Here is a 227,198-nt window from a genome sequence, read left to right on the forward strand (position 1 = left end):
TGGAACCACCTGATCCCATCCCGAACTCAGTAGTGAAACGATGCATCGCCGATGGTAGTGTGGGGTTTCCCCATGTGAGAGTAGGTCATCGTCAAGATTAAATTCCGAAACCCCATTTGCGAAAGCAGATGGGGTTTTGTTTTGGGCGGGCGGAAAGTGCGAAGAGGTCCACGACAAATTTGCACAGTTATTTCTGAACCAGACCACTAGAATAGGCACCTAACCTTTTTTAGAGCCAGAGCCCTACTATGCCCGATCCGGTTGATGCCCTTGAGGTGTCGGATTTACCACTGGACGATCTAGTGGCATGCCATGAGTGTGACTTGCTGATGCGCAAACCCGTGCTCGCCCTCGGCGAAAAAGCGCAATGTCCGCGCTGCGGCTACGAGCTGTACGCTCATCGCCACAATGTCGTCGAACGTAGCCTCGCGCTGGTTCTCGCGGCGCTGTTGCTGTACATCCCCGCGAACTTTCTTCCCATCATGAAGCTCAATCTACTCGGGCAGTCCTCAGAGGACACCGTCTGGAGTGGCGTAGTTGGCTTGTTCGACACCGGCATGCAGGGCGTCGCAGCTGTAGTGTTTCTATGCAGCATGGGCATTCCCTTGCTCAAGTTGCTTTGCCAATTGGCGGTGCTGCTCAGTATTCGTTGGAAAATCGGGCGTAGTTACGGCCTGCTGCTGTACCGCATCTACCACCACATGAAAGATTGGGGAATGTTGGAGGTCTACCTGATGGGCGTACTGGTAGCTATCGTAAAACTTGCCGACATGGCCTCCATCACGATTGGCCTGGGTTTGGTCTGCTTCGTCAGTCTATTAATGGTTCAGGTTCTGCTTGAGGTGGTGATGTCGCCGCATCAGATCTGGCAAGCCCTGTCAGGGGAAGATGATCATGCGGGCGATTGATGCGGGCATTCTGATCTGTACCGAATGCCACGAGTTAAACAAGCAGCAAGCAGATACCGATGAGCAAATTTGCACGCGTTGCGGTGCGCTGATCCATGCCCGCCGTCCCAACAGCCTTACCCGCACCTGGGCATTGCTGATCACTGCCGCAATTCTATATATCCCCGCCAACCTGCTGCCAATCATGACCATCAACTCATTGGGCCAGGGAGACCCCAGCACCATTATGGCTGGCGTGATCCAACTGGTGCAGCACGGTATGTTTCCCATCGCCGCCGTGGTATTTATCGCCAGTATTCTGGTGCCGACATTCAAGCTGGTTGGCATTGGCCTGCTACTGTTCTCGGTGCAGCGTCACCAGCCGCTCTCTGCACAACAACGCATTGTGATGTACCGCTTTATCGAATTCATTGGGCGCTGGTCCATGTTGGATATCTTCGTGATCGCCATCCTGGTGGCGGTCGTAAACTTTGGACGGCTTGCCAGCGTCGAGGCCAACCTCGGCGCAGCGGCGTTCGCCAGTGTGGTGATCTTGACGATGCTTGCCGCTGTAACTTTTGATCCCCGACTGATTTGGGATAACACGGAGTCGGACGACGACCATGAGTGAATTGCCTAAAGCTAAAACCCGCCCAGCCTCCAACTGGTCGGCTATTTGGGTGTTGCCCCTGATTGCTCTGATCATCGGCGGCTGGCTGGGATGGCGTGCCTATTCCCAACAAGGCATCGAGATCCAAGTGCGCTTCGAAAGTGGCGAAGGCATTCAGGTCAACAAGACTGAAGTGGTCTACAAGGGCATGCCCGTGGGCAAGGTCAAAGCCTTGGCTTTGGATGACGAGGGCAACAATCGCGGGGTGATCGCCACCATCGAGATGAATAAGGACGTCGATCAATACCTCAAGACCAACACGCGCTTCTGGCTGGTCAAACCCAGCGTCAGCCTCGCCGGCATCACCGGCTTGGAAACCCTGGTCTCGGGTAACTACATCGCCGCCAGCCCTGGCGATGGTGAGCCCACACGTAAATTCAAAGCGCTCTCTGAAGAGCCCCCGTTATCCGACGCCAAGCCCGGTCTGCACTTGACCATCAAGGCTGATCGTCTCGGCTCGCTGAACCGTGGCAGCCCAGTCTTCTACAAACAAATCCAAGTCGGACAGGTCAAAAGCTACCTGTTGTCCGAAGATCAAAGTACCGTTGAAATCAAGGTCTACATCGAGCCGACTTACGCCAACCTGGTGCGCAAACACACGCGTTTCTGGAACGCCAGCGGCATCAGCATCGACGCTAACCTTTCCGGTGTAAAAGTGCGCAGCGAGTCTCTTTCCAGCATCGTCGCGGGTGGTATCGCCTTCGCCACGCCGGAAAACCGCAAAGACAGCCCCCCGACCGACCCAAGCCTGCCTTTCCGTCTGTATGAAGACTTCGACGCCGCCGCTGCTGGTATCAGGGTCAAGGTCAAGCTCACCGACTTCGAAGGCCTGCAGGCTGGGCGTACGCCGGTGATGTACAAAGGCATCCAGGTGGGTAGTTTGAAAACCCTGAAGATCGACCCGGACCTCTCCAGCGCCAATGCCGAGTTGACTCTCGATCCGTTGGCCGAAGATTACCTGGTGCAGGACACCCAATTCTGGGTTGTGAAACCGTCCATCTCCCTGGCAGGCATCACCGGTCTGGAAGCGTTGGTAAAAGGTAACTACATCGCCATCCGCCCTGGCGATAAGGGCAGCGCCCCGCAGCGCGAATACGTTGCCCGCGCCAAAGCGCCACCACTGGACCTGCGTTCACCGGGCCTGCACATGGTGCTGTTCACCGATAACCTCGGCTCCCTGGATGTTGGCAGCCCGATCCTCTACAAGCAGGTCAAGGTCGGTTCGGTGCAGAGCTACCAGTTCTCGCGCAAGAACAAGCAACTGGTGATTGGCGTTCATATCGAGAAGGAATACGAAAACCTGGTCAATGGCTCCACGCGCTTTTGGAATGCCAGCGGCGTCACCCTGACCGGCGGCCTCACCGGCGGCATCCAGGTCAAGAGTGAATCTCTGGCCAGCCTGATGGCCGGTGGCATCGCCTTCGAAACCCCCCAGCCAAACGTGCCGCTGAAAAAACGTATTCCGCGTTTCCGTTTGTTCGCTGACCGTGAAGCCGCCAATCAGCATGGCACGCTGGTGACCATCAAGGTCGACCGCGCCGACGGCCTGCGCCCGGGCACTGCCGTACGTTTCAAAGGCCTTGATGTCGGCAAGATCGAGAGTGTCGACCTGAGTGCCGATATGCAGTCGGTGCTCCTCAGCGCCCGCATCACTCAGGTGGCAGACCGCATCGCGCGTGCAGGTAGCCAGTTCTGGGTGGTCAAGCCGGAACTGGGCCTGATGAAAACCTCCAACCTGGAAACCCTGGTCACTGGCCAATACATCGAAGTGCAACCAGCGGTAAAAAGCTCCGGTCCGCAAAAAAGCTTTGTCGCCTTGGACCAGCCGCCTGAAGCTGTCCGACGAGAAGACGGTTTGAGCCTCACGCTCAGCGCCGCACGTCGTGGCTCGTTGAAGGAAGGTGTCCCCGTTACCTACCGCGAAGTTACCGTGGGCAAAGTCACTGGCTACGAATTGGGCCAAACCGCTGACCGTGTGCTGATCCACATCCTGATCGAGCCCAAGTACGCATCGCTGGTGCGCGGTGGCAGTCGTTTCTGGAATACCAGTGGCTTCGGTCTCGACTTCGGCCTGTTCAAAGGCGCCACCGTGCGCACCGAATCCCTTGAGACGCTGGTTTCCGGCGGTATCGCCTTCGCCACGCCAGACGGCGAGCGCATGGGCAACGCGGCACGGCCGCAGCAAACCTTTCCGCTGTTCGACAAGGTTGAGGATGAATGGCTGACCTGGGCGCCTAAAATTCCGCTCGGCAAGTAGGTCCGATAGCGCCCTCAAAAGCACTGCAAAAACCTGCCCTAAAAAAAGGCCGCGATCCATAAGATCGCGGCCTTTTTGCATTTCAGCGCAACACGTCAGACCTCATCCAACTCCGGCTCATCCGCCTGCGCATTCACCGTCGCCTTGACTGCGTCATGGCGACGGATGTACTTCCAGTCCGCCTCATCGATGTAGATCCCGTTCGGCCCGCTGCCGCCTTCCAGGTCGATTGCCACCTGGGCAGACACCTGCGGCTTCACACTGGCCAGGATCGGCACGAAGCCCAGCTGCAAGCTGGTTTCCAGCAATGCGGCCTGGTTCTTTTCATCGATGTCCGCTGCTTCATCAAGGTAATACGGCAAGCGCACACGCCCGGCCTGGTCGCGGTCCATCAAGTGCAGCAACAAATACATGTTGGTCAGCGCCTTGATGGTCATGGTGGTGCCGTTGGATGCTGCACCGTCGATGTCGGTGTGAATCACCGGCTGGCCATGCACCTTGGTGATCTCGAAAGCCAGCTCGAACAGATCCTTGAGGCCAAGTTGGTTATGGTTAGCCGCCACCAGGCGTGCGAGGTATTCCTTGGCCTCTTCGTTCTTGTTGTCTTGCTCGGCGCTCTGGCTGAGGTCGAAGACCGACAAGGTTTCACCTTCCTCGTACTGACCCGCGCTGTGGATGATCTGGTCGATATGCTTGAGGGCTTCCTTATTCGGCGCCAGCACGATACGGAAGCTTTGCAGGTTGGACACCTGGCGCTTGTTGATCTCGCGGTTGAACAGCGCCAGTTGGTGCTCAAGGCTGTCGTAGTCGCTACGGATGTTACGCAAGGTCCGCGCGATATCAGTGACCGCCGCACGGCGGGCCTTGCCGAGGGTCAGCGCCTCATCGGTGCGGTGCGCATAGGCATTGATCAACAGTTGCAGGCGACGCTCGACATCATCCTCGCTGTCGAACTTGGCGACGCCCTTGAGGCGCACCTGCGCATACAGCGCCTCGATTTGGCCATCAGCGCGCAGCAGACCTTGCCAGCTGTCCTGATAGTCGTTGAGCAATGGCAACAGGTTGTCCATGGAGTCGTCGACCGGATCCATGAACGGCGTACCGAACGGCAAGTCCGCCGGCAGCAACTGACGACGGCGTAAGGCGTCATCAAGCGTACGCTGTTTGGCTTCCATATCACCGATCTGCCGACCGACCAGTTGGAGCTTGGCCGACAGTTGCTGAACGCGCTCGGTAAATGCATCACTGGAGCGCTTCAATTCGTCCTGAGCGGCTTCCATCTGCGCCAGGTTTTCCAGCTTCTCGCCTTCTTCGGCGCTCAGGGTTTGCGCACGGCGGAAATCTTCCAAGGCTTTTTGCGCGTCCAGCACTTGCTGGTACAGCGCCTCGGTTTGGGTCTTGCTCGCCGCGCGGTCGGAAGTTACAGCCTGCTGCGTCTTGAGCTGCTTGAGTTCTTTTTCCAGGCGCTCTTTCTGGTCGCGCAATGCGGCGCGATCTGCCAGGGCCTGCAACGCCGGTGGTTCGATGTGCGAGATGTCGATGGACAGCCCCGGCACTTCGAAACGCTCGCCCTTGAAGCCATCGAGGATCTGCTCCAGGGATTTGACCCACTGGCCGTCCTCATCCAGCGTGATGCCGTGTTCACCCAACGGGAGGCTGAACAACGAACTGTTGAACAGACGCATCAGACGCTCGACATCCTGCTGTGAGAATTCTTCCCGCAGCTTGGCGTAGCTGTTGTTGTCTGCGTGATCAAGCTGCTGCTTGACCGACTTCAAACGCTTTTCCAGATCCCGCAGACGCTCGTCCAAATCCTCGGCGCTGAACTGGCGTGACTGCGCCAAAGCGCCCGCCAGTTCATCGTGAGCATCCTTGGCCGCCAGCAGTTGTTGCTCCAGGACCTTCACGTCATCCACCAGGGCAAAGCGATGCTTGAGCACCGACAGCTCGCCCAACCAACGCTGGATGCCGCTGATCTCACGCTCCAGGCGCATCAGCTCTTGGGTGCCGCCACGCTGGTCGTTTTGCAGCGCGTCCTGCTCGTTGCGATAGTGTTCGGCCTGGATCGTCAGCTCTTCCTTACGTGCACTGGCGTAGTCCGACCAAGTGCCCAGCAACGAGTCGAGCAATGGCGACAGGCGATGCAGTTTGCCGCGCAGTGTGTCGCGCTGCCGAACGCCATTGGCCAGTGCCTCGACCAACGGGCCCGCTGCGACCAGGGAGTTGTAATCCTGTTCCATACGTCGCACATCGCGGAAGGCTTCTTCGCACGCGGCGATGTAGTCCACACTGCCGGAACGCAGGCTGTGTTCGAAGGCATCGAGGAACAATTGCTTGAGCTTGGCCGCCGTGATTTCGCGCATATGCAGCAAGTTGATAAACAGCGCGCGGAAGGTCTTCAGACTCTGTTCGCTGGTGGAACGCAGCGGGATCAGCGTCAGGTCCAGGGGGATCGACGTGTGGCCGCCCACCAGCAAACGGCGCAGTTCATCCGGCTTGAGTTCGTAGGCTTTCAGACCCTCGCGCTCAAGGTTGGTAAACAGTTCTTTCTGACGCAGGCACGTGTCGTTCTTTTGGTAGTGAGCCAGGTCCAGCTTGCCCGCATAAGCGAAGAACTGGTGACCGAAACCGCCACCAGGGCCGCGTCCTACCACACCGATCACGTGCGGACCGTGGGGCAGGGACACTTCCACCAGGATGTAGCTGGTGTCGGTTGCAAAGTAGAAACGGCGCGATTGCTCCAACGTGTACTTGCCGAAACTCATGTCCGACATGCGCGCCAGGATCGGGAACTGCAAGGCGTTGATCGATGCGGATTTACCCAGGTTGTTCGCGCCATACACCGATAGCGGCTCTTCCAGCGGGAACAAACCGAGGCTGTAACCGGCGGTGTTCAATAGGGCGAAGCGGCGGATGCCGTAGCGTTCCTTGCTCATGCGTCGGTCTCCTGTTCTTCGGCAATGGCACGGGCCAGTGCGTCTTCTTCGCTTTCTTCTGCGAAGTCGCTTAGGTCCAGCGGATCATCGGTTTTCAGCAGTTTTTCATCGCTGTCTTCGTCGATGATCACTGGCGCTGGCAATGGCAATACGCTGTGCACGCTGGCGGCGAGGTCACGGTCTTGTTGCACCGACAGGCACACGTCGAGGAAGCGGTGCATCGGCGGCAGGAAACGATAGATGCCGTTGTCTTCGCTGGCAAAACCCAACTGCGTCATGCGGCGCATGATTTTTTCTTCGAGTTCTTCCTGGGTCTGCACTTCGGCCTGGATAAACAGGTCGCGGTATTTTTCCAGCAGCGACGGCAACTCATCCCGTCCAAGGCTGCCGCCGTCGAGCACGGCGATCGGATCGCGGCCCTGGTCGGCCAAGTGCTCGACGATGATGAAGGTGAACAGCGCCAGGCGTTGCGCGGTCTTGTTGACTTGCGCGCTGGCGATCGCGGAGTCCGGCACGAAGTAGTAGAAGCCTCGTGTATCGCAGACCAGCTCAAAACCCAGCGCCCGGAACAGCGTGCGGTACTGGTCCTGGAAGTTTGACAGTTGCGCGTACAGCTCCGGGTCGCGGCGGCTGACGTGGTAACCCTTGAACAGCTCGCGAAAGATCGGCGCCAGCTGGGACAGTTCGGATAGATCAAGATGCATAAGGGGTGCTCGCAGAATTCTCGGCGGAGTCGGTGCTGGCCGGGAGCAGGGCGAAGGAGCGCAGGCTGACCTGGTGCTCGTGTGTGTGGTAATCGCGGCGTTCCAGGCGTTCGCGCTTGAAGCGTTTTTCCCGCGAGAGCCGCGAGAACCAGTACAGCAATTCGTCGGTGGCGCCGTCCGGTTCCTGCTCCAGCAGCCAGTTCATCAGGTCCGGCATCGGCAGAGCATCTTCGCAACGCTCCAGCATTTCCTTGACCGTACGCGGCGCGCGTTGGGCTTCGCCCTTGTGGGATTTGTGCGCCTTGGGGAATCGCGCCGGTTTCGGCTCGAAATTCGCCAGGGCGTACACATAGGCCTCGACCTGGCTGGCACTACCCAGGAAGGTGCTTTGCGGCCGGGTGAACATGGGCATCGCCGCCTGCGGCACAGCGTCCAGGCCTTTACGGCGGATGGCCGATAATGCCAGCGCGGCGCCACGGGTCACGGCGTTGTGCCGGCGTGCTTCCTCTCGTAGCGGCAACAGCAGCTCTCGCGCATGACGCAAGGTCAGTTGGGCACTGGTCTGCATTTCGAGGATGCGCGCGTGGGTGCGCAGCAGCATATCGTCGTCCACCAGGTGGCCAAGGCGCTGCTGCTCGGTGAGCATGCGCAGCAGCACATTCTCGACCTTGCGCACGCCTTGCTCGAAGGCGCCGTCGGCGTTCACCAACTGGATCATCGGTTCGACATATTCGTCCCAGGTCGCCAGGACTTCGGCGTAACGCTGGCGCAACGGGATCTGCCGGTCGCTGGTCTTGGCACGGTCGGCCACGGCCGCGAGGGCTTGTTCGTCGTTGGCGAGTTTTTTCAGCACATCCCGCACGCGCATATCCAGCAGGCGCAGTTGCCGGGCCAGGTCGTGACCATCGCGGATGTCGAAGGCGTCCTGGATATAACCGGCCAGGCGCTCAAGATGGCGCAGGTAAGCTTCGATTTCCAGGCACAGGCCAAGCCGGTGCTCCTTGCGAAGATACGCCAGGAAGTCGTGGATCTGCGCGTTGAGCTCGAAACGGTTCGGGCTCTTGGCGACAGGCACCAGGATATCCAGGCGAATCCACACGTCCAGCAGGCTAGTGATGTCCTGGGGCGTGCTGTCCAGTTGTTGGGCGGCCAGTTGTGCGCGCAGCTCGCTCAGGCTCAGGGTGCCTTGGTCGAAGTGTTCGCACAGTGGCTCAAGTAAGGCCCAGTGTTCGGCGAGGGCGCGCAGGACGCGCTTGGGTTCGATCATGGGAATGGCCGGCTGGTTGGCGATTAAAAGTCGCGATTGTACTGCATCAGGCGTGGGATTTATCCACAGCCGGTCAGTGCGCAGTGGGCGATTGTTACCGAACAGCGGTAGAATCCCCGCTCTTTACTTATCCACAAGTGGCCGAGCTGTGCTTATCGAGTCCCGACGTCGCGCTTACTTGACCGCCATGCAGGTGGTCAACTGGCTGCCCCGCACCGAACTGCCGTTTGCCGCGCCGTCGCGGCCCGAGTTGCTGCAGGCGCTTGAGCCTTATGACGCGTTCGAGACCTCTGGCGAGGAGGCCGCTGCACCCGTGGCAGTCGTCAAGCCAGAGCCGCAGGCGCGCCCGGCGGTCGAACGCACCAAGATCGAAGTGCCACGTCCGTCGCCGGTGGCCAAGCCCGTGGTCGCCGAAGCAGAAGCCCCGTTGGTCAAGGCCCCGGTAGTGCCGCCGCCGCGCTTTGCCCTGCAATTGCTGCGGGCCGGGCGCTGTCTGCTGTTGGTGGAATTGCCCACCGGTGAACGCTTCCAGACGCGCGACCCCGCCTACATGCTGCTCAAAGACATGCTGCGCGCTGCGGGTCTGCCTGACAGCCCGCAAATCGTCGGGGACCCGGTACGCTGGCCGCTGTTGGTACGCGGCACCATGGACCAAGGCCCTGAAGCGGCGCGGGACTTTGTGCAAGGCTTTGTCTCGGCGCGCCTGGAAGACGAACCCTGTGTCTGCCTGTGGCTGATCGGCCTCCCCGCCGTGCGGTTTGCCGGCGAGGCGAATGCCGAGTCCTGGTACCGCGAACTGCAGGTCGAGGGCCTGGGTTCTGTATGGGCCCTGCCGGGCCTGGAATTATTAATGGAAGAGCCACAGCGTAAGGCTGATGTCTGGCAAGCCATGCGCCGGCTGATGGCGCGCTGGAAAACAACCGATGAGTGAGGCTTTATCCTTCCGCCCGATGACCGAGGCTGACCTCGATGCCGTGCTGAAAATCGAATACGCGGCGTTCAGCCACCCCTGGACTCGCGGGATCTTTCTCGATGGGCTGGGCAAGTACCAGATCTGGCTGATGTTCGAAGGCGAGCAGCAAGTGGGCCACGGCGTAGTGCAGATCATCCTTGATGAGGCGCATTTGCTGAACATCACTGTCAAACCGGAAAACCAGGGCCGTGGCCTGGGTTTGGCGTTGCTGGAGCACCTGATGTCCCGCGCTTATGCTGCCAAGGCGCGCGAATGCTTCCTGGAAGTTCGCGACAGCAATACCGGCGCGTTCCGTCTGTATGAGCGTTATGGATTCAACGAGATTGGGCGTCGCCGGGACTACTACCCGGCTGTCGGCGGGCGCGAAGATGCGGTCGTCATGGCCTGCACCTTGGTCGATTAAACACACGAACCAATGTGGGAGGGGGCAAGTCGAATCGTCTTACCGCCCCTCCCATATTTGGATTTACGCAGTGTCAGCGGTTTCCGTCTACCGGGTCCAGATCAGCCAGCTCCGCTTCATCCAGGCCATTGCCGCCGCCAATTTCATCTTCATCCACAATGCTCAGGTCAAAATCTGCCGGGTTGTCTTCACCCGCCTCCCGGGCATCCCGTGCGCCATCTTCATGGATCAGGGTTTCCGGGCTCATATCGTCATCGGTCGGCTCGTGGTCATCCGTCGAAGCGCCAGTCAGACCGGCTTCACGCACCCGTTCGTCGGGCATCAGGTGTTCGCGTTCGCGGGGCGGGATTTCATCGCCGATTTCCGCCGTCGGCGCCTCCTCGTCAAAATCCAGCTCGCGCATCGAGCCCATGCGATCTTCGTTGTCGTCAATCGGTTCGGGCTGTGTAGCGCCGTAGGGACGTCGTGATTCAGTCATGGCCAATCCTCATACTGTGGGGCTTATAGTGTGTGGACAGGCACGGCTCGCCAAAGATTCAAGCTAATTTGCGCATCGCGTGACCTGGACGAAAGGTCGTCAGTCACAAAACTGCGCATCATTCCTGAGGCTTTCCCTGATGAACGAACTACAAGACCTGCTTGATAACAATGAACGCTGGGCGGACGCGATCAAACAGGAAGATCCCGAATTCTTCGCCAAGCTCGCCCGCCAGCAAACCCCGGAATACCTGTGGATCGGCTGCTCCGACGCCCGCGTACCGGCCAACGAGATCGTCGGCATGCTGCCGGGTGATCTGTTCGTGCACCGCAACGTGGCCAACGTGGTGTTGCACACCGACCTCAACTGCCTGTCGGTGATCCAGTACGCAGTCGACGTGCTCAAGGTCAAACACATCCTTGTTACCGGCCACTATGGCTGTGGCGGTGTGCGGGCTTCGATGCAGGATCGCCAGTTCGGCCTGATCGACGGCTGGCTGCGCACCATTCGCGACTTGTATTACGAAAACCGCGACGTGCTGGCCCAATTGCCGACCGAAGAGGAACGCGTCGATCGCATGTGCGAGCTGAACGTGATTCAGCAGGTGGCCAACGTAGGCCACACCAGCATTGTGCAAAACGCCTGGCACCGGGGGCAAAGCCTGTCGATTCATGGTTGCATCTACGGCATCAAGGATGGCCGCTGGAAGAGTTTGAACACCACCATCAGTGGCTTCGAGCAACTACCGCCGCAATATCGCTTGCGGCCGTTGGGCGAAGCCTAAGGTCGTTTGCGCATTCGCCACTGCGCCATGAACGCTTGGCCTTCGGCGTTCAATGGCTCCTGGCTGCCAGTGATCCAGCCCCGGCAGTTCAGTTCGCCGCATTGGCAAGCGAACTGCCGGAACAGCACGTCCTCAGTGCTGGCGTAGTCCAGGGTCAGCCAGGCGCCGGCGGCGATAGGTTGAACGGTCCAGAGTTCCAGGTACGTCGTGTCGAAGAATACATTCGGATTGCAGGAGTGCCGCAACAGGCCGCAGAACCAGCAATCGTACAAGTGGATGCGCGGTGATAGCTGCAGCGTATGCGGGCGTCTCTCGCCCACGGCATAGCCGGAGACATGAGCAATGCGTATGCGGCTGTCAAAGGCTGTGCGCGCCTTGACCCCGCCTTCCATGTCATTTGCGGTGCTTACGACTTTGAAATGCTCGGACGAGGGGTAGCCTTGCTCAATTCGCAGCGTCTTGAACGGATATAAGCATTCAGTCACAGCAGTTCTAGCCTTGTCCATGGCCTGAGTTTTCATAACTCTCCTTGGTTAGGCTGCATCGACCTGCGGGTGGTGTCTGACTACCAGTCTTGCAGCGGATGGGCGCGGCTAAACATTCGCTTAAGTTGGATCCGATTTCTACTGTCAAATCTGACAGTAGAAATCGGATCTTTTTTTTGTGGGATTTACAACGCAGGTTCCGTGTTGAAGGGGGCAGGAGCGGCGTTCCTCAATTGTTTCAACTGAGTTTTTATTGCTGGCGTTGCACACTTGGCATTGGCTTGCTCCTGGCTCAGTTTGCGCACCGAGGTGTAGAACAATTCACAGGTCTGTTCTTTGCGCGTGACCTGCCAGGTATTCATGCAGGCCTTAAGCAGCACATTCGGATCGCTCGCCGGTTTCTGGCCCATCCCGGCCTGCCAGCAGGCGGCGCTAAGATCCTGGCCCATCACCTTCAAGCCCGCCTCGTCCGCCTTTTGCTCATCGCCGTCATAAGACTCGGGGTCGGCTGCATACCAGATGTAGCTGGGATGGTTGGAACCCAGTACTGAAACGCTTTTGCCCTCGGCCGGGCTTATCTGCGCCAGCCCGAGCACATTCACGGTTTGCCCATATTGCTGCTTGATCCAACTACGCACCGGTGCCCCGAACGCCACCATCGGCAACGAGCCGTCGGGCTGGAGGCTCAGTTCCTTGACCATACGGGTCTGATAATTGGTGAAGTAGCTGTAGACGCCCTCCAGCTCTTTGCCCGCCGTGGACGGTGCGGCGATGGGGGCGATGTCGATCATGGTCTGGTAGGCCGGGGTTTCGGCGGCCGGCACCCCGTTGTCGGTGAGCAAGTCGGCCCAGCGATCCGTGGTTTTCGATTCCAGGTAATCCTGTGCCTGAGTGAGTGAGTAGTCCGGCGGGAAGTGCATCAACTCGATGCTTTTGCGGTTTTCCAACGCCATGCCCAACGGCAGGAACAGGTACCAGTTAAATGCCCATTTACCGTCGCTGTTGAGCTTGCTGGCGCCTTGGTAGGCGAGGTCGGCGGTATTGAGCAGTGCCGTCAGGGGCTGGCCATAACTGTCAGGTACGCCGCTGAAGGTCGCGGCCACCTGGCCATCATGGACTTTGACGCTGACCTTGGCCCGGCTGTAGCCGTCGCGCTGCACGCTCTGGTTCAGGTAGTGCTCGACGGTCTGCTCCAGCGTCCAAGGCCGAAAGCAGATGACGTTGCAGTTGTTGGGGTAAGCGAACAACTGGGTGACACGCTGCGTGCTGCCCAGCGGTACTTCGATATCGGCTTGAACGACCGCACTGGCCATCAGTGCGGCCAGGGTCAAATACAGCCTGGTCGATGTAAGCATAGTTGGTTCCTTGTCAGCGAAAGCCCGTCTGCGCGGGATGAAAGCCCACCTCCTCACAGTAGCGGCTGACCAGGAAAACCGCGTGCTAAATCGCCGGGCGTGTCGCTATTGGATAAGCGTCCTACACGTTGAACTGCAACGCGTTGCTTAAATCGCCCATGGGCTTCTGGCCACGGGCGATCATTGCATCATCGCGCTGTTTGAGACCGTCCAGCGTCTCCAGTTGGAAGACTCGGGTGATCAATCGCAGGATTGATGCGGTGTCGTATACCGTGTGGTCCACCGTGCCTTTACGTGCGAACGGCGATACCACCAGCGCCGGAACCCGCGTGCCAGGGCCCCAGCGATCACCCTTAGGTGGTGCGACGTGGTCCCACCAGCCGCCGTTTTCATCGACGGTGACGACCACCACTATGTTTTTCCACTGTGGGCTTTCCTGCAGTACCTTCAAGGCGCGGGCAATATGGCGATCGCCCGAGGCCACGTCGGCGTAACCAGCGTGCATGTTCAGGTTGCCCTGGGGTTTATAGAACGTCACCGCCGGCAGCTTGCCGGCCTGGGCATCGGCGAAAAACTTGTTGGTGCTGGACTCATCGCCCAATCCCCCATCGCGCAGGCGCTTGTCGCGCTCGGCACGGTTCTCGGGGCCCTGTTTTTTGAAGTAGTTGAACGGCTGGTGGTGGTATTGGAAGTTCGGGATTTTCGGAATACCTCCCGAATCCTTGAACTGATCCAGCGTCGCTTGCCAGGCTCCGGCGTACCAAGCCCAGTCGACGTTTTTTTTCGACAGCTTGTCGCCGATGTGCTCGTGGGTCTGTGGCACCAGCACGTTGGGCAGGTCGGGCTTGGAATAGTCCGGATTCTGCGGGTCGCGAATCCAGGTCGGCCAGTAGGGCGGGGCCAAGGTATTGACTGCGTAACCGTCCGGCGTCAGCGCGCTGGGGCCGAATTGCGGTGGACCGGTCATGGCGCTTGCTGGAGATTTTTCCAGCGGCTTGAGGCGCGTGTCGGTGGGGTCATCGCTTTGCAGCGTGGCGATCTGCGCCTTGGCCACCGACGCTGCTGCGTTCGGATACACCGGCGCCGTAGCGCTGATCAGGTATTGATGGTTAAGGAACGAACCGCCGAAAGCGCCCTGGAAGAAGTTATCGCAGAGCACAAACTCCTTGGCCACGTCCCACAGGCGCAGGGAATAGCGGCTTTGGGCGTAACGGCCCATCACCAGCCCGCCGGAGTCCGCCCAGGCAACGAAGCCATCGTTCTTGCCGCCGTTAATCTGCATCTGGTTCTGGTAAAACACATGCCACAAGTCGCGGGTGACAAGGCTCAAGGGCAGGTCCTCGCCACTCGGGCCCTTGAGGTCGAAAGGGGCGTTGGGCAGGTTTTCCTGGAATTGCACTTCGCTGGGGTAGGTCACCCCGTCCACGGTTTGCGGGCCGACTTGCAGCACACCGCCCCAGGCCGGTGGCAGGGTGGTCAACAGGCTGCCGTCGCGGTCGCGTTGCTGAGTATCGGTCGCGGAAAGCGCGGAGAGCGGTTTCTCGACACCTGGGAAATCCGCAAACAGATTGTTGAAACTGCGGTTCTCGGCATAGATCACTACCACGGTTTTCACCTGGTCGTGCAAGGCCTTGTCCAGCTCTTGAGGTGTGAGCGGTCGCGCTACCGGTTTTCCGGGCACTTCGCTGGTGTTGCCGCAGGCACTCAAGGTCGCACCCACCCCCAACACCGCCGCACCACCCAGGAAACGCCGGCGGCTGCTGTCTACAGATGGTTGGGGGATGGAATCAGGGGAAGGGCGGTCTTCGTGCTCGTCACTCATTGCGGGAGTCCTTGCTGGCGAGTTGTTGCAAGATATTTCGCAGGACGGTAGCAACGCAATATGACGGAACGAAGACAGGCGCTTAAAGCAGCCGCAGCGCCAACTGGCTGCCGGCACGCAAGTACTCTACTTGGGCTGTTATCGCATCTTTTACGATGGCCTCGCCCGTGTCGGTCAGTTTGTCTTTCTTGGCGTCGATGACGCTGGTCTGCAGCAACTGCATGGCCACATCGATGGCTTTCTGGAAGGCCGTCACGTTGTTGTGCAGGCCGAACTCCCTGATAACAGCGTCCATGCGCCGATCGGCCTCGTCGCGCAGGGTCTTGTACTCGACGAACGATACGTTGTCGTCCTGGTAAATTTCGTTGAGCAGCGTTTCCAGGGTCTTGGATAGAGGGGTCATCGGATATTCCTTGGTCTAGTGTGAGGATTTATCCGGGTCAGGTTAATCAAGGGCGCGGGCAGGAGGAGTCAGGGGTTGCCGCCGCATGGCGTGGGACAACCCCTATGCGTTTCATCAGAAACGTCGTGACCTACGGCATCACTGGCGGCAAATACTTCAACGTTGTCCCCAATGCCCACAGCAAAAACAACACCAGCGGTGTGTGCACCAGCAACTGCACAAACGAAAAACCGATCAGATCCCGTGCCTTCAGCCCCAACACACCCAGCAGCGGCAACATATAGAACGGGTTGATCAAATTCGGCAGCGCCTCGGCTGCGTTGTAGATCTGCACCGCCCAGCCCAGGTGGTATTGCAGGTCATTGGCCACCTGCATCACGTACGGTGCTTCGATGATCCACTTGCCGCCGCCCGACGGAATAAAGAAGCCCAGCACCGCCGAGTACACGCCCATCAGCAGCGCGTAGGTGTCGTGGGACGCGATGGAGGTGAAGAAGGTCGAGATATGGTGCGCCAGGGTCTGGCCGTCGCCGCCTTTAACCACCGTCATCAGGGCCGCAATCGAGCCGTACAGCGGAAATTGAATCAGCACCCCAGTGGTGGTTGGCACTGCACGGGCCACGGCATCCAGGAAGCTTCGCGGGCGCCAGTGCAGCAGGGCGCCGGCCATGATGAACAGGAAATTGTAGGTGTTGAGTCCCGAGATGGCGCTGATCGCCGGTTTGGTCGAAAACTCATGGAACAGCCAACCGGCCGCCAGCAGCGCCAGCAAGATGGTCAGCAGCGGGCTGTGTTCCAGCCATTCGCCAGGCCGGGTCGGTGCTTGCGGCTTGGGCAGGTTGAAGGCTGGGTCGACGCCGCAGGCCTTGGCGTCACGGGCACTGTTCGGGCCGGGCGCGGTGGCGTAGGCGATGATCAGCGACACCACGATCAGCGCCAATAACAGCACGCCGGATTGCCACAGGAAGATGGTCTCGGTAAACGGGATCATCCCGGTGATCGACAGGATCGACGGCGGCAAGCTGGCCGGGTTGGCCTGCAATTGAGCGGCCGACGACGACAAGCCCAGTGCCCACACCGCGCCCAGGCCCAGATAGGCCGCAGCACCCGCGGCGCGGTAATCCATGCGCAGATCCGTACGCCGCGCCAGTGCCCTTACCAGCAAGCCGCCGAACACAAGGGACAGGCCCCAGTTGAGCAACGACGCGACCATGGAAATCAACGCCACCCAGGCCACGGCCGAACGGCCGTTCTTGGGGATGCGCGCCAGGCGGTCAATCAGTTTCACTGCCGGCGGCGAACTGGCGACCACGTAACCGCCGATCACCACGAAGGCCATCTGCATGGTGAACGGGATCAGGCTCCAGAACCCATCGCCAAACGCCTTGGCGGCCTCGGTGGGCGCAGCGCCCATGCCCAGGGTCGCCACAGCGACGATGATCACCGCGAGGGCTGCAAATACCCAGGAGTCAGGGAACCAGCGTTCGGCGAAGTTGGAGCAGCGCAGGGCAAATCGGGCATAGCGGCTTTCTTCGATAGCATCGGCCACGGGTCATACCTCTTGTATTTATTATGAGGGCGGCAGTTTTCGCGCATGTTCCTCCACGGCCATTGATATGGGAATGCAGTTATCTTCATCGATCCATGAGGAAAACAAATATATCTGCGGCGATTGCCATCCTTCGGCTCACCTCATAACCTGCACGCCATTTTGTTTGTCTGCCGAGCCTCTACATGACTGCCACCTTTTCCTCACAGGCGCAGCGTTTTTCCCGCTCCGACTACAAAACCCTGGGCCTGGCCGCCTTGGGCGGTGCCTTGGAAATCTACGATTTCATTATTTTCGTGTTTTTTGCGCTGACCCTCAGCCAACTGTTTTTCCCCCCGGAAATGCCCGAGTGGCTGCGCCTGCTGCAAAGCTTCGGCATCTTCGTCACCGGCTACCTGGCGCGCCCGTTGGGCGGGATCCTGATGGCGCATTTTGCTGACCACTTGGGGCGTAAGCGCGTGTTCAGCCTAAGCATCCTGATGATGGCGCTGCCGTGCCTGCTGATCGGAATTATGCCGACCTACGCGCAAATCGGTTATTTCGCCCCGCTGATCCTGCTGGCGCTGCGCGTGCTGCAAGGCGCGGCGGTGGGCGGCGAAGTGCCCAGTGCCTGGACCTTCGTCGCCGAGCACGCACCGCGCAATCACCGTGGGTATGCGTTGGGCTTCCTGCAAGCTGGCCTGACCTTCGGTTACCTGCTAGGTGCCTTGACGGCCACGCTGCTGGCGCAAGTCTTCACCCCGGCCGAAATCCTCGATTACGCCTGGCGTTTCCCGTTCCTGCTCGGCGGTGTGTTCGGCGTGATCGGCGTATGGCTGCGCCGCTGGCTCAGCGAAACCCCGGTGTTCCTCGAAATGCAGGCCCGCCGCCAAGCCGCTGCCGAACTGCCCCTGCGCACCGTACTGCGCGACCACCGCGCCGTATTGTTGCCGGCGATGATCCTCACTTGTGTGCTCACCTCTGCGGTGGTGGTCCTTGTCGTCATCACCCCGACCATGATGCAAAAAACCTTCGGCATGAGCCCCAGCCACACCTTCGCCCTGAGCGCCTTGGGCATCGTGTTCCTGAACATCGGCTGCGTCCTCGCCGGCCTGCTGGTGGACCGCATCGGCGCCTGGCGCGCGGTGCTGGTTTACAGCCTGTTGCTGCCAATGGGCATCGCGGTGTTGTACGCCAGCCTGATCAATGGCGGCGTGTGGCTGGGTGCGGCGTACGCCTTGGCGGGCTTGAGCTGCGGCGTGGTGGGCGCGGTGCCGTCGGTGATGGTGGGGCTGTTTCCGGCGCAGGTGCGGGTGTCGGGGATTTCCTTTACCTACAACATTGCCTATGCGCTGTGGGCGAGCACCACACCGCTGATGCTGATCGCGTTAATGCCTACGAGCCCATGGATTTGCGTGGGGTATTGCGTGGTGATGGGGGCAGTGGGGGTGGCGAGTGTGGCGCTGTTTGGCAAGCGTCACACGTTAGCCGCGTGAAGATCAGCTAGGAACGTGCCCGAGCACTGATCAACCTGGTCACTGAAACGGTCGTTTGCAGCGTCAACGAAAAAGCCCGCCCCAGAGCCCTTGCTGTCGATTTTGTAATCTTTGCTCCACCGACCTGATAAGTCGCGAGCGCTACATTGCCAGCGCTTGGACTTCATGGCCGTGGAACTCTCGTTATGGCAATTTCCGTTAAAAAACTGATGGGGGCGACAGTGTTGTGGTTGGCTGCAAACGCGGCCCTGGCGCAACCCCTGACCCTCGATAGCGCCCTGCAAAACGCCTTCGCCAACAACCCGGACCTGGCCGCTGCGCAGTGGGAAATTGATATCGCTGCGGGCGGTCGCCAACAGGCTGGGCTGATCCCCAATCCGGTCGCTTCCTGGGACGCCGAAGACACTCGCCGCGACTCACGCACCACCACCATCAAGCTCAGCCAGACTCTGGAACTGGGCGGCAAGCGCGGTGCACGCATCGATGTCGCTTCCCGTACTCAGGACGCCGCCGCGCTGACCCTGGAACAGCGCCGCAACAGCCTGCGCACTGACGTGATCGACAGCTATTACGCCGCCCTTCGCGCCCAGGAGCGGCTCGATCTGGCGCAACGCTCCCTGGCCTTGGCCGAGCGTGGTCTGGTGGTCGCCAATGGTCGCGTCACCGCAGGCAAGTCGTCTCCGGTGGAAGCCACGCGCGCACAAGTGCAGTTGTCGGAAATCCGCCTGGAATTCAACCGCGCACAGATCGGCCTTACCGACGCCTATCGCCGCCTGGCCGCCAGCACGGGCAGCGCCAGCGCCGACTTCGCGTCCGTCGCCCCGCCAAGTCAATCCACCCCCGCGTTGCCGCCCGCTGCGCAATTGCTGGCGCGCCTTGAGCAAACCACCGAGCTGCGCCTGGCCGAACTGCAGATCCTGCAGAACGAGGCCAATGTGGGCCTGGAGAAAGCCCAGCGGATTCCCGACCTCGATGTGTCCATCGGCAGCCAATACGACGCGAGCGTGCGCGAGCGCGTGAACCTGGTGGGGGTGTCGATGCCGATCCCGCTGTTCAACCGCAACCAGGGCAACGTGCTTGCCGCCACCCGCCGCGCTGATCAGGCCCGCGATCTGCGCAATGCCGCCGAACTTCGCCTGCGCACCGAAACCCGCCAGGCCCTCGACCTGTGGCAAGCCGCCAATAACGAGGTGCGCGCGTTCAACCAGCAGATCCTGCCCGCCGCCCAAAGCGCGGTAGACGCCGCCACCCGTGGCTTCGAGATGGGCAAGTTCAACTTCCTCGACGTGCTCGACGCCCAGCGCACCCTGATTGCGGCACGCACCCAATACCTGACGGCCACCTCCCAGGCCACCGACGCCTGGCTGCGCATCGAGCGGATTTACGGCGACCTCGCCCGGTTCTGATTTTTTCTGGAGTCCCCTATGAATAGAAAACACGGCGTGGCGCTTGCCGTCGCCTTGGGCCTGATGCTGTCCAGCCTGGCAAATGCCGAGGAAGAAGAAGGCGCACTCGAACTCACCGCGCAGCAAATCGAGGCTGCCGGCATTCAACTTGCCCAGGCCCAACCCAGGCCGATCAGTACTTTGCTGACGCTACCGGGAGAAGTGCGGTTTGACGAAGACCGCACCTCGCACATCGTCCCGCGTGCTGCCGGGGTGGTGGAGTCGGTGAAGGTCAATCTCGGTCAATCAGTGAAGGCGGGCGAGTTGCTGGCGGTGATCGCCAGCCAGCAGATTTCTGACCAGCGCAGCGAGCTGGCTGCCAGCGAGCGCCGGGTGGAACTGGCGCGTACGACCTTCCAGCGTGAGCGCCAGTTATGGCAGGACAAGATCTCCGCCGAGCAGGATTACCTGCTGGCGCGCCAGTCCCTGCAAGAGGCCGAAATCGCGCTGAACAATGCCCGCCAGAAGATGACTGCCCTCAGCGGCAGTGCGGTGTTGGTCGGCGGCAATCGGTATGAGCTGCGTGCGCCGTTCGCCGGTGTGGTGGTTGAAAAACACCTCGGTGTTGGCGAGGTCGTGAGCGAAACCAGTAACGCCTTTACCCTCTCGGACTTGTCCCAGGTGTGGGTCACCTTCGGCGTGTTTCCCAAAGACTTGAACAAGGTTCGCATCGGCAAACCGGTGACCGTCAGTTCCACGGAAATGGGTACCCACGTGCGCGGCACCGTGGCCTACGTCGGCAATCTACTCGGCGAGCAAACGCGCACCGCCACCGTGCGCGTGAGCGTGCCCAACCCTGACGATGCCTGGCGCCCTGGGCTGTTTGTCACGGTGCAACTGGCCACGGACACCGCCCAGGCCAAGGTCACCGTACCGCAGGAAGCGATCCAGACCGTCGAGGACAAACCCTCGGTGTTCGTGCGCACCCCGGACGGTTTTATCACTCGCCATCTTGAACTGGGCGTCAGTGAAAACGGCTACGTCGAAGTGCGCCAGGGGCTGGACGCCGGCGAGCAGGTGGCCACGGTCGGCAGCTTCATCCTCAAGTCCGAACTGGGCAAAGGCTCGGCCGAGCACGCCCATTGATCCTGCGAGTGATTCCCCATGTTTGAGCGCCTTATCCAATTCGCCATTGAGCAGCGCATCATCGTGCTGCTGGCGGTGCTGTTGATGGCCGGTGTCGGCATCGCCAGCTATCAGAAATTGCCCATAGACGCGGTGCCTGACATCACCAACGTGCAGGTACAGATCAACTCGGCGGCGGCTGGTTTCTCGCCATTGGAAACCGAGCAGCGCATTACTTTTCCCATCGAAACTGCGATGGCCGGTCTGCCGGGTTTGCAGCAGACGCGTTCGCTGTCGCGCTCCGGCTTGTCCCAGGTCACGGTGATTTTCAAGGACGGCACCGATCTGTTCTTCGCCCGTCAATTGGTCAACGAACGCTTGCAAGTCGCGCGCGAGCAATTGCCCAGCGGCATCGAAACGGCGATGGGACCGATCTCCACCGGGCTTGGGGAAATCTTCCTGTGGACCGTGGAAGCCAAGGACGGCGCGCTCAAGGACGACGGCACGCCTTACACGCCGACGGACCTGCGGGTGATCCAGGACTGGATTATCAAGCCGCAACTGCGCAACGTGCCCGGCGTGGCCGAGATCAACACCATCGGCGGCTTTGCCAAGGAATACCAGATCGCCCCAGATCCAAAGCGTTTGGCGGCCTACAACCTGACTTTGAACGATCTCGTCACCGCGCTGGAGCGCAACAACGCCAACGTCGGCGCCGGTTATATCGAGCGCAGTGGCGAGCAACTGCTGATCCGCGCACCGGGGCAATTGGCGTCCATTGATGACATCGCCAATATCGTCATCACGTCTGCGGACGGCACGCCGATTCGCGTGCGTAATGTGGCCCAGGTCGAGATCGGCCGTGAACTGCGCACTGGCGCCGCCACGGAAAACGGCCGTGAAGTGGTGCTGGGCACGGTGTTTATGTTGATCGGCGAAAACAGCCGCAGCGTGTCCCAGGCCGTGGCGAAAAAACTCGAAGACATCAACCGCTCGCTGCCCGAAGGTGTGGTGGCGGTGACGGTCTACGACCGCACCAACCTCGTCGAAAAAGCCATTGCCACGGTAAAGAAGAACCTCTTTGAAGGGGCGCTGTTGGTGGTCGCGGTGCTGTTTCTGTTCCTGGGCAATATCCGGGCGGCGTTGATCACCGCGATGGTGATTCCCCTGGCGATGCTGTTCACCTTCACCGGCATGTTCACCAACAAAGTCAGCGCCAACCTGATGAGCCTCGGCGCGCTGGACTTCGGCATTATCGTCGACGGCGCGGTGGTGATCGTCGAGAACGCCATCCGCCGCCTGGCCCACGCGCAACAGCGCCACGGTCGTCTGTTGACCCGCAGCGAGCGCCTGCACGAAGTGTTCGCCGCCGCCAAGGAGGCAAGGCGTGCGTTGATCTTTGGGCAGTTGATCATCATGGTCGTCTACCTGCCGATCTTCGCCCTCACCGGTGTGGCCGGGAAGATGTTCCACCCCATGGCCTTCACTGTCGTGATCGCCCTGCTGGGCGCGATGATTCTGTCGGTGACCTTCGTACCGGCGGCGATTGCGCTGTTTGTCACTGGCAAGGTCAAGGAAGAGGAAAATCTGGTGATGCGCAGCGCACGCCGGGTCTACGCGCCGGTGCTGGATTGGGTGATGACGCGCCGTCCGCTGGTGTTCGGTCTGGCGCTGCTGACCATCGTTGGTTCGGGCGCGGTGGCCAGCCGCATGGGCAGTGAATTTATCCCCAGCCTCAGCGAGGGCGATTTCGCCCAACAGGCCCTGCGTGTGCCCGGCACCAGCCTCACGCAATCGGTGCAGATGCAGCAGCAGCTTGAGAAAGTATTGATGGCCCAGGTGCCGGAAATCGAGCGGGTGTTTGCGCGCACCGGTACCGCAGAAATCGCCTCTGACCCGATGCCGCCGAATATTTCCGACAGCTACGTGATGCTTAAACCCAAGGACCAATGGCCCGATCCGGACAAAACCCGCGAAACGCTGATTGCGGACATTCAGCGCGCCAGTGCGATCGTGCCAGGCAGCGCGTATGAACTGTCGCAACCGATCCAACTGCGCTTCAACGAGCTGATCTCCGGGGTACGCAGTGATGTGGCGGTCAAGGTGTTTGGCGATGACATGGCGGTGTTGAATAAGACCGCCGGGGAAATCGCCGAGACCTTGCAGAAGCTTGATGGCGCCTCGGAAGTGAAGGTGGAACAGACCTCCGGTTTGCCGGTGCTGACCATCAATATCGACCGCGACAAGGCTGCGCGTTTTGGCCTGAATGTCGGTGATGTGCAGGACACTATTGCGGTGGCCGTCGGTGGGCGCCAGGCCGGTACGTTGTATGAAGGCGACCGCCGTTTTGACATGGTTGTGCGTTTGTCCGACGCCCTGCGCACCGATATCGACGGCCTGTCGCGGCTGCTGATCCCGGTGCCGGCGCTGGCTTCCGGGCAACTGGGTTTTATTGCCTTGTCCCAAGTTGCCAGCCTGGACCTGGTGCTCGGTCCGAATCAGATCAGCCGCGAGAACGGCAAGCGCCTGGTGATCGTCAGCGCCAACGTGCGTGGGCGCGATATTGGTTCGTTTGTGGCAGAGGCCGAAGCGGCCATCACCGATCAGGTGAAAGTACCGGCGGGCTACTGGACCACCTGGGGCGGCCAGTTCGAACAGCTCAAGGAAGCCTCCGAGCGCTTGCGCATCGTGGTGCCGGTGGCATTGCTGCTGGTGTTCGGCTTGCTGTTTATGATGTTCAACAACCTCAAGGACGGGCTGCTGGTGTTTACCGGCATTCCGTTCGCGTTAACGGGTGGGATCATGGCCTTGTGGCTGCGGGATATTCCTCTGTCGATCTCGGCAGGGGTGGGCTTTATCGCGTTGTCCGGTGTGGCGGTGCTCAATGGCCTGGTGATGATTGCGTTTATCCGCAACCTGCGCGAGGAAGGGCGCTCATTGTCGGTGGCGATCAACGAAGGCGCTCTGACCCGACTGCGCCCAGTGTTGATGACCGCACTGGTGGCGTCCCTCGGATTTATCCCCATGGCCCTGGCCACCGGCACCGGGGCCGAGGTGCAACGGCCGCTGGCGACAGTGGTGATCGGGGGGATTATTTCTTCGACGTTGCTGACCTTGCTGGTGTTGCCGGCGTTGTACCAGTGGGCGCATCGCAAAGAAGAGGGCAATGGTTGAAGTAGTTGAAGCGGGGTTTCTGTGGTGTCTGTGGTGAGCGGGCTTGCCCCGCGCTGGGCTGCGAAGCGGCCCTAATCCGGCTACCGGGGTTTTTAAGACAAACCGCAGCGCCTGTTTTTGGGGCTGCTTCGCAGCCCAGCGCGGGGCAAGCCCGCTCACCACAATAAGCTCGCTCGGCACAACAAGCGCGGTGATCACAATAAGCTCGATCGCCACAACAAGTGCGGTGACCAAAATAAGCCCGATCACGTTGCTGACCTTGCTGGTGTTGCCGGCGTTGTACCAGTGGGCGCATTGCAAGGAAGAGGGCAATGGTTGAAGTAGTTGAAGCGGGGCTTCTGTGGTGTCTGTGGTGAGCGGGCTTGCCCCGCGCTGGGCTGCGAAGCGGCCCTAATCCGGCTACCGAGGTTTTCAAGAAAAACTGCAGCGTCTGTTTTCAGGGCTGCTTCGCAGCCCAGCGCGGGGCAAGCCCGCTCACCACAATAATCCCGCTCGGCACAACAAGTGCGGTGACCACAATAAGCCCGCTCACCACAACAAGTGCGGTGACCACATCAAGCCTGATCACTAAAAAACGGCGTGTTCAAGGAAGGGGAAACACCAGTCTGAACCGCGTAAAGCACCCTGGTTGGCTGCTGACGTCGGCGTGCCCTTGGTGCAGGTGCATGATCGATTGCACGATGGCCAGTCCCAACCCGGTGCCGCCTTCGGCGCGGGTGCGACTGCTGTCGGCGCGGTAGAAACGTTCGAACAGGTGCGGCAGGTGCTGCGTTTCTATGCCTCGGCCGGGGTTGCCCACCGACAGCGCCACGCTCTGGTCGTAGGTTTCCACCAGCAGCAACACGCTGGCGCCGCTGGGCGTGTGGCGGATCGCGTTGGACAGCAGGTTAGAGATGGCGCGCTGGATCATCAGGCGATCCCCGGTCACCCACGCGTCGCCGCGCAGGCTCAGGGTGACCTGCTTGTCCTCGGCACTCAGGGAGAACAGTTCGATCACCCGCTGCGCTTCGTCCCCCAGTGACACCGCGCCAAACCCGGCCCGTGCCGCCGGGTGGCTGACTTGGGCGAGAAACAGCATGTCGGAGACGATGCGCGACAGGCGTTCCATTTCCTCGGTGCAGGATTCCAGCCCGGCTTTGTACTCGTCCGAAGGGCGCTCGCGGGACAGGGTCACTTGGGCCTTGCCCATCAGGTTGGTCAACGGCGCGCGCAGTTCGTGGGCCAGGTCGTCGGAGAATTGCGACAGCTGCTGCACCCCGGCATCGAGGCGATTGAGCATCACGTTGAAACCTTGTGCCAACTCGCCCAGTTCCTTGGGCAGGTTATCCACAGACAACCGATGGGTCAGGTCCTGGGTGGTGACTTGGGCCGCCACATGGCTGAACTGCTTCAATGGCGCCAAGCCGCGTTGCACCAGCCACCAGGCGCCCATGCCGATCAGGATCAACAACAACGGCAAGGCGATCACCGTGGAGCGCAGGTAGGCGCTGAGTAACGCTTCATCGTCGGAGCGGTCCAGCGACAGCAATACCCGCACATACTCGCCGCCGCGCAAGGGCATCACGTGGGTGGCGGTGAGGATGCGATTGTCGCGACCGTCCACCCAATTCACGTAGGCCAGGTTTTTGCCGGCGGGGGCGTCGAGCAACAGCGGCTGCTGAGGTTTGGCGCCAACGCTGAGCAGCACCGGCGCGTCAGGCTGGGTGCCGGTGATGGTCAGGTAGATGTTGTCGTGGCCCATCACCAAGTCCAGCAACGAGTGAGGGCGGGCGGCGATGTCGTGGGGTCTTAAATCCTGGCGCAGGCTGTGTTCCAACTGCTCCATCTTGTTTTCCAGGCCTTTGCGCGCGAGGTTTTCCAATTCGTGGGTCAGGGCCAGGTAGGCGAGGGTGGCGAGCAGTACGACCAGCCCCGCGCCCATCAGGCTGACCGTCAGGCCCAGGCGCATCGATAGGCTGCTGGTCTTCATTGGCGCGCTTCCAGCACATAACCCACGCCGCGAATGGTGTGGATCAGCTTGACCTCGCTCTGGTCATCGACCTTGCCGCGCAGGCGGCTGATGGAGACTTCCACTACGTTGGTGTCGCAATCGAAGTTCATGTCCCACACCAGGGAAATAATCTGCGTGCGGGTCATCACCTCGCCCGTCTGGCGCATCAGCACATGCAGCAGGGCGAACTCCTTGGTGGTCAGGTCGATGCGCCGGTTGCCGCGATAGGCACGATGCCGGCGTGGGTCCAACTCCAGGTCCGAGACGCGCAGCACCTCCGGCAGCGGGATATGTTCACTGCGCCGCAGCAGGGTGCGCACGCGGGCGAGCAACTCGGGAAATTCGAAGGGTTTGACCAGGTAATCGTCGGCGCCCATGTCCAGGCCCTTGATTTTATCGGCCAGGCGCCCGCGCGCTGTGAGCATCATCACGCGCTGATTGCCCTCACGGCGCAGTTGCTCCAGCACTTCCCAACCGTCGGTGTTGGGCAGGTTGACGTCGAGGATCACCAGTTCATAGGTGTTTTGCCTGGCCAGGTGCAGACCGTCGATGCCGCTGGCGGCGCAGTCGACGACGTAACCGCTTTCGGTCAGGCCTTGCTGCAAGTAATCGGCGGTTTTCTGCTCGTCCTCAACCACAAGGATACGCATGGGGATTTACCTTCAAGGAAACGAAAGGAGATGGCCTCATAGAGGCTCTGAGGGATCTATAGGAAAACTCTGAAGCCTGAAGTAGCTTTAGGGTCAAGGCAGCCCAGGCCGCTGCGACGATTCGTCGCTGAACACACGCACAAAAAAAACGCCCCAGACGGGGCGTAAAAATTCATCTCTGTTCCAAAGGAGCTACACAAAAGCTGCAGAGATGAAGTGTGTTCGATGTGCAGTATAAAAAGTGCAACTTAACGAGAAGGTGGGGCCGATATTACAGTTCTGACAGACTTCAACTTGTGAACAGATGTACGACATCGGCAACTGAATGTAAGTGGAACACCTAGAGCACGGCCAACGGATACTCGATAATCACGCGAACTTCTTCCAGGTCCGACTCGAACGCACTTGAACGCACGGTGGCCTGGCGCAGCCTGAGCGACAGATCTTTCAAGTTGCCACTTTGCACCACGTACTTGGCTTCGATATCCCGCTCCCATCGGCGTTGATCGGTGAGCGGATCGCCGGCTGAATCGCGGCGCATGTACACCGCGTTGGCGTTGCTGTAATCGGCGCCGGTGCCTTTGGCGTAGCGGGTCATGAACGACAGGCCGGGGATGCCGAAGGCCTGCATGTCCAGGTCATAGCGAACCATCCACGAGCGTTCCTTGGGCGAGTTGAAGTCGCTGTACTGGATCGAGTTGTTGAGGAAGATCGAGTCCGAGTTGCGCAGGTAGTCGAAGTCGTCATCGCCGTTGTTGCGTTGATGGGACACGGCCAGGCTGTGGGCGCCGACCTTCACCCCGAGTCGGGCGCTCCAGATGGTGTTATCGAATTCACCGAGCAGTTTTTTACCTTCGTCCACAGCCTTATAGACGTTCACGTCGCCGAACAACGAGACGTCGTCGCTCAGCGGGTAACTGGCCGCGCTGCCCGCGTAATACTGGTTCCACGCGTCTTTGAGTCGGCTGCTATAGAGGCTTAGGCTGAGGTGTTTGTTGAACTGGTAATCGCCGCCGCCATAGGCGATCCATGGCGAGTCCACGGGGCCTGCGTAAAACGTTGCAAAGCCTTTGTTCATGCCGCTTTCAGCCGGTTGGCTCATGCCGCTCAGGCGCCCGCCCTGCAAGGTCAGGCCTTCCAGGCTGGTGTTCTGCGCGGTCACGCCACTGAAGGTTTCCGGCAGCACCCGTGAATCGCCGTAGGCCACCACCGGCGTAAGCGGGAACACGTCGCCGGCCTTGATCACCGTGTCCAATACGCGCAATTTCGCCGCGCCGCCCACTTTGCTGTAGCTGTCTTCGGGATGGTTGTTGCTGTCCACCGGCATCACGCCGAACGAGCCCTTGCCGCCGCTGCGGCCGGTGCCCGAGTCGAGCTTCACGCCGACCATGGCGAAGGCGTCCAGGCCAAACCCCACGGTGCCCTGGGTAAAGCCAGACTCGAATTTACCGATCAAACCCTGGGCCCAGGCTTCCGAATAACCATTGCCGGTCGGGCTGGATTGGCCCTTGCGATCATCGCGATTGAAGTAAAAATTGCGCGCCAGCACGTTCAGGCTGCTGCCTTCGATAAACCCTTCGGGCGTGTCTTCAACCGCTACCGCCGCCAGGGGTAAGGCGGCGCACAGTGATAGGGGAAGGGTGTAATAACGGATCTGCATGTTTCGCTCCTCGGTATTGGCAGTTATCAGCTTCTTATGGAGGTGGGCGTTCTTATTGATTTGGCCCGGGCTGATAGTTGCAAACCGTGGATAACGATTGGATGGCTTGAACATTACAATTCTGGAAACTCCCTGCCGCCTAACAAATAAGTAATGTTCTGGTGAACATCGTGACAGGGTGGGTTGGTTAGTCTCGGCACTGAACTTTCAGTCGAGGAATTAACCATGAACTTTTATCGCATTGGCTTGGGTGTATTGATCGCTACGTTGTCATTCGGGGCACTGGCCGAAGGCGGCGGTGACCGCACCTTTGACCGAATGATGGAGCGCAATGAAAAAGCCATGGCCGCCTACGCGGAGAAAAACGGCAAACCCGCGCCCCAGGTGCAGGTGTATCGCTATGGCATGGACCTGGACATTGCCAAGGTGGTCAACGTCACACCGCCGATCCGCGCCTGTAACCCTGTGCCCTCGCGCATGACCTATGAGGACTCCAGCGGAACACTCACTACCTTGGAATATCAAGTCATGGGCGTGTGTCGAAATAACGGCAGTTAATGGCGTCAAAAAAAAGAGTCGGGAATGGCACTAAAGTACGCTTCAGAAAGGCTCCGCAGGGCCGATGCATGTCAGATCTTTCTTTCTCCATTTGACCATCGGTGACCAATGTTCAACACCCGTTTGAAGCAGGAGCTGTCGGCTCTTCGCGAAGAATTGTCCAGCTTGCAGCAGGTTAAGGAGAGCCTGGAAAGCGAAATGTTGTGCCTGACGCTGGACGCCGAAGGTCGGGTGGAATGGGCGAATGCCAATTTCCTGCAGGAGCTGGCTTACCAATCGAGCAATATTGTGGGGCGCCCCATCGAAGATTTGGTGCCAGTTCATGTACGCAGGGATGAGTTCCAGCAGCGCTTCAACAACGCACTGCGACGTGGCGAGCACTTCGCTGGCACTGTGCGGTTGATGCGTGGCAATGGCCTGGAAGTGTGGCTGCGCTCGATCGTGCAGCCGGTGCGCAGTTCCGATGGGCGCATCAAGCATTTTTCGATTTACGCCAGCGACCTGACCCGCACCATCGAAGCATCGCGCGAGCATGAAAACCTGATTACTGCACTGGTGCGTTCCACCGCTGTGATCGAGTTCGACCTGGGCGGCCATGTGCTCACCGCGAATGATCGGTTCCTCGGCGGCATGGGTTACAGCCTGGCGCAGATCCAGGGCAAACATCACCGTATGTTCTGTGAGCCGCAGGAGTACAACAGCGCCGAGTACCAGAACTTCTGGAATCGTCTGAACAACGGTGAGTTCGTCGCCGCTCGCTTCAAGCGTGTGGACAGCCGTGGGCATGTGGTGTGGTTGGAAGCTACCTACAACCCGGTGATGGACGCCAATGAACGCCTGTACAAAGTGGTCAAGTTCGCTACGGTGATCACCGATCAGGTCAACCGTGAACAAACGGTGGCCGACGCCGCGAACATTGCGTACACCACCTCCCTGCAAACCGACAACAGCGCCCAACGCGGCACCACGGTGGTGACTCAGGCGGTGGAAGTGATGCGCGATCTGGCTACGCACATGCAGCAGGCCGGTGAAGGCATTGAGGCGCTGAACGCGCAATCCCAGGTGATAGGCACCATCGTCAAGACCATCAGCGGCATCGCCGAGCAGACCAACTTGCTGGCGCTCAACGCGGCCATCGAGGCGGCGCGCGCCGGCGAGCAGGGCCGCGGTTTTGCGGTAGTGGCCGATGAGGTCCGCCAGTTGGCGTCGCGTACCAGCAAAGCCACCGAGGAAATCGTCGTTGTGGTGCGTCAGAACCAGGACATGGCCCGCGATGCGGTAGCCCTGATGACCGACGGCCGTCTGCAAGCCGAGCAAGGTCTGGCCCTGGCGGCGGAAGCGGGCACGGTGATTGTGGAGATCCAGGACGGCGCACAGAAGGTGGTCAGCGCTGTGGGGCAATTCGCTAACCAACTGTCGACCTGACCCGTAGGGCTCATGCTTGAGGTATCGTAGGTTTTTTCCGTTTAGAAGAGCCGATCCTCCATGAGCCCTGCCCACTGCCGCCCCGTTCCGCTGTCCAAGGCCTATCGCTTGCTCAACCACGGCCCGACCGTGCTGGTCAGTGCGGCCCACAACGGCCAGCGCAATATCATGGCGGCGGCCTGGGCCATGCCGCTGGACTTCGAACCGCCGAAAGTCGCTGTGGTGCTGGACAAGGCCACCTGGACCCGTCAGCTGTTGGAGGGCGCCGGCACGTTCGTGCTGCAGGTGCCCTGCGCGGCCCAGGCCGACCTGGTTCAGACAGTCGGCAATACCACCGGCACCGAGCGCGACAAGTTCGCCACGTATGGCTTGCAAACCTTCAGCGGTGAACACACCGATGCGCCCTTGCTGGAAGGCTGCGTAGCCTGGCTGGAATGTCGCCTGCTTCCCGAACCCCACAACCAGCAGACCTATGACCTGTTCCTCGGCGAAGTGGTCGCGGCCTATGCCGACGAGCGGGTGTTCAGTGAAGGCCACTGGCACTTTGAAGGTCATGATGAGTTGCGCACTTTGCACCATGTAGCCGGCGGCAATTTCCTGAGCATCGGCCAGCCGATTGTGGGGCGGCAGCTCTAAGCCTCACCAGCGTGCGTTTGCCAGCGCCTCGGCAAACGCCATCAATTTTGGCGAGTACTGCCGGGATGGCGGGTAGACCAACGAGATGCCCCGGCTGCGCCCGGCGACTGTCTCCAATACTGGCACCAGGCGTCCTTTAGCCAGGTCATCCCGCACGGCGAAATCCATTACCTGGGCAATGCCAAAGCCTCCCACGGCGCCGTCGACCATCGCATCACCGATATCAAAGATCAGCCGCCCCTCGACACTGACGTCCTGCACTTTGCCGTCGATCATGAATTGCCAATCCACCATACGGCCGGTACGTAAGTTGCGCACGGTGAGGCAGTGGTGGTCCTTGAGTTCATCAATTGTCTGCGGAGTACCAAAGCGCGCCAGATAGGCGGGTGCGGCAACGGTGATCCATCGCAGGGGTGCCAGGTTGCGGGCGATCAAGCGTTGGTCCTGGATTTCTCCGGTGCGCAACAACGCGTCGAAGCCTTCATCGACGATATCCACCAGGCGGTCGGTCATTACGGCTTCGATGCGCAACTCGGGGTAACGCAAGGTCAACTCGCCGATGACCGGCATCACCACCTTGCGGCCGAACAATGAAGGTGTACTGATTTTCAACAGGCCCGATGGGCTGCAGCGACGGTCGAGCATCAGCTTTTCGGTTTCGGCCAGTTCCGCCAGCAGCGGCGCGCTGCGCTCGTAGAGCATCTGGCCATCGGGGGTCAGGCTGACGCTGCGCGTATTACGTTGCAGCAGGCGCACGCCCAATTCGTTTTCCAGGCGTGAGATGGCGCGGGACAGGCCCGACTGAGTGAGCCCCAGATCACCCGCCGCACGGGTAAAACTGCGGGCTTCGGCCACGCGGACCAGCAGGCGAACAGCATTCAGATCCATGATTAAAGTCATTACTGAAAGAGTGGTAGGGCTATTTATCACTTGGTCCGCATAAAAGACACTGGCGGCACTTCATTTTCGGACAGGACGCTGTGATGTCTCCCTCACGACCTTCAGGCTGGATGCTGGCGTTACTGGCCACCGCTCAGTTGATCATCGCCCTTGATGCCACCATCGTATTTGTGGCGCTGCCGCAAATCGGCACTCACTTGGATTTCTCTGCCCAGCAATTGCAGTGGGTGGTCAGTGCCTACAGCGTAGCGTTTGGCGGTTTCTTGTTGCTGGGTGGCCGTGCCACTGACTTGTTGGGCAAGCGCCGCCTGTATCGCGTGGGCCAGTCGCTGTATGCGCTGTCGTCCCTGGCGGCAGTGGTCGGCGGCAGCGCGGTGTTGCTGGTGCTGGCGCGAGCAGTGCAGGGCGTGGGCGGCGCGCTGTTGTTCCCGGCGACCCTGGCGTTGATCAACACCCACTACGCCGAAGGTCCGGCACGCAACCGTGCGTTCGCGGTATGGAGCGCAGCGTCAGCCGCGGGGTTGGCGCTCGGCGCCTTGCTCGGCGGTGTGCTGACCCAGGTGTGGGGTTGGGAGGCGGTGTTTCTGGTCAACGTGCCGTTGGCTGGCGGTTGTGCATGGGCGGCGCGTTATTGGATTCCTGCCGATGGCGCTCGGGCCCACGGCCGTAATTTCGATATCAGCGGCGCGCTGACCGTGACCGTCGGCGGTACGTTGCTGGTGTTTTCCCTGGTGCAAGGCCCCGAGTGGGGCTGGGCGGCACTGTCGACCCTCGGTTGTATCGCCTTGGCTGTGGCATTGCTGGGGCTGTTCGCCTGGATTGAACATCGCGGCCGCGATCCGCTGATGCCGCTGCGCTTGCTGGCTTATCGAGAATTGCGCATGGCCATGGTACTGACGGCAGTGTTCATGAGCAGCTTTGGCGTGCAGTACTACTTCCTGGCGCTGTATTACCAGCAGGTCTACGGCTATAGCGTGTTGCAAGCGGGCTTGGCGTTTTTGCCGGCAACCTTGGTGTGCACATTTGGCATCTGGCTAGCGGAGCGCTCGATGGCGCGGCTGGGGCTGCGCAACACCTTGGTCAGCGGGCAATTGGCCGGCGCGGTGGGGATTGCGCTGGTGTGTTGGGCATTGCCCACCGGGGTGGGATTCTGGTCGCTGCTGCCGGGGATTTTCATCCTGAGCATTGGCCAGGGCATGACGTGGACGGCGATGTGGGTGGCAGCCGGGCTAGGCATCCGTCCTGGGGAGCAGGGCGTGGCGGCGGGGATGGCGTCTACCAGCCAGCAGATTGGTGGCGCGTTGGGGTTGGCGGTGTTGGTGTCGGTGGCCAATGCGGGTGGGATCGAGTTGGCGTTGTGGTGGAGTGCGGCGATTGCGCTGGTGGGGGCGGTGTTGGTGCTGGCGCTGAAAGAGCGCCATCCCATGTCGAACTCATCACAGCAAGCCCCCATTTAGAGTGCATGTTTAAAACGCTGACTCAGCGCCCGAGCATCTTCACCCACCGGGACGGCGGCATGCCGTAGGTGCTGCGAAACTGCCGGGTCATGTGGCTCTGGTCGGTGAAGCCGGCGATCAGCGCGGCGTCCACCAGCGACTGTCCCTGCGCCAGCAGACTGCGCACCAGGTCCAGGCGGCGCATCGTCAGGTAGCGGTAGGGGCTGGTGCCGAACAGCACACGAAAATCCCGCGACAATGCCCAGCGGTCGCGGCCAGCGTGATCAGCGATTTCGTCCAGGGTGATGCTGCGGCCCAGGGTGCTGTGGATAAACTCCCGGGCGCGCTCGGCGGCTACGTAATCGAAGGTCTTACGGCTGACGATCGCCCCCGACGCATTGTTGAGCGCATGGGCCAGGTCGAACATCGCGTCCTGTTCCTGCAACGGGTCAATCGGATGATCGAGGTTCTGCAGCAGCACTTCGCTGGCGCGGAACAGCCTTGGGTCAGTGGATAAACCACTGGGGATAAACGGCAGCGGCTTGCCGCCGAGTATCTGCTGAATCAGTGACGGCTCCACGTAGATCATCCGGTACTTGAAGCCTTCGTCGCTGCCGGCGTGGCCGTCGTGGGTCTCGTCGGGATGAAGCACCATGGTCGTGCCGGGCAGGCTGTGGATCATGTCGCCGCGGTAGTGAAAACTCTGCACGCCAGACAAGGTACGCCCGATGGCGTAGGTGTCATGGCGATGTGGGTCGAACGCAAAGCCCGCAAAGTACGCCTCGATACGATCCAGGCCGCTGGCATGCGGGGCGCGGTGCAGCCAGTCGAGAGTGTGGATAGGGTTGCCCATGGTGGCGTGTCACAAGAAGAGATGGAAATACGTTAACCCAGTCTGCAACCCTTGTCTGCCGGGGTCTTGTACGATTGTGCAGGCGGTGGGCGAGGTCTATGCTCCTTGCTCGTCCCTGCGCTGATGGAGCTGCCCAATGGAAGTTATCAACCCCGCCTACGTGGCTCCCCTGGTCTCGCTGGCCCTGTTGTGGACGGTGGCGGTGGTCACGCCTGGGCCCAACTTCTTCAACACGGCACAGCTGGCTGCCAGTTGTTCGCGCCGCCATGGCGTGGTGGCTTCGGCGGGCGTGTCCACCGGCACGATCATGTGGGGGCTGGCGGGTGGCCTGGGCATCAAATCGCTGTTTACCGCTGCGCCCATGTTGTACCTGGCGTTCAAGATCATCGGCGGCTGCTACCTGATTTACCTGGGGCTGAAACTGTTCAAGCGCTCGGCACCGGCGATGGGCCAGAGCCTATTGCCGGATGACACGCGACGTTCGCTGTTTTCCGCCTGGCGCCTGGGGTTGTTGGGCAACCTGTCCAACCCCAAGGCCGCGTTGTTCGTCGCCACCATCTTCGCCTCCACCATGCCGCCGTCTCCGTCGCCGATGCTACTGACCCTGGCGGTGATCACCATGGCCAGCTTGTCGTTCAGTTGGTATTCCTGCGTGGCCTTGGTGTTTTCCAGCGCGCGCATGGCCAACCTCTACAGCCGCTCACGCAAATGGCTCGATCGTTTTGCCGGTGGTTGCTACGTGTTGTTCGGCGCACATCTGGTAGCGAATCGCTGACCGCCCGTGGTAAGAAGCCTTACTTTCAACAGTGAGGCGAGTCATGAGCAAGGTGCGGGTGGGGATTATTTTTGGTGGTCGTTCGGCTGAGCACGAGGTCTCGTTGCAGTCGGCGCGCAATATTGTCGATGCGCTTGACCGTGCACGCTTTGAGCCGGTCCTGATCGGCATCGACAAGGCCGGCCACTGGCACCTCAACGACACCTCGAACTTCCTGATCAACCAGGAAAACCCGGCACTCATCGCCCTTAACCAATCCAACCGCGAACTGGCGGTGGTGCCCGGCAAAGCCAGCCAGCAGGTGGTGGAAACCTCCGGCAACGGCCTGCTGGCACACATCGACGTGATCTTCCCCATCGTCCACGGCACCCTCGGCGAAGACGGCTGCCTGCAAGGCCTGCTTCGCATGGCTGACTTGCCTTTCGTCGGCTCCGACGTGCTCGGCTCGGCAGTGTGCATGGACAAGGACATCAGCAAGCGCTTGCTGCGCGACGCTGGCATTGCCGTGACGCCGTTCATTACCCTGACCCGCAGCAACGCCGCGCGCACTTCCTTTGAAACTGCGGTGAATAAACTCGGCCTGCCGATGTTCGTCAAACCGGCCAACCAGGGCTCTTCGGTGGGTGTGAGCAAGGTTGGCAACGAGGCCGAGTACCACACCGCCGTTGAACTGGCGCTGGGGTTTGATCAAAAGGTGCTGGTGGAATCCGCCGTGCGCGGCCGCGAAATAGAATGCGCGGTGCTGGGTAACGAAAACCCCGTCGCAAGCGGCTGCGGCGAGATCGTGGTGAGCAGCGGCTTCTACTCCTACGACAGCAAATACATCGACGGCCAGGCGGCCCAGGTGGTGGTGCCGGCTGATATCAGCCATGAAGCCAGTGAGCGTATTCGCCGCTTGGCCCTTGAAGCGTTTGACGTGCTCGGCTGCGCAGGGTTGGCGCGGGTCGATGTGTTCTTGACCGACGACGGCGAAGTGCTGATCAACGAAATTAACTCACTGCCCGGTTTCACCCGCATCAGTATGTACCCCAAGTTATGGCAGGCGGCGGGGATGAGCTACAGCGAGTTGGTGAGCCGGTTGATCGAGCTGGCGTTGGAGCGGCATGCGGGGCGTAAGGGGTTGAAAATTAGCCGTTAACGGATGGGGTAAATACCTGTGGCGAGCCCGCTCGCCACAAGGGGGCGTAGGTTCGTCAGGGTTTACGAGCAATCCACGAATAAATCAACGTCTTCGCTTCCGCCGGGTGATGGGTTCTCCTGCGATAGCTGGCAAACGTCGGCGAGGTGCAGTAAGTGCATACCTCGCTCACGTCGATCTGCTCTCGCTTGATACCCGCCGCTTGCAGCAACAACAACCCATAGCCGCTCAAGTCAAACCATGCGCTACCTGCTTGCCTTGCATGGGGCGGGCTAATTTCCGGTGACCGCAGCGGTGCCGGTTGCTCCAAGCTCCACGGTGCCATGCAGTGTTGCCACAGGTGCCCCTGGTCAATCTGGAACTCGGCAATAAACCCTTCGCTCACCTCATAACAGCACGGCTTGATCGAAGGGCCGATAGCCACTTGCAACTGGTTGGCTGGTATCCCCTCGGCAGCAAAGCGCTGGATGACGTTGGCGATAATCCCGCGTTGCAGCCCCTTCCAACCGCCATGTACTGCGGCGACCCGTTCGCCCGTTTTCGATGCGAACAGAATGGGCAGGCAATCTGCGGTGATCACCGCGATCGGGTGAGCGTGGTGCGTCAACACACCATCGGCCTCGATCGTGTTGGGTACCTGGCCCGCCTGCCATTCAATCACTGAGGCGCTGTGCACTTGCTTGCAGATGAACACGTCATCCGGGCGCAGTGGGTCATCTATCGAACAGAAACCGTGGTCGATGCCAGGGATGGCAGCGAGATTTTCAGCCTGATGCAAGGGATCACCTCCGTTCAATAAAGTCAGTCGCCGAGCGCTTCGCCTTCGCGACGAGGGTCGGCGCCACCGCTCAGCGATACCTTGCCCTGGGCGTCCCGCTTGAGCACGATGGCCTGTATGCCGCTGGTCATGTCGATCTCGCTCAGTGCATGGCCCTTGTCCTTCAACGCCTGCTTCAGCCCTGGGCTGAACAAACCGGCCTCCAACTCGGTAGCGCCATTGCGACTGCCGAAGTTGGGCAGGCTGATGGCGGCTTGCGGGTCGAGGTTCCAGTCGAGCATGGCCACCAGGGATTTGCTCACGTACTCGATGATTTGGGAGCCGCCCGGCGAACCGACCGTGGCCAGCAACTCACCGCTCTCGCGGTCGAACACCAGGGTCGGCGCCATGGCCGAGCGCGGGCGTTTGCCGGGTTGTACGCGGTTGGCTACCGGCTGACCGTTTTCTTCGGGGATGAATGAGAAGTCGGTCATCTGGTTGTTGAGCAAAAAGCCCTGGACCATCACATGGGAGCCAAACGCGGCTTCCACCGTGGTGGTCATCGACACGGCGCCGCCCATGTCGTCCACGGCCACCACTTGGGAGGTGGAAATGCGCAGTGGCGAACGGTCCGGCGCGTAGGCCATTTGTATGCCCGCAGGCTGGCCTGGCTTGGCGATGCCCATGCTGCGCTCACCGATCAGCGCGGCGCGTTGGGCCAGGTAGTTGGGCGCGACAAGGCCGGCGGTCGGCACCGGCGTAAAGTCTGAATCAGCCAGGTACAGCGCGCGGTCGGCGAAGGCCAGGCGACCGGCTTCGGCGATCAGGTGCACGGCCTCGGGCGTCGGCTCAAACCCGGCAGGCAACGCGCTTTTTATCGGTGTCATCGGTGCGATAGCCAGGCGCGGGTCGCGGGCTTCCAGGGCCTGCAACGTACCAAGGATCTGCGCGACCGCAACCGCGCCTGACGACGGCGGCGGCATGCCACAGATTTTCCAGCGTTTGTAGTCGGTGCACAGCGGTTCGCGCTCCTTGGCGGCGTAACCCTTCAGGTCGGCCTGGGAGAGGCTGCCCGCATTGCGATTGCCCTGCACTTTGCGCGCAATTTCATCGGCAATTGGCCCGTGGTACAGCGCGTCAGGGCCCTCGTTGGCGATGCGCTTGAACACGGCGGCCAGCGCCGGGTTTTTCAGCAGCGTGCCGGTGGCTTTGGGTGTGCCATCGGCATTCAGAAAGTAGGCGGCCATCTCCGGCGATTGCGCAATAAATCGGTCAGCCGCGATCAGGCTGTGCAAGCGTGGTGAAATGGCGAATCCCTGTTCCGACAAACGAATCGCTGGCTCAAACAGCTCGGCCCATCGCAGTTGACCGGTCTTCTTATGGGCCATCTCCAGGGCGCGCAGCACACCGGGCGTACCCACCGAGCGCCCGCCAATCTGCGCGTCGGTGAAGGTCATCGGTGTGCCGTCGGCGTTCAGGAACAACCGCTCCGTCGCGCCTGCCGGCGCCGTTTCCCGACCGTCATAGGCGTGCACCTTTTTCCCGTCCCACAGCATGATGAACGCGCCGCCGCCAATGCCGGAGGATTGCGGCTCCACCAAGGTCAACACCGCCTGCATGGCGATCGCTGCATCAATCGCCGAACCGCCTTTGCGCAACATCTCGCGCCCGGCTTCGGCGGCCAGCGGGTTGGCGGCGGCGGCCATATGGCGTTCGGCGTGTTGAGTGGTCAGGTCGGTGCGATAGCCCGAGCCCAGCTCCGGTGCCGGCGGCTGTTCGTTGACCGGGGTGTGACAGGCCGCAAGGGCCAGGGCTGCGGCAATAACCGACAACTGACGGCGAGAAATCGAAAGCACGTGCTGAACTCCGTTCATTTTGAGAATGATCTGTTGTCCTTGGGGGCAGCGGTTTACAGGTGCGTCGCAGTGAGCACTCCGTGTGTGGGGAGGCTGGACACTAACAGTGGCAAAGGAGGGCGTCAAAAGCGGCCTACCCTGGGATAGGCCGTGTGGCTCAAGTGATCAGAAGTCCCAGCGGGTGGTCAGCATGAAGTGACGCGGCGCGCCGTAGATGGCGGAGTTATAGAAACCCACGTTGGTGTAGTAGTACTTATCGAATACGTTATTCAGGTTCAGCGTCGTCGACAGGTTTTTGGTGAATTGGTAGCGCGTCATCAAGTCCACCACCCAATAGGACTCCTGGGAAAACGCGTCCGTCGTTCCTTTGGGACCGTTGTAGATGTCCTGCCACACCGTGTTCTGCCAGCGCAGGCCACCGCCGACGCTGACTTTGTCCAGATCGCCCTTGAGCTTGTAGATGGTGAACATGCTCACCTGGTCCTCGGGCTCGAAAGTCGAGATTTTTTTGCCGGCATCGTCGCGCACCACTTTGTGGGTGTAGCCGCCCTGCAACTGCCAGCCGGGGGCGATTTCGCCGGACAGCTCCAGCTCATAGCCCTTGGTCGTCGCGTCGGTACCCTTGAAGGCAAAGTTGGGCGGGGTTGGGGTCTGGTTGTTGTATGCATCGTCGGGCAGGGAGCGGTTGCTTTCCTTGACTTCGAAGTACGCCAGGCTGGCGTTCAGGCGACCGTCGAGGAATTCGCCCTTGAGGCCCACTTCGTAGTTCTCGCCTTCGTCCGGGTCGATCAGCTTGCGGTTACGGTCGAGGTTGTAGCTTTCCTGGGGCATGAACACATCGGTGTAGCTGACATAGGCCGACAGGTTGTCCGTGAGGTCATAGATGGCCCCGGCATAGGGAATGAAGCGCCCGGTCTCTCGGTAGGTGTCAGTGGTGCCGGTCAGGGTGTAGTCGACCACGCGCCCGCCGAGCAACAGTTTCAGATCGTCGGTGAGGTTCCAGCGGGTGGTGACGTACATGCCGGTCTGGCGAATGGTGTCGTCGATGACTTGTGAGGCCACGCCCCAATCCGGCTTGGCCAGGTTGCCGTGCCAGTTGAAGTAGTCGACCAGGTTGGCGGTGGGGAAGGTTTCGTCCCAATAGCCCTTGCCCTTCCAGTGGGCGGTGCTGATGGAGCCGCCGACCACCAGGTCATGTTCGCGACCGAGGAAGTTGAACGGACCGCTGAGGTACAGGTCGGCGGAATCGCTGGTGGTCTCGCCTTTGTAGCGCTGGGCGTTAATGTCGGCAGTGCCATCCGCTGCCGGCTGGTAGAACTGGATCGCACCCATCTGGGCATCGTAGCCATTGAGCTTGTGGTCCAGTTGCAGCTTGGTGACCCAGCCGTCGCCGAGGTCGTGCTCCAGGTTCGCGAACACCGTGCGGGTGTATTGCTGCCAACTGCTCCAATCGGTGGCATTACTGAAAGACCGCTTGGCGTCGTTGAGCGCACCCGAATAGTTGAACAGCGGGAAACTTCCGGACCAGGTCGAACCTTTGGGTTTGCTGTCCTGATAATCGGCGCCCACGGTGAGCAGGGTGTCGGGCGATAGATCGAATTCGAGGATGCCGTAGAACACTGAGCTTTTGTTGGAGTAGCGGTCGATCCATGACTTGTTGTCCTGATATGCCGCTACCGCCCGCCCGCGCACATTGCCGGTTTCGGTCAGTGGGCCGCTGACGTCCACTTCCGTGCGGTAGTGATCCCAGGTGCCCGCCGCGGTGGTGATATGGCCGAGGAATTCCGACGTGGGTTTCTTGCGTACCAGGTTGATGGTGCCGCCCAGGGAACCGGCGCCGCTGAGCAGGCCAGAGGCGCCTTTGAGTACTTCGACACGGTCATAGATCGCCATGTCGCTCAGGGTGTTGCCAGCCGAATAGGCCACGTTGCGCACGGCCGAGGGGATGCCGTCGTACTGGAAATTGTTGATCGAGAAACCGCGCGAATAGTAGTTGCTGCGGTCGGTGTCGTAGGCCGAAACGGTGATACCGGGCGTGTGGCGCATCACGTCGTCAACGCTGTCGAGGGCGAAGTCATCCATGTGCTGGCGCGTGACGACGCTGATGGACTGTGGTGTTTCCCGGGGCGTCAGTACCAGGCGCGTAGCCGTGGCGATGGTCCCCGGGGTGTAGGAGCCAGTGCCTTCGGTGACGGTGCCCAGTTGGTTGCTGATCACCGTGGTGGTGCCCAGTTGCAAGGCCGCGCCGGGTTGTTCGGTGCGGTTCAGTATCACCGCGTTGGGGCCGTTGGGCTCGAAGCTCAGGGGCGTGCCTTTGAGCAGTTGGGCCAGCGCTTCCAGGGCGGTCATGCGGCCGCTGACGCCGGGCGATTCGACGCCCTGAGCGAGGTCCGCCGCGTAGGCAATTTGCAGCCCGCTCTGCACACTCAATTGATCCAGGGCATTGACCAGTGACTGACGCGCTATCGCGAAGCTGCGGGTGTCCGCCGCTTCGCGAGTGGCTGGCTGGCCTGCTGGCTCCACCGCAACCGCCGGGCTGCACGCCAGGCAGATGGCGAGCGCGAGCATGCTGCGGGCATGGGTCGGATTGAGTGTTGGAAAGTGCATGTGAGCCCCGTTAGAAATAGGAATGATTTGCAAAGGCAAAGTTCTTGACGGGTTGAACCTTCGAAAGCCGTAAAACTTTTCGAAGGTATCGGGGGCTCTGTGTCAGCGAATCACCAGGATGCCACCGGGCAGTCGCTGGGCGTGGGTGGACGTGACTTTACTCAACGCCTGTACGATCGCCAGGGGGTCGTCCAACTGGTAATTCCCGCTGACCCGCTCACCGGCGGCGGCATCGTTGAATAACAGGATCGGCGCCGGGTAGTAACGCTGGATCTCTTTCAGCACCTGCACCAATGGCGCGTTCTGGAATGACAGTCGCCCGTTGATCCAGGCCATCTGCCGTTCACTGCCTTCCAGGGACAGCGGTTGCAGTTGACCATCTCGTAGCTGTTGCCAGTTACCCGCCTGCAGCAGGCTCTGCTCGCCCTTGCGGTTGGCGAAGCGCACCTGGCCTTCGCGCACGGCGACAGTGACCTCCGAGTCTCGCTGGCTGACGCTGAATTGCGTGCCGACCACGGTCACGCTGGCCTCGTTGGTCTCGATGCTCAGTGGGCGTTTAGAGTCGTGGGCGGCCTCGACGTAGAGCTCGCCACGCAATAGCTTGATGCGCCGCTGGGCGCCGTCGAAGGTGGTGCTGATTGCGCTGTGGCTGCCCAGCACGATGTGAGAGCCATCTTCCAGGTCAAAGCGTTCCAGCTGCGCGACGTCGGTCATGTGATCGGCTTGCAGGCGCATCGGCACGTCGGCCATCCAACCGATGCCCAGTGCGAGCAACAGGGTCGCGGCGGCAGCCACAAAACGTGTCTTGGGAGGCTTGGCGGTTACCGGGGAAGAGGGCAACTCTAGGTCGACGGCGAGGTCTTTCAAGGCTTGTTCGAAGGCGCGGTTTTCCCACAGCGTCTCCACTTCGGCATAGGCGTTGGCGTGCAGGGGATCGGCCGCGCGCCACTGCTCAAAGCGCTGACGGGTGATGAGGTTGCGCGCACTTTCATCGCGCAGGGCGAACCAATCGGCCGCCTGCTCACGTACTGCATCGGGAATGACGGGACGGTCAATCATGGTAGGTCGTTTGCTTGACGCAGGTAGTGAGGGCTTGGCGCAGGTCTTTTTCCACCGTACTCAACGACACCTGCAGGCGCTGGGCGATCTCGCCTTGGGACAGGTCGTGCAGTCGATGCAATACCAGGATTTGTTGCTGGCGTTTGGGCAAGGTAGCGAGCACCTGTTGAAACCGCTGCAGTTGCTGCTGGCCCTGAGCCTGGCTCTCCGGTCCGGGTGCCATTGTGGGCACCTCGACAACCAGGCTTTCGGCCAAGTGGCACTCGTAGCGCCTTTTACTGCGCACACTGCGCAAATGATCAAAGGCCAGATACTGCGCAGTTTGATAAAGAAACGGCTTCAAGTGTTCGATCGGGCGGGTGTACAGCGCCTTAGCTACCTTCAGATAGGTTTCCTGGGCCAAGTCCTCCGCCTGGCTCGAACAGCCGACGACGCGCGACAGCATACGGATTAACGCACTGCGCTGCCCGATGAAAACGGCGCTGAGTTTTTCCTGATCCCCTGGCGTCCCTGTCTCCATGGCCCCTGATACCTTGATGCTGCATTGCGCGGATAGCGGGCATACTAATGAGAAGCTGTCTCATTTGATAGGGTGATGGAAGATTTGTTTGTCGACGCGTCAGCCCAGTCGCAACACCATCGCCCCGGCGGCAATGATGCACGCGGCCACGATGCGGGCGCGGGTCAACTGCTCTTTGAGCACCAGCGCCGAGATCACCACGCCAAACAGAATCGAGGTCTCCCTGAGCGCCGCAACCGTGGCAATGGGGGCCGCGGTCATAGCCCACAGCGCCAGGCCATAGGACGCGACGGTACCGAAGCCACCTATCACGCCAGGGCGCCAGTGACGCGCCAGATAGCGGCTGAATTCGCGTCGACGGCGGGCCAATGCCCATGCGCCGAGTGGGATGCCGGTCAACAGGAATATCCACAACGTGTAGGCCGCCGGGGCGCCGGATTTGCGCACACCTATTCCGTCGATGAGGGTGTAGCCCGCGATGACAGCCGCGTTAAGCAGCGCAAGGAGTATCCCTTTACGCTGACCGGCTGAAGGGGCTGCTGCCATGCTCAAAATACCGATGCAGATCACGGCAATGCCGAGCCAGGCAAATGCGGACAAGGATTCGGACAGCAGCCCTAAGCTCGCCGTCGCCACCAGCAACGGCGCGGTGCCCCGCATGATCGGGTAGGTCTGGCTCATGTCCGCAACGCGGTAGGTCGAGGCGACCAGTACGAAATACAGCACCTGGAATATCACCGACGCGCCGATGAAGGGCCAGCTTTGCGTCGCAGGCACTGCCAGGAACGGAATGACCGCCAGCGCGATCAGTGAAGCGAAGGACGCGATCATGCACGTGGTCAGCAGCTTGTCGTCACCCCCCTTGACCACTGCATTCCACGTGGCATGCAGCGCAGCGCCCAGCATGATGATTACGAACACATCAAGGCTCATGAAGGGATGTCCTGTGGGGTTCAGCGCCGCGTCGTGGAGGTAGACCGTTGCGAGTATGCCTCAGCACTTTTCTACAGGCATAAAAAAACGGCCTACCTTTCGGTAAGCCGTTTTTAGTACTTGGTGGCTACACAGGGACTTGAACCCCGGACCCCAGCATTATGAATGCTATGCTCTAACCAACTGAGCTATGTAGCCAAGTGGCGCGCATTATTCGCGCAGAACGGGAATGCGTCAAGCATTTTTATTAAGAATTTTTCTACGCTTTCAATTGTTTATCGAAAATGGTCGTGTTGGCTGGCCGTAGGCGGCGTCTGCACAGGTATGGGGATGGGCAACGTGCGGATGATTGCCGTGGGATTGCTCGGGCGGATGTTTGGTTTTACCGGGATGGCGGCGCTGCTGGGACACCTGGCGGATGCTCATGACATCAAGTGGGTTTACACACTGGGCTCGGTCTTTGCGCTGTTTGGGAGGTTGGCGCTCTTTCTTGCGCGCATGCAAGAGGCCTGATTCGGTTGGGCAAATATCCCTGTCGCCCAACGTTTGGCTAGTCAGCCAGATTTAAGGTTGAAAAGGGTTGTGGGTGGCGCGCTTGAGCTGTTCGCGTGCACGCGACAGACGGGAGCGAACGGTGCCGATAGGGATGTCCAATACGTTGGCCGTATCCTGGTAACTGCCGTCGGTTTCCAGCGAGGCGTACATCGTCTTTCGCATTTCCGTCGGCAAGTGGTCGATGGCGCTCAACGTGTTCTCCAAGCGGCGGTTGATCTCGAATTCCCAATCCAGGTTGTTGGTTTCCTCGTGGCCATGCCACAACGACTCATCAAATTCGCAATGTACGGGTTTGGCGTACATGCGCCTGAAGTGATTGCGGATCAGGTTCTGTGCGATGCCGCACATCCAGGTGCTAAGCGAAGCATTCCCGCAGAATCGCTCGCGGTTGCGCCAGGCTTCCAGGTAAGTGAGTTGCAGAAGATCATCCGCATCTTCCGGATTGAGTACGCGCTTGTGAATGAAACGTTTGAGTTTTTTTTGCTGGTCGTCTGTCAGGTGAAGCATGAATTGAGGTGAGCTGCCAACGAGCTGAGCTAAAGCTCCGATAGGGATATTCATGATTTTTTTCCTTAGGGTAGACGCAGTCGAGCGGGAGTCGACAGCACCCTTTTGCACTCCCTGTGCCAAAAGAAAAAAATCGTAAGTTATTGATTTATTTATATAAATATTTTGAATTGTGACGATTTCACGCAGTACTTTGCATGGAGCACGGAAGGCTCGTGCAAATTTTTTCACACGCTGTGTGCGATCAGATTTCGATGGAACCGTATGCATAGGCACTGCCACAGAGGGACACACTCTCTCCCTGTACTGGCGTGCCCATGAAAGTTGAATCCAACAACGATGTGCAAACAATCCGCCCCTTGGATCAAGCGGTTACCAGCCCCTCCTCAGTGCCTGTGCCCGCGAAGGGCGTTGATGAGATGGGACATATTTTCAATCAGGAGGTGGAGCTCAACAGCCGGGCGCTGAGCGGGCGGAAGATGGGGTTGCGTGTGTCCCCGGTTGAGCAGCTTGTGCAGCTTTATAATCAGTTGGGCCATCCGGCCCAGAAGAGCATGGCTTCCATTTCACGAAGCATCATTGAGCAGTTGCGCAAGAGCGTCAGTACTGAGGAATTGGTCAGCCTCGCGGGAGGTGACCCAGCACGTGCGTTCGTAGTGCTCAACTACGTGACGGCCCAGGCAGACAGCGAAGTGCGTCCGTCCGAGGCTGCATTGGCACGCGATGCCATTGCCCAGCTGCAACTCCGGTTCAAAGGGGAAATTCAGGCAGGCCTGAACATTGCTACGGCGTTGCAGGCAGCTGTGGCCGACCCGCATGAGCGCCAGAAACTGCGCCAGCTTTACTACGCCAGTGTGGTCACGCGCCAGTCCTTGGCAACCATGATGCAGGCTTTGCTGGGTGATTACAGTGGTGAGCGGTTTCGCGACGTGCTCAACGCGATGCGTAAGGCCTTGGCGGATGATCTGGCGGCCCTGGTGTCGTCAATGCCCACACCTTTGTTGCGCACTTTGCTGCTGGGTCTGCAAAGCTGCGGGCAGTTGAGCGCGGTGTTATCCGGTTGTCACACGTTGATCCAGCGTTTGAGTATTGAGCATGACGCCGTGAGCTTGCTGCAACGCATACTGGGGTACGCCGGCGGCGGTATCTCTGTCGATGAAATGCTGCGGTTGGGAAACGATTTGGGTGGCGGTCCGGTTGACCGACAAATGGCATCCCTCAATGCGCTCTACCCGCTGTTTCAGCAGTTGCCTTTGGCCTTGTGGCCCGACAAGCGGGTCCGTCAGGAGTCCCTGCAGATTCTTTTGACGCTGATCGGTGAGTTGGACCGAGCCGTGCGTGGCCCCTTACGGTTTGCCGGTGAGCCGAGGCCCATGACGTGACGGCTGTGTCAGCCGTCAACCGTATATTGCTCAAAGTGGCACAGCGCGCCGAAGTGTTGGGCGCTGTGGTGGTCATGGCCATCGTATTTATCTTTATCGTGCCGCTGCCCACCTGGCTGGTGGACATTCTGATTGCCCTCAATATCTGCATATCGTGCCTGTTGATCGTTCTTGCGCTCTACCTGCCGGGCCCCCTGGCATTTTCGTCCTTCCCGTCGATCCTGTTGTTGACCACCATGTTTCGATTGGCACTGTCGATTGCAACCACGCGTTTGATCCTGCTGGAGCAAGACGCCGGCGACATCGTCGAGGCCTTCGGCAATTTCGTGGTGGGAGGCAACTTGGCGGTGGGGATGGTGATTTTCCTGATCCTTACCCTGGTCAACTTCCTGGTGATCACCAAGGGCTCGGAGCGGGTTGCCGAGGTTGCGGCGCGGTTCAGTCTGGATGCCATGCCGGGCAAGCAGATGTCCATCGACAGCGACTTGCGTGCCGGTCTGATTGACGGCGCGCAAGCACGAGACAAGCGGGAGCAGTTGTCTCGTGAGAGCCAATTGTTCGGCGCCATGGATGGGGCCATGAAGTTCGTCAAGGGTGATGCCATCGCGGGGTTAATCATCGTTGTGGTCAACCTCTTGGGCGGCTTCTCTACGGGCATGTTTCAGCACGGTTTGAGTGCGGCTGATTCGATGGCGTTGTATTCGGTCCTGACCATCGGCGATGGCCTGATTGCGCAGATTCCGGCGCTGCTGATCTCCCTGACTGCCGGCATGATCATCACCCGTGTTGCACCGGAGGGGCGCAAGGGCGTCAGCAACATGGGCGCTGAAATCGCCCGGCAAATGACCAGCGAGCCCAAGAGCTGGATGATCGCTTCGGTGGGGATGCTCGCGTTTGCGATAGTGCCCGGCATGCCTACCGGGGTATTTGTCTTTATTTCGCTCATAACCGGCAGCCTTGGGTATTACCTGATGCGCCAGCGTCAACGACAAGCGCAACCCGCGTCCGAAACCAGCGAAGCCTTGCGTCCTGAGGAGAACGGAAAAGAGGACTTGCGCGGGTTCGACCCGTCTCGCCCCTACCTGTTGCAGTTTCCGCCAGTTTTGCGTGGAACGCCGGAGGTGATGGAGCTGATTCACGGGATCCGCCAGTCTCGAAATGCTCTGGTTGCCAACATCGGCCTGACACTGCCGCCCTTCGAAGTCGAACTCGATGACTCGCTGGCCATCGACGAGATGCGTTTTTGTGTGCATGAAGTGCCGATGGTCAAGGCGTCGGTTGTCAGCCTGCTTGCCGTTGATCGTAACGCGTTGAAGGGTGAGCATGAGCACGGAGTACGGGGGCTGGCTGAGCGTGATGAGCAGGAATGGATCTGGCTGGAGCCGGATGATCCATTGCTTGATGATCCGCAATTGGAGCGTTTCACAGCGACAAGCCTGATCCTTGAACGCATGAAGCAGGCCATGATGCTCAGTGGGCCTCAGTTCCTGGGGATCCAGGAGAGCAAGTCGATCCTCAGTTGGCTGGAGCACAACCAGCCGGAACTGGTGCAGGAACTGCAGCGAATCATGCCGCTGTCACGGTTCTCGGCAGTGTTGCAACGCCTCGCCAGCGAAGGGGTACCGCTGCGGGCTGTGCGACTGATCGTCGAATCGCTGATCGAGTACGGCCAGCATGAGCGTGAGCCGGAAGCATTGGCTGACTATGCGCGAATTGCACTCAAGGCGCAGATCTTCCACCAGTACAGCGAGGCCGACGGTCTGCATGCCTGGCTGCTGTCACCACACACTGAAAACATCCTGCGTGAAGCATTGCGACAGACTCAGACGGGTGTGTTTTTCGCGCTTGACGACGACAACAGCGCCGCGTTGATCAACCTGCTCAATCAAGCTTTTAGTTTGAGGGCCAAGAGCAAGAGCGTGATGTTGGTGGCGCAGGACCTGCGCAGCCCCTTGCGGACCTTGCTGTTGGAAGAGTTCAACCATGTCCCGGTGCTGTCGTTTGCCGAGTTAGGGAGTACCTCAAAGGTCAAAGTGCTGGGGCGCATCGACCTGGGCCAGGACGAACTGATGCGTGGTGCGGTGGCATGAGTACTTGGCCATGGCCAGCGTGGAGGTTTTGAAGATGTTTGAGCTACGTGTGCTTGACGGGCTGCGCCAGGGCGCTGCGTTGCCGTTGTTTGGGGAGCAGTGGAGCATTGGTTCCCATGCGGACGCTGACCTGGTTTTAAACGATCCGGGCGTAGTCGATCAGCATGCGCGCTTGCGGTTTATGGACGCCGAGTGGTTGGTGCAGGCCGAAGCGGGGTTGCTGCAGGGGCCTGAGGGGCAGCTACTGGCTCAGATCGCGAACCTGGAGCTGAACTCACCGTTTTCAATGGGGGGCGTGCGCCTGTGTGTCACCTTGGCCGAGCAGCCCTGGCCCCCGGTAGCAGCACCAGTGGCAGCACCTGAACCGGCACTGATACCGACCGAAAATGCGCCGGAGTGGGAGCTGAAGTTATCGTCGATCTCCCACTCGCAGCAAAAGCGTTTGATCAGCCTGGTGTTAGTGCTGGCGGTCATCATCATTGTGGTTGGCATGGTTTCCACTGGGGAGCGCGAGGCACAGGCGTCCTTGAAGGCTCCTGTGGTTCAAAAGCACGAATTGGCATCGCCCTTCGAGGTGCGCCAGCAGTTGCTGAAGATGCTCAGCGAGCGGGAGTTGGGTCAGCGCGTCAGCTTGCAAGTGATCAATGGCCAGGTCGCGCTCAATGGCGATGTCTCCCAGGACGAAGTGGAACTGGTGACGCGCATGCTCAGCCGTTTTGGTGAGCAGTTCGACAGCTCGGTGCCGGTGATCAGCCGTGTGCGTGTGCGTGATAACGCACTTCCATTCAGGATTGTTCAAATTGTCGGAGGGCCGAACGGTCACGTTCTCTTGGAGGAGGGCATTCGACTGTTTCTTGGGGACGAAGTGGAAGGGTTGCGACTGGTGCAGATCGATAACGGCAAGGTGGTTTTCGATGGCGAGCAGCGTTACGAGGTGCGCTGGTGAGTGAAGATATGCAGGCACGTCTCCACGCCTGGCAGCAGCGCCAGGCCCAATCACTGATCAGCTTTGCTCCGGTGACGATGCGTGGCCGAATCCAACGCGTCAACGGCATGCTGCTGCAGTGTCGGCTGCCCCACGCGCGCATCGGTGACTTGTGCCAAGTGGAAAAAAATCCAGGCGACTCCATGCTCGCCGAAATCATTGGTTTCGATCAGCAGGACGCGGTGCTCAGTGCCCTGGGAAATTTGGAAGGCGTACGGGTAGGTGCCAGCGTGGAGCGCCTTGGGGTATCGCACCGTGTGCGCGTCAGCGAGGCACTGTTGGGCCAAGTGTTGGATGGGTTCGGACGGCCGATTACAGGGCAGGGCGTGAGTGCGTTTGTCGAGACTGACTTACCGGATACCAGCGCGGTGTTGTGTGAAGCGCCATTGCCCACCGAGCGACCGAGGATCAGCCGGGCGCTGGCTACCGGCGTGCGTTCGATTGATGGGTTGTTGACGCTTGGCGAAGGTCAGCGTGTCGGTCTATTCGCTGGTGCGGGCTGCGGCAAGACCACTTTGCTGGCCGAAATCGCCCGTAACGTGGAGTGCGATGTCATCGTCTTCGGCCTGATCGGTGAGCGGGGGCGGGAGCTGCGCGAGTTTCTCGACCATGAACTGGATGAGCAACTACGTGCCAAAGCCGTGCTGGTGTGCGCTACCTCCGACCGATCCAGCATGGAGCGCGCCCGTGCCGCGTTCACGGCCACGGCGTTGGCCGAGGGGTTCCGGCGCAAGGGGCAGCGGGTATTGCTGCTGATTGATTCGTTGACTCGTTTTGCCAGGGCGCAGCGCGAAATCGGCCTGGCTGCCGGTGAGCCCTTGGGGCGTGGAGGTTTGCCGCCGTCGGTGTACAGCTTGTTACCACGGTTGGTGGAGCGCGCCGGGTTGACCCGTGAGGGCGTGATTACCGCGATCTATACCGTGCTGATTGAGCAGGACTCGATGAATGATCCGGTCGCTGATGAGGTTCGCTCGCTACTCGACGGGCATATCGTGCTGTCGCGCAAATTAGCCGAGCGTGGGCATTACCCGGCGGTGGATGTACTGGCAAGTCTTTCGCGGATATTGAGCAACGTCGCGCAACCCATGGATATCCAGGCGGGTACGGCATTGCGTCGTTTGTTGTCGGCGTACCAGCAGATCGAACTGATGCTCAAATTGGGGGAGTACCAACCAGGCAGCGATCCTCTGACCGATTTGGCGGTGGACAGTCGTCAGGCGGTCGATGGCTTCCTGCGCCAGGATCTGCGTGAGCCGACACCCATGCAAACGACACTGGAGCAACTCAAGGATCTGACCACTCATGTCCCCTTCTGATGTGCACCTTGGTGAAGTCGAAATGCTGCGGCGCCTGCGCAGGCATAGGGCTGACCGGGCCGAGCGCGCCCTGCGTGAGGCGAAGCGAGCCCAGCAGGCCCTGCTCGCACATATCCAGCGGGCTCAGGATGCGCTTGAACAAACGCGGCAAGAGGAAGCCCGCAAGAGTGCTCAATTGTTCAGTCAACATCAGGGTCAGGTGCTGAGCCTGAAGGCTCTGAAATCGTGGGGTGCGAAGGAGCGATCCCTCTCTGCTAGCACCCAGCGGGACATGGGCCAGTTGGAGGCGTTACGCAGCCAGCAGGGTGAAAGAGAAAGTCGCGTTGGCAGCGCCCAGAAGCAGGTCACCGAGTGCCTGCGGCAGGTAGAAAAACTTCAGGAATTGTCCCGTTTACTTGCTGAGGAACCGACATGACCCAGGTTTCAAATAAACCCACGGAGCGCCCACGTCCCCGTGAGCCACGCGAAGATGTTGAGCCACGCGCGACAGGAGGTGTGCCTCTGGAACTCGGGCGAGTGTTCGCCCAACTTTTTACCGACGACGGTAATGCTTCTGGGGCGGGGGCTTCCTTGTCCAGCAAGAAGGCGTCGTCTGACATTGCCATGATCGTGGCACTGACCGAGCAACTGGCGCCTCGTGTGCAGCTCGCTTCGCATTGGCCGTTGCAGGCGGTTTTGTACTTGCCTCGCTTGGGGCGAATCAACGCCAGCGTGCGCCGTGAGCAGGGGGGCTGGGCGATCGAGTTGGAGGCGGAACAGGACGCTACGGCGCGCTGGCTCAGTGGCGTACGCCAGCAGTGTGAGGGTCGGCTCGCTGGAGAGCTGGGCCTTGCGGTGAGCCTGCGTCTGCCCGCCGTCGGTTGCGCATGCTGATGCCGGCGCTGACAGTTCCCTTGATGAATGGCGATACGGTTGCCGCCCGCCGTCGATTGGGGCGCGGGCTAAGCCTGCCGTTTCAGGTTGCCGGGCAGGCCGGCGAGTTGCGGCTTGAGCCGGGGCATGCGTCTGCTGGCGGTGGCAAGCCTGTGTGCTTTGAGACGGCGTGTGGTGTGCTGGCGCTCGATGAAGCAGGGCCGTTGCTCAGCCTGATGAGTGAGTGCCCGATGACCTTGGCCCAGTTTGGCAACGATCCGGATTCCTGGTTCTGGGCGTTGTATCAGTACCACCTGAGCCCCGAGATACGGTCGTTGCTGGGTTATGTGCGCTTGCTGGAAACGGATCGCCCCACGGAGTTTGGCTGTCGGCTCAGCGTGACCCTGGGGGGCTCCCGGGTCGGCGGTTACGTTTGGCTGAACTGTGAAAGCTTTCTGGCCTTGTGTGAGGCCGGACCGTGGCGTGCCATTGCTGCGCCGATGCCGGCGTCTTTTCAACTGGCCATTGCCGTCACCCTCGGGTGCATGAAGTTACCAATTGCACAACTACGCAGCCTGCGCACCGGTGATGTGTTGGTGTTTGAGCAGAGTTTTTTCCAAGCTCAGGGCACCGGTTATGTACAGGCTGGCAGGCAGCGGCTGCATGGCTGCATTGACGACGACACCAGGCAGTTGTGTCTGACTGTTACATCTATCGAGGACACGTCTGTGGACGAAGATTTTGCACCCCCCCACCACTCGGGACATGAGGAAGAGGAGCCCGTGATGGATGTATTCGGCAATGAGCCGTTCGATGAGTTAAGCATGGCACTGAACGTACGCTGCGGAACACTGAACCTGACGTTGGGTGAACTGCGTAACCTCGCGCCCGGCTCGGTGCTGGGCATTGCCGGTTATGCTCCCGGTATGGCCGGTCTGTATTACGGCGATCGGCCCATTGGCGTGGGCCAGTTGGTGGAAGTCGACGGGCGCCTGGGGTTGCAGTTGTCCCGTGTGATGTTCGGCCCATGACGCTTCAGGGGATAGACCCCCTTATCCTGGCGGTATTTCTGGGGGCATTGGCGTTGATGCCCATGCTGCTGATCATCTGCACATCGTTTTTGAAGATCGTCATTGTGCTGATGATCACCCGCAACGCTATCGGTGTGCAGCAGGTGCCGCCAAGCATGGCCATCAATGGTATTGCGCTGGCGGCCACGCTGTTCATCATGGCGCCGGTTGGCTATGAGATTGCCGAGAGCGTCAAGGTCTCACCCCTGGACATGAGTAACGTGCAAACGTTTCTGCAGACGGGCAGTGAGGCCATCCAACCGTTGCGCGCATTTATGCTGCGCAATGTGGATGCAGATGTATTGACGCATCTGCAGGAAAACACCACGCGCCTGTGGCCTGAGCAAATGGCGCGGGAGGTGCAGCGCGAAGACCTGATCCTGCTGATTCCGGCGTTCGTACTGTCGCAACTGCAGGCAGGGTTCGAGATCGGCTTCCTGATCTACATTCCCTTCATCGTGATCGACCTGATTGTCTCCAACCTGCTGCTGGCACTGGGCATGCAAATGGTCTCGCCAATGACCATTTCCCTGCCACTCAAATTGCTGTTGTTCGTGCTGGTGTCCGGCTGGTCGCGGTTGCTCGACAGCTTGTTCCTTTCCTATCTATGAGTGGCGTATGGAACCGATCGTGCTGTTCAAGCAGGGCATGTTGCTGGTGGTGGTGCTGTCGGCGCCACCGTTGATTGTGGCTGTGGTGGTGGGGGTGCTGACATCCCTGGTGCAAGCACTGATGCAGATCCAGGACCAGACGCTGCCGTTTGGCATCAAGCTGGTGGCGGTAGGGATCACATTGATCCTGACGGGACGCTGGATTGGCGTGGAGTTGATCCAACTGATCAATTTGACCTTCGACATGATTGGCCGCTCGGCCCTGAACTGAGGTCTCGCCTGTGTTGCTCTATCTCGACTACCTGCCCAGCCTGGTCATCGGCATGGCACGTATCTACCCCTGTTGCATCCTGGTGGCTGCGTTCTGTTTCCAGCATATACGCGGCATGCTCAGGCACGTCCTTGTGATGGTCATGGCGCTGATGCCGGCGCCGGGCATTCACGCAATGTTGGAGGGCCAGGACTACTCGGCGATGATACTCGCGGCGCTGATAATCAAGGAGGTAGCGCTGGGTTTGTTGCTGGGGGTGCTGCTGGCGATGCCGTTCTGGATGTTCGAAGCGGTGGGCGCGCTATTGGATAACCAGCGCGGGGCCTTGGCGGGTGGTCAGCTCAATCCTTCACTGGGTCCGGACGCCACACCGATTGGACATCTGTTCAAGCAATTGGCGATTTTTCTATTGATGGTGACGTTGGGCTTAGGCGCATTGACCCAGGTGATCTGGGACAGTTACCTGATCTGGCCACCCACCGTGTGGTTTCCACTCCCTGCACCGAATGGCATGAGCGTATTCCTCGGCCTGCTTGGGGACACCTTCATGCATATGATGCTCTACGCAGCGCCCTTTATTGCGGTGCTGCTGTTGCTGGAGTTCGGCATTGCGCTGCTGGGGGTCTACAGCCAGCAGTTACAGGTGAGTACGCTGGCACCTCCCGTGAAGTGTCTGGCGGGTATCGGTATTCTGCTGTTGTACTTTGCGCTGCTGCAGGACCTGATCGTTGGACGTATGAGCCAGTTGGGTGATCTGAAACACTCGCTGGGCCTTTTATTTAAGGCCTCAATGCCATGAGTGATTCGGGGGAAAAAAAGCACCCGGCTTCAGCCAAGAAATTGCGCGATCAGCGTAAAAAAGGCCAGGTTGCTCAAAGTCAGGATGTGGCCAAGTTGCTGGTGCTGGCCGCCATCAGTGAAATTGCCTTATTCACCGCCGAGAGTAGCTTGCAGCGTTTCCAGCAATTGATGGTGTTGCCGATCTCACGTCTTGATCAGCCCTTTGTGCGGGCGCTGGAAGAAGTGCTGTTTGAAGGCTTGGTGGTGTTTTTCTCATTCGGCCTGTTGATGGCCGGCGTAGCGATTGCCACCAAGCTGATCAGCAGTTGGATGCAATTCGGTCTGCTGTTTGCCCCGGAAACACTGAAGCTCGATTTCAATCGCCTCAACCCGATCAGTCAATTCAAGCAATTTTTTTCTGCCCAGTCGCTAATGACGCTGTTGATGAGCATCGTCAAAGCCGTGCTTTTGGGTGTGATCGTGTATGTAGTGGTCTGGCCTTCTCTTGGGGCGTTGATCAACCTTGCCAACAGCGATCTGCAAAGTTACCTCCTGGCACTGATCGCATTGTTCCGCTACCTGCTGCATGCCTGTCTTGGGCTATTGCTGATACTGGCAATTCTCGACTTTACATTGCAGAAGCACTTCTTCGCCAAGCGCATGCGCATGACGCAAGTCGAGGTTGTCAAAGAGTACAAGGACATGGAAGGCGACCCCCATGTGAAGGGCCAACGTCGTGCATTGGCGCAGCAATTGGCCCAGGAAGAACCGAAGGTCAAGCTGCCCAAGCTGGAAGAGGCCGATATGTTGGTGGTCAACCCGACCCACTTTGCAGTCGCCTTGTATTACCGCCCCGGCACGACGCCGCTGCCGTTGTTGGTGAGCAAAGGTACGGATGCCGTGGCCCGCCAATTAATTGCGCAGGCGAAGGCCGCCGAGGTGCCGGTCATCCAATGTGTATGGCTGGCCCGGTTGCTCTACACAAAGGAGTTGGGCGCAAGCATTCCCCGTGAAACCTTGCAGGCTGTGGCGCTGATCTACCGCACCTTGCGTGAACTCGATGATGAAGCCAAACGCGAAACCTTGGAGTTGCCAGAGTTGGAGCGGCGCTGATCAGCGACCGGAACTTGTGTCCAAGGCTTCGAGATTGGCCAGCGATAGCATCCGGCTGAGGATCCTGTCGAGCGCGCTACGCGGTGCGGACAGTGCGTGCCAGATCACCAAGGTGTGTTGGGCGTCGAGGTAGATAAAACAGCCATCAAATACGACGGCCTGCTCAAAGCGCCGCTCCAGCATCCGCTGCAATTGCCCGGCCTGCAACGCTTCACGCGCCACCTGCAACGCCAGCCCCGAACGCTTGCCTGCGTGCAGTGCACAGGCCGTGATACCGGGAGCGAGTGCCAGGTGAGCGGCAGCGCCGCTCACCAGGTTGTCCAGAAATACCTGGCGTTGAGTGTCGGGCATTTCTTGGAGACTCACCGTTCCAGCGAGATGGTCTGGTAGTCCGCCCGTTCCCCGGCGGGGCCAGGCTCGGCGCGCATCTGAGGTGGCCACCAGATCACCATCTTGTCTTTGCTCGATTGAGGGCGTGAGCAGGAGTCGCCCTTGCAGGTGGGCGTGCAGCCGGCGACGAGCAGTGCCGTGCCGATCAGGGTGACGCACAATAGGCGATGTTTCATGGTGTGGCCTTCGGAGCAGGAGTGATCAAGGAGGGGCGGGGCACGCTGAGGTGTTCATCCTTCACCACTGGGCGCATGGCGATAAATACCTCGGCTTCTTCACCCGGCTTCAGCCAGGCGCGCGGCCACACGCTCACAGCCAGGGTCTGCGGCGTGCTGCACTCATTTTCGTCAATACGGGCATAGCGCTTGGACTGGTTGCTCAGCACTACCACCGCCACGTTGTAATCCGGGCCGGTGTACCACTGGCTGCGTTCGGTGTTCAGTGCCAGGATGTCGCGGGTGCTGCACAAGGTGTTCAGCCCCAGTGGCATTGGCGCAGACTTGAAGCCCTTGGGGATTTCACCACTGACCATATGCGCCAGTGTGCTGATGATATCGCTGCGCTTTATCACGGGCGGGTGAGGGGCATCGCGCCTGGCCAGAGGTGCAAGGGCCGCTTGCAATTCGACCTGGTCCGCCTGGGGCAGGTAGCGTGAAGGGTCTGCTTGATCGCCAATGACGCGCGGAGTGAGGATGAACAAGCGTTCACGCCGGTTGTTCTGCCGTTCGGTCGACGAAAACAGCGCCTTGCCTATGAATGGAATATCTCCCAGCAAGGGCACCTTGTTGCGCTGGTCGCTGCTTTCGGTGACGTGGAAGCCTCCGACCACCAGCGAGCGTTTTTCCTCCATGACCGCCTGGGTGCTGACCTTGCCTCGGCGCACATCCAGATTGCCGGGGGACGGGTTGGTTTCGTCGAAATTACCGTCTTCAATATCCACCGCCAGGTGGATCTGGTGACCGCCACGGCTGGTGATGACACGGGGAACAACCTGGAAACTGGTGCCCACAGTGACCGGTAAAATGGTGGCGTTCTCTCGACCCGGTGTCAGGTATTGGGTGCGATTGAAGTCAATTACCGCCGGTTGGTTTTCCAGCGTGAGAACGGAGGGGTTGGACACCATGCTTGCCAACCCTTTGGCTTCCAGCGCGCGTATATCCGCGTAGAAGCGCTCGCGGTTTTCAATCGACAGCTGCGACGAAGTGCCCGGAGCCATATTGACGCCGCCGCGGAACCGACTGTTCTGAAAGCCCCAGTTCACCCCGAACTCTCGCAATTGCGTGCGCTCGATATCGAGAATAATCGCGTCGATTTCCACCAGCTTGCGCGCGACATCGAGTTGGGTGATCAGCTCGCGGTACATGGCCAGGCGTTCAGGCAGGTCGTAAATCAGCACGGCGTTGTTGCGCACATCAGCTTCAACGCGAATTCGGCTGCCAGGCGCCGCAGCGCGCGGTGTGAGTGTGGGGGGAGCGTCCAACGGCGCGGTATGGCCGTTTGCACCCAGCATTTGCCCCAGCAACGGGTTGCCCAATCTTGGGATGTTCGGCACGAGGGGCGCAGGCTGTGACGTGGAGCCCTGATTCAGTCGATTGAGGGTCGAGTTGGCGCGAGGCTCCAGTAACCCTCGCAAAATGCTCGCCACCCCCGGAATGTTGAGTTTCTCGCCGCGATAATCCACTTGCCGGTCCGTTGCATTGGCAAACTTGAGCGGGAAGCTCAACACACTCTGTTTTTCATCCGGCGAACGACGCTGACTGCTGAACTGTTTGATTTGCTCGATATAGCGACGAGGGCCAGATACGAGTACTACGCCGTCTTCTGGTAACTCACCCCAACCGAAGCGGCTATCGAGCAAGCCGATATCCGTGAGCGCTTGCTTGAGATCGGCAATGGTCTCGGAAGAAACTTCCAGGCGCGCAGACTCTTGCTGGTCCAGCGTGCTGATATAGAGGGTGTTGTTGTACATGTACCACTGGAAACGGTGTTCCACCCCCAACCTGTCGAGCATCGATTGCGGGGTGTTAGCGCGGATCTTGCCATTGACGTTGCCCTCCAACAGCCCCTCGACTTGCAGTTGAGTACCAAAGGCTTGAGCGAAATCGACGAGCACGTCACGCAAGGGCTTATGTTCTGCCTCATAAGCGTAAGCGGTGTTTTTCCAATCGGAAGGGATGGCGGCCAATGCGGTGTGTGCCGGGATCAGCAGCCAGGAAAGCAGAATAGCGTTACGCCAGGGAAATTCTTTGGGCGAAGCACGGCGTAAGCGACTGTGCTCATGGTTCTTGTTATGCATTGTCGGTTCTCGGGTTAGTACGACAGTGAGCGTAGCGAGGTGGGTTTGAGGTTTTGAGTCGGGCGAGCAAAGCGCGCGACTGTGGCGCGCCAGGTGTCGCGTTGGTTCAGCAGGGCCTCAAGGCAACCGAGCACGTAAGCCTCTCCCTGCCCAACTGGCAGTTTCTGAATCAGCCATAACGCGCCGCTGTCAGCTTTTTGAGCCAGTGCGCCATGGAAATGATTCAGGCTGGCCGCGCCCAGGCGCATCCAGTGCTGCAAGGTGGTGGTGTCTGCGCGGATTGAGGTCAGTTGAGCGCTAAGTAACAAAGCGTCTCCCTGACGTTTCAGCATGATTTGGTCATCACCCTCAAACAAACTGAGTTGTTCTCTACAGCCACTTAACCAATCACGAACTAGCGATTGCATGTTATTGGAAACTCTCAAAAGTACTTTTGAGCAACATATGCGAAACGCGGTTATGTTCCAGATACGCCATTTGGGAAAGTGTGTTCTTGACGGCAAGTTCATAGAATAATTCAGCGTCAGCCCCATCTTTAGAACCGTTGCTTGAACTCTGCTTATACAGCTTGTGGGCAATACTGCTGCTTCTTGAAAGTTCTTGTGAAAGATTGTTGGAAAGACTCATGGGCGTTCCTTTGTCTTGGGTGGACGTGCATGGGGGGATCAATTGTTGTTAAGTAGCGTTGTGCAGGACGCCAGGCGGATGCAATTAAATGTCTATCCGGTATTCCTTTGCTTGATTGAAAAAAGCATCGAGCATCGAGTGCCAGCTAATACGGAAATCACCCTCATCGGTTTTCAATACAAGGGTCTGCGCAGGGATTGTTTCGTCGGGCTGGAGCTTCCAGAGTGTTGCCTGTTGATTGGCGAGGCACTGTTTTATCTCCTCAATGTCCTGTGGGTGACAGAGCAGCGAGGCGTTGATCTCATGAATCTGGTTTGCCAGTAGTTGCCTCAGAAGGGCGGCCAGCCGCTCGGGGGGCACCGTGTCGTCAAGCAGGCAGCGAATCGCCTGGTTGGTGATTGATGTTGCATACACCTCCAGGTTGTCACACATCGCTTGACGGTCACGCTCCCAGCGCTTGAGTTGGGCGTCTGCGCGTTGCCAGACATCCAGGGACGCCTTTTCCAGCAGCATTTCGCATCGCTTCTCTGCCTGGATTACCAGTTCATCAGCCTGTGCCTTGGCGCGACTGATGAGTTGGTTAGCGTGTGCCCAGTTTGCAAGCTCTTCCCGGGGGATCAGGCAACGTGGCAATTCCGAAGCATCCTTGAGCAACTCAATGGTGTGTCGGCATAACATCGCTGTTTTCCTTACGCGTTCGGGTCAGGTGACAGGGGGGCGTTTGCCAATGTCGTCACGCGCCAGACTACGGCTTGCCATAGCGTGTTCAGTCGACTGCTTGCGTTTTCGAGTGAGACGGTACTTTTCTCAACCGCCTGTACGCGGTTACGGGGGAATCTCAGTCGAAGGCGCCGCCAGGTCTCGGGCTCTACCCAGCTGGAGAGCAATTGCAATGGATCAGCATCGCGCGACAGCATGGTAGGGGGCAGCGCCTTGGATAAACGCATGCACCACAGGTGCTGACTCTCGCTCAACGGCGTCGCCGCTTCAGGATTGAACGTGTCGTGAACCAGTGTCAGCGCCAGGTTGAGTTGTTCCGTTGAAGCAAGGGCCAAGCGAAGTACCGTCGGTTGAGGGGCAGGAGGCAAGCACGCAACAATGCCAGTGAGGTCGTCCGGCGCGGACCGCCTGTTGCGATAAAGCACGTTAATTGCGGGGTACTTGTCGCCCCTCCAGTCCTCGTGGGCGTGCCTCCAGGGGAACGCCCACCATTGAGCCCAGGCCAGATGTTCACTCATGGAGTGATCCAGCTCAGGTGTCATGAGAGGTGCCATCCTGTTCGTGGGCTATGCGCGGCTCTTGCGGAGGATGTTGGCGGCGGCTGAACAGGAATAGCCCGGCAACCAAGGAGGACGCCACGCCAAGCAATACCGCGATAACACTGCCTCGCCAAAACCCAAGATCATCGCTTGGCACCAGGAAAGGGCCGAAATACACCAGCCGCTGCTGCTCCTGGTAGGTGGTGGCAGGTACAAAGATCACGCTGAGTTTTTGCAGGTTATCCACTGCAGTGGTCATGCCTGGAATGCTGCTCGCCACCATCCTGCGAACGCGCGCGCGAATGTTATCGGGATCCAGCCGTGGGTCATGCTTAATGAATACTGACGCTGAAGCGGGCTGGACTGGTTCCCCCGGTGCGATGCGTTCGGGCAATACCACGTGCACCCGGGCAATAATTACCCCGTCAATGTTGGATAAGGTGGCTTCAAGCTCCTGGGATAAGGCGTAGATATAGCGTGCTCGTTCTTCCAGTGGAGTGGAAATAACCCCTTCCTTGCGAAAGGTATCGCCCAACGTGGTTCGTGCCACTCTAGGTAATCCTGCGGCTTCCAATGTACGTACGGCACGCCCGATATCGGCGGTGTTAACCGCCACGACGACACCGTCTTTGGACGGGATTTTTTGGGCGCGAATATGTTTGTCTGCCAATTCCGCTACCACTTCATTGGCTTCTTGCTCAGAAAGCTGTCGATGAAGTTCAACGCGGTCGCTGCAACCGTTTAGCATGAATGCAAAAGTCAGAAGTAGGGCGGCAGGCAGGTATTTAGTCATGTTCACTATTGCAGGTTACAGATTTTGTCGATGCATTGGCTTGTCTTGCCAAGGCTCTTTACTAAAAGTTGGGTCGTTAGCGCTACATTAGAAAGTTCCTGCGGGTACTCTCTGAACTTGTCAGCGTCCATCCCTTTACTTGATGATTTCAACGCGCGTGCAAGGCGATCTTTGGCATCTCCGATATGTTTTGATGGCTCGGTCAGCATGGCCAATACAGTGTGGTTGGCGGAGGCAGGCGTGTTTGATATCGACCCTTCGAGCATTGAGGTGAAGAAACCAACATCCGTACTGGAAGCTGAAGGTTCCCGTGTGACGCCCGTGTTGCTGTGAAGTTTGTTTGGCGTTGAAAAGTCAAATGCTTCTATCTGCATATAGGGCCTGCGGTGAGGTGTCTGAAGCAGGTTCTTGATAATGGCTGATGCCGCATTTATTACATCGACTCATATGACAACCTCCCCGGCTAATGAGCCAGGGAGGTAATCATGTTACGAGCGAATTTCTTTAGCCGCGGCGTACAAGCCCGAAATCATCTTTGATTTCAAACTTTCTTGGAACGTAAGCTCGGCGACTTCCTCTGCGCGTTCAGAAGCGGAACGGGAACCACTGCCACTCTGTACTCCATCGAGTTCACTGGACATCATGCTGTTGCCGTATGCGTATCCACCGTATGAACTGCTACCGGATATACCATTCATAATAAGACTCCGATTTGGATATTTTGAACGTTGACTCACGTGTCGTGAGCCAAGCCCTGATGTCTGGAACTTTTTGTAACTTGAACCAGGCTTTGAATATGTGGCTCGCAACGCTAAAGCGTTCCTGATATGTCTATGGCTAGATATTTCTGGATGATTGGAGTGCTGAGGGTAGAAGCATGGCACCCTTACTGAGTCTTTAATGAGCTCTGTGTCCTCAAGCCAATGAGATGTCCAATTGTTTCATCCTGTAGTACAGCGTGCGCTTCGCAATACCCAACTCAATCGCCACGGTATCCACGCAGTAGAGATGGCGGCACAAGGACTCTTCAATCAATGCCCTTTCAATGTGCTGCAGGCGTGCCTTAAGGTTCATTTGGTTATCCTGCAACTGGCTCGACGACGTCGAAAGCGGTGGCAGGCCCAGCACGAATCTTTTGGCCGTCGAGCGTAGTTCACGAACATTGCCGAGCCAGGGGTGGCACAGCAGCTGTTGCAACAGCCCACCAGGCGGTGGCGGGGCATTGCATTTGAACTGGGCAGCTTCTTGTTGGATCATTTCCAGAAACAGCGGGATGATGCGTTCTCGCCTATCGCGCAGCGGCGGGAGCTGGATGTTGACGACATTCAGGCGAAAGTACAGGTCACGCCTGAAAGTGCCGTGCTCGACCATCTGATAAAGCGAATGCTGTGCGGACGCGATGACACGCATGTCCACCGGGATAAAACGGGTTGAGCCCAAGCGCTCCACCCCACGCGACTCCAGCACCCGAAGCAGTTTGGCTTGTAAGCTCAATGGCATGCTGTCGATTTCGTCGAGGTACAGGGTACCTAAATGGGCGGCTTCGACAAATCCGGCCCGTGATTGCATTGCCCCGGTATAAGCACCGCTGTTGACTCCGAACAATTGGCTTTCTGCGAGGCTTTCAGGAATAGCTGCGCAGTTCACGGCAACAAAATTACCCCGTCGTCCCGATAAGCGATGAACCCGTTGTGCCAATGTATCTTTGCCAGTACCGGTTTCCCCAAGTAGTAAAATGTCAATGTTGAGGGATGCCGTACTGTTAAGTGTGTTTTCAATATCCGGGCCATCATTGAGTAAGATGGTCGATTCATTTTCCCCATTAGAGTGGGCCGGCATTAACTGGGCGCTCCATTGTTGCGAGTGTTTCACTGTTTAACGGCGTTATCCAGACGCCGATCGCTAAAGTGAAGCGTATAAGGATTATGATGTGCGCTTAAAGCGGGTATGTACTGCAATGGTGTAGGAAAACATCGTTGGTTATAGCTATTTAGTTGTTTGAGTGTTGTTGTATCTATAAGCCTGGGAAGTGAGTAGGGGGAATCTGATAATTGAGTGTGGGTGTTTTCTTTGTCTGAGTTTTAATCATAGCCCACAAAAAAGCCGATGCATTGCATCGGCTTTTTTATTTGCGGCGGCTGCTTACACGTTAAAGCGGAAGTGCATCACGTCGCCATCCTTGACGATATATTCCTTACCTTCCAAGCGCCACTTACCGGCTTCCTTGGCACCGGCTTCACCTTTAAATTGGATGAAGTCGTTGTAGGCGATCACTTCTGCGCGGATAAAGCCTTTTTCAAAGTCGGTGTGGATCACGCCAGCAGCTTGTGGCGCGGTGGCGCCGACCTTGACGGTCCAAGCGCGGACTTCTTCGACACCAGCGGTGAAGTAAGTCTGCAGGTTGAGCATTTCGTAGCCGGCGCGGATCACGCGGTTCAGACCTGGTTCTTCCAGGCCCAGGGCCTCGAGGAACATGTCTTTTTCTTCGCCGTCATCAAGCTCGGCGATTTCCGCTTCGATCTTGTTGCAAACCGGCACCACGATGGCGCCTTCTTCGTCGGCGATGGCCTTGACCACGTCGAGCAACGGGTTGTTCTCGAAACCGTCTTCAGCCACGTTGGCGATGTACATCACTGGCTTGGTGGTCAGCAGGTGGAAGCCCTTGATCACGGCCTTCTCGTCAGCGCCCATGCTTTTCATCAGGCTGCGTGCCGGCTTGCCCTCGGTGAAGTGCGCGATCAACTGTTCCAACAGGCCTTTCTGGACCACGGCGTCTTTGTCGCCTCCCTTGGCGTTGCGCGCGACTTTCTGCAGTTGCTTCTCGCAGCTGTCGAGGTCAGCGAAGATCAATTCCAAGTCAATGATCTCGATGTCGCGTTTCGGGTCGACGCTATTGGAGACGTGAATCACGTTCTCGTCTTCAAAGCAGCGGACCACGTGGGCGATGGCATCGGTTTCGCGGATGTTGGCCAGGAACTTGTTGCCCAGGCCTTCACCTTTCGATGCGCCGGCTACCAGACCTGCGATGTCGACGAACTCCATGGTGGTCGGCAGTACACGCTTCGGATTGACGATCGCTGCCAGAGCGTCCAGGCGTGTATCCGGCATCGGCACGATACCGCTGTTAGGCTCGATGGTGCAGAAGGGGAAGTTCTCCGCCGCAATACCGGACTTGGTCAAAGCGTTGAACAAGGTGGATTTGCCGACGTTGGGCAGGCCGACGATGCCGCAATTGAATCCCATGGTGTTTCCCCTCGGAAAAAAGTCAGGCCTTCTGGCTGTGCAGGTTTTTCATCGCGCGGTTCCATTCACCGGCGAAGATATCCGGCAGCACGCCGAGGGCAAAGTCGATGCTGGCATCGAGTTTTTCCTGTTCGGCGCGTGGCGCACGACCCAGGACGAAATTTGAAACCATACTCGCAACGCCTGGGTGGCCAATGCCGAGCCGCAGACGGTAAAAATTATTCTGATTACCCAACTGCGCGATGATGTCGCGCAGGCCGTTGTGCCCGCCGTGCCCGCCGCCAAGCTTGAGCTTGGCTACGCCGGGTGGCAGATCCAGTTCGTCATGGGCCACCAGGATTTCTTCGGGTTTGATTCGAAAGAAGCCCGCAAGCGCCGCAACAGCTTGGCCGCTGCGGTTCATGTAGGTGGTGGGAATCAGCAGACGAACATCCTGACCCTGGTGCGAAAAGCGCCCGGTCAGGCCAAAATATTTGCGATCGGCCGCCAGGTTTACACCTTGGGCATGGGCGATACGCTCAACAAAAAGGGCCCCCGCGTTATGCCGGGTCTGTTCGTATTCGGCGCCTGGATTTCCCAGGCCAACGATCAGTTTAATGGCAGTCACGACAGGGGCCCTTCCTTTGGAGTTGTGGATAACATCGCCTGACCGGAGTGCGGCGAAAGTGGACGACAGGAGCTCACTTATCCAGAGATAAACTTCGCGTTATCGCCCGCTTTCTCGCTACGTTTCGGTCCGCGATGTTTCCTCAAGCTCCGATGCCGCAGAGAGCATTACTCTGCAGCGGTTTCGCCTGCTTCATCTTCTGCTACAACACGTGGCGCGTGGACGTTGGCAACAGCCTTGTCGTCGTTGTGAGCCAGTGCAACGAACTCAACGCCTTTAGGGGCCTTGAGGTCGGACAGGTGAATGATGGTGCCGATTTCAGCAGCCGACAGGTCGACTTCGATGAACTCAGGCAGATCTTTCGGCAGGCAGCTTACTTCCAGCTCGGTAGTGGTGTGGGAAACAACGCCACCTTTCTTGACCGGAGCTTCTTCACCAACAAAGTGCACAGGTACGATAGCGGTCAGTTTCTGGCCGGCTACGACACGTACGAAGTCAGCGTGCAGGACGTGACCCTTGGATGGGTGACGTTGCAGAGCTTTGATGATGACGTTTTGCTTTTTGCCGCCAACGTTCAGTTCGATAACGTGGCTGTAGGCAGCATCGTTTTCGAGCAGTTTGGCAACTTCTTTAGCCAGCATGCTGATGGATTCAGGGGCTTTTTCGCCACCGTAAACTACAGCTGGAACCAGGCTTGCGAGACGACGCAGGCGGCGGCTCGCACCTTTCCCCAGGTCGGAACGCACTTCAGCATTCAGAGTAAAATCGTTCATGTTGTATCTCCAAAATAACCACATTCGCCCCAGCGTTTGCGACCAGCGCTAAAGGCGATATGGGCAAAAAAGCCCCGCCCCAGCAGAATGCTGGGGCGGGGCGCTTTTCGTCAGTGAGGTGATCCGAAGGTTTGACCCTTAGCGGAACATCGCGCTGATCGATTCTTCATTGCTGATGCGGCGAACCGCTTCGGCAACTACCGGGGCGATATCCAGTTGACGGATACGCGCACAGGCTTGTGCAGCAGCGGACAACGGGATGGTGTTAGTCACCACCAGTTCGTCCAGCACAGAGTTCTCGATGTTCTCGATCGCGCGGCCCGACAGCACAGGGTGTGTGCAGTAGGCGAACACTTTTGCAGCACCGTGCTCTTTCAAGGCTTTCGCCGCGTGGCACAGGGTGCCGGCGGTGTCGACCATGTCATCAACCAGAATACAGGTACGCCCTTCGACATCACCGATGATATGCATCACTTCAGAGTGATTGGCTTTCTCGCGGCGTTTGTCGATGATCCCGAGATCAACGCCCAGGGATTTGGCAACAGCCCGTGCACGCACGACGCCACCAATGTCCGGGGACACGATCATCAGGTTTTCAAAGCGCTGGTCTTCGATATCGTCCACCAGTACTGGCGAGCCGTAGATGTTATCTACTGGAATATCGAAGAACCCCTGGATTTGGTCAGCGTGCAGGTCAACCGTAAGAACACGATCGATACCTACCACGGTGAGCATGTCAGCAACGACTTTCGCACTGATAGCCACACGTGCGGAACGCGGACGGCGATCCTGACGGGCATAACCAAAATAAGGGATTACAGCTGTGATTCGAGTCGCTGAGGAGCGGCGGAAGGCATCAGCCATCACGACGAGTTCCATCAGGTTATCGTTGGTCGGAGCGCAGGTCGGCTGAATAATGAATACGTCTTTACCGCGGACGTTTTCATTGATCTCGGCTGTAATTTCGCCGTCGGAAAATTTACCGACAGAGATGTCACCGAGAGGGATATGCAGCTGACGTACGACACGTCGAGCCAGATCGGGGTTGGCGTTCCCCGTAAAGACCATCATCTTGGACACGCGCAGTACCTAGAGGCTGAGGGTAACCTGGATGAGTATTAGAAAATGGCAGGGGCGGCTGGATTCGAACCAACGCATGGCAGGATCAAAACCTGCTGCCTTACCGCTTGGCGACGCCCCTGTATCTGTTGCAACGAGTACCCAGTACTCGGTTCCTTTTAGAGCAGACTTTGCAGCTTGCGATGCAACATCGAAACGTTGCTTCCCTTTGCTACAAACCCTGTAAGGGTCTCTGTAAGAAGGGCCGAGACTTTATCAGCTTCAGCTTTGTTTGGGAAGCCCCCAAACACACAACTTCCAGTTCCGGTTAATTTTGCTTCGGTAAATTTACCTAACAAATTCAAAGCGTTACGTACCTCTGGATAACGCCTTGCTACAACCGGTAAGCAGTCATTTCGACTGTTTCCCTTGGGAACGGGGCGCACTTTAATGGGAGAAGAGTTACGTGTCAACAACGGATCTGAAAAAATTTCTGCTGTACTTACAGATACTTGCGGCACAAGCACGACATACCACGGCTCTTCGGGGTATTCCGGGGTGAGTTTCTCCCCTACACCCTCAGCAAAAGCGGCGTGTCCGTGCACGAAAACCGGGACGTCGGCGCCCAGCGTAAGGCCCAGCGCTGCTAAGCGATCATGGTCCCAACCCAGTTGCCATAAGTGATTCAAGCCCAGCAATGTCGTCGCGGCATTTGAGCTGCCACCACCGATTCCGCCGCCCATGGGCAAAATTTTATCGATCCAGATGTCGATGCCCAACGAACAACCGGATTGTTCCTGAAATTTTTTTGCTGCCCTCACGATCAGGTTGCTGTCGTGGGGCACGCCTTCGAATTCGGTATGCAGTTGAATCACGCCGTCGTCGCGTACGGCGAAGGTGAGTTCATCGCCGTAGTCGAGAAATTGGAAAAGCGTCTGCAGCTCGTGATAGCCGTCTTCACGACGACCGAGAATGTGCAGCATCAGATTGAGTTTTGCGGGGGAGGGCAGGGTCAGTTTTTCTACAGTCACGTTATTGCCCCAGCTTGCGCGGTTGCCAGTCCTTGATCACCAGCGTGACGTCAAGGTCAGTGCCATGCAGCTTGATACGCTCCGGCAGCCAGTAACCGCCCTGTTCGGTATAGCTGAGGTATTCGACCTGCCAGCCATCCTGCTCCAGCGAGGCGAGGCGGCTGTCGCCATTAAGGCTCAGTCGACTCTTGCTATCGGGCGCGGGCAAGCCACGCACCCACCACACCAGGTGCGATACGGGCAGCTTCCAGCCAATCTGTTCTTCAAGCAGCGCTTCCGGCGAAGTCGCCTCATAGCGACCTTGGTTGGCCACTTCGAGGCTGACCTGACCCGGGCGACCCGTCAGGCGAGCGGCACCACGGCCCAGCGGGCCCGACAAACGAATGTCGTAGTAGTCCTGGCGCTGCAGCCAGAACAAGGTGCCGCTGCCCGAGTCCTTGGGTGCGCGAACCCCGACTTTGCCTTCGATCTGCCAGCCATCGATGCTGCTGAGCTGATCCTTATGCTGTTTCCATTGCGCCGGGTTGCCCTGGCCTTCAACGGATTCACGGGTGCCTACACCCGCGCAACCGGCGAGCAGGGCAATAAGACTGAACACTACAACGTGGCGCAAGAACATAAGCTTAAAGGGTCTCGGATCCGGTCAGGCGCTTGATGGTGCCGCGCAGGATGGGGCTTTCGGGTTGTTCCTTGAGGAATTTTTCCCAGATTTGACGTGCTTCGCGCTGCTTGCCGTTGGCCCACAGCACTTCACCCAGGTGCGCCGCGACTTCCTGATCGGGGAAGCGCTCCAGCGCTTGGCGCAGCAAGCGTTCGGCCTCATCCAGGTTGCCCAAGCGGTAATTCACCCAGCCTAGGCTGTCGAGTACGGCCGGGTCTTCCGGGTTGAGTTGGTGCGCTTGTTCGATCAGCACCTTGGCTTCGTCGTAGCGCGTGGTGCGGTCAGACAAGGTGTAGCCCAGGGCGTTGAGAGCCATGGCGTTGTCGGGGTCGCGCTTGATGATCAGGCGAAGGTCTTTTTCCATCTGCGCCAGGTCATTGCGTTTTTCCGCCTGCATGGCACGGGTGTACAGCAGGTTCAAATCGTCGGGGAATTGCAACAAGGCTTGTTGCAGCAGTTTCCAGGCGCGCTCGCCCTGATTGTTGGCCGACAAGGTCTCGGCCTGGATCAGGTACAGCTGGATCGCGTAGTCCGGCTCGGCATCGCGGGCCGCGGTCAGGCGTTTTTCCGCCTCATCAGTGCGCCCGTTACTCATCAGGATGTCGGCCTGGCGCAACTGGGCGGGCAGGTAGTCGTTGCCGGGGCCAACCTGAGCGTATTCGAGCAGGGCAGCTTGTGGGTCGTTGCGTTCTTCCGCGATACGGCCCAGGTTCAAGTGTGCGGAGTCCACATGGCTTTCACGCTCGATCAGTTCTTCCAGATAGCCCTTGGCCTCATCCCAGGCCTTGGCCTCCAGGCATACCAGCGCCAGTGAGTAACGCAGCTCATCGTCGTCCGGGTATTGCTGGACCAGATTGGCGAACTGCACTTTGGCGTCCTCCATACGGTCCTGCTCAACCAGCATGCGCGCATAGGTCAATCGCAGGCGTTTGTCGTCCGGGTACTTCTTGATGCTTTTTTCCAGCAGCGGAATGGCTTCCTTGCCGCGATTGAGATTTTGCAGCAGGCGTGCACGCAGCAGGATCGGCGCAATCTCGCCATCGTCCGGCGGGTTCTGTTCCAGCAGCTTTAGCGCGGCGTCAGGCTCGTCGTCCTGTTGCAGCAACAGGGCCTTGCCGAAAATCAGTTGGCTGTTCTTGGGATGCTTTTGAAGCAGGCGGTCGAAACTCTTCATCAGGCCATTGCGCGTGTCCTGGTCGGTGTCGGCAGCCGACAGCGCGAGGAAGTCGAAATGGGTATCACCCTTGCCTTGCAGGACTTTCTCCATATAGACCATGGAGTCGTCATAGCGCCCGGCCCGCGCCAGTTGAATGGCTGCGGCACGTTGCGCCTCCAGATCGTCCGGTGCGTTTTTCGCCCAGATCAGCGAGGTATCCAGCGCAGCTTGATCGGCTCCCAGATACTCGGCGATGCGAAATGCGCGTTCGGAGATGCCTGGATCCTGGGTGTTGATGGCCTGGGTCACATAGTTATCCAGCGCAATATCGAAGCGATTGCGCTGGCCAGCCAGTTCCGCACTCAGCAGGCTGAACACCGTTTCTTCACTGAACGAGGAATAAACCTTGGGCTTTTCAGGGGCGGGGGTGCTGTCTTCTACCGGCGGCGTACCGTCCGACGACACGGGGGCCAAGGCCTGGCAGCCGCTGAGGAAGACAAAAGCAAGGAGCAACGCGGAGGATCTATTCATATAGGAAGAGGACGACTAACCTGCGGTCGGATCATCATGACACAAGCCTTCGGCCAAACATAACCGAGTCTCAGTTGATGCCTTTATAGACACAAGGCATTAGGACAATAGACGACGGTGGTTGTTCTGAATCTTTCGAAGTAGGACAATTGTCGGCTTCCCGACATCATCAGCGATATTGAATGGCCTTCCTCGCACTCGGTATTAACCACAAGACTGCCTCCGTAGACGTGCGCGAGCGCGTGGCGTTTACGCCAGAGCAGTTGGTTGAGGCCTTGCAGCAGCTCTGCCGGCTCACCGACAGCCGCGAAGCTGCGATCCTTTCGACCTGCAATCGCAGCGAGCTTTATATAGAGCAGGAACATCTTTCAGCGGATGTCGTCCTGCGCTGGCTGGCCGATTACCACCATTTGAGCCTCGACGACCTGCGCGCATGCGCTTATGTGCACGAAGAGGATGCGGCAGTTCGTCACATGATGCGTGTGGCCGCTGGTCTCGATTCGCTGGTGTTGGGCGAGCCGCAGATTCTGGGCCAGATGAAGTCCGCCTACGCCGTGGCGCGTGAGGCCGGTACCGTTGGTCCGTTGCTGGGTCGGCTGTTTCAGGCCACGTTCAATTCTGCCAAGCAAGTGCGCACTGATACAGCCATCGGCGAAAACCCGGTGTCCGTGGCATTTGCCGCCGTCAGCCTGGCCAAACAGATTTTCAGCGACTTGCAGCGCAGCCAGGCCTTGCTGATTGGCGCCGGCGAGACCATCACCCTGGTCGCCCGTCATCTGCATGACCTGGGTGTAAAGCGCATCGTGGTCGCCAACCGCACCCTGGAGCGGGCTAGCATCCTCGCCGAACAATTCGGTGCCCACGCCGTGCTGCTGGCGGATATTCCGGCTGAATTGGTGCGCAGCGATATCGTCATCAGCTCCACTGCCAGCCAATTGCCGATTCTGGGCAAAGGCGCGGTGGAAAGTGCGCTGAAGCTGCGCAAGCATAAACCGATTTTCATGGTGGATATCGCCGTTCCCCGGGATATCGAGCCCGAAGTCGGCGAGTTGGACGACGTTTACCTCTATAGCGTCGACGATCTGCACGAAGTGGTCGCCGAAAATCTCAAGAGTCGCCAAGGGGCTGCCCAGGCTGCCGAGGAGATGGTCAGCACCGGTGCCGAAGATTTTATGGTGCGCCTGCGTGAACTGGCGGCGGTGGATGTGCTCAAGGCGTATCGTCAGCAGGGCGAACGGCTGCGCGACGAGGAGCTGCTCAAGGCTCAGCGTTTGCTGGCCAACGGCGGTAGCGCTGAAGAGGTGCTGATGCAACTGGCCCGTGGGTTGACCAACAAGTTACTCCACGCCCCCAGCGTGCAGCTTAAAAAATTGACTGCCGAAGGCCGCCTCGATGCGCTGGCCATGGCCCAGGAACTCTTTGCCCTCGGTGAGGGCGCGTCAGATAGCTCTTCGGATAAAAAATCGCAATGAAAGCGTCACTGCTCAATAAACTGGACGTGCTCCAGGACCGTTTCGAAGAACTGACCGCCTTGCTCGGCGATGGCGAAGTCATCTCCGATCAGACCAAATTCCGTACCTATTCCAAGGAATACGCGGAAGTTGAGCCGATCGTAAGCACCTACGGGCAATGGCTGAAGACCCAAGCCGACCTTGAAGGCGCCCAGGCGCTGCTCAAGGACAGCGACCCGGACATGCGCGAAATGGCCGTCGAAGAAGTCCGCGAAGCCAAGGACAAGCTGATCGCGCTGGAAGGCGACCTGCAGCGCATGCTGCTGCCCAAGGATCCCAACGACGGACGCAACGTGTTCCTCGAAATCCGCGCCGGCACCGGTGGTGACGAGGCGGCGATTTTCTCTGGCGACCTCTTCCGCATGTATTCGCGCTATGCCGAGCGACGTGGCTGGCGTGTGGAGATCCTGTCCGAGAACGAGGGCGAGCACGGCGGCTATAAAGAAGTCATCGCGCGGGTTGAAGGCGAGAATGTCTACGGCAAGCTGAAGTTCGAATCCGGCGCGCACCGCGTACAACGTGTACCAGCGACCGAATCCCAAGGCCGTATCCACACCTCCGCGTGCACCGTGGCCGTACTGCCTGAGCCTGACGAGCAGGAAGCCATCGAGATCAACCCCGCGGACTTGCGCGTGGACACTTACCGCTCGTCGGGTGCCGGGGGGCAGCACGTCAACAAGACCGACTCGGCGATCCGCATCACCCACTTGCCGTCGGGCATCGTGGTGGAATGCCAGGAAGAGCGTTCCCAGCACAAGAACCGTGCACGGGCCATGTCCTGGTTGTCGGCCAAACTCAACGACCAGCAAACCAGCGCCGCCGCCAATGCGATTGCCAGTGAGCGCAAGTTGCTGGTGGGTTCGGGCGACCGTTCAGAGCGCATTCGCACCTACAACTTTGCCCAGGGCCGGGTCACCGACCACCGGGTCAACCTTACCCTGTACTCCCTCGACGAGATTCTCGCCGGTGGCGTCGATGCGGTGATCGAGCCCTTGCTCGCCGAATACCAGGCCGATCAACTGGCCGCGATAGGTGAATAAATGACCATTATCGCCAGCCTGCTGCGTGCCGCTGATTTGCCAGACTCGCCCACTGCGCGCCTGGACGTGGAATTGTTGCTGGCGGCTGCCCTGGGCAAATCCCGCAGCTACCTGCACACCTGGCCGGAAAAAATCGTCAGCAGCGAAGACGCTCTGACCTTTGCCGACTATCTCCAGCGCCGCCGCGGGGGTGAGCCGGTCGCTTATATTCTCGGCCAGCAAGGCTTCTGGAAGCTGGACCTGGAGGTCGCGCCTCACACGCTGATCCCGCGTCCGGAAACCGAACTGCTGGTGGAGGCGGCCCTGGAATTACTGCCGGCCACGCCAGCCAAGGTTCTCGACCTCGGCACCGGCAGCGGCGCCATCGCCCTGGCCCTGGCCAGTGAGCGCCCGGCCTGGCAAGTCACGGCCGTCGACCGTGTGCTTGAAGCCGTGGCCCTGGCCGAACGCAACCGCCAGCGTCTTCACCTGAATAACGCCACAGTGCTGAGCAGTCATTGGTTCAGCTCACTGCAAGGTCGCAGCTACGATCTGATCATCAGTAATCCGCCTTATATCGCCGACAACGACCCGCATTTGGTCGCAGGCGATGTACGTTTCGAACCAGCCAGTGCGCTGGTTGCCGGCCACGATGGTTTGGACGACTTGCGGTTGATCATTAACGAGGCGCCGGCCCACCTGAATGCGGGTGGCTGGCTGCTGCTCGAACACGGTTACGATCAGGCTTTGGCCGTACGTGATCTGTTGCTGAGCCAGGGTTTTGACGAAGTGCATAGCCGTCTCGACCTCGGTGGTCACGAACGCATCACCCTGGGACGTCGCCCGTGCTGACTGATCAGGAGCTGTTGCGCTATAGCCGACAGATTCTGTTGCAACATGTCGACATCGAGGGCCAATTACGCCTGAAAAACAGCCGTGCTCTGATCGTCGGGCTCGGTGGCCTGGGCGCGCCGGTGGCGCTGTATCTGGCCGCTGCGGGCGTGGGCGAGCTGCATTTGGCTGACTTCGACACCGTCGACCTGACCAACCTGCAGCGCCAGATCATCCATGACACCGACAGCGTCGGGCAGACCAAGGTCGACTCGGCGTTGCGCCGTCTGACCGCCATCAACCCTGAAATCACGTTGGTTGCCCATCGCACCGCGCTGGACGCCGACTCCCTGGCGGCCGCAGTGGCGGCGGTAGACGTGGTGCTCGATTGCAGCGACAACTTCTCCACACGCGAAGCGGTCAACGCCGCCTGCGTCGTCGCAGCCAAGCCGTTGATCAGCGGCGCGGCAATTCGGCTTGAAGGCCAATTGTCTGTCTTCGACCCGCGTCGCGCTGAAAGCCCGTGTTACCACTGTTTATACGGGCATGGCAGCGACACCGAGCTTACGTGCAGCGAAGCGGGGGTGGTCGGGCCGGTGGTAGGGCTGGTCGGTAGCCTGCAAGCCTTGGAAGCCTTGAAGCTGCTGGCCGGTTTTGGTGAACCGCTGGTGGGCCGCTTGTTATTGATTGATGCCTTGACCACGCGCTTTCGTGAATTGCGGGTCAAGCGTGATCCCGGTTGCAGTGTCTGTGGGACGCAACATGGTTAAGGACGCGCCGATCGGTGTGTTCGATTCCGGAGTCGGCGGCTTGTCGGTGCTGGATGAAATCCAGCAACTGTTGCCCCACGAATCGCTGCTGTACGTGGCCGATTGCGGGCATATCCCCTATGGCGAGAAAACCCCCGAATTTATTCGTGAGCGTTCACGGCGGGTCGCTGAGTTTTTCCGCGAACGGGGCGCCAAGGCGTTCGTGATCGCTTGCAATACCGCGACCGTCGCCGCCGTAGCCGACTTGCGCCAGGACTATCCCGATTGGCCGCTGGTGGGCATGGAACCCGCCGTCAAACCTGCGGCTGCCGCCACGCGCAGTGGCGTGGTCGGTGTGCTGGCTACCACCGGTACTCTGCAAAGTGCCAAGTTCGCCGCGTTACTCGACCGTTTCGCCACCGATGTGCAGGTGATCACCCAGCCGTGCCCGGGCCTGGTGGAGCTGATTGAAACCGGTGATCTGCACAGCCCGGCCCTGCGTCAGTTGTTGCAGGGCTACATCGAGCCGCTGCTAAGCGCCGGTTGCGACACCCTCATCCTCGGTTGCACCCACTATCCCTTCCTCAAGCCGCTCCTGGCGCAGATGCTGCCCCCCAGCATCATCCTCATCGACACCGGCGCCGCCGTGGCTCGCCAGCTCAAGCGTTTATTGGGCGAGCGCGACCTGCTTGCCCACGGTGATCCTGAGCCTGCGCAGTTCTGGACCAGCGGTGATGTGTATCACCTAAGAAATATCCTACCGACACTGTGGAAATATTCCGGAGTTGTGCGAAGCTTTGGCGCGTGAAAATTTCGTGAAATATCGCCATTAGACGCTGAACTTCTGGCACTGCGTAGGCTTCTATAGCCAGATTGCTTGTACAAAACCATATAACTTCGTTCGGAAAGGATGTTTCTTATGAAGCGCTTGTTCTGTTTGGCTGCGATTGCGGCCGCTGTGGTGGGACACTCTTTTTCGGCGCAGGCCGCCGGGCTTGAGTTTGGCCTGGGGGCCACCAGTGATTCGACGCTCACCTATCGATTGGGGCTGACGTCGGATTGGGACAAGAGTTGGATGCAAAGTGATGTCGGTCGCCTGACCGGCTATTGGAGCGGCGCCTATACCTATTGGGAAGGTGATGACCGTGCAGGCGCCAGCAGCCTGTCGTTCTCGCCTGTCTTTGTGTATGAATTTGCCGGTCAGTCGGTCAAGCCCTACATCGAAGCCGGGATCGGCGTGGCGGTGTTCTCCCGCACTAAGCTGGAGGACAACAACATCGGCCAGGCTTTCCAGTTCGAAGACCGCTTGGGTTTCGGCCTGCGCTTCACCGGTGGGCATGAAGTGGGCATTCGCGCCACGCACTACTCCAATGCCGGGATCAGCAGCAATAACGACGGTGTAGAAAGCTACTCACTGCACTACACGATGCCGCTGTAATTCAAAACCTTGTGGGAGGGGGCTTGCCCCGATGGCGGAGTGTCAGTCGCGGAATTTTCCAACTGATCCACCACTATCGGGGTCAAGCCCCCTTCCACATTGAGGTCGTCACTGGCCTGAGATCAGCGGTACGCCGTGGCGATTCCTTCGCGTTCGGTCAGGCACTCCGGTGCGCCCATCTCGAATTCCCGACAAATCAGCGGCCGACGCTCATAAATCGTGCACATCATCGTGTCCCGATCCAGCGCCGCGCACCAGCCGTCGTCCAGGCGCAGCATCACTTCGCCGCCCCAGTCGTCGGTGTCGATATAGCGCTCCGGCACGCCGGTATCGGTGATCAACATGACTTCCAGCTGGCAGCAGCAGGCCGCGCACGTCGAGCAGGTGACGGTGGGCTCAGTGATTTGGGTGTGGGGGATGTTGGTCATAGACGAGCAGTGTAAGGCAAGCCGGTCATTTGCGTATGAATGCTCTGACGGACGTCAGCGTGCCAGCCGGTGCAGCCCGACAAAAAGCACCGCCCAAAGCACGGCCAGGCCGGCCATTGTAGGGCCCAGGCCATAGCCAAATTGAACATCGGTCAATTGGCTCCCCGCGTAGTAGGACAACGGCCCGCCCATCGCGCCCAGCAGTGCGGCACGCCACCACGGCCGCGCGCTCCAGGCCAGGCAATGGCGCAGGGTGGTCGCCAGCAATGCCCATAGCAGCATCAACCAGAACGGAATCAATGGCCCCGGCTCGCTGAACTGGAAAACCCCTACGGCGCGCAGCAGCGTGTCCACTGCGGTGCCCACCAGCATCACGCTGATGATCAGTACACCGTCCTCGGCCCACGCACTTATCCACAGCAGGTGAACGGCCAGCACCGCCAGGCCAACCAGCAGCCATAGGCTGTCGCCGCCCAGCACACAGGCAAACCAGCCGCACTGGAACAGCGCGGCATTGGCCAGGGTTTTAAGCATTGAAGCGCCCGAGCAACGGCGGGTTGATGGCTGCCGGTTTGGCCAGCAGCAATTGCGCGGTGCCGATAGTGCGCTCCATAAAGCCACCTTCGCAGTAGCAGAGGTAAAACTCCCACAACCGCAAAAAGTATTCGTCATAGCCCAGCTCCGTCAGACGGCCGTGGGCGCGGCGAAAGTTCTCATGCCACAGGCGCAAGGTTCGCGCGTAGTGCAGGCCAAAGTCTTCCATGTGCAGCAGGTTCATATCGGTGTCGCGGCTGACGATCTGCAGCATGTTCTGCACACTGGGCAGGGCGCCGCCGGGGAAAATGTAGCGCTGGATAAAGTCCACGCTGTTCTTGGCCTGCTCAAACCGTTGCTCACGGATCGTGATGGCCTGCAGCAGCATCAGCCCATCGCTCTTGAGCAAATGCGCGCACTGCTTGAAGTAGGTGGGCAGAAAGCGATGGCCCACGGCTTCGATCATCTCGATGGACACCAGCTTGTCGTATTGGCCGGTGAGGTCGCGATAGTCGCTCAGCAGCAGCGTGACCTGGCCTTGCAAACCGAGGGTTTCGATGCGTTTTTCGGTGTAGGCGAATTGCTCCTTGGACAAGGTCGTGGTGGTGACCTTGCAGCCATAGTGTTGCGCCGCGTATAGCGCCATGCTGCCCCAGCCGGTGCCGATTTCCAGCAGGTGGTCGGTGGGTTTGAGCGCGAGTTTCTGGCAGATGCGTTCAAGCTTATTCAGTTGCGCCTGTTCCAGGGTGTCCTCGTCGCTCAGAAATTGCGCCGCCGAATACATCATGGTCGGGTCGAGGAATTCTTCGAACAGGTCGTTGCCAAGGTCGTAGTGCGCGGCGATGTTTTTCTGCGAGCCCTTGCGCGTATTGCGGTTGAGCCAGTGCAGACCTTGAGTGAACGGGCGTGCCAGCCGCGCCAGGCCACCTTCCATGGCGTCGAGCACGTCCAGGTTGCTGACCATCACACGTACCACCGCGGTCAGGTCCGGACTGCTCCAATAACCGTGAATAAACGCCTCGCCGGCGCCGATGGAACCGTTGGCCGCCACCAGGCCCCACACCGCAGGGTCGAGGATTTGGATTTCCCCCAGCAAGTGCGCCTCCCGTGCGCCGAACACTTGCCGTTCGCCGTCCTCGATCACCACCAATTGGCCATGGCGCAATTGGCTGAGTTGGCGCAGTACGCCCTTGCGCAGCAGCGCACTGGTCACGCCGTTGACGTTCAGGCGGCTGGTCTTGACCGATAAGCTAGGGGATTTCATGGCGGCGATCCTTGGTATACCCGACTGCTGTACGAGAGGCGCCATCGGCGGCCCGGTGGGAAAAAATCGGTGTGCGTTTAAGAAACAGGCGTATCGCCTGCCAGTAAATGGCCAGGCAAGTCTTGGCGGTCATCCACGGAAATCGCCACAAGTAGCGATGCAGGCTGGCGCGGGTCAGCGCTTCCTTTTGCAGGCTCAAGGTGGCGTCGAAGACTTTCAGCTCGCCCTGCCAGTCGGCCATGTGCACGCCGAGCCTGTCTGCGGGCGGGCTGAAGCTCATGCGGTATTCCAGGTCGCGAGGCAGGAACGGCGACACATGGAAGGCCTTGGCCACCGCGAAATGCTGGTGCTCATCAGCGCCCAGGGCTTGGGCCGGCAGTACGTAGTGGTAGCGCTCGCGCCACGGGGTGTTGGTCACTTCACACAAGATCGCGGCCAGTTGCCCATCGGCCTCGAAACAGTAGAAGAAACTCACGGGATTAAAAGCCAGGCCCCAACTGCGGGCCTGGGTCAGTAGGCAGATAACGCCCTGAGGCGTATGCCCCAGAGCCTTGCCGACTTCCTGGCGCACGGCATCGCTCAAGCTCATGCCGTGACGCGTGAATTCACGCAGATAGTCCTGCTGACGAAAGCCGAAGGGCGCCAGGCGACTTGGTCCGGCCAACGGTGACAGTCCGAGGACTTCGTCTTGTTCGCTCAAATCCAGGTACAGCAGGCCGATGCGGTAGCGAAAGGCATGGGCCTTGGGCGCAAACCGTCGATGGGCAATCCAGCCGCTGTACAGGGCGCTGTTCACAGGGTTTTCCCAAAGGCCTGGGCCACGCGCAGCGCACTGACCACGCCGTCTTCGTGGAAACCATTGGCCCAGTAGGCGCCGCAATAAAACGTGTTGCGCACGCCGGCCAGTTCTTCCCAGCGGTTTTGCGCGGCCACCGCCGCCAGGCTGTATTGCGGATGCGCGTAGGTGAAGCGCGCGAGGATCTTCAGCGGGTTGATCATCGGCGTCTGGTTGAGGCTGACGCAAAAGGTGGTGGCGCTGTCGATGCCTTGCAGGATGTTCATGTCATAGGTGACGGCGGCCTGAGTCTGGATGTTACCGCTCAGCCGGTAATTCCAACTGGCCCAGGCCAGTTTGCGGTCGGGCAGCAGGCGCGTGTCGGTGTGCAAAACCACGTCGTTGTCGGCGTAGGGCAGGGCACCGAGAATCTCTTGTTCGGCCTGGCTTGGGTCGGCGAGCAATGCCAGCGCCTGGTCGCTATGACAGGCGAATACCACCCGATCAAATGCCTCGCTGCCGGCAGGACTGTGGATAACTACGCCTTGCTCGGTGCGCTCGACGTTATGCACAGGGCTGTTGAGGCGGATCTGCTCGCGAAAGCCGCGGGTCAGCGGTTCGATATAGCTGCTGGATCCACCTTCGATCACACACCACTGCGGCCGGTTGTTCACCGACAGCAAGCCGTGGTTCTTGAAGAAGCGCACAAAGAATTGCAGCGGAAAACTCAGCATGTCCGCCAGGGACATCGACCAGATCGCCGCACCCATCGGCACGATGTAGTGCCGCACAAAGCGCTCGCCGTAGCCGCCGGCCGTGAGGTAATCGCCCAAGGTCATCTCGGCACTGATGCGTTGCTCCTGCAGGTCCAGCGGTGCCTGGCGGTTGAACCGCAGGATGTCGCGCAACATGCCCCAGAAGCCCGGCGACAGGATATTGCGGCGCTGGGCGAACAGGCTGTTGAGGTTATTGCCGTTGTATTCGAACCGGGTTTTTTCGTCACACACCGAAAAGCTCATTTCGGTGGGCTTGAACGAGACACCGATCTGCCCCAGCAAGCGGATGAAGTTGGGGTAGGTCCAGTCGTTGAACACGATGAAACCGGTATCCACTGCGTAGCTTTTGCCGTCGACGCTGACGTTAACCGTATGGGTATGCCCGCCGATCCGGTCGCCCGCTTCGAACACGGTGACTTCGTGACTGCGGCTAAGCAGGTAGGCGCTGGTCAGGCCAGCAATGCCGCTGCCGATAATGGCGATCTTCACAGGTCGTCCTTTTTCGGTGGCGGGCTGCGCAGCATGCGTTTGCCGATGATCAATTGCGCGCGATTAGGCAGTTTCGACAGCGGCCACAGGGTGGCGATAAACAAGGCCGGGAAGGCGATTTCCAGTGGGCGTTTGTCCAGCTTGGAGAATATATGCCGAGCAGCCTTGTCGGCCGGCCAGCTCAGGGGCATCGGGAAGTCATTGCGCTCGGTCAGTGGTGTATCGACGAAGCCCGGGCTGATCACGGTGACATCGATATTTTCCGGCGACAGGCTGATGCGCAGGGACTCGAACAGATAACGCAGGCCGGCCTTGGACGCGCCATAGGCTTCTGCGCGGGGCATCGGCAGGTAGGTCACGGCGCTGGCGACGCCCACCAGATGCGGTGCACGCCCGACACGCAACAACGGCAGGGCCGCTTCGATGCAATAACTGCTGGCCAGCAGGTTGGTGCGCACCACATGCTCGATGATCGATGAATCAAACTGCTTGGCGTCGACATATTCACAGGTGCCGGCGTTAAGGATCACGGTGTCGAGCGAGCCCCAGACGTCACCGATGTGCTCGCCAATTTCGCGCACGGTCTGGCTGTTGGTCAGGTCACCGGCCACCACCAACACTTGGCCGGGGTAGCGTAGAGCCAGCGCATCCAGCGGTGCCTGGGTGCGAGAACTCAAGGCGACATGGGCGCCGCTGTTAAGCAGCTCCACGGCCAAGGCGGCGCCTATCCCACTGCTGGCACCGGTCAGCCAATAACGACGTGGCGACACTGCGTTCATCCCACTCTCCTTTTGAGCCAACTGACGACTCTGCCCAGCACGGGCAGGTGCTCGTAGAGCATGGCGCCGGCATCGAAGTAATCGCGGTGGCGGTACACCTTGTCCCGCCACATCAGGTGCGAGCATCCTTCCACCCGGATGACTTGGCCGGTGGCCAGGCGTGGGTGGCAAAAACTCATTTTCCAGCGCAGGTAGCCTTCGCCTTCGGCCACTTGGTCGAAACCGTGGAAGTCGAAGCGCAGTTGGCTGACGTTGCTGTACAACTCGGCGAAATAACTGTGCAACGCGGTCAGCCCATGGACCTCGTGCAGCGGGTCAGTAAAGGCAATGTCCTTGCTGTACAGGCTGTCGAGCAGGTGCAGGTTGTGCTTGTCCAGCGTGGCGAAGGTTTGGGCGAAGCGTTGCAGGAAGTCACTCATGTTCGACGACCGATTGACGTGAAGGCAGGCTGCGGAAAGCGGCCAGGGCGCGCGCGCGGGACTTCTTCAAGTCGACAATCGAGCGCGGATAATCTGCCACGCCAAACAGACCACCGGCGGCTTCGGGGTTATGCACTTCCTTTTTATTCAGTGCGGCCAATTCCGGCAGCCAGTGCTTGATGAATACGCCTTCGCTGTCGAATTTTTCTGACTGGCTCAGCGGGCTGAAAATCCGGAAGTAGGGCGCCGAGTCGGTACCGGTGGACGAGCTCCACTGCCAGCCACCGTTATTGGCGGCCAAGTCGCCGTCGATCAGGTGACGCATGAAGAAACGCTCGCCTTCACGCCAGTCGATCAGCAGGTTTTTGGTCAGGAACATTGCCACTACCATGCGCAGGCGGTTGTGCATCCAGCCGGTTTCCAGCAATTGACGCATGGCGGCGTCGATGATCGGCAGGCCAGTGCGAGCTTCTTGCCAGGCTGCCAGATCCTTGGGTGCATCACGCCAGGCCACGTCCTCGGTCTCGGGGCGGAACGCACGGTGACGGGACACCCGTGGGTAGCCCACCAGAATGTGCTTATAGAACTCACGCCAGAGCAGTTCGTTGATCCAGGTGATGGCGCCGATGTCGCCACTTTCGAATTCGCCTTGGTTGCTCTGCAAGGCTGCATGCAGGCACTGGCGCGGCGAAACCACGCCGGCAGCGAGGTAGGCCGACAGCTGGCTGGTACCGGGCTTGGCGGGGAAGTCGCGTTCGTCTTTGTAGTAGCTGATCTGCTGGTCGGCGAATGCATCGAGGCGCCGCCGGGCTTCGTCCTCACCGGCGGGCCAGAGGGCACGCAGGGTGTCGCTGGGCGGCTCGAAGCCTGCGACGGTGGTCGGCACCGGATCGCTTTTAAGGTCGAGTTTGGCCTGGGCCTTTGGCGTGGGCACTAACTGTGGAAGCGCGCTGTGCAGCCGTGTGTAGCAGACCTTGCGAAACTGACTGAAGACCTGGAAGTAGGTGCCGGTCTTGGTCAGCACACTGCCCGGTTGGAAGAACAATTGATCAAGGTAACTGTGGAAGGTCACGCCTTCGGCTTCCAGCGCCTGGGCCACGGCGGCGTCACGACGGCTTTCATGAATGCCGTACTCCTCGTTGACGTGCAGCGATTGCGCCGACAGGTCCCGGCACAGTTCGCTGAGCACGCTGGGCGCCTGGTCCCAGGTGGCAGCTGTGCGGATCAGCAGGGGAATGTTCAGCTCGCCTAAGTCTTTGCTCAAGTGCTGCAGGTTGCGCAGCCAGAAGTCGACCTTGCACGGAGCATCATCGTGGGCCAGCCATTGCTCAGGCGTGATCAGGTACACGGCGGCAACCGGGCCTCGCTGGGTCGCGGCGGCCAAGGCGGTGTTGTCGTGTAGGCGCAGGTCGGTGCGCAGCCAGATCAAGTGCATTTAAATAAGTCCACGCTGTATCAGTAGCTGGTGGGCCGACAACACATCTTCGGCCACGAATAATTCAGGAGTGTCATGGGTTAATACGGCTAACTCCGCCTGATGGATGCAGACCGTTGGTCCGACGAGCAGCGTCGGGCGACTGACGCCCGTGAGCAGCTTGGTCAGGCCCGGCAGGTGCAGGGCTTTGCTTGAATACAGCAGGACCGCGCGCGGTTGCAGGTGCTCGACTGCAAGGGCCAGCTCGCCGGCGGGCAGCGGCCAGTCAAACACTTCCACGGGGCAGTCGGCGCTGCTGGCCAGCCAGGCGCTGAGCCACAAATGCGGCTCCAGGGGCAGGTCGGACTGGTTAATCAGCAGCAGCGGCGCACCGTGCAACTGGCGATTGTTGTGGTAGATGCGCGCACCGAACTTACTGCGCAGCCAGGACAGGAAAAATACCCGCTCCATCTGCGCGCCGAACTGGCCCTGCCAACGCTGCTCCAGCTCCTTGATCAGCGGCAGTAGCAGTTGTTCACACAGGGTGCGCGGCGGGTACAGTGCCATGGCCTGGTTGAAGGCATCGTCGACCCGGCGTTCGGTCAGTTCGCTGATGGCCTGTACCAAGGTCTGGCGCAGGGTGTGCCATTCATTCTGCGACGTGTCGGTGTTGGCCTGGGCAGAGTCGATCAGGTGCTTCACCTGGCTGACCGGCACGCCGCGATTGAGCCAGGTGAGGATGGCGTGGATGCGTTGTACATGGTCGGCGCTGAACAGCCGATGGCCCTTGGGTGTGCGCTGGGGCACGATCAGGCCATAGCGACGCTCCCAGGCGCGCAGGGTCACAGCGTTGACGCCGGTCTGGCGCGCCACTTCGCGGATCGGCAGCCAGCCGTCTTCCAGGGCTTGAGCGATGTCTTCGCCGGGTTCGTCTTGCAGGGCAGCTTTCATGGTCTAGATCGCATTACGCAGGCTGAGATTTTCCGGGTGCGGTTGCAGGTACGCCTGCTGCGCGATGTAGCGGTCCGGGTGTTGGCGAAAGTGATGCTTGAGCAGCGTCAGCGGCACCACCAGCGGCACGATGCCGTGGCGGTATTGGCCGATGACGGTTTGCATTTCCTGCTTGTCATCGGCGCTGATCACCTGCTTGAGGTAGCCGCTGATGTGTTGCAGCACATTGGTGTGGGTGCCGCGAGTGGCGCATTTGGTCAGGCCGGTCATCAAATCGCTGAAGTAAGACTCGGCGAGTTCATTGAGGTCGGTGCCTTTGCCCATGCTGCCCAGCAGGTGACCCAGGCTTTTGTAATGGGCGGGACTGTGGGCCATCAGCAGGTATTTGTAGCGCGAGTGAAAGGCCAGCAGGCGGTGACGGGTCAGCCCTTCGGCCAGCAGCTTTTGCCAACTGGCGTAGACGAAAACGCGGGTCAGGAAGTTTTCCCGCAGCACCGGGTCGTTCAGTCGGCCGTCTTCTTCGACCGGTAGGTTGGGGTGGCGCGCGCAAAACGCCTGGGCATAGATGCCGCGTCCGCCACCGTCGACCGGTGTGCCGTTTTCGCGGTACACCTTGACTCGCTCCAGTCCACAGGACGGCGACTTCTGCATGAAGATGTAGCCGCACAGATCGGTATGTTCTTCAGCCATCTGCTGGCCGTATTCGTTCAGGGGCTGGGTCACGTTGAGTTCGCGGCGCACAGTGCCCACGGCCTGCGGATGGGCAGGGTCGCCAACCAGGCGGATCGGTTCGCGGGGGATGCCCAGGCCGATCGCAACTTCGGGGCACAGGGGCACAAAGTCGAAGTAGTCGGCGAGGGTTTGGCTGCAGAGCAGGGACTGTTTATGGCCACCATTGAAGCGCACGTTCTCGCCTAGTAGGCAGGCGCTGATAGCGATCTTCGGTTTTGCGCTGCTGGACATGGCCAAACCTCTGCAAGATTCTTGTACAAGCGTTGATTTCTGTACAACTAATCTCATCATAGGTCTGAAGCTGTACAAGTCAAATTATTTGTACAGGTTTTTTGCGGGGGGGACTATTTCCAGCCCATTTTCCATGCCTCGGCATTCTGCAAGGTCTGCCACGGAAGGCGTTCGCCGCGTTTGGTCATGATGGCTTGCAGCTCGATTTCCAGCACCGTGCCTTCTTCATCCCGAAACAGCTCGGTGACCAAAAAGTGTTTTTCCTTATTACGGGGATGGGCTGCTGTCCACTTTGACAGCAGCAGCTTGGCGGGGTTGATGCGGTTCATTGCAGGTGCTCGATCAGGCGTCGCGCGGCTTCCTGGCCACTGAGCCAGGCGCCTTCCACTCGACCGGACAGGCACCAGTCGCCACACACGTACAGACCCAGGTCGGCATCGGCCAGCACACCGAATTCATGGCTGCTGGACGGCCGCGCATAGAGCCAGCGGTGCGCTAGGCTGAACGACGGCGCAGGCATGGCGCTGTGCAGTAACTCGGCGAAGGCGCCGTGCAGGTGTTCGATCACGGCTTCCTTGGACAGGTCCAAGTGGGCTTTGCTCCAGGCGCTGGTGGCGTGCAGCACCCAGGTGTCGAGGGTGGTGTCGCGTCCAGGTTTGCTGCGGTTGCGCGCCAGCCAGTCGAGGGGGCTGTCCTGCACGAAGCAGCCTTCCATTGGCGTATCAAGGGGTGTGTCGAAGGCCAGGGCGATCGCCCAGGTGGGGTCCATTTTTACCCCTGCGGCGGCGCTGGCCAGCTTCGGCGCAGCAGCGAGCAGGGCGGTGGCTTGTGGCGCTGGCGTGGCGATGATCACGTGGCTGAATGGTCCATGATTGCCACCGTCAGCGTCGAGCAGGTTCCAGTGTTGAGTCCCTTGGAACACCTCGGTAATGCGGCAACCGAACTCCACCGGCAAGTCATCGAGCAGGGCACGGGTGATGGCGCTCATGCGCGGTGAGCCTACCCAGCGGATCTGCTCGTCGGGGGAAGGGGTGAGCTGGCCGGATTTGAAGTTGTACAACTGCGGTTTCCACTGCTCGGCCCAGCCGTTGCTTTGCCAGCGTTGCACTTCATTGACGAAGCGTCGGTCGCGGGCTGTGAAGTATTGGGCGCCCATGTCCAGCGCACCGGCATCACTGCGCTTGCTGGACATGCGGCCACCACTGCCGCGGCTTTTATCGAAGAGTTGCACTGCGTGCCCGGCGTCTCGTAACGCTCGGGCGGCGGAGAGACCGGCGATGCCGGTACCGATGATCGCGATGGGGACAGTCATGGAGGGCCTCGTTCTACCGTTGGGTACAGACTACGCCGACACCAATAGCTGTACAATATTGTTTTTTGGTATAAGTTTTGGCGTACCTGAACGTGTGGCGTGGCCTATGGTTAAAGCTGAGGCTTAAACAACAGTCACGCACGATTACAAATTGATCCCTGCTTATAAAATAGACCAGTGATCGGCGGCGAACGTTACATGAGGAAGATCCCATGCACATTTTGCTGACCGGCGGTACCGGCTTGATCGGCCGCCAACTCTGCCAACACTGGCTCGGTCAAGGCCATCGCCTGACCGTGTGGAGCCGTCATCCCGAAGAGGTTGCCGCCTTGTGTGGCGCCGAGGTGCTGGGCGTTGCGCGCCTGGAAGAGGTGATCGGCGTCGTGGACGCTGTGGTCAACCTCGCCGGCGCCGCCATCGCCGATCGTCCCTGGACCCACAAACGCAAGGCGCTGTTGTGGAGCAGTCGCATCGGTCTTACCGAAACCCTGTTGGCGTGGCTGGAAGGTCTTGCGCAAAAGCCGGCGGTGTTGATTTCCGGCTCGGCGGTGGGCTGGTACGGCGACGGTGGTGAGCGCGAACTGACCGAGGCCAGTGGTCCGGTACAGGACGATTTTCCCAGCCAGCTCTGTATCGCCTGGGAGGAAACCGCCCAGCGTGCCGAAGCCTTGGGCATGCGCGTGGTTCTGGTGCGCACCGGTTTGGTGTTGGCGGCCGAGGGCGGCTTTTTGTCGCGGCTGCTGCTGCCGTTCAAACTGGCGCTGGGCGGGCCTATCGGTAATGGTCGGCAGTGGATGCCATGGGTGCATATCAAGGATCAAATCGCCCTGATTGATTTTCTTCTGCACAAGGATGACGCCAGCGGTCCTTATAATGCCTGCGCCCCACACCCAGTGCGTAACCGCGAGTTCGCCAAGACCCTGGGCCAGGTACTGCACCGCCCGGCGTTCATGCCGATGCCGGCCTTTGCACTGAAGGTAGGCTTGGGTGAGTTGTCGGGGCTGTTGCTGGGCGGGCAGAAGGCGATTCCCGAACGCTTGATGGCCGCCGGTTTCACTTTCCAGTTCACTGAGTTGCATACGGCTTTGGATGACTTGTCCAGCCGCCTCTAGAAATAGGATGTTGCATGACGGATCACGCGTTGTTACTGGTCAACCTGGGTTCACCGGCGTCCACTTCGGTGGCGGATGTGCGCAGCTACCTTAACCAGTTTTTGATGGACCCTTATGTGATCGACTTGCCGTGGCCGGTACGTCGATTGCTGGTGTCGCTGATCCTTATCAAGCGCCCCGAGCAGTCGGCCCATGCCTATGCGTCGATCTGGTGGGATGAAGGTTCGCCGCTGGTTGTGCTCAGTCGTCGCCTGCAACAGCAGATGACGGCGCAGTGGACACAAGGCCCGGTGGAACTGGCCATGCGTTATGGCGAGCCGTCCCTGGAAACGACACTGACGCGCCTCGCCACCCAGGGTATTCAGAAGATCACCCTGGCGCCGTTGTACCCGCAGTTCGCCGACAGCACCGTGACCACGGTGATCGAAGAAGCCCGGCGCGTGGTGCGAAGCAAGAAACTGAATGCGCGACTGTCGATTCTGCAGCCGTTCTACGATCAGCCGGAATACCTTGATGCCCTGGCGGCGAGCGCACGGCGTTATGTCGAGCAGGATTACGATCACTTGCTGCTGAGCTTCCACGGTTTGCCCGAGCGCCATCTGACTAAGCTCGACCCGACTGGCCAGCATTGTTTCAAGGATGCCGACTGCTGCAAGAAAGCCTCGCCTGAAGTGCTTGCCAAATGCTATCGCGCACAATGTTTCAGTGTTGCCCGCGATGTAGCCGCCCGCCTGGGTTTGCCGGATGGCAAATGGTCGGTGGCGTTTCAATCGCGTCTGGGCCGTGCGAAGTGGATCGAACCCTACACTGAAGCTCGCCTGGAGGCGCTGGCCCAGCAAGGCGTGAAAAAGCTGCTGGTGATGTGCCCGGCGTTTGTGGCCGATTGCATCGAGACCCTGGAAGAAATTGGCGATCGCGGGTTGGAGCAATTCCGTGAGGCGGGGGGCGAGGAGTTGGTGTTGGTGCCGTGCTTGAATGATGATCCGCAGTGGGCGGCGGCGCTCAATACTTTGTGCGAAAGAGCGCCGTTGTCCCTATAGGCTGAGGCTCAAGCTGACGGTGAGATTGCGCGGTTCGCCGGGGCTGATCCAGTAGTTGCTGTAGGACCGCTCGTAGTACTTCTCGTCAAACAGGTTGTTCAGATTCAGGCCCACAGTCACGTTCTCGGTGGCTTTGTAGTGCGCCAGCAAATCCACGGTGTGGTAGGCCGGCAGTTCAAAACTGCTGCCGGCTTCACCCGAGCGGTCTCCCACATAGGTGAACGCCGCGCCCACGTCTGAGCCGCGCAAGGCGCCGTCCTGGAATTCATGCACCCCCAACAGACTGCCGCTGCGCTTGGCCACGCCGAGAATACGGCTGCCCGCCGGAATGGCCTTGTCGCCCTTGGTCACCTCGGCGTCAATGTAGGCGAAGGCGCCGATCACTCGCACTGCGTCGGTCAGTTGCCCGGTCAGTTGCAGATCAAAGCCCTGGCTGCGCGCCTTGCCCATTGCACGGTTGGTGTTGGTGGCCGGGTCCAGGGCCAATACGTTTTCCTTTTCGATATGGAACGCCGCGAGGGTAGCGCTGAGGCGGTCGTCGAACAGCTCGCTCTTGATCCCAACTTCATAACCTACGCCTTCCTCGGGCTTGAAGGTGTTACCTGTCGCGTCCAGGCCGCTGTTGGGTTTGAACGAAGTGGAGGCATTGGCGAACACGCCGACTTCGGGGGTGAGTTGATAAAGCAGGCCGGCGCGCTGGGTAAGAGCGTGGTGAGTTTGCCGGCTCGGTGGGACATTTCGAGTGAAGTCGTCGACGTTTTGCTGGAAATGCTCGAAGCGTGCGCCAACCATGCCGCGCAGGCGATCGGTAAAGACGATCTGGTCTTGCAGGTTAAGCGCGTGGCTTTTGGTGTGCTCGAAAAAGTCGGTGCCGGAGCGTATGCCATTGGGTTTGGTTTGGCCGTAGACCGGGTTGTAGATGTCGATGGCGTACGAGCTACCGGGGCTGCCGGCGATGGCCGTCACGCGTTCCTTCTTGCGGTAGTCCTCGTATTCAGTGCCGATCAACAGTTCATGCTGCCAGCTGCCGACGTCGAACAGGCCGCGCAGTTCCAACTGGGTGATGCTGTCGTGCCAGCCCATGGAGCGTTCGCGGTAGCGGCGGTTTAGGGTATGGCCATCTGCATTGAGAGCGCGGTTTTCCGAGGCGTCGCCCCACAGGCTACCTTGTTTGTAGTGGCTGGCCAGGCGCAGTTTCCAGGCGTCGTTTAGGTGATGTTCGAGGGTCGCCTGGATGCGATTGTTGTGGTTGTCGATGTCACCGTCGTTGGGTTCGCCGAGGAAGGTTTCGCGTGACAGGCCGGGGGCGTCGACGATGCCACGGTCGAAGGTTGAGCTGTGGCGCACGAATTCACTTTCGACGAGCAGGCTGGTGTCTGGGTCCAATTGCCAACTGAACGAGGGCGCGACGAACACGCGCTTGCTCTGCACGTGATCGCGGAAGCTGTGGTTGTCTTCCACTGCCAGGTTGACCCGCGACAGCACGTGGCCTTCGCTGTCCAGCGGCGTGTTGACGTCGAGAGCGGTGCGATAACGGTCCCAACTACCGGCACTGGTTTGCAGGGTAGTGAAGGCTTCTGGCTGAGGTTTTTTGGTCACGATATTCACGGTGCCCCCTGGGTCGCCACGCCCGTACAAACTGGCCGCGGGGCCTTTGAGCACTTCGATGCGTTCGATAGTGGCCGCGTCCGGTGTGCTCGGGTAACCACGGTTGGCGCTGAAACCGTCTTGATAGAACTCTGAGGTCGTGAAGCCGCGCACGCTGTATTCGTAGAGTGTCAGGCCGCCAAAGTTATTTTGCTTGGATACGCCGCCCGCGAATTCCAGGGCGCGTTCCACGTTGGTGCTTCCCAGGTCCTTGAGCACCGTGGCCGGAATAACGCTGATGGATTGTGGGATATCGCGCAGGGCCGTGTCGGTTTTAGTCGCACTGGCTGAACGCGTGGCGCGGTAGCCCTTCACTGGGCCGGTTGCGGATTCATAGGCGTCGGTGGTGACGCTGATGGTATCGAGTTCGACGGTGGTTTCTTCGGCAAAAGCGGGATCAAGCAGCAAGCCCAAGGCCAGGCCAGCTAAGGGGGCAATTCTTCGAGGCGGCATGATAGAGCGTTCCAATAGCGATATTGAAACAATATAACATGACCAATGAGAATGAATCGCTATGAAATGTTGGCTTGTAGGTGCCCGCGAACGGGCACCTGAGCGAAGCGGCTTATTCCTCTTCTTTAACCGGAGCCGGCGGCGGGCGCAGTCCGATTTCCGCCGACAACTTGATCTCTTTGCCGTTGCGCATCACCAGGATCGTCACCTTATCGGTCGGCTTGATCCGTGCCACCTGGTTCATCGATTTGCGACCATCACCCGCCGGTTCGCCGTTGATGCTCAGGATCACGTCACCCAATTGCAGCCCGGCTTTTTGTGCCGGACCGTCGCGGAAGATCCCGGCGACCACAATGCCTGGGCGCCCGGTCAGGCCAAACGACTCGGCCAGTTCCTTGGTCAGCGGCTGCACTTCGATCCCCAGCCAGCCGCGAATCACCTGGCCGTGCTCAATGATCGACTTCATCACTTCCATCGCCAGCTTCACCGGGATCGCAAAACCGATGCCCTGGGAACCGCCCGACTTGGAGAAAATCGCCGTGTTGATACCGGTCAAGTTGCCATTGGCATCCACCAGCGCGCCGCCGGAGTTGCCAGGGTTGATCGCCGCGTCGGTCTGGATGAAATCTTCGTAGCTGTTAAGCCCCAGCTGGTTGCGTCCGGTGGCGCTGATGATGCCCATGGTCACCGTCTGTCCCACCCCGAACGGGTTGCCGATGGCCAGTGCCACATCACCCACCCGCAGTCCATCGGAGCGGCCGAGAGTGATGGACGGCAGGCTTTTCAAATCGATCTTCAATACCGCCAGATCCGTTTCCGGGTCGCTGCCCACCACACGAGCCAGGGTCTCGCGACCATCACGCAGGGCCACCACAATCTGGTCGGCGCCGGTGGTCACGTGGTTGTTGGTGAGGATGTAGCCCTCGGGGCTCATGATCACCCCGGAACCCAGGCTGGATTCCATGCGCCGTTGCTTGGGCCCGTTGTCGCCGAAATAGCGGCGGAACTGTGGGTCTTCAAACAGCGGATGCGCTGGTTTGTTGATGACCTTGGTGGTGTACAGGTTGACCACTGCCGGCGCGGCAATGACCACTGCGTCCGCGTATGTCACCGGGCCTTGTACCACCGCGCTGGTTTGCGGTGCCTGTTGCAGGTTCACATCAAGGCTCGGTAAGCCCACCCATTGGGGGAAACGCTGAATAATCAGCATCGCGATCAGCACGCCAGCCAACAATGGCCATCCAAAAAAACGCAGTGCCTTGAGCATCAAGTAAGTCCTGACAGGTTGCAGGGGGCGGGAGAGCGCCCATAATGTCGCGCATTATACGAGGCTGCGAGCGCCTCGGAACGGGATATTTAGGAGTCTTTTATGGCCGTCCCCCTTACCACCCTCGTTGAGGAAGCAGACCGCTACCTCGGCAGTGCAAAAATCCCCGACTACTGCCCCAACGGGCTGCAAGTCGAAGGTCGCCCGCAGGTGATGCGCATCGTCAGCGGCGTGACCGCCAGCCAAGCCCTGCTGGACGCAGCCGTCGAAGCCCAGGCCGATTTGATCCTGGTGCACCACGGTTATTTCTGGAAAGGCGAAAACCCCTGCATCACCGGCATGAAGCAACGGCGACTGAAAACCCTGCTCAAGCACGACATCAGTTTGCTGGCCTACCACCTGCCGCTGGACCTGCACCCTGACGTCGGCAACAACGTGCAGCTTGCCAAGCAGTTGGACATCACCGTCGAGGGCCCGCTGGACCCAAGCAACCCCAAGATCGTCGGCCTCGTCGGCTCCCTCGCCGAACCTTTGTCGCCCCGTGACTTCGCCCGCCGCGTACAGGACGTCATGGGCCGCGAACCGCTGCTGATCGAAGGCAGCGAGATGATCCGCCGCGTCGGCTGGTGCACCGGCGGTGGCCAAGGCTACATCGACCATGGGATTGCCGCCGGCGTCGATCTGTTCCTCAGCGGTGAAGCTTCCGAGCAAACCTTCCACAGTGCGCGGGAAAACGACATCAGCTTCATTGCCGCCGGGCACCACGCAACCGAGCGCTACGGTGTGCAGGCTTTGGGAGATTATTTAGCGCGACGTTTCGCCCTGGAGCATCTGTTTATCGATTGTCCCAACCCGATTTGAGCGCCAAACCTGGGGGCATATTCTTATATCGTTTCGATCTAGCTGGCTCCCTGAATAGAAGAAGGTGCTGTGCTAGCATGCCTCGCTCGAACACGGCCCGCTGGCCGTCCATAAGATCGTTTTTCCGTGAGTAGCCATGGTCGACAAACTGACGCATCTGAAACAGCTGGAGGCGGAAAGCATCCACATCATCCGCGAGGTCGCCGCCGAGTTCGACAACCCGGTGATGCTCTACTCGATCGGTAAAGACTCCGCCGTGATGTTGCATCTGGCACGCAAGGCCTTCTTCCCGGGCAAACTGCCGTTCCCGGTGATGCACGTCGATACCCGCTGGAAATTCCAGGAGATGTACGCGTTCCGCGACAAGATGGTCGAAGAACTGGGCCTGGACCTGATCACCCACGTCAATCCCGATGGTGTTGCGCAGGGCATCAACCCGTTCACCCACGGCAGCGCCAAACACACCGACATCATGAAGACCGAAGGCCTTAAGCAGGCATTGGACAAGCATGGTTTCGACGCTGCCTTCGGCGGTGCCCGTCGCGATGAAGAGAAATCCCGTGCCAAAGAGCGCGTGTACTCGTTCCGCGACAGCAAGCACCGCTGGGACCCGAAGAACCAGCGCCCCGAGCTGTGGAATGTCTACAACGGCAACGTCAACAAGGGTGAGTCGATCCGTGTGTTCCCGCTGTCCAACTGGACCGAGCTGGACATCTGGCAGTACATCTACCTTGAAGGCATCCCGATCGTGCCGCTGTACTTTGCCGCCGAACGCGATGTCATCGAGAAGAACGGCACGTTGATCATGATCGACGACGACCGCATCCTCGAGCACCTGTCCGACGAAGACAAAGCCCGTATCGTCAAAAAGAAAGTACGTTTCCGTACCCTTGGCTGCTACCCGTTGACGGGCGCGGTGGAGTCCGAAGCCGAGACGCTGACGGACATCATTCAGGAAATGCTCCTGACGCGAACTTCCGAGCGCCAGGGCCGTGTCATCGACCACGATGGTGCAGGCTCGATGGAAGATAAAAAACGTCAAGGCTATTTCTAAGGGGCTGTCATGTCGCATCAATCTGATTTGATCAGCGAGGACATCCTCGCCTACCTGGGCCAGCACGAGCGCAAAGAGATGTTGCGCTTCCTGACCTGCGGCAACGTCGACGACGGCAAAAGCACCCTGATCGGGCGCCTGCTGCACGACTCCAAGATGATCTACGAAGATCACCTGGAAGCCATTACCCGCGATTCGAAGAAGTCCGGCACCACCGGCGATGACATCGACCTGGCGTTGCTGGTCGACGGCCTGCAGGCCGAGCGTGAGCAGGGCATCACCATCGATGTTGCCTACCGCTACTTCTCCACCGCAAAGCGCAAATTCATCATCGCCGACACTCCTGGCCATGAGCAGTACACCCGCAACATGGCTACCGGTGCCTCCACCTGTGACCTGGCGATCATCCTGATCGATGCCCGCTACGGTGTGCAGACCCAGACCCGTCGCCACAGCTTCATCGCGTCGTTGCTGGGCATCAAGCACATCGTCGTTGCCATCAACAAGATGGACATCAATGGCTTTGACCAAAGCGTATTCGAGTCGATCAAGGCTGATTACCTGAAGTTCGCCGACGGTATCGCGTTCAAGCCGAGCACCCTGGCATTCGTGCCGATGTCGGCGCTCAAGGGTGACAACGTGGTGAACAAGAGCGAGCGTTCGCCTTGGTACACCGGCCAGTCGCTGATGGAAATCCTCGAAACCGTCGAGATCGCCAACGATCGCAACTACACCGACCTGCGTTTCCCGGTGCAGTACGTTAACCGTCCAAACCTTAACTTCCGCGGTTTCGCCGGCACCCTGGCCAGCGGCATCGTGCATAAGGGAGACGAAATCGTTGTTCTGCAATCGGGCAAGAGCAGCCGCGTCAAATCCATTGTCACCTTCGACGGTGAACTGGAGCACGCCGGCCCAGGTCAGGCCGTGACCCTGACCATGGAAGACGAGATCGACATCTCCCGTGGCGACCTGTTGGTGCATGCCGACAACGTGCCGCAAGTGACTGACGCCTTCGATGCCATGCTGGTGTGGATGGCCGAAGAACCGATGCTGCCGGGCAAGAAATACGACATCAAGCGCGCCACCAGCTATGTGCCGGGTTCCATCACCAGCATCGTGCACCGCGTGGACGTGAACACCCTGGCCGAAGGCCCGGCGAGTTCGTTGCAACTGAATGAGATTGGCCGGGTCAAGGTCAGCCTCGACGCCGCCATCGCGTTGGACGGTTACGACAGCAATCGCACCACGGGCGCGTTTATTGTCATCGACCGTTTGACCAACGGCACCGTCGCCGCGGGCATGATCATCGCACCGCCTGTTACCCACGGCAGCGCGGCGCAGCATGGCAAGTTGGCTCATGTGGCCACTGAAGAACGTGCCCAGCGCTTTGGCCAGCAACCGGCCACCGTTCTGTTCAGCGGCCTCTCGGGCGCTGGCAAAAGCACCTTGGCCTACGCGGTTGAGCGCAAGCTGTTCGACATGGGCCGTGCCGTGTTCGTACTGGATGGTCAGAACCTACGCCACGACCTGAACAAAGGCTTGCCTCAGGATCGTGCCGGGCGTACCGAGAACTGGCGTCGTGCTGCTCACGTGGCGCGTCAGTTCAACGAGGCCGGCCTGCTGACCCTGGCGGCGTTCGTTGCCCCGGATGCCGAAGGCCGTGAACAGGCCAAGGCGCTGATTGGCAGCGACCGCCTGCTGACCGTCTACGTGCAAGCGTCGCCGTTGGTGTGCGCCGAGCGTGATCCGCAAGGTTTGTACGCTGCCGGTGGGGATAACATCCCTGGCGAGTCCTTCCCGTACGACGTGCCGTTGAATGCCGATCTGGTACTCGACACCCAGGCTCTGTCGTTGGAAGAGAGCGTCAAGCAAGTGCTGGAGCTGTTGCGTCAGCGCGGCGCGATCTAAACTTCGCGGCCACAAAAAAGCCCGCCACCGAGTGATCGGTGGCGGGCTTTTTCACATCTTCAAGATCGGGCGCGGTCAAATATGGGAGGGCGCTAGCCCCCGATAGCGGTGGGTCAGCTACGGCTGCATCAACTGATACTCCCTCATCGGGGGCAAGCCCCCTCCCGCAGGTTGATCATCGCTTGCTTGGGAATTCGGTGTGAAGCTGCTCCAGCAACGCATCCTTGGTTTCCCACAGCTGGTTAATCCACCCCTGGAACGCCAGCCGATACTCCGCATCCTGCTCATAATTCCTGCCGATGAACTCGGCTGGAATCTGCACTTCTTCAAACTGCACCACCACGTCCTGCACCTTGCCGCAGAGCAAGTCCCAATACCCAGGGCGTCCGCCAGGGTAGTGAATGGTCACGTTGACCAGTGATTTCAGCTGTTCCCCCATGGCATCCAACACAAACGCGATTCCGCCCGCCTTGGGTTTGAGCAAGTAGCGAAACGGCGACTTCTGCTGGGCATGTTTGCCCGGCGTAAACCGAGTGCCTTCGGCAAAGTTGAAAATCCCTACCGGGTTTGCGCGAAACTTCGCACAGGTCTTGCGGGTGGTTTCCAGGTCTTTGCCTTTCTTCTCCGGGTGTTTCTCCAGATAAGCCTTGGTGTAGCGCTTCATGAACGGAAAGCCCAACGCCCACCACGCCAGACCAATCACCGGCACCCAGATCAATTCCTGCTTGAGGAAGAACTTCAGCGGGCGAATCCGTCGATTGAGCACGTATTGCAACACCATGATGTCGACCCAGCTTTGGTGGTTGCTGGTCACTAGGTACGAGTGCTGATAGTCCAGCCCTTCAAGGCCTTTGAGATGCCAACGCGTTCGCTGTACCAGGTTCATCCAGCCCTTGTTGTTAGTTACCCAGGCTTCGTGGGTGTGGTTCATCAGCCATTCGCTGAAGCGTTTGGCAAACGGTAGCGCCTTGAACAGCGCGACGATGAACAGGAACGAACACAGCAGTATCGTGTTCAGTGCCAGCAACAGCGAAGCGATGACCCCGCGCACGGCGGCAGGTAGAAAATCCAGCATTTAGATATCCATTGGTCGGTTGGCGGCTTGGATCGCAGTCAGTGCGATGGTGTACACGATGTCGTCGACCTGGGCGCCACGGGGCAGGTCGTTGACCGGTTTGCGCAGGCCCTGCAGCATTGGGCCAAGGCTTACGCAGTCGGCGCTGCGTTGCACTGCTTTGTGGGTGGTGTTACCCGTGTTCAGATCGGGGAAGACGAACACCGTGGCTTTGCCGGCGACCTGGCTGTTGGGCGCCAATTGCCGCGCTACGTTTTCGTTGGCGGCGGCGTCGTATTGCAGCGGGCCGTCGATCAGCAGCAAGCTTTGCTGTTCGTGGGCGAGCAGGGTGGCCTCGCGGACTTTTTCCACTTCTTCTCCGCTGGCTGAATCACCGCTGGAATAACTGATCATCGCCACACGTGGGGTAATGCCGAATGCCGCCGCCGAATCGGCGCTTTGCAGGGCGATTTCCGCCAGTTCCGCAGCGCTTGGGTGCGGGTTCATCACGCAGTCGCCGTACACCAGCACCTGCTCTGGGAAGAGCATGAAGAACACCGACGACACCAGGGTGCAGCCCGGCGCCGTTTTGATCAGCTGCAGGGCAGGGCGGATGGTGTTCGCGGTGGAGTGGATAACGCCAGAGACCAGGCCGTCCACTTCGTCCAGCGCGAGCATCATCGTGGCGATCACCACGGTGTCTTCCAATTGTTGCTCGGCCATTGGCGCGTTGAGGCTCTTACTTTTGCGCAGCGCGACCATCGGTTCGACGTAGCGTTGGCGGATCAGGTCCGGGTCGAGAATCTCAAGGCCTTCAGGCAATTCGATGCCTTGGGCGCGGGCGACGGCTTCCACGTCTGCCGGCTTGGCCAGAAGCACGCAGCGCGCGATGCCCCTTGCCTGGCAGATAGCGGCGGCTTGCACGGTCAGCGGCTCGCTGCCTTCGGGCAGCACAATGCGTTTGTTGGCAGCCTGGGCGCGTTGGATCAACTGGTAGCGGAACACCGCCGGCGATAGACGCATCTCCCGCGGCGTGCCGCAGCGCTGGTGCAGCCAGCGCGCGTCGAGGTGGCTGGCGACGAAATCGGTGATGATCTCCGCACGCTCACGGTCATCAATGGGGATTTCCTTATTGAGGTTGTTGAGCAGGTTAGCGGTCTCGTAGGAACCGGTACTCACCGACAAAACCGGCAGCCCAGCCTGGAAGGCGCCGCGGCACAGATCCATGATGCGCGGGTCGGGCAGGGTATCGCTGGTCAGCAGCAGGCCGGCCAGGGGTACGCCGTTGATCGCGGCCAGGCTGACGGCGAGGATGATGTCGTCACGGTCGCCGGGGGTCACCACCAGCACGCCGGGCTTGAGCAGCTCTACGGTGTTGCGCATGGTGCGGGCGCAAATGATGATCTTGGTCATGCGCCGAGTTTCGTAGTCGCCGGCGTTGAGGATCTGCGCGCCCATCAGGTCGGCTACGTCGCGGGTGCGCGGCGCGTTGAGTTCCGGCTGGTACGGGATGCAGCCCAGCAGGCGGAAGTCACCGCTGCGCAACAGCGGCGAATGTTCTTTCAGGCGCGCCGAGAAAGCTTCCATGCTTTCGTCGGTGCGTACTTTGTTGAGGATTACGCCGAGTACCTTCGGGTCTTTCGGGCCGCCGAACAACTGGGCCTGCAATTCCACACGGCCTGAGAGTTCGGTAAGCACTTCGTTTTCCGGAGCGGAGACTAGAATCACTTCAGCATCCAGGCTCTTGGCCAAGTGCAGGTTGACCCGCGCCGCGTAGCTGGCATTGCGGGTCGGCACCATGCCTTCGACGATCAGCACATCCTTGCCCACCGCGGCCTGCTGATACAGCGTGATAATTTCTTCTAGCAGTTCATCCAACTGGCCGTCGCCGAGCATCCGCTCTACATGGGCGAGGCCCAGGGGTTGTGGAGGCTTCAGGCCGTGGGTGCGTGCCACCAGTTCGGTGGAGCGTTCTGGGCCGGTGTCGCCAGGATGCGGTTGGGCTATCGGCTTGAAGAAGCCGACTTTCAGCCCGGCCCGTTCAAGGGTGCGCACCAGCCCTAGGCTGATGGAGGTCAGACCCACACCAAAATCGGTGGGCGCGATAAAAAAAGTCTGCATGCGAATTCTCTGGAGGTGCATGGCTTCGGTGGCGCTCTATGGCTGAGTGCCTACCGGGAATCAGGCGTCAAGGTTATCGTTATTCGGCGCTTGCGCACACCAGCCGCAGGCAAAGGGCTGGCCTATTTTTTCCAGGCGCTGTGCGGGGTCTAGCACCCAGGTGCGGGATTGCCACGGCGGCTGGTGGCGCAGGTGCTGGGTATGGCCGCATGACAGCTCGGCCACCCAATGCCCTTCTTCGTCCGAATGAAAACCGATGATCATGACCGTTGATTGGTCCCGTCCGTCCGGGTTCCGTTCGCTTTCGGGCAAATCCTTGTTTAGACTTGTCCGTTCTTCATTCTTATGCAAAAGGTCTCGCCCCATGACGATCGCCGCTAACAAGGCTGTCTCCATCGACTATACCCTGACCAACGACGCTGGTGAGGTCATCGACAGCTCCGCCGGCGGCGCGCCGCTGGTCTACCTGCAAGGCGCAGGTAATATCATCCCAGGCCTGGAAAAGGCCCTGGAAGGCAAGGCAGTTGGTGATGAACTGACCGTAGCCGTAGAACCTGAAGATGCCTACGGCGAATACTCTGCTGAACTGGTCAGCACTTTGAGCCGCAGCATGTTCGAAGGCGTTGACGAGCTGGAAGTGGGCATGCAGTTCCACGCTTCCGCGCCGGACGGCCAAATGCAGATCGTGACCATCCGTGATCTGGACGGCGACGACGTAACCGTCGACGGCAACCACCCTCTGGCTGGTCAGCGCCTGAACTTCCAAGTGAAGATCGTTGCCATCCGCGACGCTTCCCAGGAAGAAGTTGCTCACGGCCACGTTCACGGTGAAGGCGGTCATCAGCACTGATTGATGCGTTAATCAGCTGATAGCAAAAACGCCCCGACTGGTTCGGGGCGTTTTTTTGTGCCTGAAATCATCACAGCTCCATCTGTGGCAGGGAGCAAGCCCACTCTCTCATGTGTTTTCACGCACAAACAAAAATGCCCCGGACCTTTCGGTACGGGGCATTTCCTAACTGTTTCGCAACCAAGGTTACGTAGCAGTTGTTACCACTTAGGCTGCAGCAGCAACGCTCAGAGCCTTGATGTGGCCATTCAGGCGGCTCTTATGGCGAGCGGCCTTGTTCTTGTGGATGATGCCTTTATCGGCCATACGGTCGATAACTGGCACAGCCAGAACGTAAGCTGCTTGAGCTTTTTCAGCGTCTTTGGTGTCGATGGCTTTAACTACATTCTTGATGTAGGTACGAACCATGGAACGCAGGCTGGCGTTGTGGCTGCGACGCTTCTCAGCCTGTTTTGCACGTTTTTTGGCGGAAGGTGTGTTGGCCACCGTCGAGCTCCTCGAAAGACTTTTTAGGAAATAGCAAACAAAATAGGCCGCGAATCATGCCGATGACTTGATGTGTTGTCAAGGGCGGCTGATGCGAACTGCTGAGTGGTCGATCTGAAGAGGCGGGTGATTTATTTCCGGCGCTTGACCTGTAAACTCGCGAGCTTTGGCTCTGTGCTGTTGCAGGCGCGCAGTATCGCATAAGTGGGCGCTTTGTTCGCCTGCTCTTTATCTATAGGCGCAAACTCTTTCAATGAATCTGCTCAAATCGTTGGCTGCCGTCAGCTCTATCACAATGATCTCCAGGGTTTTGGGGTTCGTGCGTGACACCCTGCTGGCGCGCATTTTTGGCGCCAGCATGGCCACGGATGCCTTCTTTATTGCCTTTAAGTTGCCCAATCTGCTGCGCAGGATCTTCGCTGAAGGCGCATTTTCCCAAGCGTTCGTGCCGATTCTGGCTGAATACAAGACTCAGCAGGGCGAGGAAGCTACTCGTACCTTTATTGCCTACGTTTCGGGCCTGCTGACCCTGGTTTTAATGCTGGTGACCCTCCTCGGAATGCTCGCCGCTCCCTGGGTGATCTGGGCGACGGCCCCCGGTTTTGCCAATACGCCGGAAAAGTTCGCGCTGACCACTGATCTGCTGAGAGTGACCTTTCCTTATATATTGCTGATTTCCCTGTCATCCCTGGCCGGGGCGATCCTCAATACTTGGAACCGGTTTTCGGTGCCGGCGTTCGTGCCAACGTTGCTAAACGTCAGCATGATTATTTTCGCGCTGTTTCTCACGCCGTACTTCGATCCGCCGGTCATGGCCTTGGGTTGGGCGGTGCTGGCCGGTGGTCTGGCGCAATTGCTCTACCAACTGCCGCACCTGAAAAAGATCGGCATGCTCGTGCTGCCTCGCCTGAATCTGAAAGACACCGGCGTCTGGCGCGTGATGCGCAATATGCTGCCGGCGATTCTTGGCGTGTCGGTCAGTCAGATTTCCCTGATTATCAACACGGCCTTTGCCTCGCTGCTGGTATCGGGCTCGGTGTCGTGGATGTATTACGCCGATCGTCTGATGGAGTTGCCTTCCGGCGTGCTCGGCGTGGCCTTGGGCACAATTCTGCTGCCGACCCTGGCGCGTACCTACGCAAGCAAGGACCGCCAGGAGTACTCGCGCATCCTCGATTGGGGCCTGCGCCTGTGTTTCGTCCTGGTGTTGCCGTGCGCCCTTGCGCTGGGAATCCTGGCCGAGCCGCTAACGGTCTCACTGTTCCAATACGGGCAGTTCGACGCCCATGACGCCTTGATGACGCAGCACGCGCTGGTTGCTTACTCCGTTGGCCTGCTCGGCATCATCGTGATCAAAGTGCTGGCGCCTGGCTTCTACGCCCAGCAGAACATCCGCACCCCGGTCAAAATCGCGATTTTCACGCTGATCGTCACGCAACTGCTCAACCTTGTGTTTATCGGCCCGTTGGCTCACGCCGGCCTGGCCCTGGCCATCAGTGCGGGCGCCTGCATCAACGCTGGACTGCTGTTTTATCAGTTGCGCAAACAGCAGATGTTCCAGCCGCAGCCGGGCTGGGGCATGTTTGCCCTGAAATTGCTGGTGGCGGTGGCAATGATGTCGGCGGTTCTGCTTGGGCTGATGCACTTTATGCCAGCGTGGGACCAAGGCCACATGTTAGATCGCTTCATGCGCCTGGGTGCGCTGGTGGTCGCCGGTGTGGTGGTGTACTTCGGTATGTTGCTGCTGCAGGGTTTCCGTCTGCGCGATTTCAATCGCAAGTCGCTGAGCTAGAGAGTTTGCTGCGATAAAACAGGTGTTTTATCGATTCCATCCACCTTGCCCTGCGCTGTTGCCTGTCGTCCGGGGCTGGGTGTGGTTATAATCGACCACTTTATGAGCAAGAAGCGCGTTATGCAGCTGGTTCGAGGTCTCCACAACCTGCGCCCCCAGCATCGGGGCTGCGTCGCCACTATTGGCAACTTTGACGGTGTTCACCGTGGTCATCAGGCTATTCTGGCCCGGCTGCGCGAGCGTGCGGTCGAGTTGGGCGTGCCCAGCTGCGTGGTGATTTTTGAACCTCAGCCGCGGGAATATTTCACTCCGGAAACGGCGCCAGCCCGCTTGGCTCGCTTGCGGGACAAGCTGCAACTGCTAGCTGAAGAAGGTGTGGACCGCGTCCTCTGCCTGGCTTTCAATCAGCGCTTGCAAAGCCTCAGCGCTGCCGAGTTCGTTGACCGCATCCTCGTGGATGGCCTGGGCGTACAACATCTGGAGGTCGGCGACGACTTCCGTTTTGGTTGCGACCGGGTTGGGGATTTTGAATTCCTGCAGCACGCCGGCGTCATCCAGGGCTTTACCGTCGAAGCCGCGCAAACCGTCGAATTAGATGGCCTGCGCGTGAGCAGTACCCAAGTGCGTAATGCGCTGGCGGCTGCCGACTTCGCCTTGGCTGAGCGTTTGCTCGGTCGCCCGTTCCGCATTGCCGGACGGGTGCTGCACGGCCAGAAGCTGGCGCGCCAATTGGGCACGCCAACCGCCAACGTGCAACTCAAGCGCCGTCGTGTGCCGCTGACAGGGGTTTACCTGGTTAGCGTCGATATTGACGGCCAGTCGTGGCCGGGAGTCGCCAACATAGGCGTCAGGCCCACGGTTGCAGGTGATGGCAAGGCCCACCTGGAGGTTCACCTTTTGGATTTTGCCGGTGATTTATACGACCGGCGTTTGACGGTGGTTTTCCACCAGAAGCTGCGTGAAGAGCAGCGTTTCGCCTCCCTTGAGGCGTTGAAAACGGCGATCAATGCGGATGTCGCCGCCGCCCGTGCACTAGCCGCACCTAGCGCCCATCGCTAACCGAAGAGCCTTAAATGACCGACTATAAAGCCACGCTAAACCTTCCGGACACCGCCTTCCCAATGAAGGCCGGCCTGCCACAGCGCGAACCGCAGATCCTGCAGCGCTGGGACAGTATTGGCCTGTACGGAAAGTTGCGCGAGATTGGCAAGGATCGTCCGAAATTCGTCCTGCACGATGGCCCTCCTTACGCCAACGGCACGATTCATATCGGTCATGCGCTGAACAAAATTCTCAAGGACATGATCCTGCGCTCGAAAACCCTGTCGGGCTTCGACGCGCCGTATGTGCCGGGTTGGGACTGCCACGGCCTGCCGATCGAACACAAGGTCGAAGTGACCTACGGTAAGAACCTGGGTGCCGATAAAACCCGCGAACTGTGCCGTGCCTACGCCGCCGAGCAGATCGAAGGGCAGAAGTCCGAGTTCATCCGCCTGGGTGTGCTGGGCGAGTGGGACAACCCGTACAAAACCATGAACTTCAAGAACGAGGCCGGTGAAATCCGTGCCTTGGCCGAAATCGTCAAAGGCGGTTTCGTGTTCAAGGGCCTCAAACCCGTGAACTGGTGCTTCGATTGCGGCTCGGCCCTGGCTGAAGCGGAAGTCGAATACGAAGACAAGAAGTCCTCGACCATCGACGTAGCCTTCCCGATTGCTGACGACGCCAAGCTGGCCCAGGCGTTTGGCCTGGCTAGCCTGAGCAAACCGGCTGCCATCTTGATCTGGACCACCACCCCGTGGACCATTCCCGCGAACCAGGCGCTGAACGTGCACCCGGAATTCACCTATGCCCTGGTGGACGTCGATGATCGCCTGCTGGTACTCGCCGAGGAAATGGTCGAAGCGTGCCTGGCTCGCTACGAACTGCAAGGTTCGGTGATCGCCACCACCACCGGTTCCGCGCTGGAGCTGATTAACTTCCGTCACCCGTTCTATGACCGTCTGTCGCCGGTGTACCTGGCTGACTACGTCGAGTTGGGTTCGGGTACCGGTGTGGTTCACTGCTCGCCCGCCTATGGCGTGGACGACTTCGTGATCTGCAAGAAGTACGGCATGGTCAACGATGAGATCATCAACCCGGTGCAAAGCAACGGTGTTTACGTGCCTTCGCTGGAGTTCTTCGGCGGCCAGTTCATCTTCAAGGCCGATCAGCCGATCATCGATAAGCTGCGTGAAGTCGGTGCGCTGATGCAAACCGACACCATCAAGCACAGCTACATGCACTGCTGGCGTCACAAGACCCCGCTGATCTACCGCGCCACCGCGCAATGGTTTATCGGCATGGACAAAGAGCCGACCAGCGGCGACACCTTGCGTGTGCGCTCGCTCAAGGCCATCGAAGACACCACGTTCGTCCCGGCGTGGGGCCAGGCGCGCCTGCATTCGATGATCGCCAACCGTCCGGACTGGTGCATCTCCCGTCAACGCAACTGGGGTGTGCCGATCCCGTTCTTCTTGAACAAGGAAAGCGGTGAGTTGCATCCGCGTACCGTCGAACTGATGGAAGTGGTGGCCCAGCGTGTTGAACAGGAAGGCATCGAAGCCTGGTTCAAGCTGGACGCCGCCGAACTGCTGGGCGAAGAAGCGCCGCAGTACGACAAAATCAGCGACACCCTCGACGTATGGTTCGACTCGGGCACCACCCACTGGCACGTGCTGCGCGGTTCGCACCCGATGGGCCACGAGACCGGTCCGCGTGCCGACCTGTACCTGGAAGGCTCGGACCAACACCGTGGCTGGTTCCACTCGTCATTGCTGACCGGTTGCGCCATCGACGATCACGCCCCGTATCGCGAGCTGCTGACCCACGGTTTCACCGTCGACGAGACGGGCCGCAAGATGTCCAAGTCGCTGAAAAACGTGATCGAACCGAAAAAGATCAACGACACCCTGGGCGCCGACATCATGCGTCTGTGGGTTGCGTCTACTGACTACTCGGGCGAGATCGCCGTATCGGACCAGATCCTGGCCCGCAGCGCCGATGCCTACCGTCGTATCCGTAATACCGCGCGCTTCCTGCTGTCGAACCTGACCGGCTTCAACCCGGCCACCGATATCCTGCCGGCCGAGGACATGCTTGCTCTGGACCGTTGGGCCGTGGACCGTACCCTGTTGTTGCAGCGCGAGTTGCAGGAGCACTACGGCGAATACCGCTTCTGGAACGTGTATTCGAAGATCCACAACTTCTGCGTGCAGGAGTTGGGTGGTTTCTACCTCGACATCATCAAGGACCGCCAGTACACCACCGGCGCCAACAGCAAGGCACGCCGCTCGGCGCAGACCGCTCTGTATCACATCTCCGAAGCGCTGGTGCGCTGGATCGCACCGATCCTGGCCTTCACCGCCGACGAGCTGTGGGAATACCTGCCGGGTGAGCGTAACGAGTCCGTGATGCTCAACACCTGGTACGAAGGCCTGACCGAACTGCCGGCCGATTTCGAACTGGGTCGCGAGTACTGGGAAGGCGTGATGGCCGTCAAAGTAGCAGTGAACAAGGAGTTGGAAGTGCAGCGTGCGGCCAAGGCCGTCGGCGGCAACCTGCAGGCCGAAGTCACCCTGTTTGCCGAGGAAGGCCTGACCGCCGACTTGACCAAGCTGAGCAACGAACTGCGCTTTGTACTGATCACCTCGACTGCAAGCTTGGCGCCATTCGCCCAGGCCCCAGCGGACGCCGTGGCCACCGAAGTACCGGGCCTCAAGCTCAAAGTGGTCAAGTCGGCCTTTGCCAAGTGCGCTCGTTGCTGGCATTGCCGTGAAGACGTCGGCGTGAACCCTGAGCATCCAGAAATCTGTGGTCGTTGCGTCGACAACATCTCGGGTGAAGGCGAGGTTCGCCATTATGCCTAATACCAGTCGTTTCGGACGTCTGGGCTGGCTCGTACTGAGTTTGTTGGTCCTGGTCATTGACCAGGTCAGCAAGGCTCATTTCGAAGGCTCCCTGGAAATGTTCCAGCAAATCGTGGTGATCCCGGATTACTTCAGCTGGACCCTCGCCTACAACACCGGCGCCGCTTTCAGCTTCCTGGCTGACGGTGGCGGCTGGCAGCGCTGGTTGTTCGCGCTGATCGCCGTGGTGGTCAGTGCGGTGCTCGTGGTCTGGCTCAAGCGCCTGGGCCGCGATGACACCTGGCTGGCCGTCGCCTTGGCCTTGGTTCTGGGCGGCGCGCTGGGTAACCTGTACGACCGCATTGCCCTGGGCCATGTGATCGACTTTATCCTGGTGCATTGGCAGAACCGTCATTATTTCCCTGCGTTCAACTTTGCCGACAGCGCCATCACCGTTGGTGCAATCATGCTGGCGCTGGATATGTTCAAAAGTAAGAAAACCGGAGAGACCGTCAATGACTGATCAGGTATTGGCTGAGCAACGCATCGGCCAGAACACGGAAGTCACTTTGCATTTCGCATTGCGCCTGGAGAATGGCGACACGGTCGACAGCACGTTCGACAAGGCCCCGGCGACCTTCAAGGTCGGCGACGGCAATCTGCTGCCGGGTTTCGAAGCGGCTCTATTCGGTTTCAAGGCTGGCGACAAGCGCACCCTGCAGATCCTGCCGGAAAACGCTTTTGGTCAGCCTAACCCGCAAAACGTGCAGATCATCCCGCGTTCGCAGTTTCAGGACATGGACCTGTCGGAAGGCCTGCTGGTGATCTTTAACGACGCCGCGAATACTGAGCTGCCTGGCGTGGTGAAAGCGTTCGATGACGCGCAAGTGACCATCGACTTCAACCACCCGTTGGCCGGTAAAACCTTGACGTTTGACGTTGAAATCATCGACGTTAAAGCGCTCTAACTGACGAAACACACTAAATGTGTGGATCGGACTTGTGTGAGGGGGCTTGCCCCCGATAGCGGGGTATCAGTCAAAGTTTTTTACTGACCCATCACTATCGGGGGCAAGCCCCCTCCCACCTTTGATCTTCATTGTCAGTTGAGTAGCTTCAATACTGACCCATAGTAGCTGCAAGACACGAGGCACAGCATGCAAATCAAACTCGCCAACCCCCGTGGCTTCTGCGCCGGCGTGGACCGTGCGATCGAAATCGTCAATCGTGCCCTGGAAGTTTTCGGTCCGCCGATCTACGTGCGTCATGAAGTCGTCCACAACAAGTTTGTGGTCGAAGACCTGCGCGCACGTGGCGCCATCTTTGTCGAAGAACTGGAGCAGGTGCCGGACGACGTGATCGTCATCTTCAGTGCTCATGGTGTTTCCCAGGCCGTGCGTACCGAAGCGGCGGGCCGGGGCCTGAAAGTGTTCGACGCGACTTGCCCGCTGGTTACCAAGGTGCACATCGAAGTCGCGCGCTACAGCCGTGATGGTCGGGAATGCATTCTGATCGGTCATGCCGGTCACCCGGAAGTCGAAGGCACCATGGGCCAATACGACGCCAGCAACGGCGGCGCCATCTACTTGGTGGAGGACGAGAATGACGTCGCCAGCCTTCAGGTACACAACCCTGATCGTTTGGCCTTCGTGACCCAGACAACCTTGTCCATGGACGACACCAGCCGTGTGATCGACGCGCTACGCAGCCGCTTCCCGGCCATTGGCGGCCCGCGCAAGGATGACATCTGCTACGCCACCCAAAACCGCCAGGACGCGGTCAAACAATTGGCTGACGAGTGCGATGTGGTTCTGGTGGTCGGCAGTCCTAACAGCTCCAATTCCAACCGCCTGCGTGAGCTGGCTGAGCGGATGGCGACACCGGCGTACCTGATCGACGGTGCCGAAGACATGCAACGCAGTTGGTTCGATGGCGTCGAGCGTATTGGCATCACTGCGGGTGCTTCTGCTCCTGAAGTGCTGGTGCGCGGTGTTATCCAGCAACTGCACGCCTGGGGCGCTACCGGCGCTGATGAGTTGGCAGGACGTGAAGAGAACATCACTTTCTCCATGCCCAAGGAGCTGCGCGTTCGCTCATTGCTTTGAACGTCAGGGTGCCGGATTAACTTCGGCACAACGCCTGTTCGGCTTTATCGCTACGCAGGCTGATACGTCCACTAGGCGCCAGCACCAACTGGTGCAGGCTTTGCGCCGAGTCCCTGGCGCATACGTGCACAGTGCCAGCACGAAAACCTCCCCCTGAAAACACCGGCTCGCCTGAACTGCTGAAGCGCACCTGGCTTTTGACCGGCCCATTCCCGACTATCGGCACGCGCCCGCTGTCTTGGCGCTCCAAGAGCACGGGGTTGTCGTCGTCCTGATGGCCGTGTCCGCTCACATCCAATATCACCCGCCAACCCTTGCTCCAGTCCTCGTCCAGTGCGTGGATGACCACCGCACGGTTACGCGCGATGGCTTCAGTGCGTGCGAAGCGAAGCCCGCTGGTAAGTGATTGTGCCGCGCTTTGTCGCAGCTGTGACTCCAGCAGGCCCATGAAATTAGGTGCTGCCAGATGCAGCAGAGTGCCGCTCACAAGGAGTCCAAGCAGCAGTTCGATCAGGGTAAAACCTCGCTGTTCCATCGGCTTTCTCTCCGTGGGCGTGTTTAGGAAACAGGTCTAGGCATAGGTATAGCGTCCGTTTCTGGGAGGCGAATGATGGCCTATAGGTCCAAAGTATTTCCCTTTGTGCCGTGGGCAGCACGGGCGAAAAACCGACGCTAGTCTTGGATCGCTCAGCGGGATTTCCTGCTTTCTTCGACCTTCGACACGGATGACGACGGTAATGCCTTCCTGCCTTAACACCTGTTTTCCCCACGCTTTTGCGCGATGCCAGACCGGCATGACGTTGATCGAGGTACTGGTGGCGATGCTGATTCTCACCGTGGGCCTGTTAGGCGCAGTGGTGCTTCAACTCAATGCCCTCAAGTACACCGAAAGTTCGAGGATGACCAGTCAGGCCAGTTTTATTGCCTACGATATGCTCGACCGAGTCCGCGCCAATTCTGGCGCGGACTACTCATTGCGCCACGGAGTGCAGGCCCCCAGTACCGGGAACGTCAGCGTGCGTGATTTGGACCTCCATGATTTCGAATCCAATATTCGCGCCTTTGCCGGGGAGGGTGCCAAAGGTTCAGTGGCGGTCAGCACAAATGAAGTGACTGTCAGTATCAGTTGGGATGGCAGCCGAAGTGAGAACACGCCTGGCGCGCGGGAAACCTGGTCCCTGACCAGTCGCATCGACAATGAACCAGGGGTAATGCAATGAGGCCTCTGGTTAGCGGTTTCAGCCTGGTGGAATTGTTGCTGGCACTGGCCGTCGGTTTGGTACTGGTGATTGGAGGGAGCCAAGTGGTGATCAGCTCCCGAGTTACCTACGCCAGCCAGCAGGCTTCCATGTTGTTGCAGGATGACGCGCGGTTTGCGCTGGGCAAGATGATTCAGGACATTCGTCAGGCTGGGATGTTTGGCTGTTTGGCCACGGAAGTTATTGATAACGCGCCGCCAGCCTTTGAACAGCCCGTGCGCTGGACTGCCGGGGGTAGCTCAAAGTCGCTAACGCTGGTCACCACTGATGTCGGCCGAGGGGTTGGCAGGCCTGACTGGACGGTGCTGTCCGACTGCACGACTAACGCTCAAGCCTATGCAGGGAATCCACCTGCCCTTGATCCTGGACAGATTCGTTTTGCGATTCGACAGCTGACTTACACCTTCGAGACCAGCCAGTTAAAGGTCAGCACGCCCGCAGCGCCGGCCAAGGCGGTGCTGGTGGATAACGTGCGGGATTTCGATATCAGTTTCGGCGTGGCTGCCAGGGCGTCATCACCGCGAGTTGTGGGCTACGACGCCATGCCATCCGATGAGGCCTTGATCCGCAGCGTGCGCATCCGCATGACGCTGCAGGACCCCACTGGGACGGTGAGAGATCAAACCTACAGCGTGGTGGTGGCTCTGCGAAACCGTGTGGGGTAGGGCAGCCATGAAGAGTGCTGGAGGTATTTCTTTGCGACAAAGAGGGATAGTCCTGCTGATAAGCCTGGTGTTTCTGCTGTTGTTGGCGTTGATCGGGTTGTCGTCCATGCAGGGGGCAGTCACCCAGCAAAAAATTGCCGGCAGCCTGTGGCATCGCAACCAATCGTTTCAAGCAGCAGAAAGTGGCTTAAGGCTGGGGGAGGAAGTTGTGAGGCGAAAGGGTGCGGATTTGCCGCAGTGCCATTCGATTGTTGCCTGTGGGCCTCCGGATGAGGCGTTGTCGGTGGTCGCGGCCGGTACCAGTCCTGTTTCATCAGTTAACTGGGTTGCCATCAAAGGGGGGCTCTACGGTATTCAATCCCTTGGTCCGAGCGTAGGACCGGCGAATTTGCCACCGCAAACCCCAGCAACGTTGTACCGGGTGACGGCGATTGGGATCAGTGGTCAGTCACGCACGGTATTGGAGACCGTGTACGCGCGAGTGGACGAAGCCAGTGGCTCGCGTTTTAGGCGAGTGTCTTGGCGGCAACTTCAATAAGGAGCAATGGAATGGGCATGGACAGCCAGGGATTTACCCTGATCGAGTTACTGATCGCTGTGGCGATTATCGCGTTTCTGGCCGGGATCGCTTACCCCGGGTACACCGGCCATGTGAAAAAAGTCTATCGCGCGGAAATTGTCGCGCTGCTGACTGAGCAAGCTCAGCTACTGGAGCGCTTTTATACGAGGAACGGCACATTTATTGACGCAAGCGGCGTCAGCACGGGCAATGATCGCTATAGAATCACCGCTGCGTTGAACCCTCAGGATTTCTACTTGGTCGCTACGCCGGGCGCCGATTCGTTGATGGCTGGTGACCCTTGCGGTGGCTTCAGCCTCAGCAGCACCGGTCAACGGGCCAATCCGGGTGCTGCTCCTGAAATGTCGCGCCAGACATGCTGGGGGCAATGATGAGGTGGCTGGATGATTGGGCGCCGGGCGCGTCTGTTCCTATTTTATCGGCTGGATCAAATGATGGCTAAGCAACAGCAAGTGGTGATTGTCGGGGGCGGAGTCATTGGCCTGCTGACGGCGTACAACCTGGCGAGCCAGGGGCAGGCGGTGGTCCTGTTGGAGCGCGCCGGCGTTGGGCAGGAGTCCTCATGGGCGGGCGGTGGCATTGTTTCGCCGCTGTATCCGTGGCGCTACAGCCCGGCGGTCACTGCTTTGGCCCATTGGTCCCAGGATTTTTATCCACAACTGGGTGAGCGCCTGTTTGCCGCCACCGGCGTGGATCCGGAGGTTCATATAACCGGCTTGTACTGGTTGGACTTGGACGATGAGGCTGAAGCGCTGGCATGGGCGATCCGTGAAGGTCGGCCCCTGACCAAAGTGGATGTTTCGGCCGCCCATGATGCGGTGCCGGTGCTGGGCGGCGGGTATTGCCAAGCAATCTATATGGCGAATGTGGCCAATGTGCGAAACCCTCGCTTGGTTAAATCCCTTAAAGCCGCGTTATTGGCGATGCCTGGCGTAATCGTTCACGAACAGTGCGAAGTCACCGGATTTGTTCTGGAAGGCGACAATGTGGTGGGCGTAAATACGGCAGAGGGGCCGATTGTGGGGGCGCATGTAGTGTTGGCGGCAGGAGCGTGGAGCGGTGAGTTGCTCGGCACGCTGGGCTTGGCGCTTCCGGTGGAGCCGGTCAAGGGGCAGATGATTTTGTACAAGTGCGCCTCGGACTTCCTGTCGAGCATGGTCCTGGCCAAGGGGCGTTACGCCATCCCCCGGCGCGACGGACACATTCTCATCGGAAGTACCCTGGAACATGAGGGCTTCGACAAGACGCCCACCGAAACTGCGCTGGAAAGTCTCAAGGCCTCGGCTGTGGAACTGATTCCCGCTCTGGCGGATGCCGAGGTGGTTGGGCATTGGGCCGGTTTGCGCCCCGGTTCACCGGAAGGCATTCCTTATATTGGCCAAGTGCCCGGCTTCAAAGGGCTGTGGCTCAACTGCGGGCACTACCGCAACGGCCTGGTTCTGGCGCCGGCGTCCTGTCAGTTGTTTGCAGACTTGCTGCTAGGGCATACGCCGATTATCGACCCCGCACCTTACGCGCCTGAAGGTCGGATCAGCGCTGGATAGACTTCGGTCCCTGCTCCAGATGCGCCTGGGTGCAATACCACTCCTGGCGTGAGCTTAGGGCGCGATCCTGTGGCAGGTGCACGCCGCATTGGGCGCAGCGCACCATCAACGCAGCGCTTGGCTCGCTTGTGCGTCGCTGCTTGGTGGCCGGGCTTTTGAATTTGCGCCAGAACCATACCGCGGCAGCAATAACGGCAATCCAGAACAGAAGACGAAGCATGATGGGCGGTTTCTCGATAAGGAATGCGCCAGTTTAGCCAAGGACGTGGCAAGCGCACAGCGCAATAATACTGCCCAATAAAAAAGGAGCCCCGAGGGGCTCCTTTTTGCGTTGCGTCGACAGATCAGTCGAACACACCGAAGGTCATGTAGCTGAACCAGGAGCGGTCCTGATTGTTGCCCAGGGCCTCTGGCTCTTCTTCTTCGATCACGTCGCCGTTCTCGTCGTGCGGCTTGAGCTCCGAAGGAATGGCTTCCTTGGCGTCCTGGTACTGTTTGATCACGTCCTGATTGGCGCGGGTTTCGCCCGGCGGCAACGGTGGGCGCGACTCGATCAGGCCCAGGGTGTATTTGCTCAGCCACGAACGGTTGTCCGCTTCTGCAACCTGAGGCACGAACTGGCCGTCTTTCAGGCTCGGGTGATCCGGGTAGTTGAGCTTCAGGGTTTCCAGGCTGGTGTTGGCCAGTTCGTCCAAGTGCAGACGTTGGTAGGCCTCGGTCATCACTGCCAGGCCGTCACCCACGGAAGGGGTCTCCTGGAAGTTTTCTACTACGTAGCGGCCACGGTTGGCAGCAGCGACATACGCCTGACGGGTCAGGTAGTAGTGAGCTACGTGGATCTCGTAAGACGCCAGCAGGTTGCGCAGGTAGATCATGCGCTGCTTGGCGTCCGGGGCGTAGCGGCTGTTCGGGTAGCGGCTGGTCAGCTGGGCGAACTCATTGTAGGAGTCGCGGGCAGCACCTGGGTCACGCTTGGTCATGTCCAGCGGCAGGAAGCGCGCCAGCAGGCCGACATCCTGGTCGAACGAGGTCAGGCCCTTGAGGTAGTAGGCGTAGTCCACGTTCGGGTGTTGCGGGTGCAAACGGATGAAGCGCTCGGCGGCGGACTTGGCGGCTTCCGGTTCGGCGTTCTTGTAGTTGGCATAGATCAGCTCAAGCTGAGCCTGGTCGGCATAGCGCCCGAACGGATAACGCGACTCCAGTGCCTTCAGCTTCGCTGTGGCGCTGGTGTAGCTATTATTGTCCAAGTCTTTCTGTGCCAGTTGGTACAGCTCGACTTCGCTCAGGTTTTCGTCGACGACTTCCTTTGTTGACGAGCAAGCAGCAGTCATGGCGAGGATGGCGATCAGCAGCAGGTGTTTCACTTGCATGGCGGCTTGCGTCCCTATGACGGCCGCTGTCTTGGGCGGGGCCGTCCTGTTATGATGAGCGCCCCGTTGAAAGCCTCGGGGCAAAAGACGCCGTATTTAACCACAAGCGCGCAGCCGAAACCAAAGGCTGTGCCACGCCTAGTCTGAGCATGTCCGATAAAATTGAACTTCGCGCAGAGGTGCCGTCCGAATTGGGCGGCCAACGCCTCGATCAAGTCGCCGCACAATTATTCGCTGAGCACTCGCGCTCGCGCCTTTCCGCCTGGATCAAAGACGGCCGCCTGACTGTGGATGGAGCGGTTATCCGCCCGCGAGACATAGTCCATGGCGGTGCGATTCTTGAGCTGACTGCCGAGCAGGAAGCCCAGGGAGAATGGGTCGCCCAAGACATTGAGCTGGATATCGTCTATGAAGACGACGACATCCTGGTCATCAACAAACCCGCAGGCCTGGTGGTTCACCCGGCGGCCGGGCACGCTGATGGCACCTTGCTCAATGCCCTGTTGCACCATATCCCGGACATCATCAACGTGCCGCGTTGCGGTATCGTGCACCGTCTGGACAAGGACACTACCGGCCTGATGGTGGTTGCCAAGACCATTCAGGCGCAGACGCAACTGGTTACGCAGTTGCAGAGCCGTAGCGTCAGCCGGATCTATGAGTGCATCGTGATTGGCGTGGTCGTCGCGGGTGGCAAGATCAACGCCCCTATCGGTCGCCACGGCCAGCAGCGCCAGCGCATGGCGGTAATGGAGGGCGGCAAGCAGGCCGTAAGCCACTACCGTGTATTGGAGCGTTTCCGTTCCCACACCCACGTTCGGGTCAAGCTGGAAACCGGTCGTACTCACCAGATTCGCGTGCACATGGCCCATATCAACTTCCCGCTAGTCGGCGATCCTGCCTACGGTGGTCGCTTCCGCATTCCGCCTGCGGCCAGTCAGACAATGGTTGAATCGCTCAAGACGTTCCCGCGCCAGGCACTGCATGCACGCTTCCTGGAACTGGATCATCCGACGAGTGGTAAGCGCATGAGCTGGGAATCGCCACTGCCGGACGATTTTGTCTGGTTGCTGTCACTGCTCAAGCAGGACCGTGAGGCGTTTGTTGGATGAGTGACTGGCTGATACCTGACTGGCCCGCGCCGGCTCGGGTAAAGGCCTGCGTTACCACCCGTGCGGGCGGCGTCAGCCTGGCGCCGTTCGACAGCCTCAACTTGGGCGATCATGTAGAGGACAGCCTGGAGGCCGTTCTTGAAAATCGCCGTCGTCTTAGCGACGCATTTGATATTCAGCCGGCCTGGCTGCGCCAAGTTCACGGGGTGACCGTGGTTGAGGCTGATCCTGGCCGCACGGCTGAAGCCGATGGCTGTTGGACCAGCAACCCAGGCATCGCTTGTACCTCTATGACTGCCGATTGCCTGCCCGCGTTATTCTGCAACCGCGCAGGGACTCGTGTCGCAGCGGCCCATGCCGGTTGGCGCGGGTTGGCGGCTGGCGTGTTGGAAGCGGCTTTCGAAAGTCTGGATACCGCTCCTGCCGACGTACTGGTCTGGTTGGGCCCGGCAATCGGTCCTCAATCCTTTGAAGTCGGTCCTGAGGTGCGTGAAGCCTTCATGCAGCAACTGCCGACCACTGCCCAAGCCTTTGTGCCGAGCCGTAATCCCGGCAAGTTCATGGCCGACATCTATCAACTGGCTCGCCTGCGCCTTGCCGCACGGGGCGTCACGGCTGTTTACGGTGGTGGTTTGTGCACCGTGACCGATCCGCGCTTCTTTTCTTACCGGCGCAGTCCGCGCACCGGTCGATTTGCCTCCCTTATCTGGCTCGAACGCTAGACTCTCCTGACTTACGTCAACTGTCCGTAGCTTGAATCTTCCAGAATCCACCCCATCTATAAGGGTATCTGGCAGGTTTCTTCATTCAGGAATGTTTTATAGCTCCGGCCTGCTCAAAAGGAAGGTGACTAATGCGTATTGATCGTTTAACCAGCAAATTACAGTTGGCGTTATCGGACTCCCAGTCGTTGGCGGTGGGTCTCGACCACCCGGCCATTGAGCCTGCACACTTGATGCAGGCTCTTCTGGAACAGCAAGGTGGTTCTATCAAGCCCTTGCTGATGCAGGTGGGCTTTGATGTCAGCAGCCTGCGCAAGGAGTTGAGCAAAGAGCTCGACCAGCTGCCAAAAATCCAAAATCCAACCGGCGACGTGAACATGTCGCAGGATCTGGCGCGCCTGCTTAACCAGGCCGACCGCCTGGCCCAGCAAAAGGGCGACCAGTTCATCTCCAGCGAACTGGTGCTGCTCGCCGCCATGGACGAGAACAGCAAGCTCGGCAAGTTGTTGCTGGGCCAGGGCGTGAGCAAGAAAGCCCTGGAAAATGCCATCAACAACCTGCGTGGTGGCGACGCGGTGAATGATCCTAACCACGAGGAGTCGCGCCAGGCCCTGGACAAGTACACCGTCGATCTGACGAAGCGCGCCGAAGAAGGCAAGCTTGATCCGGTCATCGGCCGCGACGACGAGATTCGTCGCACCATTCAGGTCCTGCAGCGTCGCACCAAGAATAACCCTGTGCTGATCGGTGAGCCTGGTGTGGGTAAAACCGCGATTGCCGAGGGTTTGGCTCAGCGCATCATCAATGGTGAAGTGCCGGACGGCCTTAAAGGCAAACGCCTGCTGTCCTTGGACATGGGGTCGTTGATCGCCGGTGCTAAGTTCCGCGGCGAGTTTGAAGAGCGCCTGAAATCTCTGCTTAATGAACTGTCGAAGCAGGAAGGGCAGATCATTCTGTTTATCGACGAACTGCACACCATGGTCGGCGCCGGTAAAGGCGAGGGCTCGATGGATGCTGGCAACATGCTCAAGCCAGCTTTGGCGCGCGGCGAGTTGCACTGCGTAGGTGCAACGACGCTCAACGAGTACCGTCAATATATAGAGAAGGATGCAGCCCTTGAGCGTCGCTTCCAGAAAGTGCTGGTGGAAGAACCGAGCGAAGAGGACACCATCGCCATCCTGCGCGGTTTGAAAGAACGCTATGAGGTCCACCACAAGGTGGCGATCACTGACGGTGCGATCATTGCTGCGGCCAAATTGAGCCATCGCTATATCACCGATCGTCAGTTGCCGGACAAGGCCATCGATTTGATCGACGAAGCGGCCAGCCGCATTCGTATGGAAATCGACTCCAAGCCGGAAGTGCTCGACCGCCTGGATCGGCGCCTGATTCAACTGAAAGTCGAATCCCAGGCTTTAAAGAAAGAAGAAGACGACGCTGCGAAGAAACGCCTGGAAAAACTCCAGGAAGAAATTTTGCGGCTTGAGCGCGAGTATTCGGACTTGGAAGAGATCTGGACCTCGGAAAAAGCCGAAGTGCAGGGCTCTGCGCAGATCCAGCAAAAGATCGAACAGTCCCGTCAGGAACTGGAGGCTGCACGCCGTAAGGGCGACCTGAACCGCATGGCCGAATTGCAGTACGGTGTCATCCCGGACCTGGAGCGCAGCTTGCAAATGGTCGACCAGCACGGCAAGAGCGAGAATCAGTTGCTGCGCAGCAAGGTGACCGAGGAAGAAATCGCCGAAGTCGTCTCGAAGTGGACCGGCATTCCTGTGTCGAAAATGCTCGAAGGCGAGCGCGACAAGCTGCTGAAGATGGAGCACCTATTGCACCAGCGCGTGATCGGCCAGGAAGAGGCGGTCGTGGCGGTGTCCAACGCGGTACGGCGTTCGCGGGCCGGCTTGTCCGACCCGAACCGCCCGAGCGGCTCGTTCATGTTTCTCGGCCCGACCGGCGTGGGTAAGACCGAGCTATGCAAGGCGCTGGCTGAGTTTCTCTTTGATACTGAAGAGGCCATGGTGCGGATCGATATGTCCGAGTTCATGGAGAAACACTCGGTGGCTCGCCTGATCGGTGCTCCACCAGGCTATGTGGGCTACGAGGAGGGCGGTTACCTGACCGAAGCCGTGCGGCGTAAGCCTTACTCGGTGATCCTGCTGGATGAGGTCGAGAAGGCGCATCCGGATGTATTCAACATCCTGCTGCAAGTGCTGGAAGATGGTCGGTTGACGGACAGTCACGGGCGTACCGTTGACTTCCGCAACACGGTGATCGTGATGACCTCCAACCTGGGCTCCTCCCAGATCCAGGAGTTGGTAGGTGATCGTGAGGCCCAGCGCGCTGCGGTAATGGATGCGCTGACCACACACTTCCGCCCGGAATTCATCAACCGGGTCGACGAAGTGGTGATCTTCGAGCCATTGGCGCGTGATCAGATCGCGGGCATCACCGAGATCCAGTTGGGCCGCTTGCGCGGTCGTCTGGCAGAACGCGAGCTGTCGCTGGAGCTGAGCCGCGAGGCGTTAGACAAGCTGATCGCAGTCGGTTACGACCCGGTGTATGGTGCACGGCCTTTGAAACGTGCGATCCAGCGCTGGATCGAAAACCCGCTGGCGCAGTTGATCCTGTCAGGCAGCTTTATGCCAGGCACCAGCGTAGAGGCGACTGTGGAGAACGACGAAATCGTCTTCCATTAAGCCCGGATTGCAGCGTTATGAGAGAAGGTCCCGCATCGCGGGACCTTTTTTTTCGTTAGGGCGTTGAACTGTAAGGAAAAGGCTTGTAAAGTGCGCCCCGCAGCAACGTCAGCCCACGGGTTTCTTCTCCCCAAGAAAAAATCAGAAAGAAGCGCAAATCATTGTCTTAAAAGCAATTTAAAGGGTTGACAGGGGTTTTTAAGATTGTAGAATAGCGCGCCTCAGAGACGCTAACGTAGCGATACGGACAGGGTCGAAGAGGAGAGTTTCAAGCAGTAAAAGTTGTACTTTGAAATATGTAGTTCCGTGATAGCTCAGTCGGTAGAGCAAATGACTGTTAATCATTGGGTCCCAGGTTCGAGTCCTGGTCACGGAGCCAATTTCAAACCGGGGTATAGCGCAGTCCGGTAGCGCGCCTGCTTTGGGAGCAGGATGTCGGGAGTTCGAATCCCCCTACCCCGACCATTTTTGGGTCGTTAGCTCAGTTGGTAGAGCAGTTGGCTTTTAACCAATTGGTCGTAGGTTCGAATCCCACACGACCCACCATTTTTGAGACCAGTTAGCGCTGGAATCGAATCTTAAGATCAGAGGCCAAAAGCGCTGATCGAAGAAGGCGACTGAGAGGTCGCCTTTTTTTTACCGGGGTATAGCGCAGTCCGGTAGCGCGCCTGCTTTGGGAGCAGGATGTCGGGAGTTCGAATCCCCCTACCCCGACCATATTAAAAATCCTCGTATCGAAAGATACGGGGATTTTTTTTGCGCACGCAAAACCTCAAAACACTGCGCATCAAACGTGAGAGGGGGCCTGATCCCGACAGCAGTCTGTCAGCCAATGAAGACATAGCTGACCCACCGCGATCGGGAGCAGGCCCCCTCCAACATTATTTTATGTTGTTAGTGAAGTTTGAGTCGCGGCTCAGTACCACGCCCAATCCTGCTGCCCAGCATCAGCATCGCCGTGCGGAAGAAGCCATAGAGCGCCATCTGGTGCATCCGGTACAGCGACACATAGAACATCCGCGCCAGCCAGCCTTCCAGCATCACACTGCCTGTCAGATTGCCCATCAAGTTACCCACCGCTGAAAAGCGTGACAGCGAGATCAGCGATCCATAGTCGGTGTACTTGTACGACGGCAGCTCCTTGCCCTCGATGCGTAGCTTCAGCGACTTAGCCAGCAACGATGCTTGCTGGTGGGCAGCCTGGGCCCGTGGCGGTACGTTGCGGTCGGTGCCCGGTTGCGGGCACGCGGCGCAGTCGCCGAACGCAAAGATATTTTCGTCGCGGGTGGTTTGCAGCGTCGGCAGCACTTGCAGCTGATTGATGCGGTTGGTTTCCAGGCCATCAATGTCCTTGAGGAATCCTGGCGCGCGAATCCCCGCAGCCCACACTTTAAGACTGGCCGGAATCACCTGGCCGCTACTGGTAATCAGTGCATCGGCGGTGACTTCGCTGACGGCCGAGTTGGTCAGCACGGTCACGCCGAGCTTCTCCAGGGTTTTATGCACAGGCCCGCCAATACGCTCCGGTAGGGCGGGCAGTACGCGTGGGCCGGCTTCGATCAGGGTGATGTGCATGTTTTCCGGCTTGATTCGGTCCAGGCCGTAGGCAGCCAGCTCATGGGCAGCGTTATGCAGCTCGGCGGCGAGTTCGACGCCGGTGGCGCCGGCGCCGACGATGGCGACACTGATCTGCTCGACGACATCGGTCTGTCCGGCATGTGCGCGCAGGTAGTGGTTGAGCAGTTGCTGGTGAAAACGTTCGGCCTGTTTGCGGGTGTCGAGAAACAGGCAGTGTTGCGCCGCGCCCTCGGTGCCGAAGTCGTTAGTGGTGCTGCCTACCGCAATCACTAGGCTGTCGTAGCTCAGAACGCGCGCAGGCACCAGTTCGCGGCCCTCTTCGTCGAGGGTGGCGGCCAACTGAATCTTCTTCTGCTCTCGGTCAAGCCCGCTCATGCGCCCCAGTTGGAACTCGAAGTGGTTCCATTTGGCCTGGGCGACGTAGTTGAGTTCGTCTTCCGAAGAGTTCAGCGACCCGGCGGCCACTTCGTGCAGCAGCGGCTTCCAGATATGGGTCAGGTTGGTGTCCACCAGCGTGATGCTGGCAGTGCCACGCTTGCCCAGAGTCTTACCCAGGCGGGTAGCCAACTCCAGACCGCCGGCGCCGCCGCCGACGATAATAATACGATGGGTCATAGGGATATCTCGCAAGGCTAAAAGAAATCGGAGCAGTTACCCTCGCGAGCGCCAGGCAGCTCATAGCGTTAGGTAACTCAAAAGGCGGCTCAGCAGACCGAGCCCGATCACCACCACCAGCACCACACCAAGGAGCAGCCACGGCCGGAAAGGCTTGCGCTCGACTCGGTTTTGGGAGAGTTGCAGATACTCTTCGACATGCTTTTGGTCGTCGGGGTTCAGGCGACTGGTCATATAAGGCCTCGTCAGGTAGACGTTGCAAAAGGGCGCCACGTTACAGTCGGGGTGGGATCAGAGGCTGATCCCCACGTCGAACACTATGCTGCGCCCCAGGTTGTTGCGCAAGAAATCCGGGGCGTCCGGGTGAGCGAACAGCACTCGCGCGAACGTTGGCCCCACCAGAGACAGCGAGCGCCAGCCTTGGCGCAAGTATTCGGTGGGGGGTGGGAAGTGGCTGTTGAGGTCGAGCACTTCGCGCTTGAGGCTGGTGAACGCGACAAGATCCAGTTCGCCCAGGTCCATCCCGCGCTCTTTGTAGTTGTGGGCCTTCTTGCGCAACGTGGGCGCCAGGCGCAGCAGGAATTCATGAGCGGGGATTCGCCGAGGCTTGGCTTCGCGCCGCACCAGTTGGCTGAGGGAGAATGCGCTACGCCGGCGCAGCAGTTCGTCTCGCCATTCGTCGTTCAGTCGCCGCCCTTCATCAAGCACGAAAAACACCTCGAAACTGGCATCGCGAAACAGCACATCCGGTGGTTCTTGACCTGCGGCATGAAACTCTTCAGCGCGGTAAGGCACGTTCAAACCTTGCAGCAGGCGCTGGCAGACCCAACGCTCACGCTCCCATTTGCGGGCATTGGACAGGAACGCGTTGGCTTGTTCGGCTGCTACGGTGAGCAGGCGCAAATAATCTGAGTCATCCATGCATGCAGCTTAGCGTCCAAATGATGACCGCAGGAAGTCCTGCCGCAAAAGCCAGGGTGTAGACTGGCCTTTCAAGCGTAATTCCCCCAAATGAGGAGCGTGCAGTGAAGTTTCTGGTGGTGTTGTTGCTAAGTCTTTTACCGGTATGGGCGCAGGCTGTTGAAGTGGGCGAGCGCCTCACTCCCTGGACCTTGCTCGATCAATTCGACCAAGCCTATACCCTCGATAACCATGCGCAGATTCTGCTGGTGGCGCGCAGCATGGACGCAGCGAAGCTGGTAGATGCTGCGCTGCAAGGCCAACCTAAAGGCTACTTAGAAGCACGGCACGCAGTGTTCGTCGCCGATATCCAGCGCATGCCTCGACTGATCGCCAAACTGTTCGCGGTACCCGCCATGCAATCCTACAACTACCGGGTCATGCTGGACCGTGACGCGCGTATCGCGCCGCGTTATCCCGCAGCGGCGGATAAAGTGCTGTGGCTGCAGCTGGAAAACGGTGCGTTGGTTTCTCAGCACGAATACGGCACTGCTGCCGAATTGCGCCAGGCCCTGGAGCAGGTGAGGCCGTGATCAGCGCCGCAGTGCTGGCGCCCACAACCCTGGGCATCGGCTGGCTGTTGTACGCGCCGGTGCTGCTATGGGCGATCCTGCGCTCGCCCTGGGTCGAGTTGTTTGCCGACCGGCGGCGCCAGCATTTGCTGTTCGGTACGGTGTTCGCACTGTTCATGTTGTGGCTGGTGCGGCGGGATTTCGACACTGGTGTGTCCTACCACTTTATTGGTATGACCGCCGTAACCCTGCTGCTGGATTGGCCCCTGGCCATCGTCGGTGGTTTTGCCGCCCAGTTCGGGTTAATGCTGCTTGGGCGCCAGGACCTGGCGGCCCTTGGCGTCAACGGCCTGCTGCTGGTCGTGCTGCCGGTGCTGATCACCGAAGGCTGTGCGCTTGTGGTCGAGCGGGCGCAGCCGCGCAATCCTTTCGTGTATATCTTTTGCTCCGGTTTTTTTGCTGCCGCGCTGTCCGCCTTGCTCTGCCTGTTACTGGGGTTGGGTTTGCTATGGTTTGACGGCCGTTTTGCCATGCCGGAATGGCTGGAAGATTTCGTCGGCTACCTGTGGCTGATCATCTTCCCAGAGGCCTTTATCAACGGCATGGTCATCAGCGCTCTGGTGGTGTTTTGCCCCGAATGGCTGGAGACCTTCAACCGCACCCGCTACCTCTCTGCGCCTTGGAAGGATGACGATTCGCAGCGTTGATCCAGATCAAACCCAGGGCGAGCGAGCAGGCCCATGCTCTGCCAAATTTTAGATAAGCAGGCGGGGAGCACGGATCATGGGTGTGTATGAGTGGGCACGGCAGGAGTTGCGAAAAAGCCAGGATGCGGCGCAGGAAATCGGTTTCGACCCAGGCCTGACCCTGCGGGCCATGCTCAGTGCGGTTGTGCAGCAGAGCAAGGGCGTGCGCAGTTTTGAAGACCTGGCCGACGAGCTGCAATACCTTGCAGAAAACCTCGACGACCAGCAGGAATACGCCTTTATGCGGCCTTAATGGCGAGGCGGCAGATCTTCGGAAAACAGTTCGTCTTCTGCGTCCGGGGCTACGGGGATCTTGTGTTCTTCAGCGGCCCAGGCGCCCAGATCGATGAGTTTGCAACGGTCCGAGCAAAACGGCCGGTTGAGATTGTCGGTTTTCCATTCCACGGGGGCGCCGCAGGTTGGGCAGTCGACGGTCAAGGGTTGGCTCATGATCGGCCTCCACGCAAAGTAAGGTAAAAGTGGTGCAGTCGCTCGACCTCGCTGTGCAGCCAGGCGAGGTCCTGATCATTGACCAGTACGTCATCGGCATGGTTCAGGCGGTCTTCACGGCTGGACTGAGCCTTTAGAATCGCCTGTACTTGCTGTTCGCTGATACCGTCGCGCTGCAGGGTACGCTGAATCTGCACCGATTGCGGCACGTCGATCACCAGGATGCGCTGGGTCATGCTGTACTGGCCGGACTCGATCAGCAGCGGCGACACCAGGATCGCGTAAGGCGAGCGCGCGCGCGCCAGGTGGCTGCGAATCTCCTCGCCGATCAGCGGGTGTAGCAAGCCTTCCAGCCATAAGCGCTCTTCAGGTACTTCAAAGATCAGCTTGCGCAACGTGGCGCGGTCCAGTTGACCGTCGGGCTGCAGCACGTGTGCACCAAAGTGCTCGGCGATGCGTGCCAGTGCCGGCCGGCCAGGCTCGACCACCCAGCGCGCGGCGTGGTCGGCGTCGACCAGGTCCACGCCCAGGTCGATAAAGTGCTGGGCCGCCGCGCTTTTACCGCTGCCGATGCCGCCGGTGAGGCCAAGAATCCAGGGTGTTGCAACAGAAGTGGTCATCTGAAACCGACAGACTGCAAATAGAAGTCGGTTATTTGACCACCCCAGAGCAATGCAATCCAGCCGGCAATTGCCAGATACGGACCAAACGGCATCGGGGCCGAAGCCTGAGTCTTGCGCACGCGCATCAGGATCAGCCCGATAACCACTCCCACCAGCGACGACATCAACAGTGTCATCGGCAAAATCTGCCAACCACCCCAGGCGCCGAGCAGAGCCAGTAACTTGAAGTCGCCGTGGCCCATGCCGTCCTTACCGGTGACCAATTTGAACAGCCAGAACACGCTCCATAAGCTCATGTAGCCGATCACTGTGCCCCAAAGGGCATCGGGTAAAGTTGTCAGTAATTCAAAGCTGTTGACGATCAACCCCAGCCACAGCAATGGCAGCACCAGCACATCAGGCAGTAATTGGTGGTCCGCGTCGATCAGGCTCATTGCCAGCAACCCCCAACTCAATATCAGCACTGCTGCGGCTTGCCAGCCAAAGCCGAAATGTAGGGCGACCCAGGCCGAGATCAGCCCGCACGCAAGTTCGGTGAAGGGGTAGCGTGTGCTGATGGTTGCCTGGCAGTGGGCGCAGCGGCCTCGGAGTATCAGGTAACTGAGCACCGGGATGTTTTCCCACGGCCGGATCGGATGATCACAGTGCGGGCAGCACGAGTTGGGGTGCATCAGGTTGTAGGTCGGCCCGGCAGGCTCAGCAGGTAAACCGAGCACTTCGTGGGCCTGAGCACGCCATTCCCGTTCGAGCATTTTTGGCAGGCGCCACACGAGCACATTGAGAAAACTGCCGACGATCAGCCCCAGTACCCACGCTATCGCCACAAAGGCCCATGGGTGCTCACTCAACAGCAAATTCAAAATGCGCTCCCCAGTTGGAAGACCGGCAGGTACATGGCGATGACCAGCGTCGCGACAATCCCCCCCAGAACCACCATGATCAGCGGTTCCATCAGGCTGGTGAGGCTGTCGACTTGGTCGTCCACGTCGTTCTCATAGTGGTTGGCGACTTTTTCCAGCATCTGTTCCAGCATGCCCGATTCTTCGCCGATTGCTGTCATCTGAATCGCCATACTGGGAAACAGGCCGCTGTTGGCCATGGAGTGATTCAACTGCATGCCAGTGGATACATCGTGACGCATATGTTCGATTGCCTGTTTGAACGGAGCATTGCCCACGGCGCCGGCGACTGAGTCCAAAGCCTGTACCAGTGGAACACCCGCTGCAAAGGTGGTGGACAACGTACGGGCGTAGCGGGCCACTGCGGATTTTGTCAGCAGTTTGCCTGCCAAGGGCGCATTCAACAAACCGGCGTCGAGCCAGTAGCGAAAACGCGGCGAGCTCCGATAGGCCTTACGCAACCCCATGATTCCGGCGGCAATGCCCAACACCAGCATCCACCAGGCTTGCTGCACGAATGCCGACAAGGCGATCACCTGCAAGGTAAGCGTTGGCAGCTTACCGTCAACCCCGGCGAACAGGGTCTGGAACTGCGGAACTACGTGAACCAGCAGTATGCCGGTGACCAGGCTGGCAACCACCAGGACCGCAACGGGGTAGGTCATGGCCTTTTTAATCCTGCCATTGAGTTGCTCGCTCTTTTCGCGGTGGATCGCTACCCGGTCCAGCAGGGTCTCCAGCGCACCCGCTTGTTCGCCCGCGGCCACCAGGTTGCAGTACAGCTCATCGAAGTAGCGCGGTTGTTTACGCAACGCCTCGGCCAGACTGGTGCCGGCTGCGATGTGCTGTTTCAGGTCTTGTACCAGCTCACGCACCGCGCGGTTGTCGAAGCCTTCGTTGATGATATCGAAGGCTTGCAAAAGGGGGATTCCGGCTCTGAGCAGCGTTGCCAGTTGGCGAGTGAACAGCGTGATGTCAGTGGCTTTAACCGAATGAGTAAGGCTTGGCAGCATCGGGGAGTGCTTGCGCACACGGCCAGGGCTGATGCCTTGCTGGCGTAGTTGCGCCTTGACCAGGGCAGGGTTGTGAGCCTTGGTTTGCCCGGACACCCTGCGCCCTTTTCGGTTGATGCCTTCCCAAGCATAAATCGTTGAAGCGTTGTTCATGTCGCGGTTCCGCATATAAACCTTCGAAGATTTATAGCGTAGTCAGGTGACGGATTCGGGCGTGTCGAGGGCGCAGGATAAAATGTCAGAATGTGCGTCTTGTGCGCGATTGACCGCTTACGGGTGAGTACACTGGCGCCGCTGAAAAAAACGGGGTGCAGGACGCGCCTTGTCATGAGTTCTATTCTGGAGAGTGAATGTGATGAGTCAAAAAGGCTTTACCTTGATCGAGTTGTTGATCGTCGTGGCAATCATCGGCATTTTGGCCACCATTGGCCTCCCGATGTACACCACACACCAGGCCAAGGCCAAGTTCACTGCCGGCCTAGCTGAAATTACTGCCTTGAAGGCCGGCTACGAAGACACCTTCAATCAGGGCACCGTACCTACCGTGGCCTTGATTGGCGGCACGACCCCAACCGCCAACTGCAAGATCGATGTTGCAGGCGACGTCACGACGGGCGTGGGCTCCATCAGTTGCGAAATACTTGATGCGCCAGCGCCTGTGCTGGGCAAGACCATCAGCCTGACGCGCAGCGCCACCGGCTGGAAATGCACTACAACTGCTGAAGAGAAATATGCCGGCAAGGGTTGCGGCGCATAACTGCTAAACCATCCACAGGGAAGTAGAGGTGGCCGATGGCATTATCCGTACAGCAGCGAGGCGGTGTGTTCCTGGTAGCAGTGGTGTGCTTGCTGACGATTGGGATCTGCGCACCGTTCAGTGGGCATGATCTGCAGCGCGTAGTGCAGATTGCCATCGGGGTCTGTGCGGTGCTGTATGGGCTGTCGGTTACCAGGCTTGAACCCTTGGTGGATAGGTTTACGGGCTGGGGCCTGGCGCTGGTTCTGGTGATGGGCATGGTGTCTTCGGTACTGGCCCATCAGCCGCTCTGGGCCTTCACCGAAGTGGCATTGTTTTTCAGTTGCGCTGCGATTGCGGTAGCGTTTGCCTTACTCCGGCGCCACGGCGGTGAGTCGATGGATCGTGCGCTGATACTGGTTGTGGTGCTGCTGTGCCTGATCAAAACCATCCAATATCTGTATGCCGGTGCGCTCGCATTCACCAGTGGTGCACGCACGCTGGATCCTGACCTGTTGCTGTCCGGCTTTTCCAACAAGCGCTTCTACGGTCAGTTCCAGACATTCACCCTGCCGTTACTGGTGCTTCCCCTGCTGATACCCAATATCTCCCGCGCCCTGCGAGGTGCGGCGTTTGCTTTGTTGTGCGTCTGGTGGCTGATTGCGATAAGCGGTGGTACGCGCGGTACATGGCTAGGGATGGGCGCGGCGGGTTTACTGCTGGCGCTGCTGGGGCCCTGGGGGCGACGCTGGATGGGGTGGCAGTTGGCCGCTGTCGCAGGCGGCCTGTTGTTGTACTGGCTGGTATTTACGGCGCTGGCCGACCACTTGGGGATTGTGCTTTCCAGTGGAGCCGGTGATCGCCTCACCACCTCGCTGTCTGGGCGTGGTCCAATCTGGTGGCAGGCATGGCATATGCTTGTCGAGCGGCCATGGCTCGGGTTCGGGCCGATGCATTTTGCTGATATTGCCAACGAGATCGCCGCCCATCCGCATCAGTCCGTTTTGCAATGGGCCAGCGAATGGGGTGTGCCGTCGGCACTATGCGTGGCGGTGTTGGCGTGGCGTTCCGGATGGGCCACGCTTGGTGTGCTGCGTGAGAGGGCGCTGTCTGCCGAGCGCGTTGATCTGTTGCGCTTATGTCTGTTTGCAGCGTTGGTCGGCGCCTTGGTGCAGTCCATGGTCGACGGCGTGATCGTGATGCCCATTTCCCAAGTCTGGCTGGCACTGACAATCGGCTGGCTAATGGCGCTGCATGTGTGGGGTGCCTCGGCAACGGTTGCGCTACCGCTGGTTGGGTGGGCTTGGAAAGTACTGAGTGTGCTGGCCGTTGGTCTGTTGATTGCGATTGCACTGCGCGATGTCCCTCACATCGCGCAAGCCCAGCAGCAATACCTGAGTGACCATGGAAATCACCTGCAACCACGTTTCTGGGCCCAGGGGGTCATTGCTCGCTGAGGGGTGTAAGTTGCCGGACGCCCGATGCGGTGCTAGCTTTAGCCCACCGCCCGTGTAGCTCAGTTGGTAGAGCAGCGCACTCGTAACGCGAAGGTCGCAGGTTCGATTCCTGTCTCGGGCATAAAGGCGCTACTGTTTTAGATGCCGTGTTTAAACGGCAACGTTTTCAGATGATCCCAGAATGGTTCTGAAGGCCAGACGAGTCGGCATTCATGCCCGCTCTTTTGTATCTGCGCAACCTTGATGACCCAGATGCATCCCCATTCCTCGATCTAAGAGAACAACATGACCACGACTGAAATGACCCAGGAAGTTCGACATCAAGCAGCCCTCGAAAAATACATCGGGGAATCGCCGCAGCTCAAAGAAGAGATCAAGGACCTGAGCGCCGATGATCAGCGCGACCAGATCCAGTGGGCATTCGAGGACGAGGCCGAGAGCCAGGGCCTCCAGCCTTGGGAGTTGACCCTCAAGTACACCTCGACACCGGAAGAGTTCGAAGCCGCACGGCTGGCCTTGCACAAAGAGGCGGCCGAGGTGCTGGGTGTGGATTGGGAAGAGTATTGCGAGATGAATAACCTGGTCGTCTGACGCCGACGTACTTGTGTGGTGTGCGGGGTAGCCCGCTCACCACAATCAAGCATCAAATATTGACCTCAGATGCTCAGTCGCATAGACAAGTCCACCGCCTTAACATCCTTGGTCATCGCGCCGATGGAGATGTAGTCCACTCCGGTTTCAGCGATGGGCAGCAGGGTGCTTTCATTGATCCCGCCACTGGCTTCCAGCTTCGCCTTGCCGCCGTTCAGGCGCACGGCTTCACGCATATCTTCCAGGCTCAATTCATCCAGCATGATGATGTCGGCGCCCGCTGCCAGTGCTTCGCGTAGTTCGTCCAAGCTTTCCACTTCGATTTCCACCGGCTTGCCGGGCGCGATTTTGTGCGCGGCGGTAATGGCTTGGGCGATACCACCGCAGGCCGCGATGTGGTTTTCCTTGATCAGGAACGCGTCATACAAGCCAATCCGGTGGTTGTGGCAGCCACCACAGGTCACGGCGTATTTCTGCGCCAGGCGCAGGCCGGGCAGGGTTTTTCGGGTATCCAGCAGCTTGACCTGGGTGCTGGCGACAAAATCTGCGAGGAACCGGGCGCGTGTGGCGACCCCGGACAGCAACTGCAGGAAGTTCAGGGCAGAGCGTTCGCCGGTGAGCAGCGAGCGCGCCGGGCCTTCGAGGTGGAACAGGGCTTGGTTGGGGCTGACGCGCTCGCCGTCGGCCACTTGCCAGTGCACGGCGACCCTTGGGTCCAGTTGGCGGAAGACTGCGTCTACCCAGGCCGTACCGGCAATCACAGCGATATCGCGGGTAATGATGGTGGCGGTGGCCAGCCGTTCGGTCGGGATCAACTGCGCGGTGATGTCGCCGCTGCCGATGTCTTCCAGCAGTGCACGGCGCACGTTGGCTTCGATTTCGGCGGTGAGGTCGGCAAGACGGAGGTTCGGCATAACAGGCTCCACAAACAAAGTGTCCCGATTATAGGGGTAGCGTGCATTCGAACCCAGAGTCACCGCTGATTTACCACGCAATGTCAGAGGGTGCTGGCGCAACGGCCCTCATTTGCAAGATAATCCTGCGCCTTGCAATTGGCGTCATAGCTTTGACGTCCTGGTGATGAGCGGTTTCCACAGCGCCCAACGGGCCTGTACCCGATCTTTCCCCAACTCAATACCGCCGTTTCAGGAGGCCAGGATGCACAATGACGGAAAGGTGGTGCCAATCAACAGGGCACACGCCACGCCATCGCCGCTCGCGCGCCTGCCGGTGGTACTGCTGCAGGTTCGCGACAGAGCCGCGCAACAGTTGCAGCAGGGGCTGCAGGAATTGTTCGATAACGCCGACGACACGTTGTTCGAGATGGCCGACAAGGCCCGCAGCAACGTGGATCACCATATTTTCTTTGAAGCCATGCGCGACCTGCGCCTCAAGCGCAAGAATTTCGAGCGCGTGTTCATGGAGCGGCTATTCCAAGCCTTTGGCGGCCTGGGTCAGGCGGGGAGGGGCGAGCTTCAGATGGTGCCGGTGATGTCCTATGACACGGCGCCAAGTTCATCCAAGGATGAATTGGAAAAAGCCGTGGCACTTGAGGCTATGGTCGGCCGGGTGCGCAACCGAGACGGCCTGGCGCTTGGGCAGTTGACCGCGCGCTTGAGTGCCTTGCTGGGCAATAACCTGGATGATCGTGAAAACCCTTTGGGCCCGGCGCTACTGTGCGAGTTTTTCCTGCGTGCGGGGCGCAGTTTGGGTGTGGAGATCCGCGTCAAACTGATCATGCTCAAACTGTTTGAAAAATACGTGCTCAGTGACGCCGACCAACTCTACGGGGAAGCCAACCAGTTGCTGGGCGCCACCGGCGTATTGCCGGAACTCAAGGCTGTACCCTCCCGTCGCCCTGGCGAGCGCGCCACTCGTGATTACCAGCGTGAAGCAGCATTGCCTAGCGCGGAGCAACCCGTCGACGAGAATGGCCAGCAAGCCTTCGCCGCTTTGCAGGCGCTGTTGGCCCCCGTGCGCGGTAGCGTGTCGCCTACGCTTGAGGCCAGCGCAGAACCCCAGCCCATCGCCACCCGCGACCTGTTGCGGCTGTTGTCCCATTTGCAGCAGTACGTGCCGGAGCCGGAAGTCGAAGATGATTTCGACCTGCGTAACCAGCTTGAGCAATTGCTCACCCGTGTCAGCGTCAAAAGTGGCAAGTCGCGGGTCGTGGAGGATGCGGACGAAGATGTAATCAACCTGATCGCCTTGCTGTTCGAATTTATCCTCAACGACCGCGCCGTGCCGGACGCCTTCAAGGCTTTGATCGGCCGACTGCAGATCCCACTGCTGAAAGTGGCAGTGCTGGACAAGAGTTTTTTCAGCCGTGCCAGCCACCCAGCGCGGCGCCTGTTGAATGAAATTGCCACGACCGCCATGGGCTGGAGCCCGGTCGCTGACTACCAGCGCGACAGTCTGTATCTGCGCATCGAGCAGGTGGTTCAGCGTTTGCTCAATGAGTATGTCGAAGACCCGGCGATTTTTTCCCTGTTGCTGACTGAGTTCAATGCGTTTACCGCTGATGAGCGTCGGCGCTGCGAGTTGCTTGAGCAGCACACTCGCGACGCCGAAGAAGGGCGCGTGCGCACTGACGCGGCGCGAGCACGGGTGGCCGAGGTGCTCAATCGACGGCTATTGGGCAAGGTTTTACCGCGAGCTGTGGTGCTGTTTCTGCAACAGGCCTGGAGTCAGGTGCTGTTGCTGGCCAGCCTCAAGTACGGCGAGCAGTCGGTGCAATGGCAAGCAGCGCTGCGGACCATGGATGAGCTGATCTGGAGTGTGAGCCTGCAGCAAGACACCGAAGCCGGGGGCCATTTAGTAGAGCAGTTGCCGGGCTTGCTCAAGGCCCTGCGCGACGGGTTGACCAGCGCAGCCTTCGACCCCTTCAGCACCCGTGATTTTTTTGTTCGTTTGCAGGCCCTGCATGTCCAGCCGACCGAGGGTGTCGATGGGTTGATCGAAGTGCGCGAACCTTTAGTGCTCAGCACAACGCCGCCTGGTTCAGTTGAAGATCTCCCGGCGGATGATCCGGACCTGCTCAAGGTTTACAAATTGCGGATCGGTGATTGGGTCGTGTTCCAGCCAGGGCAGCCCAGCGCTCTGCGGTGCAAGCTGATGGCGATCATGGCACCGGCCAATACCTACGTTTTTGTTGGCCGCACCGGGCTCAAAGTCCTGGATAAAAGTGCAGGCCAACTGGCGCTGGCGTTCAAGCGTGGGGCGCTGTACATCCTGGATGATGGGCCGCTGTTCGAGCGAGCACTGGCGGCAGTGGTGGGACAACTGCGTCAACTCAATCGCGGCAAGTGATCGCAACCACGGGGTCGAACGCGGCATACTGGTCACACTTAGTCACGTTCAAGGATCCTGTATGCAGTTGGACCCCGCCAGCGGTTGGTGCCAGGGCATTCGCCATTGCCCTTCGCCCAACTTCAACGAGCGCCCCACAGGCGAAATCTCACTGTTGGTGGTGCATAACATCAGCCTGCCACCGGCGCAGTTCGCCACTGGCAAGGTGCAGGAGTTTTTCCAGAATCGCCTGGATGTCACGGAACATCCCTACTTTGAAGGGATTGCAGAGCTACGGGTGTCTGCGCATTTTCTGATTGAGCGCGACGGCGCGGTGACGCAGTTTGTGTCCTGCATCGACCGCGCCTGGCATGCCGGGGTTTCATGCTACGAAGGGCGTGAAACCTGTAATGACTTTTCCTTGGGTATAGAGCTGGAGGGCACGGATGACTTGCCCTTCACCGACGCCCAATATAGGTCGCTGATCGACCTTACCCTTCAGTTGCTGGCGGCCTATTCCGGTATTACGCCGCAGCGCATATGCGGTCACAGCGATATCGCCCCGGGGCGCAAGACCGATCCCGGCCCCGCTTTTGATTGGACGCGCTTTCGCAGCGCTCTGCAGGATGGAGGACACGCACGATGAGTTTTCTGGTATTGGTGCTGGCGGTGTGGATCGAGAAGTTCTCGGCCATGCGCCAGCGATTGCAGCGTGACGGCGGCTGGTTGCGTGAATTGGCCAAGTTGGAGTCGAGCCCGCGCCTGGGCAAGCAACCTTGGCTGATTCTGGTCCTGTTGGTGTTGCTGCCGGTGGCGTTGCTGGCGTTGTTGCTGCTGGTGCTGGAACCAGTGGCCTATGGCTTGTTGGCGCTGCCGGTGCACCTGCTGGTGGTGATCTACAGCTTGGGCCGTGGTGATCTGTTGGCCGGGCTTGGGCCGTTTCGCGACGCTTGGCGCCGGGGTGATCTGCAAGCTTCCGAGCACGTGGCCGAGCGCGACCTGAAGCTGGGTGCCGACAGCGGTGAGCAACTGCTGGAACGCGTTCAGGGCCATTTGTTGTGGCAGGCTTACCAGAGCTTTTTCGCAGTGATTTTCTGGTACTTCCTGTTGGGGCCGGTCGCCGCGCTGGCCTATCGGCTTTTGGCCCTGGCCAGTGAGCACAGCCAGAACCCACTGGTGGCCGAACGCGCCGGGCAATTGCGTCATGCGTTTGACTGGTTACCGGTGCGCCTGCTGGCGGCCAGCTTTGCCTTGGTGGGCAATTTCGTCGCAGTCAGTCGTGTCATGCTTCACGAGCTGCTGAACTGGGACATCAGCGCCGCGCAATTGGTGGAAAAAGTCGGCCTGGTCGCTGCTGAAATCCCGCCGCCGGTGGTAGGTGCAGACGGCATCAATAGCCTGGATCGGCTTTGGGAGCTGCTGCTGCGCGCGGCAGTGCTGTGGTATGCCGGTTTCGCCATTTGGACTGTGCTGCCTTGACCCTCCGACAGGAGCGAGTCCTTCGCTCCTGTCGTTAACCTTAAGTTACAAAACTCCCTTTCAAATTGAGCTATATAGACAGAGCGCCAAATAGTGGCTTTCTGCCGCCGCCCTGCGCCTCAATAAAAATAAAAGAAAAGGGAGTTCACCTGTGAAGAGCTTGCTCTATCCCGCCATCGCGCTGATGAATCGCCTGAGCTTCGGCATGAAATTCAGCCTGATCAGCGTGCTGTTCCTGCTGCCGATGCTCGCGACCAACTATTACCTGGTGCGTGATTCCTGGCGCGAATTCCAGGGCACCCGTGTCGAACTGCAAAGCCTTGATCTGCTCGGCAGCAGCCTGGCCCTGCGCCGAGATCTGGAGACCCTGAATAACCAGGTGCAGATCAACGCAACCCTCGGCCAGTCCGGCAAAGCCGGTGACCTTGAGGCCAAGATCGGCGCCTTGGAGCAGAGCGTGCTCACCCGTTTGCAAGGCCTAAACCCGATGGCCACCGAGCCCGAGCAAATCACTGTGTTTGAAGGCAAGCGCGACGAACTGATCGCCGCCTTCAAGGCCCAGCAACAGGAAACTTCGTTGCTGAGCAAAAGTGCGCTGATCGGCAAGTTGCTGAATAAAGCGCAGATGCTCAGCCAGATCATTGCCAGCCAATCCGGCTTGAGCCGTGACCCGCAGAGCGATTTACGCCAACTCAGCGAACTGATCACCAGTGTCACCCCCCAAGTCACTCAAACCCTGGGAGAAGGGCGGGCGATGGGCGCTTACTCCCTGGGACAGGGCTTCCTCAATTCCTCCTCAAGCACCCGTTTTGACGAACTGCTGCAACAGCTGGAAAAACTCCAGGCCGAATACGGCTTAAAATTGCAGGACGCCCTGGGCTCCAGCAAAGCCGCCCACGCTGCGCTTGATGGCTTGGCGAAGGCCAGCAACGCCAGCCTCAAGCAAGGCAGCGAGTTGTTTGAAGAGCAGGTGGTCATGGCTGAAACCCTCGAAGCTCCTTGGCAGGCTTTCTACGACAGCGTCAGCCAATTGATGGCCAAGACCTATCAGCTCGATGACGCCACCCTGAGTTTTCTCGGGCAGCAACTGGATCAGCGCCTGGCGCAGAACCGTACACACATGGTGGTACTGGTCTCGGCACTGACAGCGGTATTTCTGCTGATCTTCTATCTGTACGCAGGCTTCTACGCCTCGACGCGCACCACCCTGCGACGCCTGGGGGCGATGATGGACAAGGTGGCGGCCGGCGACATGACCGTCACGTTTGTCGCCCAAAGCCGCGACGAGTTGGGCGATCTCGGCCAGGTGTTCAACGGCACCGTGGCGAAAATCCATGACTTGATCGAACGCGTCGGTCACACCGTCAGCCAGGTCGAACTGCAGGCCGGACAAGTGGAAACGGTTTCGGCCCGCAGCAATCAAGCGGTCTCTGGCCAGCGCACGCAAATCGAACAAGTGGCGACGGCCATGAACCAGATGTCGGCCACCGCCCAGGAAGTGGCGCGCAGTGCGGCCGCGGCGGTCAGCAGTGCTCACAGCGTCAACGATGAAACCGCAAGTGGCCGTGGCCTGGTGCAATCCCAGCAGAGCAGCATTGCGCGGCTGGCCTCGGAGATAGATTTGTCAGTGGGGGTCATCAACCAACTGGCCACTGACAGCCAGTCGATCAGCAGCGTGTTGGAAGTCATTAAAAGCATCGCCGAGCAAACTAACCTGCTGGCGCTCAACGCGGCGATTGAGGCCGCGCGGGCTGGTGAGCAGGGACGCGGTTTTGCGGTGGTGGCCGATGAAGTGCGCACGCTGGCTCGGCGCACTCAGCATTCCACCGAAGAAATCGAACAGATGATCAGCCGCCTGCACAGCGGTGTCGGCGCGGCAGTGAAGGCCATGGGCACCAGCCATGAAATGGCCAGCGGTACCGTCGGCCAATCGGAAAAGGTCCAGCAGGCGCTGGAAAATATCCTCGGCGCCGTCGGCATGATCGTCGACCAGAACCAGCAAATCGCTGCCGCCGTGGAACAACAGACTGCCGTCGCCCACGATATCGACCAGAACATCGTCGAAATCAATCGGGCCGGCGAACATGCGGCCCAAGGCGCACATCAGACCGAGGCGGCAAGCCGGCAGCTCTCATTGCAGGTGATCGAGTTGAAGCAATTGATCGGGGCCTTTCGCGTGTAAGGGGGCGGAGTAGGATTGGTCTTCTGGTGATGTAGTTCTCGTCTGGATTTCTCTGGGTGCCTTTTTTGTTCGCGGGAATGAGTGAGAATTTATTTCACTCAATCCCGCTTAAGGGGAGGCACGACGATGACCACCGCCGCTGGCATCAAGGGGCACTGCGCCCATTGCGACATCACGTTTGAACTCAAGCCCTGGCAACTGAATGCCATCGCCATCGAAGAACCCTTCGACTGCCCCTACTGTCAGCATGTGTTGGAACTGAACTGCCCACGGCAATTGCGTCACTTCAAAGCGCTGGACCACTGGGCGCTGGTACGCCCGAGCATGGCGATATTGACCAGCGTGGTGCTGATCGTGGCACTGGTGACTGAATGGGTGGGGCTGATCAGCGTGATCGGCCAGCTCAACGTGTCACTGTTGGTGCTGTTGGTGCATTTCCTGGTGCTGCGCTACGCCCGCCATCGGCAGCGAATGACCCTTAACCTGCAAGCGGTGATCCCGGTCTTACCACTTGAGCAGCTCCCACGCATTGCGTGTGCTAGCCTCGGCCAGCAATAGCGGGCTGGTGCCCATGCGTTCGGCCAGGGCGGTGCAGATCTCGGGCAGGTGCTCAGGGCTATTGCGCTGGCCTGGGTACATGGCCGGTGCCATGTCGGGGGCGTCGGTTTCCAGTACCACCGCGTCCAGCGGCAATTGCGCCAGCACCTTGTGCATGCGCAAAGCCTGGGGCCACGTGGCGGCACCGCCGAGGCCGAGCTTGAAGCCCAGCTTGATGTACTCGTGGGCTTCCTCCCGGCTTCCGGCGAACGCGTGGATGATGCCACCTCGTGGAAGGCGGATGCGCTTGAGGGTGGCGATCACGGCTGCGTGGCTGCGGCGTACGTGCAGCAGCGCCGGCAGTTGGAAGTCCACGGCCAGTTTGAGCTGGGCTTCGAACAGGCTTTGCTGGCGCTCGCGGTCCAGGTGTTCAAGGAAGTAATCCAGGCCAATTTCGCCCACCGCACACAGTTGCCGGTGGCCGTGCAGGCGGCTCAGCCATTCGCCCAATGCCGTGAGGTCGGCGGGACGGTGGTCGTCCAGGTACACCGGGTGCAAGCCGAAAGCCGCGAACAATCCTTCATCCGCCTGCACCAGATCCCACAGTCGCTGCCAATTTTGCTGATACACCCCTAACACCACCATGCGTTGCACCCCGAGTGTACGGCTGCGGGCGAGGACTTGCGGGCGATCGTTGTCGAAGTCCGGGAAGTCCAAGTGGGTATGGGTGTCGATCAGCTCCACGCTCAGGCCTCGTGGATCCGCTGTTTGAAGGTCCGGCCGATCGCATGCACGCCCGGTTGGTACTGCTCTTCTTCAATCGCGGCCAAGGCCAGGCGCAAGGCAGCGTCGGCAATCAGTTGATGTTGCTGGGCCATGGCGTTGACCGGCAGCGGCAGAAAATCCAGCAGCTGAGTGTCACCAAAGGTGCCCAAGCGCAGCGGGCGCGACTTGAGTGGGAAGTCATGCAGCGCGTCAAACACACCCTGCAAGAGCACGTAGGACGTGGTCACCAGTGCGTCAGGCAAATGCCCCAGTCGTTGCAGAAGTTGCTCCATCAACTGTCTGCCGCAATCACGGCTGAAGGATTCGCCGTGTTCGACGATCACCTCGCCTGTGAAGCCTTGCAGCGCTTCACGAAAACCATCGGCACGCTCCTGGCTGATGTTCAGCTCAGGCCGTGCGCCGATCAGCACGATCTGTTTGGGCAGTGGTTGCAGCAGGCTGCTGGTCAGTTGCTGGCACGCCTGGCGGTCGTCGCTGACCACTGAGCAGAACTGGTCTGGTTCCATCACCCGGTCGATAGCGATCACCGGTAAGCCTTTGGCTTGCAGCTCGCGGTAGCTGTTATCGCTGGCGGGCAGGCAACTGGCCACGAACAACGCATCGCAACGCCGCGCGCGGAACAGTTGCAGCAGTTGGCGCTCGCTGTCCGCCTCATCGTCGGAACTGGCGATCAGCAACTGATAGCCGCGCGCGCGGGCGCCTTGTTCCAATAGCTTGGCGATTCGTGCGTAACTGGGGTTTTCCAAGTCGGGCAGAATAAAGCCCAAGGTGCGCGTGTGCCGACTGCGCAGCCCGGCGGCTTGGGGGTTGGGCGTAAAGCCATGGGCTTCGACCACGGCACGCACTCGCTCAACGGTGGCGTTGCTGATGCGTTGCTGTTCGGCCTTGCCATTGATGACGTAGCTGGCGGTGGTCACGGACACACCGGCTAGACGCGCGATATCACTGAGTTTCAAACCGGGATTTCCTTGTTTTTTGGAGCTTGCCCCGACATTTTTTCCAATCGTAACCGATTCCAGCCTACGACCCATGTTCCAGCTCAAGTGCCGAGTGGTCCTTCAAGGATGCACAATTAACGCGTAATCTGCCTTAAATTCTAGATTAAACGTTTCAGCCAGCGTATTTTTACGACGTTCGCTACTGAGTGCCTACTGCCAATTGACTACTCAGTCAGTTATTACCGAACGCCTCTACACTGTTTTATTCAAAACAATACCTAGTGCACCCATTGCACTAACTAGGAGAACGGCATGCTTGAGCTCACTGTAGAGCAGATATCCATGGGCCAAGTGGCTGCGGATAAATCTGCTGCCTTGCACCTGCTCGCTGACAAACTGGTGGCTGATGGCCTGGTCGCCGAGGGATACCTCAGCGGCTTGCAAGCCCGTGAAGCCCAAGGCTCGACCTTTCTCGGCCAGGGTATTGCCATCCCCCACGGCACTCCCGAAACCCGCGACCAAGTGTTTTCCACCGGCGTGCGCCTGTTGCAGTTCCCCGAAGGGGTGGACTGGGGCGACGGTCAGATTGTCTACCTGGCCATCGGCATTGCCGCCAAGTCCGATGAACACCTGCGCCTGCTGCAACTGCTCACCCGCGCCCTCGGTGAAACCGATCTGGGCCAGGCCTTGCGCCGTGCTGGCAGCGCTGAAGCGTTGCTGAAACTGCTGCAAGGCGCCCCGCAGGAGCTGGCGCTGGACGCGCAGATGATCAGCCTGGGCGTGTCCGCCGATGACTTCGAAGAGCTTGTCTGGAGAGGCGCACGCCTGTTGCGCCAGGCCGATTGTGTGAGCAATGGTTTCGCCGCTGTGTTGCAGCAGGTCGATGCGTTGCCCCTGGGCGATGGCTTGTGGTGGTTGCACAGCGAGCAGACGGTCAAGCGCCCTGGTCTGGCGTTCGTCACGCCCGACAAACCCATGCGCTATCTCGGTCAGCCGCTCAATGGCCTGTTCTGCCTCGCCAGCCTGGGCGAAGCCCATCAGGCGTTGCTTGAACGCCTGTGCGCGCTGTTGATCGAAGGCCGAGGCCAGGAATTGGGTCGCGCCACCAGCAGCCGTGCGGTACTCGAAGTGCTGGGTGGTGAACTGCCGCCGGACTGGCCGAGCGCCCGCATCACCCTGGCCAACGCCCATGGCCTGCACGCGCGGCCGGCGAAGATCCTCGCGCAATTGGCAAAAAGTTTTGAAGGCGACATCCGTGTGCGCATCGTCGATGGCCCCGTGGGCGCCGTGTCGGTGAAGAGCCTGAGCAAGTTGCTCAGCCTGGGCGCCCGTCGCGGCCAGGTGCTGGAGTTTGTCGCCGAGCCGACCATTGCTGGTGATGCGCTGCCCGCGCTGTTGGCGGCAGTAGAAGAGGGCCTGGGTGAAGAGGTCGAGCCATTGCCGACCGCGAGCGCCCAGCCTGCCATCGTTGAGGCCGAACCCACGCTCAGCGCACCGCTGGCCGGCAGCCAGGTCCAGGCCATCGCCGCTGCGCCCGGCATTGCCATCGGCCCTGCGCATGTGCAGATCCAGCAAGTGTTCGATTACCCGCTGCGCGGTGAGTCCTCGGCCATTGAGCGCCAGCGCCTGCAAGATGCACTCGCTGAGGTACGCCGCGATATCCATGGCCTGATCGAGCGCAGCCAATCCAAGGCGATTCGCGAGATTTTTATCACCCACCAGGAAATGCTCGACGACCCGGAACTCACCGATGAAGTCGACACCCGTCTCAAGCAAGGCGAAAGCGCCGAAGCCGCCTGGATGAGCGTGATCGAAGCCGCCGCCAAGCAGCAGGAGTCGTTGCAGGATGCTCTTCTCGCTGAACGCGCCGCCGATCTGCGTGACATTGGCCGGCGGGTGCTGGCCCAACTGTGCGGTGTCGAAACCGCCCAAGAGCCTACCGAGCCCTACATCCTGGTGATGGACGAAGTCGGCCCTTCAGACGTTGCCCGTCTGGACCCGGCTCGCGTTGCCGGCATCCTCACTGCCCGTGGTGGCGCTACGGCCCACAGCGCTATCGTCGCCCGTGCCCTTGGTATCCCCGCGCTGGTCGGCGCCGGTCCGGCCGTGTTGCTGCTGGCCTCCGGCACGCCGCTGTTGCTGGATGGCCAGCGCGGTCGCCTGCACGTGGACGCCGACGCCGCCACCCTGCAACGCGCTACCGTCGAGCGCGACACCCGCGAACAACGCCTACAAGCCGCCTCGGCCCAGCGTCACGAGCCAGCTGTCACCCGTGACGGCCACGCCGTGGAAGTGTTTGCCAATATTGGCGAGAGCGCAGGTGTTGCCAAAGCGGTCGAGCAGGGCGCCGAAGGCATTGGCCTGTTGCGTACCGAACTGATCTTCATGGCCCACCCGCAAGCCCCGGACGAAGCCACCCAGGAAGCCGAATACCGCCGCGTTCTCGACGGCCTCGACGGGCGCCCGCTGGTGGTGCGCACCCTTGATGTGGGCGGCGATAAACCGTTGCCTTACTGGCCGATTGCCGAGGAAGAAAACCCCTTCCTTGGTGTGCGTGGCATTCGCCTAACGCTGCAACGCCCGCAGATCATGGAGGCGCAATTGCGCGCGCTGTTGCGCTCGGCGGATAACCGTCCCCTTCGCATCATGTTTCCCATGGTCGGCAGCGTGGATGAATGGCGCGCAGCCCGGGACATGACCGAGCGCCTGCGCCTGGAAATCCCGGTGGCCGACCTGCAACTGGGCATCATGATCGAAGTGCCATCCGCTGCGTTGTTGGCGCCGGTGCTGGCCAAAGAGGTCGACTTCTTCAGCGTTGGCACCAACGACTTGACCCAGTACACCCTGGCCATCGACCGTGGCCACCCGACCTTGTCGGCCCAGGCCGATGGCCTGCACCCCGCGGTACTGCAACTGATCGATATCACCGTGCGTGCGGCCCATGCCCATGGCAAATGGGTCGGCGTATGCGGCGAGCTGGCGGCAGACCCGCTGGCGGTGCCGGTGCTGGTCGGGCTGGGTGTGGATGAGTTGAGTGTGTCCGCCCGCAGCATTCCTGAAGTGAAGGCGCGGGTGCGTGAATTCAGTCTGAGCGAGGCCCAGAGCCTGGCGCAAAAAGCACTGGCGGTGGGTTCTCCTGCTGAAGTGCGTGCCCTTGTGGAGGCTGTGTAAATGGCAAGGATTCTAAGCCTGACGCTGAACCCGGCGTTGGACCTTACGGTGCGCCTGCCGCGCCTGGAACCCGGTGAAGTCAACCGCAGCGACACCGTGCTCACCCATGCCGCCGGCAAGGGTGTGAATGTGGCGCAAGTGTTGGCAGATCTTGGGCATCAGGTGACCGTGGGCGGCTTTCTGGGGGAGGACAATCCTCAAGCTTTTGAGGCCCTGATCGCACGCCGTGGTTTTGCCGACGCGTTTATCCGCGTCCCCGGCGAAACCCGCAGCAATATCAAGATTGCCGAGCAGGACGGCCGGGTCACCGACATCAACGCGCCAGGGCCGCTGGTCAGTGAGCAGGCGCAACAGGCGTTGCTCGATCAGCTCACGCGAATTGCCCCCGGGCATGACGCGGTGGTGGTCGCCGGCAGCTTGCCTCGCGGCGTCACCCCGCAGTGGTTGCATGGGGTGTTGGTGCAGTTGAAACACCTCGGTTTGAAAGTCGCGCTGGACACCAGCGGCGAAGCGTTGCGCGCCGGTTTGCAGGCGGGCCCGTGGTTGGTCAAACCCAATACTGAGGAACTCGCCGACGCTCTGGATAACGCTGCGGATGCCATCAGCCAACTGCATCAACAAGGTGTGGAACATGTGGTGGTCTCCGACGGCGCCGCAGGCGTGAGCTGGTACAGCTCGGGCGCCACACTGCATGCGACGCCGCCCAAGGTCACGGTGGCCAGCACCGTAGGCGCTGGCGACTCGCTGCTGGCAGGCATGCTCCACGGTCTGCTCAGCGGCGAAGCCCCCGAGCACACCCTGCGCCGCGCCACTGCGATTGCTGCGATGGCGGTGACGCAGATCGGTTTTGGCATCAGCGATGACGCGCAGTTGGCGCACCTCGAAAGCGGCGTCCTCGTACGCCCGCTGACAGAACAATAAGAGGGTTTGTGATGAAGTTAGCCATTGTTACTGCCTGCCCGAACGGCATGGTCACCAGTGTGCTGTGTGCCCGCTTGTTGGACGCTGCCGCGCAACGCCAGGGTTGGAGCACCAGCGTTGAAGTGGTGGATGTGCAGCACCCGGAACGCGCGCTGTCCCAGGCGACCATCGACGCTGCCGAGTGGGTGTTGCTGGTCAGCAGCACCCCGGTGGATATGCAGCGCTTTGTCGGCAAGCGCGTGTTCCAGAGCACGCCGGCCCAAGCGCTGGCGGATGTTGAAGCGGTATTGCGCCGGGGCGCTGAAGAAGCACTGGTGCATGTCGCCAGCCAAGCGCCAGCGGCGTCGAAGCAGGCACCGCGTATCGTTGCGGTTACCGCTTGCCCCACTGGCGTGGCCCATACCTTCATGGCCGCCGAAGCCTTGCAGCAGACGGCCAAGCGCCTGGGCTATGACTTGCAGGTCGAGACCCAAGGCTCGGTCGGCGCACGCACGCCGCTGAGCCCGGAGGCTATCGCCAACGCGGACGTGGTGTTGCTCGCGGCGGACATTGAAGTCGCCACCGAGCGCTTCGCCGGCAAGAAGATCTACCGCTGCGGCACCGGTATCGCGCTCAAGCAATCCGAAGCGACCCTCAACAAGGCCTTGGCCGAAGGCGCGGTGGAAAACGCGGGCAACGCTGCCGTGGCCAAGAAAGAAAAAACCGGCGTGTACAAACACCTGCTCACCGGGGTGTCGTTCATGTTGCCGATGGTGGTGGCGGGCGGCTTGCTGATCGCTTTGTCGTTTGCCTTTGGCATTCACGCGTTCGAGCAGGAAGGTACTTTGGCGGCCGCGTTGAAAACCGTCGGCAACAGCGCCTTTACGCTGATGGTGCCGCTGTTGGCGGGTTATATCGCGTACTCGATTGCCGACCGTCCGGGTATCGCACCGGGTATGATCGGCGGCCTGTTGGCCGGCACGTTGGGGGCGGGGTTTATCGGCGGCATCCTTGCCGGTTTCCTGGCGGGTTACTGCGTCAAGTTGATCACCCGTGCTGTGCAATTACCGCAAAGCATGGAGGCGCTCAAGCCGATCCTGATCATCCCGTTGCTGGCGAGCCTGATTACCGGCCTGGCGATGATCTATCTGGTGGGCCCGCCTGTGGCGCGCATGCTGACCAGTCTCACGGATTTCCTCAGCACCATGGGCACCACCAATGCGGTGCTGTTGGGCATCCTGCTGGGCGGCATGATGTGCGTGGATCTGGGCGGGCCGATCAACAAGGCAGCCTATGCGTTTTCGGTGGGTTTGCTGGCAGCGTCCAGTGGGGCGCCGATGGCCGCGACCATGGCGGCCGGCATGGTGCCGCCGATTGGCATGGGCATCGCAACGTTCCTGGCGCGTCGTAAATTTGCCCAGACCGAGCGCGAAGCCGGCAAGGCCGCGATGATCCTTGGCCTGTGCTTTATCTCTGAAGGCGCGATCCCGTTTGCGGCTAAAGACCCGCTGCGGGTGATCCCGGCCAGCATCGCCGGTGGCGCGTTGACTGGCGCTTTGTCGATGTATTTCGGCTGCAAACTCGCCGCGCCCCATGGTGGGCTGTTTGTGCTGGTGATCCCGGGTGCGATCAACCACGCGCTCTTTTACCTGTTGGCGATTGTCGCGGGTAGCCTGTTGACCGGTTTGGTCTATGCCGTGATCAAACGTCCTGAAACGGTGGAACTGGCTGTCGCACCGGTGTCATAAACGCGTGCTTAAGTGGCCCTTTTGATACTCAAGAGGGCACCTGCATGAGCCATTTCGATCTGGGCCGGCGCCGTGTGATGCAAGTCGTCGGCGCCGGCCTTTTGCTGCCGGGTCTGGCGCCGGCGGTGATTGCTTCGGTGAAGGACCGGCCGCAACTCACCGACGGCGTACAGTCCGGCGACCTACTGGGCGACCGCGCCCTGATCTGGAGCCGCAGCGACCGCCCGGCGAGGATGGTGGTGGAGTGGGACACCCGCAGCGTGTTCAGCAACCCACGCCGATTCATCTCGCCTTTGGCCGACAACCGCAGCGACTTCACCGCCCGCGTCGAACTCACCGGGCTGCCCGCCGACCAGGCGATCTTCTATCGTGTGCACTTCGAAGACGCGCAAACCGGTGTCGCCAGCGAGCCGTGGTTCGGCCACCTGCGCAGCGTGCCGCAACAGCGTCGCGACATCCGGTTTGTGTGGAGTGGCGACACCGTCGGCCAAGGCTTCGGCATCAACCCGGACATCGGCGGCATGCGCATCTACGAAGCCATGCGCCTGCGCCTGCCGGACTTCTTTATCCACAGCGGCGACACCATCTACGCCGACGGCCCGGTGCCGGCGCAACTGCCCACCGAAGGCGGACGCATCTGGCGCAATATCACCACCGAGGCCAAGAGCAAAGTTGCTGAAACCCTCGACGAATACCGCGGCAACTACCGCTATAACCTGCTGGATGAAAACGTACGCCGCTTCAATGCTGAAGTGCCGCAGATCTGGCAGTGGGACGACCACGAGGTTGTGAACAACTGGTCGCCCAGCAAGCAACTCGATGAGCGTTACCAGACCAAGGACATCAACACCCTGGTCGGTCGTGCGCGCCAGGCCTGGTTGGAATATGCGCCGATGCGTTTGCAGGGCGCCGATGGCGGTGGGCGGATTTATCGCAAGCTAAGCTACGGGCCGCTGCTGGATGTGTTTGTGCTGGATATGCGCAGCTATCGCGGCGGCAACGATGACAATCTGGGCAGTGAAAAACCCTTCCTTGGCCGCGAACAGCTGGACTGGCTCAAGCGCGAACTCAAGGCTTCGACGGCGCAATGGAAAGTGATCGCCGCCGACATGCCCATTGGCCTGGGTGTGCCCGACGGTGAAGTCAGCCCCGGCGTGCCGCGCTGGGAGGCGATTGCCAATGGTGACCCCGGCCCGGCGCAAGGGCGCGAGCTGGAAATCGCCGAACTGTTGGCATTTCTGCGCGCGCAGAAAGTACGTAATCACGTGTGGCTGACGGCGGATGTGCACTACTGCGCGGCGCATCACTATCACCCGGATCGGGCGGCGTTTCAGGATTTTGAGCCGTTCTGGGAGTTTGTTGCCGGGCCTTTGAATGCGGGCAGCTTCGGCCCGAACCCCTTGGATAAAACCTTTGGCCCTGAGGTGGTGTTCGAGAAGGCCCCACCCGTGCAGAACACCTCGCCGTTTGCCGGGTTTCAGTTTTTTGGCGAAGTGCAGATTGATGGGCAGACAGCGGAGTTGACTGTGACTTTGCGCGACCTGGATGGGGTCTCGGTATTCCAGCAAAAACTGCAACCGGTCTGACTTGAAATGCACTCTAAATGAGGGAGGAGGCTTGCCCCCTCCCTCATTGGATCACATCAGTAGACATCCCGGCGGTAGCGGCCTTGTTCGATCAAGCGCTCCACCGCTTCACTTCCCAGTATGTCGACCAGCGCCTGATCCACCCCGGCCGCCATCCCCTGCAAACTTCCGCACACGTAAATCGCTGCGCCATCGGCCAGCCATTTGCGCAGCACATCGGCCGATTCGCGCAGGCGGTCCTGCACGTAAATCTTCTCTTCCTGATCGCGGGAGAATGCCAGGTCCAGCAACGCCAAATCACCGCTGGCCAGCCAGCCTTGAAGTTCGTCCTGGCACAGGTAGTCGTGGGCGATATTGCGTTCGCCGAACAGCAGCCAGTTGCGCTGCTGGCCATCGGCAATCCGCGCCTTGAGCAAGCTGCGCAAGCCCGCCAGACCGGTGCCATTGCCCAGCAGGATCAGCGGCACTGGGACGTCCGGCAGGTGGAAGCCACTGTTACGCCGCAGGCGCAGGCTGATGCCCGTGCCGAGGGCTGCGTGTTCGGTGAGCCAGCCGGAACCCAGGCCCAGGCTGCCGTCGGGGTGGCGTTCCTGGCGCACGATCAACTCCAGCACGCCGTCGCTGGCAATCGAGGCGATGGAGTATTCGCGCATGCCCAAGGGCGCCAATGCGTTCACCAGCGCCTGGGCATGCATGCCCACCAGATGCGCACGGTTTCCCGGCAGTTGGCGCGTGGCCAGGGCTTGAGCGAGTGGAGTGGCCAAACCGTCGATCAACACGCCATCGGTGCCGGTCAGGCCAAGCCCACTCAGGAAGTGCTCAATGGCCCATGGGCAGTTGCGGGGCAGCACTTCTACCAAATCGCCGGCTTGCCAGCTTTGTGGCGAAGGCGGGGTGAGGCCGAGCAGGTAAACGTCCGAGCCCGTGCTGTTGCGGTTGAGCAGGCTGCGTTGGGTGAGTGTCCAGTGTTCGTACTGGGCCGTCGGCCAAGCAGCGGCCGGTGCCTGACCGGTTAACTGTCCGAGCTCTTGTTGCCAATGCAGCAGCGCGGCCGTGTCGCCGCTGTCCACTTCCACCGGGGCAAACAGCGGGTTGCCGCCCTGGTTGGTCAGCCAGAAATGCAGGCGCCGGGCAAAGCCGCAGAAGTGTTCGTACTGACGATCACCCAGCGCCAGCACCGAGTAATTCAGGCCCTTGAGGGACAGGTCCTGGCCGAGCACTGCGCGTTCAAAACCCCGGGCGCTGTCCGGGGCTTCGCCGTCGCCGAAGGTGCTGACCACAAACAGCGCATTTTCTGATTGGCGCAGGTCGTCCTGGCTCACACTGCCCAAGGACTGCACTTTCACTGGCAGACCAGCCGCCTGCAATTGTCCGGCGGTCTGCCAGGCCAGTTGCTCGGCAAACCCGCTCTGGCTGGCAAAGCCGATCAGCCAGGCCGGAGCGTCGCTGTGGTTGGCGCTGAGGCCGTTGCGGGCGTCGCGCACCTGGCGTTTTTTGCGGCGACGGTCCAGGTACAGCAACCAGCCAGTGATGAAGAACAGCGGCATCAGCAATGAGCTGACGGTAAGGATGATTCGCCCGGCCAGGCCGAAGTAACTGCCGGTGTGCAGCGCATAGATGCTGGTCAGCAACTGCGCCTTGAAGCTTTTGCTGGCGTACTGGTCATGGGATTTGACCTCGCCGGTCGCCGGGTCCAGGTTGATCTGGTTGAGGGCGCGGTCATGGGGCGAGTCTTTCAACAGGTAGTAGACGGTCGCCGGTTGCCCTGCAACGGCGGGCATGCGGATGTTATAGGCATTCAAACCCGGGCCGGCCTGGCTGTAGATGCTGCTCCACATCGCGTCATAGTTGGCGACCGGTGCCGGGCCTTCCGGCGGCGGGCCGCGCTTACGCATCCGCTCGGTTTGCGGCGCATCGGACAGCAGTTTGTTCAGGCCCTGGCTGTACCAGTCGTAGGACCAGGACAACCCGGTGAGCGCCGCGAGCAAGTAAGCCAGCAGACACCAGGTGCCGAATACCGAGTGCAGGTCCCAGTTGAAACTGCGGCCTTTTTTGCGCCAGTCCAAGGTCAGCCACACGCGCCAGTTTGCCACCTGGCGCGGCCAGCGCAGGTACAGGCCGGACAGGCAGAAAAACACCAGGATCAGCGTGCAGGCACCCGTGATATTTCGCCCGGTTTCACCCATGGCGAGAAAGCGGTGCAGTTGCAGGATAAAACCGAAGAAGTCCTGGCCAACCGCGTCGCCCATGTAGTCGCCGGTGTAGGGATCGAAGTAGCGCAGTTGGCCACGTCGCTCACCCGGCGGTGGGGTAAAGAACACGCGCGCGGCGTTGCCACTTTCGCTTTCCACGAACAGCATGGACACGGTCTTGCCTTCGGTGGCTTCCAGTTTGCGCACCAGTTCGGCAGGCGGAAGCACGCCGGCTTCGCGTTTTTCTACGCTCAGTACGTGGGGGTTGAGAGCCCGCAGTAGTTCATCCTGGAACGAGACCGCAGCCCCGGTGATCCCCATCAAGGCCAGCACCAGTCCGGCAGTGATGCCGAAGAACCAGTGCAACTGGAACAGGGTTTTCTTCAACACGTCTGACCGCCTCGTCTATCTGGGTATGTAGGGCACGGCGCGCATTATGCCGTGGCCTGTCGAGAAACATTCTGTTTAACACGCAAAAGCCCCACGCATCCGATGCGTGGGGCTTTTTGCTATGTGGAGCGGTGTTTAGAAGTGGAAGCTGGTGGACACCAGCGCCGTGCGCCCAGCCGCCTGGTTGGCGAAGTGCGAGGCGTAGGCCTTGTCGTAATAAGTCTTGTCCGTGAGGTTTTGCACGTTCAACTGCAGGTCGACGTTTTTGGTCAGCTTGTAGCTGGCCATGGCGTCGTAGCGAGTGTAGGACGGCACGTACACGGTGTTGGCCGCATCGCCATAAACCTGGTCGACGTAGAACGCGCCACCGCCGACGGTCAGCTTCGGCGTTACGTCGTACGTGGTCCACAGGCTGAAGGCGTTCTTCGGGGTGTTGGGCATTTGGTTGCCTTTGTTGGAACCGGCCTGGACCACGCCCTGGCGGTTACCGTTTTTGCCTGGGTCAACCAGTTCGGCTTTCAGGTAGCTGTAGCCGGCGAACACTTGCCATTGATCGGTGATCTTGCCGCTGGCCGACAGTTCCAGGCCATCGACTCGCGACTCGCCCGCGGTTTCGTAGGTGTTGGAATCCACCAGGATGCGGGTGTTTTTCTTCTCGGTGCGGAACACCGCTGCAGCCAGGGACAGGCGGTTGTGGAACAGGTCCCACTTGGTGCCCAGCTCGTAGTTGACGGTTTCTTCGGGTTTCAGGTCGCTGGTGTTGATACCGGTTGGGATCGCGTTGTTGTCGACGCCTTCACCCACCAGGCCGCCGGCCGGCGATGCCGATGTGGCGTAGGAGGTGTAGATGCTGCCGTTGTCCAACGGCTTCCAGACCAGGCCGGCCTGCCAGTTGAAGAACTGGCTGTCGTCCTTGACCTTGCTGCGTGCCTTGACCGTCGAGGAGGGGACGGCATTGGTGTTGGCTTCGGTGTCGAAGGTGTCGTAGCGCAGGCCGACGTTCAGCAACCATTTCGGGTCCAGCTCAATGGTGTCGAATACGTAGGCGGCGCGGCTGGTGGCCTTGGTGTTGGTGCCGTTGTAGTTGCGCGCGATGCTGCCGGTCCAGGCGTCATCCGGGTTCGGGTTGCTCAGCGAGGTGCACTGACCGCCCAGGCTGCCGGCGGCCACGGTACAGGTCGGGTTGGTGTTCGGGCTGACGGTGTAACCGCTGACGCGGGTTTCTTCGCCGGTGAATTCCAGACCGGTGGAGTAACTGTGCTTGAAGCCCAGGGCCTGGAAGTTGCCGAACAGGTCGGTCTGGTTGGTGGTGGTCGTGGTGGTCGACACGCGGGTGTTGGCGCGGCGCCAAACGGTACCGAAACGGTTGACGTTGCGCTGGCTGTCGTCGGGCTGGGTAAGGACGTAGTCCTGGCCGGTGCTGCCATGGCGCAGGGTGTTTTTCAGCGTCATGTCGTCGTTCAGGTCGTGCTCAATGGAGATTGTGCTGATGTCGGCGCGGGTCTTTCGGAAGTCACGATCCTTGAGGCCGTAGAAGTTATTGCTGTCGCCGCCGTCGGTGGGCTTGTCATGGCCGTGGGTGGTGGCGGTCGACGAGCTATAGCCGTAGGGAATGCCCGAATCCGGCAGGTCGTTGCTTTCCATGTGGTAGTAGCTGAGGTTGACGCGGGTCGGGGTGCCCAGGCCAAAGGTCAGCGACGGGGCCACGCCCCAACGGTCGTAATTCACGGCGTCACGGCCGGCCACGTTCTGCTCATGGGTCATCAGGTTCAGGCGGAACGCGGCGCTGTCGTCGAGGAACTGGCGGTTTACATCGAGCACGTAGCGACGGGTCTGGTCGGAACCGTAGGTGAAACCGCCGTTGGTGAAGTCCCGGGCTTGCGGGGTTTTGCTCACCAGATTGAGGCTGCCACCGGCCGAGCCACGACCGCCGAAAGAGGAGTTCGGGCCTTTGCTGACTTCAATGGACTCGATGTCGAAAATCTCACGGCTCTGGCCGCCGGTGTCGCGAACACCGTCCAGGTAGGTGTCACCCTGGGCATCGAAGCCGCGGATGAATGGCCGGTCACCTTGAGGGTTGCCGCCTTCGCCGGCGCCGAAGGTAATGCCCGGTACGGTGCGCAAGGCATCCTGCAACGAGGTAGCGGCGGTGTCCTTGAGTACTTGTTGCGGCACGACGGTGACGGAACGTGGCGTGTCCACCAGAGGCGCAGTGTATTTCTGCGAAGAGGCTTTCTCGACCTGGTAGGAGGTTGCGTCCTGTTCTTCCCCGGTGATGCTGGTGGCGCCCAGGGAGATGCTGTTGCGCTGGCCTTTTTGTTCTGTGTCTTCGGCCGCTTGCGCCATATGGGCGACAGAACTGGCACCGAGGGCGACGCCGATGGCCGAGGCCAGCAAACGCGGTGAACTGGCAGTTGTTTTTAGCGTAGTGCGCGACATGACGTGTCCTTTCCCCAAGGATGTGAGGCCGCGGAATATAGGGTGAACAAGTATTCATATCAATTGCGATACATTGCTAATTGCGCTGAATTTACATTCTTTACACTTTTTGCTTACGGTTTTTACGGACTCGTCCGTCATGGCGTTTTACAGGGCGGATAAGAATCAATACCATTGGCGCCTCTCTGCCTACAGGTATTGCCCCATGCTGCTGCACATTCCCGGCCTGTTCTCTCGCGAGGAAGTGCAGCGCATCCGCCAAGCCCTGGAAAGTGCCGATTGGGCCGACGGAAAAATTACCGCTGGGCATCAGTCCGCCAAAGCCAAACACAATCTGCAATTGCCCGAAGGCCACCCGCTGGCCAAGGAAATCGGCGCGGCGATGCTCGAACGTTTGTGGCAAAACCCTCTGTTCATGTCAGCGGCGTTACCACACAAGGTGTTCCCTCCGTTGCTGAACTGCTACACCGCCGGTGGCAGTTTCGACTTCCATATCGACAACGCCGTGCGTCAGCCTAAAGGCAGTCACGAGCGGGTGCGCACCGACCTTTCATCCACGCTGTTTTTCAGCGACCCGGATGAATACGACGGCGGCGAACTGGAGATCCAGGACACTTTCGGTCTGCAACGGGTCAAGTTGCCCGCCGGCGACATGGTGCTGTACCCCGGCTCCAGCCTTCACAAAGTCAACGCCGTAACCCGTGGGGCGCGCTATGCCTCGTTCTTCTGGACGCAAAGCCTGGTGCGCGAAGACAGCCAGCGCACGTTGCTGTTCGAGATGGACGGCGCGATCCAGCAACTGACCCGCGACGTGCCCGATCATCCCGTGCTGATTCAGCTCACCGGCACCTATCACAACCTGCTGCGTCGCTGGGTAGAGGTCTGAGCATGGGCTTCCTATTGCGCCGCGAAGAGGTGCTCAACGTCGAACAACTGCAAGGCATGCTCGACGACTCACCGGTACGAGCCGCCCAGGCGATTCTGATCGCAGCGAAGGAAGGTGTGGTGGATGCCCAGGCCTTGCTCGGGCAAATCCTGCTGGAGGGACGCGGCATTGCACGCGATGAAGCGCTGGCATTGCGCTGGTTCCGCATCGCGGCTCAGAGCGGGCATTTGATGGCCCGTAATATGGCCGGGCGTTGCCTTGAGCATGGCTGGGGCTGTGCCGTCGATGAAGCGGCGGCGGTGCGGGAGTACCGCTTGGCGGCGCAGGCCGGATTGGATTGGGGGCAGTACAACTACGCCAACTTACTGGCGACCGGCCGTGGTGTTGCTGAAGATCAGCAGCAAGCACTGATGTGTTATCGCCAGGCGGCGGAGCAGGGGCACGCCAAGTCGATGAACCTGCTGGGGCGCTACCTGGAAGAAGGCCAGTTTTGCCCGAAGGACCTGGATGCAGCCGTTGAGTGGTACCGCCGCTCAGCCGAAGGCGGGGATGTTCGCGGGCAGTTCAGTTATGCGGCGGTGTTGGCCGACAGAGGCCAGATCGAGGCGGCGCTGGAGTGGCTGCGCAAGGCGTTGGCGGGCGGTAATCTGAAGTTCCTGCGCACGGCGCACAAGGCTCTGGCAGCGGCGAATGATCCGCGTATTCGTGCGATGGCGCAGGCCTATCAACAGCGGGCTGCGATCCTTTCATAGTGCACAAAAGCTTTTAACAGTCCGTGGCATAGAAACTGACATTACTTCGCTGGCGAAAAGGATTTACACATCGTCATCATTGCCTCACACGAGCCTGCTTATACGTTAAGCGGGCTTTTTCATTGGTGTGTCTCGTGTGTATAAAAAAGCGCATTGCCTAATGGCGGTGTGTAATATACACACTGAAGGGTGAGGCGATGAGAAGTCGAGAGGTGATTGAGCTGCTGGTTGCGGATGGTTGGTTTGAGGTGGCAGTAAAGGGCAGTCATCACCAGTTCAAACACCCGGTGAAGCGAGGGCGAGTGACCGTTCCTCATCCCAAGTCGGAAATTGCAAAGGGCACTTTGCACAGTATTTTCAAGTCAGCAGGTCTCAAGTGATGGCCCCGATTGATGAGTTGAATGAGTTCTGTGAGGCTCGTTCAAAGGAGGAACAATGAAGTTTCCCGTGGTAGTACATAAAGATGCTGACTCGGACTACAGCGTGACGGTCCCCGACGTACCAGGATGTTTTTCGGCTGGTGGGTCGTTTTCCGAAGCGCTGGATAATGTCCGTGAGGCACTCGCACTGCATCTGGAAGGGCTGGTTGCAGACCAGGAAACACTTCCCCATGCGCAGGAGGTTGATGCCCATTGGGATAACCCGGATTTTGCCGGTGGCGTATGGGCGATAGTCGACTTTGATCTCACCCCTTATCTGGGGAGATCGGTGCGGTTCAATGCTTCTTTGCCGGAACAGTTGTTGCAGCGCATTGATGAGCGAGTGCAAAAGGATCACCGCTATGCGTCGCGGTCAGGGTTTCTGGCGACGGCGGCGTTGCGTGAGTTATCTGCGTGACGCAACGGGTGATGACAAATCACAGGCATAAAAAACCCATGACACGTCATGGGTTTTTTATTGGCCGGCTACTTACACGTAGAACGACTTCAGCGGCGGAAAGCCATTGAACTCAACTGCGCTGTAGCTGGTGGTGTAGGCACCGGTCGACAACCAGTACAAACGATCACCGATGGCCAGGTTCAGCGGCAGGCCGTACTTGTAGTTTTCGTACATGATGTCGGCGCTGTCACAGGTTGGGCCGGCGATGACCACTTCTTCCATCTCGCCTTTCTTCTCGGTCCAGATCGGGAACTTGATGGCTTCGTCCATGGTTTCGATCAGGCCGGAGAACTTGCCCACATCCGTGTACACCCAACGCTCGACGGCGGTACGGGACTTACGTGCAACCAACACCACTTCGCTGACCAGGATACCGGCGTTGGCGATCAACGAACGGCCTGGCTCCAGGATGATTTCCGGCAGGTCGTCGCCGAAGTCTTCCTTGAGGAAGCGGATGATTTCTTCAGCGTAGGTTTCCAGGCTGTTGGTGCGGGTGATGTAGTTGGCCGGGAAGCCACCGCCCATGTTGATCAGCTTGAGGTGGATGTTGTCTTCTTCTTTCAGGCGTTCGAAGATCACTTTGACCTTGGCGATTGCCGCGTCCCACACGCTGATGTCGCGCTGCTGGGAGCCTACGTGGAACGAGATACCGTACGGCACCAGGCCCAGGTCACGGGCGAGGATCAGCAGGTCCATGGCCATGTCGGTCTGGCAGCCGAACTTGCGCGACAGAGGCCAGTCAGCGGTGGTCGAGCCTTCGGTGAGGATGCGCACATACACTTTCGAACCCGGCGCGGCCTTGGCGATATTGCGCAGGTCGGCTTCGGAGTCGGTGGAGAACAGGCGCACGCCCTTCTCGTAGAAGTAGCGGATGTCCTTGGATTTCTTGATGGTGTTGCCGTAGCTGATACGGTCGGCGCTGACGCCACGGTCCATGACCTTGTCCAGCTCATAGATCGAGGCGATGTCGAAGCTCGAACCCTTGTCTTTCAACAGGTCGATGATCTCGACGGCAGGGTTGGCCTTGACCGCGTAATACACCTTGGCGAATTCGAAGCCGGCGCGCAGGTCATCGTAGGCCTGGCTGATCATCGCGGTGTCGATGACCACGAACGGGGTTTCTTGCTTGTCGGCGAACGCCTTCATTTTGTCAAAAGTGGCGCGCGCGAAATAATCTTCGACGTTGATCGACATGCTGGGAACTCCTAAGGGCAAACTAAAATTAGCAATGGGTGCAAATGAACGTCCTCCGTATCCCCACTTTGGTTCGCCTACTTCCCAAGGCATGTCGCCGAAAGCAAAAAGGCCATGGGATCAACTGCGTCCCTTGGCCTTGCTGTCTCGTCGTCAGTACTTGAGCCGGATGGATCGTTTCCAGCATGGACGTTCGGCGCGAACTTTAGGGCGTGAGGGGCTTGAGATCAACTAAAAATGTCGCGTTTTTGCACGCGTTCGTCGCGCGATGGCGTGCAGCTACTTATGTAACCGACAGGTGTGACGGATTGATGTTCCCCAAAAGGGGAAAATTGAAGGGGATTCAGCGCTTTCGTGGCGAAGGAGTAAGTGCCTTCGCCACGAAGGCTATCAGCGTGGGCGAGTCAGCCAACAAACCGTTAGAACGGAATCAGGCTGAAGCTGTGGGTCTTCCTAATGTTCGGGTATTGAGCCGTGGAAACGGTAAATGAAACGTTTGTAGTGCTCTGTACATTCCTTACCGTCAGCGTACCGTTCAATGGCCCCGGGCCTGATGCGAAGCTGGCCCCTGATGTGCTTGTACTCCAGGTTGTGGTGACGTTTGGAATCGCGGTGCCGCGTTCGTCCACGAGCTGGGCAGCGATCGTCAATTTGAAGTCTTCGCCTCGTTTGACACGCTGTGGATCAGCGATTCCACCGATGATCATTTCCGCTGGGGCCCGGGTTTTTTCCCCGGAGATTGGAGTGGCCGATTCTTTCGTACTCATAGGGAGCCTCGTAGGTTCAAGACGTTAGGTGCAAGAGCGTTTCGATGTGTCGAGGCGCATTGGAACCTATTCCTGAATCCTTGGAACCTGTGAGTTCTGACAGTCTTTAAGGCTTAGTTAGAATGAGATTTGCGCGGCTTATCGCGTCCTGACTCGGCTCATGCACTGCCGGGTTTGTGGAAAACTCGAACAGTGATGGGCCGTTTCAGCGTGAATGGGTCTAACTGTGCATCAGCTCAAGGCTGTCTCAGCCGGCGAAACGATACTGGTTTTGCCCCCACGGGACTTACCGGAACTCAGGTACTCGGCAATCGACTCCTGGGTCACTTCACCCAGGAACACCCGCTCGGCATCCATCACCGGCAGCCACGAACGGTTGAACTCGTACATACGCGACAACAGGATGCGCAAGTGCTCGTCATACGCCGCCGTGGCGTTGAATTCGCGCAGGTACTGGCCACAAGTGCCGGTCTGACGGTGCAGGTCGCGACGTCGTACATAGCCCAGCGCTTTGTTCTCGGCGCAGGTGACGACCACATAGCGGCGGTCCGTTTCGTCCATCAGCTCCAGGGCATCGGCCACCGGGGTTTCCGGGCTCACCGACGGGGCGTTGTCCGCCGCGTCTTCGGCCTTCACCAGCAGCAGGCGCTTGAGGGTGCTGTCCTGGCCCACAAAGTTGCTGACGAACTCATCGGCCGGGTGCGCCAGCAGCGTATCCGGATGGTCGATCTGCAGCAGCTTGCCGGCGCGGAAGATGGCGATCTTGTCACCCAGTTTGATGGCTTCGTCGATGTCGTGGCTGACCATGATCACGGTCTTGTTCAGCGCGCGTTGCATCTCGAAGAACTCGTTCTGGATCATCTCGCGGTTGATCGGGTCGACCGCGCCGAACGGCTCATCCATCAGCAGCAACGGGGCATCGGCCGCCAGTGCGCGAATCACGCCGATGCGCTGTTGCTGGCCGCCCGACAGCTCACGCGGGTAGCGATGCAGATACTGCTTAGGCTCCAGCTTGATCATGCTCATCAACTCGCGGGCGCGGTCGTGGCATTTTTGCTTGTCCCAGCCGAGCAGCTTGGGCACGACCACGATGTTTTCCTCGATGGTCATGTTCGGGAACAGGCCGATCTGCTGGATCACATAGCCGATGTTGCGACGCAGGGTCACTTCGTCGAGGTCGGTGGTGTCTTCGCCGTTGATCAAGATCTTGCCCGAGGTGGGCTTGATCAGGCGGTTGATCATTTTGAGCGTTGTGCTCTTACCGCAGCCCGAAGGGCCGAGGAATACGCAAATCTCGCCTTCGTTGACGGTCAGGCTTACGTCGTTCACGGCCGAAACAGTTTTGCCGTTGCTTTGAAAAGTCTTGGTCAGGTTTTGAAGTTCGATCATTTGAGCAGTCCTTTTGGAGTCAGCGAGCGTTGCAGCCATTGCAGAAGCAGGTCGGCGAAGATGGCCAGGAGACTGACCAGCACGGCGCCAACGATCAGCATCGACATGTCGCTGCGGCTGATGGAAGCCAGAATAAGTACACCCAGGCCACCGGCGCCGATGGCGGCGGCGATGGTCATGACGCCAATGTTCATCACCACGGCGGTGCGCACACCGGCGAGGATCACCGGCACGGCGATGGGCAGTTCGACCATGCGCAGGCGCTGGCCGAAGGTCATGCCGATGCCTTTGGCGGCCTCGCGAATGCCCGGTTCGACGCCGGTCAGCGCCAAGTAGGTGTTACGCATGATCGGCAACAGGGAGTAGAGGAACACGGCGGTGATCGCCGGCATCGGCCCCAGGCCCTGGCCAAACTTGGAGTAGAACGGCAGCAGCAGGCCGAACAACGCGATGGACGGTACGGTCAGCAGCACCGTGGCGCTGGCTTGCAGTGGGCCAGCCAAGGTCGGGAAGCGCGTCATCAGCACGCCCAGGGGCACACCCACGACAATTGCCAGAATTACCGCGATGCCGACCAGGGTGATGTGCTGCCAGGTCAGGTGCAGGACTTGGGCCCAATCAAGATGGGAAAAGGCGTTCAGGAATTCCATGTCTTCTCCTTCTTAGTTGATGGGATGTTGGCGCAGGAAATCGGCGGCAACAGCGGATGGGCTTTCATGGTCGACGTCGACCCGCGCATTCAGCTGGCGCATGGTTTCGTCGTCGAACAGAGTGGCCAGCGGCTTGAGCTCGGCAGCCAGTTGCGGGTGCTTGTCGAGGTATTCCTGACGCACCACCGGCGCGGCGGTGTAGTCCGGGAAGTAGTGCATGTCATCAGCCAGCAGCTTGAGCTTGAAGGCGTTCAGGCGACCGTCGGTGGTGTAGACCAAACCGGCAAACACCTGGCCATTACGCAAGGCGGTGTAGACCAGGCCGGCGTCCATCTGCCGCGTGTTCTTGCGGGTCAGGTTCATGTCATACAGCTTGACCATGCCGGCCAAGCCGTCGGAGCGGTTGGCGAACTCGGTGTCCAGGGCCACCAGGCGGTGTTCCTTGGTGTCTTGCGCCATGGCTTTGGTGAGGTCGCTGATGCTGTTGATCTCAGGACGCTCTTCAGCCACTTTCTCTGGCAATGCCAGGGCGTAGGTGTTGCTGAAGCGCGATGGCGAGAGCCAGACCAGGCCTTTTTTCGCGTCGAGTTCTTTGACCCGAGCGTAGGACTGTTCGCTGTTGAGCTTCTCGTCGATGTGGTTGTAGGCCACCAGCGACACGCCGGTGTATTCCCAGATCAGATCCAGTTGCCCGCTTTCCTGGGCACTGCGCGCCAGGTTGCTGCCCAGGCCGCCGGTCACGCGGGTGTCGTAACCCTTGGTGCGCAGGTACTGGGAAGTGATTTCGGCCAGCAGGGTCTGTTCGGTGAACACCCGTGCGCCGATGCGGATCACCGGTTTTTCAGCGGCTTGCGCAATACCTGCCAACAGCAGGGCGCAGCTCAATATCAAGGTCAGTTTTTTCATGTGAATTCCTTTGCAAAGCCTTAAGACGGACGCAACCCGCGTTCCAGCCAGAGGCGGCTGGCCATGGTCACCAGACCGTCAAGCAGCAAGGCCAGCAACGCGGTGCACGCGGCGCCGAGCAGCAATTGCGGCTGATTGTTCAGGGCGATGCCGGGGAAGATCAGACTGCCGAGGCTGTTTGCACCAATCAGGAACGCGAGCGGCGCAGTACCCACATTGATCGCCAGGGCCACGCGCACGCCGCCGATGATGATCGGCACGGCGTTGGGCAATTCCACACGAAACAGCACCTGGCGAGGCGTCATGCCGATGCCGGTGGCCGCTTCTTTCAGTGAGCCTTGAACGTTTTTCAGGCCTTCGTAGGTGTTGCGCACGATGGGCAGGAGGGACGCGAGAAACAACGCGAAGATGGCCGGACCACTGCCGATGCCGAGGACGCCGAGGGCGATGGCCAGTACGGCCAGGGGAGGGACGGTGTTACCGATGTTGAAGATCTGCATGAAGCGTTCTGCGCGCCCGACCATGTTCGGTCGGCTGAGCAGGATACCGGCGGGGATGCCCACAATCAGGGCCGCCAGCATGGACACTAGAACAAGGATCAAATGAGCTTGCAGGTAAAACAACAAATCGTCGCGGTACAGTTCGATCGTGTTGATGCCGATCCAGTGGACCAGCAGGGCCAGGAGAGCGACGACAACCACTCCTCCTATCAGCCCTTTGCCATAGCGAATAGCCACAGGCGGACTCCTTTTTTCTTTTGTCGGCGAACACATTTCCGAGCGGCAATGCCATTCCTGGCTGTCGGCGAATGTGGTCGCGAAAAGCAGCTCGTCCATACCGGCAACGCGGTATCAATCCGAGCCATGAGCGCAGCCTCGTCAGGCTAACTTGCTGATTTATCAGCCCCTGTTCCGAGTGCGGTAGCAGGGGAGTGGACGTCTCTACCTTTTAAAAGGTTCCATACTTGGCAGCATTTAGCCACCCCTAATCGGGTGAACGGTGGTCCGGCCCCCGGGGTTTGCGCTATACTCGCCGCCCTTTTTTGACTCACCTGCCAGGCGATTTCCCATGACCCACCAGGCCGCCGAAGTCGCGAAACGCCGCACTTTCGCTATTATTTCCCACCCCGATGCCGGTAAAACCACCATCACCGAGAAGCTCCTGCTGATGGGCAAGGCGATCGCTGTGGCCGGCACGGTGAAATCCCGCAAATCCGACCGCCATGCGACATCCGACTGGATGGAGATGGAGAAACAACGGGGTATTTCCATTACCACGTCGGTCATGCAATTCCCTTATCGCGACCACATGGTCAACCTGCTCGACACCCCGGGCCACGAAGACTTCTCCGAAGACACTTACCGCACCCTGACTGCGGTGGACTCGGCCTTGATGGTCCTCGACGGCGGTAAGGGCGTTGAGCCACGGACCATCGCGTTGATGGACGTATGCCGCCTGCGCGATACACCTATCGTCAGCTTCATCAACAAACTCGACCGCGATATCCGCGACCCGATCGAGCTGTTGGATGAAATCGAAGCAGTCCTGAAGATCAAGGCCGCGCCGATCACCTGGCCGATTGGTTGCTACCGCGACTTCAAGGGCGTGTACCACCTGGCCGACGACTACATCATTGTCTACACCGCCGGCCACGGTCATGAACGTACCGATGTGAAAATCATCGAGAAGCTCGACTCCGACGAGGCCCGCGCCCACCTGGGTGACGAGTACGACCGTTTTGTCGACCAGTTGGAACTGGTGCAGGGCGCCTGCCATGAGTTCAATCAGCAGGAATTCCTCGACGGCCAACTGACTCCGGTGTTCTTCGGTACTGCGTTGGGTAACTTCGGTGTCGACCATGTACTCGACGCCGTCGTGGACTGGGCGCCGAAGCCTTTGGCCCGTGTCGCCAACGAGCGCACGGTTGAGCCGGTCGAAGAAAAATTCACCGGTTTCGTGTTCAAGATCCAGGCGAACATGGACCCGAAACACCGCGACCGTATCGCCTTCATGCGCATCTGCTCCGGCAAATACGAAAAAGGCATGAAGATGCGCCACGTGCGCACCGGCAAGGACGTACGCATCGGCGACGCCCTGACGTTCTTCTCCTCCGAGCGTGAACAACTCGAAGAGGCTTACGCCGGCGACATCATCGGCCTGCACAACCACGGCACCATCCAGATTGGCGACACCTTCACCGAAGGCGAAGCGCTGGGCTTCACCGGTATCCCGCACTTCGCCCCGGAACTGTTCCGCCGCGTACGCCTGCGTGACCCGCTGAAATCCAAGCAACTGCGCCAAGGCCTGCAGCAACTGGCGGAAGAGGGCGCCACCCAGGTGTTCTTCCCCGAGCGCAGCAACGACATCATCCTCGGGGCCGTCGGTGTGCTGCAGTTCGATGTGGTCGCCAGCCGCTTGAAAGAGGAATACAAGGTCGAATGCTCCTACGAGCCAATTACCGTGTACTCCGCGCGCTGGATCGATTGCAGCGATAAGAAGAAGTTGGAAGAGTTCTCCAACAAGGCTGTGGAAAACCTGGCGGTCGACGGCGGTGGTCACCTGACCTACCTGGCGCCGACACGGGTCAACCTGGCGCTGATGGAAGAGCGTTGGCCGGATGTGAAATTCCGGGCTACTCGCGAGCACCATTAAGGTCTGAGCGGTAAGGAGAAGGGCGATGCTGTGACGGCTTCGCCCTTTTTCTTGGGCGTTGCAAAACAAAATGTGGGAGGGGGCTTGCCCCCGATAGCAGTGTGTCAGCCAGTACATTCGGGGCTGACACTACGCTATCGGGGGCAAGCCCCCTCCCACATTTTTGCTTTCAACAGGCATGGGATTGGCGAGAAGCCTGCATCGGGTCTAGCGTTTACCCACCGACTGTAAAGGAGACCACCGTGCGAAATGTTCAACGCGCTATCCCCCTGGTGTTGCTGGCCGCTCTGGGGCTGACGGCCTTTCCGGCACTGGCGGGCGCAGGAGCGCCGCAGTGGAAGGACACCGGCCCTGTCACCAAGAAGAAGCAAAACGAGGTCAACTCCGGCAGTTGGCAGCCGCAAGTTCAGCCTGCGCCAAAGGAGGATGCGGAAAACCCTTACAACGAAGGCGAAGACAGCGAAACCTACGACGACGGCGACACCTGAGCCCTGGCGCAAACACCGTATCGCGGCTAGCGTCAACGCTGGCGGGGCTGAACAGCTGCCGCGCGGGATTCACCTACTGACTGGACGGAATCAACCATGAGTATTTTTCAACGCGTAGTGTTGTTGATAAAGGTGCTGGTGCTGTTGTCGTTGGGGATGTCGACGGCCTGGGCGCATAACCCGGCGCAGGGCGGTGTGGCGCTGTCGGCGGTGCACAGTGCGCAGGATCTGCAACTGGCCAAGTCCGAGGCTGAACCGGGTGATCAAGACCAAGGCGGCAGCAAGGATGATGATGACTCCACCACCGACGATCCGGACAGCGATGACCCGGACGATGAAGGCGACAGCCAGACATAAAAAACCCCTCCTGCCAGGCTGATGCGCAACCTGGCGGGAAGGGCTGTAGAACTCAAGCAAGGCTCTGGAGTGAAACCCCAGGGCCTTTTTTGTGGGGATCAGGCCACGAACTGCTCGGCATAGTGGCAAGCCACCTGCCGGTTATCCAAGGCGCGCAATTGCGGCTCCTCGCTGCTGCACCGCGCCGTCGCGTACGGGCAGCGCTTGTGGAAAGCGCATCCTGACGGCGGGTTCAGTGGATTGGGCAACTCGCCGACGATTTTGATCTTCGGTTTGTTCGGATCCGGATGAATGGTAGGGGTGGCCGACAACAGCGCCTGGGTGTACGGGTGCAAAGGGCGCGCGTAGATGTCCTCTTTAGGGCCCACCTCCACTGGACGGCCGAGGTACATCACCATCACGTCATCCGCGACGTGCTGCACCACCGCCAGGTTGTGGGAAATGAACACGTAGGCCGTGTTGAATTCCTGCTGCAAATCCATGAACAGGTTGAGTACCTGCGCCTGGATCGACACGTCCAGTGCCGAGGTCGGTTCATCCGCCACCAGCACTTTCGGTTGCAGCATCATGGCGCGGGCCAGGGCGATGCGCTGGCGCTGACCACCGGAGAACATGTGCGGGTAGCGCTGATAATGCTCAGGGCGCAGGCCCACTTGCTTCATCATCGCCTGCACTTTTTCGCGGCGTTCGGCGGCGGACAGATTGGTGTTGATCAACAGCGGCTCGCCGAGTTGATCGCCGACCTTCTGGCGCGGGTTCAACGAGGCGTACGGGCTCTGGAACACCATCTGCACGTCTTTGCGCAATTGCTTGCGCTGGGCCTTGTCGGCGCCGGCCACTTCCTGACCGGCGATTTTCAAGGAGCCGGACGACGGTTCTTCAATCAGCGTCAGTGCACGGGCCAGGGTAGATTTGCCGCAACCCGACTCGCCTACAACCGCGAGGGTCTTGCCGGCTTCCAGTTCGAACGACACACCATTGAGGGCGCGCACGGTGGCGTGGCCCTTGAACAGGCCACGGGACACTTCGTAGTGACGGGTCAGGTCGCGGGCGGTAAGAACGACGGCCATTACGCCACCTCCTGGTTCAAGGGGTAGAAGCAGCGTGCAAGGCTGTTGGATTTAGGGTCGAGGCCCGGGCGTGTCTGACGGCAGCTGTCCTGCACATACGGGCAACGCGGCGACAGCAGGCAACCCTGCGGGCGGTCATAGCGGCCGGGCACGATACCCGGCAGCGTGGCCAGGCGCGTAGCTCCGAGGCTGTGTTCAGGGATCGCCTTGAGCAGCGCTTCGCTGTACGGGTGTGCCGGAATGTCGAACAGTTGCGGCACTTGGCCGACTTCCACGGCTTGGCCGGCGTACATCACGCACACGCGCTGGGCGGTTTCCGCCACGACGGCGAGGTCGTGGGTGATCAGCACCAGGCCCATGTTCTGCTCTTTCTGCAGGGCCAGCAGCAGGTCCATGATCTGCGCTTGAATGGTCACGTCCAACGCGGTGGTCGGCTCATCCGCAATCAACAGTTTCGGTTCGCCGGCAATGGCCATGGCGATTGCCACACGTTGGCTCATGCCGCCGGACAGTTGGTGCGGGTAGGCGTCCATACGGCTGGCGGCGCCTGGGATTTCGACCTTTTCCAACAGCTCGATGGCACGCTTGCGCGCTTGCTTGCCGGACATTTTCAGGTGCAGGCGCAGCACTTCCTCAATCTGGAAACCCACGGTGTAGCTCGGGTTCAGCGCAGTCATCGGGTCCTGGAACACCATCGCCAGGTCTTTGCCGACGATCTGGCGGCGCTGGCGGTTGCTCAGCTTGAGCATGTCCTTGCCGTCAAAGTTCAGGGCGTCGGCGGTAACGATGCCGGGATGCTCGATCAGTCCCATCAGCGCCATCATGGTCACGGATTTACCCGAGCCCGATTCGCCAACGATCGCCAGGACTTCGCCTTTGTCGACCGAAATGTCGAGGCCATCGACCACTGGCACGGCGGTCTTGTCGCCGAATCGTACGTTGAGATTCTTGATTTCTAACAGTGACATGGGAATCTCCTCAGGCGGCGTTCTTGAGTTTCGGGTCCAGCGCGTCGCGCAGTCCGTCACCCATCAAGTTGATTGCCAGCACGCTGAGCAAAATGGTCAAACCAGGCAAGCTCACCACCCACCAGGCGCGTTCGATGTAGTCACGGGCCGAAGCCAGCATGGTGCCCCACTCAGGGGTTGGCGGTTGAACGCCCAAACCGAGGAAGCCCAACGCGGCAGCGTCGAGAATCGCCGAAGAGAAACTCAGGGTCGCCTGCACGATCAGCGGTGCCATGCAGTTAGGCAGCACGGTGATGAACATCAGGCGTGGCAGGCCGGCACCGGCGAGGCGCGCGGCGGTCACGTAGTCACGGTTCAACTCGCCCATCACCGCTGCGCGGGTCAGACGCACATAGGACGGCAGCGAGACGATAGCGATGGCGATCACGGTGTTGATCAGGCCAGGGCCGAGGATTGCGACAATGGCAACCGCCAGCAGCAGCGACGGCAGGGCCAGCATGATGTCCATCAAACGCATGATGGTCGGGCCGAGCAGGCGCGGGAAAAAGCCGGCGAACAGCCCCAGCAGGATGCCCGGAATCAGCGACATCACCACCGACGACAAACCGATCAGCAGCGACAGGCGCGAACCTTGGATCAGGCGCGAGAGCAAGTCACGGCCCAGCTCGTCGGTGCCGAGCAGGAACTGGATCTGCCCGCCTTCCAGCCACGACGGCGGGGTGAGCAGGAAGTCACGGTATTGCTCACTCGGGTTGTGGGGTGCAACCCACGGCGCGAAGATCGCGCAAAACACGATCAACAACATGAAGAACAGGCCGGCAACCGCGCCTTTGTTCTTGGAAAAGGCTTGCCAGAATTCTTTGTACGGGGACGGGTACAGCAGGCTTTGATCGACTGCTGACACGGGAGTAGGTGTGGTCATGGTCATGATCTCAGCGCTGGTGACGGATGCGTGGGTTGGCGAAGCCGTAGAGGATATCCACCACGAAGTTCACCAGGATCACCAGACAGGCGATCAGCAGGATGCCGTTTTGCACCACCGGGTAGTCCCGCGCGCCGATGGCTTCGATCAGCCATTTGCCGATGCCGGGCCACGAGAAGATGGTTTCGGTCAGTACCGCACCGGCCAGCAGGGTGCCGACTTGCAGGCCGACCACGGTCAGTACCGGGATCAGCGCGTTACGAAGGCCGTGGACAAATACCACGCGTGCCGGCGACAGGCCTTTGGCCTTGGCGGTACGGATGTAGTCTTCACGCAGCACTTCGAGCATGGATGAACGGGTCATCCGTGCGATCACTGCCAACGGAATGGTGCCGAGCACGATGGCCGGCAGGATCAGGTGGTGCAGCGCGTCCCAGAACGCGTCCGGCTCGTCAGCCAGCAGGGTGTCGATCAGCATGAAGCCGGTACGCGGCTCGATGTCGTAGAGCAGGTCGATACGCCCGGAAACCGGGGTCCAGCCCAGGCTCACCGAGAAGAACATGATCAGGATCAGGCCCCACCAGAAGATCGGCATCGAATAGCCCGCGAGGGAGATGCCCATCACCCCGTGGTCGAACAGGGATCCTCGCTTGAGTGCCGCGATCACCCCGGCCAACAGGCCCAGGATACCGGCGAACAACAGGGCGGCCATGGACAGTTCCAGGGTCGCCGGGAAAAGGGCGGTGAATTCGGTCCACACGCTGGTACGGGTACGCAGCGATTCGCCAAGGTCGCCTTGGGCGAGTTTGCCGACATAGTCCAAATATTGCGCATACAGCGGCTTGTTAAGGCCAAGGCGCTCCATTGCCTGTGCGTGCATCTCGGGGTCGACTCGTCGTTCGCCCATCATGACTTCGACGGGGTCGCCGGGGATCATGCGAATCAACGCAAACGTCAGCAACGTGATGCCGAAAAACGTGGGGATCAATAACCCCAGTCGGCGGGCAATAAAACTAAACATCTTGGTGTGTACCTCAATCAGCCGGTTAGGCAGGTTCGGCACCGTCCTGGTGGACGGCGCCGAGCGTTTCTCTTATTTACTTCACCTGGGTGGTGGCGAAGTTATTTGTACCTAGAGGGCTTTGGGTAAAGCCTTCTACGTTTTTACGCATGGCGGTGAACAGTTTCGGGTAAGCCATGGGAAGCCATGGTTGGTCCTTTTCGAAAACGTCCTGTGCTTGTTCATAGAGCGCAGCCCGAGCCGCGGGTTCATCAATTGCGCGGGCTTTGTCGATCAGGGCTTGAAACTCTTTGTTACACCAGCGGGCGTAGTTTTCGCCGTTTTTAGCGGCATCGCAACTCAGGTTGGGCGTGAGGAAGTTGTCCGGGTCGCCGTTATCGCCTACCCAGCCAGCCGAGACCATGTCGTGCTCGCCGTTTTTAGCGCGCTTGAGCATCTCGCCCCATTCCATGACTTTGATATTCACCTTCAAGCCAACCTGCGCCAGATCCGCCTGCATGCGCTGGGCGCCGAGCATCGGGTTGGGGTTGGTTGGGCCGCCGCCGTTACGGGTAAACAGGGTGAACTCGGTGCCTTCCGGTACACCGGCTTCCTTGAGCAGGGCGCGGGCTTTGTCGAGGTCACGGGGCGGGTTTTTCAGGTTCGTATTGAAACCCAGCAAAGTCGGTGGATACGGGCCGGTGCCCACGACCGCATTGCCTTTGCCGAACAGGGCTTCGGTATAGCCTGCTTTGTCGAACGCGATATTGATCGCGTGGCGAACCCGTGCATCGCTCATGTACTTGTGAGTGGTGTTCATTGCGGTGTAACTGGTGGTCATCGCCGCCAGTTCATCGACCTTGAGGTTCGGGTCTTTCCTGATGCTTGGAATGTCATCGGGCTTGGGGAACAGCGCGATCTGACATTCGTTCGCTTTGAGCTTCTGCAGGCGTACGTTGTTGTCGGTAGTGACCGCGAGGATCAGCGGATCTGCTGCCGGCTTGCCACGGAAATACTCCGGGTTGGCCTTGAAGCGTACCTGGGCGTCCTTGGCGTAGCGCGTGAAGATGAACGGACCAGTACCGATCGGCTTGGCGTTCAGGTCGTCGGTCTTACCGGACTTGAGCAGTTGGTCGGCGTATTCGGCGGAGTGGATCGAAGAGAACGCCATACCCAGGTCGGCCAAAAACGGTGCTTCAGGACGAGTCAGGGTAAAGACGACGGTGTGATCGTCAGTCTTCTCTACGCTCTTGAGCAGTTCCTTGAAGCCCATGCTTTCAAAGTAGGGATAGCCCACGACGGACTTGTTGTGCCAAGGGTGATTCGGGTCCAGCTGGCGCTGGAAGCTCCACAGCACGTCATCAGCATTCAGGTTGCGCGTGGGTTTGAAGTAGTCGGTAGTGTGGAACTTGATGTCGTCACGCAGGTGGAACGTGTAGGTCAGGCCATCGGCGCTGATCTCTGGCAGGTCTTTGGCCAGTGCAGGCACCACTTCGGTGGTGCCTGGCTTGAAGTCGACCAGACGGTTGAACATGGTTTCAGCGGCGGCATCGGCGGTGACGGCGGTGGTGTACAGGACCGGGTCAAAACCTTCCGGGCTGGCTTCGGTGCAGACCACCAGGGGTTTGGCCGATACGCCGATAGCGACGCTTAACAGCGCTGCGGCAACGGCAGCTTGTAGCGGTAGCATTTTCATTCAGAGCCCTCTGCAATCGATGGGACCAGACAAGCGTAGACGGCGGGCTCGTCCTGAGCCCGCCGTTTACCTGGCGCTAATTAAAGAATGTTGAACGGGATGGTGGTAACCAGACGGAATTCGTTCAGGTTGCCGTCAGACTGTTGTTCACTGGCACGGTGCGCTACGTAGGTGGCGCGAATGGTGGTGGCTTTGAGCGGGCCACTTTGCAGGGCGTAAGACGCGCCAACACCGTATTCATAGTGGTGTTCGCCATCCTGAGCCTGGACACCGTCGTAGCCTTTGTTCTCTACACCGCGGTTGCCGGTGTAGTGCGTACCGTCGATGCCCCAGCCGCGAGCGGTGTAGATGTTGAACTTCAGGCCAGGCACGCCGTATTCGGCCATGTTGATACCGTAGGCAACCTGGAAGGACTTCTCGTTCGGGCCGTTGAAGTCCGACGTCAGGGAGTTGGCCAGGTAGATACCGTTGGTTTCGTGCAGGTAGTCGAAGTACTCGTTACCGTTCACTTGCTGGTACGAGAACGTCAGGCTGTGGGCCTGGTGGGTCAGGCCCAGGGACAGGGAGTAGGTATCGTTGTCGATATCCCCCATCAGCTTTTTGCCTTCATCGACGGTTTTGTAGTAGTTGAAGCCGGTGGTCAGGCCCAGTACCGAGCTGTCACCCAGCTCGTGGGTAGCGCCGAAGTAGTACTGGTTCCAGAAGTCCTTCACGTTGGCTGCGAAGAAGCTGGTTTTCAGGCTCTTGAGCGGCTGGTAGTTAGCGCCCAGGGTGTAAACCTTGTCAGTCTCGACGCCCGCTGCGCCCTTGCTGTTGTACTCACTGCGGAACTTCGACAGGCTCTGTTCGGTACGTGGCGAAACGCGATCGAACACGCCGCCCTGGAACGACAGGTTGCTGAATTCTTCGCTGTTGAAGCTCACACCTTCAAAGCTCGACGGCAGGGCACGGTTGCCGATGGTGTCGACGATGCCGCTGCTGAAGTTCTGGCGACCGGCGGTCAGCGTGGTGTTGGATACGCGGAACTTGACGTTGGCCAGGCCCAGTTTGCTCCACTGGTCCACCGCGTCACCGCGGTCGTGGGCCAGGGTGCGGTTGGAGCCGCCGCCGATGTCTTTTTGATCACGGATCAGAGCGATCACGTTGTAGGCCGCAACTTCGGTGCTGACCCCAACGGTGCCTTGGGTAAACCCCGAGGTGTAATTGAGGATGGTGCCTTGGTCCCAGTTGTAACGACGGGAAATGCTGGTCTTGGTCAGGTCGCCTTTATCCTTGAAATAGGTGATGCGGGTGTTGCGGTTGAATTTTTCGTTCGAGTACCAGTTACGCGTGGTGCCGCCCAGGCTTTGACCGTCAATAAAGCCTTTAGCCTCGCTTTGAGCGCTGGTGCCGGCCAACGTGGTAGGAACGAAGTCCTGGCTTTGGGTTTCAGCGTAGGCGGTTGCCGTGATGGTGCTGATGGCCAGGGCCAGAAGCGCTTTGCTGCTCAGTTTCATGGGTGAAGCTCCTTTGGTTCTCTTTTTTTATGCCGGTCTTTTTAGGTGAACCGACTATTGGTGTGTAACTCGTTCAGGCACTTGCAAACGTTTGCCGTAGGAAAAATCTCAATAAAAGGCTGCACGTTTGCCGGAGAGCTGACTTCGCTCTCCTGCAATCCGGTTATTTTCTTATGGGGTAATACTGACGCCCGAGAACACGTTGCGGCCGAAGGGGCTCACTTTGAACCCTTCGACTTTGGTGCTTAACGGCTGGTTGACCGTCGAGTGGGCGACAGGCGTGATCGGCACTTGCTGCTTGAGCAATTGCTGAGCCTGCTTGTAGAGAACAGTCCTTTGTTCGCGGTCGGTGACGACCTTGGCTTGCTTGATCAGCTTGTCGTACGCCGGGTCACACCACATGGAGTAGTTGTTCCCGCCGATAGCGTCGCAGCTGTAGAGAGTGCCCAGCCAGTTGTCCGGGTCACCGTTGTCGCCGGTCCAGCCGATCAGGCTGATATCGTGCTCACCGTTCTTGGTGCGCTTGATGTACTCGCCCCATTCGTAGCTGACGATCTTCACTTTCAGGCCGATCTTGGCCCAATCGCTTTGCAGCATTTCGGCCATCAGCTTGGCGTTGGGGTTGTACGGCCGTTGCACCGGCATCGCCCACAGGGTGATCTCGGTACCTTCCTTCACACCGGCAGCCTTGAGCAGTTCCTTGGCTTTTTCCGGGTTGTAGGCGGCGTCTTTGATGGTGTCGTCGTAAGACCATTGCGTCGGCGGCATGGCGTTGACCGCCAGTTGCCCCGCGCCTTGGTACACGGCATTCAGGATGCTCTGCTTATTCACCGCCATGTCCAGCGCCTGGCGCACTTCGAGTTGGTCGAATGGCTTGTGGCGCACGTTGTAGGCGATGTAGCCGAGGTTGAAGCCCGGTTTGGTCAGCAGTTGAAGCTTCGGGTCGGCCTTGAGCGCATCGACGTCAGCCGGACGCGGATGCAGGGTCACCTGGCATTCCCCGGCCTTGAGCTTCTGCACCCGCACCGAGGCGTCGGTGTTGATGGCGAAAATCAGTTGATCGAGCTGAACGCGACTCGGGTCCCAGTACTGTTTGTTGCCCGTGTAACGGATCTGCGAGTCTTTCTGATAGCGCTGGAACACGAACGGGCCAGTGCCGATCGGTTTTTGGTTGATGTCGCTGGGCTTGCCGCTCTTGAGCAACTGCTCGGCGTATTCGGCTGAGAGGATCGAAGCGAAGCTCATGGCGATGTTTTGTATGAACGCGGCGTCCACCGTGTTCAGGGTCATCACCACGGTGTTTGCGTCGGTTTTTTCGACCTTGGCAATGTTCTTGTTCAGGCTCATCCCGTTGAAGTACGGAAACTCGGTGGGGTAGGCCTTACGGAACGGGTGGTCGGGGTCCAGCATGCGGTTGAAGGTGAACAGCACGTCGTCGGCGTTGAAGTCGCGCGTCGGCTTGAACTCCTTGTTGCTGTGGAATTTCACCCCTTCACGCAAATGGAAGGTGTAGGTCAGACCGTCTTCGGAAATATCCCACTTGGTCGCCAGCCCAGGCTGTACGTTGGTTGCACCTTTTTCAAACTCAACCAGCCGGTTGTACAGCGGCTCGGCCGCGTCATTGTCGGTGGCGGTGGTGTATTGCGCGGTGTCAAAACCTGCCGGGCTGCCTTCCGAGCAGAACACCAGGCTCTTCTTGTCGGCGGCGTGGCCCATGGTGGCCATGGCCAGCAGGCTGGTGCCAAAAATGGCGGATAGAACGGTGGTATGGCGCATGACGATCCCGATCCTTGTTTGTAGTTGTCATCAGCGAGCAATCACCCAGGCGCAAAGCCAGGGAGACATCACTGATCCCACACACAGCAAGTGCCTTTCCCAAGTCGGAGCCTCTGCTGTCCTACGACGTTATGGGTCGCGGACTTCACAGTAAATGCGCCAAATTGGATTGACCCTGTAGGCAACGGAGTCCCGTTTCGCAGTTCTTTGCTGTAGGAAGCATCGGCTGCGAACGTGGTCAATTTCCTAAGGGCCAGGCGGATGTAATAACGGCGACGTTACGAAACGTCGCCGTCAATGATCCTTACTTGCCGCTGACGCTCACGCCGTAGAAGGAGTTCAAGCCAAACGGGCTGATCTTGAAGTCCTGCACGGTGTTGCGCATGGGTTGATACACCGTCGAGTGCGCGATAGGTGTCATCGGGACTGCATCTTTGAGGATATGTTGCGCCTGCTTATACAGCTCGGTGCGTTTGGCGACATCCGATGTGGCCTTGGCTTCTTTCACGACGCCGTCGAATTTCTTGTCGCACCACTTGGAGAAGTTGTTGCCGGACAGGGAATCGCAGCCAAACAGCACGTTCAGCCAGTTGTCCGGGTCACCATTGTCGCCGCTCCAGCCAATGATCATGGCCTGGTTCTCGCCGCCTTTGGAACGCTTGATGTACTCGCCCCACTCGTAGCTGGTGATCTTGACCTTCAGGCCGATCTTGGACCAGTCGTTCTGCAGCATTTCAGCCATCAGTTTGGCGTTCGGGTTGTACGGCCGCTGAACCGGCATGGCCCACAGCACGATTTCGGTACCTTCCTTGACGCCCGCTTCCTTGAGCAGCGCCTTGGCTTTCTCAGGGTTGTAGGCGGCGTCCTTGATGGTGGTGTCGTAGGACCATTGAGTCGGCGGCATGGCGTTGACAGCCAATTGGCCCGCGCCCTGGTAAACGGAGTCGATGATCTGCTGCTTGTTGACCGACATGTCCAGCGCCTGGCGTACGCGCAGGTCAGCCAGTGGGTTGGGCTGGTCGCTGCCCTTGACCTTGTCCATGACGTTGTAGGCGACATAACCCAGGTTGAAACCGGCCTGGTTCGGCAGTTTCAGGTCCTTGTCTTCGCCCAGCGCCTTGAGGTCGGCCGGACGCGGGAAGAGGGTGATCTGGCATTCGTTTTTCTTGAGCTTCTGGATACGTACCGACGGGTCGGTGGTGATAGCGAAGATCAGGTTGTCGATCTTCACGTCTTCAGGTTTCCAGTAGTCCTTGTTGCCGGTGTAACGAATGTTCGAGTCTTTCTGGTAGCTCTTGAACACGAACGGGCCAGTGCCGATTGGCTTCTGGTTGATGTCCTGAGGCGTACCGTTCTTCAGCAACTGGGCGGCATATTCGGCCGACTGGATCGACGCGAAGCTCATCGCCAGGTTTTGGATAAAAGCGGCGTCCACGGTGCCAAGGGTGAACTTGACGGTGTGGGCATCGACTTTCTCGATGTTCTTGATGTTGGTGTCCATACCCATGTCCGTGAAGTACGGGAACTCAGTGGGGTAGGCCTTACGGAATGGATCGTCTTTGTTGATCATTCGGTTGAAGGTGAACAGTACGTCGTCAGCCGAGAATTCACGAGTGGGCTTGAAGTACGGGGTGGTGTGGAACTTGACGCCTTCGCGCAGGTGGAAGGTGTACGTCAGGCCATCCGGGGATACGTCCCAGCTGGTGGCGAGACCAGGAACAACAGCGGTGCCGCCACGTTCGAACTGGCTCAGACGGTTGAACATGGTTTCGGCCGAAGCATCGAAGTCTGTTCCGGTGGTGTACTGGCCTGGATCGAAACCGGCCGGGCTCCCTTCGGAGCAGAACACCAGGTTAGTCGCCGCTTGGGCGAAAGGGGCTGCGGCCATAAGGCCAGCGCTAACAATTAACGGAATGACTGCGTGTTTAAGCATGTTGGCCTCATGATTTGTTGTCATTTTTGGTGGTGAGGGCGACCTCGTGAGTCGGCCTGCGGATACTTATGCAGGCGCCATACCCATTGCAAGATGCTGAACCGTTGCAGGCGGGAAAGAGTGGTACGAACGTACAGGAATGTCGCAATTATGAAAGTTTTGACATATTTGTATCTGTTTTGAGGGTTTTTTCGGTGCGCAGGGCGCACCAAAAAAGCCCAACCAAGGCGTCTAGCGCACTTGGTTGGGGCGTCGCTGTTACTTATCTAGACTCACGCCGTAGAAGGGCGTCAGGCCAAACGGGCTGATCTTGAAGTCTTTGACTTCTTTGCGCAGGGGTTGGAAAACCGTCGAGTTTGCAATAGGCGTTATAGGTACTTGTTCTTTAAGAATTTTTTGCGCCTGTTGATACCACTTGATGCGCTGCTCACGGTCACTGCTGACCTTTGCTTGCTGCACCAGCTTGTCGTAGGCCGGGTTACACCATTTGGCGTAGTTGCTGCCCTTCACCGCGGCACAACTGTAGAGCACGCCGAGCCAGTTATCCGGGTCGCCGTTGTCACCGGTCCAGCCGTAAATCATCGCGTCGTGCTCGCCATTTTTGGCGCGCTTGATGTACTCGCCCCATTCATAACTGACGATATTGGCCTTGATGCCCACTTTTTCCCAATCCTGCTGGATCATCTGCGCCGACATGCGCGCATTCGGGTTGGACGCGCGTTGTACGGTCATCGCCCACAGGTTGATGGTGGTACCGGGTGCAACCCCTGCTTCTTTAAGTAGCGCCTTGGCTTTGGTGGGATCGTAAGGGGCGTCCTTGATGGTGGGGTCATAAGACCACTGCGCCGGTGGCAGTGCGTTCTGCGCCAATTGTCCGGCGCTCTGGTACACGGTCTTGATGATCGCCGGCTTGTCGATCGCCATGTCCAGGGCTTGGCGCACCTTGAGCTGGTCCAGTGGCGGGTGGGTCACGTTGTACGCCAGGAAGCCCAGGTTGAACCCGGCTTGCTGCAGCACGCGCAAATTCGGGTCTTGTTTCATCACTTCGATATCGGCGGGGCGCGGGTAACCGCTGACCTGGCATTCGCCGGCCTTGAGTTTTTGCAGGCGCGACGCCGCATCTGGGGTGATGGCGAACACCAGGTTATCGAGCTTTACGTCCTCGGGTTTCCAATACTGTTTATTGGCCACGTAGCGAATCTGCGAGTCCTTTTGGTAGCGCTTGAACACAAATGGTCCGGTGCCCACCGGCTTCTGATTGATGTCCGAGGCTGCGCCTTGCTGGAGCAACTGCGCGGCGTACTCGGCGGACTGCACCGAGGCAAAGCTCATGGCCAGGTTTTGCACGAAGGACGCATCGACGTTGTTCAGGTTGAAACGCACGGTATGTTCGTCGAGTTTTTCGACGCTTTTGATCGTGGTGTTCAGGCCCATGTCAGTGAAGTACGGCGATTCGGAAGGGTAGGCCTTGCGAAACGGACTGTCGGCATCGAGCAGACGGTTGAAGGTGAACAGCACGTCTTCGGCATTGAAGTCACGGGTGGGTGTGAAGAAATCGGTGGTGTGGAACTTGACGCCATCGCGCAGGTGGAAGGTATACGTCAGGCCATCGCTGGACACATCCCAGCTTGTTGCCAGACCGGGTTCGACTTCGGTGCCACCGCGCTTGAATTGGGTCAGACGGTTGAAAACGGTTTCGGCGGAAGCATCAAAATCAGTGCCGCTGGTGTACTGGCTGGGATCGAATCCGGCGGGGCTCGCTTCGGAGCAATAGACCAGGGTGCTGGCGGCCTGGGCCATTGGCATGAACGCCAGCAGGCCGGCGGCGAGGAGGAGCGGTTTTAAGGCGATTCTTTCCATGGAGACCCCTGAAGTGGCAGGCATGTAACCGTAGCCAAATGAAAACGGCGGTGACCGAGGTTACCGCCGTTCAGGGGCGTCATGTAAGGGGGCGTTGTAGCCAGGCTTCGGCTATGGGGCGACCACTACTTCGATGTGAGTGGGGGCGTCTTTGTCGATCGTGAATAAACTATCCAGATCATTGCCTTCCCGGATCGTGAACGTTCTCTTGATGATCACCTCCACACCCGGAACACGGTTGATATCTTTTTCCGGGTTGGAGAGGTGCCCTTTGGAGGTGATCCGGACCGTTGTCACGCTATCGGACCCGCCATTAGACACATCGTGATTGATGTGGAACTGGGTGTCGTCAGCGCCAAAGTAGTAGCCATCCTGCAGTACCGAACTGCCGTTCAACTCAATGGTGGCCGGGGCTATTGAGCCTTGATGGGCTACTTCGGAAATGCGCGCACGTAGGTCCGCATCAGCAATTGCGCTCTCAAACTGCCTGAGCCTCGCTTGCCTGATGCTTTCGGCCGAACCCGCCGTGGCGTCCAGTTGCAGGGTCTCGGTTAGCCCATTTTCGGTCGAGGTGACGCTGTAGGGATTGCGGTTTATATCCAAAACAAAGTTGGGTGAGTATTCGCTGGAGCTGTGTTCCGTGAGCTGTGCCTTTTCACCCGATTCAACGGAAAATCCAGTCTCGTCGATGTTCCAAAACACCTTGAAATTCGCTCTGGGGCGGCTTCCGCTGACCTCGAAATTGGTAGTGGCGAAGTCGTAGTTGGTTCCCGCTTTGATTTTCAAGAATTCATCGACTCTTGCGGAACCTTCCATCTGTTTGCCGTCGGTATTGAGGAAATGATTGGCAAAGGACGGTGTGGGCTTTATTTCCTCGATTTGTGGGGGTGAGATGCTGCGCCCCCAGGGCAACCTGATACCGCCGTTTCCTTTGGCCGACACCCATTCGCCATTGCCCGAAGAGTGGACTGTCGTCACTGGCAGTCTGGTTTCGCGGTCAATGATCTGCACATAGTTGTTGCTCAGTTTGAAATCCTCCCGGATCTCGTACACCTTGCTGGTGCCGGTTGCGTCGGCGTAGCGGATGAGCCAGCGGTCGGCGCCTGTGCTCGCATCCTTGATCTGATAAATACCCTTGTCGTTGGGGGCAGTGTTTTTGATCAGTTGCTCGCCGTCCGGCACCGCGTGCTGGCTGATGTTCCCCGCTTGGCTGGGGCGCAGCCGGTTGCCAGGCAGTCCTTTAGTTGGAACGCTGATGTCATCGGTATTTTTTGGGGGCTTGGGAGCGTTCACGAACTCAAAGTCGTGTGTCTGCGAGTTTCGCTTCCAGGTGTAATTTTCGGCACTCGGAAGGCCAGTACCCTTTAGGGTGTCACTCAGTCCGGACTCTACAGCGCCTGGAGCAAGTTCATGGGCCAATTGCAGGCTTGATATGACCGCTGCTGCATTGCCTCCCACACGATCTTCTGCCGTCATACCGTAGAGGCCATCATGGACGCCGAATACGATGTTGCCCGTGTTACCAATGACAGGGACGTACCCGAATGTATTACCCCAGAAGTCTTTCGCAGACTTCCAGTCCTGCTGCGAGGAACCAAAGACTTCAGTCTGGTCGGACCATAACGCATTCTTGGCATTCACCGCTTGATAGTGAGAGGCCACGCCATTGTTCAAGGTGCCAAACTTCAACCGATAATCACCGCCTCGGGCTCGGGTGTAGTTAAATAGTTGCGCCGCCGGTATCTCCTCATCTGAAAGAAAGTTGTGATAACCAGGGAAGTGGGCATTGGCTCCTGAGATTAACGTATCAAGCACATAGGCCGCACTTGGCCAGTGCGAATCCTTGCCTCCTTGTATGTCTCGGGTATTAAAACTTCTCAGTAAGTTGGCGTGGTTGTCTTTAGCCCAGCTTGCAAAATCTGCATCACCATGTAACTCATGGACAGAACCATTCTTGATGTCAATCATTAACCCTTGGTTGGGCCGGTGTTCATAATTTCCATCATAAGGGGTGTACGCAATAAAGGCATATCCTGACATTGGATAGCCGTATACGTTTGGAATGATGACTTGCGAGTTGTTGTCCAGGGTGCGCGCGACCGCTTGTTGCCCTTGAGGGCTTAACTTGTTAAAGCTCCCTATATCACTGCGCAGGCTTTGCAATGTTCCCTTTACAACATACGCGTCCGCTTCTCCAGAGATGGCCGCCAGTGGGCCCGAAGGATCGCGCATGGGTTTGGATACTTCATTTTCCCAATGATTTTGAAGGGTTTTACCAACTGACTCCAGTTGGTCGATCTTCCTTTTATCCTTCGCCGCTATATCCATTTCGTTGAAGTTGACCGGGCCGCCCCGTTGCACTTTATCGTGCGCTAAAGCACCTGCTGCAATTTCCCATGCAAAGTAGGTGCGCTCCGACCTGCTGCTCAGGTTTTCCGGCTTTCCCATTCCCGTGTAGGAAGAGAACGTCACCGTGAATTTTTCATGAGGGTCGTACCCCGCGGCCAATAAACCACCGCTGAAGTAGCCGGCGGGCTCCATGAACAGTCGGGCATTCTGGAAGTTAACGCTTCTTTCACCCTGATGGATGCTGGGTATTTTTTCAGTCAGCATCATGACGCGAAAAGCGTAATCATTGATGCGCTGCTTGCGTTCTTGCAGGGTGTAGCCAGCCGAAGGCGCAGATAAAGTGTCTGACCCATAAATCACTCTTGTTTGGACAGCTGCTTCAGGATTGCTGGGCGTGGCCGGACTCGTCGTATGGCGCGAGGTGCCCCTTCCGCTCTCAGTTATATTCTGTGAAGAGGGGGGAGCGCTGATTGAATGAGCATGGTGGCGATGTGCAGGTGGAAGTGGGGACGCTGAATGTATGTTCATTAAAGGCTCATTTTACTCGTGGATGTCATAGTGTTAATCGTCTGTCGCCAAGCAATAGCTTCGGTGTGACTATTGTTTTCAACTGCCGGTATTTTGATGCTGGTTAGATTATGTTTCGCGTCGTTTCCATTGGGTTAACTCTCGCAATCCCATCATCCTTATGAGCGCTCGAATAATGTTTTCTATGTCGATCTGTCAGGCAAAAGTGTTTGTTCCGACTTCTTGGTGGTGTCTGGTTGCCCTGTGCCTGAATGGAGTTGTGTTGTAATTGAAATTTACGGTTTTCGTGTTTTGCGCCGAAGCATAAAAGTTGTGTGAGTGGTTCCTGTTGGTGTGTTCGATTAGTTAAGCAGTGAGTTAGAAGTGGTTGGCTTAACTAAGTGGCAGCCCACAAGGCAACGGTTCAATTTTTATGTTGGCGTTTTATGTGCAATTTATTTTTAAGTATAGGTCTGCTTCGTTCGGGGGGCAGATGTATCGGCATCGCCCTCTTTGATAGCGGTGACCCTATTAAAGTGTGGTTTGTTTGGCGGGCGCCGCTGGGCGTTATTGCATTGATGGAATGACAGGCAAAAAAAAGCGCAGCCATCAGGCTGCGCCGTTTTTATGAATTGAAACGGTTACTGCAAGACTTCGATCACCCCATCGGCGCTCATGTTGACCTGGCTGGTACCGGCCTCGACTTCCGGCGTCGGTGCAGAATCCATCTCGGCAGCTTTCATCATCATCGCGCCGCGTGCGTAGGGTTGTGGATAACCATTGGTGTTGAAGTTCAGGTTGACGATTTTGTAACCCTTGCCGCCCAGGGCGTCGGTGGCCAGTTGCGCGCGCGCTTTGAAGGCAGCCACCGCGTCCTTGAGCAGGGCGTCTTCGCTGGCCTTGCGGGTGCTGTCGGCGATAGCGAAATCCATGCTGTCCATTTTCAGGGTGCTCAGCAGCTCGCCTGTGAGTTTGGACAGTGCCGGGAAGTCCGCGCTTTCCAGACGCAGTTCGGCACGTTCACGCCAGCCGGTAATTTTCTGGGTCTTGTTGTCGTAGATCGGGTAGCTGTTGCGGCTGCCCTGGCGCAGAGTCACAGCCTTGACTTCACGAGCCTGGCCCAGCGCTGTGTTCATGGCGGTGGTGATAGTGGCGGCGAGTTTGGCCGGGTCACTGTTCTGGGACTCGGTGTAGAGCGTAACGATCATCTTGTCGCGGGCCACTTCCTGGCTGACTTCGGCACGCAGAGAGATCTGGTTGTAATGCAGCTCATCGGCGGCCAGCGCCGGAAGGCTGGCCAGCGCGCTGAGGGTGAGAACGGCTGCACTGCGATTGAAACGAGACATGGAAGCTCCTTGGGATATTCGTGTTCGGTATGACTGTAGACGGCGACGTGGGGTTCTTCGGGTTTACACAATACAAACAAATTGTAGAAGGGCCGTTTGCCAGGCTCAGCGACTGTGCCTTGCCGGGTGGAAGCGGTGGGCCTGTAGCTGAAGTTCTATTTCAGAACTTCTGCAACCAGCCCTCGGTCCTGCTGTGATCAAGTACAGTCATGGGCACCGCCTGAGTGACGCGTGGGAAATGCGCCTTGGGTGGTCCGTCGTTCACGGCGGTTCCTGAATGAATGCCGCAAAATATGTGTGCGAAGGTGCTGTGGCGGTTTGCCGCACGCACCCTGCCATCGTCGTGTCTTGGTTATACTCGATGCGATCTACCCGCTGCGCTCACCGGGAGAGCTCATGCTCGCCGCCGTAAAACTGACTTCCGCCACCCGCCAGAATCTCTGGCGCCTGACGTTCATTCGTACCCTGGTACTGGCCGCACAGGCCGGTTCGGTCGGGCTTGCCTATTGGTTCGACCTGCTGCCGCTGCCGTGGCTACAACTGGGCGTGACCCTTGGTTTCTCTATCGTGCTGTGCGTGTTCACTGCCATCCGCTTGCGCACTACATGGCCGGTGACCGAACTTGAATACGCGCTGCAACTGGCCTGCGATCTGTTTATCCACAGTGTGTTGCTGTATTTCTCCGGTGGCTCCACCAACCCGTTCGTGTCTTATTACCTGGTGCCGTTGACCATCGCCGCCGTGACGTTGCCGTGGCGCTACTCGGTGGTGCTGTCGGGTATCGCCCTGACCCTCTATACCTTGCTGCTGGCACAGTTCTACCCGCTGCAAACGTTCCCAATTGCCCGGGAAAACCTGCAGATCTATGGGATGTGGCTGAGTTTTGCCCTGTCTGCCGCCGTCATCACCTTCTTCGCCGCGCGCATGGCCGAAGAACTGCGCCGCCAGGAAGAACTGCGCGCCATTCGCCGTGAAGAAGGCCTGCGCGACCAGCAACTGCTGGCCGTTGCCACCCAGGCCGCCGGAGCCGCCCACGAGTTGGGTACGCCGCTGGCCACCATGAGCGTGCTGCTTAACGAAATGGTTCAGGACCACCCCGATCCTGCGCTGCAAGAAGACCTCGGCGTATTGCGCGAGCAGGTCAAGCAGTGCAAGCAGACTTTGCAGCAATTGGTGCGCGCCGCCGAAGCCAATCGCCGCCTGGCGGTGGAGATGCAGGACGTGACACAGTGGCTCGACGAAGCGCTCAACCGCTGGCACCTGATGCGTCCCGAAGCCAGTTATCGTTTCAGTCTGCTCGGGCAGGGCACCGTACCGCGCATGGCGCCGCCGCCGGATCTGACTCAGGCGCTGCTCAATCTGCTGAACAATGCCGCCGACGCCTGCCCGGAAGGCCTTGGCGTGCAGTTGGATTGGGACGCAGAAAACGTGACCATCAGCATTCGTGACCACGGCGCCGGCGTGCCGCTGGCCATTGCCGAGCAGATCGGCAAACCTTTCTTTACCACCAAGGGCAAAGGCTTCGGCTTGGGCCTGTTTTTGAGCAAGGCCAGCGTGACCCGCGCGGGTGGCTCAGTGAAGCTCTATAGTCATGAGGAAGGCGGCACGCTCACCGAGCTGCGCCTGCCCCGTGTTGCACGAGGAGATATCGATGAGTGACGAGATCCAAGTCGAAGGCGAAGAACTGCCGCACCTGCTGCTGGTAGATGACGACGCTACCTTTACCCGCGTGATGGCGCGCGCCATGAGCCGTCGCGGCTTTCGTGTGAGCACCGCAGGTTCGGCTGAAGAAGGCCTGACCATCGCACAGGCCGATTTGCCGGACTACGCCGCGCTCGACCTGAAGATGGACGGCGACTCCGGTCTGGTGCTGCTGCCCAAGCTGCTGGAACTCGACCCGGAAATGCGCGTGGTGATTCTCACCGGTTACTCCAGCATCGCCACCGCCGTCGAGGCCATCAAGCGCGGCGCCTGCAATTACCTGTGCAAACCGGCGGACGCCGACGATGTGCTGGCCGCCTTACTCTCCGAGCATGCCGACCTCGACACCCTGGTGCCGGAAAACCCGATGTCGGTGGACCGCCTGCAGTGGGAGCACATTCAGCGTGTCCTGACCGAGCACGAAGGCAACATCTCCGCTACCGCCCGCGCACTGGGCATGCACCGCCGCACCCTGCAACGCAAGCTGCAGAAACGTCCGGTACGACGCTGAACCTAGGCTGAACAACCCGCTTCAGGCCGCACGGAGCCCTGAACCGATCAACTATGATCGGTTCAAACGCCTGCCTTCTTTCCTACGAGCCTGAACGATGAATCAGAACGCTGAGTACTCTGCGGTCAACGACGCTGTGCGTGGGCAATTTTTTCGGCGAACCTGGGCGATGATCACGCCCTATTGGCACAGTGAAGAGAAAGGCAAGGCCTGGTTGTTGCTGGCAGCGGTGATCGGCCTGTCGCTGTTCAGCGTGGCGATTTCCGTGTGGCTCAACCACTGGTACAAGGACTTCTACAACGCCCTTGAGAACAAAGACACCGCCGCTTTCTGGCAGCAGATCGGCTATTTCTGCGGCATCGCAGCGGTGGCCATTCTCGCCGCGGTGTACCGTCTTTACCTGACGCAGATGCTGACCATTCGCTGGCGGGCGTGGCTCACTGAAAAGCATTTTGCGCGTTGGCTAAGCCAAAAAAACTACTACCAGCTGGAGCAGGGCGGTTACACCGACAACCCGGACCAGCGTATTTCGGAAGACCTCAATAGCTTCACCTCGAACACGTTAAGTCTTGGCCTCGGGCTGCTGCGCAATGTCGTCAGCCTCGTGTCGTTCTCCGTCATCCTGTGGGGCGTGTCGGGTAGTATTGAGGTGTTCGGCATCACCATCCCCGGCTACATGTTCTGGTGTGCGCTGGTTTACGCCGGTGTCGGCAGTTGGTTGACCCATCTGATCGGTCGCCGCTTGATTGGCTTGAGCAACCAACAACAACGTTTCGAAGCTGACTTGCGTTTCTCCATGGTGCGGGTGCGCGAGAATGCTGAGAGCATTGCCCTGTACAACGGCGAGCCCAACGAGAACCAGCGCTTGAGCGCGCGTTTCGGCAAGGTCTGGCACAACTTCTGGGACATCATGAAGGTGTCCAAGCGCCTGACATTCTTCACCGCCGGCTATGAGCAGATTGCGATTGTCTTTGCATTTGTCGTGGCCGCGCCACGGTACTTTGCCGGCAAGATCGAACTGGGTGAGCTCATGCAAATCAACTCGGCGTTCGGCAACGTGCAAAGTAACTTCAGCTGGTTTATCAGCGCTTACACCGACCTGGCCGCCTGGCGTGCTACCAGTGACCGTCTGCTGAGCTTCCAGCAAGCCATGAGTGAAAACGAGCAACGCCCGGCAGCCATAGAGGTCAGCGCGGAGGGCGAGCGTCTGGTAGTGCAGGGCTTGGGCATGAACCTGAGCGATGGTCGCCACTTGCTGACCGATGCCAACATGATTGTTGAACCAGGCCAGCGCCTGATGCTCAGCGGCCGTTCCGGCAGCGGCAAAAGCACCTTGCTGCGCGCGATGGGCCATCTGTGGCTGGAGGGTTACGGCAGCATTCGCATGCCGGCGGCGCGTTATCTGTTCCTTCCGCAGAAGCCCTACCTGCCGATTGGTACGTTGAAATCCGTGTTGAGTTATCCACAGGACGACAGCACCTACCTGGCAGAACGTTATGCACAGGTCCTGCAAACCTGCCGCCTGCCGCACCTGGTCACGCGTTTGGACGAGGCCAACCACTGGCAACGCATGCTTTCACCGGGCGAGCAGCAACGCCTGGCCTTTGCCCGGGCCTTGCTGTTCGCGCCGCAATGGCTGTACATGGACGAAGCGACTTCGGCGATGGATGAAGAGGATGAGGCGACGCTGTATAAGGCGCTGATTGATGAGTTGCCGGGGCTGAGCATTGTCAGTGTCGGCCACCGCAGCAGCCTCAAGCGCTTCCATGGGCGGCATGTGCGCATCGAGGCAGGGTGGCTTCAAGAACAGCCCGTGGCCTGAAAACCAATGTGGGAGGGGGCTTGCCCCCGATAGCTGTGTGTCAGTCTGCACATGTATCAACTGATCTACCGCTATCGGGGGCAGGCCTCCTCCCACAAGAGCGAGGCCCAACAAAAAGCCCGGTTGATCATCGATCAACCGGGCTTTTTTATTGCTTGAAAATACTTACTTCTTCAAGCCGTAATGCTCATCCAACATCCCTGGGGCGTTTGGCGTTTTTGGCGCGTAGTCCCGTGGTGGCTCCTGGTTTTCCCGAGGTGGGGTCAGGCGTTCCCGCGGAGTTTGCGGTGCATCGGAATGCAGCGCAGCCAGCAGACGCTGACGAGTGATGTCGTCGAGGGCGAGGCGATTGGCGCCATCGGCGAGATGATCCTGTACTTCCTGATAGCTCTGAGTGAGCTTCTTGACCAGGTTTGCGGTGCTGTTGAAGTGGGTAACAACCTCGTTCTGATAACTGTCAAAACGTTCCTGAATGTCATCCAACTGACGCTGCGTGCGGTTAGGCGCGGCATTCGGCAGCAGGCGAGCAACCAGGAATCCAATGGCGACACCGGCAACCAGGGCAAGAGTCGGCAACAACCAAACTAAGAGCGAGTGTTCCACGAGTCCTTCCTCTATAAACGGCTTTGCTTTACGTTAACGGCTCAAACCTGCGCTGTATACCGCGATTAAGCTCGCAATGATGCCATGCACAGACTTTTAGCTAGACGAGTCGACCCTTTGAGAGGTCACGGAGTTCATTCCTTGCTCATGCGTGAAACCCCCGTTTTGATCGATGGCCCGGTAGGCCAATTGGAAGCCCTGTACCTGGATCACCCCGAGCCACGTGGCCTGGCGCTGATCTGCCACCCTAATCCGGTGCAGGGCGGGACCATGCTCAATAAAGTCGTTTCGACCCTGCAACGTACCGCCCGCGACGCCGGTTTGATTACGCTGCGTTTTAATTACCGTGGCGTCGGTGCGAGTGCCGGTACCCACGACATGGCCACTGGCGAAGTCGACGATGCTGAAGCGGCCGCTACCTGGCTGCGGGAAAAACATCCCGGACTGCCGATGACCTTACTTGGTTTTTCCTTCGGTGGTTATGTGGCAGCCAGCCTCGGTGGTCGCCTGGAAGCCAAGGGCGAAAAACTCGCACACCTGTTTATGGTCGCTGCCGCTGTGATGCGCCTGCGCGACACGGATGTACTGCCCCAAGGCTGCCCGTTGACCCTGATCCAGCCGGAAACCGACGAAGTGGTCGAGCCGCAACTCGTCTACGACTGGTCCGCGGCTCTGAATCGCCCCCATGAGCTGCTGAAAGTGGCAGAATGCGGACACTTTTTTCATGGCAAGCTGACCGATCTCAAGGATCTGGTACTGCCGCGCCTCTCGAATTGATAGCAGTCTGATAAGCGATTACCCATGACGACTCGTACCCGTATCCTCACCGGCATCACCACCACTGGCACGCCGCACCTGGGCAACTACGCCGGTGCGATCCGCCCGGCGATCCTGGCCAGCCAGGACGCCAACGCCGATTCCTTCTACTTCCTGGCCGACTACCACGCCCTGATCAAATGCGATGACCCGCAGCGCATCCAGCGCTCGCGTATGGAAATCGCTGCGACCTGGCTGGCCGGTGGCCTGGATGTGGATCGAGTGACCTTCTACCGGCAGTCCGACATTCCAGAGATCCCCGAGCTCACCTGGCTGCTGACCTGCGTCGCCGCCAAGGGCCTGCTCAACCGCGCCCACGCCTACAAGGCCTCGGTGGACAAGAACGTGGAAACCGGCGAAGACCCGGACGCGGGCATCACCATGGGCTTGTACAGCTATCCGGTGCTGATGGCGGCCGACATCCTGATGTTCAACGCACACAAAGTGCCGGTCGGCCGTGACCAGATCCAGCACGTGGAAATGGCCCGCGACATCGGCCAGCGGTTCAACCACCTGTTCGGCAACGGCAAAGAATTCTTCACCATGCCCGAGGCGTTGATCGAAGAAAGCGTCGCCACCTTGCCGGGCCTGGACGGCCGCAAGATGTCCAAGAGCTACGACAACACCATCCCGTTGTTCACCAGCGCCAAGGACATGAAAGACGCCATCTCGCGGATCGTCACCGATTCGCGCGCACCTGGCGAAGCCAAGGACCCGGAAAACTCGCACCTGTTCACCCTCTATCAGGCGTTTGCCAGCAAGGCCCAGGAAGAAGAGTTCCGCGGCGAGTTGCTGCAGGGCTTGGGCTGGGGCGAGGCCAAGAGTCGTCTGTTCCAGCTGTTGGACGGCCAACTGGGCGAAGCCCGCGAGCGCTATCATCAACTGATGTCGCGCCCGTCGGACATGGAAGACCTGCTGCTGGTCGGCGCCAAGAAGGCCCGTGCCGTGGCCGCACCTTTCCTCGCCGAGTTGCGTGAGGCGGTTGGCTTGCGTTCATTCGTCGAGCAGGCTGCTGCTCCCGTCAGCACCAAGAAGAAAGCCGCAAAAGCAGCGCGCTTTGTGAGCTTTCGCGAAGACGACGGCAGCTTCCGCTTCCGCCTGTTGGCTGCCGATGGCGAGCAACTGCTGCTGTCGCGCAACTTTGCCGACGGTAAAGCCGCTGGCGCAGTGACCAAGCAGCTGCAAAGTGGCGTGATGCTGGACGTGCGTCCTGAAGCCTTGGGCTTCAGCGTTTGGCTGGACGGCGCGGCCGTGGCCGACAGCGCTCAGTTCGCCGACAGCGCGACCCGCGATGCCGCCATCCAAGCGTTGCGCATCGCGTTGACCCCAATCGAGGATTAACCCGACCAAGGGTTGATTGCCATTATCCAGGGCCGTCGTTACAGTGACGGCCCGTTTTTGTTGCCTTGCTAACGAAATTATGACGCCCCTAGAACGATATCAAGCTGATCTGAAACGCCCTGAGTTCTTCCACGACGCGGCCCAGGAAACGGCGGTGCGTCATTTGCAACGTCTGTACGACGACCTGGTCGCGGCCTCGCAAAGCAAGCCAGGGATGCTCAGCAAGCTGTTTGGCAAGAAAGACCATGCGCCGGTCAAAGGCCTGTATTTCTGGGGCGGCGTGGGCCGTGGCAAGACCTATCTGGTCGACACCTTCTTCGAAGCGCTGCCGTTCAAGGAAAAGGTCCGCACCCACTTCCACCGCTTCATGAAGCGTGTGCACGAAGAGATGAAGACCCTGCCCGGTGAGAAAAACCCGCTGACCATCATCGCCAAGCGCTTCTCCGATGAAGCGCGGGTGATCTGCTTCGATGAATTCTTCGTCTCCGATATCACCGACGCCATGATCCTTGGCACCCTGATGGAAGAGCTGTTCAAGAACGGCGTGACCCTGGTCGCCACCTCGAACATCGTGCCGGACGGCTTGTACAAAGACGGCCTGCAACGTGCGCGCTTCCTGCCAGCCATCGCGTTGATCAAGCAGAATACCGAGATCGTCAACGTCGACAGCGGTGTTGACTACCGCCTGCGCCATCTGGAGCAAGCGGAGCTGTTCCACTTCCCGCTGAATGAAGCCGCCCACGAAAGCCTGCGCAAAAGCTTTCGCGCGCTGACGCCGGAATGCACCCAGGCGGTGGAAAACGACAAGCTGATGATCGAGAACCGCGAAATCATCGCGCTGCGTACCTGCGATGACGTGGCCTGGTTCGAATTCCGCCAGTTGTGCGACGGTCCGCGTAGCCAGAACGACTACATCGAACTGGGCAAGATTTTCCACGCGGTGATCTTGAGCGGCGTGGAACAGATGAGCGTCACCACCGACGACATCGCGCGTCGTTTTATCAACATGGTCGATGAGTTCTACGACCGTAACGTGAAGCTGATCATTTCGGCAGAAGTCGAGCTCAAGGACCTGTATACCGGCGGCCGCTTGAACTTTGAGTTCCAGCGCACACTGAGTCGCTTGCTTGAGATGCAGTCCCACGAGTTCCTGTCGCGCGGGCACAAACCCTAAGACCGACACAGTAAAAAATGCGGGAGGGGGCTTGCCCTCGATAGCGGTCTTTCAGTAGCAGATGCACTGACTGATCCGCCGCTATCGGGAGCAAGCCCCCTCCCGCATTTGCTTACGCGGCCTGCTGGAACTGCTGGCGATATTGGTTTGGTGACAACTCAGTGTGTTGCCTGAACAACCGCGCAAAGAAACTCGCATCGTCGTAACCCACCTCATAACTGATGGTCTTGATGCTCTTGCGGCTGCCCGAGAGTAGGCCTTTTGCCGTCTCGATACGCAGTCGTTGCAGGTAATGCAGCGGCTTATCGCCGGTGGCGGTCTGGAAGCGCCGCATGAAGTTGCGGATGCTCATGCCGTGCTCCCGGGCGACGTCTTCGAAGCGGAATTTGTCGGCAAAATGCTCTTCGAGCCAATGCTGGATCTGCAGGATGATCACGTCCTGGTGCAGCTTCTGCCCACCAAAGCCGATACGCCCCGGCGAGTAGCTGCGCTGCACTTCGTAGAGAATGTCACGGGCCACGGCCTGGGCGATGTTGGCGCCGCAGAAGCGTTCGATCAGGTAGATATACAGGTCGCACGCCGAGGTAGTGCCACCGGCGCAATACAGGTTGTCGGCGTCGGTGAGGTGCTTGTCCTGGTTGAGTTGGACCTTGGGAAAGCGCTCGCTGAATGCATTGAAGAAGCGCCAGTAGGTGGTCGCCTCCTTGCCATCGAGCAGTCCAGCTTCGGCCAGCCAGAACACCCCGGTGGCTTCGCCACAGAGCACGGCGCCGCGAGCGTGTTGATCACGCAGCCACGGCAGCACTTGGGGGTAGCGGGTGCACAGGGCGTCGAAGTCATCCCAGAAGGCCGGTAATACGATGATGTCGGCGTCTTCGAGGCCGCCGTCCACGGGCATGATCACATCGCTGAAGCTGCGCACCGATTGCCCATCCGGGCTCACCAGGCGTGTTTCAAACGCCGGCGTCAGGCCCAGGCCTTGCTGTTTGCCATAACGCAGGCTTGCGAGGTGGAAGAAATCCTTGGCTTGCATGAGGGTCGAAGCGAATACCCGATCAATGGCCAAAATGCTGACGCGCCTCAGGGGCGTGGAGATTTGGTTAGACATAATTTCATTTATTCTTATAGGGGAAAGTGGTCACCAGACGGCTGGATCGTCTTATTTTTTGTCGCATGTGTCCAGTGTCCTGTCATGCTTTCGCGGCATAGGCTCTGTGGGCTTGTTTTTGTCCGACAATCCACGCAGGTGACCCATGATTCCCAGAACTTTGTTCAGCCCGGAGCACGAACTCTTTCGCGAGAGCGTGCGCACCTTCCTCGAAAAAGACGCTGCGCCGTTCCATGGGCAATGGGAAAAACAGGGGTATATCGACCGCACTCTATGGAGCAAGGCAGGGGAGGCGGGGATGCTGTGCTCCCATCTTCCAGAGGCGTATGGCGGGTTGGGTGCGGACTTTCTCTACAGTGCGGTGGTGATTGAGGAGATCAGTCGGCTGGGCCTGACCGGTATTGGTTTCTCTCTGCATTCGGACATCGTCGCGCCTTATATCCTGCATTACGGCAGTGAGGCGCTGAAGCACAAATACCTGCCCAAATTGATCTCCGGCGAGATGGTCACCGCCATCGCAATGACCGAGCCGGGCGCCGGTTCCGACCTGCAAGGGGTCAAGACCACCGCCGTGCTGGATGGCGACGAGTATGTGATCAACGGCTCCAAGACCTTTATCACCAACGGCTATCTTGCTGAGCTGGTAATCGTCGTGGCCAAGACCGATCCCAAGGCCGGCGCGAAGGGGACCAGCCTGTTTCTGGTGGAGGCTGACACGCACGGCTTCGCCAAGGGCAAGCGGCTGGAGAAGGTCGGCATGAAGGCCCAGGACACCTCGGAGCTTTTCTTCCAGGACGTGCGGGTGCCCAAGGAAAACTTGTTGGGCCAGGCGGGCATGGGCTTCGCCTACTTGATGCAGGAACTGCCCCAGGAGCGATTGACCGTGGCCATCGGCGCGATCACCTCAGCCGAAGCGGCGTTGCAATGGACGCTGGAGTACACCCGTGGACGCAAAGCGTTCGGCAAAGCGATTGCCGATTTCCAGAACACGCGGTTCAAGTTAGCGGAGATGGCGACTGAGATTCAGATCGGCAGAGTGTTTGTCGATAAATGCATGGCTCTGCACCTGGAGGGCAAGCTGGATGTGCCTACAGCCGCGATGGCTAAGTACTGGGCCACGGACCTGCAATGCAAGGTGCTCGACGAATGCGTGCAGTTGCACGGCGGTTACGGCTTTATGTGGGAGTACCCGATTGCACGAGCCTGGGCGGATGCTAGGGTGCAGCGGATTTATGCGGGAACCAATGAGATCATGAAGGAGATCATCGCGCGGGCGCTTTGATTTTTTGCTGGTCTTGGAGCGTCATCGGGGGCGAGCCCCCTCCCACACGTGGAGTGCATGCCAATGTGGGAGGGGGCTTGCCCCCGATAGCGGTCTACAGATCAATCAAGGCGCAGGATTCGGATGATCCTTCTGAATCGCCTCAATCCCTTCCAGTACTTCCTTCGACAGCTTCAGATCAGCACTGGCGATGTTGCTGTCCAGTTGCTCCAGCGACGTTGCGCCAATAATGTTGCTGGTCACGAACGGTTGCTGGGTCACGAACGCCAACGCCATCTGCGCCGGGTCCAGGCCATGCTCCCGAGCCAGTGCAACATATCGGCTGCAAGCCGCTTCCGACTGCGGGTTGAAGTAACGGCTGAAACGGCTGTATTCCGTCAGACGCGCTTTCGCCGGGCGCGCACCACCTTCGTATTTACCGCTGAGCATGCCGAATGCCAGGGGCGAGTAGGCCAGCAGGCCGCACTGTTCACGAATGGCGATTTCCGCCAGGCCCACTTCAAAGCTGCGGTTGAGCAGGTTGTAGGGATTCTGGATCGACACTGCACGGGTCCAGCCACGGGCTTCGGCCAAAGCGAGGAATTTCATGGTGCCCCATGGGGTTTCATTGGACAGGCCGATGTGGCGAATCTTGCCGGCTTTTACCTGTTCGTCCAGCGCTTCGAGGGTTTCTTCCAGTGGGGTGAGGTCGTCTTCGTCCTTGTGCTTGTAGCTCAGTTGGCCGAAGAAATTGGTGCTGCGCTCCGGCCAGTGCAATTGATAGAGGTCGATCCAGTCTGTTTGCAGGCGCTTGAGGCTGGCGTCCAAGGCGTCGACGATGTGCTTGCGGTTGTGGCGCAGGTGGCCATCGCGGATGTAGTCGATGGTGTTGCCGGGGCCGGCGATCTTGCTGGCGAGGATCCAGTCGGCACGGTCGCCACGGCTTTTGAAGTAATTACCGATATAACGCTCGGTGGTGGCATAGGTGTCGGCCTTGGGCGGCACCGGATACATTTCGGCCGTGTCGAGGAAGTTGATCCCCACGGCCTTGGCTCGCTCGATCTGCGCGAAGGCCTCTGCCTCGCTGTTTTGCTCGCCCCAGGTCATGGTGCCCAAGGCTATCGCGCTCACGTTCAGATCCGTACGGCCCAGCTGTCGATAATCCATCGGGTACTCCTTCGGGGAAAACAATCATAAAAGCAGGTTGAATTTTTTTTCGCAATCTGCATAATTGCCCACCTCTTTCTGCAGTGGAAGTGATGCGCCGCCTGCCGAAGAATCTTGCCGTTGAACGGACGCGCCGACCCGAGCCCCCGATAGCGTCTGTATCCGGCTGCCTTTGACTTGTCAAAGTACGCACTATTCAGTAAGATCCGCCGTCTAATTTACAGGGCGGCCCCTGAGGCTATTAAAGAATGACAACTTTTACTGCAAAACCGGAAACAGTTCAGCGCGACTGGTTTGTCGTCGACGCCGCTGGTCAGACCCTGGGTCGTCTGGCCACTGAAGTCGCCAGCCGTCTGCGTGGCAAGCACAAGCCTGAGTACACCCCTCACGTTGATACCGGTGACTACATCGTGATCATCAACGCTGAGCAGGTACGTGTTACCGGCAACAAAGCGCAAGACAAAATGTACTACCGTCACTCCGGTTTCCCAGGCGGTATCAAGTCTTCGAACTTCGAAGGCCTGATCTCCAAGAAGCCTGAAGCCCCGATCGAAATCGCGGTCAAAGGTATGCTGCCTAAGGGCCCACTGGGTCGCGATATGTTTCGCAAGCTGAAAGTCTATGCGGGCGCTGTACACCCTCATGCTGCTCAGCAGCCCCAAGAACTGAAGTTTTAACGGAATAGTTCATTATGTCGGCGACTCAAAATTACGGCACTGGCCGTCGCAAAACCGCAACCGCACGCGTTTTCCTGCGTCCGGGCACTGGCAACATCTCGATCAACAACCGCACTCTGGAAAATTTCTTCGGTCGCGAAACTGCCCGCATGGTAGTTCGTCAGCCGCTGGAACTGACCGAGACTGTTGAGAAGTTCGACATCTATGTCACCGTTATCGGTGGCGGTGTAAGTGGTCAAGCTGGCGCAATTCGCCACGGTATCACTCGCGCTCTGATGCAGTACGACGAAACCCTGCGTGGCGCTCTGCGCAAAGCTGGCTTCGTTACTCGCGATGCTCGTGAAGTTGAACGTAAGAAAGTCGGTCTGCGTAAAGCGCGTAAGCGTCCGCAGTACTCGAAGCGTTAATTCGCTTTACGTTCCACAAAAACGCCCAGCCTCCTCACGGAGCTGGGCGTTTTTTATTGCCTGCGATTTATCTAGATTTTTCGCCGTGACAACTTGCCACATCCGTAGACCCCCTATACTACAAGGCCTGGAGGCAGAGCCTCGGGCAATTCCCTTGTCATACGTGGGGCTTTTCATTACCATCCGACAAAATTTTTATAAGTAAAGATTCAATACTTAGTAGACGCCTGATTTAACAGGCCAAAAAGCTGATGGGAGAGGACTGAATGAGCAATGACGGCGTGAATGCAGGCCGGCGTCGCTTCTTAGTAGCAGCCACATCCGTGGTGGGTGCTGCAGGAGCGGTGGGGGCTGCGGTCCCGTTCGTGGGGTCATGGTTTCCCAGTGCCAAGGCGAAAGCCGCAGGTGCACCGGTGAAGGTGAATGTCAGCAAGATCGAGCCAGGCCAGCAGATGATTGCTGAGTGGCGCGGCCAGCCAGTCTTCATCGTTCGTCGTACTGAGGAAATCCTGGGGAATCTGAAAAAGATCGAAGGCCAGTTGTCTGACCCAAAATCTGAGAATTCCGACCAACCCGCCTACGCCAAAAACGAAGTGCGCTCGATCAAACCAGAGATTCTGCTACTGGTTGGTCTATGTACCCATCTGGGGTGCTCGCCCACCTTCCGCCCGGAAGTAGCCCCGGCAGATCTGGGGAAGGACTGGGTCGGCGGCTATTTCTGCCCGTGCCACGGTTCTCACTACGACCTCGCCGGTCGTGTCTACAAGTCCCAGCCAGCTCCTTTGAACCTGCCCGTGCCTCCGCATACCTACGAAACTGACGACCTTATTGTCATTGGCCTCGATAAGGAGAACGCGTGATGAGCAAGTTCATGGATTGGGTAGATGCGCGCTTCCCCGCCACTAAGATGTGGGAAGACCATCTCAGCAAGTACTACGCGCCAAAAAACTTCAACTTCTTCTACTTCTTCGGCTCCCTGGCCCTTCTGGTGCTGGTCAACCAGATCGTGACCGGTGTATGGCTGACGATGAGTTACACCCCGTCAGCGGAGGAGGCATTTGCTTCCGTTGAAGGCATCATGCGTGACGTCAATCATGGCGCGATCCTTCGATTGCTGCATGCCGTGGGCGCGTCGATGTTCTTCATCGTCGTGTACCTGCATATGTTCCGTGGCCTGCTCTACGGTTCGTACCAGAAACCCCGCGAGTTGGTGTGGGTCTTCGGCATGCTGATCTACCTGGCGCTGATGGCCGAAGCCTTCATGGGTTACCTGTTACCTTGGGGGCAGATGTCGTACTGGGGCGCCCAGGTGATCATCTCGCTGTTCGGCGCGATCCCGGTTATCGGCAACGATCTGACCCAGTGGATTCGTGGTGACTACCTGATCTCCGGTATCACCCTGAACCGCTTCTTTGCCTTGCACGTGGTGGCCTTGCCTATCGTGATCCTAGGCTTGGTGGTTCTGCACATCTTGGCGTTGCACGAAGTTGGCTCTAACAACCCGGACGGCGTGGACATCAAGAAGCACAAGGACGAGAACGGCATCCCGCTGGATGGCATCCCATTCCACCCGTACTACACCGTGAAAGACATCGTCGGCGTGGTCGTGTTCTTGTTCGTGTTCTGCTCGATCGTGTTCTTTTTCCCGGAGATGGGCGGTTATTTCCTGGAGAAGCCGAACTTCGAACAGGCCAACGCCTTCAAGACACCTGAGCACATTGCCCCGGTTTGGTATTTCACGCCGTTCTACGCAATCTTGCGGGCCATCCCCGACAAGCTCATGGGCGTGATCGCCATGGGTGCAGCCATTGCCGTGCTGTTCGTGTTGCCTTGGCTCGATCGAAGTCCGGTCAAATCCATGCGCTACAAAGGCTGGCTGAGCAAGATCTGGTTGTGGGTGTTCTGCATTTCGTTCGTGATCCTGGGTGTGTTGGGCGTATTGGCGCCAACTCCTGAACGTACGTTGCTGTCGCAGGTCTGCACCTTCCTGTACTTCGCCTACTTCATTCTGATGCCGTTCTATACCCGGCTTGAGAAGACCAAACCGGTTCCGGAAAGGGTGACTGGCTGATGAAAAAATTATTCGTTGCATTGATGCTTGCGGCGCTGCCGCTACTGTCCTTCGCTGCCGAGCACGGTGGTCCGGAGCTGGAAAAAGTCGATATCGACGTGTCTGACAAGGCTGCCATGCAAGACGGCGCGCGTACGTTCGCCAACTATTGCATGGGCTGTCACAGTGCCAAGTTCCAGCGGTACGAGCGGGTTGCCGATGATTTGGGCATTCCCCACGAACTGATGTTGGATAAGCTGGTGTTCACCGGTGCCAAGATTGGCGACCACATGAATATCGGTATGCAACCTGCGGACGCCAAGGCCTGGTTCGGCGCCGCACCGCCTGATCTGACCCTGGTGGCCCGTGTTCGCGGCACCGACTGGCTGTACGGCTACCTGAAGTCGTTCTACGAAGATCCGGCCCGGCCTTATCGCGTGAACAACCGAGTATTCCCGAACGTCGGCATGCCTAACGTTCTGGTCGGCCTTCAGGGCAAGCAAGTGGTAGGATGCAAGCAGATCCAGGTCGTTGAAGACGGTAAGAAGCAATATGATCCGTTGACCGGTACGCCTTTGACTCATGAAGCGTGCGATCAACTGAAGATCGAAACCCCCGGTTCGCTGACTGACGAGCAGTTCGACGAGAAGGTCAAGAACCTCGTGACCTTCCTGGCCTACTCTGCCAACCCGGTCAAACTGCAGCACCAGCGCATCGGTACTTACGTCTTGCTGTACCTGGCTTTCTTCTTCGTATTCGCCTATCTGCTCAAACGCGAATACTGGAAGGATGTGCATTGATCCAACCGTAAGCAATTGCTGTTAATCTTGCGCGCCCAGCGGCATCTCTGAATACGTAGCGAACGGGTTAACCCGCCGTTACAGAGATGCTCTCTGGGCGCGCTCGTTTTTGAGCTTCCGATAATTTCAACAAGCGAGGAGGACCGCCATGGGCGTGACCAATCGGTTGGCCTGTTACTCCGACCCCGCCGACCACTATTCCCACCGAGTACGTATCGTGCTCGCAGAGAAGGGTGTCAGCGCCGAGATCATCAGTGTGGAGGCGGGCCGTCATCCGCCAAAACTGATCGAAGTGAACCCTTACGGCAGCTTGCCCACCCTGGTCGATCGTGACCTGGCGTTGTGGGAGTCGACCGTGGTGATGGAATACCTGGATGAGCGTTATCCTCATCCGCCTTTGCTGCCGGTATATCCGGTGGCGCGTGCCAACAGTCGCCTGCTGATCCATCGGATCCAGCGCGACTGGTGTGGGCTGGTGGATGTGATTCTGGATTCGCGCAGCAAAGAGGCGGCCCGTGTCGTGGCGCGTAAGGAATTGCGCGAGAGCCTGACCGGCGTTTCGCCGTTGTTCGCCGATAAACCTTTTTTCCTCAGCGAGGAACAAAGTTTGGTGGATTGCTGCCTATTACCGATACTCTGGCGTTTGCCGATTCTCGGTATTGAACTGCCGCGGCCGGCCAAGCCGCTGCTTGATTACATGGAGCGCCAGTTTGCGCGTGAGGCTTTCCAGGCAAGTCTGTCTGGTGTCGAACGCGATATGCGCTAAGGCTTAAGGAGCCGTTGATGAACTCCAGTCGACCTTACCTGGTCCGCGCGCTCTACGAGTGGATTGTGGATAACGATTGCACCCCGCACATGCTGGTCAATTCCGAATTTCCTGCGGTTCAGGTACCGCAGGGTTTTGCCAGTGACGGGCAGATTGTGCTCAATGTATCGCCGAGTGCCGTGCGCCACCTGCACATGGACAATGAGGCGGTCAGTTTCGAAGGGCGTTTTGGCGGTGTACCGCACACGCTCTACGTGCCGATTGGCGCCATTCTTGGGATTTATGCTCGGGAAAATGGTCAGGGCATGGTGTTTGATCTGGAGTCACCTTTCGAGGACGACGAATCGATCGAAAGCGAAGAAGGTGATGATCTGCCACCACCAGATGCCGAGCCACCGCGTCCTAGCGGCCGGCCTAGCCTGAAAGTGGTGAAGTAATCGGCGTTTGCCTTCGGGTGTGCCTGAAAAATGCCTCGATTTGTGTCGGGGCATTTTTTTGCGTGAAGGATATAAGTGAAAGTCGCGACTGAACGGTGATCGTACAACCGCCATGGGCTATGATGCCTCTTTACTCAACCGAGATAGATGATTCCACATGGAAAACGCCAGCACCGCCCCTCGTCTTCCCCGCAAGCGCCGCAGCCTTGCCCAGGAATTGGTCACGGTGCTGTCTGAGCAGATCCGTGACGGCGAACTCAAACGGGGCGACAAGCTGCCCACGGAGTCCGCGATCATGGAAGCCCATGGCGTCAGTCGCACCGTAGTGCGCGAAGCCATCTCACGTTTGCAGGCGGCGGGGCAGGTGGAAACCCGTCATGGTATCGGCACTTTCGTGCTGGACACGCCGAGCCCCAGCGGTTTCCGGATTGATCCCGCCACGGTCGTGACCCTGCGCGATGTGTTGGCGATTCTGGAGTTGCGTATCAGCCTGGAAGTGGAGTCTGCCGGCCTGGCGGCCCTGCGTCGTAGCGAAGAGCAGTTGGCTGCGATGCGTGCAGCACTCGATGCGTTGAATGAAAGCGCCGCGCACGCCGGCGATGCCGTCGCCTCAGACTTCGCATTTCACCTGGAAATCGCACTCTCCACCGGCAACCGTTACTTCACCGACATCATGACGCACCTGGGCACCAGCATCATTCCACGTACCCGCTTGAATTCGGCGCGCCTGGCCCATGATGATCAACAGCATTACATGGGGCGCCTGAGCCGTGAGCACGAAGAGATTTACGAGGCGATTGCCCGCCAGGACTCAGATGCGGCGCGGGCGGCGATGCGTTTGCACCTGACTAACAGCCGTGAACGGCTGCGCCATGCCCATGAAGAGGCTGAAAGGGCAGGCTGATCAAGCCGCCGCTGGTTGGTATCACTGGGCGGCTTGGTGATCAGGGTGTCTAGCGTGACGATGTGCCATTCAGCGTTTTTCTATGACTGTTGCCTGGATTGGATATAGGCAGCCAATTCGTCCAGTGTTGGTTTCTCGGCCACGTCGTCGGGCAGTTGTAAATGAAGCTCCGTCATTGACGAGTTGATCACCCGAAGCCTTTCTTTCTTGTCAGCGATCAGCTCAGCCAAAGGCCTATCGGGATCAAAGTCTTGATCTTTTTCATCCCGACTGGCTTCGAAACCGGATGCCAGTAGGCCGAAAATTTCATCAGTGGTTTTCATGAAGCACCTCTCTTCTCAGTGTGAGTTCTAGAAGCAGAATCAAGCACGGACTGGAACCTGCGCCACGTTACGACCTCTTGATGTTCGTGGTGTCAGTTCCGTTGTCGGCATATTCGGAATGGGGCATGGCGACGTCCTGATGCGGCGACTTCAGGTATCAGGAGAGCTACAGCGAATCGCCTCAGGAGCTAATGCCTTAGCCCCTGAGGTTTGTTATCCCTCGTGTATGAACTGTGCATAACTGTTAGAAATCACAGTATCGACAAACGGTAGTGTCTAGGTCTGAGGGCTCGGCTTGTAGTCCTTAAGCAACAAATACGTACTCCACCCCCACCAATCATTGGTCCAATGCTTGTCGTTCAGGTCATTCACGTCCTTGCGGCGCAGCACTTTGTCACCCTCCATCTTGAACAATGGCGAAAAGTTATTTGCCGGGTTCTGTGCTGCGTTCAAATCCGGCACATACAGTGGAGCCTTGAAGTTGGCCGGGGAGGGCGCGATACCACTGATGAAGGTCTCAAAGATCTCGTCTGCGGATGCCTGAACGGCGCGTTTGACCTGTGCTCGATTGTTTGCGTCAACGGTATCGAAATAGCGCTTATCTCCATAGGCGTGCCACTCATCACCCATGGCATTGCGCACCTTCAGCCCGAATTTGCTGTCTTCATCGTGCATGAAGCGACTGATCAGCGAGCCCAACTCTCCCGGCGTGACCACCGCCGCCAGTTGCTTGCGTGGCACTCGCAAGTGGCCCGCGGAAAACAGATCGGTCAAGAAGTGATCAGCAAAACTGTTCATGGCATACGCCAGCTCCAGTGCCTGATCGGTACCGGTTTGATGCGCTATCACGGCCTGTTGCAACGCTGCCGTATGCCCCGCCAGGTAGGCCGATAGCGCCCATTCGCCGAAGTGATCGGCGTTGTCCGCCGCCAGTTTCAGGTAACGGCCCAGCGGAACCAGCGCCGATACCGTACTGCCGCCCCCGGTGATTCGGTTCCATTCCTCGGACAACGTATCACCCAGCGCGTCATAGGCTTCATGGGGTTGTTTGCCATCTTTAATGGCTTGATTGACCGCGCTGATTTCCTTTTGCATCACCGCGAGAATCTTTCCTGCTTCGTCCCGTGAGGCCGGCAACACTGCCAGCGAGTTAAAGGCGGCGGTGAAGCGTTGCACGCGCTCGGCAGGGGAGGCGCCATCGCTGATCGGCTTGCCAGGAATGCCATAAAAGTCACCGCCCAGGGCAATCACTTGGCCGTAGGTCAGTGCCAGCCCATTGGGTAGGTGCAGTTCGACTTGCCGGGCGGGAATCGCCGGGGCGTTCGTATTGAAGCGCAACAGTGTGTCGTCGCCGATGGCGGTGTGTTCGCCACCTTCGAAGCGCAGGATCGGTTGAGTTTTTTCGGGTGCTACGAGATCAAGACCTGACATGTTAGCTCCTTGCTATGTCGTAGGAATCTTCCGTAATGGCTGTATGTATATACAGCACTGACGAGCATAGAGGATAAATTTCCTACGTCAAGAACGCTTCTATCAACACCGTTTAAACCGAAGGTCGATGAATTGCAGTTGACGAATCTTTTTATAGTTGTACGATGACGTACGACATCACCAAAACCAACAACAATCTTTCGACAGAAAGTCTTTACCCAGGGTGTTCGAATAATGAATCCACAAGAGCTGAAGTCCATCCTCTCCCACGGTCTGCTGTCTTTCCCGGTGACCGATTTCAACGCCCAGGGTGACTTCCACCAAGCGGGCTATATCAAGCGTCTTGAATGGCTGGCCCCTTACGGCGCCACCGCATTGTTCGCCGCAGGTGGCACGGGTGAGTTTTTCTCCCTGGCGGCCAGCGAATATTCCCAAGTGGTAAAGACCGCTGTTGATACTTGCGCCACCAGCGTGCCGATCCTCGCCGGTGTTGGCGGTTCGACACGCCAAGCCATCGAATATGCCCAAGAGGCTGAACGCCTGGGCGCTAAAGGTCTGTTGTTGCTGCCGCACTACCTCACCGAAGCCAGTCAGGACGGCGTTGCAGCCCACGTTGAAGCGGTGTGCAAATCGGTGAAAATCGGTGTGGTGGTCTACAACCGTAACGTGTGCCGCCTGACCGCTCCGTTGCTGGAGCGTTTGGCCGAGCGCTGCCCGAACCTGATCGGCTACAAGGATGGCCTGGGCGATATCGAGTTGATGGTGTCGATCCGCCGTCGTCTGGGCGATCGTTTCAGCTACCTCGGCGGCCTGCCGACTGCAGAGGTTTACGCCGCTGCCTACAAGGCTCTGGGCGTGCCGGTTTACTCTTCGGCGGTGTTCAACTTCATCCCGAAAACCGCGATGGACTTCTACCACGCTATTGCCAAGGATGATCACGCCACCGTCGCCAAGATCATCGACGACTTCTTCCTGCCTTACCTGGACATCCGTAACCGCAAGTCCGGCTATGCCGTGAGTATCGTCAAGGCAGGCGCAAAAATCGCTGGCTATGACGCAGGCCCAGTGCGTACGCCGCTGACCGACTTGCTGCCGGAAGAATACGAAGCCCTGGCCGCGCTGATCGACAAGCAAGGTCCGCAATAACCCATTCACAAGGCCGCTGAGTAATCAGCGGCCTTTTGCGTCAGGAGAAGATTCGTGTCCCAAGTCCAACGTTACGAAAACTACATCAACGGCCAATGGGTAACCGGCGCCGACTACTGCACCAACCTCAATCCCTCGGAGTTGTCTGATGTCATTGGTGAATACGCCAAGGCTGACGTCACTCAAGTCAACGCTGCCATCGACGCCGCCCGCGCAGCATTTCCGGCGTGGTCCACGTCCGGTATCCAGGCGCGTCATGATGCGTTGGATAAAGTTGGCAGCGAAATCCTCGCGCGCCGTGAAGAGCTCGGCACCCTGCTGGCCCGGGAAGAGGGCAAGACCTTGCCTGAAGCCATCGGCGAAGTGACCCGCGCCGGTAACATTTTCAAGTTCTTCGCCGGTGAGTGCCTGCGTTTGTCCGGCGACTACGTGCCGTCGGTACGCCCGGGTGTCAACGTTGAAGTCACCCGTGAAGCGCTCGGTGTGGTCGGCCTGATCACGCCGTGGAACTTCCCGATCGCCATTCCTGCATGGAAGATCGCCCCGGCGCTTGCTTACGGCAACTGCGTAGTGATCAAGCCGGCCGAACTGGTACCGGGCTGCGCCTGGGCCCTCGCAGAAATTATCTCCCGCGCCGGTTTCCCTGCCGGTGTGTTCAATCTGGTGATGGGCAGCGGCCGCGTGGTAGGCGACGTGCTGGTCAACAGCCCGAAAGTCGACGGCATCAGCTTCACCGGCTCCGTCGGTGTGGGCCGTCAGATCGCCGTCAGCTGCGTGTCGCGCCAGGCGAAAGTGCAGTTGGAAATGGGCGGCAAGAATCCGCAGATCATTCTCGACGACGCCGACCTCAAGCAAGCTGTCGAGGTGTCGGTACAGAGCGCGTTCTACTCCACTGGCCAGCGTTGCACCGCGTCCAGCCGTTTGATCGTCACCGCTGGTATTCACGACCAGTTCGTCGCGGCCATGGCCGAGCGCATGAAGTCGATCAAGGTTGGCCACGCGTTGAAAAGCGGTACCGACATCGGTCCGGTGGTTTCCCAAGCTCAGTTGGATCAGGACTTGAAATACATCGACATTGGCCAAAGCGAAGGCGCGCGGCTGGTCAGCGGTGGCGGCCTGGTGACATGTGACACCGAGGGTTACTACTTGGCGCCGACGCTGTTTGCCGACAGCGAAGCCGCCATGCGCATCAGCCGTGAAGAAATTTTCGGTCCAGTGGCAAACGTTGTGCGCGTTGCGGACTACGAGGCTGCACTGGCCATGGCCAACGACACCGAATTCGGTTTGTCGGCGGGCATTGCGACCACATCGTTGAAATACGCCAACCACTTCAAGCGCCACTCCCAGGCTGGGATGGTGATGGTCAACCTGCCCACGGCAGGCGTGGATTACCACGTTCCGTTCGGTGGCCGGAAAGGCTCGTCCTATGGCTCGCGGGAGCAAGGTCGCTATGCACAAGAGTTCTACACAGTGGTGAAAACCAGCTACATCGGCTCGTAAGACGCTGATCCAGTGGGGGCCGGACGCCTGCCGGCTCCCACGCTAAAAACACAAAACTATTACCCGCAAAAAAAATAATTAGTGGGAGTACTTCTACATGCAAGCGACCAAGCCGACTCACGTCCGCTATTTGATCCTGCTCATGCTGTTCCTGGTGACCACGATCAACTACGCCGACCGGGCCACCATCGCCATCGCAGGCTCCAGCCTGCAGAAAGACCTCGGCATCGACGCGGTCACCCTCGGTTATATCTTCTCTGCATTCGGTTGGGCCTACGTGGCCGGGCAAATTCCCGGTGGCTGGCTGCTGGACCGATTCGGCTCGAAAAAAGTCTACGCCCTGAGCATCTTCACCTGGTCACTGTTCACCGTGCTGCAAGGCTATGTCGGTGAGTTCGGTGTATCCACCGCGGTTGTTGCGCTGTTCATGCTGCGCTTTATGGTGGGCCTGGCCGAAGCGCCTTCCTTCCCGGGTAACGCTCGGATTGTGGCGGCCTGGTTCCCCACCGCCGAGCGCGGTACGGCCTCGGCGATCTTCAACTCGGCGCAGTACTTCGCCACGGTGTTGTTCGCGCCGCTGATGGGCTGGATCGTCTACCGCTTTGGCTGGCAGCACGTGTTTATCGTGATGGGCGTGATCGGCATCGTGTTCTCGCTGATCTGGCTGAAAGTGATCCACAGCCCGCGCCAGCACCCGATGATCAACGAAGCTGAGCTCAACCACATCGCTGCCAATGGCGCGATGGTCGATATGGATCAGGACAAAGGCAAGGGTAAGAAAACCGACGGGCCGAAGTGGGATTACATCCGCCAGTTGCTGACCAACCGCATGATGTTAGGCGTGTACCTGGGCCAGTACTGCATCAATGGCATCACTTACTTCTTCCTGACCTGGTTCCCGGTGTACCTGGTGCAGGACCGTGGCATGACCATCCTCAAGGCCGGTTTCATCGCCTCGTTACCGGCGATCTGCGGGTTTATCGGTGGCGTGTTGGGTGGGGTCATTTCCGACTACCTGCTGCGCAAAGGCCATTCGCTGACGTTCGCCCGCAAGGCGCCGATCATTGCGGGCTTGCTGGTCTCCAGCAGCATCATCGCGTGTAACTACGTCGACGTTGAATGGATGGTGGTGGGCTTCATGGCCTTGGCCTTCTTTGGCAAAGGCGTTGGCGCACTGGGTTGGGCGGTGGTGTCCGACACCTCGCCGAAACAAATCGCCGGTCTCAGTGGTGGCTTGTTCAACACCTTCGGTAACCTGGCTTCTATCACCACGCCTATCGTGATCGGCTACATCATCAGCACCACCGGTTCCTTTAAATGGGCTCTGGTGTTCGTCGGCGCCAACGCGCTGGTGGCGGTGTTCAGCTATCTGGTCATCGTCGGTCCGATCAAACGTGTAGTACTCAAAGAGCCGCCAACCAAGGGGCCAGAGTTGACCAACCTAACCGAAGCGCATTCCTGAGGGGCCCCGTGATGCAGTTGATTGAACATGCCGACTCGCCGCGTTCCATTCGTTTGCACGAGCGCGACAACGTAGTGATCGTGGTCAATGACCAGGGCGTACCGGCCGGTACCGAGTTTCCGGACGGCCTGGTGACCGTGGATTTCATCCCCCAGAGCCATAAAGTGACCCTGGAAGACATCCCCGAAGGCGGTCAGATTATTCGCTACGGCCAGACCATCGGTTACGCCCTGGCGCCGATTCCGCGCGGCAGTTGGGTCCAGGAAGATCAATTGCGCATGCCGACCGCGCCACCGCTGGACAGCTTGCCGCTGTCCACCGAGGTGCCCGAAACCCAGGCACCGCTGGAGGGGTTTACCTTCGAGGGCTATCGCAACGCCGACGGTACTGTGGGCACGCGTAACATCCTTGGCATCACCACCACGGTGCAGTGTGTGACCGGGGTGCTGGACCATGCGGTCAAGCGCATCAAGGACGAATTGCTGCCCAAGTACCCACACGTCGATGACGTAGTGGCGCTGACCCACAGCTACGGCTGCGGGGTGGCGATCACGGCGACAGATGCGTACATCCCGATCCGTACCGTACGCAACCTGGCGCGCAACCCGAACTTGGGCGGCGAAGCCCTGGTGATCAGCCTGGGGTGCGAGAAATTGCAGGCCGGGCAGGTGATGCATGACAACGACAGCTCGGTCGACCTGAGCGAGCCGTGGCTGTATCGGTTGCAGGATTCCAGCCACGGCTTTACCGAGATGATCGAGCAGATCATGGACTTGGCCGAAGTCCGCCTGAAGAAGCTCGACCAGCGCCGCCGGGAAACCGTGCCGGCATCCGAACTGATCCTGGGTATGCAGTGCGGCGGCAGTGATGCGTTTTCCGGCATCACCGCCAACCCCGCGCTGGGTTACGCCTCTGACTTGTTGTTGCGGGCTGGGGCGACGGTTATGTTTTCCGAAGTGACCGAAGTACGCGATGCCATCTACCTGCTGACTTCTCGTGCGCAAACAAAGGAAGTTGCCGAGGAGTTGGTCAGGGAAATGGACTGGTACGACCGTTACCTGGCCAAAGGCGAAGCAGATCGCAGCGCCAATACCACGCCGGGCAACAAGAAGGGCGGGTTGTCGAATATTGTCGAGAAGTCCCTGGGTTCCATCGTCAAGTCCGGCAGCAGCGCGATCAACGGCGTGCTGGGTCCGGGTGAGCGCTTCAAGAGCAAGGGCCTGATTTTTTGTGCGACGCCGGCCAGCGACTTTGTCTGCGGTACGCTGCAATTGGCGGCGGGGATGAACCTGCATGTGTTTACCACCGGGCGTGGCACGCCGTACGGGCTGGCAATGGCGCCGGTGGTGAAGGTGTCGACCCGTACGGAGCTGGCGCAGCGCTGGCCGGACCTCATCGACATCGACGCCGGGCGCATCGCTACCGGGCGTGCGAGTATCGAGGAGCTGGGTTGGGAGTTGTTCCACTTCTATCTGGATGTGGCCAGCGGTAAGAAAAAGACCTGGGCGGAGCATCACAAGCTGCATAACGACATCACGTTGTTTAACCCGGCGCCGATTACCTGAGACCGAGTCGCCTGCATCGGGGGCAAGGCCCCTCCCACAGTTTGACCGCGTTTATCCTGTAGGAATGCGGTCGAGTGTGGGAGGGTCGGTGCGACGATTCAACTTGCCCCCGATAGCGGTCTACCGGGCGCCGTTGGGCTGTATGGCTTATCATTAGCCACCTAACGACGCTCACCAAGGTTCTCCCCGGCATGCTGGCTATCTTCCTCACCACCCTCACCATCACCGCGCCGGTATTTGCCATGCTGTTCCTGGGTGTGCTGCTCAAGCGCATCAACTGGATCAACGACAACTTTATCCACACGGCTTCGTCCCTGGTGTTCAACGTCACCATGCCGGCGTTGCTGTTCCTGGGCATTCTGCATGCCGACCTGCACTCGGCGCTCAAACCGGGTTTGCTGATCTATTTTGCCGTCGCCACGCTGGCGAGCTTTGCCCTGGCTTGGGGTTGGGCGATTTTTCGCTGCAAGCGTGAAGACCGGGGCATCTACACCCAGGGCGCGTTTCGCGGCAATAACGGGGTGATCGGCCTGGCCCTGGCCGCCAGCATGTACGGCGACTACGGCATTTCCCTCGGCGCGATTCTCGCGGCGCTGGTCATCCTGTTCTACAACACCCTGTCGACAATCGTGCTGGCGGTGTACAGCCCGGTGATCAAGTCCGACCCGTGGAGTATCTGTAAAAGTGTGGTGGCCAACCCGCTGATCATCAGCGTCATCGTGGCGGCGCCGTTCGCGTTTTTTCAGATTGGCCTGCCGGGCTGGCTGGAAAAATCCATGCAGTACCTGGCGGATACCACCTTGCCGCTGGCCTTGATTTGCATTGGCGGCACTTTGTCACTGGCGGCGTTGCGCAAGAGCGGCAATATGGCGCTGAGCGCGAGCTTGATGAAGATGGTCTGGCTGCCGGTTGTCGCGACCTTGGGCGCGTGGCTGCTGGGCTTTCGCGGTCCGGAGTTGGGGATTCTGTTCCTGTACTTCGGCGCGCCGACGGCCGCTGCAAGTTTCGTGATGGCCAGGGCGGCCGAGGGGAATCATGAGCTGGCGGCGGCGATTATCGTGATCACTACGCTGATGGCGGCAGTGACCACGAATATTGGGATTTTCGTATTGCAGGCGGGTGGCTGGATCTAGCCTTCCTTCTGGTAGCTGTCGATCACTTCCTGGGCCGCGCGGAACGCATCAATCGCAGCCGGTACACCGGCATACACCGCGCAATGCAGCAGCGCTTCGCGAATTTCCTCCACAGTACAGCCGTTGTTCAACGCGCCACGCACATGGCCTTTGAGCTCCTGCGGGCACTTGAGCGCGGTGAGGGCGGCGAGGGTGATCAGGCTGCGCGTCTTCAGCGGCAAACCTTCGCGGTTCCACACACTGCCCCACGCATGTTCATTGACGAAATCCTGCAGCGGCTGGGTGAAGTCGGTGGCGTTGCCCAGGGCGCGGTCGACGAATACATCGCCCATGACCTGGCGACGCATCTCAACCCCGGGCTTTTTCTGATCGGTCATTTCGATTCCCTCTTGTGTTGGCGGCGCCAGGCGCGCAGCGAGGTGAATATCAGGATCACCACCAGCGCTGGCAGGACGTAATACAGCATCAATTGTTCAAGCTTGTTGGCCAGGGGCATGCCGGTGGTAAACGACATCACGTGCAGCCCATACGCCAGGTACAGGCCCAGCAATACCAGACCTTCGGCGCGGGTGACGCGGTAGCCGGTATAAAACACCGGCAGGCACAGCACCACCACGCCGAGCATCACCGGCAGGTCGAAATCCAGGGCGTTGGGCGACACCGACAGTGGCGATGGCGCCAGCAGCGCGGTTAGACCCAACACGCCCAGCAGGTTGAACAGGTTGCTGCCGATCACGTTACCCACGGCAATTTCTCGCTGGCCGCGCAGGGCGGCAATCAGTGAAGTCGCGAGGCACGGCAGCGAGGTACCGACGCCGATAAGCGTCAGGCCGATGATGCGTTCCGACAAACCCAGGTCGCTGGCCACGTCCACCGCCGCACCGAGCAGCAGGTGGCCGGCTAGCACCAGGATCAGAAAACCGCCGAGCATCAGCAATACGCTGCTCAGCCAGGGCGCCTGGGTCACGGTGTCCAGCGTGCGTGGACGCCGCGAGTGTCGGGTCTGGTAGTGCAGCACGCCAAGGTAGGCCATCAAAGCAATCAGCAGCAGAAGACCATCGAGCGGCGTCAGTTCTTCATTGGCTGCAAGGGTAAACACCAGCAGGCCGGCGAGGATCATTACCGGTATATCCAGGCGTACCAACTGACGCGAGACTCGCAAGGGGATGATCAGCGCCGACAGGCCAAGGGTCACCAGGATGTTGAAGATGCTGCTGCCGATTACGCTGCCCACGGCGATGTCGGTATTGCCGGCCAGGGTGGCCTGCAGGCTGACGGTCATCTGTGGCGCGCTGCTGCCGAAGGCCACGATCGTCAGGCCGATGATTAACGGTCGCACTTTGAGGCTGGCCGCCAGGCGCACCGCGGCGCGCACCAGGATTTCGGCGCCGATGATCAGCAGCGCAAGCCCGCTGACCAGTTCGAGCAGGCTCCAGGGCGAGAGGGCGGTTAATCCGAAAATGGCCAGGGCTCCGTCTTCAGTTGCTCAGGGCTTGCACGCGAACCCGTGCAGTGCCGCTGCTCAGCATACCCAGTTGCTCGGCAGCCTTGCGTGAAAGATCAATCAAGCGCCCGCGGGTATGCGGGCCGCGATCATTGATGCGCACAACGACGGATTTGTCGTTGTCGAGATTAGTGACCTTGACCTGGGTGCCGAAGGGTAATTGCCGGTGGGCGGCGGTCAGGGCGTTCTGGTTGAAAGGTTCACCGCTGGCTGTTTTCTTGCCATGGTGCCGGGCGCCGTAATAGGAGGCGGTGCCGGTTTCGTCGTAGCCGTTGGGGTTGATGAGGCCGCTGGCGCAGCCGGCCAGTAGTGAAAACAGGGCGCATAGGCCTAATAGACGCTTCATTATCAAGGTGCCCCCATCACAAATATGGGAGGGGGCTCGTCGCCGATAGCGGTGATTCAGTCAAAACAGTAATGACTGAAACTCCGCCATCGGGGACAAGCCCCCTCCCACAGCGGGTCCGAGTTAAGCGTGAATTCTCACCCGGACCATTCATCGCATTCAGCCTTCGAGCTTGCTTTTCAGCAGTTCGTTCACCTGTTGCGGGTTGGCCTTGCCTTTGGAGGCTTTCATGGCCTGGCCGACAAAGAAGCCGAACATCTTGCCGCGCTTGGCTTCGTCTGCCGCTCGGTATTGCTCGACCTGTTCGGCGTTGGCCGCCAGCATCTCATCCAGCACCGCCGAGATTGCGCCGCTGTCGGTGACTTGCTTCAGACCGCGCTTCTCGATGATCTCGTCGGCGCTGCCTTCACCGCTCGCCATGGCTTCAAACACGGTCTTGGCGATTTTGCCGGAGATGGTGTTGTCCTTGATGCGCAGCAGCATGCCGCCCAACTGCTCGGCGGTCACCGGGGCTTCGTCGATTTCCACGCCCTGCTTGTTCAGCAGGCTGCCCAGCTCAACCATCACCCAGTTGGCCGCCAGCTTGGCGTCACCGGCAATGCTCACGACTTTTTCGAAGTAGTCGGCTTGCTCGCGGCTGGACGCCAATACGCTGGCATCGTAGACCGACAGGCCGAACTGCTCCTGGAAGCGCTCGCGTTTTTGCGGAGGCAATTCCGGCAGGGTTGCGCGGATGTCATTGAGGAACGAATCCTCAAGCACCACCGGCAACAGGTCCGGATCGGGGAAGTAACGGTAGTCGTTGGCTTCCTCTTTGCTGCGCATGGCGCGGGTTTCGTCTTTGTTCGGGTCGTACAGGCGGGTCTGCTGGATCACCTTGCCGCCGTCTTCGATCAGTTCGATCTGGCGACGTACTTCGGTGTTGATCGCCTTCTCGATGAAGCGGAACGAGTTGACGTTCTTGATCTCGCAGCGGGTGCCGTACTCGGCCTGGCCTTTTGGCCGCACCGACACGTTGCAGTCACAGCGTAGTGAGCCTTCTGCCATGTTGCCGTCGCAGATGCCCAGGTAGCGGACCAGCGCGTGGATGGTCTTTACGTAGGCCACGGCTTCCTTGGCGCTGCGCATGTCCGGCTCGGACACGATCTCCAGTAGCGGAGTGCCGGCGCGGTTCAGGTCGATCCCGGTGGCGCCGTTGAATTCTTCATGCAGGCTCTTGCCAGCGTCTTCTTCAAGGTGCGCACGGGTCACGCCGACACGCTTGATGGTGCCGTCTTCCAACGGGATGTCCAGGTAGCCCTTGCCGACAATTGGCAGTTCCATCTGGCTGATCTGGTAGCCCTTGGGCAGGTCCGGGTAGAAGTAGTTTTTGCGCGCGAACACGTTGTGCTGACCGATCTCGGCGTCAATCGCCAGGCCGAACATCACCGCCATGCGTACCGCTTCCTGGTTCAGCACCGGCAATACGCCGGGCATGCCCAGGTCTACCAGGCTCGCCTGGGTGTTGGGCTCGGAGCCGAACGTGGTGGCGCTACCGGAGAAAATCTTCGATTGGGTGGCGAGCTGGGTATGAATCTCCAGCCCGATCACAACTTCCCATTGCATAGTGTTCTCCTCAGAAGCCGTTAGGGGTGCGAGTGTGCCAGTCGGTGTTCAACTGGTACTGGTGCGCCACATTGAGCAGGCGGCCTTCTTGGAAGTACGGCGCGAGCAGTTGCACGCCCACCGGCAGGCCATCGACGAAGCCGGCGGGCATGGACAAGCCCGGCAAGCCCGCGAGGTTGGCGGTGATGGTGTAGAGGTCTTCCAGGTACTCGGCAATCGGGTCGCCGGTCTTGGCGCCGATCTTCCAGGCCGGGTTCGGCGTGGTTGGGCCGAGGATCACGTCGACTTCTTCAAAGGCAGCCATGAAGTCGTTCTTGATCAGGCGACGGATTTTTTGCGCCTTGAGGTAGTACGCGTCGTAGTACCCGGCCGACAGGGCGTAGGCACCGACCATAATGCGGCGTTGAACTTCGGCGCCGAAACCTTCGCCACGGGAGCGTTTGTACAGATCGGTCAGGTCCTTCGGGTTTTCGCAGCGGTAGCCGAAGCGCACGCCGTCGAAACGCGACAGGTTGGACGAAGCTTCCGCCGGCGCGATCACGTAGTACGCAGGAATGGCGTGCTGGTTGTTCGGCAGGCTGATTTCCTTGATCACGGCGCCCAGGCCTTCCAGCGTCTTGACGCTGTTGTGCACCAATTCGGCGATACGCGGGTCGAGACCGGCGCTGAAGTATTCCTTCGGCACGCCGATGCGCAGGCCTTTGAGCGAGGTATTCAGGCTGCTGCTGTAGTCCGGGACTGGCTCATCGATGCTTGTGGAGTCCTGCGGATCAAAGCCAGCCATGCCTTGTAACAAAATCGCGCAGTCTTCGGCGGTGCGGGCCAGAGGCCCGCCCTGATCGAGGCTGGATGCGTAGGCGATCATGCCCCAACGGGAAACGCGACCGTAAGTCGGCTTCAAACCGGTGAGGTTGGTGAAGGCGGCTGGTTGGCGAATGGAGCCGCCGGTGTCAGTGGCCGTGGCGGCCGGGAGGAGGCGCGCGGCAACGGCGGCGGCGGAACCACCGGACGAACCGCCCGGCACGTGTTCCAGGTTCCACGGGTTTTTCACCGCGCCGTAGTAGCTCGACTCGTTGGCCGAACCCATGGCGAATTCGTCCATGTTGGTTTTGCCCAGGGTCACGGCCCCAGCAGCGGCCAGCTTGGATACCACGGTGGCGTCGTAGGGCGCTTTAAAGTTGTCGAGCATCTTCGAGCCGCAACTGGTGCGAATACCCTGGGTGCAGAACAGGTCTTTGTGGGCGATAGGTGCGCCCAGCAGCGCGCCATTTTCACCGTTGGCGCGACGTCCGTCGGCGGCCTTGGCCTGGCTCAGGGCCAGCTCTTCGGTGATGCTGATGAAGCTGTTGACCTTGGGATCGAGCTCGGCGATACGCGCCAGCAGGGTCTTGGTCAGCTCTTCGGAAGAAAACGTTTTGTCGGCGAGACCGCGGGCGATCTCGGCCAGAGTCATGTGATGCATTGCAGGCTCTTTCCCTTTAGTCGATGACTTTCGGAACCAGGTACAGGCCGTTTTCGACCGCTGGCGCGATGGACTGGTAGGCCTCGCGATTATTGCGCTCGGTCACGACGTCTGCGCGCAGGCGCTGGCTCGCTTCCAGCGGGTGAGCCAGGGGCTCGATGCCGTCGGTGTTTACGGCCTGCATTTGGTCAACCAGCCCGAGAATGCTGTTCAGGGCTGCGGTGGTCTGTGGAAGATCGGCGTCATTGAGGCCAAGCGAGGCCAGATGCGCGATTTTTTCCACGTCGGAGCGTTCAAGCGCCATGGGAATCTCCTGTGGAAAACAGAACGGAGGCTGTCCGTGTGTTAGATTGTCGGAACACTACCGCATTTCTACGGTCATAAGGCCGCGATTGTGGGGGTTGGTGCACAGAAAGTCGGCCAATTTAGCACATTGGCGCCTTGCCCAAAATCCCTGTCGTTGTTAGAGTTTGCCGCACTTTTTTACCCACGCGTTGCCTAGGGTCCTTTCCCCATGTTCAAGAAACTGCGTGGCATGTTTTCCAGCGATCTTTCCATTGACCTGGGCACTGCCAACACCCTTATTTACGTGCGCGAGCGCGGTATCGTTCTGAATGAGCCATCGGTTGTGGCCATTCGGACCCATGGTAATCAGAAAAGTGTCGTTGCCGTTGGCACCGAGGCCAAGCGCATGCTCGGCCGTACACCAGGCAATATTGCTGCCATTCGTCCGATGAAAGACGGCGTGATCGCCGACTTCAGTGTCTGCGAGAAGATGCTGCAGTACTTCATCAACAAGGTTCACGAAAACAGTTTCCTGCAGCCCAGCCCTCGTGTGCTGATCTGCGTTCCATGCAAGTCCACCCAGGTTGAGCGTCGTGCCATCCGTGAATCGGCCCTTGGCGCCGGTGCCCGCGAAGTATTCCTGATCGAAGAGCCAATGGCTGCTGCGATCGGTGCCGGCCTGCCGGTTGAAGAAGCTCGCGGTTCGATGGTGGTGGATATCGGTGGTGGTACTACCGAGATCGCCCTGATTTCCCTGAACGGTGTGGTGTATGCCGAATCCGTACGCGTAGGCGGCGACCGTTTCGACGAAGCGATCATCACTTACGTTCGTCGTAACTACGGCAGCCTGATCGGCGAATCCACCGCCGAGCGCATCAAGCAGGAAATCGGTACCGCTTACCCGGGCGGCGAAGTTCGCGAAGTCGATGTTCGCGGTCGCAACCTGGCCGAAGGCGTTCCACGTGCTTTCACCCTGAACTCCAATGAAGTGCTGGAAGCTCTGCAAGAGTCCCTGGCCACCATCGTTCAGGCTGTGAAGAGCGCCCTGGAGCAATCGCCGCCGGAGCTGGCTTCCGATATCGCCGAGCGAGGCCTGGTGCTGACCGGTGGTGGCGCCCTGTTGCGTGACCTCGACAAGTTGCTGGCCCAGGAAACCGGCCTGCCGGTGATCGTCGCCGAAGACCCGCTGACCTGCGTTGCGCGTGGCGGTGGTCGTGCACTGGAAATGATGGATAAACACACCATGGACCTGCTTTCCAGCGAATAAACTCGTTGGTTGCGCCATGTTTCGCCCGCAGGCAGCACTTCTCAGTGCTGCCTGTCGGCGTTTATCTTCTTCAATCTGCATCCAGGCCGGTTAGATGCCGTATGAATAAAGAGAACATTTGCCTGGGAGGAGCGGCTTATTAAACCGCTTTTCGCCAAAGGCCCCTCATTGGGCGTGCGCTTATTGGTGCTGGTCGTGCTTTCGGTCGCGCTGATGGTGGTCGATGCCCGCTTCTCACTGCTCAAGCCGGTGCGTAGCCAAATGTCGCTGGTGTTGATGCAGACTTACTGGATCACCGACCTGCCGCAACGTCTGTTCCAGGGCGTGTCCAGCCAATTTGGCAGCCGCACCGAGCTCGTCGCCGAAAACGAAAAACTCAAGACTGAAAACCTGCTTTTGCAGGGGCGCATGCAAAAGCTCGCGGCCCTCACGGAGCAGAACGTTCGGCTGCGCGAGCTGCTCAATTCTTCGGCACTGGTCAACGAGAAGGTCGAAGTGGCCGAGTTGATCGGCATGGACCCGAATCCCTTTACTCACCGCATCATCATCAACAAGGGTGAGCGCGACGGTGTGGTCCTCGGGCAGCCGGTACTGGATGCCCGTGGCCTCATGGGGCAAGTAGTAGAGCTGATGCCCTACACATCGCGGGTTCTGCTGCTGACGGACACGACCCACAGCATTCCGGTGCAAGTGAACCGTAACGGCTTGCGCGCGATTGCCAGCGGCACCGGCAACCCCGAGCGCCTGGAGCTGCGTCACGTCGCCGACACCGCCGACATCAAGGAAGGCGACCTGTTGGTCAGCTCCGGTCTGGGTCAGCGGTTCCCCGCGGGTTACCCGGTAGCGACAGTTAAGGAAGTGATCCACGATTCCGGTCAGCCCTTCGCCATTGTACGCGCCGTGCCCACTGCCGCCTTGAACCGCAGCCGCTACCTGCTGCTGGTGTTCAGCGATAACCGCACCCCGGAAGAGCGCGCCAACGACGCCGCCCAGGCCCAGGAAGCGGAAGACAAGAAAAACGGCACGGCGCCGGTGATTCCCGCGACCGTACCCAAGCCCGCAGCGGCGACTCCCGTTGTTCCGGCGGCAACTCCAGCAGTTGCAGCGCCCGTGGCCACGCCGGTCAAGCCCGCGGCCCATAACGCGCATCCGGTGAAACCGGCCGCAGCGAAACCGCCGGTCAGCACGCCTGCCACCACGACGCCCGCTACGAAGCCTCCAGCTGCAGCTGCGGGCACCACGCGGCAGAGGGAGGAATAATGGCCAGTACTCATTCGAGCAATGGCTGGATCGTTTGGTTGACGTTCGCCATTGGACTGCTGCTCAGCGTTTCACCGCTGCCGCAATTCATGGAAATCTTGCGACCCCTCTGGCTGGCATTGCTGCTGGCCTTCTGGTCACTGAACCTGCCGCATAAAGTGGGCATGGTCACAGCCATGTTCCTGGGCTTGGCGGAAGATGTGCTATATGGCACCTTGCTGGGCCAGAACGCGTTGATCCTGACCCTCATCACCTTTCTGGTGCTGTCGTTGCAGCAGCGTTTGCGCATGTTCCCGATGTGGCAGCAGTGCCTGGTGATTCTGGTGATCTTCGGCCTGGCGCAGTTGGTACAACTGTGGCTCAGTGCCTTGACCGGTAACCGTCAGCCAACCCTGGCGCTGGTTTTGCCAGCTTTGGTCAGTGCGCTGTTGTGGCCCTGGATCAGTTTCGGTCTGCGTGGGTTACGTCGACGCTATAAAATCAATTGAATGGATTGCGAGGCTCTGCCTGGTTATCGAACCCCACAGGGAGAGTCTGCAATGAATTCGCTTTATCTGGCCTCGGGCTCCCCAAGACGGCGTGAATTGCTGACCCAGATCGGTGTGCCTTTCACCGTGGTCAGCGCCGCTATCGATGAAACTCCTCTTACCAATGAATCAGCTGTTGCCTACGTCGAGCGTCTTGCGCGCGGCAAGGCGTTGGCCGGATTTGCTGCGCTTGATCATCCATTGGGTGCTTGTGTGCTGGGTGCCGACACGGCAGTGATCGTGGACGGTCAGATCCTCGGTAAGCCGGTAGACCAGGCCGATGCCTTGGCGATGTTGATGGCCTTGTCTGGCCGTGAGCATGAAGTGCTCACCGCCATCGCGCTCACCGACGGCCAGCGCTGCGAAACCCAATGTGTAAGCAGTCGTGTACGTTTTTGTGGGATCACTGTCGAACAAGCGACAGCCTACTGGCACAGCGGCGAGCCCCAGGACAAGGCGGGAGGCTATGCTATTCAAGGGCTTGGCTCGGTGTTTGTCGCGGGCCTCAATGGCAGTTATTCCGCCGTAGTAGGGCTGCCGGTGTGCGAAACCGCGCAACTGCTCGACCAATTCGGCATACCCTGTTGGCAAAACCTTACCGTGCGCTAAACGCCTTGCATCAGCGCCCAGCCTTAAGCGATCGGTCACTATTGTGAAAACGCCTGAACGAGACCCAGCCATGAGTGAAGAGATTCTGATCAATATCACGCCGATGGAATCGCGCGTGGCGGTGGTAGAGAACGGTGTTCTGCAAGAAGTGCACGTTGAGCGCACCCAGAAACGCGGGATCGTGGGCAACATCTATAAAGGCAAAGTAGTGCGGGTGTTGCCGGGCATGCAGGCGGCTTTTGTCGACATAGGCCTGGACCGCGCTGCGTTTATTCACGCGTCGGAAATTTCCCTGCGCGAAGGGCCAGCGGTAGAAAGCATCAGCGCCCTGGTACATGAAGGGCAGAGCCTGGTGGTGCAAGTCACCAAGGACCCCATCGGTTCCAAGGGCGCACGCCTGACCACCCAGCTGTCGATTCCGTCGCGTTACCTGGTGTACATGCCGCGTACTGCCCACGTCGGCATTTCGCTGAAGATCGAAGATGAGGCTGAGCGCGAGCGCCTGAAAAAGGTGGTCAGCGACTGTGTGGCCGCCGAAGGCATCAAAGAGGCGGGCGGTTTTATTCTGCGTACTGCCGCTGAAGGCGCGGGTGCTGATGAAATCCTAATGGACATCCGCTACCTGCGGCGTCTGTGGGATCAGATCGGCGCACAGATCAAAACCATCGGTGCGCCAAGCGTCATCTATGAAGACCTGGGCCTGGCGCTGCGCACGTTGCGCGACCTGGTCAGCCCCAAGATCGAGAAAATTCGTATCGACTCGCGGGAAACCTTCCAGCGAACCACGCAATTTGTTGCCGAGTTGATGCCGGAAATTGCTGACCGCTTGGAACACTACCCTGGCGAGCGGCCGATCTTCGACCTGTATGGCGTCGAAGACGAAATCCAGAAGGCCCTGGAGCGCAAGGTCCCGCTCAAGTCCGGGGGCTATCTTGTGGTGGACCCGGCGGAAGCTATGACCACCATTGACGTCAACACTGGCGCTTTCGTTGGCCATCGCAATCTCGAAGAGACCATCTTCAAGACCAACCTTGAGGCCGCTACTGCGATTGCGCGCCAACTGCGCCTGCGCAACCTGGGCGGCATCATCATCATCGACTTTATCGACATGGAAGATGAAGACCACCAGCGTCAGGTGCTGCGCACCCTGGAGAAGCAGCTCGAACGCGATCATGCCAAGACCAATATCATCGGTATTACCGAGCTGGGCCTCGTGCAGATGACGCGCAAGCGCACCCGTGAAAGCCTTGAGCAGGTGCTATGCGAACCGTGCAGCAGTTGCCAGGGACGGGGTAAGTTAAAGACCCCCGAAACGGTTTGCTACGAGATTTTCCGGGAAATCTTACGAGAGGCGCGGGCCTATCAGGCCGAAGGTTATAGAGTGCTTGCCAATCAGAAAGTGGTCGACCGGCTGCTGGACGAAGAGTCCGGCAACGTTGCCGAGCTGGAAGGATTTATTGGGCGCACGATTCGTTTCCAGGTTGAAACCATGTATTCCCAGGAACAATACGACGTGGTGCTGCTCTGATCCCCATTCGCGTTCTTTCTTCGAGACCGGCAGACCTTGAGCTGCCGTCCGCCTACTGCCTTGAGGGTCGCCTGACATGGAGCGTCTGATACGCTTTTTTGCCGCTTTGACCCGCTGGGGCCTGGGTCTGTGCGCCTTGCTGCTGGTTTTGGCGGCGGTGTATGTGAGCTTAGGTCGTGAATTGACCCCCCTGGTAGCCGAATACCGTGCCGAAGTTGAAGCCAAGGCCCAGGCGGCGTTGGGCGTGCCGCTGCACATCGGCAGCCTGGAAGGGCGCTGGAGCGGTTTTGCCCCGGTGTTGCTGGCCCATGACGTGATGGTCGGCGAGGGCAGCAATGCCTTGCGTCTTGACCAGGTCGAAGTGGTGCCGGCTATCTGGGACAGCCTGATGGCACGTGAGGTGCGCCTGGCGCACTTGCAGGTCAGCGGTCTGCAACTGAGCGCCAAGGAAGGCAAGGACGGTCATTGGGCGCTTCAGGGCATGCCGGTTCAGGACGAGCAGCCGCTGGATCCGGAGCAATTGCTCAAGCGCATGCAGATGGTAAAGCGCGTGTCCTTGCTCGACAGTCAGCTCACTTTGCAACCGTTCGATCAGGCACCGGTCACCTTGACCTACGTGGGTCTGAGTCTGCACACCGGCATCACCCGTCAACGTCTGGACGCACGCCTGACCCTGCCAGACGGGCAGCCTATGGCGCTCAGCCTGCGCAGCCGCATTCGCGCCAGCCAATGGAAGGATGCCGAGGTTCAGGCCTACCTCAGCCTGCCGCAAAGCGACTGGGCCAAGTGGATTCCGGCCAAGCTGACTCAGCAGTGGACACTCACGCAGTTCAAAGCCGGCGGTGAATTCTGGCTGAACTGGGGCAAAGGTACTGTGCAGAGCGCGGTGGTGCGCCTCAACTCTCCACAAGTGAAAGGCCGCTACGCAGAACGCAAGCCAGTGCTCATCGAAAACCTGGCCCTCACGGCTTACCTGCAACGCAGTGATATGGGACTTAAGGTGCTGTTTGATTCCCTGGCGATGAACCTGGGTGAAACTCGCTGGGAGTCGCGCCTGCAATTGCAACAGACTCTGGCTACCGATAAGGACCAGGAAGTCTGGAAGCTGCAGGCTGACCGCCTCGACCTGACCCCTATCACGCCATTGCTGAACGCTCTGGCGCCTCTGCCGGAAGGCTTCGCCAAGACCGTCGAGCATCTGAAGGCCATCGGCCTGTTGCGCAACGTGCTGGTGGATTTCCGTCCTCAGGATACGACCGATCAAAAAGTCAGTTTTGCTGCCAACCTTGAGCGGGTCGGGTTTGACGCCTATTTCGGAGCACCGGCCGCGCGAAACGTGTCTGGCAGTATCAGCGGCGACTTGGGCGGTGGCGAGTTGCGCATGGACAGCAAGGATTTTTCCCTGCACCTCGATCCGATCTTCGCCAAGCCCTGGCAATATCTACAGGCCAATGCGCGCCTGACCTGGAAGCTGGATAAAGAAGGCTTCACCCTCATCGCCCCGTATATCAAGGTGCTGGGAGAAGAAGGCAAGATCGCTGCGGACTTCCTGATCCGCCTGCATTTCGACCATAGCCAGGAAGACTACATGGACCTGCGGGTCGGTATGGTCGACGGCGATGGGCGTTTCACTCCAAAGTACCTGCCTGCGGTGCTGAGCCCGGCCCTTGATGAATGGCTGCGCACGGCGATTCTCAAGGGGGCGGTGGATCAAGGTTTTTTCCAGTATCAGGGTTCGTTGAATCACGACGCGTTGCCGGCTTCGCGCAATATCAGCCTGTTCTTCAAGGTGCATGACGCCGAGTTAGCGTTCCAGCCGGGCTGGCCTCATGTCAGCAAGGTCAAGGGTGAGGTGTTTGTCGAAGAGACTGGTGTGCGCATCCTGGCCAGCAAGGGCCAGTTGTTGGATACCAAGGTCAAGGACGTGTACGTCAATATTCCCCACGCACCGTCCGGCAAGGAAAGTCACCTGCTGCTGACAGGTGGTTTTGCCGGCGGCCTGGGGGATGGGCTGAAGATCCTTCAAGAAGCGCCGATTGGTACCGCTTCCACTTTTGCCGGCTGGAAAGGCGAAGGCGACCTGCAAGGCAAGTTGGACCTGGATGTTCCGCTTGTTAAAGGCATCGAGCCCAAGATCGTAGTGGATTTCCAGACCGACAAGGCACGCCTGCAACTGGCTGAACCACCCCTGGACCTGACTCAACTCAAGGGCAATTTCCGCTTCGACAGCGCCAAGGGCCTCAGTGGCGAGAACATCACGGCCCAGGCGTTTGACCGGCCGATCTCCGCGCAAATCTTTGCCGATGGCAAACCGGGCAATATCAGCACCCGTGTAACCGCCAGGGGCCAGGTGACGGTCAAGCGGCTGACAGAGTGGTTGAAAATCAGCCAGCCGTTGCCGGTTTCCGGTGATATTCCGTATCAGTTGCAGCTCAACCTGGACGGTGCCGACAGCCAGTTGATGGTCAGCTCCAATCTCAAGGGTGTTGCGGTGGACTTGCCTGCACCGTTCGGCATGCCAGCGAGCCAGGGGCGTGACAGCGTATTCCGCATGACCTTGCAGGGCGCCGAACGACGCTACTGGTTTGATTACGGTGAGCTGGCCAACTTTACCTTTGCTGCGCCGCCGGACAAATTCAATGATGGCCGTGGCGAGTTGTTCCTCGGCGATGGCGATGCAGTGCTGCCCGCTGCCAAGGGCTTGCGCATTCGTGGAGTGCTTTCGGAGCTCGACATCGATCCGTGGAAAAAACTGGTGAGCCAGTATGCCGGCAACGATCCGGGTGGCAGTGCCAAGCAACTGCTAAGCGGTGCCGACTTCAAGATAGGCAAGCTCACCGGTTTAGGTACTCAGTTCGATCAGGTCAATCTGCAGTTGGACCGAAAACCCGTTGCCTGGGGCTTGCAGTTTGACAGTCAGCAGGCCAAAGGCAGTGTGACCTTGCCTGATAGTAAGGTCGCGCCGATTGGGGTCAACCTGCAATACGTAAAACTACCGGCGGTGGACCCTACGGTGCAGGCCGATGAAAACGCCCCCGACCCGTTGGGCAGCATCGACCCAAAGGATATTCCGGCTCTGGATATCGCCATTGCGCAACTGTTCCAGGGGCCCGAGCTGCTGGGCGAGTGGTCGCTAAAAATCCGTCCAACTACTAAAGGCTTGGCTTTCAGCGATCTGGACCTAGGTCTGAAGGGCATGCAGCTCAAAGGCGCTGGCGGATGGGAAGGCGCTCCAGGGGGCAGCAGCAGTTGGTACAAAGGCCGCCTGGACGGTAAAAATATCGCCGATGTACTCAAGGGCTGGGGCTATGCACCCACTGTAACCAGCGAAGACTTCCATCTGGATGTGGATGGGCGTTGGCCTGGTTCGCCGGCGTGGGTCGGGCCAAAGCGCTTCTCCGGTAGCCTGGATGCAGCGTTCCGAAAAGGTCAGTTTGTTGAAGTAGAAGGTGGCGCCCAGGCGCTGCGGGTGTTCGGTCTGCTCAACTTCAACTCCATCGGGCGACGCCTGCGGCTGGATTTCTCCGACCTGCTCGGCAAAGGCTTGAGCTATGACCGAGTCAAAGGCCTGTTGGCGGCGAGCAACGGTGTGTTCGTCACGCGGGAGCCGATCACTATGACCGGGCCGTCGAGCAACTTGGAACTGAACGGTACCTTGGACTTGGTAGCTGACCGCGTCGATGCCAAGTTGTTGGTGACGTTGCCTGTGACCAACAACCTGCCGATCGCTGCACTGATCGTCGGTGCACCTGCCATTGGTGGGGCTTTGTTCCTGATCGACAAGCTGATTGGTGATCGGGTTTCGCGTTTTGCCAGCGTCCAATACAAGGTGGAAGGACCGTGGAAGGATCCAAAAATCACCTTCGACAAGCCATTTGAAAAACCAAACTGAGGGCCTGCGGAGTAGCATGGGGCTCTCTTTTTTTGGTGCATGCCCATTACGGAGTGTCGGCTCATGTCCTTTGCGGTAATTCAAATGGTCAGCCAGAGCGATGTGTTGGCCAATCTGGCACAGGCTCGGCGTTTGTTGGAAAAAGCGGCGGCGGGCGGCGCGAAGCTGGCGGTGCTGCCGGAAAACTTCGCCGCAATGGGCCGCCGCGACGTGGCGGACATCGGTCGGGCTGAGGCTCTGGGCGAAGGTCCGATCCTGCGGTGGTTGAAACAGACCGCCCGCGACCTCACCTTATGGATAGTGGCCGGCACATTGCCGTTGCCGCCCAAGGACCAACCGAACTCCAAATCCAATGCCTGCTCGCTGTTGATCGATGATCATGGCGAAATCGTTGCTCGGTACGACAAGCTGCATTTGTTTGACGTGGATGTGGCGGATGCCCGGGGTCGCTATCGGGAGTCCGACGACTATGCTTTCGGGAGTAACGTGGTGGTGGCGGATACACCGGTCGGCCGTTTGGGCCTGACGGTGTGTTACGACCTTCGCTTTCCTGAGCTGTACAGCGAGTTGCGGGCGGCGGGGGCTGAATTGATCACTGCGCCCTCGGCCTTTACCGCTGTAACCGGTGCCGCGCACTGGGACGTGCTGATACGCGCACGGGCCATCGAAACCCAGTGCTATGTGCTGGCGGCGGCCCAGGGCGGCGTGCATCCGGGACCACGGGAAACCCATGGTCATGCAGCGATTGTCGACCCGTGGGGGCGTGTGCTGACACAACAGGATCAAGGCGAAGCGGTGTTGCTGGCCGAGCGCGATAGCAGTGAACAGGCGTCGATACGGGCGCGCATGCCGGTGGTCAACCATCGGCGCTTTTTCTCGCAGGGCGCGCAGCGACCTGCTTCAGAACGATGAATTTAAGGCCAAACCTATGAGCGAGTTGTTGTCCTCAGTCAGTGAACACCTCCTGGCACCCGGTGGCGTGACCATCGAAAGCTTGCAAACCGTGTTGGGCGATCTTGCCGGGCCAGGAATCGACGCCGCTGACCTGTATTTCCAGGGCCAGATTTCCGAGTCCTGGGCGCTGGAAGATGGCATCGTCAAGGAAGGCAGTTTCAACCTCGACCAAGGTGTCGGCGTGCGCGCGCAATCCGGTGAAAAGACCGGTTTTGCCTACAGCAACGCAATCACTTTGGAGGCCTTGGGTCTTGCCGCACGTGCAGCGCGTTCGATCTCCCGCGCCGGCCAAAATGGCACGGTGCAAGCGTTCAGCACTCAGGACGTGGCCCAGCTATACGCGCCGGACAATCCTTTGGAAGTGATCAGCCGGGCTGAAAAGGTCGATTTGCTCAAGCGCATCGACGCGGCTACCCGCGCCCTGGATCCACGTATCCAGCAGGTCACCGTGAGCATGGCCGGTGTGTGGGAGCGCATCCTGGTGGCATCCACCGACGGCGGCCTGGCGGCGGATGTACGGCCTTTGGTGCGCTTCAATGTCAGTGTGATCGTCGAACAGAACGGTCGCCGCGAGCGCGGTGGGCATGGCGGCGGCGGGCGTACTGACTACCGTTATTTCCTTACTGAAGACCGCGCGATGGGCTATGCCCGTGAAGCGCTGCGCCAGGCGTTGGTGAACCTGGAAGCTATTCCGGCCCCGGCGGGTACGCTGCCGGTGGTGCTGGGTTCTGGCTGGTCAGGGGTATTGCTCCACGAAGCCGTGGGCCACGGCCTGGAAGGTGACTTCAACCGCAAGGGCAGCTCTGCCTACAGCGGGCGTATGGGCGAGATGGTTGCGTCCAAGCTCTGCACCATTGTCGATGACGGAACCTTGGCTGGTCGCCGTGGTTCGCTGAGCGTCGATGACGAAGGCACGCCCACTGAATGCACCACCCTGATTGAAAACGGTGTGCTCAAGGGCTACATGCAAGACAAACTCAATGCCCGCCTGATGGGCGTGGCGCGCACCGGTAACGGCCGCCGTGAGTCCTACGCGCACCTGCCGATGCCCCGCATGACCAACACCTACATGCTCGGTGGCGAAAGCGATCCGGCGGAAATCATCGCCTCGGTTAAACGCGGTATCTACTGCGCCAACCTCGGCGGCGGCCAGGTGGATATCACCAGTGGCAAATTCGTGTTCTCCACCAGCGAGGCGTACCTGATCGAAGACGGCAAGATTACCGCGCCGGTCAAAGGGGCAACGTTGATTGGCAATGGCCCGGAAGCCATGAGCAAGGTGTCGATGGTCGGCAACGACTTGGCGCTGGACAGCGGCGTCGGCGTGTGCGGGAAAGATGGGCAGTCAGTACCGGTCGGTGTCGGCCAGCCAACCCTGAAAATTGATGCGATCACCGTGGGTGGCACGGGGTCGTAAGGGATGGAGCTTCGGGTGGCGAAGATCGCCACCCGGGGAAGGGCATCAACGCAGTCCGCGTTGAGTCTCGTCCAGCTCACGGATGTATTTGAAGATTTTACGGCTGGTGGCGGGCGCCTTGTTATGCGCCTGCTCGTGCTGGGCCTGACGGATCAGGGAGCGCAGTTGTTGGCGGTCCGCATCCGGGTAGTCCAGCACGAATTTCTCCAGCACTGCGTCATCGCCCGAGATCAGGCGGTCACGCCAACGTTCCAGATTATGGAAACGTTCGTTGTACTGGCGAGTGGAGGCATCGGTTTGATCAAGCAAGGCCAGAATGGCGTCAGTGTCCTGATCGCGCATCAGCTTGCCGATAAACATGATGTGCCGTTTACGCGCGATATTCGCAGTGTGCTTGGGTGCGTCAGCAAGCGCCCGGCGCATCTCGTCGGTCAGTGGCAGTTTTGCAATCAAGTCTTTCTTGAGCGTTGTAAGGCGCTCGCCAAGGTCAACCAGAGCATGCAGCTCACGTTTGACCTGGGTTTTGCTTTTCTCCCCATCGAGGGAGTCGTCGTAAGAATCAACCATGGTGGCAGTCCGCAAAGAAACGCCGCCATGATAACCAGTCGGGGGCCGCTTGTCCGGCCCGGTCGCTCGATGGCCTTAACCGAAAGCAGAATTTGAGTGGAGAAAACCATGAGTGCAGCCCAAAGCGTCGGTCCGCAAGCGTTACCGGCCCTGCAGGAACAAGTCGAGCAGATCCTTGCCGAGGCTAAGCGCCAGGGGGCCAGTGCCTGTGAAGTTGCGGTCTCGCTGGAGCAGGGTCTGTCGACGTCGGTACGTCAGCGGGAAGTGGAAACTGTTGAATTCAACCGCGACCAGGGCTTTGGCATCACCTTGTATTCGGGGCAGCGCAAAGGGTCGGCCAGTACCTCCGCCAGTGGCCCGGAAGCCATTCGCGAGACTGTGGCCGCCGCGTTGGCGATTGCCAAGCACACTTCCGAAGATGAAAGCTCAGGTCTGGCAGACAAAGCGCTGATGGCCAAGGACTTGAAGGATTTCGATCTTTTCCATGCCTGGGACATTACGCCCGAGCAGGCCATTGAGCTGGCGCTGACCTGTGAAGCCGCTGCGTTTGATGCTGATGCCCGCATCAAGAACGCCGATGGCACCACGTTGAATACTCACCAAGGCTGTCGTGTTTATGGCAACAGCCACGGGTTTATCGGGGGATATGCATCCACCCGTCATAGCTTGAGCTGCGTGATGATCGCCGAAGCCAATGGCCAGATGCAGCGTGATTACTGGTATGACGTGAGCCGTCAGGGTGAACTGCTGGCCGACCCGGTCAGCATTGGTCAGCGTGCCGCACAACGTGCCGCTAGCCGCCTGGGCGCCCGTCCGGTGCCAACCTGCGAAGTGCCGGTGCTGTTTTCAGCGGAGTTGGCGGGCGGTTTGTTTGGCAGTTTCCTTGGCGCGATTTCGGGCGGCAATCTGTATCGCAAGTCGTCGTTCCTTGAAGGCGCCATTGGCCAGAAACTCTTTCCCGATTGGTTGACCATTGATGAGCGTCCGCACTTGATGCGCGCCATGGGCAGCTCGGCGTTCGATGGCGATGGCCTGGCCACGTACGCCAAGCCGTTCGTCGAGAACGGTGAGTTGGTGTCTTACGTACTGGGTACTTACTCAGGCCGCAAACTCGGCCTGCCCAGCACTGCCAACTCCGGCGGCGTACATAACCTGTTCGTGACCCATGGCGATGAAGATCAGGCAGCGCTGTTGCGGCGTATGGGACGTGGCCTGTTGGTAACCGAATTGATGGGGCACGGCCTGAACATGGTCACCGGCGATTACTCACGCGGCGCGGCGGGTTTCTGGGTGGAAAATGGCGAGATTCAGTTCGCGGTTCAGGAAGTGACGATTGCCGGCAATATGCGTGACATGTTCAAGCAGATCGTTGCCGTGGGTAACGATCTGGAACTGCGCAGCAATATTCGCACCGGGTCGGTGTTGATCGAGCGGATGACTGTCGCCGGCAGCTGATCGATCCTCTCTGAGAAGCGCGCTATCCCACGGATAGCGCGCTTTTTTTGTGCTTGGAATTCAGGGCGATCACAATGCTGCCATTGCGTTGATTCTCAATATCATTTAATAATAAATATCATTATCGAATGAGCGTGGATCATGAGTTCTGTCCTGCATGAGGATCCGTACCTGGAAAGCTGGCGCTGGATGAGTCGTCAGATTCGCTGCGGCCTCGATCCTGATGAACCTCGCCTGATCGAACATTACCTAAATGAGGGTCGATACCTGGCGTGCTGCACTGCGACTCATCCGTGGACGATCGCTGAAACGTCATTCCGCCTGTTAATCGATACCGCCAGTGATATCGCCTTGCCTTGGCATTGGCGTTCCACTTGTCTGGATCAGGCTTGGCGCCCTCTGCGCGACTTGGAAAAACTCTCCCACTGTGCCTGCCGCCTCAAGCGCTGGCAGACCTTTGCCTGGCAATTGGCGACGTGCGAATTGCTGCCATCAATCTCCCACTCCGACCTGGTGCAAGGATCTAACGATGAGTAACACCCGTATCGAACGCGACAGCATGGGCGAACTGCAAGTGCCTGCCGAGGCCTTGTATGGTGCACAGACCCAGCGCGCGGTGAACAACTTCCCTATCAGCCACCAACGTATGCCGGCACAGTTTATTCGCGCCTTGATCCTTGCCAAGGCTGCTGCCGCCAAGGTCAACGTCGACCTCAAGCAAATCAGCGAAGGGCAGGGCAAGGCCATCGTTGATGCTGCCCAAGGGTTGCTGGAAGGCGACTTCATGCAGCACTTCCCGGTGGATATCTTCCAGACCGGCTCTGGTACCAGCTCCAACATGAACGCCAACGAAGTGATCGCGACCCTCGCCAGCCGTTTGCTGGGCGAAGCGGTGAACCCGAACGATCACGTCAACTGCGGCCAAAGCAGCAACGACATTATCCCGACCACTATTCACGTCAGCGCGGCGCTGGTATTGCACGAGCAAACGCTTCCGGCGCTTCTTCACCTGGTGCAGGTGATCGAGCAGAAAGCCAAAGAAGTTCACCCGTTCATCAAGACAGGCCGCACGCACCTGATGGACGCCATGCCGGTCCGTATGAGTCAGGTACTCGATGGTTGGGCGCAGCAACTCAAAGCCAATATCGGTCATCTGCAGGACTTGCTGCCAAGCCTGCAGGCCCTCGCGCAAGGCGGAACGGCGGTGGGCACTGGGATCAACGCCCATCCGGAATTCGCGGCGCGTTTCAGTCAGCAACTAAGCAGCCTGACGGATGTGAAATTCACTCCGGGTAAAAACCTGTTTGCGCTGATTGGTTCCCAGGACACAGCCGTGGCGGTGTCCGGCCAACTGAAAGCCACCGCCGTATCGCTGATGAAAATCGCCAATGACCTGCGCTGGATGAACTCCGGTCCACTTGCCGGCCTGGGTGAGATCGAGCTGGAAGGCCTGCAGCCGGGGTCTTCGATCATGCCCGGCAAGGTCAACCCTGTAATCCCTGAAGCGACTGCCATGGTGGCTGCACAAGTCATTGGCAATGACACGGTGATTACCGTCGCTGGCCAATCCGGCAACTTCGAGCTGAACGTGATGCTGCCTATCATCGCCCAGAACCTGCTCAGCAGCCTCGAACTGCTGGCCAACTCCAGCCGCCTGCTGGCGGACAAAGCCATCGCCAGCTTCAAGGTCAATGAAGCCAAGCTCAAGGAAGCACTGTCGCGCAACCCGATACTGGTTACTGCACTCAACCCGATCATTGGATACCAAAAGGCTGCTGAAATCGCCAAGAAGGCCTATCAGCAAGGCCGTCCAGTGATTGATGTCGCCCTTGAACACACCGACTTGCCGCGCAGCCAACTGGAAATCCTGCTGGATCCGGAAAAGCTCACGGCTGGCGGCGTTTAATCACCGACTCTGCTTTGGAGGCTCACCATGGAGCACTGGAAGCGCACGATCGAACGGGCCAATCGCTGCTTTATGCAAGGCGAGTTGGTTGACGCTCGCGAGGCCTATTTGCAAGCCCTGGCCTTGGCCCAGGTGTTGTTCGAACGCTGGGCGAATGCCGACGAAGCAGTGGCGGCTTGCGTCATTTCCCATCACAACCTGGCGGACCTGCATCTGCACTTGAATCAGCCTGAGGAAAGCGCCGAATACCTTTGCGCCATTCACCAACGCTTGCTGCAGACCATGCAGGACGCGCGCCTGAGCCCGCAGCTGCGGGAGGCGGCCCTGCGCCAGAGCAGCAAGACTTACGTCGAACTGTTGAATTTCATCGGCGATCACGGCGAGTACCCGCGCACCCATCGCTTGCTGGGTGGTACTGCGGCGCAACCGACTACGCCTCAATACGGAGCACATTGATATGACCTATACCTTGCCTGCCTTGCCTTACGCCTACGATGCCCTGGAGCCGCATATTGATGCGCAAACCATGGAAATTCACTACACCAAGCATCATCAGACCTACATCAACAACCTTAATGCCGCCGTCGAGGGCACCGAGTTCGCCGGCTGGCCGGTGGAAAAACTGGTGTCCAGCGTGCAGCAACTACCGGAAAAGCTTCGCGCTGCCGTGATCAACCAAGGTGGCGGTCACGCTAACCACTCGCTGTTCTGGGCGGTGATGTCACCTCAAGGGGGCGGTAAGCCAGAGGGCGCATTGGGCAAGGCAATTGACGAGCAAGTTGGAGGTTTTGATAGTTTCAAGGAGGCCTTCACCAAAGCCGCATTGACCCGCTTCGGCAGCGGCTGGGCTTGGCTGAGCGTTACGCCGCAAAAGACCTTGGTGGTGGAAAGCAGCGGTAACCAAGACAGCCCGCTGATGAACGGCAACACGCCGATCCTCGGCCTGGACGTATGGGAGCATGCTTACTATTTGCGCTACCAGAACCGCCGCCCGGAATACATCAATGCCTTCTACAGTGTTATTAACTGGCCAGAAGTTGCCGCACGCTATCAGGCTGCTATGGCCTGACATTTACCTCTATAACAAGATCTAAGGCCGACTATGGGCACTGAAACACTGGCGATCGGCAGCGTGCGAATGTTTCGTTATGCGCTTGGCTCGCTACTGCTACTGGCAGGTACTGCATTGCTGGTGGCCCACGGGCTGGCCTGGCTGGACCTTGAACCGCGCATCCTGCGTGCTTTGCAGGGCGGGGCGATCTGCGCGCTCGGTACTGCGCTGGGCGCGGTTCCGGTATTGGTGATTCGGCGGATGCCGGTGGCCGTGAGCGATACCTTGCTGGGCTTTGGGGCTGGCGTGATGCTGGCTGCAACCGCCTTTTCACTGGTGGTACCGGGTATCGCTGCTGCAGAAAGCCTGGGGCTTACGTCCTGGGGCGCGAGCGGGCTGATCAGTTTCGGCATTATGTTGGGAGCGTTCGGGCTGTATCTGGTTGACCGCAGGGTCTCCGGCGCGAGTCCGGAAATGCTGGTGGGCACACCGGACAAACCGGTGATACCGCCGCGCATCTGGCTATTCGTGTTCGCTATCATTGCTCACAACATTCCGGAAGGCATGGCGGTTGGCGTCTCTGCCGGCGGCGGCATGCCGGATGCCGACAGCTTGGCCATGGGCATCGCCTTGCAGGATGTGCCCGAAGGTCTTGTGATTGCGTTGGTGTTGGCCGGGGCAGGGATGTCGCGGGCCAAGGCATTCCTGATTGGTGCTGCTTCAGGCTTGGTGGAACCGGTGTTTGCCGTGCTCTGCGCTTGGCTGGTGAGCCTGGCCGAGGTGTTGTTGCCTTTGGGGCTGGCGCTGGCTGCCGGGGCGATGCTGTTGGTAGTGACCCATGAGGTGATCCCGGAGTCGCGGCGCAATGGCCACGAAAAGCTCGCCAGCTTGGGGCTCTGCATTGGATTTTGCTTGATGATGGCGATGGATACCGCATTGGGGTGAAGCCGTTGCGGCTTCACGTTTGTGTCAAAGGGTGAGGTTACTCACCCTCATCAAAGTAGTTGTTGATCAACGCCACCAGAGCTTCCATCGCTTCCTGGTCTTGCTCGCCTTCGGTCTTCAAATGAATTTTGGTGCCTTTGCCGGCCGCCAGCATCATCATCGCCATGATGCTTTTGCCGTCGACCATGCTTTCAGGTGTGCGTCCAGCCCTGATCTGGCAGGGGAACTGCCCGGCTACTCCGACAAACTTGGCCGAGGCGCGGGCGTGCAAGCCCAACTTGTTGATGATTTCAATTTCCAGAGCGGGCATCGCGCAGGTGTTCCTTTCAGCTAAGGTCGCGGTGGCGAACCTGGACGTTCTTGAGGGTTTGTTGCAGTGCTTGGCCCAAGCGCTCGGTCAGGTATACCGAACGGTGATGACCGCCGGTGCATCCAATGGCAATAGTGACATAGGCCCGGTTACTCGCGGCAAAGCGCGGCAGCCACTTGAGCAGATAGCTGGAAATGTCCTGGAACATCTCCTCCACATCCGGCTGCGCGGCTAGGTACTCAGCCACAGGTAGGTCCAGCCCTGATTGGTCGCGTAACTCTGGCTTCCAGTAGGGATTGGGCAGGCAGCGCACGTCGAACACCAGATCGGCATCCACCGGCATGCCACGTTTGAAGCCAAAAGACTCGACGAGAAACGCCGTGCCAGGCTCCGGCTGGTTCAGCAGGCGCAGTTTGATGGCATCGCGCAGCTGGTAAAGGTTAAGGCCGGTGGTGTTGATCTTAAGGTCGGCGAGGTCAATGATCGGCCCCAGCAACTTGGTTTCGTCCTCGATGGCTTCAGCCAGAGAACGGTGAGGGCTGCTGAGGGGGTGGCGTCGACGGGTTTCGGAGAAGCGTTTGAGCAGCGTCTCTTCATCGGCGTCCAGGTACAGCACATCACAATGAATATGCTTGGCGCGCACTTCTTCCAACAGTTCCGGGAACCGAGAGAGGTGGCTGGGCAGGTTGCGGGCGTCGATCGAAACGGCAACCAGAGGTTGCGCCAGCTCGGTGTGGATCAGAGCGCGTTCCGCCAACTCCGGCAGTAGGCCGGCCGGCAGGTTATCGATGCAATAGAAGCCGTTGTCCTCAAGAACGTTGAGGGCGGTACTTTTACCCGAGCCGGAGCGGCCGCTGACGATGATCAAACGCATGATTACTGCCTGTTTTGCTCATCCAGGACAACTTGGTACAGCGCCTCGTTGCTGCCGGCACTGCGCAGTTTGTCGCGTACTTCTTTGCGGTCGAGCATGCTGGCGATCTGCCGAAGCAGTTCCAGGTGCGCATCGGTGGCGGCCTGTGGGACCAACAGAACAAACAGCAGGTCGACCGGGGCGCCATCAATGGCATCGAAATCGATAGGCGCGTCCAAGTGCAGCAGCGCGCTGACAGGTGTCTCACAGCCTTTGAGGCGACAGTGAGGAATGGCGATGCCGTTACCAAAACCGGTGGAACCCAGTTTTTCACGGGCAATCAGAGCCTCGAAGACATCTTGCATCTCCAGTTCAGGCACTTGGCTGCTGATCAGGTTGGCAATTTGTTCGAGGGCTTTCTTCTTGCTGCCGCCCGGCACGTTCACGAGGGAACGGCCGGGGGTCAGGATGGTTTCAAGTCGAATCATGGGTGGGGAGTGTTAGCGGCCTGTGCCCTGAAGAAGGCTCTGCTGCTTTTCCTTATGCTTTTTAAGTTGGCGGTCGAGCTTGTCAGTCAAGGCATCGATTGATGCATACATGTCTTCATGCTCGGC

The 227,198-nt window shown here is 59.3% G+C and carries 212 protein-coding genes, 7 tRNA genes, 1 rRNA gene and 3 pseudogenes (1 of these 223 running past the window's edge); 117 read left to right on the forward strand and 106 right to left on the reverse strand.

Annotation, left to right across the window (positions count from 1 at the left end):
* The 4 genes from rrf to CKW32_RS00020 all read left to right on the forward strand — a co-directional run.
* Positions 1–97 (forward strand): 5S ribosomal RNA (rrf, locus tag CKW32_RS00005); the annotation flags it as partial.
* 151 nt (positions 98–248) lie between these two features.
* The gene (locus CKW32_RS00010; protein ID WP_032886028.1) at positions 249–908 is read left to right on the forward strand and encodes a paraquat-inducible protein A; all 660 of its coding nucleotides are present in this window, start codon (positions 249–251) and stop codon (positions 906–908) included.
* On the forward strand, positions 895–1,518 hold the full coding sequence (locus CKW32_RS00015) for a paraquat-inducible protein A (RefSeq protein ID WP_032886029.1): 624 nt from the start codon (positions 895–897) through the stop codon (positions 1,516–1,518). Before CKW32_RS00010 ends, CKW32_RS00015 begins: the two co-directional genes overlap by 14 nt.
* Entirely contained in the window at positions 1,511–3,814 is a 2,304-nt protein-coding gene (locus CKW32_RS00020) for a PqiB family protein (RefSeq protein WP_095183739.1), read from the forward strand. Before CKW32_RS00015 ends, CKW32_RS00020 begins: the two co-directional genes overlap by 8 nt.
* Positions 3,815–3,909: 95 nt before the next feature.
* Here the strand turns inward: CKW32_RS00020 and mksF are convergent, their stop codons facing one another.
* From mksF to mksB, 3 genes are read right to left on the reverse strand one after another with little or no spacing between them, the layout of a single operon-like run.
* Entirely contained in the window at positions 3,910–6,750 is a 2,841-nt protein-coding gene (gene mksF, locus CKW32_RS00025) for an Mks condensin complex protein MksF (RefSeq protein ID WP_032886031.1), read from the reverse strand.
* The gene (gene mksE / locus CKW32_RS00030) at positions 6,747–7,454 is read right to left on the reverse strand and encodes an Mks condensin complex protein MksE (protein WP_032886032.1); all 708 of its coding nucleotides are present in this window, start codon (positions 7,452–7,454) and stop codon (positions 6,747–6,749) included. Before mksE ends, mksF begins: the two co-directional genes overlap by 4 nt.
* A complete protein-coding gene (gene mksB / locus CKW32_RS00035; RefSeq protein ID WP_032886033.1) occupies positions 7,444–8,721 on the reverse strand; it encodes an Mks condensin complex protein MksB in 1,278 nt (425 codons plus the stop codon). The genes mksE and mksB overlap by 11 nt, the downstream gene beginning before the upstream one ends.
* 187 nt (positions 8,722–8,908) lie before the next feature.
* Here mksB and CKW32_RS00040 point away from each other — a divergent pair, with 187 nt between their 5' ends.
* Positions 8,909–9,652, forward strand: a complete 744-nt coding sequence (locus CKW32_RS00040) for an SPOR domain-containing protein (protein WP_095183740.1) — start codon at positions 8,909–8,911, stop codon at positions 9,650–9,652.
* The gene (rimI, locus tag CKW32_RS00045; RefSeq protein ID WP_032886035.1) at positions 9,645–10,097 is read left to right on the forward strand and encodes a ribosomal protein S18-alanine N-acetyltransferase; all 453 of its coding nucleotides are present in this window, start codon (positions 9,645–9,647) and stop codon (positions 10,095–10,097) included. Before CKW32_RS00040 ends, rimI begins: the two co-directional genes overlap by 8 nt.
* Positions 10,098–10,170: 73 nt before the next feature.
* On the opposite strand, the gene CKW32_RS00050 is transcribed toward rimI, so the two are convergent.
* Positions 10,171–10,575 carry a hypothetical protein gene (locus CKW32_RS00050; RefSeq protein ID WP_032886036.1) on the reverse strand — a complete coding sequence of 135 codons (405 nt, stop codon included), beginning with the start codon at positions 10,573–10,575 and terminating at the stop codon, positions 10,171–10,173.
* Between the two features lie 139 nt (positions 10,576–10,714).
* Between CKW32_RS00050 and can the strand changes: the two genes are divergently transcribed.
* Positions 10,715–11,359 carry a carbonate dehydratase gene (gene can, locus CKW32_RS00055; protein WP_003188288.1) on the forward strand — a complete coding sequence of 215 codons (645 nt, stop codon included), beginning with the start codon at positions 10,715–10,717 and terminating at the stop codon, positions 11,357–11,359.
* On the opposite strand, the gene CKW32_RS00060 is transcribed toward can, so the two are convergent.
* The 5 genes from CKW32_RS00060 to CKW32_RS00080 form a co-directional block, all read right to left on the reverse strand.
* On the reverse strand, positions 11,356–11,880 hold the full coding sequence (locus CKW32_RS00060) for an SET domain-containing protein-lysine N-methyltransferase (protein ID WP_095183741.1): 525 nt from the start codon (positions 11,878–11,880) through the stop codon (positions 11,356–11,358). The two genes, can and CKW32_RS00060, sit on opposite strands and share 4 nt — an antisense overlap.
* Positions 11,881–12,029: 149 nt before the next feature.
* Positions 12,030–13,199 carry a hypothetical protein gene (locus CKW32_RS00065; protein WP_095183742.1) on the reverse strand — a complete coding sequence of 390 codons (1,170 nt, stop codon included), beginning with the start codon at positions 13,197–13,199 and terminating at the stop codon, positions 12,030–12,032.
* Positions 13,200–13,320: 121 nt separating this feature from the next.
* Positions 13,321–15,021 carry an acid phosphatase gene (gene acpA, locus CKW32_RS00070; protein ID WP_095183743.1) on the reverse strand — a complete coding sequence of 567 codons (1,701 nt, stop codon included), beginning with the start codon at positions 15,019–15,021 and terminating at the stop codon, positions 13,321–13,323.
* Between the two features lie 82 nt (positions 15,022–15,103).
* Positions 15,104–15,424, reverse strand: coding sequence for a hypothetical protein (locus CKW32_RS00075; RefSeq protein WP_095183744.1), 321 nt, complete (start codon positions 15,422–15,424; stop codon positions 15,104–15,106).
* Positions 15,425–15,554: 130 nt separating this feature from the next.
* Positions 15,555–16,973 (reverse strand): short-chain fatty acid transporter, encoded by a 1,419-nt coding sequence (locus CKW32_RS00080; protein ID WP_032886043.1) that lies wholly within the window; start codon positions 16,971–16,973, stop codon positions 15,555–15,557.
* 185 nt (positions 16,974–17,158) lie between these two features.
* On the opposite strand from CKW32_RS00080, the gene CKW32_RS00085 reads away from it, so the two are divergent.
* From CKW32_RS00085 to CKW32_RS00100, 4 genes are all read left to right on the forward strand, one after another.
* Entirely contained in the window at positions 17,159–18,448 is a 1,290-nt protein-coding gene (locus tag CKW32_RS00085; protein ID WP_032886045.1) for an MFS transporter, read from the forward strand.
* A gap of 185 nt (positions 18,449–18,633) precedes the next feature.
* Entirely contained in the window at positions 18,634–19,854 is a 1,221-nt protein-coding gene (locus tag CKW32_RS00090) for a TolC family protein (protein WP_095183745.1), read from the forward strand.
* An 18-nt stretch (positions 19,855–19,872) separates the two neighbouring features.
* Positions 19,873–20,979: an efflux RND transporter periplasmic adaptor subunit gene (locus CKW32_RS00095; RefSeq protein WP_095183746.1), complete on the forward strand. Its 1,107-nt coding sequence runs from the start codon at positions 19,873–19,875 to the stop codon at positions 20,977–20,979.
* An 18-nt stretch (positions 20,980–20,997) separates the two neighbouring features.
* On the forward strand, positions 20,998–24,132 hold the full coding sequence (locus CKW32_RS00100; protein ID WP_095183747.1) for a CusA/CzcA family heavy metal efflux RND transporter: 3,135 nt from the start codon (positions 20,998–21,000) through the stop codon (positions 24,130–24,132).
* A gap of 583 nt (positions 24,133–24,715) precedes the next feature.
* On the opposite strand, the gene CKW32_RS00115 is transcribed toward CKW32_RS00100, so the two are convergent.
* The 3 genes from CKW32_RS00115 to CKW32_RS00125 all read right to left on the reverse strand — a co-directional run bounded on the left by CKW32_RS00115 (position 24,716) and on the right by CKW32_RS00125 (position 28,432).
* Positions 24,716–26,101 (reverse strand): heavy metal sensor histidine kinase, encoded by a 1,386-nt coding sequence (locus tag CKW32_RS00115; RefSeq protein ID WP_095183748.1) that lies wholly within the window; start codon positions 26,099–26,101, stop codon positions 24,716–24,718.
* Positions 26,098–26,772, reverse strand: coding sequence for a heavy metal response regulator transcription factor (locus tag CKW32_RS00120; protein ID WP_032886055.1), 675 nt, complete (start codon positions 26,770–26,772; stop codon positions 26,098–26,100). Before CKW32_RS00120 ends, CKW32_RS00115 begins: the two co-directional genes overlap by 4 nt.
* Before the next feature lie 340 nt (positions 26,773–27,112).
* The gene (locus tag CKW32_RS00125; protein ID WP_095184306.1) at positions 27,113–28,432 is read right to left on the reverse strand and encodes an OprD family porin; all 1,320 of its coding nucleotides are present in this window, start codon (positions 28,430–28,432) and stop codon (positions 27,113–27,115) included.
* Positions 28,433–28,657: 225 nt separating this feature from the next.
* Here CKW32_RS00125 and CKW32_RS00130 point away from each other — a divergent pair, with 225 nt between their 5' ends.
* The 4 genes and pseudogenes from CKW32_RS00130 to CKW32_RS00140 all read left to right on the forward strand — a co-directional run bounded on the left by CKW32_RS00130 (position 28,658) and on the right by CKW32_RS00140 (position 31,051).
* Positions 28,658–28,990, forward strand: coding sequence for a DUF2790 domain-containing protein (locus tag CKW32_RS00130; RefSeq protein ID WP_032886058.1), 333 nt, complete (start codon positions 28,658–28,660; stop codon positions 28,988–28,990).
* A gap of 198 nt (positions 28,991–29,188) precedes the next feature.
* Positions 29,189–29,872, forward strand: a pseudogene (locus tag CKW32_RS28750) (PAS domain-containing protein); the annotation flags it as partial.
* A gap of 111 nt (positions 29,873–29,983) precedes the next feature.
* Positions 29,984–30,415: pseudogene (locus tag CKW32_RS28755) on the forward strand (methyl-accepting chemotaxis protein); the annotation flags it as partial.
* A 60-nt stretch (positions 30,416–30,475) separates the two neighbouring features.
* Entirely contained in the window at positions 30,476–31,051 is a 576-nt protein-coding gene (locus tag CKW32_RS00140) for a flavin reductase family protein (RefSeq protein WP_095183750.1), read from the forward strand.
* Between the two features lie 3 nt (positions 31,052–31,054).
* Here the strand turns inward: CKW32_RS00140 and CKW32_RS00145 are convergent, their stop codons facing one another.
* The gene (locus CKW32_RS00145) at positions 31,055–31,939 is read right to left on the reverse strand and encodes a LysR family transcriptional regulator (RefSeq protein ID WP_095183751.1); all 885 of its coding nucleotides are present in this window, start codon (positions 31,937–31,939) and stop codon (positions 31,055–31,057) included.
* Positions 31,940–32,061: 122 nt separating this feature from the next.
* Between CKW32_RS00145 and CKW32_RS00150 the strand changes: the two genes are divergently transcribed.
* Positions 32,062–33,408, forward strand: a complete 1,347-nt coding sequence (locus CKW32_RS00150; protein WP_095183752.1) for an MFS transporter — start codon at positions 32,062–32,064, stop codon at positions 33,406–33,408.
* A 22-nt stretch (positions 33,409–33,430) separates the two neighbouring features.
* Here the strand turns inward: CKW32_RS00150 and CKW32_RS00155 are convergent, their stop codons facing one another.
* Entirely contained in the window at positions 33,431–34,240 is an 810-nt protein-coding gene (locus tag CKW32_RS00155) for an AraC family transcriptional regulator (protein ID WP_095183753.1), read from the reverse strand.
* Positions 34,241–34,376: 136 nt separating this feature from the next.
* Here CKW32_RS00155 and CKW32_RS00160 point away from each other — a divergent pair, with 136 nt between their 5' ends.
* A complete protein-coding gene (locus CKW32_RS00160) occupies positions 34,377–35,015 on the forward strand; it encodes a LysE family transporter (RefSeq protein WP_095183754.1) in 639 nt (212 codons plus the stop codon).
* 43 nt (positions 35,016–35,058) lie between these two features.
* The gene (ddlA, locus tag CKW32_RS00165; protein ID WP_095183755.1) at positions 35,059–36,153 is read left to right on the forward strand and encodes a D-alanine--D-alanine ligase; all 1,095 of its coding nucleotides are present in this window, start codon (positions 35,059–35,061) and stop codon (positions 36,151–36,153) included.
* A 55-nt stretch (positions 36,154–36,208) separates the two neighbouring features.
* On the opposite strand, the gene pgeF (CKW32_RS00170) is transcribed toward ddlA, so the two are convergent.
* The 7 genes from pgeF (CKW32_RS00170) to CKW32_RS00200 form a co-directional block, all read right to left on the reverse strand.
* Complete coding sequence (gene pgeF / locus CKW32_RS00170; RefSeq protein WP_095183756.1) at positions 36,209–36,931, reverse strand: peptidoglycan editing factor PgeF; 723 nt, start codon at positions 36,929–36,931, stop codon at positions 36,209–36,211.
* Positions 36,932–36,954: 23 nt separating this feature from the next.
* Entirely contained in the window at positions 36,955–38,784 is a 1,830-nt protein-coding gene (ggt, locus tag CKW32_RS00175) for a gamma-glutamyltransferase (protein ID WP_095183757.1), read from the reverse strand.
* A gap of 147 nt (positions 38,785–38,931) precedes the next feature.
* On the reverse strand, positions 38,932–41,373 hold the full coding sequence (locus tag CKW32_RS00180) for a TonB-dependent siderophore receptor (protein WP_081797674.1): 2,442 nt from the start codon (positions 41,371–41,373) through the stop codon (positions 38,932–38,934).
* Between the two features lie 102 nt (positions 41,374–41,475).
* Positions 41,476–42,432, reverse strand: coding sequence for a FecR domain-containing protein (locus tag CKW32_RS00185; protein WP_095183758.1), 957 nt, complete (start codon positions 42,430–42,432; stop codon positions 41,476–41,478).
* Positions 42,425–42,952 carry an RNA polymerase sigma factor gene (locus tag CKW32_RS00190; RefSeq protein WP_095183759.1) on the reverse strand — a complete coding sequence of 176 codons (528 nt, stop codon included), beginning with the start codon at positions 42,950–42,952 and terminating at the stop codon, positions 42,425–42,427. Before CKW32_RS00190 ends, CKW32_RS00185 begins: the two co-directional genes overlap by 8 nt.
* Positions 42,953–43,051: 99 nt before the next feature.
* Positions 43,052–43,885: an EamA family transporter gene (locus CKW32_RS00195; protein WP_032886081.1), complete on the reverse strand. Its 834-nt coding sequence runs from the start codon at positions 43,883–43,885 to the stop codon at positions 43,052–43,054.
* Positions 43,886–44,006: 121 nt separating this feature from the next.
* Positions 44,007–44,083: transfer RNA gene (locus CKW32_RS00200), tRNA-Met, on the reverse strand.
* 135 nt (positions 44,084–44,218) lie between these two features.
* On the opposite strand from CKW32_RS00200, the pseudogene CKW32_RS28410 reads away from it, so the two are divergent.
* Positions 44,219–44,398, forward strand: a pseudogene (locus CKW32_RS28410) (MFS transporter); the annotation flags it as partial.
* A gap of 51 nt (positions 44,399–44,449) precedes the next feature.
* Here the strand turns inward: CKW32_RS28410 and CKW32_RS00210 are convergent.
* The gene (locus CKW32_RS00210) at positions 44,450–45,001 is read right to left on the reverse strand and encodes an RNA polymerase sigma factor (protein ID WP_032886085.1); all 552 of its coding nucleotides are present in this window, start codon (positions 44,999–45,001) and stop codon (positions 44,450–44,452) included.
* Positions 45,002–45,264: 263 nt separating this feature from the next.
* On the opposite strand from CKW32_RS00210, the gene CKW32_RS00215 reads away from it, so the two are divergent.
* The 11 genes from CKW32_RS00215 (at position 45,265) to sctU (ending at position 55,417) form a co-directional block, all read left to right on the forward strand.
* Positions 45,265–46,329, forward strand: coding sequence for a TyeA family type III secretion system gatekeeper subunit (locus CKW32_RS00215; RefSeq protein WP_095183761.1), 1,065 nt, complete (start codon positions 45,265–45,267; stop codon positions 46,327–46,329).
* Positions 46,326–48,419: a type III secretion system export apparatus subunit SctV gene (gene sctV / locus CKW32_RS00220; protein WP_095183762.1), complete on the forward strand. Its 2,094-nt coding sequence runs from the start codon at positions 46,326–46,328 to the stop codon at positions 48,417–48,419. The genes CKW32_RS00215 and sctV overlap by 4 nt, the downstream gene beginning before the upstream one ends.
* A 34-nt stretch (positions 48,420–48,453) precedes the next feature.
* Positions 48,454–49,365, forward strand: a complete 912-nt coding sequence (locus tag CKW32_RS00225; protein WP_032886478.1) for an FHA domain-containing protein — start codon at positions 48,454–48,456, stop codon at positions 49,363–49,365.
* On the forward strand, positions 49,362–50,720 hold the full coding sequence (locus CKW32_RS00230) for a FliI/YscN family ATPase (protein WP_032886089.1): 1,359 nt from the start codon (positions 49,362–49,364) through the stop codon (positions 50,718–50,720). The genes CKW32_RS00225 and CKW32_RS00230 overlap by 4 nt, the downstream gene beginning before the upstream one ends.
* Entirely contained in the window at positions 50,707–51,135 is a 429-nt protein-coding gene (locus tag CKW32_RS00235; RefSeq protein WP_032886091.1) for a YscO family type III secretion system apparatus protein, read from the forward strand. The genes CKW32_RS00230 and CKW32_RS00235 overlap by 14 nt, the downstream gene beginning before the upstream one ends.
* A gap of 101 nt (positions 51,136–51,236) precedes the next feature.
* A complete protein-coding gene (locus CKW32_RS00240) occupies positions 51,237–51,593 on the forward strand; it encodes a type III secretion system HrpP C-terminal domain-containing protein (protein ID WP_371853973.1) in 357 nt (118 codons plus the stop codon).
* On the forward strand, positions 51,587–52,603 hold the full coding sequence (locus CKW32_RS00245; RefSeq protein WP_095183764.1) for a FliM/FliN family flagellar motor switch protein: 1,017 nt from the start codon (positions 51,587–51,589) through the stop codon (positions 52,601–52,603). The genes CKW32_RS00240 and CKW32_RS00245 overlap by 7 nt, the downstream gene beginning before the upstream one ends.
* Positions 52,600–53,253, forward strand: coding sequence for a type III secretion system export apparatus subunit SctR (gene sctR, locus CKW32_RS00250; RefSeq protein WP_032886095.1), 654 nt, complete (start codon positions 52,600–52,602; stop codon positions 53,251–53,253). The genes CKW32_RS00245 and sctR overlap by 4 nt, the downstream gene beginning before the upstream one ends.
* A 7-nt stretch (positions 53,254–53,260) precedes the next feature.
* Positions 53,261–53,524 (forward strand): type III secretion system export apparatus subunit SctS, encoded by a 264-nt coding sequence (gene sctS, locus CKW32_RS00255; RefSeq protein ID WP_032886096.1) that lies wholly within the window; start codon positions 53,261–53,263, stop codon positions 53,522–53,524.
* Between the two features lie 10 nt (positions 53,525–53,534).
* Positions 53,535–54,323: a type III secretion system export apparatus subunit SctT gene (gene sctT / locus CKW32_RS00260; protein ID WP_095183765.1), complete on the forward strand. Its 789-nt coding sequence runs from the start codon at positions 53,535–53,537 to the stop codon at positions 54,321–54,323.
* Entirely contained in the window at positions 54,320–55,417 is a 1,098-nt protein-coding gene (sctU, locus tag CKW32_RS00265) for a type III secretion system export apparatus subunit SctU (RefSeq protein WP_095183766.1), read from the forward strand. The genes sctT and sctU overlap by 4 nt, the downstream gene beginning before the upstream one ends.
* Here sctU and CKW32_RS00270 read toward each other — a convergent pair whose 3' ends face one another.
* The 18 genes from CKW32_RS00270 to CKW32_RS00355 all read right to left on the reverse strand — a co-directional run bounded on the left by CKW32_RS00270 (position 55,418) and on the right by CKW32_RS00355 (position 69,843).
* Positions 55,418–55,768 carry a hypothetical protein gene (locus CKW32_RS00270; protein WP_032886099.1) on the reverse strand — a complete coding sequence of 117 codons (351 nt, stop codon included), beginning with the start codon at positions 55,766–55,768 and terminating at the stop codon, positions 55,418–55,420.
* An 11-nt stretch (positions 55,769–55,779) separates the two neighbouring features.
* The gene (gene hrpT, locus CKW32_RS00275; RefSeq protein ID WP_095183767.1) at positions 55,780–55,983 is read right to left on the reverse strand and encodes an HrpT family type III secretion system protein; all 204 of its coding nucleotides are present in this window, start codon (positions 55,981–55,983) and stop codon (positions 55,780–55,782) included.
* Positions 55,980–58,103 (reverse strand): type III secretion system outer membrane ring subunit SctC, encoded by a 2,124-nt coding sequence (gene sctC / locus CKW32_RS00280; protein WP_032886101.1) that lies wholly within the window; start codon positions 58,101–58,103, stop codon positions 55,980–55,982. The genes hrpT and sctC overlap by 4 nt, the downstream gene beginning before the upstream one ends.
* 14 nt (positions 58,104–58,117) lie before the next feature.
* The gene (locus CKW32_RS00285; protein ID WP_256226246.1) at positions 58,118–58,435 is read right to left on the reverse strand and encodes a type III secretion protein; all 318 of its coding nucleotides are present in this window, start codon (positions 58,433–58,435) and stop codon (positions 58,118–58,120) included.
* Between the two features lie 76 nt (positions 58,436–58,511).
* Entirely contained in the window at positions 58,512–58,730 is a 219-nt protein-coding gene (locus tag CKW32_RS00290) for a hypothetical protein (RefSeq protein ID WP_032886104.1), read from the reverse strand.
* Positions 58,731–58,814: 84 nt separating this feature from the next.
* On the reverse strand, positions 58,815–59,408 hold the full coding sequence (gene sctL, locus CKW32_RS00295) for a type III secretion system stator protein SctL (RefSeq protein ID WP_095183768.1): 594 nt from the start codon (positions 59,406–59,408) through the stop codon (positions 58,815–58,817).
* A gap of 11 nt (positions 59,409–59,419) precedes the next feature.
* Positions 59,420–59,968, reverse strand: coding sequence for a type III secretion protein (locus tag CKW32_RS00300; RefSeq protein WP_095184307.1), 549 nt, complete (start codon positions 59,966–59,968; stop codon positions 59,420–59,422).
* A 13-nt stretch (positions 59,969–59,981) separates the two neighbouring features.
* Positions 59,982–60,782, reverse strand: coding sequence for a type III secretion system inner membrane ring lipoprotein SctJ (sctJ, locus tag CKW32_RS00305; protein ID WP_032886108.1), 801 nt, complete (start codon positions 60,780–60,782; stop codon positions 59,982–59,984).
* Positions 60,783–60,787: 5 nt separating this feature from the next.
* Positions 60,788–61,156 (reverse strand): EscI/YscI/HrpB family type III secretion system inner rod protein, encoded by a 369-nt coding sequence (locus tag CKW32_RS00310; protein WP_095183769.1) that lies wholly within the window; start codon positions 61,154–61,156, stop codon positions 60,788–60,790.
* Between the two features lie 541 nt (positions 61,157–61,697).
* Positions 61,698–62,621 carry a sigma 54-interacting transcriptional regulator gene (locus tag CKW32_RS00315; protein ID WP_032886110.1) on the reverse strand — a complete coding sequence of 308 codons (924 nt, stop codon included), beginning with the start codon at positions 62,619–62,621 and terminating at the stop codon, positions 61,698–61,700.
* Between the two features lie 303 nt (positions 62,622–62,924).
* Complete coding sequence (gene ychF, locus CKW32_RS00320) at positions 62,925–64,025, reverse strand: redox-regulated ATPase YchF (RefSeq protein WP_095183770.1); 1,101 nt, start codon at positions 64,023–64,025, stop codon at positions 62,925–62,927.
* A gap of 22 nt (positions 64,026–64,047) precedes the next feature.
* Positions 64,048–64,632: an aminoacyl-tRNA hydrolase gene (gene pth, locus CKW32_RS00325; protein WP_003171596.1), complete on the reverse strand. Its 585-nt coding sequence runs from the start codon at positions 64,630–64,632 to the stop codon at positions 64,048–64,050.
* A gap of 167 nt (positions 64,633–64,799) precedes the next feature.
* The gene (locus tag CKW32_RS00330; protein WP_032886113.1) at positions 64,800–65,405 is read right to left on the reverse strand and encodes a 50S ribosomal protein L25/general stress protein Ctc; all 606 of its coding nucleotides are present in this window, start codon (positions 65,403–65,405) and stop codon (positions 64,800–64,802) included.
* A gap of 138 nt (positions 65,406–65,543) precedes the next feature.
* A complete protein-coding gene (locus CKW32_RS00335; protein ID WP_003171603.1) occupies positions 65,544–66,485 on the reverse strand; it encodes a ribose-phosphate pyrophosphokinase in 942 nt (313 codons plus the stop codon).
* Positions 66,486–66,531: 46 nt separating this feature from the next.
* A tRNA-Gln gene (locus tag CKW32_RS00340) sits at positions 66,532–66,606 on the reverse strand.
* A 37-nt stretch (positions 66,607–66,643) separates the two neighbouring features.
* Complete coding sequence (gene ispE / locus CKW32_RS00345; protein ID WP_256585249.1) at positions 66,644–67,447, reverse strand: 4-(cytidine 5'-diphospho)-2-C-methyl-D-erythritol kinase; 804 nt, start codon at positions 67,445–67,447, stop codon at positions 66,644–66,646.
* A gap of 49 nt (positions 67,448–67,496) precedes the next feature.
* Positions 67,497–68,114 (reverse strand): lipoprotein insertase outer membrane protein LolB, encoded by a 618-nt coding sequence (gene lolB, locus CKW32_RS00350; RefSeq protein WP_095183772.1) that lies wholly within the window; start codon positions 68,112–68,114, stop codon positions 67,497–67,499.
* A gap of 4 nt (positions 68,115–68,118) precedes the next feature.
* Complete coding sequence (locus CKW32_RS00355; protein ID WP_032886118.1) at positions 68,119–69,843, reverse strand: tetratricopeptide repeat protein; 1,725 nt, start codon at positions 69,841–69,843, stop codon at positions 68,119–68,121.
* 182 nt (positions 69,844–70,025) lie between these two features.
* Between CKW32_RS00355 and hemA the strand changes: the two genes are divergently transcribed.
* From hemA to CKW32_RS00385, 6 genes are all read left to right on the forward strand, one after another.
* Positions 70,026–71,315: a glutamyl-tRNA reductase gene (gene hemA, locus CKW32_RS00360; RefSeq protein WP_032886119.1), complete on the forward strand. Its 1,290-nt coding sequence runs from the start codon at positions 70,026–70,028 to the stop codon at positions 71,313–71,315.
* Positions 71,312–72,394, forward strand: a complete 1,083-nt coding sequence (prfA, locus tag CKW32_RS00365; protein ID WP_032886121.1) for a peptide chain release factor 1 — start codon at positions 71,312–71,314, stop codon at positions 72,392–72,394. The genes hemA and prfA overlap by 4 nt, the downstream gene beginning before the upstream one ends.
* A complete protein-coding gene (prmC, locus tag CKW32_RS00370) occupies positions 72,395–73,225 on the forward strand; it encodes a peptide chain release factor N(5)-glutamine methyltransferase (RefSeq protein ID WP_032886122.1) in 831 nt (276 codons plus the stop codon).
* The gene (gene moeB / locus CKW32_RS00375) at positions 73,219–73,974 is read left to right on the forward strand and encodes a molybdopterin-synthase adenylyltransferase MoeB (RefSeq protein WP_095183773.1); all 756 of its coding nucleotides are present in this window, start codon (positions 73,219–73,221) and stop codon (positions 73,972–73,974) included. The genes prmC and moeB overlap by 7 nt, the downstream gene beginning before the upstream one ends.
* Positions 73,967–74,761 (forward strand): glutamate racemase, encoded by a 795-nt coding sequence (murI, locus tag CKW32_RS00380; protein WP_032886124.1) that lies wholly within the window; start codon positions 73,967–73,969, stop codon positions 74,759–74,761. The genes moeB and murI overlap by 8 nt, the downstream gene beginning before the upstream one ends.
* Before the next feature lie 111 nt (positions 74,762–74,872).
* Complete coding sequence (locus CKW32_RS00385) at positions 74,873–75,391, forward strand: acyloxyacyl hydrolase (protein WP_032886125.1); 519 nt, start codon at positions 74,873–74,875, stop codon at positions 75,389–75,391.
* Positions 75,392–75,513: 122 nt separating this feature from the next.
* On the opposite strand, the gene CKW32_RS00390 is transcribed toward CKW32_RS00385, so the two are convergent.
* The 12 genes from CKW32_RS00390 to CKW32_RS00445 all read right to left on the reverse strand — a co-directional run bounded on the left by CKW32_RS00390 (position 75,514) and on the right by CKW32_RS00445 (position 85,495).
* A complete protein-coding gene (locus tag CKW32_RS00390; protein ID WP_032886126.1) occupies positions 75,514–75,819 on the reverse strand; it encodes a YkgJ family cysteine cluster protein in 306 nt (101 codons plus the stop codon).
* Between the two features lie 54 nt (positions 75,820–75,873).
* Complete coding sequence (locus CKW32_RS00395; protein ID WP_032886128.1) at positions 75,874–76,353, reverse strand: DUF2878 domain-containing protein; 480 nt, start codon at positions 76,351–76,353, stop codon at positions 75,874–75,876.
* Positions 76,346–77,617 (reverse strand): cyclopropane-fatty-acyl-phospholipid synthase family protein, encoded by a 1,272-nt coding sequence (locus tag CKW32_RS00400; protein WP_095183774.1) that lies wholly within the window; start codon positions 77,615–77,617, stop codon positions 76,346–76,348. Before CKW32_RS00400 ends, CKW32_RS00395 begins: the two co-directional genes overlap by 8 nt.
* A complete protein-coding gene (locus CKW32_RS00405; RefSeq protein ID WP_095183775.1) occupies positions 77,604–78,413 on the reverse strand; it encodes a DUF1365 domain-containing protein in 810 nt (269 codons plus the stop codon). Before CKW32_RS00405 ends, CKW32_RS00400 begins: the two co-directional genes overlap by 14 nt.
* A complete protein-coding gene (locus tag CKW32_RS00410) occupies positions 78,410–79,657 on the reverse strand; it encodes an NAD(P)/FAD-dependent oxidoreductase (protein WP_095183776.1) in 1,248 nt (415 codons plus the stop codon). Before CKW32_RS00410 ends, CKW32_RS00405 begins: the two co-directional genes overlap by 4 nt.
* Positions 79,654–80,436 (reverse strand): SDR family oxidoreductase, encoded by a 783-nt coding sequence (locus CKW32_RS00415; protein ID WP_032886135.1) that lies wholly within the window; start codon positions 80,434–80,436, stop codon positions 79,654–79,656. Before CKW32_RS00415 ends, CKW32_RS00410 begins: the two co-directional genes overlap by 4 nt.
* Positions 80,433–80,855, reverse strand: a complete 423-nt coding sequence (locus CKW32_RS00420; RefSeq protein WP_095183777.1) for a nuclear transport factor 2 family protein — start codon at positions 80,853–80,855, stop codon at positions 80,433–80,435. The genes CKW32_RS00415 and CKW32_RS00420 overlap by 4 nt, the downstream gene beginning before the upstream one ends.
* A complete protein-coding gene (gene phrB / locus CKW32_RS00425) occupies positions 80,848–82,290 on the reverse strand; it encodes a deoxyribodipyrimidine photo-lyase (RefSeq protein ID WP_095183778.1) in 1,443 nt (480 codons plus the stop codon). Before phrB ends, CKW32_RS00420 begins: the two co-directional genes overlap by 8 nt.
* Entirely contained in the window at positions 82,291–83,220 is a 930-nt protein-coding gene (locus CKW32_RS00430; protein WP_095183779.1) for a MerR family transcriptional regulator, read from the reverse strand.
* A gap of 3 nt (positions 83,221–83,223) precedes the next feature.
* The gene (locus tag CKW32_RS00435; RefSeq protein ID WP_095183780.1) at positions 83,224–84,183 is read right to left on the reverse strand and encodes a DUF523 and DUF1722 domain-containing protein; all 960 of its coding nucleotides are present in this window, start codon (positions 84,181–84,183) and stop codon (positions 83,224–83,226) included.
* Between the two features lie 113 nt (positions 84,184–84,296).
* On the reverse strand, positions 84,297–84,512 hold the full coding sequence (locus CKW32_RS00440; RefSeq protein ID WP_032886144.1) for a TIGR02450 family Trp-rich protein: 216 nt from the start codon (positions 84,510–84,512) through the stop codon (positions 84,297–84,299).
* A complete protein-coding gene (locus CKW32_RS00445) occupies positions 84,509–85,495 on the reverse strand; it encodes an NAD(P)/FAD-dependent oxidoreductase (RefSeq protein ID WP_095183781.1) in 987 nt (328 codons plus the stop codon). The genes CKW32_RS00440 and CKW32_RS00445 overlap by 4 nt, the downstream gene beginning before the upstream one ends.
* 212 nt (positions 85,496–85,707) lie before the next feature.
* Between CKW32_RS00445 and CKW32_RS00450 the strand changes: the two genes are divergently transcribed.
* Together CKW32_RS00450 and hemH are read left to right on the forward strand one after the other, a co-directional pair.
* Positions 85,708–86,607, forward strand: coding sequence for a TIGR01777 family oxidoreductase (locus tag CKW32_RS00450; protein WP_032886147.1), 900 nt, complete (start codon positions 85,708–85,710; stop codon positions 86,605–86,607).
* 14 nt (positions 86,608–86,621) lie between these two features.
* Positions 86,622–87,647 (forward strand): ferrochelatase, encoded by a 1,026-nt coding sequence (hemH, locus tag CKW32_RS00455; protein WP_095183782.1) that lies wholly within the window; start codon positions 86,622–86,624, stop codon positions 87,645–87,647.
* Here the strand turns inward: hemH and CKW32_RS00460 are convergent.
* Both CKW32_RS00460 and algW read right to left on the reverse strand, forming a co-directional pair.
* Positions 87,642–89,747, reverse strand: coding sequence for a TonB-dependent siderophore receptor (locus tag CKW32_RS00460; protein ID WP_095183783.1), 2,106 nt, complete (start codon positions 89,745–89,747; stop codon positions 87,642–87,644). The genes hemH and CKW32_RS00460 overlap by 6 nt on opposite strands.
* Before the next feature lie 112 nt (positions 89,748–89,859).
* Positions 89,860–91,014, reverse strand: coding sequence for a Do family serine endopeptidase AlgW (gene algW, locus CKW32_RS00465; RefSeq protein WP_032886161.1), 1,155 nt, complete (start codon positions 91,012–91,014; stop codon positions 89,860–89,862).
* A 102-nt stretch (positions 91,015–91,116) separates the two neighbouring features.
* Between algW and CKW32_RS00470 the strand changes: the two genes are divergently transcribed.
* From CKW32_RS00470 to cysN, 3 genes are all read left to right on the forward strand, one after another.
* Entirely contained in the window at positions 91,117–91,875 is a 759-nt protein-coding gene (locus tag CKW32_RS00470) for a Nif3-like dinuclear metal center hexameric protein (protein ID WP_032886163.1), read from the forward strand.
* A 136-nt stretch (positions 91,876–92,011) separates the two neighbouring features.
* Positions 92,012–92,929 (forward strand): sulfate adenylyltransferase subunit CysD, encoded by a 918-nt coding sequence (cysD, locus tag CKW32_RS00475; RefSeq protein WP_032886164.1) that lies wholly within the window; start codon positions 92,012–92,014, stop codon positions 92,927–92,929.
* Between the two features lie 9 nt (positions 92,930–92,938).
* Entirely contained in the window at positions 92,939–94,837 is a 1,899-nt protein-coding gene (gene cysN, locus CKW32_RS00480; protein ID WP_095183784.1) for a sulfate adenylyltransferase subunit CysN, read from the forward strand.
* Positions 94,838–95,012: 175 nt separating this feature from the next.
* Here the strand turns inward: cysN and CKW32_RS00485 are convergent, their stop codons facing one another.
* Genes CKW32_RS00485 through CKW32_RS00495 form a run of 3 tightly spaced genes read right to left on the reverse strand, consistent with a single transcriptional unit; the run spans position 95,013 to position 98,408 of the window.
* Positions 95,013–95,912 (reverse strand): acyltransferase, encoded by a 900-nt coding sequence (locus CKW32_RS00485; RefSeq protein WP_095183785.1) that lies wholly within the window; start codon positions 95,910–95,912, stop codon positions 95,013–95,015.
* On the reverse strand, positions 95,913–98,012 hold the full coding sequence (gene pta, locus CKW32_RS00490) for a phosphate acetyltransferase (protein WP_095183786.1): 2,100 nt from the start codon (positions 98,010–98,012) through the stop codon (positions 95,913–95,915).
* Between the two features lie 60 nt (positions 98,013–98,072).
* Positions 98,073–98,408: a DUF3565 domain-containing protein gene (locus CKW32_RS00495; protein ID WP_095183787.1), complete on the reverse strand. Its 336-nt coding sequence runs from the start codon at positions 98,406–98,408 to the stop codon at positions 98,073–98,075.
* On the opposite strand from CKW32_RS00495, the gene CKW32_RS00500 reads away from it, so the two are divergent.
* Positions 98,377–98,862 carry a peptidylprolyl isomerase gene (locus tag CKW32_RS00500; RefSeq protein ID WP_032886172.1) on the forward strand — a complete coding sequence of 162 codons (486 nt, stop codon included), beginning with the start codon at positions 98,377–98,379 and terminating at the stop codon, positions 98,860–98,862. The genes CKW32_RS00495 and CKW32_RS00500 overlap by 32 nt on opposite strands.
* A 207-nt stretch (positions 98,863–99,069) precedes the next feature.
* Here CKW32_RS00500 and rpsT read toward each other — a convergent pair whose 3' ends face one another.
* Positions 99,070–99,348: a 30S ribosomal protein S20 gene (rpsT, locus tag CKW32_RS00505; RefSeq protein WP_016976313.1), complete on the reverse strand. Its 279-nt coding sequence runs from the start codon at positions 99,346–99,348 to the stop codon at positions 99,070–99,072.
* A 253-nt stretch (positions 99,349–99,601) separates the two neighbouring features.
* On the opposite strand from rpsT, the gene murJ reads away from it, so the two are divergent.
* The 6 genes from murJ to ispH all read left to right on the forward strand — a co-directional run bounded on the left by murJ (position 99,602) and on the right by ispH (position 107,129).
* On the forward strand, positions 99,602–101,140 hold the full coding sequence (gene murJ, locus CKW32_RS00515; protein WP_032886173.1) for a murein biosynthesis integral membrane protein MurJ: 1,539 nt from the start codon (positions 99,602–99,604) through the stop codon (positions 101,138–101,140).
* A 120-nt stretch (positions 101,141–101,260) separates the two neighbouring features.
* Positions 101,261–102,199: a bifunctional riboflavin kinase/FAD synthetase gene (gene ribF, locus CKW32_RS00520; protein WP_032886174.1), complete on the forward strand. Its 939-nt coding sequence runs from the start codon at positions 101,261–101,263 to the stop codon at positions 102,197–102,199.
* Positions 102,200–102,213: 14 nt separating this feature from the next.
* The gene (gene ileS / locus CKW32_RS00525) at positions 102,214–105,045 is read left to right on the forward strand and encodes an isoleucine--tRNA ligase (RefSeq protein WP_095183788.1); all 2,832 of its coding nucleotides are present in this window, start codon (positions 102,214–102,216) and stop codon (positions 105,043–105,045) included.
* Positions 105,038–105,547, forward strand: a complete 510-nt coding sequence (gene lspA, locus CKW32_RS00530) for a signal peptidase II (RefSeq protein ID WP_095183789.1) — start codon at positions 105,038–105,040, stop codon at positions 105,545–105,547. The genes ileS and lspA overlap by 8 nt, the downstream gene beginning before the upstream one ends.
* A 7-nt stretch (positions 105,548–105,554) precedes the next feature.
* The gene (fkpB, locus tag CKW32_RS00535; RefSeq protein ID WP_174562729.1) at positions 105,555–105,992 is read left to right on the forward strand and encodes an FKBP-type peptidyl-prolyl cis-trans isomerase; all 438 of its coding nucleotides are present in this window, start codon (positions 105,555–105,557) and stop codon (positions 105,990–105,992) included.
* A gap of 189 nt (positions 105,993–106,181) precedes the next feature.
* On the forward strand, positions 106,182–107,129 hold the full coding sequence (ispH, locus tag CKW32_RS00540) for a 4-hydroxy-3-methylbut-2-enyl diphosphate reductase (protein WP_032886178.1): 948 nt from the start codon (positions 106,182–106,184) through the stop codon (positions 107,127–107,129).
* Positions 107,130–107,145: 16 nt separating this feature from the next.
* On the opposite strand, the gene CKW32_RS00545 is transcribed toward ispH, so the two are convergent.
* Complete coding sequence (locus CKW32_RS00545) at positions 107,146–107,664, reverse strand: GspH/FimT family protein (RefSeq protein WP_050442823.1); 519 nt, start codon at positions 107,662–107,664, stop codon at positions 107,146–107,148.
* Between the two features lie 202 nt (positions 107,665–107,866).
* Here CKW32_RS00545 and pilV point away from each other — a divergent pair, with 202 nt between their 5' ends.
* The 5 genes from pilV (at position 107,867) to thiO (ending at position 111,177) form a co-directional block, all read left to right on the forward strand.
* Complete coding sequence (gene pilV, locus CKW32_RS00550; protein WP_095183790.1) at positions 107,867–108,349, forward strand: type IV pilus modification protein PilV; 483 nt, start codon at positions 107,867–107,869, stop codon at positions 108,347–108,349.
* Complete coding sequence (locus tag CKW32_RS00555) at positions 108,346–109,053, forward strand: prepilin-type N-terminal cleavage/methylation domain-containing protein (protein WP_095183791.1); 708 nt, start codon at positions 108,346–108,348, stop codon at positions 109,051–109,053. Before pilV ends, CKW32_RS00555 begins: the two co-directional genes overlap by 4 nt.
* A gap of 7 nt (positions 109,054–109,060) precedes the next feature.
* Positions 109,061–109,591: a PilX N-terminal domain-containing pilus assembly protein gene (locus CKW32_RS00560; RefSeq protein WP_095183792.1), complete on the forward strand. Its 531-nt coding sequence runs from the start codon at positions 109,061–109,063 to the stop codon at positions 109,589–109,591.
* An 11-nt stretch (positions 109,592–109,602) separates the two neighbouring features.
* Complete coding sequence (locus CKW32_RS00565; protein ID WP_095183793.1) at positions 109,603–110,004, forward strand: type IV pilin protein; 402 nt, start codon at positions 109,603–109,605, stop codon at positions 110,002–110,004.
* A gap of 63 nt (positions 110,005–110,067) precedes the next feature.
* Positions 110,068–111,177: a glycine oxidase ThiO gene (thiO, locus tag CKW32_RS00570; protein ID WP_095184308.1), complete on the forward strand. Its 1,110-nt coding sequence runs from the start codon at positions 110,068–110,070 to the stop codon at positions 111,175–111,177.
* Here thiO and CKW32_RS00575 read toward each other — a convergent pair.
* Both CKW32_RS00575 and CKW32_RS00580 read right to left on the reverse strand, forming a co-directional pair.
* Entirely contained in the window at positions 111,164–111,397 is a 234-nt protein-coding gene (locus tag CKW32_RS00575) for a PP0621 family protein (RefSeq protein ID WP_095183794.1), read from the reverse strand. The genes thiO and CKW32_RS00575 overlap by 14 nt on opposite strands.
* 124 nt (positions 111,398–111,521) lie before the next feature.
* On the reverse strand, positions 111,522–112,547 hold the full coding sequence (locus CKW32_RS00580) for an outer membrane protein assembly factor BamD (RefSeq protein ID WP_032886183.1): 1,026 nt from the start codon (positions 112,545–112,547) through the stop codon (positions 111,522–111,524).
* Between the two features lie 149 nt (positions 112,548–112,696).
* Between CKW32_RS00580 and rluD the strand changes: the two genes are divergently transcribed.
* From rluD to CKW32_RS00615, 7 genes are all read left to right on the forward strand, one after another.
* The gene (gene rluD / locus CKW32_RS00585; protein ID WP_032886184.1) at positions 112,697–113,659 is read left to right on the forward strand and encodes a 23S rRNA pseudouridine(1911/1915/1917) synthase RluD; all 963 of its coding nucleotides are present in this window, start codon (positions 112,697–112,699) and stop codon (positions 113,657–113,659) included.
* Positions 113,656–114,381, forward strand: a complete 726-nt coding sequence (gene pgeF / locus CKW32_RS00590; protein WP_095183795.1) for a peptidoglycan editing factor PgeF — start codon at positions 113,656–113,658, stop codon at positions 114,379–114,381. Before rluD ends, pgeF (CKW32_RS00590) begins: the two co-directional genes overlap by 4 nt.
* 131 nt (positions 114,382–114,512) lie before the next feature.
* Positions 114,513–117,077, forward strand: a complete 2,565-nt coding sequence (clpB, locus tag CKW32_RS00595) for an ATP-dependent chaperone ClpB (RefSeq protein ID WP_032886186.1) — start codon at positions 114,513–114,515, stop codon at positions 117,075–117,077.
* A 303-nt stretch (positions 117,078–117,380) separates the two neighbouring features.
* Positions 117,381–117,456: transfer RNA gene (locus CKW32_RS00600), tRNA-Asn, on the forward strand.
* 9 nt (positions 117,457–117,465) lie between these two features.
* Positions 117,466–117,542: transfer RNA gene (locus tag CKW32_RS00605), tRNA-Pro, on the forward strand.
* Between the two features lie 5 nt (positions 117,543–117,547).
* Positions 117,548–117,623: transfer RNA gene (locus CKW32_RS00610), tRNA-Lys, on the forward strand.
* A gap of 94 nt (positions 117,624–117,717) precedes the next feature.
* A tRNA-Pro gene (locus CKW32_RS00615) sits at positions 117,718–117,794 on the forward strand.
* Between the two features lie 177 nt (positions 117,795–117,971).
* On the opposite strand, the gene CKW32_RS00620 is transcribed toward CKW32_RS00615, so the two are convergent.
* The 3 genes from CKW32_RS00620 to CKW32_RS00630 are packed head-to-tail and all read right to left on the reverse strand — an operon-like array spanning position 117,972 to position 120,191.
* Positions 117,972–119,270: an NAD(P)/FAD-dependent oxidoreductase gene (locus tag CKW32_RS00620; RefSeq protein ID WP_032886187.1), complete on the reverse strand. Its 1,299-nt coding sequence runs from the start codon at positions 119,268–119,270 to the stop codon at positions 117,972–117,974.
* 60 nt (positions 119,271–119,330) lie between these two features.
* On the reverse strand, positions 119,331–119,504 hold the full coding sequence (locus tag CKW32_RS00625; RefSeq protein ID WP_032886188.1) for a DUF3094 family protein: 174 nt from the start codon (positions 119,502–119,504) through the stop codon (positions 119,331–119,333).
* A gap of 57 nt (positions 119,505–119,561) precedes the next feature.
* The gene (locus tag CKW32_RS00630) at positions 119,562–120,191 is read right to left on the reverse strand and encodes a DUF1780 domain-containing protein (RefSeq protein WP_032886189.1); all 630 of its coding nucleotides are present in this window, start codon (positions 120,189–120,191) and stop codon (positions 119,562–119,564) included.
* Between the two features lie 104 nt (positions 120,192–120,295).
* On the opposite strand from CKW32_RS00630, the gene CKW32_RS00635 reads away from it, so the two are divergent.
* The 3 genes from CKW32_RS00635 (at position 120,296) to CKW32_RS00645 (ending at position 121,741) form a co-directional block, all read left to right on the forward strand.
* Complete coding sequence (locus CKW32_RS00635) at positions 120,296–120,763, forward strand: hypothetical protein (RefSeq protein ID WP_032886190.1); 468 nt, start codon at positions 120,296–120,298, stop codon at positions 120,761–120,763.
* Complete coding sequence (locus CKW32_RS00640; RefSeq protein ID WP_032886191.1) at positions 120,760–121,449, forward strand: energy-coupling factor ABC transporter permease; 690 nt, start codon at positions 120,760–120,762, stop codon at positions 121,447–121,449. Before CKW32_RS00635 ends, CKW32_RS00640 begins: the two co-directional genes overlap by 4 nt.
* Before the next feature lie 76 nt (positions 121,450–121,525).
* Positions 121,526–121,741: a hypothetical protein gene (locus tag CKW32_RS00645; RefSeq protein ID WP_032886192.1), complete on the forward strand. Its 216-nt coding sequence runs from the start codon at positions 121,526–121,528 to the stop codon at positions 121,739–121,741.
* Here the strand turns inward: CKW32_RS00645 and yacG are convergent.
* From yacG to CKW32_RS00665, 4 genes are read right to left on the reverse strand one after another with little or no spacing between them, the layout of a single operon-like run.
* A complete protein-coding gene (gene yacG, locus CKW32_RS00650; RefSeq protein WP_032886193.1) occupies positions 121,738–121,938 on the reverse strand; it encodes a DNA gyrase inhibitor YacG in 201 nt (66 codons plus the stop codon). The two genes, CKW32_RS00645 and yacG, sit on opposite strands and share 4 nt — an antisense overlap.
* On the reverse strand, positions 121,935–122,558 hold the full coding sequence (gene coaE / locus CKW32_RS00655) for a dephospho-CoA kinase (protein WP_095183796.1): 624 nt from the start codon (positions 122,556–122,558) through the stop codon (positions 121,935–121,937). The genes yacG and coaE overlap by 4 nt, the downstream gene beginning before the upstream one ends.
* Positions 122,555–123,421 (reverse strand): A24 family peptidase, encoded by an 867-nt coding sequence (locus CKW32_RS00660; protein WP_095183797.1) that lies wholly within the window; start codon positions 123,419–123,421, stop codon positions 122,555–122,557. Before CKW32_RS00660 ends, coaE begins: the two co-directional genes overlap by 4 nt.
* Positions 123,418–124,626 (reverse strand): type II secretion system F family protein, encoded by a 1,209-nt coding sequence (locus CKW32_RS00665; protein ID WP_095183798.1) that lies wholly within the window; start codon positions 124,624–124,626, stop codon positions 123,418–123,420. The genes CKW32_RS00660 and CKW32_RS00665 overlap by 4 nt, the downstream gene beginning before the upstream one ends.
* A 202-nt stretch (positions 124,627–124,828) precedes the next feature.
* On the opposite strand from CKW32_RS00665, the gene CKW32_RS00670 reads away from it, so the two are divergent.
* The 4 genes from CKW32_RS00670 to CKW32_RS00685 all read left to right on the forward strand — a co-directional run bounded on the left by CKW32_RS00670 (position 124,829) and on the right by CKW32_RS00685 (position 127,257).
* A complete protein-coding gene (locus tag CKW32_RS00670) occupies positions 124,829–125,230 on the forward strand; it encodes a pilin (protein WP_095183799.1) in 402 nt (133 codons plus the stop codon).
* A 35-nt stretch (positions 125,231–125,265) separates the two neighbouring features.
* Entirely contained in the window at positions 125,266–126,666 is a 1,401-nt protein-coding gene (locus CKW32_RS00675) for an O-antigen ligase (RefSeq protein ID WP_095183800.1), read from the forward strand.
* Between the two features lie 48 nt (positions 126,667–126,714).
* Positions 126,715–126,787: transfer RNA gene (locus tag CKW32_RS00680), tRNA-Thr, on the forward strand.
* 164 nt (positions 126,788–126,951) lie between these two features.
* A complete protein-coding gene (locus CKW32_RS00685) occupies positions 126,952–127,257 on the forward strand; it encodes a DUF6388 family protein (protein WP_032886199.1) in 306 nt (101 codons plus the stop codon).
* 65 nt (positions 127,258–127,322) lie between these two features.
* Here CKW32_RS00685 and nadC read toward each other — a convergent pair whose 3' ends face one another.
* Positions 127,323–128,171, reverse strand: coding sequence for a carboxylating nicotinate-nucleotide diphosphorylase (gene nadC, locus CKW32_RS00690; protein ID WP_032886200.1), 849 nt, complete (start codon positions 128,169–128,171; stop codon positions 127,323–127,325).
* Positions 128,172–128,415: 244 nt separating this feature from the next.
* On the opposite strand from nadC, the gene CKW32_RS00695 reads away from it, so the two are divergent.
* The 5 genes from CKW32_RS00695 to CKW32_RS00715 all read left to right on the forward strand — a co-directional run bounded on the left by CKW32_RS00695 (position 128,416) and on the right by CKW32_RS00715 (position 134,764).
* On the forward strand, positions 128,416–130,566 hold the full coding sequence (locus CKW32_RS00695; protein ID WP_095183801.1) for a DUF1631 domain-containing protein: 2,151 nt from the start codon (positions 128,416–128,418) through the stop codon (positions 130,564–130,566).
* Between the two features lie 61 nt (positions 130,567–130,627).
* Positions 130,628–131,191, forward strand: coding sequence for a 1,6-anhydro-N-acetylmuramyl-L-alanine amidase AmpD (ampD, locus tag CKW32_RS00700; RefSeq protein WP_032886202.1), 564 nt, complete (start codon positions 130,628–130,630; stop codon positions 131,189–131,191).
* Entirely contained in the window at positions 131,188–132,024 is an 837-nt protein-coding gene (gene ampE, locus CKW32_RS00705; protein ID WP_095183802.1) for a regulatory signaling modulator protein AmpE, read from the forward strand. Before ampD ends, ampE begins: the two co-directional genes overlap by 4 nt.
* Before the next feature lie 151 nt (positions 132,025–132,175).
* On the forward strand, positions 132,176–134,206 hold the full coding sequence (locus CKW32_RS00710; RefSeq protein WP_095183803.1) for a methyl-accepting chemotaxis protein: 2,031 nt from the start codon (positions 132,176–132,178) through the stop codon (positions 134,204–134,206).
* 126 nt (positions 134,207–134,332) lie between these two features.
* Positions 134,333–134,764, forward strand: coding sequence for a hypothetical protein (locus CKW32_RS00715; protein ID WP_095183804.1), 432 nt, complete (start codon positions 134,333–134,335; stop codon positions 134,762–134,764).
* On the opposite strand, the gene CKW32_RS00720 is transcribed toward CKW32_RS00715, so the two are convergent.
* Both CKW32_RS00720 and cra read right to left on the reverse strand, forming a co-directional pair.
* Positions 134,711–135,487, reverse strand: a complete 777-nt coding sequence (locus CKW32_RS00720; protein ID WP_095183805.1) for a TatD family hydrolase — start codon at positions 135,485–135,487, stop codon at positions 134,711–134,713. The genes CKW32_RS00715 and CKW32_RS00720 overlap by 54 nt on opposite strands.
* A gap of 2 nt (positions 135,488–135,489) precedes the next feature.
* A complete protein-coding gene (gene cra / locus CKW32_RS00725) occupies positions 135,490–136,485 on the reverse strand; it encodes a catabolite repressor/activator (protein WP_095183806.1) in 996 nt (331 codons plus the stop codon).
* A gap of 294 nt (positions 136,486–136,779) precedes the next feature.
* Between cra and ptsP the strand changes: the two genes are divergently transcribed.
* The 4 genes from ptsP to CKW32_RS00745 are packed head-to-tail and all read left to right on the forward strand — an operon-like array spanning position 136,780 to position 143,872.
* Positions 136,780–139,638, forward strand: a complete 2,859-nt coding sequence (gene ptsP, locus CKW32_RS00730; protein WP_095183807.1) for a phosphoenolpyruvate--protein phosphotransferase — start codon at positions 136,780–136,782, stop codon at positions 139,636–139,638.
* Entirely contained in the window at positions 139,639–140,559 is a 921-nt protein-coding gene (gene pfkB, locus CKW32_RS00735) for a 1-phosphofructokinase (RefSeq protein WP_095183808.1), read from the forward strand.
* Between the two features lie 11 nt (positions 140,560–140,570).
* The gene (locus tag CKW32_RS00740; protein ID WP_095183809.1) at positions 140,571–142,286 is read left to right on the forward strand and encodes a PTS fructose-like transporter subunit IIB; all 1,716 of its coding nucleotides are present in this window, start codon (positions 140,571–140,573) and stop codon (positions 142,284–142,286) included.
* Between the two features lie 44 nt (positions 142,287–142,330).
* The gene (locus CKW32_RS00745; protein WP_095183810.1) at positions 142,331–143,872 is read left to right on the forward strand and encodes an alkaline phosphatase; all 1,542 of its coding nucleotides are present in this window, start codon (positions 142,331–142,333) and stop codon (positions 143,870–143,872) included.
* Between the two features lie 56 nt (positions 143,873–143,928).
* Here the strand turns inward: CKW32_RS00745 and CKW32_RS00750 are convergent, their stop codons facing one another.
* The gene (locus CKW32_RS00750) at positions 143,929–146,454 is read right to left on the reverse strand and encodes a sulfite reductase flavoprotein subunit alpha (RefSeq protein WP_095183811.1); all 2,526 of its coding nucleotides are present in this window, start codon (positions 146,452–146,454) and stop codon (positions 143,929–143,931) included.
* Positions 146,455–146,589: 135 nt separating this feature from the next.
* Complete coding sequence (locus CKW32_RS00755; RefSeq protein ID WP_095183812.1) at positions 146,590–148,893, reverse strand: TonB-dependent siderophore receptor; 2,304 nt, start codon at positions 148,891–148,893, stop codon at positions 146,590–146,592.
* Between the two features lie 205 nt (positions 148,894–149,098).
* Here CKW32_RS00755 and CKW32_RS00760 point away from each other — a divergent pair, with 205 nt between their 5' ends.
* The 4 genes from CKW32_RS00760 (at position 149,099) to CKW32_RS00775 (ending at position 151,368) form a co-directional block, all read left to right on the forward strand.
* Complete coding sequence (locus tag CKW32_RS00760) at positions 149,099–149,779, forward strand: Fe2+-dependent dioxygenase (protein ID WP_095183813.1); 681 nt, start codon at positions 149,099–149,101, stop codon at positions 149,777–149,779.
* 2 nt (positions 149,780–149,781) lie between these two features.
* Positions 149,782–150,531 (forward strand): tetratricopeptide repeat protein, encoded by a 750-nt coding sequence (locus CKW32_RS00765; protein WP_095183814.1) that lies wholly within the window; start codon positions 149,782–149,784, stop codon positions 150,529–150,531.
* A 197-nt stretch (positions 150,532–150,728) separates the two neighbouring features.
* Positions 150,729–150,911 (forward strand): type II toxin-antitoxin system HicA family toxin, encoded by a 183-nt coding sequence (locus tag CKW32_RS00770; RefSeq protein WP_095183815.1) that lies wholly within the window; start codon positions 150,729–150,731, stop codon positions 150,909–150,911.
* A gap of 55 nt (positions 150,912–150,966) precedes the next feature.
* Positions 150,967–151,368: a type II toxin-antitoxin system HicB family antitoxin gene (locus tag CKW32_RS00775; RefSeq protein ID WP_095183816.1), complete on the forward strand. Its 402-nt coding sequence runs from the start codon at positions 150,967–150,969 to the stop codon at positions 151,366–151,368.
* A 72-nt stretch (positions 151,369–151,440) separates the two neighbouring features.
* Here CKW32_RS00775 and CKW32_RS00780 read toward each other — a convergent pair whose 3' ends face one another.
* From CKW32_RS00780 to CKW32_RS00805, 6 genes are all read right to left on the reverse strand, one after another.
* Positions 151,441–152,604, reverse strand: a complete 1,164-nt coding sequence (locus tag CKW32_RS00780) for a type III PLP-dependent enzyme (protein WP_032886216.1) — start codon at positions 152,602–152,604, stop codon at positions 151,441–151,443.
* Between the two features lie 419 nt (positions 152,605–153,023).
* Positions 153,024–153,371 (reverse strand): hypothetical protein, encoded by a 348-nt coding sequence (locus tag CKW32_RS00785; RefSeq protein ID WP_095183817.1) that lies wholly within the window; start codon positions 153,369–153,371, stop codon positions 153,024–153,026.
* 231 nt (positions 153,372–153,602) lie between these two features.
* Positions 153,603–154,760 carry a betaine/proline/choline family ABC transporter ATP-binding protein gene (locus tag CKW32_RS00790; protein ID WP_032886218.1) on the reverse strand — a complete coding sequence of 386 codons (1,158 nt, stop codon included), beginning with the start codon at positions 154,758–154,760 and terminating at the stop codon, positions 153,603–153,605.
* Complete coding sequence (locus CKW32_RS00795) at positions 154,757–155,410, reverse strand: ABC transporter permease (protein WP_095183818.1); 654 nt, start codon at positions 155,408–155,410, stop codon at positions 154,757–154,759. The genes CKW32_RS00790 and CKW32_RS00795 overlap by 4 nt, the downstream gene beginning before the upstream one ends.
* A 12-nt stretch (positions 155,411–155,422) precedes the next feature.
* Positions 155,423–156,316, reverse strand: a complete 894-nt coding sequence (locus CKW32_RS00800) for a glycine betaine ABC transporter substrate-binding protein (RefSeq protein WP_095183819.1) — start codon at positions 156,314–156,316, stop codon at positions 155,423–155,425.
* A gap of 20 nt (positions 156,317–156,336) precedes the next feature.
* Positions 156,337–157,053 carry an ABC transporter permease gene (locus CKW32_RS00805; protein ID WP_032886220.1) on the reverse strand — a complete coding sequence of 239 codons (717 nt, stop codon included), beginning with the start codon at positions 157,051–157,053 and terminating at the stop codon, positions 156,337–156,339.
* A gap of 331 nt (positions 157,054–157,384) precedes the next feature.
* Here CKW32_RS00805 and CKW32_RS00810 point away from each other — a divergent pair, with 331 nt between their 5' ends.
* The 3 genes from CKW32_RS00810 (at position 157,385) to CKW32_RS00820 (ending at position 159,813) form a co-directional block, all read left to right on the forward strand.
* Positions 157,385–158,968 (forward strand): peptide chain release factor 3, encoded by a 1,584-nt coding sequence (locus CKW32_RS00810; RefSeq protein ID WP_090409501.1) that lies wholly within the window; start codon positions 157,385–157,387, stop codon positions 158,966–158,968.
* Positions 158,969–159,210: 242 nt separating this feature from the next.
* Positions 159,211–159,456, forward strand: coding sequence for a hypothetical protein (locus CKW32_RS00815; protein WP_095183820.1), 246 nt, complete (start codon positions 159,211–159,213; stop codon positions 159,454–159,456).
* Between the two features lie 96 nt (positions 159,457–159,552).
* The gene (locus CKW32_RS00820; protein WP_095183821.1) at positions 159,553–159,813 is read left to right on the forward strand and encodes a hypothetical protein; all 261 of its coding nucleotides are present in this window, start codon (positions 159,553–159,555) and stop codon (positions 159,811–159,813) included.
* Between the two features lie 98 nt (positions 159,814–159,911).
* Here CKW32_RS00820 and CKW32_RS00825 read toward each other — a convergent pair whose 3' ends face one another.
* The 11 genes from CKW32_RS00825 to CKW32_RS00875 form a co-directional block, all read right to left on the reverse strand.
* Positions 159,912–160,883 (reverse strand): peptide ABC transporter ATP-binding protein, encoded by a 972-nt coding sequence (locus CKW32_RS00825; protein ID WP_095183822.1) that lies wholly within the window; start codon positions 160,881–160,883, stop codon positions 159,912–159,914.
* Entirely contained in the window at positions 160,883–161,851 is a 969-nt protein-coding gene (locus CKW32_RS00830) for an ABC transporter ATP-binding protein (protein ID WP_095183823.1), read from the reverse strand. The genes CKW32_RS00825 and CKW32_RS00830 overlap by 1 nt, the downstream gene beginning before the upstream one ends.
* A 10-nt stretch (positions 161,852–161,861) precedes the next feature.
* Entirely contained in the window at positions 161,862–162,773 is a 912-nt protein-coding gene (locus CKW32_RS00835) for an ABC transporter permease subunit (RefSeq protein ID WP_032886481.1), read from the reverse strand.
* Positions 162,774–162,783: 10 nt separating this feature from the next.
* The gene (locus tag CKW32_RS00840) at positions 162,784–163,794 is read right to left on the reverse strand and encodes an ABC transporter permease subunit (protein WP_003171721.1); all 1,011 of its coding nucleotides are present in this window, start codon (positions 163,792–163,794) and stop codon (positions 162,784–162,786) included.
* 76 nt (positions 163,795–163,870) lie between these two features.
* Positions 163,871–165,469, reverse strand: coding sequence for an ABC transporter substrate-binding protein (locus CKW32_RS00845; RefSeq protein ID WP_095183824.1), 1,599 nt, complete (start codon positions 165,467–165,469; stop codon positions 163,871–163,873).
* 80 nt (positions 165,470–165,549) lie between these two features.
* Positions 165,550–166,965, reverse strand: a complete 1,416-nt coding sequence (locus tag CKW32_RS00850) for an OprD family outer membrane porin (RefSeq protein WP_032886229.1) — start codon at positions 166,963–166,965, stop codon at positions 165,550–165,552.
* Positions 166,966–167,136: 171 nt separating this feature from the next.
* Positions 167,137–168,690, reverse strand: a complete 1,554-nt coding sequence (locus tag CKW32_RS00855) for an ABC transporter substrate-binding protein (protein ID WP_371260713.1) — start codon at positions 168,688–168,690, stop codon at positions 167,137–167,139.
* Between the two features lie 355 nt (positions 168,691–169,045).
* Complete coding sequence (locus tag CKW32_RS00860) at positions 169,046–170,674, reverse strand: ABC transporter substrate-binding protein (protein WP_032886231.1); 1,629 nt, start codon at positions 170,672–170,674, stop codon at positions 169,046–169,048.
* Positions 170,675–170,932: 258 nt separating this feature from the next.
* Entirely contained in the window at positions 170,933–172,534 is a 1,602-nt protein-coding gene (locus tag CKW32_RS00865) for an ABC transporter substrate-binding protein (protein WP_095183825.1), read from the reverse strand.
* Positions 172,535–172,645: 111 nt separating this feature from the next.
* Positions 172,646–175,150 (reverse strand): hypothetical protein, encoded by a 2,505-nt coding sequence (locus CKW32_RS00870; protein ID WP_256585193.1) that lies wholly within the window; start codon positions 175,148–175,150, stop codon positions 172,646–172,648.
* A gap of 881 nt (positions 175,151–176,031) precedes the next feature.
* On the reverse strand, positions 176,032–176,736 hold the full coding sequence (locus tag CKW32_RS00875; protein WP_095183826.1) for an SIMPL domain-containing protein: 705 nt from the start codon (positions 176,734–176,736) through the stop codon (positions 176,032–176,034).
* Between the two features lie 396 nt (positions 176,737–177,132).
* Between CKW32_RS00875 and CKW32_RS00880 the strand changes: the two genes are divergently transcribed.
* From CKW32_RS00880 to CKW32_RS00890, 3 genes are all read left to right on the forward strand, one after another.
* Positions 177,133–178,395 (forward strand): ATP-binding protein, encoded by a 1,263-nt coding sequence (locus tag CKW32_RS00880; protein ID WP_032886234.1) that lies wholly within the window; start codon positions 177,133–177,135, stop codon positions 178,393–178,395.
* Positions 178,388–178,948, forward strand: coding sequence for a response regulator transcription factor (locus CKW32_RS00885; protein WP_003171731.1), 561 nt, complete (start codon positions 178,388–178,390; stop codon positions 178,946–178,948). The genes CKW32_RS00880 and CKW32_RS00885 overlap by 8 nt, the downstream gene beginning before the upstream one ends.
* A gap of 97 nt (positions 178,949–179,045) precedes the next feature.
* Entirely contained in the window at positions 179,046–180,770 is a 1,725-nt protein-coding gene (locus tag CKW32_RS00890; protein ID WP_095183827.1) for an ABC transporter ATP-binding protein/permease, read from the forward strand.
* Between the two features lie 165 nt (positions 180,771–180,935).
* Here the strand turns inward: CKW32_RS00890 and CKW32_RS00895 are convergent, their stop codons facing one another.
* Positions 180,936–181,373, reverse strand: coding sequence for a YhcB family protein (locus tag CKW32_RS00895; RefSeq protein ID WP_032886236.1), 438 nt, complete (start codon positions 181,371–181,373; stop codon positions 180,936–180,938).
* Between the two features lie 147 nt (positions 181,374–181,520).
* On the opposite strand from CKW32_RS00895, the gene CKW32_RS00900 reads away from it, so the two are divergent.
* From CKW32_RS00900 to zapE, 3 genes are all read left to right on the forward strand, one after another.
* On the forward strand, positions 181,521–182,150 hold the full coding sequence (locus tag CKW32_RS00900) for an alpha/beta hydrolase (RefSeq protein WP_095183828.1): 630 nt from the start codon (positions 181,521–181,523) through the stop codon (positions 182,148–182,150).
* A gap of 24 nt (positions 182,151–182,174) precedes the next feature.
* The gene (locus CKW32_RS00905) at positions 182,175–183,530 is read left to right on the forward strand and encodes a tryptophan--tRNA ligase (protein WP_095183829.1); all 1,356 of its coding nucleotides are present in this window, start codon (positions 182,175–182,177) and stop codon (positions 183,528–183,530) included.
* A 79-nt stretch (positions 183,531–183,609) separates the two neighbouring features.
* Complete coding sequence (gene zapE / locus CKW32_RS00910; protein ID WP_032886239.1) at positions 183,610–184,704, forward strand: cell division protein ZapE; 1,095 nt, start codon at positions 183,610–183,612, stop codon at positions 184,702–184,704.
* A 112-nt stretch (positions 184,705–184,816) separates the two neighbouring features.
* Here the strand turns inward: zapE and CKW32_RS00915 are convergent, their stop codons facing one another.
* Positions 184,817–185,737 (reverse strand): GlxA family transcriptional regulator, encoded by a 921-nt coding sequence (locus CKW32_RS00915; protein WP_177326430.1) that lies wholly within the window; start codon positions 185,735–185,737, stop codon positions 184,817–184,819.
* A 220-nt stretch (positions 185,738–185,957) separates the two neighbouring features.
* Between CKW32_RS00915 and CKW32_RS00920 the strand changes: the two genes are divergently transcribed.
* Positions 185,958–187,094, forward strand: coding sequence for an acyl-CoA dehydrogenase family protein (locus CKW32_RS00920; RefSeq protein WP_095183830.1), 1,137 nt, complete (start codon positions 185,958–185,960; stop codon positions 187,092–187,094).
* Positions 187,095–187,199: 105 nt separating this feature from the next.
* On the opposite strand, the gene CKW32_RS00925 is transcribed toward CKW32_RS00920, so the two are convergent.
* Complete coding sequence (locus CKW32_RS00925) at positions 187,200–188,240, reverse strand: NADP(H)-dependent aldo-keto reductase (protein WP_095183831.1); 1,041 nt, start codon at positions 188,238–188,240, stop codon at positions 187,200–187,202.
* A 248-nt stretch (positions 188,241–188,488) separates the two neighbouring features.
* Between CKW32_RS00925 and rplM the strand changes: the two genes are divergently transcribed.
* The 8 genes from rplM to CKW32_RS00965 all read left to right on the forward strand — a co-directional run bounded on the left by rplM (position 188,489) and on the right by CKW32_RS00965 (position 194,281).
* Entirely contained in the window at positions 188,489–188,917 is a 429-nt protein-coding gene (gene rplM, locus CKW32_RS00930; protein ID WP_003171742.1) for a 50S ribosomal protein L13, read from the forward strand.
* A 14-nt stretch (positions 188,918–188,931) separates the two neighbouring features.
* A complete protein-coding gene (gene rpsI / locus CKW32_RS00935) occupies positions 188,932–189,324 on the forward strand; it encodes a 30S ribosomal protein S9 (protein ID WP_003216038.1) in 393 nt (130 codons plus the stop codon).
* Between the two features lie 266 nt (positions 189,325–189,590).
* Positions 189,591–190,184, forward strand: coding sequence for a ubiquinol-cytochrome c reductase iron-sulfur subunit (gene petA / locus CKW32_RS00940; protein ID WP_032886243.1), 594 nt, complete (start codon positions 189,591–189,593; stop codon positions 190,182–190,184).
* Positions 190,184–191,395, forward strand: coding sequence for a cytochrome bc complex cytochrome b subunit (locus CKW32_RS00945; RefSeq protein ID WP_032886244.1), 1,212 nt, complete (start codon positions 190,184–190,186; stop codon positions 191,393–191,395). Before petA ends, CKW32_RS00945 begins: the two co-directional genes overlap by 1 nt.
* Complete coding sequence (locus tag CKW32_RS00950) at positions 191,395–192,174, forward strand: cytochrome c1 (RefSeq protein WP_095183832.1); 780 nt, start codon at positions 191,395–191,397, stop codon at positions 192,172–192,174. The genes CKW32_RS00945 and CKW32_RS00950 overlap by 1 nt, the downstream gene beginning before the upstream one ends.
* A gap of 148 nt (positions 192,175–192,322) precedes the next feature.
* Positions 192,323–192,940 (forward strand): glutathione S-transferase N-terminal domain-containing protein, encoded by a 618-nt coding sequence (locus tag CKW32_RS00955; protein ID WP_032886246.1) that lies wholly within the window; start codon positions 192,323–192,325, stop codon positions 192,938–192,940.
* 17 nt (positions 192,941–192,957) lie between these two features.
* Positions 192,958–193,377 (forward strand): ClpXP protease specificity-enhancing factor, encoded by a 420-nt coding sequence (locus tag CKW32_RS00960; RefSeq protein WP_032886247.1) that lies wholly within the window; start codon positions 192,958–192,960, stop codon positions 193,375–193,377.
* Between the two features lie 157 nt (positions 193,378–193,534).
* Positions 193,535–194,281 carry a FadR/GntR family transcriptional regulator gene (locus CKW32_RS00965; RefSeq protein ID WP_032886248.1) on the forward strand — a complete coding sequence of 249 codons (747 nt, stop codon included), beginning with the start codon at positions 193,535–193,537 and terminating at the stop codon, positions 194,279–194,281.
* 80 nt (positions 194,282–194,361) lie between these two features.
* Here the strand turns inward: CKW32_RS00965 and CKW32_RS00970 are convergent, their stop codons facing one another.
* Together CKW32_RS00970 and CKW32_RS00975 are read right to left on the reverse strand one after the other, a co-directional pair.
* Positions 194,362–194,604 (reverse strand): hypothetical protein, encoded by a 243-nt coding sequence (locus tag CKW32_RS00970; RefSeq protein WP_032886249.1) that lies wholly within the window; start codon positions 194,602–194,604, stop codon positions 194,362–194,364.
* 276 nt (positions 194,605–194,880) lie between these two features.
* A complete protein-coding gene (locus CKW32_RS00975; RefSeq protein WP_095183833.1) occupies positions 194,881–196,035 on the reverse strand; it encodes a phospholipase in 1,155 nt (384 codons plus the stop codon).
* A gap of 234 nt (positions 196,036–196,269) precedes the next feature.
* Between CKW32_RS00975 and kdgD the strand changes: the two genes are divergently transcribed.
* The 5 genes from kdgD (at position 196,270) to CKW32_RS01000 (ending at position 202,841) form a co-directional block, all read left to right on the forward strand.
* Complete coding sequence (gene kdgD, locus CKW32_RS00980) at positions 196,270–197,181, forward strand: 5-dehydro-4-deoxyglucarate dehydratase (protein WP_032886251.1); 912 nt, start codon at positions 196,270–196,272, stop codon at positions 197,179–197,181.
* A 54-nt stretch (positions 197,182–197,235) separates the two neighbouring features.
* The gene (locus tag CKW32_RS00985) at positions 197,236–198,681 is read left to right on the forward strand and encodes an aldehyde dehydrogenase family protein (RefSeq protein WP_095183834.1); all 1,446 of its coding nucleotides are present in this window, start codon (positions 197,236–197,238) and stop codon (positions 198,679–198,681) included.
* A gap of 97 nt (positions 198,682–198,778) precedes the next feature.
* A complete protein-coding gene (locus tag CKW32_RS00990; protein WP_032886253.1) occupies positions 198,779–200,143 on the forward strand; it encodes an MFS transporter in 1,365 nt (454 codons plus the stop codon).
* An 11-nt stretch (positions 200,144–200,154) separates the two neighbouring features.
* On the forward strand, positions 200,155–201,708 hold the full coding sequence (gene garD / locus CKW32_RS00995) for a galactarate dehydratase (protein WP_032886254.1): 1,554 nt from the start codon (positions 200,155–200,157) through the stop codon (positions 201,706–201,708).
* Positions 201,709–201,899: 191 nt separating this feature from the next.
* Positions 201,900–202,841, forward strand: a complete 942-nt coding sequence (locus CKW32_RS01000) for an AEC family transporter (RefSeq protein ID WP_032886255.1) — start codon at positions 201,900–201,902, stop codon at positions 202,839–202,841.
* On the opposite strand, the gene CKW32_RS01005 is transcribed toward CKW32_RS01000, so the two are convergent.
* From CKW32_RS01005 to gatC, 6 genes are all read right to left on the reverse strand, one after another.
* Positions 202,838–203,218 (reverse strand): carboxymuconolactone decarboxylase family protein, encoded by a 381-nt coding sequence (locus CKW32_RS01005; protein WP_032886256.1) that lies wholly within the window; start codon positions 203,216–203,218, stop codon positions 202,838–202,840. The two genes, CKW32_RS01000 and CKW32_RS01005, sit on opposite strands and share 4 nt — an antisense overlap.
* Entirely contained in the window at positions 203,215–204,261 is a 1,047-nt protein-coding gene (locus CKW32_RS01010) for a calcium/sodium antiporter (protein WP_095183835.1), read from the reverse strand. Before CKW32_RS01010 ends, CKW32_RS01005 begins: the two co-directional genes overlap by 4 nt.
* 58 nt (positions 204,262–204,319) lie before the next feature.
* Complete coding sequence (locus CKW32_RS01015) at positions 204,320–204,691, reverse strand: septal ring lytic transglycosylase RlpA family protein (RefSeq protein ID WP_032886258.1); 372 nt, start codon at positions 204,689–204,691, stop codon at positions 204,320–204,322.
* Between the two features lie 159 nt (positions 204,692–204,850).
* Positions 204,851–206,296: an Asp-tRNA(Asn)/Glu-tRNA(Gln) amidotransferase subunit GatB gene (gene gatB, locus CKW32_RS01020; protein WP_095183836.1), complete on the reverse strand. Its 1,446-nt coding sequence runs from the start codon at positions 206,294–206,296 to the stop codon at positions 204,851–204,853.
* A 10-nt stretch (positions 206,297–206,306) separates the two neighbouring features.
* On the reverse strand, positions 206,307–207,758 hold the full coding sequence (gene gatA, locus CKW32_RS01025) for an Asp-tRNA(Asn)/Glu-tRNA(Gln) amidotransferase subunit GatA (protein ID WP_095183837.1): 1,452 nt from the start codon (positions 207,756–207,758) through the stop codon (positions 206,307–206,309).
* Between the two features lie 16 nt (positions 207,759–207,774).
* Positions 207,775–208,062, reverse strand: coding sequence for an Asp-tRNA(Asn)/Glu-tRNA(Gln) amidotransferase subunit GatC (gene gatC / locus CKW32_RS01030; protein ID WP_003188556.1), 288 nt, complete (start codon positions 208,060–208,062; stop codon positions 207,775–207,777).
* A 210-nt stretch (positions 208,063–208,272) separates the two neighbouring features.
* On the opposite strand from gatC, the gene mreB reads away from it, so the two are divergent.
* The 8 genes from mreB to tldD all read left to right on the forward strand — a co-directional run bounded on the left by mreB (position 208,273) and on the right by tldD (position 219,497).
* A complete protein-coding gene (mreB, locus tag CKW32_RS01035; protein WP_002555108.1) occupies positions 208,273–209,310 on the forward strand; it encodes a rod shape-determining protein MreB in 1,038 nt (345 codons plus the stop codon).
* Positions 209,311–209,448: 138 nt separating this feature from the next.
* Positions 209,449–210,570 (forward strand): rod shape-determining protein MreC, encoded by a 1,122-nt coding sequence (gene mreC, locus CKW32_RS01040; RefSeq protein WP_095183838.1) that lies wholly within the window; start codon positions 209,449–209,451, stop codon positions 210,568–210,570.
* Positions 210,570–211,058 carry a rod shape-determining protein MreD gene (mreD, locus tag CKW32_RS01045; RefSeq protein WP_032886262.1) on the forward strand — a complete coding sequence of 163 codons (489 nt, stop codon included), beginning with the start codon at positions 210,570–210,572 and terminating at the stop codon, positions 211,056–211,058. Before mreC ends, mreD begins: the two co-directional genes overlap by 1 nt.
* 51 nt (positions 211,059–211,109) lie before the next feature.
* Complete coding sequence (locus CKW32_RS01050) at positions 211,110–211,706, forward strand: nucleoside triphosphate pyrophosphatase (protein ID WP_032886263.1); 597 nt, start codon at positions 211,110–211,112, stop codon at positions 211,704–211,706.
* Positions 211,707–211,776: 70 nt separating this feature from the next.
* Complete coding sequence (gene rng / locus CKW32_RS01055) at positions 211,777–213,234, forward strand: ribonuclease G (protein ID WP_032886264.1); 1,458 nt, start codon at positions 211,777–211,779, stop codon at positions 213,232–213,234.
* Between the two features lie 76 nt (positions 213,235–213,310).
* On the forward strand, positions 213,311–217,126 hold the full coding sequence (locus tag CKW32_RS01060) for a YhdP family protein (protein WP_095183839.1): 3,816 nt from the start codon (positions 213,311–213,313) through the stop codon (positions 217,124–217,126).
* A 63-nt stretch (positions 217,127–217,189) separates the two neighbouring features.
* On the forward strand, positions 217,190–218,038 hold the full coding sequence (locus tag CKW32_RS01065) for a carbon-nitrogen hydrolase family protein (protein WP_095183840.1): 849 nt from the start codon (positions 217,190–217,192) through the stop codon (positions 218,036–218,038).
* A gap of 16 nt (positions 218,039–218,054) precedes the next feature.
* Positions 218,055–219,497 (forward strand): metalloprotease TldD, encoded by a 1,443-nt coding sequence (tldD, locus tag CKW32_RS01070; protein WP_032886267.1) that lies wholly within the window; start codon positions 218,055–218,057, stop codon positions 219,495–219,497.
* 45 nt (positions 219,498–219,542) lie between these two features.
* Here tldD and yjgA read toward each other — a convergent pair whose 3' ends face one another.
* Entirely contained in the window at positions 219,543–220,064 is a 522-nt protein-coding gene (gene yjgA, locus CKW32_RS01075; protein WP_017138246.1) for a ribosome biogenesis factor YjgA, read from the reverse strand.
* Positions 220,065–220,172: 108 nt separating this feature from the next.
* On the opposite strand from yjgA, the gene pmbA reads away from it, so the two are divergent.
* The 6 genes from pmbA to CKW32_RS01105 all read left to right on the forward strand — a co-directional run bounded on the left by pmbA (position 220,173) and on the right by CKW32_RS01105 (position 225,421).
* The gene (gene pmbA / locus CKW32_RS01080; RefSeq protein ID WP_032886268.1) at positions 220,173–221,519 is read left to right on the forward strand and encodes a metalloprotease PmbA; all 1,347 of its coding nucleotides are present in this window, start codon (positions 220,173–220,175) and stop codon (positions 221,517–221,519) included.
* A 141-nt stretch (positions 221,520–221,660) separates the two neighbouring features.
* Positions 221,661–222,056, forward strand: a complete 396-nt coding sequence (locus CKW32_RS01085; RefSeq protein WP_095183841.1) for a FagA protein — start codon at positions 221,661–221,663, stop codon at positions 222,054–222,056.
* Positions 222,049–223,425 carry an aspartate ammonia-lyase gene (locus tag CKW32_RS01090; RefSeq protein WP_095183842.1) on the forward strand — a complete coding sequence of 459 codons (1,377 nt, stop codon included), beginning with the start codon at positions 222,049–222,051 and terminating at the stop codon, positions 223,423–223,425. The genes CKW32_RS01085 and CKW32_RS01090 overlap by 8 nt, the downstream gene beginning before the upstream one ends.
* 27 nt (positions 223,426–223,452) lie before the next feature.
* Positions 223,453–223,881 carry a hypothetical protein gene (locus tag CKW32_RS01095; protein WP_095183843.1) on the forward strand — a complete coding sequence of 143 codons (429 nt, stop codon included), beginning with the start codon at positions 223,453–223,455 and terminating at the stop codon, positions 223,879–223,881.
* Position 223,882: 1 nt separating this feature from the next.
* Positions 223,883–224,494, forward strand: coding sequence for a superoxide dismutase (locus CKW32_RS01100; protein WP_095183844.1), 612 nt, complete (start codon positions 223,883–223,885; stop codon positions 224,492–224,494).
* A 33-nt stretch (positions 224,495–224,527) separates the two neighbouring features.
* Positions 224,528–225,421 carry a ZIP family metal transporter gene (locus CKW32_RS01105; protein WP_095183845.1) on the forward strand — a complete coding sequence of 298 codons (894 nt, stop codon included), beginning with the start codon at positions 224,528–224,530 and terminating at the stop codon, positions 225,419–225,421.
* A gap of 37 nt (positions 225,422–225,458) precedes the next feature.
* Here the strand turns inward: CKW32_RS01105 and CKW32_RS01110 are convergent, their stop codons facing one another.
* The 4 genes in view from CKW32_RS01110 to hpf are tightly spaced (at most 16 nt apart) and all read right to left on the reverse strand, a layout consistent with a single transcriptional unit that may run on beyond the window.
* Complete coding sequence (locus tag CKW32_RS01110) at positions 225,459–225,731, reverse strand: HPr family phosphocarrier protein (RefSeq protein WP_032886274.1); 273 nt, start codon at positions 225,729–225,731, stop codon at positions 225,459–225,461.
* 16 nt (positions 225,732–225,747) lie between these two features.
* Positions 225,748–226,605, reverse strand: coding sequence for an RNase adapter RapZ (gene rapZ / locus CKW32_RS01115; protein WP_032886275.1), 858 nt, complete (start codon positions 226,603–226,605; stop codon positions 225,748–225,750).
* Between the two features lie 2 nt (positions 226,606–226,607).
* Positions 226,608–227,072, reverse strand: a complete 465-nt coding sequence (gene ptsN, locus CKW32_RS01120) for a PTS IIA-like nitrogen regulatory protein PtsN (protein ID WP_095183846.1) — start codon at positions 227,070–227,072, stop codon at positions 226,608–226,610.
* A gap of 12 nt (positions 227,073–227,084) precedes the next feature.
* Positions 227,085–227,198, reverse strand: partial view of a ribosome hibernation-promoting factor, HPF/YfiA family gene (gene hpf / locus CKW32_RS01125; protein WP_095183847.1) — the final stretch only. The gene runs 192 nt beyond the window's last position; only the last 114 of its 306 coding nucleotides appear in the window; its start codon lies off the right edge, out of view — the gene reads right to left on this strand; its stop codon occupies positions 227,085–227,087.

The sequence above is a fragment of the Pseudomonas sp. Irchel 3H9 genome (assembly GCF_900187495.1).
Taxonomy (GTDB): domain Bacteria; phylum Pseudomonadota; class Gammaproteobacteria; order Pseudomonadales; family Pseudomonadaceae; genus Aquipseudomonas; species Aquipseudomonas sivasensis.

Coding starts and splice junctions, on each gene's coding strand:
- CKW32_RS00010 (WP_032886028.1), top strand. CDS start 249: ATGCCCGATCCGGTTGATGCCCTTGAGGTGTCGGATTTACCACTGGAC.
- CKW32_RS00015 (WP_032886029.1), top strand. CDS start 895: ATGCGGGCGATTGATGCGGGCATTCTGATCTGTACCGAATGCCACGAG.
- CKW32_RS00020 (WP_095183739.1), top strand. CDS start 1,511: ATGAGTGAATTGCCTAAAGCTAAAACCCGCCCAGCCTCCAACTGGTCG.
- mksF (WP_032886031.1), bottom strand. CDS start 6,750: ATGAGCAAGGAACGCTACGGCATCCGCCGCTTCGCCCTATTGAACACC.
- mksE (WP_032886032.1), bottom strand. CDS start 7,454: ATGCATCTTGATCTATCCGAACTGTCCCAGCTGGCGCCGATCTTTCGC.
- mksB (WP_032886033.1), bottom strand. CDS start 8,721: ATGATCGAACCCAAGCGCGTCCTGCGCGCCCTCGCCGAACACTGGGCC.
- CKW32_RS00040 (WP_095183740.1), top strand. CDS start 8,909: ATGCAGGTGGTCAACTGGCTGCCCCGCACCGAACTGCCGTTTGCCGCG.
- rimI (WP_032886035.1), top strand. CDS start 9,645: ATGAGTGAGGCTTTATCCTTCCGCCCGATGACCGAGGCTGACCTCGAT.
- CKW32_RS00050 (WP_032886036.1), bottom strand. CDS start 10,575: ATGACTGAATCACGACGTCCCTACGGCGCTACACAGCCCGAACCGATT.
- can (WP_003188288.1), top strand. CDS start 10,715: ATGAACGAACTACAAGACCTGCTTGATAACAATGAACGCTGGGCGGAC.
- CKW32_RS00060 (WP_095183741.1), bottom strand. CDS start 11,880: ATGAAAACTCAGGCCATGGACAAGGCTAGAACTGCTGTGACTGAATGC.
- CKW32_RS00065 (WP_095183742.1), bottom strand. CDS start 13,199: ATGCTTACATCGACCAGGCTGTATTTGACCCTGGCCGCACTGATGGCC.
- acpA (WP_095183743.1), bottom strand. CDS start 15,021: ATGAGTGACGAGCACGAAGACCGCCCTTCCCCTGATTCCATCCCCCAA.
- CKW32_RS00075 (WP_095183744.1), bottom strand. CDS start 15,424: ATGACCCCTCTATCCAAGACCCTGGAAACGCTGCTCAACGAAATTTAC.
- CKW32_RS00085 (WP_032886045.1), top strand. CDS start 17,159: ATGACTGCCACCTTTTCCTCACAGGCGCAGCGTTTTTCCCGCTCCGAC.
- CKW32_RS00090 (WP_095183745.1), top strand. CDS start 18,634: ATGGCAATTTCCGTTAAAAAACTGATGGGGGCGACAGTGTTGTGGTTG.
- CKW32_RS00095 (WP_095183746.1), top strand. CDS start 19,873: ATGAATAGAAAACACGGCGTGGCGCTTGCCGTCGCCTTGGGCCTGATG.
- CKW32_RS00100 (WP_095183747.1), top strand. CDS start 20,998: ATGTTTGAGCGCCTTATCCAATTCGCCATTGAGCAGCGCATCATCGTG.
- CKW32_RS00115 (WP_095183748.1), bottom strand. CDS start 26,101: ATGAAGACCAGCAGCCTATCGATGCGCCTGGGCCTGACGGTCAGCCTG.
- CKW32_RS00120 (WP_032886055.1), bottom strand. CDS start 26,772: ATGCGTATCCTTGTGGTTGAGGACGAGCAGAAAACCGCCGATTACTTG.
- CKW32_RS00125 (WP_095184306.1), bottom strand. CDS start 28,432: ATGCAGATCCGTTATTACACCCTTCCCCTATCACTGTGCGCCGCCTTA.
- CKW32_RS00130 (WP_032886058.1), top strand. CDS start 28,658: ATGAACTTTTATCGCATTGGCTTGGGTGTATTGATCGCTACGTTGTCA.
- CKW32_RS00140 (WP_095183750.1), top strand. CDS start 30,476: ATGAGCCCTGCCCACTGCCGCCCCGTTCCGCTGTCCAAGGCCTATCGC.
- CKW32_RS00145 (WP_095183751.1), bottom strand. CDS start 31,939: ATGGATCTGAATGCTGTTCGCCTGCTGGTCCGCGTGGCCGAAGCCCGC.
- CKW32_RS00150 (WP_095183752.1), top strand. CDS start 32,062: ATGCTGGCGTTACTGGCCACCGCTCAGTTGATCATCGCCCTTGATGCC.
- CKW32_RS00155 (WP_095183753.1), bottom strand. CDS start 34,240: ATGGGCAACCCTATCCACACTCTCGACTGGCTGCACCGCGCCCCGCAT.
- CKW32_RS00160 (WP_095183754.1), top strand. CDS start 34,377: ATGGAAGTTATCAACCCCGCCTACGTGGCTCCCCTGGTCTCGCTGGCC.
- ddlA (WP_095183755.1), top strand. CDS start 35,059: ATGAGCAAGGTGCGGGTGGGGATTATTTTTGGTGGTCGTTCGGCTGAG.
- ggt (WP_095183757.1), bottom strand. CDS start 38,784: ATGAACGGAGTTCAGCACGTGCTTTCGATTTCTCGCCGTCAGTTGTCG.
- CKW32_RS00180 (WP_081797674.1), bottom strand. CDS start 41,373: ATGCACTTTCCAACACTCAATCCGACCCATGCCCGCAGCATGCTCGCG.
- CKW32_RS00185 (WP_095183758.1), bottom strand. CDS start 42,432: ATGATTGACCGTCCCGTCATTCCCGATGCAGTACGTGAGCAGGCGGCC.
- CKW32_RS00190 (WP_095183759.1), bottom strand. CDS start 42,952: ATGGAGACAGGGACGCCAGGGGATCAGGAAAAACTCAGCGCCGTTTTC.
- CKW32_RS00195 (WP_032886081.1), bottom strand. CDS start 43,885: ATGAGCCTTGATGTGTTCGTAATCATCATGCTGGGCGCTGCGCTGCAT.
- CKW32_RS00210 (WP_032886085.1), bottom strand. CDS start 45,001: ATGAATATCCCTATCGGAGCTTTAGCTCAGCTCGTTGGCAGCTCACCT.
- CKW32_RS00215 (WP_095183761.1), top strand. CDS start 45,265: ATGAAAGTTGAATCCAACAACGATGTGCAAACAATCCGCCCCTTGGAT.
- CKW32_RS00225 (WP_032886478.1), top strand. CDS start 48,454: ATGTTTGAGCTACGTGTGCTTGACGGGCTGCGCCAGGGCGCTGCGTTG.
- CKW32_RS00235 (WP_032886091.1), top strand. CDS start 50,707: ATGTCCCCTTCTGATGTGCACCTTGGTGAAGTCGAAATGCTGCGGCGC.
- CKW32_RS00245 (WP_095183764.1), top strand. CDS start 51,587: ATGCTGATGCCGGCGCTGACAGTTCCCTTGATGAATGGCGATACGGTT.
- sctR (WP_032886095.1), top strand. CDS start 52,600: ATGACGCTTCAGGGGATAGACCCCCTTATCCTGGCGGTATTTCTGGGG.
- sctS (WP_032886096.1), top strand. CDS start 53,261: ATGGAACCGATCGTGCTGTTCAAGCAGGGCATGTTGCTGGTGGTGGTG.
- sctU (WP_095183766.1), top strand. CDS start 54,320: ATGAGTGATTCGGGGGAAAAAAAGCACCCGGCTTCAGCCAAGAAATTG.
- CKW32_RS00270 (WP_032886099.1), bottom strand. CDS start 55,768: ATGCCCGACACTCAACGCCAGGTATTTCTGGACAACCTGGTGAGCGGC.
- hrpT (WP_095183767.1), bottom strand. CDS start 55,983: ATGAAACATCGCCTATTGTGCGTCACCCTGATCGGCACGGCACTGCTC.
- sctC (WP_032886101.1), bottom strand. CDS start 58,103: ATGCATAACAAGAACCATGAGCACAGTCGCTTACGCCGTGCTTCGCCC.
- CKW32_RS00285 (WP_256226246.1), bottom strand. CDS start 58,435: ATGCTGAAACGTCAGGGAGACGCTTTGTTACTTAGCGCTCAACTGACC.
- CKW32_RS00290 (WP_032886104.1), bottom strand. CDS start 58,730: ATGAGTCTTTCCAACAATCTTTCACAAGAACTTTCAAGAAGCAGCAGT.
- sctL (WP_095183768.1), bottom strand. CDS start 59,408: ATGTTATGCCGACACACCATTGAGTTGCTCAAGGATGCTTCGGAATTG.
- CKW32_RS00300 (WP_095184307.1), bottom strand. CDS start 59,968: ATGAGTGAACATCTGGCCTGGGCTCAATGGTGGGCGTTCCCCTGGAGG.
- sctJ (WP_032886108.1), bottom strand. CDS start 60,782: ATGACTAAATACCTGCCTGCCGCCCTACTTCTGACTTTTGCATTCATG.
- CKW32_RS00310 (WP_095183769.1), bottom strand. CDS start 61,156: ATGCAGATAGAAGCATTTGACTTTTCAACGCCAAACAAACTTCACAGC.
- CKW32_RS00315 (WP_032886110.1), bottom strand. CDS start 62,621: ATGCCGGCCCACTCTAATGGGGAAAATGAATCGACCATCTTACTCAAT.
- ychF (WP_095183770.1), bottom strand. CDS start 64,025: ATGGGATTCAATTGCGGCATCGTCGGCCTGCCCAACGTCGGCAAATCC.
- CKW32_RS00330 (WP_032886113.1), bottom strand. CDS start 65,405: ATGAACGATTTTACTCTGAATGCTGAAGTGCGTTCCGACCTGGGGAAA.
- ispE (WP_256585249.1), bottom strand. CDS start 67,447: ATGCTGCACATTCTCGGTCGTCGTGAAGACGGCTATCACGAGCTGCAG.
- lolB (WP_095183772.1), bottom strand. CDS start 68,114: ATGTTCTTGCGCCACGTTGTAGTGTTCAGTCTTATTGCCCTGCTCGCC.
- CKW32_RS00355 (WP_032886118.1), bottom strand. CDS start 69,843: ATGAATAGATCCTCCGCGTTGCTCCTTGCTTTTGTCTTCCTCAGCGGC.
- hemA (WP_032886119.1), top strand. CDS start 70,026: ATGGCCTTCCTCGCACTCGGTATTAACCACAAGACTGCCTCCGTAGAC.
- prfA (WP_032886121.1), top strand. CDS start 71,312: ATGAAAGCGTCACTGCTCAATAAACTGGACGTGCTCCAGGACCGTTTC.
- prmC (WP_032886122.1), top strand. CDS start 72,395: ATGACCATTATCGCCAGCCTGCTGCGTGCCGCTGATTTGCCAGACTCG.
- murI (WP_032886124.1), top strand. CDS start 73,967: ATGGTTAAGGACGCGCCGATCGGTGTGTTCGATTCCGGAGTCGGCGGC.
- CKW32_RS00385 (WP_032886125.1), top strand. CDS start 74,873: ATGAAGCGCTTGTTCTGTTTGGCTGCGATTGCGGCCGCTGTGGTGGGA.
- CKW32_RS00390 (WP_032886126.1), bottom strand. CDS start 75,819: ATGACCAACATCCCCCACACCCAAATCACTGAGCCCACCGTCACCTGC.
- CKW32_RS00395 (WP_032886128.1), bottom strand. CDS start 76,353: ATGCTTAAAACCCTGGCCAATGCCGCGCTGTTCCAGTGCGGCTGGTTT.
- CKW32_RS00400 (WP_095183774.1), bottom strand. CDS start 77,617: ATGAAATCCCCTAGCTTATCGGTCAAGACCAGCCGCCTGAACGTCAAC.
- CKW32_RS00415 (WP_032886135.1), bottom strand. CDS start 80,436: ATGAACGCAGTGTCGCCACGTCGTTATTGGCTGACCGGTGCCAGCAGT.
- CKW32_RS00420 (WP_095183777.1), bottom strand. CDS start 80,855: ATGAGTGACTTCCTGCAACGCTTCGCCCAAACCTTCGCCACGCTGGAC.
- phrB (WP_095183778.1), bottom strand. CDS start 82,290: ATGCACTTGATCTGGCTGCGCACCGACCTGCGCCTACACGACAACACC.
- CKW32_RS00430 (WP_095183779.1), bottom strand. CDS start 83,220: ATGAAAGCTGCCCTGCAAGACGAACCCGGCGAAGACATCGCTCAAGCC.
- CKW32_RS00435 (WP_095183780.1), bottom strand. CDS start 84,183: ATGTCCAGCAGCGCAAAACCGAAGATCGCTATCAGCGCCTGCCTACTA.
- CKW32_RS00440 (WP_032886144.1), bottom strand. CDS start 84,512: ATGAACCGCATCAACCCCGCCAAGCTGCTGCTGTCAAAGTGGACAGCA.
- CKW32_RS00445 (WP_095183781.1), bottom strand. CDS start 85,495: ATGACTGTCCCCATCGCGATCATCGGTACCGGCATCGCCGGTCTCTCC.
- CKW32_RS00450 (WP_032886147.1), top strand. CDS start 85,708: ATGCACATTTTGCTGACCGGCGGTACCGGCTTGATCGGCCGCCAACTC.
- hemH (WP_095183782.1), top strand. CDS start 86,622: ATGACGGATCACGCGTTGTTACTGGTCAACCTGGGTTCACCGGCGTCC.
- CKW32_RS00460 (WP_095183783.1), bottom strand. CDS start 89,747: ATGCCGCCTCGAAGAATTGCCCCCTTAGCTGGCCTGGCCTTGGGCTTG.
- algW (WP_032886161.1), bottom strand. CDS start 91,014: ATGCTCAAGGCACTGCGTTTTTTTGGATGGCCATTGTTGGCTGGCGTG.
- CKW32_RS00470 (WP_032886163.1), top strand. CDS start 91,117: ATGGCCGTCCCCCTTACCACCCTCGTTGAGGAAGCAGACCGCTACCTC.
- cysD (WP_032886164.1), top strand. CDS start 92,012: ATGGTCGACAAACTGACGCATCTGAAACAGCTGGAGGCGGAAAGCATC.
- cysN (WP_095183784.1), top strand. CDS start 92,939: ATGTCGCATCAATCTGATTTGATCAGCGAGGACATCCTCGCCTACCTG.
- CKW32_RS00485 (WP_095183785.1), bottom strand. CDS start 95,912: ATGCTGGATTTTCTACCTGCCGCCGTGCGCGGGGTCATCGCTTCGCTG.
- pta (WP_095183786.1), bottom strand. CDS start 98,012: ATGCAGACTTTTTTTATCGCGCCCACCGATTTTGGTGTGGGTCTGACC.
- CKW32_RS00500 (WP_032886172.1), top strand. CDS start 98,377: ATGACGATCGCCGCTAACAAGGCTGTCTCCATCGACTATACCCTGACC.
- CKW32_RS00495 (WP_095183787.1), bottom strand. CDS start 98,408: ATGGAGACAGCCTTGTTAGCGGCGATCGTCATGGGGCGAGACCTTTTG.
- murJ (WP_032886173.1), top strand. CDS start 99,602: ATGAATCTGCTCAAATCGTTGGCTGCCGTCAGCTCTATCACAATGATC.
- ribF (WP_032886174.1), top strand. CDS start 101,261: ATGCAGCTGGTTCGAGGTCTCCACAACCTGCGCCCCCAGCATCGGGGC.
- ileS (WP_095183788.1), top strand. CDS start 102,214: ATGACCGACTATAAAGCCACGCTAAACCTTCCGGACACCGCCTTCCCA.
- lspA (WP_095183789.1), top strand. CDS start 105,038: ATGCCTAATACCAGTCGTTTCGGACGTCTGGGCTGGCTCGTACTGAGT.
- ispH (WP_032886178.1), top strand. CDS start 106,182: ATGCAAATCAAACTCGCCAACCCCCGTGGCTTCTGCGCCGGCGTGGAC.
- CKW32_RS00545 (WP_050442823.1), bottom strand. CDS start 107,664: ATGGAACAGCGAGGTTTTACCCTGATCGAACTGCTGCTTGGACTCCTT.
- pilV (WP_095183790.1), top strand. CDS start 107,867: ATGCCTTCCTGCCTTAACACCTGTTTTCCCCACGCTTTTGCGCGATGC.
- CKW32_RS00555 (WP_095183791.1), top strand. CDS start 108,346: ATGAGGCCTCTGGTTAGCGGTTTCAGCCTGGTGGAATTGTTGCTGGCA.
- CKW32_RS00560 (WP_095183792.1), top strand. CDS start 109,061: ATGAAGAGTGCTGGAGGTATTTCTTTGCGACAAAGAGGGATAGTCCTG.
- CKW32_RS00565 (WP_095183793.1), top strand. CDS start 109,603: ATGGGCATGGACAGCCAGGGATTTACCCTGATCGAGTTACTGATCGCT.
- thiO (WP_095184308.1), top strand. CDS start 110,068: ATGGCTAAGCAACAGCAAGTGGTGATTGTCGGGGGCGGAGTCATTGGC.
- CKW32_RS00575 (WP_095183794.1), bottom strand. CDS start 111,397: ATGCTTCGTCTTCTGTTCTGGATTGCCGTTATTGCTGCCGCGGTATGG.
- CKW32_RS00580 (WP_032886183.1), bottom strand. CDS start 112,547: ATGCAAGTGAAACACCTGCTGCTGATCGCCATCCTCGCCATGACTGCT.
- rluD (WP_032886184.1), top strand. CDS start 112,697: ATGTCCGATAAAATTGAACTTCGCGCAGAGGTGCCGTCCGAATTGGGC.
- pgeF (WP_095183795.1), top strand. CDS start 113,656: ATGAGTGACTGGCTGATACCTGACTGGCCCGCGCCGGCTCGGGTAAAG.
- clpB (WP_032886186.1), top strand. CDS start 114,513: ATGCGTATTGATCGTTTAACCAGCAAATTACAGTTGGCGTTATCGGAC.
- CKW32_RS00620 (WP_032886187.1), bottom strand. CDS start 119,270: ATGACCCATCGTATTATTATCGTCGGCGGCGGCGCCGGCGGTCTGGAG.
- CKW32_RS00625 (WP_032886188.1), bottom strand. CDS start 119,504: ATGACCAGTCGCCTGAACCCCGACGACCAAAAGCATGTCGAAGAGTAT.
- CKW32_RS00630 (WP_032886189.1), bottom strand. CDS start 120,191: ATGGATGACTCAGATTATTTGCGCCTGCTCACCGTAGCAGCCGAACAA.
- CKW32_RS00645 (WP_032886192.1), top strand. CDS start 121,526: ATGGGTGTGTATGAGTGGGCACGGCAGGAGTTGCGAAAAAGCCAGGAT.
- yacG (WP_032886193.1), bottom strand. CDS start 121,938: ATGAGCCAACCCTTGACCGTCGACTGCCCAACCTGCGGCGCCCCCGTG.
- coaE (WP_095183796.1), bottom strand. CDS start 122,558: ATGACCACTTCTGTTGCAACACCCTGGATTCTTGGCCTCACCGGCGGC.
- CKW32_RS00665 (WP_095183798.1), bottom strand. CDS start 124,626: ATGAACAACGCTTCAACGATTTATGCTTGGGAAGGCATCAACCGAAAA.
- CKW32_RS00670 (WP_095183799.1), top strand. CDS start 124,829: ATGAGTCAAAAAGGCTTTACCTTGATCGAGTTGTTGATCGTCGTGGCA.
- CKW32_RS00675 (WP_095183800.1), top strand. CDS start 125,266: ATGGCATTATCCGTACAGCAGCGAGGCGGTGTGTTCCTGGTAGCAGTG.
- CKW32_RS00685 (WP_032886199.1), top strand. CDS start 126,952: ATGACCACGACTGAAATGACCCAGGAAGTTCGACATCAAGCAGCCCTC.
- nadC (WP_032886200.1), bottom strand. CDS start 128,171: ATGCCGAACCTCCGTCTTGCCGACCTCACCGCCGAAATCGAAGCCAAC.
- CKW32_RS00695 (WP_095183801.1), top strand. CDS start 128,416: ATGCACAATGACGGAAAGGTGGTGCCAATCAACAGGGCACACGCCACG.
- ampD (WP_032886202.1), top strand. CDS start 130,628: ATGCAGTTGGACCCCGCCAGCGGTTGGTGCCAGGGCATTCGCCATTGC.
- ampE (WP_095183802.1), top strand. CDS start 131,188: ATGAGTTTTCTGGTATTGGTGCTGGCGGTGTGGATCGAGAAGTTCTCG.
- CKW32_RS00715 (WP_095183804.1), top strand. CDS start 134,333: ATGACCACCGCCGCTGGCATCAAGGGGCACTGCGCCCATTGCGACATC.
- ptsP (WP_095183807.1), top strand. CDS start 136,780: ATGCTTGAGCTCACTGTAGAGCAGATATCCATGGGCCAAGTGGCTGCG.
- pfkB (WP_095183808.1), top strand. CDS start 139,639: ATGGCAAGGATTCTAAGCCTGACGCTGAACCCGGCGTTGGACCTTACG.
- CKW32_RS00740 (WP_095183809.1), top strand. CDS start 140,571: ATGAAGTTAGCCATTGTTACTGCCTGCCCGAACGGCATGGTCACCAGT.
- CKW32_RS00745 (WP_095183810.1), top strand. CDS start 142,331: ATGAGCCATTTCGATCTGGGCCGGCGCCGTGTGATGCAAGTCGTCGGC.
- CKW32_RS00755 (WP_095183812.1), bottom strand. CDS start 148,893: ATGTCGCGCACTACGCTAAAAACAACTGCCAGTTCACCGCGTTTGCTG.
- CKW32_RS00760 (WP_095183813.1), top strand. CDS start 149,099: ATGCTGCTGCACATTCCCGGCCTGTTCTCTCGCGAGGAAGTGCAGCGC.
- CKW32_RS00765 (WP_095183814.1), top strand. CDS start 149,782: ATGGGCTTCCTATTGCGCCGCGAAGAGGTGCTCAACGTCGAACAACTG.
- CKW32_RS00770 (WP_095183815.1), top strand. CDS start 150,729: ATGAGAAGTCGAGAGGTGATTGAGCTGCTGGTTGCGGATGGTTGGTTT.
- CKW32_RS00775 (WP_095183816.1), top strand. CDS start 150,967: ATGAAGTTTCCCGTGGTAGTACATAAAGATGCTGACTCGGACTACAGC.
- CKW32_RS00780 (WP_032886216.1), bottom strand. CDS start 152,604: ATGTCGATCAACGTCGAAGATTATTTCGCGCGCGCCACTTTTGACAAA.
- CKW32_RS00785 (WP_095183817.1), bottom strand. CDS start 153,371: ATGAGTACGAAAGAATCGGCCACTCCAATCTCCGGGGAAAAAACCCGG.
- CKW32_RS00790 (WP_032886218.1), bottom strand. CDS start 154,760: ATGATCGAACTTCAAAACCTGACCAAGACTTTTCAAAGCAACGGCAAA.
- CKW32_RS00795 (WP_095183818.1), bottom strand. CDS start 155,410: ATGGAATTCCTGAACGCCTTTTCCCATCTTGATTGGGCCCAAGTCCTG.
- CKW32_RS00800 (WP_095183819.1), bottom strand. CDS start 156,316: ATGAAAAAACTGACCTTGATATTGAGCTGCGCCCTGCTGTTGGCAGGT.
- CKW32_RS00810 (WP_090409501.1), top strand. CDS start 157,385: ATGACCCACCAGGCCGCCGAAGTCGCGAAACGCCGCACTTTCGCTATT.
- CKW32_RS00820 (WP_095183821.1), top strand. CDS start 159,553: ATGAGTATTTTTCAACGCGTAGTGTTGTTGATAAAGGTGCTGGTGCTG.
- CKW32_RS00825 (WP_095183822.1), bottom strand. CDS start 160,883: ATGGCCGTCGTTCTTACCGCCCGCGACCTGACCCGTCACTACGAAGTG.
- CKW32_RS00830 (WP_095183823.1), bottom strand. CDS start 161,851: ATGTCACTGTTAGAAATCAAGAATCTCAACGTACGATTCGGCGACAAG.
- CKW32_RS00835 (WP_032886481.1), bottom strand. CDS start 162,773: ATGACCACACCTACTCCCGTGTCAGCAGTCGATCAAAGCCTGCTGTAC.
- CKW32_RS00840 (WP_003171721.1), bottom strand. CDS start 163,794: ATGTTTAGTTTTATTGCCCGCCGACTGGGGTTATTGATCCCCACGTTT.
- CKW32_RS00845 (WP_095183824.1), bottom strand. CDS start 165,469: ATGAAAATGCTACCGCTACAAGCTGCCGTTGCCGCAGCGCTGTTAAGC.
- CKW32_RS00850 (WP_032886229.1), bottom strand. CDS start 166,965: ATGAAACTGAGCAGCAAAGCGCTTCTGGCCCTGGCCATCAGCACCATC.
- CKW32_RS00855 (WP_371260713.1), bottom strand. CDS start 168,690: ATGGCCACCATGGGCCACGCCGCCGACAAGAAGAGCCTGGTGTTCTGC.
- CKW32_RS00860 (WP_032886231.1), bottom strand. CDS start 170,674: ATGCTTAAACACGCAGTCATTCCGTTAATTGTTAGCGCTGGCCTTATG.
- CKW32_RS00865 (WP_095183825.1), bottom strand. CDS start 172,534: ATGGAAAGAATCGCCTTAAAACCGCTCCTCCTCGCCGCCGGCCTGCTG.
- CKW32_RS00870 (WP_256585193.1), bottom strand. CDS start 175,150: ATGATGCTGACTGAAAAAATACCCAGCATCCATCAGGGTGAAAGAAGC.
- CKW32_RS00875 (WP_095183826.1), bottom strand. CDS start 176,736: ATGTCTCGTTTCAATCGCAGTGCAGCCGTTCTCACCCTCAGCGCGCTG.
- CKW32_RS00880 (WP_032886234.1), top strand. CDS start 177,133: ATGCTCGCCGCCGTAAAACTGACTTCCGCCACCCGCCAGAATCTCTGG.
- CKW32_RS00885 (WP_003171731.1), top strand. CDS start 178,388: ATGAGTGACGAGATCCAAGTCGAAGGCGAAGAACTGCCGCACCTGCTG.
- CKW32_RS00890 (WP_095183827.1), top strand. CDS start 179,046: ATGAATCAGAACGCTGAGTACTCTGCGGTCAACGACGCTGTGCGTGGG.
- CKW32_RS00900 (WP_095183828.1), top strand. CDS start 181,521: ATGCGTGAAACCCCCGTTTTGATCGATGGCCCGGTAGGCCAATTGGAA.
- CKW32_RS00905 (WP_095183829.1), top strand. CDS start 182,175: ATGACGACTCGTACCCGTATCCTCACCGGCATCACCACCACTGGCACG.
- zapE (WP_032886239.1), top strand. CDS start 183,610: ATGACGCCCCTAGAACGATATCAAGCTGATCTGAAACGCCCTGAGTTC.
- CKW32_RS00915 (WP_177326430.1), bottom strand. CDS start 185,737: ATGCAAGCCAAGGATTTCTTCCACCTCGCAAGCCTGCGTTATGGCAAA.
- CKW32_RS00920 (WP_095183830.1), top strand. CDS start 185,958: ATGATTCCCAGAACTTTGTTCAGCCCGGAGCACGAACTCTTTCGCGAG.
- CKW32_RS00925 (WP_095183831.1), bottom strand. CDS start 188,240: ATGGATTATCGACAGCTGGGCCGTACGGATCTGAACGTGAGCGCGATA.
- rplM (WP_003171742.1), top strand. CDS start 188,489: ATGACAACTTTTACTGCAAAACCGGAAACAGTTCAGCGCGACTGGTTT.
- rpsI (WP_003216038.1), top strand. CDS start 188,932: ATGTCGGCGACTCAAAATTACGGCACTGGCCGTCGCAAAACCGCAACC.
- petA (WP_032886243.1), top strand. CDS start 189,591: ATGAGCAATGACGGCGTGAATGCAGGCCGGCGTCGCTTCTTAGTAGCA.
- CKW32_RS00945 (WP_032886244.1), top strand. CDS start 190,184: ATGAGCAAGTTCATGGATTGGGTAGATGCGCGCTTCCCCGCCACTAAG.
- CKW32_RS00950 (WP_095183832.1), top strand. CDS start 191,395: ATGAAAAAATTATTCGTTGCATTGATGCTTGCGGCGCTGCCGCTACTG.
- CKW32_RS00955 (WP_032886246.1), top strand. CDS start 192,323: ATGGGCGTGACCAATCGGTTGGCCTGTTACTCCGACCCCGCCGACCAC.
- CKW32_RS00960 (WP_032886247.1), top strand. CDS start 192,958: ATGAACTCCAGTCGACCTTACCTGGTCCGCGCGCTCTACGAGTGGATT.
- CKW32_RS00965 (WP_032886248.1), top strand. CDS start 193,535: ATGGAAAACGCCAGCACCGCCCCTCGTCTTCCCCGCAAGCGCCGCAGC.
- CKW32_RS00970 (WP_032886249.1), bottom strand. CDS start 194,604: ATGAAAACCACTGATGAAATTTTCGGCCTACTGGCATCCGGTTTCGAA.
- CKW32_RS00975 (WP_095183833.1), bottom strand. CDS start 196,035: ATGTCAGGTCTTGATCTCGTAGCACCCGAAAAAACTCAACCGATCCTG.
- kdgD (WP_032886251.1), top strand. CDS start 196,270: ATGAATCCACAAGAGCTGAAGTCCATCCTCTCCCACGGTCTGCTGTCT.
- CKW32_RS00990 (WP_032886253.1), top strand. CDS start 198,779: ATGCAAGCGACCAAGCCGACTCACGTCCGCTATTTGATCCTGCTCATG.
- garD (WP_032886254.1), top strand. CDS start 200,155: ATGCAGTTGATTGAACATGCCGACTCGCCGCGTTCCATTCGTTTGCAC.
- CKW32_RS01000 (WP_032886255.1), top strand. CDS start 201,900: ATGCTGGCTATCTTCCTCACCACCCTCACCATCACCGCGCCGGTATTT.
- CKW32_RS01005 (WP_032886256.1), bottom strand. CDS start 203,218: ATGACCGATCAGAAAAAGCCCGGGGTTGAGATGCGTCGCCAGGTCATG.
- CKW32_RS01015 (WP_032886258.1), bottom strand. CDS start 204,691: ATGAAGCGTCTATTAGGCCTATGCGCCCTGTTTTCACTACTGGCCGGC.
- gatB (WP_095183836.1), bottom strand. CDS start 206,296: ATGCAATGGGAAGTTGTGATCGGGCTGGAGATTCATACCCAGCTCGCC.
- gatA (WP_095183837.1), bottom strand. CDS start 207,758: ATGCATCACATGACTCTGGCCGAGATCGCCCGCGGTCTCGCCGACAAA.
- gatC (WP_003188556.1), bottom strand. CDS start 208,062: ATGGCGCTTGAACGCTCCGACGTGGAAAAAATCGCGCATCTGGCCTCG.
- mreB (WP_002555108.1), top strand. CDS start 208,273: ATGTTCAAGAAACTGCGTGGCATGTTTTCCAGCGATCTTTCCATTGAC.
- mreD (WP_032886262.1), top strand. CDS start 210,570: ATGGCCAGTACTCATTCGAGCAATGGCTGGATCGTTTGGTTGACGTTC.
- CKW32_RS01050 (WP_032886263.1), top strand. CDS start 211,110: ATGAATTCGCTTTATCTGGCCTCGGGCTCCCCAAGACGGCGTGAATTG.
- rng (WP_032886264.1), top strand. CDS start 211,777: ATGAGTGAAGAGATTCTGATCAATATCACGCCGATGGAATCGCGCGTG.
- CKW32_RS01060 (WP_095183839.1), top strand. CDS start 213,311: ATGGAGCGTCTGATACGCTTTTTTGCCGCTTTGACCCGCTGGGGCCTG.
- CKW32_RS01065 (WP_095183840.1), top strand. CDS start 217,190: ATGTCCTTTGCGGTAATTCAAATGGTCAGCCAGAGCGATGTGTTGGCC.
- tldD (WP_032886267.1), top strand. CDS start 218,055: ATGAGCGAGTTGTTGTCCTCAGTCAGTGAACACCTCCTGGCACCCGGT.
- yjgA (WP_017138246.1), bottom strand. CDS start 220,064: ATGGTTGATTCTTACGACGACTCCCTCGATGGGGAGAAAAGCAAAACC.
- pmbA (WP_032886268.1), top strand. CDS start 220,173: ATGAGTGCAGCCCAAAGCGTCGGTCCGCAAGCGTTACCGGCCCTGCAG.
- CKW32_RS01085 (WP_095183841.1), top strand. CDS start 221,661: ATGAGTTCTGTCCTGCATGAGGATCCGTACCTGGAAAGCTGGCGCTGG.
- CKW32_RS01090 (WP_095183842.1), top strand. CDS start 222,049: ATGAGTAACACCCGTATCGAACGCGACAGCATGGGCGAACTGCAAGTG.
- CKW32_RS01095 (WP_095183843.1), top strand. CDS start 223,453: ATGGAGCACTGGAAGCGCACGATCGAACGGGCCAATCGCTGCTTTATG.
- CKW32_RS01100 (WP_095183844.1), top strand. CDS start 223,883: ATGACCTATACCTTGCCTGCCTTGCCTTACGCCTACGATGCCCTGGAG.
- CKW32_RS01105 (WP_095183845.1), top strand. CDS start 224,528: ATGGGCACTGAAACACTGGCGATCGGCAGCGTGCGAATGTTTCGTTAT.
- CKW32_RS01110 (WP_032886274.1), bottom strand. CDS start 225,731: ATGCCCGCTCTGGAAATTGAAATCATCAACAAGTTGGGCTTGCACGCC.
- rapZ (WP_032886275.1), bottom strand. CDS start 226,605: ATGCGTTTGATCATCGTCAGCGGCCGCTCCGGCTCGGGTAAAAGTACC.
- ptsN (WP_095183846.1), bottom strand. CDS start 227,072: ATGATTCGACTTGAAACCATCCTGACCCCCGGCCGTTCCCTCGTGAAC.